Raw genomic sequence first — 180969 nt, 5'->3', positions numbered from 1 at the left:
CAACTTATTTTTTGCTGCCCCACCACTCTTTTTATGAGGTTTTATACCAAATATTTTATAGTTGCCCCATACTACGAGCCTGCGCTTCAAGGCGAGCAATACGATCTTTCATCGGTGGGTGTGTTGCCATAAGTCGCTGTAAATCAGCTCCTCTAAAAGGCTGAGCAATCATCATTGACGCAGTATTAACTACCTTAGGATTCTCAGCAGACATCGGGTATCGACTCACCCCATGTTCTAATTTATGCAAAGCAGAAGCTAACGCAAGAGGGTCTCCAGTAAGTCGAGCGCCGTCTTCATCAGCATCATATTCACGAGTGCGACTAATAGCCATCTGAATCACACCAGTAGCGATAGGAGTTAAGAAGGATAGAAGTAAAGCTACAAGCATGTTCTGCCCGCGACCTTCGCGATTTCCTCCCCCAAACATTCCGGCAAAACCCAGATATTGAGCGATAGACGTAATAACAGAAGCAATAGCTGCAGCGACAGAGCTGGTCAGAATATCGCGGTTGTACACGTGCATTAATTCATGTCCGAGGACACCGCGCATTTCTCTCTCATCTAAAAGTTGCAAAATGCCTTCGGTGCAACAAACTGCCGCGTTCTGAGGGTTGCGTCCTGTCGCAAAAGCGTTAGGAGTCATCGTCGGGGCAACATATAAAGCTGGCATAGGTTGCCCTGCTTTTGCAGAGAGCTCTTCAACAATTTTGTACAGCCCAGGGACTTGTTCACGAGTCACAGGATAGGCATTCATCGACCGAATAGCAACAGTGGCAGAGTTCCAGTAGGTGTACATTACGCTACCGACGCTCATCAGCGCGAATATCCAGATAAACGCACTATTGTTCATCATTGATGAGAGAAGATAACCGACAAAGAGCAGGAACCCAACCATTGACCCCATGAGGACAGAGGTCTTGAGTCCGTTGTGGTGGCTATGCATATTCTTCATTCCTTGTAGTCTTCTTTTCTTCAAAGAATATATGGAAATCCTGAATAATTTATTGATTTTTTCTCAAAAGATGGCGGTGTTCCCTGCAAGCGCAAGAGAACACCGCCATCTTAGGAGAGTTAGATTCTTGAACCGACGCTGGTCGCGTTATCGAGACAAGAAATTGATTCAATCTCACGGACGTTATAGAACGCAGCGAGGACGTAATAGGTGTATTCGGAGTTAAGCACAGCAGATGGCATCCACACGATATCGGTATAGATATTCTCTGCAGGGTCGCCAAATACGGTGTAGTTCAACACGCATTGCATGTTTGTTGGAATGTCAGTTCTCCCAAAGTCATCCCAAGGAATGCTACGACTCCATTGACGGTATGCCTCAGTTCTGTACCATCCGGGAACAATGCTGTCTTCCCCTTCGTGTTCTCCTGTTTCAGGTTGAGGGTTTTCTTCGGGTGTTCCAGTGTCTTCGTCTTCGCTAATAGGTTGTGGAATAAGCCCGTAATACGGAGGCGGCACGGTGTCATCTGGTTGAGTCGGGGTGTTGTTGTCTTCGTTGCCGTCCCAGAAGTTATCGCCTGCTTCAGGTCGCCAGTAGCCGTCGCCGCTTCCACCGCTTCTTTCGTCATCTTCATAGGATGCACCAGGGCCTGCTGGTTCTGCCGGTTCGTTTGGCTCAGCTGGTTCAGCTGGTTCAGCTGGTTCAGCTGGTTCAGCTGGTTCAGCTGGTTCAGTCGGTTCAGTCGGTTCAGTCGGTTCAGTCGGTTCGTTTGGCTCTGCTGGTTCGGATGGTTCGGCAGGTTCAACCGGTTCGGCAGGTTCAACCGGTTCTGCAGGTTCAGTCGGTTCGTTTGGCTCTGCTGGTTCAGCTGGTTCAGTCGGTTCAGTCGGTTCGTTTGGCTCTGCTGGTTCAGCTGGTTCAGCTGGTTCAGTCGGTTCAGTCGGTTCGTTTGGCTCTGCTGGTTCGGATGGTTCAGCTGGTTCGGATGGTTCAGCTGGTTCAGTCGGTTCGTTTGGCTCAGCTGGTTCAGCTGGTTCGGATGGCTCGGATGGCTCGGTTGGTTCTGACGGTTCAGTCGGTTCAGCTGGTTCGTTTGGCTCTGCTGGTTCGGATGGTTCGGCAGGTTCAACCGGTTCTGCAGGTTCAGTCGGTTCTGCAGGTTCAGTCGGTTCAGCAGGCTCAACTGGCTCGGTTGGTTCTGCTGGCTCAACCGGTTCAGTCGGTTCGTTTGGCTCTGCTGGTTCAGCTGGTTCAGTCGGTTCAGTCGGTTCGTTTGGCTCTGCTGGTTCGGATGGTTCAGCTGGTTCAGTCGGTTCGTTTGGCTCAGCTGGTTCAGCTGGTTCGGATGGCTCGGATGGCTCGGTTGATTCTGACGGTTCAGTCGGTTCAGCTGGTTCGGATGGTTCAGCTGGCTGAATAACAGGCTCAGAGGTGTCGTCAATTTTAGCGGATCGAGTAGCCCATTCACTATTACCAGCAACAGTCCCCGAGCCATCAGGCTCATGGGAATCTGTAGGCTCAGGATCAGCGACCTTCGCGCTATGCTCCCCCTCAATCACGGGTACAACTCCAGGTTCAGAGTCTCCCTGCGCAGCAACAGGCTGAGCAACATCCGCTGTCTTCACAGCATTGATGCTCGCAGGTTCTTGAGTGCTAGTAGTAATAACTTGAGGTGAAGTTTTCGGCTCTTCAACCTTTGCCTGTTGAACAACCGGAGGTGCTGGCACCTTTGTAGAAGAAGCAGGCTGTGTTACAGGAGCTTCAGTGACAACAGGTTCAAGGGGTGGAACATCAACAACACGCGGGGCCTGTGCAACAGCTTTAACAGGTGAAGATTTTTCAGTAGCTGGCGATGCTGGAGCGACTTCAGGCACACTTGCGTTAGATGTAGAAGGTTCCGACGTAGGAGCCGTAGTTTTTGATGCAGGTTTTGGTTGCTCTGTAGCAGGCTGTGGTTTTTCTTCTTTAGAAGCAGAAGATTGAGGCTGTTCTGCTGGTTTTGCAGGTTTTTCTTGAGGTTCAGAAACATCAGGTACAGGTGCTTGTGCGGGGGCAGAAGTGATACCTTCAGCGCTAACAACCGGCCGTTGAGATTCGATAGAGGCTTGTTGAGTCGAAGCAAGGAAACCTCCAGCGACAGCAACTGTTGCTACTGTCGCGGCAGCAACACCTGCCGCAGCTTGACCTTTAGTCCCCCATGTCTTGGGAGAGAGAAAATTGAGAGTTCCAGCGCCAGAAGCTCCGCTACCACTAGCTGCCGCAGCTGAGGAGCCCATAAGTCCTGCACCAGCGGCAGTACCGCCAGCGGCAGCGGTGAAGGTTGGCGCAATGATTGCGAGCCCGTCTGTACCCCAGACAGAAAGACCGGCAAGAACAGGGAAAACCCAACTACGCATCGATTTGCTGACATCGACAAGGGAGAGGTATTCACCAGTACAGTGAGAGCACGCTTCAAGGTGTCCGCGTAAGGCGTCACTACGTTTTTGTGTTAATGAGCCTAAAACGTATGAGCTGATATGACTTGAAAAACGTTTGCAGTCCGCCGTTTTAGGAGTGTTTTGATGTGCGCGAAGGAAGCCTTCTTTAAGGCTATTTTTAGCGCGGAGGGATAGCGCCGAAACAGCGTTCGGGGAGAGGTTCATGGCAGAAGCAATTTCTTGAGGTTTTTTTGCCTCAATCTCAGTAAGCCATAAGACGGTCTGCCATCGTTCAGGCAACGAGGTAAAAGCAGAAATTACGTCGTCTGATTCGTGTAGTTTAACAACGGTTTCATCAAGGGTGCCCATTGCTTCAAGGTGTTCTTCTTCGCTAGGCACTTCGCGTTGAGACAATAACCCATATTCGCCTGCTAAGTGGGCGATGGTTGTGGCAAGATAGCCTCCCATATAGGTGCGGGGGCCTTTTCCATTTTCAAGTGCGTGCAGGATTCGCACAAAGCTCTCAGAGACAATGTCGTCTACACGGTGAGAGTCTGAAGTATGTTTAAAAGCAATAGCTTTCGCCATGGAGTTGTAACGACTATAGAGCTTGCTATAGGCCTCAATATCTCCATCGCGAACGAGCGATAGAAGAAACTCGTCAGTTTCTTCTGGGGTGCTAAAAGTATGTTGCTTTTGCATGTTCAGTTTCCTGCATTTCAGTGCAGCGCAGACACGCCAAATCTTGTTGCGCTGAAAACGATGGCTTTTTTCCACCAGTACTTAAGGCATTTAGCTGGGGGAAAATAAACCGTATGTGAAGTTTCCATTTTAGATAAAGTACCTAGATTATACCTAAATATTACGGCAAATACAGTCTAAGTAACACAACCACCGGCAAGCGCATCATTCCCTACTATGACGCCCAAACTTGCCGGTGGTCTTTACAGTGTTGGCGAGAGAACTTTTCATAGTTCTCTCACCATATGAGTAGGTATTCCCTAAACTACATGCCCTACCATGCAGATACCTACTATTTGTTATGTGATAAACAATCTCGGTTCCCTAAAGATATTCCGACATTGCAGCCCTTTTCGTATGCAAAGACTCTAGCTTGCGTGCAGCGCCTTTACTGTTTTCAGCAAAGTTTTAGCAAGTGGCTTCCCTAAGTTATTCCACTCTGAATCGATTCGTAACCGCCGGTGCGTACAGACTCTGTGTCTGCTGCGACCCGAACATCGTTCTTTGCTGATTCAACGGTTTTTACGCCGTCACTTATTAAGAGCGATTGAGGGGCAAATCGTGACGCGAAAAAATAAAAAACTTTCCAAAAAAATTCTGCCCCACTAAAATAATGCTTGTGACTAGGTGCAATAGAGAAAAAAGTTTTTTAGATTTTCTTGTTTTCAGCGGAAAACTTCGCGTTGGGAAACTTTTTTCTCATTCTGCTATTATGAGTAAGTCATATCTGCTATTATGAGTAAGTCATATCTGCTATTATGAGTAAGTCATATCTGCTATTATGAAATAGTCAGAATAAAACACTCAGGTGGACCATGAAAGGTGACCTTATGCATCACACCATGCAGACCCTCGACAGAGAATCACTCACACAAGCATGGACAGCAACGCTACGCACCAAAGGCCGTCGCGTCACAAAGCAACGCCTAGCGGTACTCGTAGCAGCACATAAGCACCCGCATGCTACCGCAGAAGATATTGTTGCAGCCGTCCGAGAAGAGCTACCAACTATCACTGTCCAGTCTGTATACGTCATCCTTGCAGACCTCGTCAGTATCAATATGCTCCGCAAATTCGAACCGCCTGGAACACCTGCACTCTACGAAACACGTACTGCAGACAATCACCACCACGCCTTCTGCATCCGATGCGGAAAAGTTCAAGATGTTGATTGCGCAATAGGTGCTTCCCCGTGTCTCACACCCAGTGACCACCACGGGATGGCGTTAATCTCAGCAGACGTCCTCTACCAAGGAATCTGCCAAGACTGCCAAACAGAGCAAGAACGCTCCGTGGCACAAGAACAACAACGCCAAGCAGCAGAACTTCACACACACTAATCACACAACAGGAACAGAGAGGGCCTTCCCCACATACGGCCCTCTCAACACCTCACAAAAATAAAGGAAGAAAAGTCATGACCGAAACTATCGGAACTTTTACCACTACAACCACAGGCACACCCGTTGCCTCCGACAACAATTCCCTCACTGTAGGTAACAACGGCCCTATCGTTCTTCACGATGCATACACCGTAGAAAAGCTCGCACAATTCAACCGCGAGCGCGTACCCGAACGTGTTGTCCACGCTAAAGGAACCGGCGCATACGGTGTTTTCAAAACAACTGAAGACGTCTCCGCATACACCCGCGCAGCACTCTTCCAGCCCGGCGTAGAAACCGAAACTCTCGTACGTTTCTCCACTGTTGCGGGAGAGCAAGGCTCACCTGATACCTGGCGTGACCCTCGCGGTTTTGCCGTTAAGTTCTACACCACTGAGGGTAACTACGACATCGTCGGCAACAACACCCCCATCTTCTTCATCCGCGACGCTATCAAGTTCCCAGACTTCATTCACTCTCAGAAGCGTCTACCCCAAACCGGTCTACGTGACAACGACATGCAGTGGGATTTCTGGTCACTTCGCACTGAATCAGCACACCAAGTCACATGGTTGATGGGCGACCGCGGTATCCCCAAGACCCTACGCCACATGGACGGGTTCGGCTCCCATACCTTCCAGTGGATTAACGCTGAAGGCGAGCGCTTCTGGGTGAAGTACCACTTCAAGACCAACCAAGGCAATGACTTCCTTACTGCTCAAGAAGCAGAAGAACTCGCAGGTAAAGACGCTGACTACCACCGTCGTGACCTCTTCGAATCCATTGACCGCGGAGAATTCCCATCATGGACTTTGCATGTTCAGATCATGCCTTATGAAGATGCTAAAAACTACCGTTTCAACCCCTTCGACTTGACCAAGGTGTGGCCACACTCTGATTACCCACTGGTTAAGGTTGGTACTCTTACTCTCAACCGCAACCCGCAGAATTTCTTCGCTGAAATTGAGCAGGCTGCATTCTCCCCCTCAAACTTCGTTCCCGGTATCGCAGCATCTCCCGACAAAATGTTGCTCGGACGTATCTTCTCTTACCCAGATGCGCACCGTTACCGTGTTGGCACCAACTTTGCTCAGCTACCTGTTAACTCTGCAAAGGCGGCACCCGTCAATAACTATTCTCAAGATGGAACTATGCGTTACAGCTTCAACGACCCATCAGTACCTTCTTACGCACCAAACAGCCTAGGTGGCCCTCACGCTGATGCTGAACGTGCAGGCGAAGGTTCTTGGGAAGCAGACGGTGAGCTTGTTCGTGCAGCAGCATCCTTGCACGCAGAAGACGATGATTTCGGTCAGGCACGCTCTTTGTACGCTGTAACCATGAACGATGAGGAACGTGCACGTCTCGTTTCTAACATCGCTGGACACGTTGGCGCAGTTCGCAATGACGATATTCGCGAACGTGCGTTGAAGTACTGGGATTCTGTTCATGAAGAACTTGGAGCACGTGTTCGTGAAGCGATTGCTCAGATGAGCTAAGCTCTGGTACTCACCCTAACGGTTTAGGGTAAAAGGAGTGGCTGTTACAAGATGATTCTTGTGACAGCCACTCCTTAGTTTAACTTGTAGTTTTGGTAGTTCTTGTTGACGCTAGATGGTCGTTTTTGTTTTCGCAACCAAGACGATTGAGCTTGCAGTAAGAGCCAAGGGCCTTGTCCTTGACACAATCTATCGGCAGGCTAAACTTCTTCCGGTAATCTAGCTCTTGAGATGTCGAGGTTTATTTTCTCGTACGTATTCGTCGAGATTCTCAAAGCTCTGTGACGTAACTTCTGCCGTTCCCAGAACCTTCTTGAGAGATGCTGGTAACCACCATGCTTTTTCACCCAGCAGATGCATTGTTGCGGGGATAAAGGTTGTGCGTACCAAGAATGCATCCATTGCCACGCCAATAGCTAGAGCAAAACCGATAGGACGAACAACCGTCAGGTGAGAGAATACGAAACCTGCGAATACAGAAATCATAATGACTCCGCAAGCCGTAACAACTTTGCCGCCTTGAGTGTAACCAACTTTGACAGCTTCACGAGCGGTGAAGCCCTCACGATAAGCGTCTCTCATTCCTGAAACAATAAAAATTTGGTAGTCCACAGAGAGCCCAAAAAGTACGCCCACCAGAAGAATCGGTAAAAAGGCAAGAATTGGTCCAGCATGAGTGACACCAAAGAGTGTTCCCAGCCATCCCCATTGATATACCAATACGACGGCGCCAAAAGCAGCCAAGGTAGACATTAAAAATCCGACGGTTGCCATTAGCGGTATGAGTAAGGATTTGAACACTACCGTCATAATGAGTAGACACAATAGCAAGACAACCGTCAGGTATAGGGGTACTGCCTGAGAAATACGATCAGATATTTCAATGTTGGCAACGGTCTGCCCACTTAAACCGATTTGTGTTCGAGTCAGGTTCTCTACCTGTGGTAAATCCTTATGTAGCTGATGAACTGTTGAGACTGTTTGTTCATCGGCAGGGCCAGTTTCAGGAGTCAACGCCACTACGACAACTGAAGAGTCTTTGCTAATGGCTGATACTGCCGCGGAGCGAATACCAGATATTTTGAGATGTTCGGCAACGTCAACGCCAATAGCATGAGCGCCAGCCGTATCTGTGCCTACAGGCGTTGTTGCCACAGCATAGATTCTGCCATTTGCACCAGGTCCAAAAGTGTCAGCAATTTTTTCGTAGCTTCGGTATGCGGTGCTATCTTGACTCTGATATGAGCCGTCCGGTAGCCCAAGGCGTAGCGTTCCCATAGGGATAATTGCTAGTCCAAGCAGAGTCAATGATAAGACGGTCATCATAACAGGATGTCGAGTCACGAATGCGCCCCATCCGCGCTCAGCTTTCACAAGCTTTTCTTCTTTAGTGTGTTGGGGCTGCCCCTGCCCTAAGGTCTTTTGTTGTTGTGTAGAGAGAATACGCATACCGACAAGAGCCAATAACGCTGGGGTAAGAGTAATTGCTACCAGTACAGTAACGCCTACAGTGAAAGCGCCAGCTAGCCCCATAATGCTCAAGAAAGGGATACCTGTCAGGCTCAACGCAGATAGAGCAACGATATTCGTTGCACCAGCAAATACGACGGAATGCCCAGCGGTCATATTAGCTTTAACAGCTGAAATGATGAGTGTGTTTCCTTCAGCGAGGAATTCTCGATGTCGATGAATGATCAACAATGCATAGTCGATACCAACACCTAGCCCGAGCATTAACGCGAGAACTGGGTCTGTTGAGGTCATGGGAATGATGAGTGTGCTGGCAAAGACTAGTAGCACTCCAACACCACAGCCTACTAGCGCAATTAGCACAGGAAGACCAGCAGCAATCACAGACGCTAAAGTGGCTAGTAGAACAATGGCTGCGACGATAAGACCGATAGTTTCTGAGGCGCCAAAGACCCCAGAGACATCTTGGGCTAGTTCGTTGCTGTAGTCGACGTCAATTCCATAGTTTTCTAGGGTGTTGAAGATGTCGAAGATTTTTTGACGTTGTTCGCTAGAGAGCGCTTGGACGTCTTCGGTAAAGGTGAGGGTGATAAGTGCAATATTGCCCTCTTTGGAGAGAACTCGTTCGCCGTTGGCAAGGTTGAGTTCTCGTTGAGCTTCAGCAAGTTTTTGTTCTTCCGTTTTGATACGGTCACGGCTTTGTTCTAGCTGTTGCTGCTGTTGAGCAAGCTCAGGGGCGTTTTGAACAATCCATTCGGGTGACGAGTCAGGAAGCTGTGAAAGTGCCCCAGCGAGGGCTTGCTGTCCTTGTGCGAGCTCTTCTTTAGCGTGTGTGAGCTGTTGTGTGCCTTGTGCTAGTAGCTCAGCGCCATCGTCTAAACGTTCTTGCTGTTCGAAGGGGTTTGAGATTGAAGCGACTTCGGGGAGATCTGCTATTTCAAGAGATAGTTGGCGAATCTTCTGACGTTCTTGGTAATCAATGGGTTTGCCGTCGCGTCGAGAAAGCACAATAGAAGCAGAGCTAGTGCCAGCTTCTGGTATTGCATGGTGAAGTTTTTCGTTAACTTTTTCGAATGTGGCACCGGGAATAGCATAGTTACTTTGAGCACCTTGAGAGAAAGTTGCCGCAAAAATACCGGCGACGCCTAAGATGAGCGCCCAAACAATGACGACGAGTTTTGAGTGACGAAAACATGTTATGCCTAGCCACCTTAGTATACTCTCCACGAACCGCCCCTAATAGTTTTTAATTGTCATTTTTTTGACCTAGCATGATGGTATATGCTTTGTCCCCAAAAGAGCGGTATCACGCGCTAATTACTGATATGTTGAGCCGAACGTACAATCTCGAGCAACTCTTGAATCTGAGCCATCGGCAACGTAGCTGACGGACTCAACGCGTTAATACGAACACCATCAGCACCCAAAGATTGAGCAAATTCGAGAACCTCCATGGCAGGAGCAGAACGCACCTGTAATTGAGGATCAACTGAAGCCACCTCTGCAGCCGAGGTAAATACCAACATCGTCTGAGGTTCTTGCCCTTCAGGAACAGGAACGAAGAGAGGGGCCTCTTCTCCGGCTCTTACCCCCATCAACAGCACGGAGCTGGGTGCCGTGAGCGCCGCTAGTAGACGTTGCATATCACCATCTAATAAAGCACTTTTAACGTGGATATTATGTGGAGTGCTCAACACCCACGCAACCTGCGGTTTCTCAATAAATGTTTCGTGTTCAGTGCCTGGGTCAATCACAACCACATCACAGGTTTTATCAGCTAAAAAGTCAAGATATACCTTGAACGCGTGCTCGCGAAGAATCTCTGGTTCAGAAGATGATTCTGTAAAGCGCGCATGAAATTCCTTGACATATTCGGAGCTGGAATAAAGGCATAGGGCACGCATATCGTTGGCAAGGCGAAGCACACGATAACGAATCGTTGAACGTGGGCCTATTTTTTGGGAGCCAGCAGGAACGAAAGTTGAATCACTAATATCTAGAAGGAAGTCCCCACCTAAAGAAGCTCTTAACACGTTAACTACCGTCGCGTCACTGCGTTCTTTGCCTCGAGCTTGAGACAGAGCTTCGCTCAGGTAAGGGTTAGGAACCTCACAAGAGTCCGTGTTGGGTTCGTGGTCTCTTTTAAGTCGCCCTGATAAGCGCAATTGTGCCCATTGTGGAATCTGGCTTGCATGCCGAGGGAAGTGCTCGAGGTGATATCGCACGTCTTGGCGAGACATGCGCCCCTCCCCCTCCCAGTCTTGAGGCTCATCTTGACGATTATAGGCTGCCCCTATCTGATAGTCAGGTTCGGGCCAGTTCTCTGCAGTCACAATAACGGTGGCAGTAAACCATGTACCTTCGTGTTCATCGTAGGCAGCGTGTTGCAGGTTTTCAATCTCAGGAATGACGATGGAATCTTCTTTAATGGGCCCAACACTGCCAACGTAATCTTGTTCATCACGCGTTTCGGTAATACGAGCAAAGATGGTTCCGCTTAACGGTTTAATGTCAAAAACAAGTTCGTTCCACCCTGGTTCGGTTTTAACCGTGTTCAGAAGCCAACTACCAATACGGGTGAGAGCTTCTTGAACTTTCGCAGGGCGTTCTTCTCTGCGAAAACGAGGTGTGTTCGTCATAGGTGGTCTTTCTTGCTCAGTGCGCAGGTGATACCGATAGGGGAAGTTCGTATTCCTTGCCTTTAAAGTTTCTCTATCTCATTTATTAAAGCAATGTTTTGAGTAGTTTTTCTCTTTTTGACGGAATCTACTCATTGTTGAGTCTTCATAAGATTTTTAAAATGGGGACAATTCCCCTCATAATGGAGTGTTCTTGCGTACTCTTTCAGTATGGGGCGGTGGTGGTGACACCCCGTAGGTGTTTATCCATATATGTCAGATATTCTTCATAATTGTGTTTCTCTTTCTAAAAAATGATGAAAACACTGGTTCTTGCAGAGATAAATACCAAAAATAGGGGTTCAGTAGACACAATTTTTGCTAGCCTTAAGCACATGACTAAAACACTGCAGGATTTGATTGACGAATCAATCTTTATTTCCACCGAATACCAGGCACGCCTAGCCGAGCTCAGTGGCGGATCTGAGTGGTCTGTGGACTTTTCAGCTCCGTCTTTCACCCTCCAGTCTGATAGCTCGGTCAAACTCACACCATATCTTTTAGGAACTGAATCAGAAAACCGCGGTTCTTGGATTTGGTCATGGCAAGAACTGGGACATTTCCCCGATTCTGTAGTTTCGGCAGCTATTCAGACAAGAGAGTCGGGAGCGCAGCACTCTATAGGTGAGCTGACCACAGATGAACTTCCACTCACTGAGGGTATTGCACGCCAGGTGACTCTTGCCGCTAAAGCCCTCACCGGCATTTACGCTCATTACCCTGTTACTGCTGGTGCAGGTGTTAAAGCGTGGATTCTTCTCGACGGTGACGCCTTAGAGCTTGAGGCTCCAACGATTAATCGTATGGGACGAGTCATGGCTCAAGCCCTCCAGACCAATACTGCTGTTAACCATCAGCGTGCCGTAGACTCCTATGCTCGTCTACGCGGCGCTCATATTGCTTGGGACACTGAGGCAACCGCTGTTATCACGACCACTGATGGTGCACTTCGTCTCTGGTTTGACGGCCAAAAAATCTCAGGTATTGAAGCAGCTGAGCCAGTTGTCGATTCTGCAGAGCTTAACCGTTGCGCAGCTCAAGCAATTGCGTTACGTGAACAGGCTGCAGCAGAACGCCAAGAAGTTGAGCGTATTGCCGCTTCCGAGGCTGCTGCACAGCTTGCTGCCCGTGAAGCAGAGCAGAAAGCTGCTCAAGAGCAAGCAGAACGCGAGGCTCAAGACCAGTTGGCACAGACTGTTCAAGAGCATGAACTACCTCAGACCCTTGAGGAGTCTTCTGAACAGACAGTTGAAGAAACAATCGAAGAGGTTGAAGGCGTCGTCACCACCGATCGTGTTTACCCTCATGCCGAGAAGCCTTACGATCAAGATCCTCAAGAGGATGCTCAGCCTGGTCGCATTACAACTTCTGCAATTGCAGACGAAGAAATTATCAGCGACACAGAAGAAGAACGTCCTGTGGCAACAGAACCTGTTGATGATGCTGATACATCAGAGCAAGAAGAACGTCCAAGTGCGTTCCGTGTTGCAGGTTCTGCTCCAGATCTTGAAGAAGAACAGCACGAAGAGGCACGTCGTCCACGACGTAAAGAACAGCAAGAGAAGAAAGGTTTCTTCTCTCGCTTCTTCGGACTATAGTCCTTGTCTTCTGTATAAGCACCCCCGGCTCATCGTGATGAGTCGGGGGCGCTTTTTCCCCTCTTTTTCTATTCACCTATTTTATAGAAATACGTACCCTTTATGTCTTCTTTTTCGACGCAGCAGACTTCGACTGCTTCTCATTCTTCACGGACGCGTTCTGGCCTCGTCTCAGCAATTGGTGCATACCTAATCTGGGGCACCTTTCCGCTCTATTTCGCGTTGACGCTACCTGCGACTCCTTATGAGATTGTCTCGATTCGTGTTCTTTTCTCGTTGTTGTTCTGTGCTGTCATTCTATGTTTTATACCGCACGGGTATCAGAAATTTTGGCAGGTTCTTAGCCGTCCCAAAACCCTTCTTGTGCTCTCTGCAGCCGCTCTACTGATCGGTGCGAACTGGTTATTTTATGTTATTGCTACGACGACAGGGCATACTCTTGATGCCTCTCTCGGGTATTTTATTAATCCGCTGGTTAACGTTCTTTTAGGGGTGTTCTTCTTACAGGAGAGGTTGCGTGTACTTCAATGGGTTGCGGTCGGTATCGCGGCGATTGCAGTGCTGGTCATGAGTGTACTTTATGGGCAGATTCCGTGGCTAGGATTGGGTCTTGCTTTTACTTTTGCGTTCTATGGTCTTGTTAAAAATAAGTTAGGTGGCAAAGTACCACCGATTGCTGCGTTTACTGTTGAGACGTTAGCGTTAGCTCCGGTAGCTATTGTGGTGTTATCTGTTCTGTGGCAACAACATCATTTGACGTTATTGTCGGAGGGTACTGCTCATTTTTGGATTCTTGCAGCCTCAGGTATTTTGACGACTCTGCCACTTTTACTCTTTGCCGATGCTGCATCAAAACTGCCGTTGAGCCTTGTAGGAATCATTCAGTATATGACTCCTACTATTCAGTTCTTCCTCGCAATTTTAGTTTTTGGTGAACAACTTACGGCAGAGCGTTGGATTGGTTTTATTTTGGTGTGGATCGCGGTTGCACTCTTTACTGCTGATGCAATTCGGTCTTCACGGGTGAGAAGGCGTGCGGTTCTTAAAGCTGTATAAGTTATTGGAAGAATAAGTTTTTCGTATGTTCTGCTCGTCATAATGGTTTGGGGTGGGCTCTCAGATGAGAGCCCACCCCAAACCATTTTAAGAGTGTGTTGAGATAAGACGGCTTTTAGATGCTGTCTTCTTCCTCCTCAGGATGACGAGAGAGGTTGACTGTGGCAGCAGCGAGACCTCCCCAAATCATGAGGATTGAGATTGTCATCATCATAACGGCACTAGTTTCCATTGGTTAGGCCTCTTTCTGTGCGTTAGTACGAGTGGGGTCGATGTATTCGGTCATGACCTCGCCACCGCTGACAGGCTGAGCTGGTGGCTGTAGGGCAGCACGTGAGCTATTTGACCATGGCAGACGAGAGATAACGACAGCAATGACCACGAGCAAAATAGACATTGCCCATCCGAACGGGATTAAGAGTGAGTCGGGGTAGCCCTCGTAGGGAGTGTTGATGAGCTTGATAACGGTAGTAATCAAGGTGTACCCCAGCACTAGTGGAGTGATAACTGCTAGTAGTGCCATCCAGAGTCCACCCACTTTGATGGAACCGTGTTGGTTGAGGTGATCGCGTAAGGTGGGTAGGCCACGTACGAAGTAGGCAACGGTGATGATAGCGACAAGACCTGCAGCAAGAATACCGAAAGTGTTGACGAAGTTGTCGAGGATGTCTAGTACGTATAGGGCTGAGGTCGTGGACATGAAGACTGTGGAGATGAGTGCGAGAGGCACGATGACCAGTGCGGTCGCGTTACGTCGAGCCATTCCAAATTTATCTTGGACACCAGCAACAATAACTTCCACGATGGAAATCATGGAGGTGAAACCGGCAAAAAGAAGTGATCCGAAGAAGAGCAGTCCGATAACGGTTCCACCAGGGGCTTGAGAGATGATGGTGGGGAATGCGATGAAGGCAAGCCCAATACCGGAGGTTGCTACTTCAGATACGGCGGTTCCTGCAGCGTTTGCCATGAAACCTAATGCTGCGAAGACACCGATGCCGGCAAGAAGCTCAAAGCCAGAGTTTGAGAATCCCACAACAGCACCAGAGCCGGTGAGATCAGCTTTAGGTTTGAGGTAAGAAGAGTAGGTAATCATGATGCCGAAGCCGACAGAGAGCGAGAAGAAAATCTGTCCGTAGGCGGCGACCCACACCTGAGGGTCAGCTAATGCTGCCCAGTTAGGGGTGAACAGTGCGTTAAGTCCTTGGAAAGCTCCTTCAAGGGTGAGGGAGTATCCGACAAGCACAACGAACATGATAATCAGTAGCGGAATAAAGAGAACGTTTGCAGCTCCGACTCCTTTTTGAACGCCGAGGGACATCACGATAAGTAGTACGGCCCAAATGAGTGCTAGAGGAATGAGGATTCCTGGAACGAAGTCAAAGGATAGGGCGGGGTCTCCTACGTGAAGGAATTCTCCGGTGAAGAATGAGGCGGGGTCTTCTCCCCAGCTACTGTTGAGGGAGAAGAGCATGTACCGCAAAGACCATGCAAGGATGGCTGCATAGTAGATGGCGATAATGAAGTTGATACCCATATGCCACCAACCGATGAATTCGGTTTTACGGTTGAGTCGGCGGAACGCTAGTGGGGAGGATGCGCGTCCGCGGTGTCCGATGGAGTAGTCGAAGAAGAGGAAAGGAAGCCCCGCGGTCAGTAGTGCTACGAGGTATGGAATCATAAATGCGCCGCCGCCGTGGTCATAGGCGACGTAGGGGAAACGCCAGATATTGCCCAGTCCAACTGCTGAGCCGATAGCGGCGAAGATAAATACTTTTCGGCTAGAGAAACTTTCGCGTTTCTTTGGTGCCTTTGCGGTTGCTCCCATGGAGTAATCCTCAAGTCGTTGTGTCAATGTGTGCATGTGTGTTTTACGTCAGGTTGCCTTATATGACGCACTTGCGTAAAAAATTTACTCTTTACAATGCCAGATTTATTGTCAAAATAACGACAATCTACAGCATTTCTCATTATTTGAGATAAACAGAGGGCGTGCACAGCAAAGACTCCCCTCATACTCAGATGAGAGGAGTCTTAACTTTGAGGACTCATAAATCGCCTAAGAATCACGGCGAACAACAGCGTGAGCGAAGGAGATGAGCGCTTCTTTTGCTGTTGAATCAGGCAAGGGTTTGAGCGCATCTACTGCATCATCAGCCCATTGGCATGCAATGCTCCACGCTCGTGCCGTAACAGGGTGGGCAGATAATGCTTGCACCGCCTGTGCTAAGGCTTCATCACTGGAAAGATCCCCACGAATCATCTCAAGGACCTCTTGTGCAGAGCGGTCTTCACGTTCAGCTTCTTGCTCAAGCAAAATGGTCGGTAAAGTGGGAACACCTTCTCGTAAATCTGTTCCTGGAGTTTTACCAGACTTTTTACCTTCGCCAGTAATATCGAGCACGTCGTCAGCTAGCTGGAAAGCAACACCAACGAGTTCTCCGTATCGTGCAAGAACCTGAATAGTGGATTCTGGGGCTTCAGAGAGAATACCGCCATATGAACCAGCTGCAGCAATGAGAGACCCTGTTTTACCTTCAATGACTTTGATGTAGTGACTGAGGATATCTTCATCTGGTTCTGGGCCAAGAGTTTCAAAGAGTTGCCCAAGGACAAGACGCTCAAAGGTTTGAGATTGAACAGCCATGGGGCGAGCGCCAAGATCACTGACAATCAGAGAGGCACGAGAGAAGATGAGGTCTCCGGTAAGGATTGCTACGGAGTTACCCCAGATATTTTGTGCAGTATCTACTCCGCGACGTTTGGGGGCGTCGTCCATGACGTCGTCGTGATAGAGGGTTGCAAGATGTGTGAGTTCAACGACGACTGCGGCGTCAAGGACTTTGTCGTTGATTCCACCACCGGCGGCAGCTGCCAAGAGTGTCAGTAGGGGTCTGATACGTTTTCCGCCAGCGTTGAGGAGGTGTCGTGAGGTAACGTCTGCGATACGGGAAGTTTGTGTTACAGCTTTAGAGAGGCGTTGTTCAATGTCGTTGAGGGATTCGAGAATTTGAGGTCCGAGGTGCTCATCTTGGGCGATGATGTCGAAGCCTTTGGGGAGGCTGTAGGCGATGTCGTTGAACAGGTCGTTTACCATGCTAGGCTCGCAGGTGTTCGTCTCGGGGGACTTATTTTGGTCTGTCACGGTAGGTAGTCTCTTTTTTCTCACGGGGTGTTATTTCTCAATAGTAAAGCCTCGACCGGGTTTAAAACCACGGTGTATAGCTACGATGCCACCGCTGAGATTGCGGTACTTTACGTTTTCCCATCCGGCTGTTATAAATTCTTGTGCAAGTTCGTCTTGTGTAGGCCACGCCAATATAGATTCTGCGAGATAAACATAAGATTCGGGGTTAGAAGAGATGACTCGTGCAACCGGTGGAATGGCTCGCATAATGTATTTTTGGTAGATGGTTCGGAAGGGTTTCCATGTGGGTGTTGAGAATTCGAGGAGGACGATTCTGCCGCCGGGCTTGGTGACTCGGTAGAGCTCTTGTAGTGCCCGCTGATATTGGGCGACGTTGCGTAATCCGTATGACATGGTGACAGCGTCGAATGATTCGTCATCGAAGGGTAGTTGAGTGACGTCTGCTTGCATAAAGCAGATGTCGGGTCGACGGCGACGTCCTACGGCAAGCATTCCTTCTGAGAGGTCTGCTGCGATGACTTCTGCTCCACGGTCAGCGAGAGGCTCGGAGGAGGTGCCGGTACCTGCTGCGATATCGAGTATTTTTTGTCCTGGTGCAACGTTGAGTGCAGCGACTGTTTGTTTTCGCCAGTAGATGTGTTGACCTAGGGATGCGATGCCGTTCATGAGGTCGTAGCGGTCGGCAACGCCATCGAACATTGCGGCAATATCTGCTGTTTTTTTATCAAGGTCTGCTCGGTTCACATCTGCTATTGTTTCATGGTTTCGTTGAAAGCTCATCTCGGCACTCGTATGTTCTTGCTAAAGGACTGAAAAAACCTTGCTGTTGCGTTAGTCTCGACACATTCCCCACTATTGCATGTTTTTACACTACTATGCATAATTTTGCGTTAGGATGTTTAACACCGTTGAGCACACACCATGCATAACGCGTCAACCAACAACAGCTTGCCTCAAGGAACACACCATGAAAAAGACACTCTCCACCACAGCCACCATCCTCGCACTCACCGCCCTAACACTCACCGGATGCCAATCCACACACTCAACCACCGCAGAAGGTGACCCAAAACTCGTTACCAGCGGTGAACTCACGGTATGCACCAACAGCCCCTATAAACCCTTCGAGTTCGAACAAGACGGAAAAATTGTTGGATACGATATGGATATTGCACAAGCCATTGCCGACAAGCTCAAACTCAAACTCAACATCTCTAACACTGGATTTGAAGGGCTTGACTCAGGCGTAGCACTCTCTTCCGGACAATGCGATATCGCCATCTCCGGCATTACCAAAACCGAAGAACGAGCCACCAAAATGAGCTTCACCGAACCATACCTCAACGACAACCTCGGTATTCTCGTCCCCAAAGATTCGACAATCACCAACTCCGGTGACCTCAAAGGCCAAAAAGTTGCAGTACAACAAGCAACATCTGGAGAAGAATATGCAAACAAACATCAAGCAGACACCGTCCAATATGAAGACGCAGCGTTGATGATTCAAGCTCTACAAACAGGACAGGCACAAGCTGTCATTGCCAATATCTCCGTCATTTCTCAAGCACTCACTTCAGACAACTCTCTAAAAGTCGCAGAAGAAATTAACACTCACGAAGAAATTGCTGCAGCGGTCGCCACCGACAACCAAAAACTTCTCGACGAAGCAAATGATGTTATCACCACTCTCAAAGACAACGGTGAACTAGCCAAACTTCAAGAAAAATGGCTCGGAGTCTCCACCCAAAAGTAGCCCGCGAACCACACCATATTCTAAGCGGTGCTCTCAGGCACCTCACTCTCTAACGCACGGGGAATAAAGGACATTCCATGGCATTGACCTTACGTCAAAAACAAACCTACAGCAGATACGCTCAATATGCAGCACTAGCAATCATCGTTTTAGTGCTCATTGCCTTAGCAGACTGGCATACCCTCTACAAACAAGTTTTCAACCCAACTGTTATCGCAGAGCAATTTCCGTCGGTCATCACCGTGGCGCTCAAAAATACTATTATTTATACGGCGCTAGGGTTTAGCTTAGGACTATCACTAGGTATCGTTTTAGCACTGATGAAAATATCATCTATCGCTCCTTACCGTTGGATAGCATCAATTTATATTGAACTTTTCCGCGGTATACCAGCACTATTAGTATTCCTCGCCTTCGGGTACGGCATTCCCCTCGCATTCCACGTAAGGTTTAACAGCTATATCACCATCATGTTGGCATTAGGAATTGTTTCTGCAGCATACATTGGTGAAGTACTCAGAGCAGGGCTACAAGCAGTGCCCAGCGGACAATACGAAGCAGCACGCTCTCTTGGAATGTCCCACCCCCGTGCAATGGTCACCATTATCATCCCCCAAGCCTTCCGCATCGTACTGCCCCCGTTAACAAACGAAATCATCCTCCTAACTAAAGACTCTTCGCTGGTTTATCTCCTTGGCATGTCTATCTCAGAATACGAATTAGCAAAATTTGGGCGTGAAGGTCTCTCTGCAGCAAACGCGGGACTTACCCCTCTCGTGGTCGCAGGATTCTGCTACCTATTGATTACTATTCCTTTAGGTTTCCTTGCACGCTATTTTGAATCTCGTTTCAACACCACAACACGACGCTAACTCGTATCGAAAGATTACTATGACGACCCAACACCCCGCATCATCAGTTCATATCTCTGACCTGCACAAATCCTATGGCGCTGTAGAAGTCCTCAAAGGCATCAACCTTGAGGTTCACCCCGGAGAAGTTCTCTGCCTCATTGGCCCTTCAGGCTCTGGTAAATCAACGCTATTACGATGCGTTAACCTTCTCGAAACTCCTGAACAAGGAACCATCGTTGTTGCTGGGCACAACGTCTTGAGTCCAGACGTTGATATCAACGCACTACGACAAACAGTTGGCATGGTTTTTCAGCAATTCAACCTTTTCCCTCATCTGACAGTCCTTGAAAATTGTACTGTTGCACAGCAAAAAGTTCTTAAACGAGACAAACAACAAGCCAAGGACATCGCACTTAAAAACCTTGAAAAAGTTGGTCTGGCAGATAAAGCACAGCGATACCCCGAGCAATTATCCGGTGGGCAACAGCAACGAGTCGCTATTGCTAGGGCCCTCTCGATGAACCCTCAGCTCATACTCTTTGACGAACCCACCTCAGCTTTGGACCCCGAAACCGTCGGCGAAGTACTCACCATCATGCGAGAACTTGCTGAAGAAGGTATGACGATGATGGTCGTAACCCACGAGATGGACTTTGCACGAGATGTTGCGGACCGCGTCATCTTTATGGATCAAGGTGTAGTCGTCGAAGAAGGCCCAGCCTCACAGGTTATTGGCGCTCCACAGCAAGAGAGAACCCAAGACTTCTTATCTCGTGTTCTTCACCCGACGCAGGCTCGCCCTCAATAACGATAAGAAAGAGCCGCTGCTGAATCTTATAGCTGTTCGGCGGGAACCTGAACTTTTGGGTCAGGGTTCTCGCCGGTCAGCATAATGACCATCACTGTTGCTGAAGTATCGGCATCTACTTGGTGAAGAAGGTGATCCGTCAGATGGATCACCTGCCCGGGAGATAATGTGCGGGTCTGCCCACGAACAGTAAAGCGTACGTGCCCTTTGAGTACTTGCACAATAATAGGGTGAACGCTGTGGTGTTCTTTCCAACGTTGTCCCGGTGCTAGCTCAAGAAGCGTCACACTAGCACCTTGGGCATCCACAATTTTTTGCGCTCTCCCCTTATGTTCTGACGGTTGCAGTAATTCTGTTAGTCCGTTGAAGAAGAGGGCTTGCCCTTGATGTGTTCCTGCCATGAGTCCTCCACATGATGGATAGTGACGCTCATTCCTTCGGGAAGTTGATAAGCATGAGCGAGGTCTTCGAGTCGAACACGATGAGGTGTTCTAAAGAATCGTTCTACGGTGTGAGCATACGCAGAATCTTGCGCAAGCGTTCCGTGTTCAAGGGTTGCGAAAATACCGCCCCCACAATCGTCAAGAACGTCAATATGCAGCCGAGGAGTTAGCTCGTGTGGGCCGATGTTTAAAGAGGACGCGTCATAGAGATAGGTTAAATCTCCGCAGATAAGGCGCACGGGGTCAGCAGATTCAGAGGACGAATACTCGGTATCTCTCCCGTACCCACCCAGAGAAATACCGCTTGCAGTAGCGACCATTCCGTCAATTCCAGCTAATCCACGAGAGGCGTACACGCGGGGTGCGTGCGACTTACTCGGTGCAATAAGGTCGAGGTCACGAATAATATTTGAAGAACCACAAACAAGGATTTCATGATGTTCGAGAGCATTTTCCCACGCTTCGAGCGCTAAAGACATTCCGCTTAGCCGTTGGTCAGATTCTCCGGTATGGCGGTAGCTTTCAAGATCTTTTATGAGTCGCTGACGAAAATCTCTGCCAGATTCTTTCCACCGATACAGCCAACTTTGAGAGCTATGAACGGTTTGCCCGACACCGTACCCTGAGAACTCTGCTAGATCCATCAAGGTTGTGCAGATTGTCTCATCACGTTTTTTGGGTTCACACCAGCTAACAGGCTCGTTCATATATACGGCCCGTTGAACGTCTTGACGATGAAGCAACGCAGCGATTTGACGGGTCAGAGTCGGGTGCCCGAAGAGAACGACGCGTTCTATTTCTTCACTTAATGAGCTTTCAAGGACCTTCGGGTATGCCTCAATAGCTGTTTCGCCATAGCGGGCTTGTGAAGATGGTTCAGCCAGCAGAGGCAAGGAAAGCTTTCTCGCAAATTGTTCAGCAATAGGGCCAGCCCCGTCTCCTGCAATCACAACTGTTTTATAGGAGTTGTGTGGTCGATAATCTTCTGACAGGAAAGATTCTAGGGTGGTGTCGTTGCGCGGGATAGAGATATATTCTTGACGTTTTTTGAGGCTGTTAGCCCATTGAGTCAAAAGTGGCGCACTACCGGCAGGTGGAGTCAGCGGAGTATCAAAGCAAAGGTTGATATGCGCCGGCCCGATAGGGGTGTTAGAGGAGTGATTCCAATTTTCTGGGTCTCGTCCGCTGAGTACGGCAAGAACTTCTGAGAATTGTTGAGTTTGTTCTCCCGCCGGCGACTCTGGATATGCGGTGAGGTCTGCTTGTGCTCGTACAAATGAGGTAAAAATACCGGGCTGGTAGGTGGTTTGGTTAGCGCCAGTACCACGCAGCTGTTGAGGCCGGTCTGCTGTTAACGCGAGGAGAGGAATTCCGCTATGGAAGGCTTCCATCATTGCAGGGAGCAGTTCTCCTACTGCCGTTCCTGATGTTGTGACGATACCGACTGGGCGTTGTGTTGCTTTCGCTATTCCTAACGCGAGGAAGCTGGCGCTTCGTTCGTCAAGGCGGATATGGGCACGCAGAATGTTCTCTTGTTCGAGGGCAGCAATAGCATAGGCAAGGGGAGCGCTACGTGAGCCTGGGCAGAGTACGATATGTTCCATGCCAGCGCGAACGAGCGAGTCGAGAACAGAAATTGCGCTGATAAGCGATTCTGGGATGGGAGCATTGTCGTCAGCTGAAGTCACGTTGCTATTCTACTGTCTCTAGTGAGAGTGCGCGAAAAGTTGAGTTTTTATGGAGAATATTGTGGAGTGATTGATGCGTAGAAAGGTTTTTAATCTACATGAGGGGTGCTTTATTAAAGTTCCTTTACTTTAATAAAGCACCCCTCATCATGCATTAAAGTGCTCGTGATAATGTTGCCATTATTGCCTTATGAAGAGGCAGTTTTGGCTGTTACCGCAGAGTAGTCATAATAGAGGTCCCAGCGTTCTTCTTCAGTGAGTTCAGGGGTCATGAAAATCTGTTTGAAATTCTTGACGAGTTTGGTGCTTACTGAGTGTGATTTTATGGTTTTAGGGGAAGACTGTAATAGAAACATTTTCTTTACCTCTAATATCGTGGTTGACGCATTGGCGCTGGTATTTGGGGGCATCCAACTTCGAATGCGTCCAAGACCTCTTTGCCGTGAAGCATTTATCTTGCGAAAACCACAGTAACACAATTATGCCCCCACCTGTAGACCTCTATGGGGACAAAAGTGTCAGATTTTGCGAATATGAGACTGTTTTTGTCCCCCATTTATAAGATTTTGTTGCAATCTTAAAGAAAACAAAAAGCCTTCACCTGCCATCTTGAGCATTCACATCTTTCAGATTAGAGCTAAAACATCAACATCAAGACACCTTGACGAAAAATATCAGACAGATAAATAAAATACTGTAGCTATTAAAAACAAGGATTTTTTATCTTTTATATATCGTCAAAATAAACACCCAAAAAATATGGTGACTTTATTCACATCATTGTCATATAAGACGCCATTGGGTCACAAACGTTCCTCTATCACCCGATAACAAGCACGAACTCTCTCATGCCACCAACGACGGGTATCATCATCCACCAGCACAGAAGAAACGAGCCTCTCGTCCACCTCAACATCACGCACAGGAATTATCCCGTCACGAGCACATAATGAATCCCGCGTAACATCAGCAGACATTAAAGACACTGTCCCCAACCCACAACCAAAAGGAAGCTCCGGCAAAGAAGCCGCCAACGCAACGCCAGAACGAATCCCCACAGAACTTTCTAAAGCCGAAGAGACCACCACAGGCAACCCAGCCTGCTCACAAATATTGAGGGCACGTCGCACGCCGCCCAAAGGAGCCGCCTTAAGAATCAAAACATCAGCAGCACCACGCTCCGCTACATACAAAGGATCCTGTGCCTTACGCACCGACTCATCAGCAGCGATGAGCGTACTAATACCAGCTGCATTCAAACGATCACGTAGAAGCACCAACTCATCCACCGACGCAACAGGCTGTTCCACATACAACAGCTCAAACTCTTCAAGACGTTGTATTGCCTCAAACGCTTCCTCAAGGGTCCAACCACCGTTAGCGTCAACTTTTAAACGCGCATCAGGAGCATACCGGTGTACAGCACTAACTCGTGCAATGTCCTCAGCTAAGCTCTGCCCTCGCTCCGCAACCTTGATTTTGACCTCACGAATATCACCCTGATAACGTTCCAGAACACTAGGAACCTGCTCAGCATCCACCGCAGGAAGAGTCGAATTGACCGGAATAACAGAACGTATCGGCTCAGGAAAACCTAACCACGCAGACTCTAAAGCCGAAGCCAACCAATGCGCAGATTCCTCTGGTGGGTACTCCACAAATGGTGCAAACTCACCCCAGCCAGACTCTCCCTCAAACAACATTGTCTGACGGAAATGAACACCTCTAAACTTCACTCGCATCGGTATCTGCACCACAACACTATGAGCAAGCACCTCCGAAAGTTGTGGCAACGTATCCATCTTCCATAAAGACGATAAAGAGGGTTCCATAAAGCTCACTTCTTATACCAAAGACAACAGTTCCGTATCCCCCATCATAGCTAATCGCCGACAACCATAATCTAACTCGTACAAGCACCAAGGCCTGCCATCAGATGCCCCATCGACCACCAAGTATTCCGATAAACCCTCACCTAGGAACAGGCTTTATGAAACGCACACCATTTTGTCAGGAAAACTTCAAAACTTTCTGCAACAATAATGGTGGTTCTCAAACACCTTGACCACACCGTAGACCAGCAGAAAGGCAGTTCACGCACTCTTATGCACAGAGAAGAACAGCCCCGCCAACCGCATCATGGCGATCAGATAACTCAGGTTCTACCAACCACCCCAGTACCACAGCACTCCAAAGAACAATCCCCCGCCCTCAACACATCAGCACTCAGAGAACTCACACCCAGCAACCTACGGCGCACACGCCCCACATTCTGGGCAATGGTGCAACATCTTTTTGTATTCATTCTTCTAGGTAGTGCGCTCATTGGATTTTTTTACTTCTTCATCAAAACCAGAATTGGCCAACGCTTAGACGAAATTTCTTTTACAGAGTTCTCCTACCAACTCACCGATTACCAGCAACCTACCGAAAGAATACTTAACTTCATTCCAACCGTTGCCGCAATCAGCGCTGTCATTGGGCTATTCTTCGTCATTATCTGGAAGCATCGTTTTGTACCTTCGCTGATAGGTCTTAGCATTGCCACCTGTTCCTATATCTCAGCATATCTACTCAAATACCATCTCATCACCAAACCGGATTATGGCATCCAAGAAGCGGTCCTCAACTCTGCCCCGTCAGGGCATACCACCGTTGCGGCAGCCGCGGGTTCTGCCCTTTTCTTAGCGGCGCCTAAAAAACTTCGTCCGATCGTGGCTTTAATCTCTGCAATCCTCACAACAGCCACAGGATTTTCTACCATCGTCAACGGTTGGCATCGACCAGCAGACGTCATCACAGCGGTGCTCTTGGTATCCCTCTGGACGGTGATTGGTCTAGCGATTCTACGTTTTGTCCGTTCCGAAGAACTTGATATGAGCAACACTCAACGTAGCGGACTCATTCTTATCCCCTTATTAAATATTGCCGGGTTTTTCCTCGGGTTCTGTTCTTTGGCGCTCTACGCTATCACAATCTATTCGCCATTCCCCGGCTGTGCTCTCAGTGCCGCAACCTGCATGATTCTCACCGTCATCTCTTTTAGCACTTCATGGCTTGTTGCACTTTTAAGACCGCAGAATAAAGTACGCTCACCCTATTACACTAAAGTCTGGACTTACTAAAATAGGTGGGGTGGTACAGAACTCTAATGTTCTGTACCACCCCACCTATTTGAGCTATATGCTCAAGGACTATAAGCTACGACCGGTCGTAATAGGTCCGGTTAGACCACTTGGGTGGTCATCAAAAGTCACTTGGCTCAAACCTCGACCTTTATCTTCTTGGTTTTCTAACCACTTCATACGGTCAAGAAGAATACGAGTTGCCCCGCCAGAATACGGTAGCTGGTACATTGCGGCAGTAGCCACGCCAGCACTCGTATTTAAGGCAGAACCTTTAATACGGTCAATTGCATCTTGCATGGTATCTGCCATACGAACAATAAAGGTACGTTCTACGGGGATACCATGGCCGGGAACAAATACTCGATATCTATCAAGCTCAGCTAAATGACGCAGAGTCGATACCCATAGTTGCGGGTAAGAGTCGTCAAAAGCGGGGTCAGAACCTTGTTCTACGACGTCTCCGGTGAAGAGAACGTCATCTACACCGACCAACACGTCCGAATCAGTATGTGCCAGTCCCAAATAGAAGAGTGTTACTGCACGATCACCTAACTCAACTCGAGTAAATGAAGCGCGGGTTCCGTCTCCCGGTAAGAGTCGTTGAGGAACCACAAGATGCGTATTAGGTCCTTCTTGATGAGCCATCTCTGGTTCAAGAACTTCAACATATGAACGCTGTAGATTGCCATAAAGTTCAATAGCTCGTGCAGCTCGAGGGTGCGCCCAAAAATCTTGTGCACCATCAGCCTCAAAAACAGCGTTTCCCATAAAACGGTCAAAATGAGCGTGCGTGCTCACAATCGTCAGAGGAAGTTCGGTAATGCGTCGAACAGCACGCAGAATCTCTGCTCCCTGACGGGGGCCTGCTCCCGTATCGATGAGCATAGCTTTTTCCGCACCGACGATGAGACCCGAGTTCAGACGGTAATTATCCGTGCTGATAAGGTACACACCATCTGATATTTCATTTGTACGTGCCATGTGTTCTACGGTACTTGCAATATGCTATATATGCTGTGTTCTATACCGATAAAATGCCATGTCGCAATACATCTCACAGCATTTTATGAGGCTTTGCCCCCAATTATTCATAAGACAGATACGATATAGACCGTGATAGACTTCGGCAATTTTCCTTCAACAGGTACAACATCGACGCCCCCTATACGCGGACGGTACGCTCCTTCCCCCTCTGGAGATTTACATTTAGGGAACTTGCGAACCGCTCTTTTAGCGTGGCTTATGGCTCATAGCCAAGGCGGAGATATGGTCATGCGTGTCGAAGACCTTGATCGTGTTCGTGAAGGAGCTGCTCAACGACAGCTACACGACCTTGCTCAATTGGGTATTACCTATACCGGTGAGGTGCTTTACCAGTCCACACGCCAAGAAGCATATCTTCAAGCGGTTGAAAAGCTTAAAGAACAGCATCTGGTCTATGAGTGTTTTTGTACTCGTAAAGAAATTCAGCAAGCAACCACTGCTCCGCATGCTGCTCCAGGGGCTTACCCCGGAACATGTCGCTCCATCTCAGATGATGAGCGTGTTGCCCGACGAGAGGTGCGTACCCCCGCATTGAGGTTACGTTCTCAATGCTCTCAATATACGGTTCATGACTTTTTTTACGGAGAATACACAGGTGTAGTTGATGATTTTGTCTTAGTGCGCAACGATGGAACTATTGCATATAACCTAGCGGTAGTAATTGACGACGATTTTCAAGGGGTAACGCAGGTTGTTCGAGGTGATGATTTACTTCCTTCAGCCCCACGACAGGCGTATCTTGCGCAGCTTTTAGGATATTCTCCTGTGCAGTACGCACACGTTCCTTTAGCGCTCAATAGTGCCGGTCAGCGCCTTGCAAAACGAGATGGCGCTGTTACTGTCTCAGAGTTATATCACCAAGGTGTGAGCATCGATGAGATTGGACGACTCATTGCTTCTTCTATTCCGCTTCCGCGGTTAGACCCTCAGCATGGTGGTCTTTTGCCAAAGAATGCTTCAGAGATGCTCACAGTATTTTCCCCCCAGCTGATACGTCAGCAGCCCTGGGTTGTTATTGACCCGTTTGTGAAAGGATAGTGGTATTGGCTAAGTTCACCGTAGATGCCCTAGCAGCAAAAATTCCCTCTGAGCACCGCGGAACTGCTGCTCTAGCTCTCGTGATGCTCGGCTCAATCAGTCTGCAAGTGTCTACCGCTTTCGCTTCAGACCTTTTCCAGCATTTCACCCCCATTGCGGTCACGGGAATGCGTATGGCGGTTGCGGCAGTCATTCTCTTTTTGATTGTTCGCCCTAACCCATTTGCGCTTAAAGCTTCTGACTGGCCACAAGTGTTGTTATACGGTCTTGTTGTTTCGCTCATGACCGGAAGTTTTTATATGGCGGTTAGCTATATTCCATTAGGAATTGCAGTAACCGTCGAATATCTAGGCGCTTTTGCTATTTCCCTTTTAGGTGTTAAACGTGTTCGAGATAGTTTCATCTCTCTAGGTGCATTAATTGGTGTTGCGCTTATTGCTGGGCCTACTTTTGAAAGTAGCCATCTTATTGGCTATCTTTTTGCGGTGATGAGTGCAACGTGCATGGGTGGGTACACGTTCTTATCTGCTCATCTTGGCACTAAAGGTTCTCCTGCGGTAAGTGGGCTCAAAGGCTTATCTCTATCTATTTGTTTCTCAGCGTTGTTATTGACTCCGTGGTCTGCTCCGTCATTTTCACGAGTAGATCTCAATGGCTGGTTCTTATTGGTCATGGTTGGCTTCCTTGGCGTTGTCGTAACGTATTCCTTTGATGCAATTGCTGGTCGTATTACCTCACCGGCGGTTATTGGTGTGTTATTTAGTTTGGATCCGGTGAATGGCGCAATTATTGGGACGCTTCTTTTGGGTCAGGTACTGTCTATTTGGGCGTATGTTGGCATCGTCTTAATTGCGTGTTCTGGTGCGTTATTGGTCTGGCAGACGAATAAGTCAGCTATTAGGATTTCGGCTAATACTGCGATACTTGATGTGGTGGTTTCTACTCGTACTCAGCAGTTGCCAGTGATTAGTAAAGACCTCAAATAGGTCTAGGTTGTTCGAAGAGTAGGGTCAACGCGCTGACTTTTGGCAAGGGGTCAGCGCGTTTTCTCATATACTAAAAATAAGTTTTTCTTAAATGTTCTATTCGGTTATTCTTAACAGTAAATTTGACCCGAACACCTACAGGTGAACTGTTAACCACTCAGGTCTACCGCTATTATTACGTACATCACATACCCAATTCTCTAGGGGGCTCCTCAATGAGCAACACTACATTCCAGATTGCCGCGCTGGTCATCTACTTCGCCGGCATGATAGCCATCGGGCTCTGGGCAAAAACTAAAAACAACAACCTCGATGATTACGTCCTCGGCGGCAGATCCCTCTCCCCTACCACCGCCGCACTCTCCGCAGGTGCATCCGACATGTCAGGCTGGCTCCTCATGGGTCTACCCGGCGCACTATACGTCGCAGGACTAGCAGAAGCATGGATTGCCATCGGACTAACCATCGGCGCATGGATCAACTGGAAAGTTGTCGCACCACGACTACGTAGCTACACCGAAATCTCTCGAAACTCCGTTACCGTACCAGTCTTCTTCCACAACAGACTACGAGACAACACCAAACTCCTACGTATCATCTCATCCCTCATCATCCTCATCTTCTTCACCTTCTACGCATCCTCCGGCATGGTAGCAGGCGGAAAGTTCTTCGCTTCATCCTTCGGGCTAGACTTCCATATCGGCATGCTGCTCATCGCAGGAATTACCGTCCTCTACACACTCTTTGGTGGATTCCTCGGCGCATCCTACACCGACATGGTTCAAGGATTCCTCATGCTAGGTGCGCTCATCCTCATGCCTATCTTGGCACTATTCTATGTAGGCGGTCCTAGCGGAGCATACGAAACCATTTCAGCGGTCAACCCCACCGCACTTTCACTCTTCGCAGGAACATCTTTCATCGGAATCCTCTCCGCATCAGCATGGGGTCTAGGATACTTTGGGCAGCCACACATTATCGTGCGCTTCATGGCACTACGCACCCCGAAAGACGCAATCGCAGGACGACGTATCGGCATCGGCTGGATGGTTCTCACCGTCATCGGAGCCTGCTCATCAGGACTTATCGGTATCGCATACTTTGCAAAACACCCTGATGCAGCACTCACCGACGCCAAAAACGCAGAATCTGTATTCCTCGATATGTCACAGATACTGCTACCTTCTTTCGTCTCAGGTTTCATTCTTGCAGCAGTACTCGCCGCAATCATGTCAACCCTCTCCTCACAGCTCGTTGTCTGCTCTTCAGCCCTTGCCGAAGACCTCTACGGAGTCGTCACACAAAAACCACTCGAAGCAGCAAAAGGACTATGGCTCGGACGCATGGGTGTACTCGTTGTCTCTATCATTGCAGCAATACTCGCATGGAACCCCAATAGCTCCATCCTCGAACTAGTATCCTTCGCATGGGCAGGATTCGGTGCAGCCTTCGGCCCCATCGTCTTACTGTCTCTCTTCTGGAAAAAACTCACCAACTGGGGAGCTATTGCCGGACTCATCGCAGGAACTATCACCGTGTTTATTTGGGGAAACAACGAAGCTCTATCCAGCACTTTCTACGAAATTGCTCCAGGTTTCATCGTTAACCTCGTATTTGCGGTAGTCATCTCCTACGCAACATACTCACCCAACCCAGAGATTGAACAAGAGTTCGACGCCGCAGCATTAGCAGCAAAGAACTAAAACTTCTCACCATACAGCTCAGGCGGGTACCACTAAACACCAGTGGTATCCGCCTGAGCTGTTCTTTATCCTTCATCTTCCAGCCAAGATACAGAACGCAACGGTAGACTAAACCCATGACCTATACACTGCCCGAAACCGTATCTGATATTTTTGACCCTCAACAATGGCGCACCGTCGAAGGCTTCGAAGATTGCACTGACATCACCTACCATCGACAAGTACTCCGTGACGACAACGGCAACTACATCAAAGACCTCCCCGCCGTACGTATCGCGTTCAACCGCCCAGAAGTACGCAACGCTTTTCGCCCACACACCGTTGATGAACTTTACCGCGCACTCGACCACGCTCGCATGACCTCTAGCGTCGGAACGGTACTCCTAACCGGCAATGGCCCCTCCCCCAAAGACGGCGGTTGGGCATTCTGCTCCGGCGGTGACCAACGTATCCGCGGACGTGACGGCTACCATTACGCCGATGGCGACACCGCAGAAAGTATCGACCCAGCACGCGCAGGGCGACTCCACATCCTCGAAGTTCAACGACTCATCCGCACCATGCCCAAAGTGGTTATTGCTCTCGTCTCAGGGTGGGCTGCCGGCGGAGGACATTCCCTCCACGTCGTTGCAGATCTCACCATCGCATCCGAAGAATACGGTAAGTTCAAACAGACTGACGCTACCGTCGGATCGTTCGACGCCGGCTATGGTTCGGCTCTACTCGCACGTCAAATCGGACAAAAAAATGCTCGTGAAATTTTCTTCCTCGCACGAGAATACAACGCTCAAAGAATGTACGAGATGGGTGCAGTCAATGAAGTTGTACCCCACCAAGAGCTAGAACGTAAAGGGCTAGAATATGCAGCGCATATTGCTCGACAATCCCCCCAAGCTATTCGTATGCTCAAGTTTGCGTTCAACCTTCCCGACGACGGTCTGCTCGGACAACAAGTCTTCGCAGGAGAAGCTACCCGCCTAGCCTATATGACCGACGAAGCGGTAGAAGGACGAGATGCATTCCTAGAAAAGCGTGAACCACGATGGGAAGAGTACCCTTACTACTTCTAATCTGATACCTCAATGGAGGCTCTGTCACTGCTCTGTGAGGGGCAGAGCCTCCGTTGAGGTCTTCTTATATCAACACGCGTAGAAAGCATTGTAGAGAACACCCTATGACCAACCGTTTTGACCCGTCACGTTTAAAACCGTTTTATCTGCCGCACCCCGATATCTCACAATCTCTACATTTAGATGCACAGCGTCCACAAGCACATTCACCAGCAGATATCATCCAGTTCTTTGAAAAGTTCTTCAGCATAGAACCTCAGAATCCAGAAGATATTGCGCTTTTAGTGGGCACATCAGGCTCCACAGGAACACCTAAAACCACGATGCTCAGTCGTGCAGCCTTATTACATTCTGCTCAAGCAACAGCTGAAGCAACCGGTAGCCAGTATTCACAATGGTTGTTATGTTTGCCCGTGCACTATATTGCCGGAGCACAGGTACTCGTTCGCTCCGTCCTCAATGGAACCTCCCCCATCGTAACCAATTCCATCAGATACAACACACGATTTAGCAGTGAAGATTTTCTGAACAGTGCACGCTCAATGACAGCCGAGAAAAAGATGGTGTCACTTGTACCAACCCAGTTACAACAGCTTCTTGATGATGTACAACGGTTTCCAGAGCTCCTTGAACTCTTACAAGGGTTCTGCGGTATTCTTCTAGGCGGCGCACCAGCTTCTATCGCGTTACGTGAACAAGCGCAAAAGTATCAGCTTAAGATATTCACCACCTATGGAAGTGCAGAAACAGCGGGCGGTTGCGTCTATAACGGTCGTCCTCTGTCATCAACTCAGCTTCGTATCGAAACACAGCATCCAGAAGATACGGTAGGCAGAATCTGGTTAGGCGGCAAACATATTGCACACGGGTATCTTGACCAACCACAGCGTACCGCGCAACATTTTTGGTGCGATAACAACGGAACACGATGGTACCGCACCGACGACATTGGCTCTTTATCACAAGGGTTTTTAGAGGTTCACGGTCGAGCCGATGACATCATCATTAGCGGTGGAGTAAAAATTTCGCCCGCACCTATTGCACAATGTTTAGAATCTCATCCTGCGGTCGTTTCTGCTTTTGTTTTTCCAGTTCCTCACCGACGATGGGGGCAAGCAGTAGGGTGCGTCGTTTACGCCCCTGAAGAATCACCGGCACGATTATCTCCCCAATTGCAGCAGTTATGCCAGAATCTAGAACCTGCACAGCGTCCTAAATATCTCCGAGTTATCAGCACTTTGCCTCTACTTTCCACAGGAAAACCAGATCGAGAAGCGCTCCATACGCTATTGCATGAAGGATCAGGTCAATAACTTTTTCTTCATCAAGGATTGCAGAAGAACAACTCCTGTTTCGTTCAGTATGAGAGAATGAGAGGTGCTTTAGCACCACTAGATGTTGTACCGCAAGAAAGGAATAATACGTGGCTACTCCGGCTCAATGGATTGAGGGGGCGCGTCTACGCACCTTGCCGCTAGCTGTGGCACCCATTATTGCCGGTTCAGTTGCAGCGTTTGAATTAGGAAAGTTTGACCCGTTCAGAGCTTTTCTTGCTTTTCTTGTCGCCTTTTTTCTCCAAGTAGGCGTCAACTATGCCAATGATTATTCAGATGGTATCAAAGGAACAGATGAGATAAGAGTTGGCCCATTACGTCTGGTAGGTTCAGGTGTAGCGAAACCGAGCCATGTTAAATACGCGGCTTTTAGTTGTTTTGCGTTATCTATGATTGCTGGATTCTACCTTGTATTCCTCGCGCAACAATGGTGGTTTTTAGCTATTGGAGCATCAGCTGTCTTTGCAGCATGGGGATATACCGGAGGTAAACGACCCTATGGGTATATGGGGTTAGGAGACCTCTACGTTTTTATCTATTTTGGTCTTGTTGCTACAGTTGGTACGCTCTTTACCCAAAGCGCCCATTTAAGTACTACCGGCTGGGTGAGCGCAATATCTATTGGATTATTCTCTTGCGCATTATTGATGGCCAATAATATCCGCGATATCCCAACCGATAAAGAAAGCGGAAAATATACTCTAGCTGTACGTTTTGGGCAGAAGTGGTCGCGCAGAATCTATGTTCTTGAGATGCTCTGTGCCCTAGCTATTACTCTCATACTCGTACCAGAAAACCCTTGGTACATGCTGGTTTTTATTCTCATCGGGCCGGTACTTCACTCATGTTTTGTGGTACTAGCTCCGACTCACGGCAAAGAGCTCATCCCTGTACTCAAACAAGCTGGGCTCGTTACTCTTGCATATAGCCTGCTTCTGGTACTTGCTGCTTATTTAGGAACTCTCGATATATTCACCGTAGAAGCACCCACCTTTACCGGTTTCTAATATGAGGGCATCATACGAGACTAAAAATCTAGCCCCTGTGATTTTTTCATCTTCTCTACATACTCATCTTCAACGAGAGTATCTTCATGTTTAATGTTCTTTGTTGGAAAGAGTTTCCTCCACAGTTGTGCAACCTCGACCCCTGCGGCTTCACGAAGCTTCGGGAAGAACAGATACGACAACGATAAAGACATAAGAAGCGCAAAAATAATAGAGAGTAGCACCGCAATTTTAAGTGCCCAAACACAAATCAAGCTAATACTAAAAACGAGGGCAAGACGGAGAAGAGTATATTTGAGCAGGTTCATAGACACTAGTCTAACGAACTTTTCTGGTTGTTCGATCAGTACCAAACCCTCGATAGCTCTCAGGAGTACAAGTAGCAATGTTTAAGGAAGAATTCTTTGAGAGAAGATAGCTGGTTGAGGGTATCTTCTTCTTCCAGAAAATCACACCCCATAAAGTAGATATTGTTCAGCTATCCATGGAACACTAATATCTATGGTTCGCGCAATAATGATTATCGGCTCTATCGCCCTACTGCTTGGCATCATCATCTATTCCTTAATAGATTGCATCCGTACGGAAAATCATCGGGTTAAAGTCTTCCCAAAACCAGTATGGTTTTTAGCTATTCTTATCTTCCCGCTTGCTGGAGCCTTATTATGGTTGTTCTTTGGAAAACACGCCGCTTCACAGGTTTCTTCCAACGCTCCCGATAATGATGAGGAGTTCCTCAAATATCTTGAAGCACGTACCAAACGTCAGAGGAGAGAAAAAGACGGTAAGGCTAACCCCACCCCCATACAAGACGCTGACGATGAAAACCCCGACGAGGGCTCTCACGACTCCACGTCCTCATAATGCACGTTAAAAGGCTGTTGGGTTACCACTAAAAGTAAGTAGTGGTAACCCAACAGCTTTTTAAACACTCATCACACCTTATACGGTGTTACCGGTTATAGTCCCGAGTAGCTGTGCAAACCAGAGAAGAAAATATTAACTACTGTAAAGTTAAAGATGATGCATAGATAGCCCACGATAGAGAGCCATGCAGAAGGTGCACCAGACCAGCCGCGTGTTGCTCGAGCGTGCAAATAGGCGGCATAGACAACCCAGATCACGAAGGTCCATACTTCTTTCACGTCCCAGCCCCAATAACGGCTCCACGCTTTCTGCGCCCAAATAGCGCCAGCTGCCAGAGTAAACGTCCACATCACAAAACCAACGGTGTTAAGACGGAACGCAAAATTCTCTAGTGTCTGAGACGAAGGAACCATCGTCATAAACGGCATTGAAGGTTTCTGACCAGCAATAATTTCTTTTTCACGACGAGACTGCAGAAGCTGAAGAATAGCCATTGCAAAGGTAATTGTAAAAATACCTGAAGCAAGAACAGCAATAGAAACGTGAATAACAAGCCAATACGACTGCAAGGCAGGTTTGAGGTGTCCAACAGGAGTAGGGAATGCAATCGTTGCCGCACACATCATAATAAGGGCAAGACCCGAAACCAACATTCCCACAAAACGTACGTCACGGAAAATCAGAAGAATCAAAAAGACGGTAGAAACAACTAACGCACCAGTTGTACAGAACTCATACATGTTTCCCCACGGAACACGGTGAGCAGCAATACCACGAGTCACCACACCAATAGCATGAACTAACGCACCGATAATCATGATGGCAACTGCGATACGAGCGGCACGACGAGGGCTCGTATCAGTACCCCAACGCATTGAGCTATCCGCAACTTTACCTTCAAGTTTGCGTTCTGCAGCGCGCTTATAGCCAAGCCCGCGAGCGCCCGTGCCTTTCTCGCTGCTGTCAATATAGGAGGTGCGTTTGTGCGCTGTTGTGGCAGCTTCGAGGGGTTGATCAGTGGCGTTGTCCTGTTGTTCTAGTTGTCGGACAGTGCGTGAGTGAGAGGCAACATCTGCGGTGAATAGGATAAACGCTATCATGTAGATAATTGCTGAGATGTACATGAACAGCTCGCTCCATTGGGCGAGGGATGCGTTAATCATCTGCTAGTTCTTCCTTCAGGTATGGGGGGGGTGAAGTGTTTTATGCTTCGGTGTCTTCTGCTTCACTAAATTCTAGTTCCCAACAGCGAGCGAAAGCTTCTGTGAGCTTATCAGCTTCCGGTAGGAGTCGTGGGTCTTCTCCTCGTGCTAGTAGAGCATATTCTACGGTGAGGTTCTGTCCGTCTCGATAAGCACGTACCCAGACACGACGTCTAGGGACAAATAACGAGATAATCAGTCCGGTGAAGGCTAGAACAAATGACCAGAAAACAATACCTTTTCCAGGGTCATAGTGAATGTCTACACCAATATAACGCTTATACCCCTCAAAACTGATTTTTCCTCGTCCATCTGGCAGATTTTCTTCGGTGTGAGTAGCGGTGAGGATGATGCCGTTTTGTTGAGCCATCGAGTTCATCTCGGTGAGTTTGGAAGTGTCGAGAATATATACGTTTTGTGGGACGCCTTCGTCTAATCCTAAATCACCGTAGTAAGACTGTAGTACGAGCGTAGGGTTATATGGTCCAGCGTCGAGTGATACAGGAACTCCAGCACTGTTGTATCCTCCGGTGGGTAGGAACATTCCAACAAAACCTAGTTGGTCGGGGTGTGCATCAGGAACTTTAAGTACGATGGATGAGTTGTATTTAGGGTCGGTGGTGAGTCCTACGACAGGGCCTTCAAAAGCGATGGTTCCGTCGGGGTTGGTTACTTTGATAACGGGTGCGTAACCGTTGCCGGCAAGGTTGATGCTGTTTCCGTCGATGGATAGTGGTTCGTTGACTTTGAGCGTTTCGTTTCGTTGTTCTCCAGAATGGTCGTTGACTTTGAAGGTTGCTTCATAACCAATGTCAGAACCGTAGCTGGCAGATTCGCGTTGTCTGTCGTATTGAACCTCAAAGTTTTCAAGTGTTAAAGAGTATGGGGTGAGCCAGTCTGGGTTGTAGTTTGTACCGGGGGTAAAAGAATCGTAGCTAATGAGAGAGTTGACAAAGGTATCGCCTTCAACCAAGATTTTTTGTCCTCTGTATCCCAGTAGGGAACCAATGGCGATGCCGATGAGGATACCAATCATGGATAGGTGGAAAAGAATGTTTCCGACTTCGCGTAGATACCCGCGTTCTGCGGCGACGGAGTAGCGTCCTTGATCTTCAACGTGGGTTTCTACTCTGTATCCGCGGCGGGAGAGGATACGGGCAGCATCATCGATGGCTTCTTGTGCGCTGAGTTCTTCGAGGGAAGCTGGTATTTCTAGTGTGCGGTGGATGGGGAGTCGTGCGAGGTTCTTGGGCGTGCGTACTGGAGGTTTGCGCCACATCTGGTAGTGTTTTTTGGCGCGTGGTAGTACACATCCAATGAGAGAGATAAACAGCAAGAGGTATATTGCTGAGAACCATGCGGAGCTGAAGACGTCAAATAGCTGGATTTTATCTGCGATAGGTCCCCACGTGGGGTGATTTTCGATGTAGTCGTTGACTTTAACGGGGTCTTGTATTCGTTGTGGGAAGAGCGACCCAGGAACCGCTGCTACTGCTAATAGAAGAAGTAGAAATAGTGCGGTGTTCATTTTTGTAAGTTGCGTCCACGCCCATTTTGTCATTCCCCAGACGCCAAGAGCGGGTGCTTGAGATGTTGTTTGTTCTCCCATAGTGTGCCCTTAGTTTTAGATTGGTAATTCGTAGGTAGGTAGTGTGGCTTGTATCCAAGAAATCATGGAATTCCATACTCCAGTAATCATGAGCGCTCCGATCAGGATGAGTAGTACGGCTCCGCATTGTTGGATACGTCGATGGTGTTGTTTAAGCCAGCGTAGGCGTTGTGTTCCACGGAGAATACCTAATGCGACGATGAAGAATGGGATGCCTAGACCTAAGCAATAGGCAAAGGTGAGTGTTATTGCTTTTGCCGTATTTGCGCCGTCAAGGTAGACCAATGTTTGTACGGCAGCAAAGGTTGGTCCAATACAGGGTGCCCACCCTAACCCGAAGGTTAGCCCCAGAAGGGGTGCTCCCCAAAGGCCTGAGGGTGCTTTAGAGTGAACAAGTTTGCGTTCTCTTTGTAGCCAAGGGATTTTGCCCCAGAAAACTAGTCCGAGAAGAATGACGAAAGTTCCGAGAAGTATTTCAACCCAGCGTTGCCCTCGAAGCCATGGGGCTGCTCCTAATTGTGCGAAGACAACGCTTAAAAGAATGAAGACGGTTGAGAAGCCGAGGATAAAGAGAGCCACTGCCCCTAGGGCGTATCTGGTGTTGATGTTTTTGGTGTTTCCAGACAGCCCTGTCATGTACCCGATGTAGCCCGGTACGAGGGGTAGGACGCAGGGTGAGGCAAAGGACACCAGACCAGCGAGGACGGCTAGGGGTATGGCTAACCATAGTGACCCGTCGATAATAATTTCTCCGAAAGTGTTCACTATTTTTGGGCGTCCTCAAGAAGTGTTCTCACGATAGATTCGTCAATTTGTCCTAGTACACGTGAGGTGACACGGCCTTGGGCGTCTATGATGAGGGTGGTGGGGACGGCTTGTGCGGGGACAACTTGTGAGAGTTCGTAGAGCACTTTTCCTGTTGAGTCTTCAAAGCTGGGGTATTCGACAGAGAACCGGCGTTCAAAGGCTTCTGCTGTTGCTTTTTCATCTCGAACGTTCACACCGTAAAAATGTACTTTGTCAGCAAATTTTTTGTGAAGTTTAACCAAAGCGGGTGCTTCTGCTCGGCAGGGAGCGCAACCTGCATACCAGAAGTTAAGTAGGATGGGTTTTCCTCTTAAGGATTCTGCCGTAATTTCGGTGCCGTCATAGAGTGTTCCGGTGAAGTGGACGGGTTCGGTTCGTTTTTCTGGCGGAAATTCGGTCACAGAGCCATCCCCTGCAATATATCCTTTTGAGTCTCCTGCGTCTGCTTGTGCAGAAAGAGAATCAGACGATGAGCATGCGTTCAGTGTTAGTACACCGGCGGCCGCTCCGAAGCTGAGCAGGTGACGGCGTGAAAGTCGCTGTTCCGGTGTTTTCTGGTGAGGGTTTAGCATGATGTTCTTTCGAGTGTGCTCAATGTCTGGGGATTCGCAAAAACTGTTCAGGTAAATTTTCTGTGTTATGTTCCAGGCAACTGTATGACGCCGTTGTAGAGTGCTGCGGCAGGTTCGCTGTAGCTGATGTGAGGGCGTTCTTTACCGTCTAAGTCGCTAAAGGTGCAGGTTGTGATGGAGGCGAGGTTGCATTCTCTGGTTCGAGGGTCGTGAGGGAGTGTTTTCCCTTCGATACTACGTCTGACGAGCCAGATAGGAAGTTGGTGAGAGACGATAATAGCTTCGGCGTTCTCTCCCCCGATGTCATAGGCGTGTTGAGCGGTTTGGCGTACAGCTTGTGCCATACGTTTGACTTGTTCTCGGTAGGGTTCTCCCCATGAGGGGCGTAGCGGATTGTAGAGCTTAGCCCAATGTTTTGGGTGCGTGAGCAGTTCTTGGGCGTTGACGTGTAGCCCTTCAAAATAGTTTTCTGCTTCAATCACACGTGGATCGTGATGTGCTTCTAATCCGAGCAGTTCAGTGATGGGTTCTGCCGATTCTTGAGTGCGTGTCAGTGGTGAGCAGGCAAGGTAGACAATATTTGCGCCGTTATGAGCACGCTGCGCGAATTCTTCGGCGCTCAAACGGACCATTTGGCGTCCTCGTTGACTCAGATGGTAGTTGGGTAGACGTCCGTAGACGATACGTTGAGGATTTTCTACTTCCCCGTGGCGCATAAGATGGACTTTAACCTGAAGTGAGCTCATTGTTCTAGTCTCTCAAATAGTTTGTCTCATTCCCAATTCTGTAACCTGTGAATTGTCAGAACAAGTGGTGAGTTGTCTCTTAGTGTTGATGTTTTGTGGAGATTTTTTGATGCAGTATTTTCTCTAGGCGTCGTGGGTTAATTTGCCAGAAGTCTTTCACGTCTCCGTCGACAAGCACTACGGGAATTTCAATGGCGTGGCGGGCTTTGAGCTCTGGAGAGTTCTCAATGTTAATTTCGGTGAAAGTGAGCCCGAGACCTGTGGTGACGTCGTGGACTACCTGACGTGCTTTATCGCAGAGGTGACAACCAGGTTTGGTCAATAAGGTTACCTCAATGGGTGTTGTTGAGGGGTGTTGTTCGTGCATAGGTGTTTCTTGTTTGTGAGCGGGGTTGGCGGTTGTTAAAAAACAGTGCCTCGCCCTACTGTTAGCAGTTGAGGACGAGGCACATAAAGCTCATAAGAACTTACTTCTTATTGCGACGCTGGTGGCGGGTCTTACGAAGCAACTTGCGGTGCTTCTTCTTGGACATGCGCTTACGACGCTTTTTGATAACTGAACCCATAGGATTCACCTCACTTACATTCGATACCCGGCATCTCTACCCATCGTAGATATGAGATGTTAGCTATCCGGGCGCGGTTTATACCGGTATAAACGCTTCTTAAAGACCAATTCAGGCATAAAAATGCCTGAACGGAAGAAAACGCTCTCTGTATAGAGTACAAGCATTCTCGAAATTTTCCGCATTCTGAACGAGATTCATGAACATTTTCTCGGATAAAAAGCTAAAATCTGGGTCTACATCTTCAAGAATGAGATGTAGACCTCAGATTTTAGGTGATGATGAGAAAGCTATCGTTTCTTCTTCTTTTTCTTTTGAATTTTTTTGTTGATGGTGTAGACCTTAGTACTCACTTCAGGTTCTTCAGATGAAACATCAGATTCTTGAAGTTCTTCGACAGTGGATCCTTCAGAAGTAGAAGGGTAGTCCTCTTCGAGATGTTCTTCTTCTAAGGCACGCTGCTCTTTTCGCGAAAGGCGTGGGGTCTCATCAATAATCTGAGGTTCTTTGGCGTCTTCAAAGGCTAGTTCGTACCCTTCAGGTGCTAACACCTGAGCTTCAGAATCGGAGGATAAAGATTCTGTATTTTCTTCGGGTTCGTTCTCTGTGCCCTGCTGGTGAGAATGTTGTTCTGTAGTGTTTTGGGGTTCTTCTGTCGTGTTGTGTTCGACAGCAGATTGACCTTGTTCAGGACGCACCCCAAAACCTAGCCAACGCCCAATAAAGTTTCCTTTCTTCTCTGTTGCAGAAGATGTTGGAGTCTCTAGCGCTGGCTCTTGTGGTTCTTCGATGCGAGGGTGTGATCCTGGCACAACTTTTCGTGCTGATGGCTTTGCTCGCAGGGTATCTGATGATGGTTGAGTCCACGATGTATCACCATTTTTGCGCACTTTGACAGGGGGTTCTCCGTGTGGAGTGCGATAAATAGGTTTGATAACCGTCGCGTGGACAGGAACGCTTACTGTCCCTCGTACTTTACGTGTACGTCCTGCTGTTGGAGCACGCAAAACATTGTGAACAGGTGGTTGAGGCTCATTCTGGACAACAGATTTTTTCTCCTCTGATACAGCAGCGACAGAAGAATGCTCAGAGCTTTGTTCAGCAGTTGAGGTGTTATCTGTTTCAGATGTTTTGCGGTGGGAGGGAGTTTCTTCTTGCGCAGAAGTCTCTGAGCTGTTTTCTTCACCGGTACTTATTGAGGTGTTCTCTTCAGCTGAAGTTCCCAGTTCTTGTTCTTCGGCAGAAACCTTATCTTTGCGTTGTTCTTTAGCGTACTCTTGTGCAAGAGTCCACCTTTGAACTTTCGGCTGTTCAGGGGAAGGTTCGCTCTTAAGATTCTCTGAGGCGGTATCCCCCTGTGGACTCGTTGTTTCGGCAGTAGTTGCCGGTGTAGTGCCAACATTTTCAAGAGCTTCGATGAGCGAAGGTGCGATAGCTTCTTCCCAGTGGTCGGGGATCAGGTCGTCATCATCAATTTCGATAGGTTCCATTGCTACCACTGTTCCTGGTAATTCATGAGCAACAGCGGTTTCTTCGTTGAGGTCAAGACTTGCCTCAGTGTATTGGCGTTCAATATTGGCGATGAGTAGTTGTTTCGCTAGCGTTGTGTCACGGTATCGGATAGCTTCAAGCAACGCACGGTATTCTGCGCGTAGTCGAGTTGCTGTCGCGCTCCAGAGAGGGACACGTCCCATAATCGAGAGTAGATAGTCCGTAAGCGAAGTTCTCAGAGCCGTCATAAGCCCTGTTATGAGCTGGTTACCAGAGAGCTTTGTGAGCGCAATATGAAAATCTACTTCTAGCTGGTGGAAGGCGTGAGGGGTGGTTCCTTCGTATTGCATCTTTTCAAGGATGCGTTCGAGCTCGTCCATGGCAGGGTTTGCTGGGTCTGCGTTTTCGATAGAGAACGTTTCAAGCAGAATACGTGTTTGGATGAGATCACGAACGGGGTAACGTGAGCTTGCCATATGTAGACGTAGGGCTGGGGTGACAGAGGCTGCCGGTTCACTGACGAGGTGAGCGATGATAGTCTTCCGTTTCCCCTCATAGAGTCTCAAAACTCCCATTGTCTCAAGGTATTTGAGTGCTTCACGGGTACTTGAGTGACTTGCTCGGATAATATCAGCAAGTTTTCTATCGTCGGGCAAGCTTTGCCCAAGGTGCAGTCTTCCTTCAAAAAGCTCTGTTTCAAGCCAGTTAAGAATTTTCTGGTACACAGACATGGATAGCTTCTACGTATTCTTTCAATAGTGATTCTAGTGAGGACGGCGACGACCCCAACGGGTCAGGGTCGCAAATAATCCGCGGGAGTCTGATGCGGAGTTATTCTGCGTTTCTGAAGAAATCTCAGCTGCAGTAGGAAGCGCTGGGAGAACCTCCATCTGAGAATTGTCTATTTCAGCAGATTCTGCGATTTTTTCTGGTTCTTGTTGCTTCTGAACTACAGGTTGTTCTTCTGGGGTTTCTTCTAACGTATTAGAAGAGGAATCCTCCGTGGAGAAATCTTGTGTTTCGTCGTGGTCTGATTCGTTGGGCGTCTCAGACTCGGGCTCTAACGGACGTGGCACAAAAGGCATCAACGGAGTAAAACTAATAGCGCTATGAGATTCTGATGTGTGTACCCGTTGTCGGGGGTCTCCAGGTTCACCGAATTCAAAAATATCAGGTGTGCACTCTTCATCGGGTGTTTGCTGTTCGTGTGATACGTCAGAGGACGCTAAATCTTGTTCTATTCTCTCAACGGGAGCCTTTTCACCAGCTGAGGCTACTGGTTCAGGGTCAGATTGTTGATCTGTATGCTCACTATTATTTGTAGCTGTTTGCGCCAGTTCAACAGTGTTTGAGACCTCATCGGTTTGCTCTTTGTCTGTTGTTTTATTCCAAGGGGTCAGAATGTTCAGTGTTTGGGTGTGGCATTGGTTGAGGCTGCTAATCCATTCCAGAACATTTTCGAGAGGTTCTGGGGTGAGAGAGTAAAAACGTTTCTGCCCTACTGCTTGGGTATCAACGAGTCCAGCATTTCTTAGAACTTTGAGGTGTTTAGAGACCGTAGGTTGACTCACGCCTAGCTCGTCTACCAGATCCCCAACTGGGCGTTTGCCTGCGGCAAGAACTCGTAGGATCTGACGACGGGTAGGGTCTGCAATTACAGCAAAAACGTCATCAATCATACATACATCATGACATATATACCTGTGGGCGAATGTATCGACACTAAGAGAGTAGTAATTCTCAGCAGGATTCAGCATATTTTGAGCTTAAAACCATGTATTCCACCCTATAAATATAGGCTTTGACCAGTGTTATTAGCATATTTCTACTCGCGTTTTCGCCCTTCGAGGTTCTCAAGCTCAGCAAGAAAAGCACCTACTGATTTGCAGGTTCTTAGCCTATATCACAAGGATAATCCTCCTGTGAGAAAACATTGCGACTAAGCTACATATAGTCCCTTCATCCGAAGAAAGAGAGCGGCGTTGCGAGAACCAACACCTGCACACCCTAAAGAGACAGAGGGTGCACATACTTTATCGGCGATGCTCATTCGTTTCCGTGACCTCGTTGATGCCCTCATCGGCACCTCTCCTTCTCGCGTAGCAATTCTTGCCTTCGCGTTAGTTATCGCATTTTTTAGTGCGATGCTTGCATTGCCTATTTCTTCTCAAGACGGTCATGGGGTGGCTATCCACCACGCAATTTTTACCGCCACATCTGCGGTGACAGTCACGGGACTCACCACAGTATCCACCGCTGATCAATGGTCTTTTTTCGGTCAGTTAATGATTCTTCTAGCCTTCCAAATTGGCGGTCTAGGAACATTAACTATGACCTCTCTACTCGCCATGGCCGTCGGCAAAAAACTTGGTTTGCGTTCTAAACTGATTGCCCAAGAAGCAATGAATATCGGAAAGCTCGGAGAACTCGGCTCCGTATTACGCACCGTAGCCGTGACCTCAATTTCTATTGAGGCAACTATCGCGCTCATTCTTTTACCACGTTTTATTCTGCTCGGAGAGTCCGTTAAGAACAGTATCTGGCATAGTATTTTTTATTCTGTCTCAGCGTTCAACAATGCCGGTTTTACCGCACATTCTCAAGGTCTTGTCCCGTATTCTCACGATTTATGGATTCTCATTCCCATTTGCATAGGGGTTTTTATTGGCTCTCTAGGGTTCCCCGTTATTTTGATTATGCAACAGAATCCTCTAGCTTTTAGCCGATGGAACCTCACCACCAAGTTGACCATCATTGGTACCGTCGCATTATTTTTTATCGGCGCTTTATTGTGGGGCTTCTTCGAATGGTCTAACGATAAGACCATCGGTGAGATGTCTCTAGGCGGGAAGATTATCAACGCTGTATTTGCTTCAGTTATGACACGTTCTGGCGGGTTTAACCTCGTAGAGATGAGCGACACGAACCCGATTACATTGCTCATTAGTGATGCGTTGATGTTTATTGGTGGAGGCCCCGCTTCTACCGCTGGTGGCATCAAAATTACAACAATTACCGTGGTAATTCTGGCAGTTCTTGCAGAGGCTCGAGGTGACCAATTTGTCATTGCCTTCAACCGCACTATTCCTGATTCGGTGCTTCGTATCGCCATTTCTGTGATTATGATGAGCTTCATTATTGTTTTCTTAGGCACCTCCATTATTGTGTTTCTTACGGATGAGCCTCTCGATATGGTAATTTTTGAAGTAATTTCTGCGTATGCAACCTGCGGGCTCTCTGTCGGGCTTTCAGCAAGGCTTCCTCCCGCTGGTATCTATGTGCTCTCTGTCCTGATGTTTATTGGGCGCATAGGTATTATTACTGTGGCAACCGGCTTAGCTTTGCGCTCTCGCCGTCGACTCTATAAATATCCAGAAGAAAGACCGATCATTGGCTAAACGCACCGTTCATAATGCACCCGTATTAGTAATTGGGTTAGGGCGTTTTGGTGCCTCTACCGCCGCCCAGCTACGACGTCAGAATAAAGAAGTTTTGGCGGTAGAAAAAGATGCCGTCAAAGTTCAAAAATGGGCGGGTCTGCTCACTCACGTCGTTGAAGCTGACGCTACAGATATTGACGCTCTGCGACAGCTTGGAGCTGGGGACTTTACGTCAGCTGTTGTTGGGGTGGGTACCTCTGTTGAAGCGTCTGTGTTGATTACCGCTAATCTTGTTGATTTAGGGATTGAACGTATCTGGGCTAAGGCTATTACCCCTGCACACGGAAAGATTCTCTCTCGTATCGGTGCCCACAATGTAGTGTTTCCCGAGGCTGACGCGGGTCGACGTGCAGCGCACCTCGTATCTGGTCGTCTTTTGGATTACATCGAATTTGATGACGATTTCGCGATTGTTAAAATGTATCCGCCGAAGGAGACTCAAGGATTTACCTTGGCAGAATCTGATGTACGTGGAAAATATGGTGTCACGATTGTTGGAGTGAAGTCCCCGGGTGAAGATTTCACGTATGCAACGCCCGACACAAAAGTGACGTCCAGAGATCTCCTGATTGTTTCGGGGCAAGTAGATCTTATTGAGCGCTTTGCAGCGCGCCCTTAACTCGCAAAAATAGCATTTTTTACGCTCTTACTAGGAGTTTTATTTAAATGTTCTATAGCTAAAAGACATTTTATTTAGCAATCGTCACATTTTTGCGGGTTGAGGTTGGCATATTTAAGGAAACATGCTTATGATAGTGTCACCTCTAAAGGTGCGAGTGATTACTGGACGGATTGCGAACCCGTTCAAAACAGCTTGCGCATTTAGCAATAAGGTGGTCCCCCCTAAACCACCAGCTAAATGAGCGTGCTGATAATACTAATATCTCTAAGATATTAGTGTTCTGGAAAACGCCGGCTGATTCCCTACAGCCGGCGTTTTTCTGTTAAGTTTTTCAGCTCACCACATTTTCTGATATCCGGCGCAACGACACCAACGCCATCATCAGAATAAAGTGAAGCAACCTGTTCAAGATATCTTTCGTCATGAACGATTACAGAAAAAGCACAAAAGAAAGAGGTATTGCAAATATCTAGTACGCTATAGCTAGGTGCTTTACCCCTCCCACCCATGAGCGAAGTCGTAACTGGAATAATTCTTGCTATCGGCGGTACGTGGCGCTGATAGATATTACGTTCAGACAATCCACGATTTAGAGGTCATCATGAGGAACCTATACAACGCTATCTGTCGTTTCGATACACAACGCGTCAGAATATTGAGCCTATCTATCATTCTTTCCTTCAACGGACTATTCCTTTTGATACCATCCGTTAAAACAGGCCTACCCATCATTGCAGTCATCTCCGGACTCATGATGGGCACAGGTCTAGGCCTGTGCTATCTAGCTGCCCAATGGGACAAGAAAACAACAACCAATATAGTTTTGAGTGTATTCATAGCCAGCTCATCGACCGCAGTCATCTCGCTATTATTCCTTGCAACGCAAGGGAATCTATAAAGGCTGGTTCAAAAAGCCCTCTCGATACCCAAATATATAACTGTTGCAAATCATCGACTCGTCAAAAGGTCAAAGCACTCATGTTGGTGTTCTTGTTAGCGCACACTTAGCTTCATCTAGCTATTCTGCTAACGTGTCAACGTTCTTCTTAAGACCGAAAAGATTCACAACGCCCTCAAAACAACTTGTTATCAACAGGTAATACGCGTTTTCTTTGACCGCACAACGTTGTTTGACTCTTCTACGAATAATCACGAGTCATCTGAGCAGATTTCTGAGCACAAGCACGCATCGCCTGCTCAGTCATTTCTTCCAGCCCATTCTGACAAAAACTCTCAATAGCCTGCTCCGTCGTACCGCCGGGGCTCGTTACCGCACGGCGTAAAGCCACAGGATTCCCTTGTGCGCCCAGAAGTTCACCAGCACCACGAGCAGTCTGCACCGCTAGCTGTTCAGCTAGCTCAGCATCAAGACCTAACTTGATGCCAGCTTTCATCATCATCTCGGCTAATAAGAAAAAATAAGCGGGGCCAGAACCAGATACAGCCGTCACCGCGTCCATCTGATCCTCAGCGACCTCAAAAACTTTCCCTACAGTACCTAGAATCTTCAGAGCAAGCTCACGTTGCGATTCAGAGACAGAAGCACCACAAGAGACCGCAAGCACCCCACAGCCCACTTGAGATGGCGTATTAGGCATACAACGAATCACCGGCTGCCCAGCAGGCAACACATCAGATAACGCTTCTAAAGACACCCCCGCAGCCACAGAAATCACCAAAGTATCAGGCTCTAAAGCAGGAGCAATCTCACGCGCCATATCTAATATCGCATACGGTTTCACACCAAGAACGACTACCTGAGCTCCGGTAACAGCCCGAAGATTAGCCTGAGGATCTTCAGCAACCGAAAAAACTTTAATCCCCTCAGAACCCTCTATTCCCCATGCTGACGAAAGACGCTGTGCACTGTGTTGCGAATATACGGTTGCTCGTACAGATGAAGAATCATAACCAGCGGCAATCAGCCCAGAAGCTATAGCACCATTCATCGACCCTGTTCCACAAAAAGTGACTATTGCACTCATCAGGTACTCCTTTAGGTAGTGTCAAAGACTCTCACGCCACGATGATTTATGACGTAACTACCACACAGCTTAGCCGAGCAAAGCCACAAGAACAGTGCCCTCACACCGATATTTCATGATAAGACGCACCCAAGAACCGTTCACAAGCCTCAAACATTCACTCAAGACCCAAATGGCGACGAGCAAATTGCAGCGTCTCATACAACCACTCATCGCGTTCAACAGCTCCGCGAGCGCCACGAGTAGATACTTCTGCGCACACCACACCGTTCCACTGCTGTTGAGCTAAATACTCGAGAGTTTGCGCTACCGGTTGAGTGCCATATCCAGGGCGTAGATGTTCGTCAAGAACTTTTGTGCCGCTACCATCGGTCAAATGCACGTGCCCTAGACGATTTCCAATCTTTTTGACGTACTCTAAAGAATCAACCCCAGCAGCTGCAGCATGCGAAAAATCCCATGTCATCCACTGATAGTCAAACTCTGTTGGATCCCACCCTGGGGAATACATCTGCACAGATGCACCACCGGCACTCCACGGATACATATTTTCTACAGCAATTTTCACGTTCTCTTGCTCAGATATTTCACGAACACCGTGAACAAAATTTTTAGCGTACAGACGCTGCCACCGAAATGGAGGGTGGGCAACGATGACATCAGCTCCAACGGCTTTCGTCATTTTTGCGGCCATCTGCATTTTGTTCCAAGCACGCCCCCACACTTGTTGAGTCAACAACAAGGTGGGAGCATGAATAGCAGATATCGGAATCTGATATTTCTGAATAAGATCACGAAGATCATCTGGCTCTTGAGAGATAGCATTTCCGGTCACCATCACCTCAATGCTGTCATACCCCAAATCTGCGGCAGTAGAAAACGTTTCAGGCACCCCCAGCGGGAAAAGACAGGACGTAGACAATGCGATACCTATATGAGGGGCTTTGTTATCTGCCATCGTAGGTGATCCTTTGCATCAGAGGGGCTTACAAAGATGCTCCTTGGCTAGGACTCAGAAGTTTTCTTCGTCGTGCTAGCTTTCTTTGTGGTGCTCTTCTTCGCTGTAGTTTTCTTTGTGGTGCTCTTCTTCGTAGCGGTCTTTTTTGTCGTAGAACGCTTACGCTGTACGGGCCCCTTGGCACGTTTTTGAGCTAATAGCTCAACCGCGCGCTCATGAGTGATGGACTCAATCGTATCCCCGCGAGGAACAGTAATGTTTGTTACCCCGTCAGTGATATAAGGACCAAAACGACCATCTTTAATCACAATTTTCTTCTCAGAAACAGGGTCAACACCCAGCTCCGCCAAAGGAGGCTTCGCCGCCGCACGACCACGCTGTTTAGGTTGCGAATAAATCTCTAACGCCTGCTCAAGAGTAATCGTAAAAATTTCTTCCTCAGAGCCAATAGAACGAGAGTCGCTCCCCTTCTTCAGATACGGGCCAAAACGACCGTTCTGCACCGTGATATCTTCGCCCTCAGCATCCTGCCCAAGCAGGCGAGGAAGACTCATCAGCTGCAAAGCCTGCTCTAAAGTCACTGTTGCCAAAGACATTGAAGAGAACAAAGAGGCTGTACGAGGCTTCTCTGGTTTTGGTTTCTTCTTAGGCTTCGGGCGACCATTCTTATAATATTCCACCGGCTGAGCATCCATCCACGCCTGAATTTCTTCCTCAGACATCTGAGGAATCAACTCGGTAACGTACGGACCAAAACGACCGTCACGAGCAACGATGGTACGCCCCGTCTCGGGGTCTACACCCAGTTCACGACCGTCAGATTTGCCCTGTTCGAGGAGCTCTTTAACTTTTTCAGCCGTAAGCTCATCTGGGGCAAGATCTCGCGGAATATTTGCACGAATAGGGTCTGAAAGTTCACCGGTTTCTTCGTTAACGGTTGGCTCAGTCTCGAGATACGGCCCATAGCGTCCCACGCGAACGTTAACGCCATCAGAAACTTCAATAGAGTTAATGGCACGGGCGTCAATATCACCAAGGTTATCGACAATAGGTTTCAACCCGCGTTTATCGCCACCACCAAAATAGAACTGTTCAAGCCATGTAGCGCGCTGTTGCTCACCACGAGAAATACCGTCGAGGTCTTCTTCCATCTGAGCGGTGAACTCATAGTCTACGTACTTACTAAAGTGTTCTTCTAGTAGACGCACCACGCTAAAAGCTGTCCACGAAGGAACCAAAGAACCGCTACGGTTCTCCACATAGCCACGGTCAATAATTGTTGAGATAACAGCCGCATAGGTTGAAGGACGGCCAATACCCAATTCGTCCATAGCCTTGACAAGAGAAGCCTCCGTATAACGAGGAGGAGCAGAAGTATCGTGGCTAAGAGCTGTAACATCTTGAGCTGTTAGCGCATCTCCTTCAGCCAATTGAGGTAGACGCTTATCTTCTTTAGCTGAGGCAGTATCTTCAGCGTTACGTGAAGCGTCTTTACCTTCTTCATACGCAGCGAGGAAGCCACGGAAGGTAATGACTGTACCGGAGGCACCGAATTCCACGTCATGTCCGTCACGAGAAGTAGCAGAAATACGAACTGAAGCAGTAGAGCCCTTAGCGTCAGCCATTTGAGAAGCCACTGTACGCTTCCAGATGAGCTCATATAAGCGGAACTCGTCTTGACTTAGTGAGCCTTGAACTTCTGCCGGTGTGCGGAAAGAATCACCGGCAGGACGAATCGCTTCGTGAGCTTCCTGCGCATTCTTTGATTTAGACGCGTATACACGTGGCTGTGAAGGAACATATTCAGAGCCATAGAGTTCTGTCGCTTGAGCACGAGCAGCAGAAATAGCCTGTGTTGAAAGAGCAACAGAGTCGGTACGCATGTAGGTGATATAACCGTTTTCGTAAAGACGCTGAGCAACCTGCATCGTCGAACGAGAAGAAAAACGCAGTTTACGGGCTGCTTCTTGTTGCAAGGTTGAGGTGGTAAAAGGTGCAGCAGGACGACGTGTATACGGTTTAGTCTCTAAACTTCGAATGCTAAAAGCGGAGCCGTCAAGTTGCTCGGCAAGAGAACGGGCTTTCTGCTCATCAAGGTGTGCCACTTTCGTTGCTGCCGCAGGTTTTAATGAGCCGTCGTCGTTGAAGTCTTTACCGGTGGCAACGCGAGCGCCGTCGACTGAAACCAGTTTTGCGGAGAAAGTTTCTTCAGCTGAGGTACAGAATGTTCCGTTGAGGTCCCAGTAGTTAGCAGAACAGAACGCCATACGTTCGCGCTCGCGTTCGACGACGAGTCGAGTTGCTACGGATTGAACACGTCCAGCGGATAGCCCTGGTGAGACTTTGCGCCAGAGCACTGGTGAAATTTCGTAACCGTAGAGACGGTCGAGTACTCGTCGTGTTTCTTGAGCGTCTACAAGGTTATTGTCGATGTCACGAATTTCGTCAAATGCGCGGTTAACGGCTTCTTTGGTGATTTCGGGGAAGGTTAAACGGTAGACAGGAACAGTGGGTTTAAGAACTTGTAGTAGGTGCCATGCGATAGCTTCTCCTTCGCGGTCACCATCGGTTGCGAGGTAGAGCGCGTCAGAATCTCGAAGTTTGTTTTTGAGTTCAGCAACTTTCTTCTTTTTATCAGCGTTGATGACGTAGTACGGTTCAAAATGATCTTCGAGGTCTACAGCGAACTTACCCACTGAAGTTTTTTTGAGTTTTTCAGGAAGTTCAGATGGTTGAGGGAGGTCTCGGATATGCCCCATGGAGGATTCCACCTCATAGGCGCTTCCCAAGTAACCGCTAATGGTCTTCACCTTAGAGGGTGATTCTACAATGAGCAGGGATTTACCATGTTCTGCTGTATTTTGAGCCTTGGTTGGCACTTTGCTCCTTGACCTGTGTGTTGTAAGTTCTTGAGATAATGTTCGATGTCAATGATGACTCAGCATAACAATAGCGCAGATTATCTGTCATTGTTCAGAGCCGGCACCTTTTCAGAAGTTTTTGAAGCAGTTATCGATTCATCTCATCTAGCGGTACGATGTTCATTTGTCGCCCCGAGATTTCTTCAGGAATGACTTCAACCCAGTTCATAATACGTGGGTCTGCTAGGAATGATTGTGCTTTGTGTTCGGCTGTAAGGTTAATGTCGTGAGGGTACCATTGTGCGGTGCCATGAATGATGACTGATTTCACGATATCTTGGTGTACTTCCCCTACTTCAAAGGCAACTTGTCTGCTGACCACGATAGATGAGAAGGTCTCTTCTGCACGCGCCTGAAAAAAGATGTGTCCCCGTTCGACCACGTATTTTACGGTGAAGATGTCAATACGGTGCCCTACTTGTAGGGAGAGCCGACCGATATTGTGAGAGTTGATGAGCTTCCAGCACATCTCTTCTTCAAGAGTGGTCAGAAGTTGTGGAGGGTTCGTTTGTTCTGCCATGTCGCCAATCTAATCTGCTGAGGTGAACCGGAGGAATCCTTTTTCAATCAGTTCACGAATATGCTGGATAAGTTTTTCTCGTGGGGTGTCATCTTCCCACTCTAGTAGCACGGCGAGCGCGCCGAGTATTTGTTGGACGCTCAGTTCTCCATCGCAGGCAGAGACGAAGCCAGCGAGTTCGGTTGATTCGAGGATTGTTCGACGGAGCCCTGCTCCTTCACGTAGCAAAATCACTCCTGGGTGTTCTGCTCCGGGTCGGGCGTGTCTTTCTTCTGTAACGTCTTGTGCAACTTCTACATGAGCGTGTAGGAGTTCTTCTGAGGTGAGTTGGTTTAACTGGTCGTAGAGTTCTATTGCTTCAGTGATGAAGGGGGCAAGAGGTTGTTGTATAGGGTAGGTGATTTCTTCGTAGCGTTGTAATGGTTGGTGCATTGGGGTGGAGGGTGCTGGTTTTCGAAGCCATAACATACCAAGCCCAATGGCTGTGACTTGTCGTTGCGCGAAGTCAAGGAGGTAGTTCTTGTAGGCTTGTTCATAGTGTTGCAGGTCGCGTTGTTCGCTGGCGTCTTTGAGCCAAGTCTCTGCGTATTGTTCTGGGCTGAGGGTTTCTCGTTGGATGCACCATACATCAAGTTCGTTGTTGACCCATTGGCGTACTCTGCTATCCCATTGTTGAGAGTCTTCCCAAATTTCCCAGTTAGCGAGCATTTGAGCTCGCCCATTCGGGGCGAGGATTGCGGGGAGCTCATTCAACAGGGTTTGGACGAGTTGGTCTCCGGCAAGACCACCGTCACGGTAGGTGAATTGGTCTTCTGGTTTTTCTTCTGCTGTGCGCGGCGTAATAACAAAAGGCGGGTTAGAGACCACGAGGTCGAATTTTTGCCCTTGTACGGGTTCGGTGAGTGAGCCTTTGTAGAGGCTGACTCTGTTGTGCAGGTTATGTCGGTCAACATTGAGTTCTTTAGCGTTGAGCAGGATGTTGAAGCGGGTGAAGGCTAAGGCTCGTTCGGAGATGTCAGTAGCTGTGACGTGTTCTGTGTGAGAGAGCAGATGGAAGGTTTGGATACCGCATCCGGTACCAAGGTCTAGGGCACGTTTGATGGGGGTGCGTTCGGTGATTTGAGCCAGCGTTAAAGAGGCTTGCCCGATACCTAGGACGTGGTCTTTACGCAGGGCGCCGGAACGCTGATATGCTCGCACGTCGGAGCTGACCCAAAGTTCGGTACCGTCATCTGCGCCGTGCGGTCTGAGGTCGAAAAGAGCGCGGTATTGTTGGGGCGTTGATTCTTCAATGAGGTTGAGAGTTTTCAGCAGGGGTAGGACGTTCTCCCCTAGTGCTTGGTTGAGTTCTGTTTCGGTGCATTGGCGTCCTAGCATAAAGAACCCAATAAGGTATGCCAGGGCTTGTTCTTCTGCGGTGGATTGTTGGTCGCGAAGAATGTGTTCAATACGAATTTTTCCGGGAACGATTTGTTCACGCGTTATGGCTTCTGTTGCGGCTAGGCCTAGAAGTTCTGTGATTGCGTCGTTGTAGTAGCGTGTTTGGTCTAGTCTTTGAGCCAAGGATTCTAGTGCGTTGAGGTCATGGCTGTGGGGTGCGTTCGTTGTTTGGGAAAAATTTTCGGTCATCACGTTCATCATTCTGGCATATCTTAAGGTTCGGTGTGTTTTGTGTGTCTGTGGTTAGGTGGTTTCGTGAAGGAAAGAACAAAAAGTTTTATTTTTTAAGGTTGTCTCTTTACTGCAAAATGGATATATCACTTTTCGACTAGGAGATATATCATCATTAATTTTTTAATATCTTTGTTCTATAACTTTAATACCTTATGAGACACGGAAGACGTAAAGAATTATTAACAAAACACCTAGTCAGAAAAATATTAAGAAATTTTTTTCAATATTAGTATTCTGACACTAAAGAATAGTTGTGGTTTAACGTACACTATCGGTATGGCAGATGCACAGAATGTAGAAAATATCAAGAAATCTATTGCAGACTGGCAGGCAAAGCTCGACGCTGGCACAGGTTTCTCTCCAGAAGTCGTTAAAGAGATTATCGCTAAGCTGCAAGAAGATCTTCGTAAGGCTGAAGAAGCCTAAACACCTTGGACGGCACGTGTGCCATCAAGAACAGAAGTCCCAGTAGGACCTACTCACACAGGTGATAGCTCCCTACTGGGACTTTCTTATATCGCTAGTTCTTAGCGTTCTCACACGTCACCGTGTAGATAACGTCGCCGCCGGGGTAGCGTTTATTCCCGTTACACCCGCCCACACATACATTCGATAATCAGAAGAATCTACATCACCAGGCCCATACACTTCGAGACGAACACCCGTTGGGGTCAAGGCTTTAGAAGGAATAAACCGTGAAGCAAGAACATCAAACCCCTCGTCTATGGTGTTCTGCTCTGCCCCGTTGATAAGAACCGTAGCATACATCGAGCTAGGAACAATCACACCAGTAAGACCGAGAGCAGAAACCTCAGCAATACTACGTACGATATAGCCGGCAGTATATGTAAGCCCTGTATCCTCAGCGTCAGGCATTATCACACCAACACGTTGCGATTTCTCTAAAGAGCTACGTTTTTCCACCCCAAGATGGTCGTTTAGCTGCTGCCAAAGCTGCCGAGTATTAGTCTCAGGCGTTAACGGAACATTGATTCCAGCAACAAGAAAAGTGTTGTATTCAATGAGCGACGGATCTGTCATATTTCTATCCTTAGTTCTCTGCCTCAAACGCCTACCATAACCAAAAGGTGTTCAAAGCCAAAGAATTTCTAGGCTAAGAACACCTTAAGGAATCTATATTCTCCGTGAATTATGCGTCTACTAGAGCTGTTTTTCCTAGGGCTTTCGCAGAACAATCCGCGCATAAGAGAACAAGATCGCGTTTACCTTCAACATCGAGGTTTTCAAAGGTGTTAGAAGGTGCACCACAATGTTCACATTCTCCGATGGTGACAGTATCTGGCGAAAATTCAACGTGCATACGCTTATCGAAAATATACATGGACCCTTCCCATAGACCAGAGTCTCCGTATTTTTCTCCATAGCGGACGATGCCACCATCAATCTGGTAAATCTCTTTAAACCCACGGTTTTTCATGAGGGCTGAAAGAATCTCACAACGAATACCACCAGTGCAGTAGGTGACTACTGGTTTATCTTTGAGGTCATCGTATTTACCAGATTCAATTTCACGGATAAAGTCGTGCGTTGTTCGTACGTCAGGAACAACCGCATTTTTAAATTTACCGATTTTAGCTTCGAAAGCGTTGCGTCCGTCAAAGAACACTACTTCGTCTCCGCGCTCTTCAACCAGCTGATTGACTTCTTCAGGTTTAAGATGAACGCCTCCACCGACAACGCCGTTCTCGTCAACGACGAGTTCGTCAGGCGCGCCGAAAGCAACAATTTCGTCTCGAGCTTTAACCGATAGACGAGGGAAATCAGAAGCAGACCCATCAGACCATTTAAGTTCGAGCTTGCCAAAGCCGGGGTATTGGCGGGTTGTTTTTCCGTACTGTTTGAGAGCGTTAATATCGCCACCGAGAGTACCGTTAATACCGTGCTTAGAGATGAGAATACGACCAGTAAGACCAAGTTTCTCGCAAAGTGCACGTTGCCATAGCATCACGGCAGTAGGGTCACCCACTGGTGCGAAGCAGTAATATAAAATAATTCGTTCTTGAGCCACATCTTCATTTTAGACACTCACAGGGCTGGGGTGTTGTAACTGAACGAACAAAAAGTATGAGCAATTTATAGGTTTTTCGACACCTCTGGCGAACCTGCACGACTAGTCGCTTCTACCTCATGAAGCCACGAGAATGCTCCATTTACTGGCACTCGCACCCGAATATCAACTGAACCGGGTTGGTGCTCAACGATCACGCAATGGACCCATGTCGCACCCTGCGCCTGTCCTACACGTTCTGCAATATTGCATGGTTCCCCAGCCCGTAAACCTCGCAAAGTATCTGCAGCGGCAAGGGCTGAAAGGTCTGCTGCACGCATTGCACGGTATTTACTGTGATAGATAGAGGCGACACCTGCAACACCAGCAAACATGATGAGCAAAACACAGATGATGCCCACCGCAAGAACCGTCCCTGAACCTCTATCAGAGCGTTCTTTGGCGAGATCTCGTTCTGCCTCATATAGGCAATCATCTCGTTGGGTCATCATGATGACCCAACACTTTTTTCTGCTGTTCCTTGCACTCTCGATTCGAGCGTCCACCCTGTTATTTCACCGAATATGCCAGGGGCTGGACGACTCACATACACCGTGTAGTTATTTCCCTGTTGTTCTATCCGAACTGAAGCATCAGGGGCATTCTGTTGAGCGACCCGAAGAATATCATCACGGTCTTGCCCTCGTACGACAGCCCGCAAAGCAACACGTGCACAATCTTCTAACTGCATTTGACTTACACCAAACGAGGAAGCCCCTAAAACAAATGCGAGGACAAAAATGACAGCAGGTAGCGCTACTGCAAATTCAGCGGTTATAGCACCTTCATCTGTTTGATGAGTTTTCACGGGGCTTCCTCGTTCTCTTGCGAATAGATATTCACGGTATCTGGTGTTGTGTTTATCAAAGTGACGTCGGCTCGTAGACAAGTATTTTTCTTGTCTACGAAGCCACTTGTTTTGTCTTAAGACATTCCGGTAGATAATGCGCTCTGAACAATACCTAAGAGTAGATTTCGCACTTCATCAGATTTCAAAATGGCAACGAGCAAACCGGCGAAACCCACCGCAGCTAACATGACAATGCCATATTCTGCGGTAGTGGCCCCTGCCTCACCATCGTGAAGAAGGTCTACAGAGTCCGTTACTTTTCGCTCTCTTGTCTGCATGGTGGATGATGGATGTCGTTCAGAGGTAGGGGTAGAGTTCGGTTCTGGTGTAAACATAGTGTTCTCCTTGATATAGATAACGGTTGAAAAAGGAACAGGCTAAAAGCCCAAGGACGGGATTAAAGAAATCAATAAAGGAATCACCCCTAAACAGATGAAGGAAGGTAAAGAGCATAGCCCCAAGGGAAGAACGAGCCGTACACCTAGTTTTTGAGCTTGTTGCTCCGCATGACGGTATTCTTGACGACGCAACCTGTCTGATACCACTTGAAGAATCTGTGCACTGGGGGCACCTGTTGCAGCAAGAAAGCCCAAGCTTTGTTCGAGGACAGTAAAAGGTGCTCTATTCGGTACGTTCTGCCAGCTATAAGACCACGCATAACCTCGATAAAGCTGTTGGATAACCTGTTGTATCTCATGCGCACTGTCTTCTTGTCGAAGCACTTCATCATAGAGTTGAGCAATATACTCAAGTACTTGATGAAGCCCTAGACCGGCTTCTAACATCACCGTGCATAAATCAATGACTAAAGCATCTGGTATGGTGCGATTTTCTTGAGAGGTTGAAGTTATCAGTGAGCTATCTGTTGGAGGTGTAGCCTTTGAGCAAGGTTTAGCAGTTGGGGACTTGTTTCTTAGTGGGTTTTTGAGGAACATGGTTGACCTTTCTGCGCTTGAGCAATGAGTTTAGAAGTCCATAGGCGTCCAGCTAAAGCTAGCCATAACCCCATCAGACTTAGCAGAATCCCTCCCCATGTTTGGGTTAGGATTTCTATAGGTTTGGCACCCATCAATGCGCCCAACGTTAAACCGAGGGCAGGAAGCCACGAGAGAATTGTTCCTGTTGTTTGTGGTGCAGCCATCGCTGAACGTCGTGACTGATCCAGGTCTATTTCACGTTCATAAAAACGCGCTAACCTCTCGATAGCTTGAGCAATAGGAGCACCTGTTTTTTCTGCGATATACCAACACGAAATTAGCTCTAAACACCGCTGATAAGAATAAGAACGTGCAAGAGATAGGTCTTTAAGAACAGTTACCATCGGAGCCCCTGTATATGCTGCTCGATACATCCGTTGTAAGAGACGTATAGCATCTTCTAAGGCAAGGTAATAGGCTCGTTGCTCTCGCCGTGAAAAGAGAATGTGCGTTTGAGTATGGAGCGGATGTTCACTCACTAAGTTCTCAATGTGCTGGTGCACTGTCTTGAGAATGTTCGGTAGGCGTAACCCCGCTCGAAGTAAAGAACTCATACGCCACGTCATATCTGGCCATAGTTCTTGTTCTTGAACGCTGGGTGTGGTGCTTTCTAAAAGATAGTTTTTCCGACGTTGAGGAACCATATTTTTCAACTGTTGCAGCATAGAGGGTTCCTTTGAACGGTTAAGGTATCTATTTGGGCGTTGCCTTGCTCGGTAGTGATATCTTGTGCAGTGTCTTGAACGGTTTGGTCACGCCAGCTGGCATATTGTTCAAGGAAGATGTGTCCTTCTTCAGACCACATTTCGCAAGAATTTGTACCTTCAGAAGGCGCTGTATATAGCGAGCGTGTTTGAAGTTTCCCATGGGTAAAAACGAGGGTTGAGATGTTGCTCAAAATCCTTTGTTGTCCCCGACGGCTCAGATGAATGATGTAGTCGATTGCGGTATCGGCTTGTAGGCATACAGCGTTTTCGTGCAAATTTCCCATGGCACCCATAGCCATAAGACGTGCCGGAACGGCTTGGGCAGAATTTGCGTGAAGTGTTCCGCCCGCTCCGGTGTGTCCGGTGTTCATTGCGGTGAGCATGTCAATGAGTTCTGCACCACGGCATTCTCCGACGACGAGTCGGCTAGGACGCATCCTTAAAGCATGACGAATAAGAGTGCTGAGAGTGACTTCCCCTTTGTTTTCGCTGTTATGTTGTCGTGTTTGCAAAGAGATGACGTGTGGGTGGGTGGGACGTAGCTCTGTTGAGTCCTCAATAATAATGAGACGTTCATGCTCCTGACATTCTGAGAGCATAGCGTTGAGCAGTGTTGTTTTTCCGCTTCCTGTGCCACCGCTAATTAAGAAGTTAGCGCGGAGAGAAAGAATATAACGCAAGATATTTGTAAGTTGAGGGTCTAACATTCCTTGCGTTTCTAGTTCTGCCAGTGAGAACCGTTGAGATGGTTGCACACGTATAGAAAGGAGTGTGCCTCGTTCACATAGCGGTGGTAGTACCGCGTGGATACGATGTCCTCGTGGGTTCGTAATATCGGTGCTGAGGTTGCTTTCATCAAGTCGTCCTCCACCGGCTACGATTAGTCGTGTTGCCAAGGCTCGTATTTCTTCTTCGCCGTCAAAGGTAATGGTGGTGCGTTGGAGAGTTCCTGACTTTTCGATCCATACTTCTTGCGGTCCATTGACGTAAATATCGCTCAAGCCTTTTTCATAGAGTAGGGGCTCGAGTTTTCCTAGATGGAAGATGTCGTGTTCTGAAGTGGTTTCTAGGTCAGAGAATATGTGTGAGGTGTCTAGCCGTTCCGTTGTAGTGTGCTGTTCTGGTCGGAACTTTTTGAGGAGCATCATTTCGTGCTGGTATGGTGGGGTTTTCACGGGTGCACTATCCTCCTTGACCTTGATATTCGTTGCTGTTGATACATTGAGTCTTCTCGTTGTGGAGCAAGAAAAGTAGTATCAGAGCACAATCTGTGGATAGAGCAGTACCGTAAGAGAAGAGTTTTGAGCTGGTTAGGAGTTCTCCACAACTATAGGGTGAGAAATTTCTAGAGTTTAGGCATAATAGTCATACATTTATGCGTTTTAAACAGCAGAACGGCCCCGCTATGATGGCAGGGCCGTTCTCAGTGATATTTTGGGACTTGTGTTTACACCTTGTATAACAAAAGTTGAGAGGATAAGGCGCTATGCGCTTAGAGTCCATCCTCGTGCCCGTAGCTCTTGACGTGTTGCACCTTGAAGAAAAGCTAGATGCAAACGTTCCCGCCCTGTAGCAAACTCATATTTGAGCAGTTTAGTTGCTTGGGCTTCGTCAGTTTCTCCTTCACCATAGCTAGGGCAAAGGTCCGCTACGGGGCATACCCCACAGGCAGGTTTACGTGAATGGCAGATTCTTCTGCCGTGATAAATCATTCGATGAGAAAGCATTGTCCAGTCTTTTGGTTCAAAGAGCGCTGCAACATCTTTTTCTACACGTTCAGGGTCTGTTGCTTCAGTCATTCCAAAACGACGCGCTAAACGACCAAAGTGAGTATCTACTGTCAGCCCGGGCATTCCAAAGGCATTACCCATGACGACGAAAGCAGTTTTACGGCCGACTCCAGGTAAGGTAACAAGTTCTTCGATAGTATGGGGCACTTCTCCGTCGTAACGTTCCAGCAATTCTTGAGCTAACCGTACGATAGCTGAGGCTTTAGAACGATAGAATCCCAAAGGCTGTACGATGTTCTCAATCTCGGCTAAAGAAGCTTGTGCCAAAGCTAATGCATCAGGATATGTGGCAAAGAGTGTGGGGGTAACGCTGTTAACTCGTACGTCTGTCGTTTGTGCAGAAAGGACAGTAGCGATTAATAGTTCAAACGGGTTGGTGAAATCTAGCTCTGCCACAGCATAGGGGTAGGTGTCGTCAAGGATACGTTTGATTTTTCGGACACGACGTTTTTTCCCCAGCTCACTTTCTTGAGTACGTGAGCGACGACGCGCCGCTTTTTCTGCTTCAAGGACGGACACTGAACGAATGTGCAGAAGTTCTTGTTCTTGCTCTGTTAATGGGGTGTTATCTGCCTGCTCTTTCACCTTTTTAGCCTACCTGTTCTCTTCTATGGAGTTTTTACGTGCTTGCGGTGTTCAATCTTTTTACGAGGTAAATCACCTCAACCTATAGTTTTAGAAGTATTGTTCTGATTCTCCAGTTGCTCTCGTAGAATGGTGTTATGACTCAGCAACGTATTTTTGTTCTCAACGGCCCTAATCTTAATCTTTTAGGACAGCGTAAACCGGAGGTCTATGGGACGAGCACGTTGAAAGACGTTGAACTCTCTCTGCGGCAACGTGCACAAGAATATGGCTTTGCACTTGAGTTTTTACAGACGAATCATGAAGGTGTTTTAGTAGATCAGGTGCAACGTGCACGCGCTGAGGCTGCTGGAATCATTATTAATCCCGCGGCGTATACTCATACGTCGGTCGCTTTACATGATGCGCTTGAGGCTGTGGATATTCCGGTGGTAGAAGTCCATCTATCGAATATTCATCGTCGTGAACAATTTCGGCATCATTCTTTTGTATCACTTCAGGCAACAGCTGTTTTTGCTGGAGCTGGTGCTTATGGGTATCTGCTTGCCTTAGATTTTCTTGCACATCATTTAGGTGAAGATACCGCATCATAAAATATTAGGTTTCAGATGCTTGTGGTGTGCCCCTTATCTTAGTGGTGTACTCGGCATGTGCCGGTCAGTACAGCTTGAGGCGTTTCAGGAATATTTGCTAAGGCCTCTTTGATGGTTGTGGCTGGAATTGCGTAGCCTATTTTGTCTCCGGCGACAGAACGAGCAAAGACCATCCCCACAGCTTCTCCATTCTCAGCGATGAGGGGACCTCCAGAGTTACCGCGAACAATATCTGCATTGATTTGATAGAGGTACTTCACACGAGATAGTTCTTGAGTTTCTGCTTCGATATTTTGGATATTTCCAAGTGCTCTCACACTTGCTGGAGTTATCGTGTAAGGCCCACCGCCGGGATAGCCTAAGACGGCAAGAGCCGTTCCAGGTGTTGCATTTTCCCCGAGGGGGATTCCCCTAAGGTTGAGTGCTGGCGCGTAGAGAACGGCGATGTCTTCTTCGTGGTTGTAGTAAATAGGTGTTCCGCTCACGCTGTATCCGTCTCGTTTTTCGAGCAGAATTTGTCCTGCTCCTTGTACAACGTGTGCGTTGGTGAGAACGTACCCGTTGGATGAGACGAATCCGCTACCTTCTGAGGTGTACCCACAGCGAGGGGAATATCCATGAATTTTTACGACAGAGATTCCTGCGTCTTGGATCGTTTCACTCAGCTGTTCAGTGGTGGGAGGTTCTGTGGGTATTGCTGTTGGAAGTAACCCCGGAAGGGCTTGCCCCAAGATTTCTGGCATGTTTGGGGTAGAGCCTTGCGCTGTCTCAGAGTTGTCTATGCCGGTGGTTTTGTATAAGGTGCGGGTGAATCGGTCTTGTAGGGTGTAAATACTTTCTTTGACCGGTTCTGGTGTGTGTTCCAATAAATATGTGATGACTTTTGAGTTATTCATGTTCTGTGTGATGCTGGGAATGCCAAGCGGGAGCATCATGAGAACAACAGTCAAAAGGAGGAATAGGTAGACAACGGCGTTGCCTATTGCCCCGAGAATTCTGTTGATAGGGCGTAGAACGCTCAGCCCAAAGAGTGTTCTTAGGAGTGTTGTCAGTATAGAACCGATGAGTTTTCCGGCGAGGAGGAAGAGTATCAGCGCGAGAATATATCCTAGTTCGTGCAGTTGTTGAGGCAGATTTTGACGTATCCATGGGAATCCGAAAGCAAAGGCACACAGTAATGCGATAAATGTTGCAATAAGGTTGATGAGGATGCCGATGAATCCACGTCGTGCACCTGAAATCATACTCAACAGCAGCAGCCCTAGCAGACCGATATCTAGAATCGTCAAATCCATAATATAACGCACCTTGTCAGACGTGGTTTTATAGGTATTCGCTTGAAATACTCACTCATTATTGTTGAGGTTTTAACGGTACTGGATATCTGGCGATACGGATGTGTTTCACTCTATTTTTACCGTTTTATTGAGTATCTTTTAGTATCTATTAAGAAATCTCTTGGTGGGTTTGAGCTGTACATTGAGAGTTTTTACGGTAGTCTCATTATTGATTATGTCACACCATTTTATGGCACTGAGTGGTTCGAGCGTTATACTTGTCAGTCGGCAAACCCTAAGAATGGGTGGCTTGTAAAAAAATTATCTCAATTCTTGAGGAGAAAAATGGATATCGAGGTTCTACGTCGGGCACCTTTATTTGCCTCACTCGACGACCAAGCTTTTGCAGCACTCACTGAAGACATCACTGAAGTTGATCTCTCCCGCGGAGCCACCCTGTTCTACGAGGGTGATCAGGGCGATCAGCTATACTTCATCATTTCCGGAAAGATTAAACTTGGACGTACCGCTACAGATGGTCGCGAAAATCTTGTAGCAATTATGGGTCCTGGTGAAATTTTCGGTGAGATGGCACTCTTTGATCCTTCGCCACGTTCCACCAGCGCAACCGCTGTCTCTGAAACTCGCCTTGCTGGGGTCAAGCATGAATCTTTGCGTAAGGCCATGGAAAAATCACCTCAGATTTCGGTGCAGGTTCTTCAGGCGTTGGCTCGTCGTTTACGCCGCACCAACGAAAACCTTGCTGATCTTGTCTTCTCTGACGTTCCCGGTCGTGTAGCAAAGGCTCTACTTGATTTGGCTGACCGTTTCGGTCGCCCTGCAACCGACGGTATTCTGGTTGCTCACGAGCTGACTCAGGAAGAATTGGCTCAGCTTGTTGGCGCATCTCGCGAAACCGTCAATAAGGCTCTTGCGGAGTTCGTCTCTCGCGGTTGGATTCGCCTTGAGGCTCGCGCTGTTGTTATCTTGGATCTTCAGCGTCTACGTAATCGTTCCCGCTAAAAAGATTCTAAATATTTTTTGAGGATACGTTTATGGGGTGGTAGAGAAAAATTTTTCTCTACCACCCCATATTTTTAGAATCTAGCTTAGAGGTTTAAAACTCAGTTTCCTCTAGTTGCCTACAAAGAGCATTTTTGTCTGTTCTTTGGTTTTTGAGGCAGCGTATATTTGAGGAAATATTCTCCGTCTTGTTCGACCACTTCAGCTTTTTTAGGAAGTACCTCCCGTTTTTTTGCAAGGTACGCTACTGAGGTATTAACTGCTGCAAGATCTTCGAGAATACACAGCGTGGCTGGAACAATGAGCTGTTGTAGAGTTTTTCCTCGAGTGCGTTCATGTCCGATAGTATCGCCCAATACTGTCGTTTCTTGGTGTTCAAGAAGCTCACGTACGTTCACCCAGTCACCCCATAGCCCTTTTGAGGCAAGAAGTTTGGGGTGTTGTCCAACCGGTGCAACGCTAGCAAAATAATGGGTGTCATAGCGTTTATGACGAAAATCTGGGGACTGCCAACGTGCGATCGGACGCAAGAGGTCTGTTCTTAAGGTCAGGCCTCGTTTTGTGAGGTAATCAGCAAAACTTTGGTCGCATTGAGAGATAGCTTCACGCGCAGACATCAAATCTAGTGCTTCAGAGGATGTCTCAACAGTACTTAGTTCATCGCGTCCGGCGAGAAGCATTCCTGTTTCTTCAAAAGATTCTCTAATCGCACCAACAACTGCAGCTTGGGTCGCTACAGGGTCTTCTTGTTTGAAAGCGGTAGACCACGTTTTGATGTCTGGTCCAATCCAGGCAAGAGGATCTTGATCACTAGGGATACATAGCCCTCCAGGGAATGCTAAATCACCTAATGGAGAGTGTTCTGAGCGAAGTGTCAGAATTGTTTCAAGGCCTTCTTTTCCATCTCGGACAAAGACCACAGAAGCAGCAGTTTTAGGTTGGCATGGGGTATGTTGACGGTCGTCTAACCATGCCTGAGCTGCTGATGCGTATTCGTCAGGGAGTTTAAAAAGCCTCTCAGGAGATCGAGAGATATTGGGGGTCTCGGTGGTACGTTCACGAACGACTTTTAGCGCCCCTGTATACAGTGTTTGATTAGACATATTCTACGATGAGTTCAACTTCCACGGGTGCATCAAGTGGTAAGACAGCAACGCCCACAGCAGAGCGTGCATGAACCCCTTGTTCGCCTAAGATGTCGTGCAGTAGCTCAGAAGCTCCGTTAATAACTTGAGGTTGCTGGGTAAATTCTGGGGCGGAGGCAACAAAACCGACAACTTTAACGATACGTTTGATGCGGTTGAGGTCCCCTAGAACAGAGTGGACAGCAGACAATGCGTTCAAAGCAGCGATACGTGCACATTCTTGAGCTTGTTCTAGGGTGAGGTGTCCTTCGCCAGTGTTGTGGGAAGAAAGCTTCCCACGGTGTAAAAGCTCACCGTTAACAAAGGGCAATTGCCCAGAAGTGTATACGTAATTGCCGCTCATAACAGCGGGAACATAGGCTGCAACCGGTTGAGGTGTGGTGGGCAGGGTGTAACCTAGCTGTTCGATACGAGATTCAATAGAAATTTTTTCGCTCATCGGGCGTCCTTCTCTGTTTTTAGCTGAACAAAGACCGGCTTCATACCCTGAAGGTTATGAATCCGGTCTATGTTAACTATTTTTTATGATGACGCAACTTTACGTTTGAAGTATGCGATGGGGTTGCCCGCTGTTGGAGCAACCATATTTCCCTGAGGTGCAGCTCCAGCAGGTGCGGTTGAGGGAAGGACTGTTACCAGTTCCCAACCGTCTTGTCCCCAACTATCGAGGATCTGCTTGGTAGCGTGAATCATCAGGGGTACTGTAGCGTATTCCCATTTATCCATAGCCCCCAGCCTAATAGTTATGAGCCTAATTGAAAAGTTTTATGCTCAGAGAAGCACAAATTACTGTAGATAACCGTGTTTTTCGTAGTGTTCTGTTGAGCTTTGAGGCTCTAAATGTGTGAAATATAATGCTGGCAAACCTAAAATCTTTATCGTTATGTGCCCATCTAGACACCTATTTTTCAGGTTCTGCTTGTAGACTGTGGGAATGGCTTCATCGAAGAATGTTCGGAAAAAACGTACTCCGAGCGATTTTATTCAGTTTATTGCGCTGAGTGTTATCGCTGGTTTTGTCGCAGCAGGTATCCTCATTCCCCCTACCGTTGGTATGGGTATTGCTGCAACATCTTCTATTTCTTGGTTTAAAGGTCTTCCTGACGATCTCTCTGAGGGATCCCGTTTTAAGGCGTCAACTCTCTACGCTTCTGACGGTAAGACGAAACTTGCTAGCTTTGAGTCGCAGCGTCGTCGTGATGTTCCGCTAGATCAGATTTCAAAGTATATGAAAGATGCGATTGTCTCAGTTGAAGATCGCGATTTCTATGAGCATGGTGCAGTTTCGCCTCTAGGTATGGCTCGTGCTTTTATCAATAACTTGATTCGCCCAAATAACCGTCAGGGTGCGTCGACTCTTACCCAGCAGTATGTCAATAACCTTCTCATTGAGCAGGCAGAGTACCGCGGTGAAGAGGCAAGTACCTTAGGCTCGAATAAGGGCTATATTGATAAAATTAAAGAGATTAAGCTTGCAATCTCTATGGAGCAGAATAAGTCTAAGGACGAAATCCTTGACGGATATTTGAACATTGTGAACCTCGGTGGCACGAACTACGGTGTTGAGGCAGCTGCTTACTACTACTGGGGTATTAAGGCTAAAGACCTTAACTTGCAGCAGTCAGCACTTCTCGCTGGTATGGTGCAGTCTCCAAACCTCTACCGTCCCGATGTAAACCCTGAACTCGCTAAAGAGCGTCGTAATACCGTCTTAGGTACGATGTTGCGAGATAAAAAAATTACTGAAGACCAGTTCAATCTTGCGGTCAGTTCTGAACTTGATCTTGATATTCACACATCTAAAACAGGCTGTATTACTGCAGGAGATGCAGCATTCTTCTGTGATTACGTCACCGCAAAGATTTATCAGGATGAAGCGTATGGTGCTACCCCTGAAGATCGTCAGAAGAACCTCTACCGCGCCGGTTACACCATTATCTCTACCATGAGCGTAAGCGCACAGAAGGACGCCAAAGCAGCAGTCGAACAGACTCAGCCATCTACCAATAACTTCGATGATGTTAATGCTGCTTTAGTATCGGTAGAGCCTTCTAACGGCAATGTGGTTGCGATGGCTCAGAACTCTCGGTACGGCACAGCCGATGACTTCTCAGCTTCGCTGTATAACTACAACGTTGATTATCAAGATGGTGGAACTCCTGGGTTCCAGCCCGGTTCAACGTTCAAACCGGTTGTTCTTGCTGAATGGCTCAAAGAAGGAAAAGGTATTAACGCAACCATTGACGGTACAGCGTTGAATTATCCGAATTCTTTCCCTTGGCGTGCTTCATGCCTTGAAGGTGGAGTCTTCCACTATGCAGATACACCAGATGGTTTTAGCTTTGCTAACGCAGAAGAAGGCTTCCAACGCTGGGGCACTATTGCTTTTGGTATCAAGAACTCCATTAACTCCTTCTTGTACAGCATGGCGTCTAAAGAAGACCTCTGCGGTGTTCAGGAGATGGCTAAATCTCTTAAAATCTTAACCCCTAAAGTAGGCAAGAGCGGTGGAGAGGTCGCTTTCAACCCTCGCTTCTTGGCTTCTTTGATTGGTGGTTCATCTCAGGTTTCTCCTTTGACGATGGCCTCAGCTTACGCCACCTTCGCAAATGATGGTGTCTATTGTGCTCCCCGCGCGATTAGCACTGTTAAGGATCGTTCTGGCGAAAAGATTAAAACCTACGATAAGAAGTGTCATCAAGCTATTAGTAAAGAAGTAGCTAATGGCGTGAGCTATGTTCTCAAGCAGGTTTTGGTCAGTGGCTCTGGTTATCAGCGTGGTATTGGTTTGCCAGATGCTTCGGCAGCGAAAACTGGTACAACAGACTATTCTCGTCAGACATGGATGATTGGTTACACGCGTGGCCTTTCTACTGCTTCATGGGTTGGTTCTTTGAATAGTGGTTCTCGCTCTCTCAACGGGCTCTCCATTAACGGTAAGCGTCTGAAGTATGTCGATGGTGCAACATATGCTGGTGCTCAGTGGCAGACCTTTATGAAGGAGCAAGCTAAGAACTATAACACTGATAAGTTCCCGCTTCCTCCCAATGAGATGTTAGGAACTCAGCAGTAAATGTGCTTGCTATTGTTTCTTACGGATAAAACGTTTAAGGAGTTTCCTGTTTGATGGTAACTACCAACACCGTGGCGGTTTCTTCCCGTTCTGTAGCCCGTTCTCTTGCACGAGTAACGGCTGCTGGAGCGTTGGCAGGGGCCGCCACAGTGGCTTATGCCCACTTTTATGAGCTTAACCATTTTACGATTCGTCATGAACAGCTCCCTGTCTTACCTGAAGGCGCTCAAGATTTTAAGATTTTGCATATATCAGATATGCACATGATTCCGGGCCAACAGAAAAAAATTCGTTTCATGCATTCTTTGGCCGAGTTAAAACCTGATTTAGTTATTAACACCGGAGATAATCTTTCTCATCTTGAAGGGTTGCCCAGTCTTTTAGAAGCTCTTGATCCTCTTTTTGATTTTCCAGGTGTGTTTGTACCCGGCTCTAATTGCTATTATGCGCCGATAATGAAAAACCCTGCACGCTATTTGTGGAAGCAAAGCACCGCAGATGAAGGCATTGATGATGCTCGCGTTAAACTTCCGACAGAGCAGATGCATGAGGCTTTTGAACGCCGTGGCTGGGTTGGTCTCATCAATCGTTTTGATGTGATGAACTTTGAGAAGCTACGTCTAGAGTTTTCGGGCGTAGACGACCCTCATATTGGTTATGATGAGCACCCGGGTTTCTCCCCTAGTGCTTTTTCTTCTGATGATTCTCCCTCCGTACGTTTGGGGGTATGCCATGCACCGTATTTACGGACGCTTAAGAGATTTGTTGAGGATGGGGCTCAAGCCATTTTTGCGGGACATACCCATGGTGGGCAGATTTGTCTTCCAGGAGGGCATGCTCTTGTGTCAAATTGTGATTTACCGCCGTCTCGGGCTAAAGGTGTGAGCCTAGAAGATGATGTTCCGGTTCATGTTTCGGCTGGTCTTGGAACTTCTCGTTTTGCTCCGGTTCGGCTTTTTTGCCCCCCTGAGGCGGTTCTTGTGACACTCACGGCCCGTTCATAGCTGTATAACTATGGCAAGGTTATTCATGTTGTCTCTTGTTGCTCTGGTATCTTCTATCAGCTATCATTGAACAGTTGCTTAGGGGCTATACCTAAGAGCAATCGGGATGTGGCGCAGCTTGGTAGCGCGCGTCGTTCGGGACGACGAGGTCGCAGGTTCAAATCCTGTCATCCCGACTTTGTGATTCACTAAGATTTAATAATCTTTATGGTGATGATATACGGTCAATATATGTTTTAGGCTCTCAGATTCTTCTGAGAGCCTAAAACATATCCCCCATAGCATTTTTTGGGTTTTAGGGTATTTATTGGAGTTTCAGCGCTGCATTATTCCACATCTAGGGTTTTTGCGGGCCACCATAGCTTCTCCCCTAACTCAACGTAGCTAGCTGGAAGCAACACCATATGAATTAAAAGCACTTGAAGGATTACTGCGCAGGTGAGAATACACGCTAGCTGGGCTAAGAACGTTAGCGAAATAGCAAGAAGATAGATGAATACGGAAAGAAGTATCGCACCGCTTGAAAGCAAGACGGGAATCATCATTCTTAGTGCGTTTCGGGTACCTTCGTCCCAACCGTGGTGAGCGTTTTCCTCTTGAACTCGGGTGAAGAAGAAAACACTATAACTGAGAGAAAGAACCATCATCACAATGAACCCATAAAGGCTCACGTTGGGGTCAGCTCCAGCTCCTGACCATAGAAACTGGCACAGTGGTGAAGATAGTCCTAGGCTCGCTGCATAAGACACTGCAGTAATAACAATCATCAATAGAGCAGGAATAATGGCTCTCAAGCTGATAAAAAGCACAAGGAACATGACGGCGAGCATGAGTGGAATGATGATCTGTTTATCTTGTTGTGCACTCATTTTTACGTCAAGTTCTTTGGCGATTTCTCCGCCGACCATTGCGGTACTGTCGATATTGTTACGGAGTTTTTGACGTATTTCTTTGACGCTCGTGAAGGCCTCTGGCGTACCCGAAAAATACTGTAGGTAGACGTTGAGGAAAACCTTCTTATGCGAGACGTAAGGTGTTTGCTCTGAAGAGATATGTTCTTTGACTTTTCCGTCTTCTGCTAAGACAATCTGCCCTGTTGCTGAGGTGCGAGAGGGAGAAGTAACACGCTCTACCCCTTGGACAGTTGTGAGAGTTTCTACAGTTTTTTTGAGGTCTTTTTCGGAGACGATAACTTGAGCCAACGGTATCATGGGCGCATCAAAATGGTTTTGATAGATTTCTTGCCCAATACGCGCTTGCGAGGTTCCCGTAACTTTCTGGTTCTCGGCGGTTCCCATCGAAGGGAAGCTAATGGCTAAGGTTGAAAGAATGAGGACAGGTAGAGCAACTGCCAACCATGTTTTACGAGGTTTGTGGTGTACCTGTTGGATAAGTTTTTCTCGTAGGCTTTGGGCTCTACCCATAAGTTCTGGACGTTGTGGTGTTCTTGCGGGTAAGAGTGAGAATCGGGTGAGTAAAGCAAGTATCGCTTGAAGAAAGCTCAATGAGGCAAGCGTCGCAAAGAGCATACCGATACTGCCCGTAATGCCGAGAGCTTTTGTTGCTTGTATTTGGGAGAACGCGAGGCATAACAACGCAATAGCAGATGTGCCCCCAGAGATGAGGATAGGTCGCCATGTACGAGAGAACGCATGCTGTGCAGCGCGCGATAATGAACGATGCTGTTTGAGCTCTTCACGATACCGCCACACATAAAGGAGTGAGTACGTCATGGAGGCGGTAAAGACGAGAACTAGTAGAGTGCCTTGGGTGGGTGCTTGGATATAGATGACTCCGTGTTCAGCAAGAATCCATAGCGTTAGCAAAGAAGCACAAAGGGCTGCTACGGTGCTAATCATCACCATTAAAGACACTAAGAATGAGCGGAAAATAACAGCTAATAAGATGAGTACGACGGCGACCGCGTACATCATGAAAGTAATATTCATGGACTCTAAGGAGTCAGAGAGGTCTACGGTAAAGGCGGCCGGTCCAGTAACATACCCTTGGATATTTCCGGGTGGGTTCGCAATAGCTCCTTGTATCTTATGGATACTTTTTCGGAGGTTTTGATCTTTTGCGATTGGAATAGTAATTTTTGCGGATTCTTGGTCTTTTGAATATTCCAAAGAGCGCACATTTTTGATATCTAGCCCTTGGTCGCGTAGATATTGAGGTATTCCTTCTAGATAGGCATAGTCAATATTTTGAAATGGCTGGTCTGAGGAAAAAACAATAACTGCGGAGGTGTAGTCCTGAGCATAAAATTCGTTCTTCTCTTGAGCAACACGTGATGATTCGACCGATGACGCGAGTATCGGTTGAGGTGCGTTGATGGCAAGATCAGAGATTTTTCCAAAAAGCGAACCTCCAATAATTGTCAGGGCCGCCCAGAAGACTACTAGCGTTCCTGTGAGCACTAGTTTCCACCATGGAGTGGTTGCTTGAGCCGAAGAAAAATGTTTAGGGGACATACACTCAATCTTAAACAGAGGACAAAATATCTATGTAAAAATTTTAATATACTCACCTGAGAAACACATGAGAAATAGCAGCGTGTAGCATATTATGATGCATCTCTATATTTCGTGGGGTTCCTTACAGACTATCCTTTCATCAACATCATTCCCACCTTTAGATTCTCACTATGTCAGACTTATAAAGAAAAGTCATGTACACATTTTATTTGCTAAGGAATAGCGCGTATGGGTTCAGTTGAACACCTGATTATTGCCAATGCCAGCAGTGAAACGGCAAATGCATACATCTCCATTTTTTGGATTGCACTTGTGGCAATGCTGTCTCCTCTTCTTTCTGCTCTAACCAAGAAGAAAATTCCTGACGTCGTGATTCTCCTTTTGCTCGGAGCAATCATCGGACCTAACGTTTTGCATCTGGCAGACACCGATAACGGTGTTGAACTCATCAAAGAACTTGGGCTCGGAATCCTGTTCCTCATCGCAGGTTATGAAGTCAATACAAAAGCCATGCACTCTCGTCAAGGAGGCTTTGCTTTAGGCACTTGGGCGGTGTGTTTTACTCTTGCGCTCTTAGCATCTGCAAACTTTTTCTCTGAGTTCCGCAACGGACTCGACCATATTGCGGTGTTTGCAATTGCCATGAGTTCTACCGCTCTTGGCACGATTTTGCCCATGGTCCGAGCCAACGGGAAAACTGGTACAAAACTCGGCGACGCTATTATGGTGCACGGCGCATTAGGTGAAGTCATGCCAGTTTTTGCGATGTCAATTTTGTTATCGACTCATTCTAAAGGTTTCGCTGTCCTCATTCTTCTTGGGTTCTTACTCATTGCTCTTATTACAGCGATTCTACCTCGCCGTGCTTTTGCCCATATCCCTGGGCTAGGGCGCACCATGGCTGCCGGAGCAAACCAAACAACCCAGACAATGCTACGTCTTGCAATGTTGATTCTTTCAACTCTCATGATGTTTGCAGCGGTCTTTAACCTTGACGTTGTCTTAGGCGCCTTCGCTGCCGGTATTATTTTGCGCTCGCTCACCCCAGAGTACGCATTTGAGCCCTTTTCTGAACGTCTCGATGTTCTCGGCTTCAGCTTCTTAATTCCGCTCTTCTTCATTTGCTCTGGCATGGGAATTGATCTTAAGAGCATCGCGAAATCTCCGGTAGCTCTAATCCTCTTTGTGTTGGCGTTACTTATTCTTCGTGGCCTACCGGTGTTCCTTGCTGAACGATTCTTCGACACCGGTTCGGGGCTACAAACGCTCAATGAGAAGGTTCAACTTGGTTTATATGCTGCCGCTGGTTTGCCCATGATTGTTGCGGTAACTGAAGTGGCACTTTCTCATGAGCTCATCACAGAATCAGCGGCTTCACTATTAGTCGGCGGTGGAGCTTTGACGATTCTCATTTTCCCGCTCTTGGCCTCTGGTCTAGACGCAATTTTCCGTGATAAAGACGCTGTTATCGAAGAGAAAACAACAAAAGATAAAATTACCGAAAAGAAGCGTCAACGTCATCAGTCTTCACAATTATCGACCAGTTCGTTGCCGGTAATTTCTCAGGGGCCTGATGGTCGTGGTATTGATCCGACGAAGAAACCTGTAGAGTCCTAAGCTTTTTTGGGATTAAACGTATTGGGTGGTTCCCCACAAGATTGTGGAGAACCACCCAATACGTTTAATGAGTTAGTATTTCACCTCAATTATTTGAGGATAATAACGTCCAGAGTTCGTGGACCGTGCACACCCTCAACACGAATCAACTCAATATCTGAGGTTGCTGAAGGTCCAGAAATCATCGTAATAGGACGTTTATAAGAGACTCGTGCGATAGCTTCTGGAATGAGTTCTACGATGGTGTCCTCTTTAACAACACAAATATGGTGGTCGGGAACGAGTGTAATAGCTCGTCGTCCTTCATCAGGATTCGTGTTCAAGAAGATGGTTCCTGTTTCTGCACATGAAACAGTAGAGTTAGTCACCACTGCGTCGATACGGTCAAGCTCTTTGAGCGAGAGCGTCCCCGCTTTTTGAATGTTACCAGCGTCGAAGACACGAGAACGAGTGGCGGTATCTTCGGGAAGCCAGTTCGTGTTGATACCGGTAGGCACCACGTAACGGGAAGCTTTTTCTAGAAGCTGGTCGATACGGTCAACGATGCTCTCTTCTGTTTCGTGGTAAACATTCGCTTTATAGTCGATGAGACGGTCAACGAGTATTTCGATGGTGTCTTCTTTGCTCAGTTCACTGACTCGACGATAGTTGCGGATTGGCTCAGCTGGCTGGGGGTTATCAGAAAGTGAGGCACGAATACGGGCGAGGATATCTTCTTTAGCGGTGCTCATTATTCGCTCTCCTTTGCGTGGCGCGCAGCCTGAGCTTCGCCTGCTGCTCGCGCATTAGCTTTTACTTCTTCGACCTTGCCACGGTTAGCCTCTATGAGCGCTTGAATGTCTACGCGTTCTCCGCCCACACGTTCAGCAGCAGCGCCGCGTTCTTTCTTCCACCAGTTGCGGAAGGATTGTTTGGGAGGCTCTGGGATGTCACGGTATTTTGTCCATCCGCCGACAAGACCGGGAAGTTTAGAAATCTTGTGGTCTCGTCCGGTGATAATACGGGACATGGGCAGACCCTTTTCAGCCAAAGACATCAATTTGCCGGAGCTAAAGAGTACTTTAGCGCCAAACATCATAGCGTCCATCTGTGGGTGAAGATGCTTCTTGCCACCCTTGAAATCACCTTGTGCTTTTTCGAAGTCGACGGCTTTACCGCGTAGGTGAACGAGTACGTCAGGAATGTTAATCTTGACGGGGCAGGCTTCGTAGCATGCTCCGCAGAGGGAAGATGCAAACGGTAGTGAAGAGTTGTATTCGTTCTCGATACCACCAAGCTGTGGTGAGAGGATTGCACCGATAGGGCCGGGGTAGGTTGAGCCGTATGCGTGTCCGCCTGCGCGTTCGTAAACGGGGCAAACGTTCATACATGCCGAGCAACGGATGCAGTGTAGTGCTTGACGGCCTACTTCATCGTTGAGGACGGCGGTTCGTCCGTTATCGATGAGGATGACGTGCATGTTTTGGGGTCCGTCACCGGGTGTTACACCGGTCCACATGGAGGTGTAGGGGTTCATGCGCTCACCGGTTGAGGAACGTGGCAAGAGCTGTAAGAACACTTCGTAGTCGCTGAAGGTGGGAAGAATTTTTTCGATACCCATGAAGGTGATGAGGGTATCGGGAAGGGTCAGGCACATACGTCCGTTACCTTCAGATTCAACGATAGTGAGGGTTCCGGTATCGGCGATACCGAAGTTTGCGCCGGATACTGCAACTTTAGTGTTCAAGAACTTGTCGCGAAGGCGGATACGTGATGCTTCTGCCAGTTCTGCGGGGTTATCCGAGAGGTCTACTTTGACGCCTTCAATTTTTCGTTTGAAGATGTCACGAATTTGGGTTCGGTTGAAGTGAATTGCTGGAACAAGAATATGTGAGGGGCGGTCTTCTGCCAGCTGCACGATTTCTTCTGCCAAGTCAGTTTCGATGGCGTTGATGCCTTTTTCTTCAAGAAATTCATTGAGGCCCATCTCTGCAGTTGCCATAGATTTAATCTTGATGATTTCGTCTACGCCTTCGGCTTTGATGAGGTCATAAGCAATTTGGTTTGCTTCGCTGGCGTTGCGTGCCCAGTGAACGTGTCCGCCGGCTGCGGTGAAGTTCTTTTCGAACATTTCTAGGTATTCTGGCAGGTTTGCAAGAACACGTTGTTTAATCATGGATCCGGCGGTGCGGAGGTCTTGCCAGTCTGGCAATTCGTTGATGACGTCGGCACGTTTATTACGGATTTTGTGGGTTGCAAATCCGAGGTTTGCGCGAAGCTGTTCGTTGGTAAGTTCTTTTGCCGCGTATTTTGGGAATTCTTCGAACTCGAAGATGTTTCCTTCACCGTGATACACACGAGGCATTCCAAGTGATACTGCTGTCATAATTATTTACCTCCTGCGGCTGCTAGTTCTACGGGGCCAGAGACTTTCAGCGGGTTTTCTTTAGTGGATGCAAGAATCTCGGCGAAGTGTACGGTTTTGACAGGTGAGCCTTTTCGGCTAAGTGCACCACCGATGTTCATTAGGCATGATACGTCGCCACCGGTGCAGATACTTGCACCAGTTTTTTCGATATTGTCTGCCTTGTCAGAAACCATAGCCCCTGAGGTGTCGGCATTTTTGAACGAGAAGGTTCCACCGAAGCCGCAGCATTGGTCGAGTCCTTCAATTTCGGTGTATTCGATTCCACCAACGGTGCGTAAGAGGTCGGCTTGACGGGTGCCGAGTTTGAGTAAGCGCATGCCGTGGCAAGAGTTGTGGTAGGTGACGTGCTCTGGGAAGTATGAGTTGAGTTGTTCGGCAGCGTTAGTGATGCCGAGAACGTCGATAAGTAGCGAGGATAGTTCAAAGGTGCGGGCAGCGATAGTTTCTGCGCGTTGAGCTAGTTCTTCGTCTCCTGCTCGGCGAGCAATCATGGGCTGTTGGTGCCCAAGGGAGGCAACACATGATCCGGAGGGGGCGACTGCTACGTCGAAGTCCCATGAGTCGAAAGCGTTGACGTGTGCTTTAACAACTGGATATGCGTCATCGAAATATCCGGAGTTGACGTGCATTTGTGAACAGCAGGTCTGCCCTTGGGGATAGACAACTTCGTGCCCTAAACGTTCTAAGATTTCCACGGTAGCCTGCGCCGTGCGTGGGTACATGCCGTCGACGAGGCATGTTGAGAATAGTGCAATTCGCATAGCTTTCTCCTTAGATGGTGCGCTACGGACTCATTCGTGGTTCGCACCCAAAATAGAACCCTTGAGTTTGAAAGAGATAGCGCGTGTATATTCTTATCTTTCATTTAACACGAGTTTTAGTACCTCGAACCATTTTGATTAGCGCATTTTTTTATGACTAAATACCTCTTTTGTGCATGTTTTTCACATTGCACCAACAATGTCTCACCACATGAAAGGGTGCATTTTTGCGGGGTGTTGGGGCGTTTTTCGCGGAGTTTCCCACTTTTCCCGATGTAAAAGCTCATTATTTTTGCAAGACACAGGCGCTTCCCACATAAATACACACAAACCCTCAAAAACACGAAAAGGGGTTGAGGTCACAATAGTTTTGCAATGGTGATACGCCTCATGTAGGGTTATAACATTCTAGTGGTCAGACCACACATTTTTACATCACACGTCAAACCGCTTACTAGCGGTTTTCTTAGTTCCTTAAAGGAGAGCTATGAATACTTGGTTTGCACAAACCGACGCAGTCGGTGGCAGCCTGGGACTCTCAGCACTCGTAGCATGTCTACCGCTTCTCGCGTTCTTCATCATGCTTCTCGGTGTTAAAGCCCGCGCACACATTGCCGGCCTGACATCCCTCGTCGTTGCTATCATCGTCGCAGTTATCGGATTCGGCATGCCCGCCGACCTCGCCGCAATGTCAGCACTTCGTGGCGGACTCTACGGCGCATTCCCCATCGTCTGGGTTATCCTCATGGCAATCTGGTTCTACCAGATTACCGTCCTCTCTGGCCGTTTCGAAGATCTCCGTCGCACCTTCGACGCTATCGGTGGAGGCGACCTACGTATCCAGGCTATCCTCATCGCGTTCTGCTTCGGTGGCCTACTCGAAGCACTTGCAGGCTTCGGCGCTCCCGTTGCTATTACCGCAACAATGATTCTTGCACTAGGTGTTAAACCGCTCAAAGCAGCTGTCACCGTACTTATTGCAAACACCGCTCCCGTAGCATTCGGCGCTGTAGCTATCCCCATCACCACCGCAGGTGAAGTAGGCGGCAAAGATGCAACCGTTATCGGTGCAATCGTTGGTCACCAAGCACCCTTCCTCGCATTCTTCGTCCCACTTATCCTTCTCTTCATCCTTGACGGCATTAAGGGCGTTAAAGATGCTTGGGTTCCTGCAGTTGTTATTGGCTTCTCCTTCGGTGTTGCACAGTGGCTCACCGCAACATACTTCGTCTACCAGCTCACCGACGTTGTTGCATGTATCGTTTCCCTCGGTGTAGCAGTTGCATTCTTGCGTGTATGGAAGCCTCGCGGCATCGCAGGTGTTCGCGAGCGCTACGGACTACCTCCGCTAGAAGAAAACGCAAAATCCGAACTCACCGGTATGCGCGTATGGATGGCACTCATGCCTTACGCCGTTGTTGTTCTCGTCTTCGGTATTGCGAACCTAGCGACCCCCGTTGTTACTTGGCTCAAGAGCACCAACCTCGTCGTCAAGATGCCTTTGCTTGAAGATCGCCTTGTTAATGAAGCTGGTGAACACGTCAAGTCCGCATACTCCTTCGCATGGTTGAACAACCCCGGTAGCTTCTTGCTCTTTGCAGGTCTTATCGTTGCTGTCTTGTACATGGTCTTCAACGAAAATAACCGTTACGCTCTCAACTTCGGTGATGTTGTCAAAGAAATCGGTGTTACCGCATACCGTATGCGTTTCTCCGCATTGACCATCGTTGCTGTTTTGGCGCTAGCGTACGTTATGAACTTCTCCGGTCAGACCGTTGCAATGGGTGCATTCGTTGCAGGACTTGGACCAATCTACGCATTCCTCGCGCCTTCGCTCGGTTGGATTGGAACTGCTGTTACTGGTTCTGACACCTCCGCAAACGCACTCTTCTCCAAGCTACAGGTTGCTGCTGCGAACAACCTCGCACAGCAGGGTATTACTGGTGTAACCCCAGAGCTCTTGTTGGCAGCAAACACCACCGGTGGTGTTGTTGGCAAGATGATTTCCCCACAGTCTTTGGCTATTGCAGCAACTTCTGTGGATATGGAAGGTAAAGAGTCCGAAATCTTCAAGACTGTTCTCCCATGGTCTATCGCCATGTTGGTGACCGTCTGTACTTTGGTCTTCTTGCAAACCAACATTTTGCACTTCCTGATTGAAATTCACCACTAAGATACGCCCAAGGTTTTCTCACCTAAAGGTGTTACTTACGGTGGCGGTATCTCAACTTCGGCTGAGGTGCCGCCACCGTTTTATATCATTCCGCCGTACCAAAGAGGAACTGTGAAAGAAAGAACCTTTAGCGTTCTCATCGACTCTGTAGAAACAAAACTTCGTCGTGGCCAACTACGCGTAGGAGATAGACTCCCCGGAGAACGAGCATTAGCCGAACAATACGGTATTTCTCGTGCTTCTGTACGTGAAGGCTTACAAGTTCTTGGTGCTGTAGGTCTTATCCGCTCACAGTCCGGTTCAGGCCCAAAATCTGGAGCTATCGTCGTGTCAGAGCCTTCTGATGCGTTAAGCTGGGCGATCCGGATGCATATTGCAACCAAAACACTTCCTGTTTCAGATGTGGTCACAACACGCATTCTTTTAGAAGGCCATGCGGCACGTATCGCAGCAGTTGGAGAAGATACTGTCAAACGTTCACACGCCTTACAGCGAGCCAAAAGTTATCTTGACGAGATGGATTTTGAAAATATTAGTGATGAGCGTTTTCATTTTTGCGACACCCGTTTCCACTATGAGATTTCTACGCTCAGTGAAAATCTTGCTCTAGAAACTGTTATTGATTCGCTTCATCTGGCAACGGTAGGGTACGTCGAAGAAGCCGTCCCATATTTGCAAGATTGGAAGAATGTCAAAAAAGAGCTTCAGAGACAGCATCGAAAAATTTATGATTCTATCCTTGCTCAAGACCCAGACACAGCCCAGCAAAGCGTAGCGGAACATATTACATGGTTCTATGCGCTTTCCGATGAAGCTCAAAAACATCGTGAATACCACGAGAAAATCCGTGACGGGGTACTCCCCTCATAAATGAGCAGAATAAAAACATATAGACGCTGGCTATCATCTCCCTCGGTGATAGCCAGCGTCTATATGTTTTTTTATTTCTCAATATTAGATTGAGTGTATAGCTTCAACGTTATACGGTAAATGTTGTTTGTGTGAGACGCTCATATGCTTCGATGTAACGTTCACGAGTTTTTTCGACAATGTCCTCAGGTAACGCCGGAACAGCACCTTGACCGTTCCATCCTGAAGCATCAGAGGTAAGCCAGTCTCGAATAAATTGTTTGTCAAAACTAGGTTGGTTTTGTCCTGGCTGATATTTTTCCGCATCCCAGAAGCGAGAGGAATCTGGGGTGAGTATTTCGTCTCCGAGAGTGACAGCTCCCCGATAAGAATCTAAACCAAATTCAAGCTTTGTATCAGCAATGATAATTCCACGATCTCGAGCGATTTCTTCTGCACGAGAATATATTGACAGGGTCAGTTCCTCGAGTCGATCTGCCATGGGCGCACCGATTTCTTCGTGTAATTCTTGACGAGTAATCAGTTCATCGTGTTCGCCGATTTCGGCTTTACCGGTGGGGGTAAAAATAGGAGGATTCAGAACGGAACCGTCTACGAGCCCTTCAGGTAACATCGTGTCGCCGATAGATCCTGTCTCTTGATACGTTTTAAGGCCAGAACCAGTGAGATACCCGCGGGCAATGCACTCTACCGGAAACATATTGAGAGATTTACAAATCATAGCTCGACCAGCAACCACCTCAGGTACATCGGTTGAAAGAACGTGGTGAGGTACCTCGGTGAGCTGGTTAAACCACCACAAAGAAAGTTGCGTCAGAATTTTTCCCTTATCGGGAATCACTGTGGGAATCACCTGGTCAAAAGCGCTCACACGGTCGGAGGCAACAACAAGAACAGAGCCAGCACGCTGTTCGGCGTCGTCTTTTATCGATAGCCCAAAAACTTCATCGTGTCCTTCAGCTGGGACATATAAGTCTCGAACTTTGCCAGCATATACGTGTCTCCACCCTGGAATCTCAAGGTGTTCCTCTTTCCAGTTCATAACGCTCCTATAGGTTGTAACGAGTCAAAGTAGGGGTAAATATGTGTGCTCATCAGGTTGTGAGGAGCATATCGATAACTATGAGTATTGTTCTGGGACGGTAATCTGCTGTTGTGAGGCAGCTAGTGCAATGTCTTGACGGTATTGGGCACCTTCCCAAGAAATACGCTGAACACCTTCATAGGCTCGTTCGCGTGCTTGGTTGAGGTCATCGCCCAACCCAACGACGGCAAGAACTCGACCTCCGGAGGTCAAAATGTCCTTACCTTTTTGGGTGGTGCCCGCATGAATAACGTAGCTGTCGTCTTTGCCTTTAAGGTCGTCTAATCCCCTAATGATGTCACCTTTGCGGGGTGTTTCTGGGTAGTTTTCGGCTGCCATAACGACGTCGACGGCGTAGCGTGGGTCCCACGATAGTGTGGTGTCTTCGTCAAGACGTGAACATGCTGCTGAATAAAGAAGCTGCCCTAGCGGTGTTTTCAACCGAGCAAGGACAGCTTGTGTTTCAGGGTCACCAAAACGGGCGTTGAATTCGATGACGCGAATACCGCGAGAAGTAATAACTAAACCGCAATACAGCACGCCGACGAAAGGTGTTCCACGATGTTTCATGTGGGTGATTGTTGGTTGTGCTACACGTTCCATCACGGTCTGAACAAAGTTTTTGGGAAGCCATGGGAGTGGGCTATAGGCGCCCATACCGCCGGTGTTGGCGCCACGGTCTTGGTCAAAGATACGTTTGAAGTCTTGTGCTGGTTCTAGGGGGATGCATCGTTCGCCGTCAGAGATGACGAAGAGTGAGACTTCAGGTCCGTCAAGGTATTCTTCAACGACAATATGTGAGCCAGCATTAAAACAGGCTTGTGCATGGGCGAGGGCTTCTTCGCGGTGTGAGGTGACCACTACGCCTTTTCCGGCAGCAAGTCCATCATCTTTGACGACGTAGGGGGCGCCGAAGGAGTCTATTGCTTCGATGGCTTCGTCCATGGTGTGCGCAATTTTTGCCAGCGCGGTGGGGACTTGTGCCTCTGCCATGATTTCTTTAGCGAAAGCTTTTGAACCTTCGAGGGCGGCGGCTTCTTGGTCTGGCCCGAATACGGGGATGTTCTGTTGGCGTAGCGCATTTGCGACGCCGGCAACGAGTGGTGCTTCTGGCCCGATGACGACGAGGTCGATATCGAGTTGTTGTGCTAGTGCAATAACCTCTGTGGGGTTTTGTGCATCAATTGGGTAGGTAGGGATTTCTTGCGCAATTCCAGCGTTTCCAGGGGCGCTATGCACCTGAGTAACTTGTGGGTCTTTTTGAAGTGCGCGGATGATTGCATGTTCACGCCCGCCGGGGCCAAGTACCAAAACCTTCATTCTCTAAGGCTACGCGAAAAGTTCATCGTTTAGTCTCAGAATCTCTCTAATTTTCTGGAATTACAGTGTATTGAGGTTTTATGTCTTGACATTAAAACAGAAAACTTTTTTCTCAGCCTTTACTCAGCATATAATGATTCTTTTAGTCTTTCCTATCTTGTGGGCGTTTCTGTTATTTTTAGCGGCAGTCTCCTCGGGTGTTAGCTGATCGTCATTGAGTCTACGAATTATGCAATACTGGAGGGTATGCAGACATTTCATGCTCAAGACGCCGTAGAACTTGCAGTCGTTCGCCGTAGCGGGTTCGTTGAATCCCGTCATTTAGGTTCTGCTGTTTTGCTCAACGCAGATGGCTCTCCCCGTATTTCTTATGGTGATATTGATACCCCAATTTTTCCGCGCTCTGCGCTCAAACCGTTTCAAACGATTGCGTCGATGAATGCTGGTGCTGAGTTGCAAGGAGCTCAGATTGCTCTTGCCTCGGGGTCCCATACGGGTTCTTTTGAGCATATGAAGGTTGCCCAGTCTATCCTCAGCGAAGCAGAGCTTGATGATAGTGCACTCCAATGCCCTTCAGTACTTCCTTCAGATCAGCCAAGTTTGAACGCTCTCATTCAGGCTGGTAAAGGGGCTCAGCGTTTAGCGTTTAACTGTTCAGGAAAACATAGTGCCTTTTTATGGGCGTGTGTTAAAAATGGGTGGGATGTTGATCGTTATCTTGATCCAGAACATCCGCTACAACAGCGTGTTATCGAAACTATTCGTCAATGCACCCAAGAGGATATCTCTATGGTAGGTGTTGACGGTTGTGGGGCGCCGTTACCTGCGCTATCTTTACGGGCCCTTGCTCGAGGATATTCTTTGCTCGGGTCAGGCATCGAAAATATTCATGCTGATGCTCGTGTTGCCACAGTAGCTACCGCCATGGTGGATTACCCTGAGTATCTTCAGGGCGTAGATACTCCTTATACTCGATTGTCCGGCCTTTTAGATGCCGTTGTCAAAGGTGGAGCAGAAGGGGTTTTAGCTATTGGTTTACGCGATGGTTCATCGCTATGCATTAAGATTCTTGACGGTTCACACCGTGCTTTAGTTGTTATTGCGTTGAGTATTCTAGAACAAGCTGGACTCATTACTGCTCAGCAGCGAGCGCAGGGTATAGAGCAGTGCACTTCGCCTATTATGGGCGCTGATACTGTTGTTGGAGCTGTTGAACCGGGTGCAGCGTTACAGCAGGAGGTTTAGCCGTAGCAGATGAGCGCCCGTCGTAAGATTTCTTTAGAACAGGGAACAGCGTATATCTCTGATATTTTTCGGGTTTTTGAATCTTCAGCACCGGAGAGCACTTTTGACCAGCTACCGCGTAGTGTGAGGGCTGGGGCAGTTCGTTTTTTGTTAGAGGAATTAGCGCACAGAGTGCCGGGTAATTCTGTCGAGGTGAGGGTTCCACCTTTTGGTGTGACGCAATGTATTGAGGGTCCTCGTCATACTCGTGGGACTCCGCCTAATGTTATTGAGATGAGTCCTTATCTTTGGTGTGCTTTAGCCTGCGGTGTTCGGGGCTGGGAAGAGAGTAAGACTCAGCTGAATGCTTCCGGTGTACGTGCTAATTTGCAGAATGTTTTGCCGTTGTTTCAGGGAGTTTAAGGTTTTGTTTCTTGGACTTTGACGAGGTTCTTGGGGTTTTCCTCTTAGAGTAATAGGGTCATATTTTCTGTTTTTGTATCGTGCCAGAATAGAATAGGTTTGATGAGTACTTCTACCCCACATTCTCAAGGTTCTTCTTCTCAACGCCCGCAGGAGCGTCTTGTTCAGGTGCGTCGTGCGCCTTCTTTGATTGCTTTTGGAGTCACTGGTGTTGTGGTTGGTTTGATGGTTGCCGCCGTATTAACGTTTTTTGTTGGTGGTAGTGATGAGCACACGCGGTCTTCTGTTTTTGGTGTTCTTGCCGTGTGTTCTATGGGCGTTTGTACTGCTATTTTTTTGACGATTGCTCTTATGATTGATAGGTTTACGGCTCGTCGTGCCGAGGTTGTTCGTGCTGTTGCAACCGATGAAGAGTAGTTCTTAAACGAACATATACTCAATTTTTTCTAGAAAGTGGATGTCTATAGGCTAAACTAATACCGTCTTAGCTTCTTTGGTGCACGTCACACACCTTAGATGGTTAGGTCACTATTTTGTTCGGCCCCGACCTTCGAAAAGATGGCAACATTGGTTCGTCCCGACGGTAAACTGACCCACGATCTCGACCCTATTGACCACGGCCCTAAAGATGAATGCGGAGTCTTTGGCGTCTGGGCTCCAGGAGAAGACGTAGCAAAACTCACCTACTACGGCTTATATGCGCTACAACATAGAGGCCAAGAATCTGCTGGTATTGCTACTAGCGATGGAAAACGAATTAACGTCTATAAAGATATGGGGCTGGTATCCCAAGTCTTTGATGAGCACACCCTCAACTCTATGCGAGGGCATATGGCTATTGGCCATTGTCGTTATTCCACGACTGGCGCTTCACATTGGGCCAATGCACAACCTACTCTTGGTGCAACGCCACACGGTACTCTTGCTTTAGCACACAACGGAAATATCACGAACTCTGCCGAACTCTACGACAGAGTTTTAGAAAAAAATAGTGGTGAGACACCCGAACGTGGCGAATTAGCACAAGGAAATACTACAGATACAGCTCTCGTCACAGCTCTTCTTGCGAAACATCAGCACCCTTCTCTCAAAGAAGCCGCATTAGAATTATTACCCACGCTTAAGGGCGCATTCTGCCTTGTCTTTATGGACGAGAACACCCTTTATGTGGCTCGTGACCCGCAGGGTGTGCGTCCTCTTGTTCTAGGAAAACTTCATCATGACGGTTGGGTCGTCGCTTCAGAAACAGCTGCACTAGACATTGTCGGTGCAGCTTTTGTTCGCGAAGTTTCCCCTGGAGAGTTTCTGACCATCACAGAACAGGGCGTTCAATCAGAACAATTTGCCCCTGCAGAGCCTGCTGGTTGTGTTTTTGAGTATGTCTATCTAGCGAGGCCAGATACCACGATTAATGCTCGTTCAGTATATGAGTCACGGGTCGAGATGGGTCGGCAGTTAGCACGTGAGCATCGTGTTGAAGCAGATTTAGTGATGCCTACACCGGAGTCGGGAGTTCCCGCAGCGATTGGTTATGCTGAAGAATCAGGTATTCCTTTTGGTAATGGTTTGGTCAAAAATGCTTATGTTGGGCGTACCTTTATCCAGCCGTCACAGACTATTCGCCAGTTAGGTATTCGGCTTAAACTCAATCCGCTACGTTCGGTGGTTGAGGGTAAACGACTCATCGTTGTTGATGATTCTATTGTGCGAGGTAATACTCAGCGTGCACTGGTACGTATGCTCAAAGAAGCTGGTGCGGCAGAGGTTCATGTCCGTATTTCTTCTCCTCCCGTCAAATGGCCTTGTTTCTACGGTATTGATTTTGCTTCTCGTGCTGAGCTCGTTGCTAATACGATGAGCGTTGAAGAAATTGGAAAATCTTTGGGTGCTGATTCTTTAGGGTATATCTCAGAAGATGGCATGATTGCAGCAACTCAACAGCAACGTAAAAATCTATGCACGGCTTGTTTTACGGGTAAGTACCCTATTGAAATTCCAGAACGTATTGGAAAAAATCTCTTTGACGCCCAAGACACCGTTGCAGGTGCTAGCGGACCATTATCCAGTTCTATTGCCGAGGTGACGGCAGAACGTCCGGTACCTCAAAAGCCTGAACGGGCTCAGGCATATTCCATTCATACTCGCCAAGGCTCAGCGTCTACAGCAGCAGGGCCCGTGGTGGGTGGGTGTGCGTCACGCTGTGAGCCTGGTCCAGATTCGGAATTAGAGTCTCTTATCTTGCCCGAAGATACGATTTATCCACAAACGACAAAGGAAGACCCCCATGACCACTGATTCTTCACAGATAACGTATGCTTCTGCTGGTGTAGATGTTGAAGCTGGCGACCGTGCTGTTGAACTGATGAAAGACGCGGTTAAAGCTACTCATAGTTCTGCAGTGGTAGGGGGTGTCGGTGGTTTTGCAGGTCTTTTCGACCTCAGCGTGTTGAAAGACTATCGCACACCGTATCTTGCAACCTCAACAGATGGTGTTGGCACAAAAGTTGCTATTGCTCAGGCTTTAGATATTCACCATACGATTGGCCATGATCTTGTGGGTATGGTGGTCGACGATATTGTTGTCACCGGAGCTAAACCTCTGTTCATGACTGATTATATTGCAACGGGTAAGGTTGTTCCTGAGCGTATTGCAGATATTGTTCGCGGCATTGCTGAAGGGTGTGCTCTGGCAAAAACCGCCCTTGTAGGTGGTGAAACAGCTGAGCATCCTGGTCTGTTAGGCGAACATGAATACGATGTGGCAGGAGCCGCTACAGGCATTGTTGAGTCAGATGAATTACTTGGCCCAGACCGTGTTCAGGATGGAGATGTTCTTATCGCCATGGCGTCTTCGGGAATTCATTCGAATGGTTATTCTCTAGTACGTAAAGTGGTAGAACATTCTAAGTTCACCCTAGAGAGCCATATTCCAGAGTTGGGGCGGACTCTCGGCGAAGAATTGCTCGAACCGACGCGTATCTACACCGCAGCATGTTTAGAGCTCTTAGAGAAGTTCCCTGTCAATGGTGAAGACGGTCGTACGGGTCAGGGTATTCGCGCTTTTTCTCATGTAACAGGTGGCGGTTTAGCCGCTAATCTGGCACGCGTATTACCGCAAGGATTGATTGGGCTAGTCGATCGTTCTACGTGGGAGGTTCCCGCAATTTTCCGTTTGGTTGAACGTCTTGGTTCGGTTCCTCTGGCAGATATGGAAAGAACCCTCAATATGGGTGTGGGCATGGTTGCGGTTGTTTCATCTCAGGTTGCTGATGAGGTTGTTTTTTCTGCCTCAGAACAAGGCATAAGTTCTTGGATTTTAGGTGAGGTTCGTAAGGATGACGGCTCTTACTCATCATGCGAGGATTATGTTCAAGGAGCTAAGGGTGTCGATGGTGGCGCTGCTCTTTTGTCGAAGACGTATCTTTAGCTCAACAGGGTGAAGAGTAAAGCTCTTCTTCTCGTCTTATAAGGGGAGAAGAGCTTTATTGTGTAGCTGAGTAGTACCATTCACCAAGATGTTTTAGGTGCGTTTGCGTATAAAAAAGTAGTGTACCCCGAGGGGCACACTACTTTTTTATTGTCTCAAAATGACTAATCGAGAAGATTAGTCTTCATCAACATAATCGTCAGAATACTTGTCGAGGTATTCTGAGTAGTCGTCCTCATCATATTGATGACCGGATGACTTTCTGGATGAGTTATTTTTGGCACCACTGAGCTCGCGTTCGAGCGCAGAGTAATCGGTCTCGGGGCTGTAGTATTTCATCTCCCGAGCCTGCCGTGTTGCTTTAGCCTTTTGACGGCCGCGCCCCATGGCGTGACCCCCTCTTTATCCATCGTGTCCGGTGGGCCAAGTGTGTGAGCACACAGGTAGCCCCGGAATCCTCTTACAGTCTTTCCTGCTTAAGGGTACATGTTTTTTATTAGCTGTGCTTAATTCGTATCCCTTTGAGAGGAAATTAGTGACGATATTTACTCTTAAAACCGTGAAAGGACACCATTTCTCTCTAGAGAATCTCAAAAAATGTTTTCCAGATTACATATCGTTACGATTCTTCTGTACCACAATGGGGTTTCTTCACGGTCACATCAGTTGAGCGAGAGCAGCAGCCACATCACTACGCCACATATACGTTGCTTTGCGATCGGCACGTGTCGGCCCACCATTAATAATTCCTAAAGGCTTCTGGTCTTTATGAGCTTCAAGAGCAAATTTATATCCGCTCATCACCGCTAGGGAACTGCCTACAACAAGTACAGAACGGCAATCACGGTACATCTGCCAAGCTTGTGCTTTTCGTTGGGCAGGCACGTTCTCACCAAAATATACAACATCAGGTTTGAGGAAAGTCTGTTGGCAGTTCACACAGCCAACCATCTGAAAGTCAGAAATAAGTTCATCGCTCAGTGACACATCGCCGTCAGGGTTCACTTGGAGGTTCTGATCTTCGAGACGTTCTAGGTACCCGTAATTTTTCTCCTCAATGCGGAGGTCTAACTCGGCACGATGTTCACGTTTGTGGCAGATAAGGCATACGACATACTCTAAGTCGCCGTGAAGAGCGAGAACGTTCCGTGATCCTGCACGCCGGTGTAATCCATCAACGTTTTGAGTGATAATACCTGCCAGTTGCGAGCGCTCTTCAAGTTTTGTGAGTAAGTAGTGTGCTGCGTTAGGTTCAGCTCGTCGCATTCTGCGCCAGCCTACGTAGGAGCGAGCCCAGTATCGTTGACGTGCTTCGTCATCGTAGCGGAATTCTTGGTATGTCATCGGGCGGTGGTTTTTCAAAGAGCCGCTTTCTCCGCGGTAGTCGGGGATTCCTGAGGCTGTGGAAACACCGGCTCCGGTGAGAACGAGGACTTGTCCTTCATGTAATAGATGCTCAATTCCTTCACGGGCGTATTGAGTGTCGTGGGCGGGAATTTCGTTTTCAACGATACGTGCGATGGAGCGTAGTGCTGATTGATGTGCGCGAGCAATTTCGGGGTGGTTGGTGAGCTCAATGTTGGAACTGTACATCGAAGAGCGGGAGGAGGATTCAAAGTTCACTCTCTTATTATCGAGGATGGCTCTGGTGCAGGGTAGTATTCGTTGCCGTGAGAGTGTTCTCGTTCTTCTTGTCGTGGGGTTTTAACGACGTGTTGCCACCCCGTGCGGGGTGGCAACATCATCGAAAGGGGCACCTAAAGGGTTTTTATCGGATGGATTCTAGGTGCAGAGTCTTTGGCTCTTGGTCGGTAACATCCACATGGACGGTGTCTCCTTCGTGGATATCGCCGGCAAGTATGCCCTGAGCTAAGCGGTTTCCGAGCTCTGTTTGAACGAGGCGGCGAAGTGGTCGGGCGCCGTAGGCGGGGTCGTATCCGTTGGTGCCTAACCATTGGATGGCGTTTTCGCTCACGTCGAGGCTGATACGCTTATCTTCTAGGCGGTGTGCCATTGATTGTATTTGTAGTAGCACGATCTTTCCGAGGTCTTCTTCACTCAGTGGGTCGAACATGATGATGTTATCCAACCGGTTGAGGAACTCAGGTTTGAAAGAAGCGTTGACGACGTTCATGACAGCTTTGCTTCGGTCTTCTTGACTTTGCGTTGAGTCAATTAAGAATTGAGATCCCAAGTTTGAGGTCAAGATGAGGATAACGTTTCGGAAGTCCACGGTGCGGCCTTGTCCGTCTGTTAGACGTCCATCGTCGAGAACTTGAAGGAGGATGTCGAACACTTCTGGATGGGCTTTCTCTACCTCGTCGAGGAGTACAACAGAGTACGGGCGACGGCGTACTGCTTCGGTGAGTTGTCCGCCTTCTTCGTATCCGACGTATCCGGGAGGAGCTCCTACTAGTCGTGATACAGCATGCTTTTCAGCGTATTCAGACATGTCGATGCGAATCAGCGCGCGTTCGTCGTCAAATTGGAATTGTGCAAGTGATTTGGCGAGCTCTGTTTTGCCTACACCGGTTGGGCCTAAGAAAAGGAACGAGCCGATGGGGCGGTCAGGGTCGCTAATACCAGCACGTGAACGGCGTACCGCGTCAGCAACAGCTTGAACGGCTTGGTGTTGTCCGATGAGGCGCTTGCCGAGTTCGCTTTCCATGTTGAGTAGTTTTTCGCTTTCGCCTTGGAGCATTTTCCCTGCGGGGATACCTGTCCATGCGCTGATGACTTCGGCGATGTCTTCTGCTGTGACTTCTTCTGAAATCATAGATTCTTCGCGGACTCGGTCTTCTGCTTGTTGAGCATCAGTTAGTTCTTTTTCGAGGGCAGGAATTTCCCCGTAAAGAAGGCGTGATGCTTCGGCCAAGTTTCCTTCACGTTGGGCGACTTCGGCACGGGAGCGTAGCTCGTCGATGCTATTTTTGATGTCTCCGACGCGGTTCAGACCGGCTTTCTCTGCTTCCCAGCGCATATTGAGTTCGCGGAGTTCTTCTTGCTTATCTGCCATATCAGCTCGTAGCGCTTCGAGGCGTTCTTTGGAGGCCTCGTCTTTTTCTTTGGCGAGGGCAAGTTCTTCCATGGTCATACGGTCTACGGCTCTGCGTAAAGCGTCAATCTCTTCTGGAGCTGAGTCAATTTCCATACGTAACCGTGATGCGGCTTCGTCGATGAGGTCGATGGCCTTATCTGGTAATTGGCGTGATGGGATATAGCGTTGCGAGAGGTTTGCGGCGGCAACGAGTGCGGAGTCTGCGATGGCTACTTTGTGGTGTGCTTCGTAGCGTTCTTTGAGTCCGCGCAAGATACCGATGGTGTCTTCGACACTGGGTTCGCCTACGTATACTTGCTGGAATCGGCGTTCTAAGGCAGCGTCTTTTTCGATGTTCTGGCGGTACTCGTCTAGGGTGGTTGCACCGATGAGTCGAAGTTCTCCGCGAGCAAGCATAGGTTTGAGCATGTTTCCGGCGTCCATGGACCCTTCAGATGCTCCGGCGCCGACGACAGTATGTATTTCGTCGATGAAAGTGATGATTTGGCCTTGGGAGTTTTTGATTTCGTCAAGAACTGCTTTGAGTCGTTCTTCAAATTCTCCACGATATTTTGCTCCTGCGACCATGGATCCTAGATCGAGGGAGATGAGTGTCTTTCCGCGTAAAGATTCGGGGACGTCTCCTGAGACCATGCGTTGTGCAAGTCCTTCAACAACTGCGGTTTTTCCGACGCCAGGTTCGCCGATGAGTACGGGGTTATTTTTAGTGCGTCGTGAGAGTACTTGTACGACTCGTCGTATTTCGCTGTCGCGGCCGATGACGGGGTCGAGTTTTCCGCTTCGTGCTATGGCTGTGAGGTCTGTTCCGTACTTTTCAAGAGCTTGAAAAGTTCCTTCGGGGTTTGGAGTATCCACTTTTTTACCTCCTCGTATGTTGGGGATGATTCCTTCAATGGTTTGTGCTGTAGCTCCGTTATTTTTTAGGAGTGTGGCTGCGGCGTTTTGTCCCTGAGCGATTCCTAGCAAGATGATTTCTGTAGAGATATAGCTATCTCCAAGTTTTTGCGCTTGCGTTTGGGCATTTTCTAGTGCGTGGAGAACGTCTTGGCTTATTTGGGGTTTTGCAACTGTTGCTCCAGAAGTTGCGGGAAGAGTTTTAATCTGTGCGGAGACTTTTTCAGATAGTTCGTCGAGGTTTACCCCTGCAACTTTAAGTGTTGCTGCGGCGAGGCTCTGGCGAGTATCTAGCATCGCTTTTAGTAGATGCTCTGGCTCTATTGATGGGTTTTTGAGAGTTTGAGCGTAGCTATTTGCTTGGTTGAGCAGTTCTTCTGATGCGCTTGTTAATTGCATGTTCATATAGTGTCCTTTCTGTGTCGTGTGCTGTTTTATGTTGTCCGAGCACCCCGTTAACGATACCCAGTTCAACTAACTTGAGTCTACAACGCTCAACTTAGTTTATGCAATACTTCCCAGAAAAAACGTTTTAAAAATATTTACAGATACAAAAGACTATGATTCAAGAAACTCATAGTCGCTAGACTCGCGAGCCATCCGCTCTTCATCTTCTTCGGTAATACCCGCACTCAGTTTCGCAGAACGCCGGCAATAATTCAGCGCAAGAAAAAAGACTGCGAAGGCACTCACAAAAGTCAGGATTCCAGCAGTGTTACCAAAACCAGCAGCCAATCCAACGTAGTGTTCGCCAAATATTTGAGAGAGCGCAGAGATTGTTTTCCCATCACGCCGGTCAGGACACAACACCCCAAAGGTAAAAGCCCAAAACCACGTAAGGCAATGCATATAAGCTAAAGACACAGGCAAGGAACGCCCATTTGAATACCTACAAGCGTCACGATAACCCCAATAACACCCGCACAGCAGAATAACCAAAAGACTAGGGGTAATACTTATAGCAAAAATCCACGTCAGTTCGCCTTGCGCACCAAAAAGGATTCTCCCAAAGCTAACCCATAAGGCGCTCAAGAAAGCACCAGGCGCAGAGAGCCTATATACGAGACGCCCAAAAACGCTCTGATGCCTTATCAAAGTATTCTCATTGGAGGGTGTTGTAGTCACTATTCCATGTTAAAACACACAGCCCTCAAAGACGAACAACTCATGGTGCAACACACTTCAAGGCAACCTCCGATAGAGTAAACGTATGAGCGATACACAATATCTAACACCACCCGAAGCTGTTTTCTTTGACCACGATGGGACGCTTGTAGACACCGAACCCATCTGGGAACAAGCCAAACAAGCAATAGCACAAGAACATCACGCTTTTTGGACAGCACAAGATACCGCCGATTGCTTAGGAAAATCTATTGACGCTTCTTTGATTCGATTACAAGAAAACGGCGTACCTCTAGAGCTTCAAGAGATGAAAGCAGAGCTTCAGAAGCAGGCTGAAACAATTTTAGAGACTCATGCCATTTCTTTAATTCCTGGAATACCAGAGGTTCTTCAAGAACTTCGCAAGGCGAACATTCCCGTTGGCATTGTCACCAATGCCATCACTCAAGTAGCAGAGCATACCGCCAGCTTATCCCCCGAAACTTTTTCAGTAATTATTGGTGATCAACAAGTTACCAACCCAAAGCCACACCCTGAGCCTTATCTACAGGCCGCAAAGCAACTCGGCGTTAATCCTCAGCGTTGCGTGGCAGTGGAAGACTCTCCTTCAGGTGTTCAAAGTGCACTATCTGCAGGCATGAAAGTTATTATTGTCCCAGGTGAGATAGATGTTATTGAAACCAAAGGGACGACTAAGGTTAGCCATACTAACCTATCTCTTAAGGACATCCTTATTTTGAGTAATTCATAATAAGGCTTGCAAGAACCTTCTATTCTTGATATATTCGTAATAACGAAGCGTTGGAAATCCCACATTTATCCAACACTTCACAGAACATCACAAATACACAGGAAGGCAACAACAATGGCAAACACTGCATCATTTACCGTACCAGGAATCACCGAAAACTCAGGACATCAGGTCGGAGAACTCCTCCAGATGCGCCTCCACGCAATGAACGACCTCCAACTCGTACTCAAACACGCTCACTGGAACGTTGTCGGACCATCTTTCATCGGCGTTCACGAAATGATTGACCCACAGGTATCCCTCGTACGCACCTACGCAGATGACATTGCAGAACGCATGGCAACTCTCGGAGTAGCACCTAACGGACTAGCCGGAGACCTCACCGAACAGCGCACCTGGGAAGAATACCCCCTCGGCCGCGCTAAGGCACTTGATCACCTCCGCGCACTCAACGAGGTATACACCCGCATCATTGAAGACCACCGTGTAGCCATCGCAAAGGTCGCAGACATCGACCCCGTCACCGAAGATTTGCTCATCTCTCAGACCGCAGAACTCGAAAAATTCCAGTGGTTCGTACGAGCACACCTCGAAGACGGCGAAGGCAACCTCGTCTAAGGTCTAAAGCACCTCTCTAGAGAGAAACCTAACAACCGGCTGTACACCATAAAAACTTATGGTGTACAGCCGGTCTCTCGTTATAAGGTAAAAACCATGGAGCAAGAACAGCACGAACCAACACCCCAAGAGATCAAACGCTGGAGACGATACCTCGCTGAAGAAATATCTGAAGCAAAAATCTACGCGTCCTTAGCACAACGATCACAAGGCACCGAAGCTGAAATCCTCCATGAAGTCGCCACCGCAGAACAACGTCACCAAAACCATTGGAGACAGCTCCTAGGCGCACATGCAGAACCCACACCACGCCCCTCTATTAGTGCGCGTATCCTCGAGTTCTTAGCAAAACACTGCGGAACCGTCTTCGTCCTCGCACTAGCTCAACGTGCAGAACAACGCTCCCCCTACGCCCACGACCCCCACGCAACCGAAGCCATGGCAGCAGATGAAGCTGTACATGAAGAAATAGTCCGAGCATTATCTACCGCCGGACGTGAAAAACTATCAGGTAATTTTCGTGCAGCTGTCTTTGGAGCTAACGACGGACTCGTCTCTAATGTCGCCCTCATCATGGGAATTGGAGCCAGTGGAGCCAGCTCAGAATTTATTCTCCTCTCCGGCATTGCAGGACTACTAGCCGGAGCCCTATCCATGGCAGCAGGAGAATTCGTCTCCGTCAGATCTCAACGAGAATTACTCGACGCCTCAAACCCCACCCAAATCACCCTCAGCGTCGCAGACCAACTCGATATCAACCAAAATGAACTCAAACTCATCTATAAAGCACGAGGAATGAGCGAAGAAGCCGCAACGCACCGAGCACAAGAACGCTTCGGACAATTCTCTTGCGACTGTGACCCATCATTGTCCTACCAAGAAAACAGCAATACCCCATCAACAGAATCACACACCACAGCCCTCGGCACAGATATCGGAGCGGCAGCAGCATCCTTCTCATTCTTCGCCTCTGGCGCGCTCATCCCCATACTCCCCTACGTCTTCGGAGCATCCGGAACATTCGCAGTCTTCCTATCGTTACTTCTCGTGTCCACAGCCTTAGGTATTACGGGAGGAATTGTCGGACTACTCTCAGGCGCTTCCCCCCTCAAAAGAGGACTACGACAAATCGCCATCGGACTATCTGCTGCAACCATCACCTACATATTAGGCCTACTATTTGGCACCGGAGTCGCCTAATCACCCCCCCCCACCAAAACGATACCCACCTTATGAGCTAAGCGCTCCAGAGTCTTTGAGCGACTGCACATTAGCTCTCCACAATGCTCGCTGAATCAAAAGCATCACAATTCCAGCAACACACATTCCTAAAACATTAATTACCAGTTGAGCAGCAGAGCCCACCATCTCTTCGGAAGAACCAATAGCAATTCCTAAGGCAAGATTCCCCACCGCTGGAATCGTCGTCACCGAAATAAAGACACCAATAAGCGCACTAGATTGGTGGGTGTCTAAAGCCCAAACACCCACTGCACCAGCAAGAACCGCAACCAAAAAAGACCAAATATTAGGACGCCAAATAAAGCCGGTCTGAGGCCGTGCCCCTAACACATCCAATGGTGTAAAAAGCCCCAGATAAAGAGCAATACACGCTAACAACGTAACCACTACAGTTGCTAGTAAATATCCACCCCATAAAGTGCACAAACTCCGCACGATTAAAGAACGTTCCTTAAAAGCGACCCCTGTACACAAAGCAGCTACCGGAGCAAAGTCAGGGCCAACAACCATCGCACCCACCACCAAAATAGCAGAATCTGTCAAAACAGCAATCGCAGCAAGAATCACAGCAACAACAATAAATACCCCATAGGTGAGGCTGAAAAAACTTGAATTCTGGGCTTGTGCGAGCTGATTAGCCCACATTAAAGTATTCCGTTCATGCCGAGTCAGCATCGAAGAGTCCTGAATGCCAACAGGGCGAATCTCTTGAATACTCACATCCGAATATTCAGAAAGCAATTCTAGACAGTTCTCCAAGGCATCTTCTGAAATACACCATTCAATCACATCTTGAGCATCATCTTGAACCGCTCCAGAACGAACCCTCAGCTGAGATACCTCAGCAATCGCATGAAGCCGCCGAAAGACTTCTGTACTCATACGGGGAGAAACATCAACACGTAATTGCATTATTCCCATATATTCCACCTACTTTTCGTGAAGGCATCTCTCTGCGGATAGCGCAACGCCCCTGTGCCCACTATATAAAATATATGGTAAGCACAAGGGCGTTTCACACTATCGCACAATAATGTTCACAAAAGAACTAGTCGTGTTTGACTTCCTCAATATATGCGTCTGGATCAAACGGAACATATTCTTGGTTAGGGGCAACACGGGATTCACGCTCATCAAGCTTTGAACCAAGAATACGGTTCATGATCAACGCAATAGCACCATCACCAGTCACGTTAGTTGCTGTTCCAAAAGAATCAAGAGCAATATACGTTGCAATCATCAAAGCAACCTGTTGATCGTTGAAACCAAGCATAGACTGCAAAATGCCAACAGCTGCCATAATAGCGCCACCGGGCACACCCGGCGCTGCAACCATCACAATACCGAGCATGCACACAAAACCAATCCACTGGCCCGTAGTCACATCAATATGCTGAGTGAAAGCAATAGCAATAGCAAAAGCTGTAATCTTTGAAGTAGAACCAGCGAGGTGAATTGTAGCGCATAAAGGAATAACGAAGTTTGCAATAGGATGACGAACACCGTTTTTAAGCGTCTGACGAAGCGTCACCGGAATCGTCGCCGCAGAAGAAGACGTACCTAGCGCTGTCAAATACGCGTCTTTCATTGTCCATACAGCGGTCAAAGGGTTTTTACCAGAAATAGCTCCGGCAATACCGTATTGGGTACCTAAAATAACAACTTCAAGAAGAAGTACCAGCACAACAACAACTGCCAAGGTTGAGATGACTTGAGCAGCTTCTCCAGAAGCACTCAAGTTCAAGAAAATACCAAAAATGTGTAATGGCAAAAGTGGAATAATAACGCGCATAATCAGAGCGTTAATAATTTCTCTAAATTCTAGAAAACCACGGCGCAACACTCCACGAGGAACAATAGAAAGCCCGATACCAATAACAAACGCAAGGATGAGAGCCGTCATGACGCCAAACGGTGGAGGCATCTGAATAGTGAAGTAACCAGAAGCCGCAGATAGCGTTTCTTCAGTAGCAGTAACGTTGTTAAAGGTGGAGGTGTCGATAAGTTTGGGGTACGCCAGCAAAGCAACAACAACCGTCAAGAAACCGGCAAACAAAGTAGAAGAATATGCCAAGGCAGCGGTTAAACCTAGCCATTTTCCTGCGCCTCGACCCAAATCACCGATAGCAGGAACAACAAGTCCAATAATAATCAGAGGAATAGAGAACGATAAAAATTGAGAAAAAATATCGTTATACGTATAAAAAATCCGAGAAATTTCTTCAGGAAGTAATTGGCCAAAAATCAGACCAAAGACTATTGCAAGAATAACCCAAGGTAAGATTCCATATTTTTTGAGCAGAGACATAAGCTTCATTCAGTTTAAGACGAGTATTGTCTCCAAAATCTTCCCACTAGTTCGTACAGCTTCCAGACAACACACTGCATATTCACCAGTTCTGTGGTTCAACTAACGAAGATTATGGGGTACACCGCGTAAAATCTCCGTAATCTTCATCCCTCCCCACAATTCCTCCACATCACAAAACCCCTAGAGCACACGCACCTTATCGATGAATATACGCTAGGGGTTTTGGTTCAAGACGGGAAGTGAAATTCTATAGGGATATTTCTACTTCCCCTAAGACTCTTACCATTTTTATGACTGAGCAAAAATCTCACGCATCAGCTCAGCAGCCTCAGACGGGGTTTTACCCACTTTGACGCCCGCGGCTTCAAGAGCTTCTTTCTTAGCTTGCGCTGTTCCAGAAGAACCAGAGACAATAGCTCCAGCATGGCCCATTGTTTTACCTTCTGGAGCGGTGAAACCTGCAACATAACCTACGACAGGTTTTGTGACGTGTTCTTTGATGAACTCTGCAGCGCGTTCTTCAGCGTCACCGCCAATTTCACCAATCATCACGATTGCTTCAGTCTCAGGGTCAGTTTCAAAGGCTTCTAACGCATCGATATGTGTTGTACCGATGATGGGGTCACCGCCAATACCGATACAGGTTGTGAACCCAATGTCACGTAGCTCAAACATCATCTGGTATGTCAAAGTACCGGACTTTGATACAAGACCGATTTTTCCTTTTCCGGTGATGTTTGCGGGAGTAATACCCACCAAAGATTCTTCAGGGGTGATAATACCGGGGCAGTTTGGTCCAATGATTCGAGTCACCATCTTGCCGTTTTCATCAACAGAGTTCTTCGCATGTGCCCAGAATTCTGCAGCATCCTGCACCGGAATACCTTCAGTAATAACCACAACTAACGGCATTTTTGCGTCAATAGCTTCAATGACTGCGTCTTTAGAAAAAGCTGGAGGAACAAAAATTACGGATACGTCTGCGCCCGTTTTTTCCATAGCTTCAGCAACAGTGCCAAATACTGTTAGTTCAATATTTTCGCCCTGTGCGTTCTGATGCGAAACGGTGCTTCCTGCTTTGCGGGCGTTAACGCCACCGACAATATGAGTACCAGCAGCAAGCATACGAGCGGTATGTTTCGACCCTTCAGCGCCGGTGATACCCTGAACGATGACTTTTGAGTCTTTGTTCAAAAAGATAGACATGTCTTATGTACCTTCTAAGAGTTCTGTGTTTGAGATGATGCGTAGGCAAGTTCTGCGGCACGAGCTGCGCCGGAGTCCATGGTTTCTTCTTGATACACAAGAGGGTGATTAGCTTCTGCGAGGATACGTCGTCCTGCTTCAACGTTATTTCCATCAAGACGTACGACTAAAGGCTTAGTCGCAGAATCGCCAAGAATTTCCAAAGCACGTACAATACCCTCAGCCACAGCGTCACAAGAGGTGATACCGCCAAAGACGTTGACGAAGACAGATGAAACTTGTTCATCACCGAGAATGATATCTAGTCCAGCTGCCATTACTTCAGCTGATGCACCGCCACCGATGTCTAAGAAGTTTGCAGGTTTGACATTTCCGTATTGTTCGCCAGCATATGCCACTACGTCCAAAGTCGACATCACAAGACCAGCACCATTACCGATAACGCCGACTTCGCCGTCGAGTTTAACGTAGTTGAGGTCGTGTTTTTTAGCTTCTGCTTCAAGGGGATTTTCTGCGGTTTTGTCGACTAACCCTTGGTGTTCTGGTTGGCGGAACTCTGCGTTATCGTCGAGAGAAACTTTTCCGTCGAGAGCTAGAATTTTTCCGTCTTCGGTTCTTACCAGCGGGTTTACTTCAACGAGAGTTGCATCTTCTTTTTCAAAGACAGCGCCAAGTTGCGTCAGCACTTCTGCGACAGGGGTTTGTAGCTCTTGGGAGAATCCAGCAGTTTTAACAATGTTGTGTGCGGTGTCTAGGTCGAGACCAGTTGTGGGGTTGACCTCAACTTTAGCAAGCGCCTCGGGGCGTTCTTTCGCTAGCTGCTCAATTTCCATACCGCCTTCAACGGAGCACATCGCGAGGTATGTTCTATTGGCGCGGTCAAGGAGAAGAGAGAAATAGTATTCTTCTGCGATTTGTGCCCCTTGCGCAATCATGACGCGTTCAACGCGGTGACCTTTAATATCCATCCCGAGGATGTTTTGGGCGTGAGTGTATGCTTCTTCTGGGGTTTTTGCGACTTTGACGCCACCGGCTTTGCCGCGTCCACCAACTTTTACCTGTGCTTTGACGACGGTTACTCCGCCAATCTTTTCGGCTGCTGCTTTTGCTTCTTCAGGTGTTGTCGCGACGATGCCTTCAAGCACGGGCACTCCGTGCTTTTCAAACATGTCGCGTGCCTGGTATTCAAACAGATCCACTAGATTCCTTCTTCGTTGAAGTAGTGCTGGCAGTGATGCATGCCAGCGTTCTTTCTTCTTGGATATTGTTTCTACCCCACTAAAGAGAGGTAGAGCACAATATCTTCTTCAAGACACTTTAGCTCAAAGGAGGAATAGATGCAGGTCTATGCGACAAGAACCCCTATTTTCTTCTTAAAACCTTGGCTTTGACTAGTAGATAATCAATTCTTAACTTTTTCAATAGTGTCAAGTAACGTCACTAAGAATGGTGCTGTTGTAGAAGAACGTGGAACCATTAGATATTCAAAACGGTCGATACGCCACAACATGAGTTCAGCTTCGCCCACGTTACAACGCCACCCCATCCCAATATCAAATAGTTCTGGTGTAGCGTCATCTTCAAAAGTGACACAGCGGGCAAGCACTTCAGGAGCTTCTTCACCAGATAGCTCAATAACAGTTCTATTGGCAGATACGTCGAGGACAAGCCCCGGTTCTGAGCCGAGGGCACGATCTAGGGCACGCCCCAATTTTATGGGGTCTACGTGAGTAGCGATGAGGAAAGTATCCTCATGAACCCACAGAGCTGCCACAATTTGACGCGTACCATACAGGATCTCTCGTGCTTGAGAATCCCCCGTAACTTCACCGCGATGACGAGGAAAGTCGATGCCAAGCACCTGAGACATGCGTGCCGCAGCAACAGAGTCTGGTGCAACTTGAATACGTACCAATGTTAACGACGAAATTTCTCGAACCTGCACGCTCGTATCGCTTACAGCATTCATTGCTTCGGTGAATTCAGAAGCAACAGAAGGCACAGTATCTCGTTCAGGCATCAGTAATCCTCCACAATGACGGTGAAAACTCACCCCTATTTTATCGGTATTCTTCACGGCGTATCGTCAAACCAACAATCGCACCGAAGATTATGCACACAGCTAATAAATTACCTAAAGTTTCTTTAACGGCGCATAGCGCAAGAGGAGGCGTTTTTCTTCTGAACCAAAACGCACCTTTGCAACGGTTTTATCTCCGCTTCCTTCTAAGGCAACAACTTTTCCTTGACCAAAACTTTGGTGCAAAACCTCTTCCCCAACGGTTAGTTGAGGTATTTCTTTACGCGGCTGAACACGAGAGACGTTGACGCGACGAGCCGCTTCACGAAGCCCCGCACCCGAGCTCTTGTGAAGCCCTGTTCCAAGAGCTTCCGTGCGAGGGTGAGAGGAGGTGGTAGACACGGCGTTGAAGCCTTTTCGAGCCCATTCAATAAGGTCTTCAGGAATCTCTTCAATAAAAGGAGAGGGAGGGTTCATCTGACTTTGACCCCAAAGCGAACGACTCTGCGCGCGTGTAATATACAGTTTCTGTCGCGCTCGTGTCAGACCGACGTACGCTAGTCGGCGTTCTTCGCTCATTTCTCCTTCATCGGTCATCGCCCGCTGGTGTGGAAAGATTCCGTATTCCATTCCAGTCAAGAACACCACCGGAAATTCTAGGCCTTTAGCAGTGTGCAAAGTCATCAACGTAATGACTCCTTGCGCGCGTGCTTGTGCTACTTCTTCAGCAATTTTTTGGGCACTTGCGGCCTGTTCGTCTGTGTTTTCTGGGGCGGCCGGTATTTGGTCAGCATCTGCTACGAGAGCAACGTGTTCGAGGAAATCCGCCAGAGATGCCTCGGGGTTATCGTGTTCGAAGTCTTGGACTGCTTCAACCAATGAGGAGAGGTTCTCAACACGAGATTCGTCTTGGATGTCTTGGGATTCTCGTAGTGATTGTAAGTATCCGCTTTGTTCTAGTACAGCTTCTAAGCAGTTTGCTGGAGAGGAGGATTGAACAAGCGTTGAGAGGTCTTGGATGAGTTGTACAAAAGAGGCAATTTTTTTCTGTGCAGCTGCACCGAGTCCTGATATTTCTGAGCATTGGGTGAGAGCTTGCATGAAGGAGCACCCTTGACGAAGTGCATAATCAGCCACGAGGCCTTCACTCTTTGCGCCGATACCACGTTTAGGGACGTTGAGAATACGGCGAGTGTTCACGTCGTCATCAGCGTTGACCATAATTCTTAGGTAGCTTAGAACGTCTTTAATTTCTTTGCGTTCGTAGAAGCGTGTACCGCCAACGACTCGATAGGGCAGGCCTTCTCTCATCAGGGCTTCTTCTAAGATACGAGATTGCGCATTGGTTCGGTAGAAAATTGCGACGTCTCCGGGGCGTATCCCGTGTGATTCGTAAAGACGGTCAATCTCAGCTGCAATATATCGCCCTTCACCATGCTCATTTTCGGCAACATATCCAACAATTTTTTCGCCTTCTCCAGAGGCTGTCCAAAGTTTTTTGGGGCGTCGGTCTTTATTTTTTTCGATAACGGCGTTAGCTGCCGAGAGGATATTCTGTGTTGAACGGTAGTTCTGTTCAAGCATGATGGTTCGAGCGGAGGGATAGTCTTGTTCGAAATCGATAATATTGCGAATATCGGCTCCACGAAACGCGTAGATGGACTGGTCAGAGTCACCGACGACGGTGAGTTCTGCTTCGTTTTTGCCGACGAGTTCTCGTACGAGAGCGTATTGTGCGTGGTTAGTATCTTGGTACTCGTCCACCAAAATATGTTTGAAACGTGTTCGATAGTATTGAGCGACTTCTGGAACTGTTCGTAGAAGATGCACGGTCTTTGAGATGAGGTCGTCGAAGTCTAGGGCGTGAGCTGCTTGGAGTCGCTGTGTGTACCCGTTATAGACTTGTGAAACTGCCCGGTCAAAGGGGTTCGCGGGGTTCATCGTCGTTTGAAAATCATAAGCTGTGATGAGCTCATTTTTTAGTTGACTAATCCGTGAGGCAATCGCTTTAGGCGCTATTTTTTGAGTATCTATTGCATAGTTTTTAGCTAAAGTGGTGATGAGTCTCAGCGAGTCTGCAGAATCATAGATAGAGAACGTCGTCTTCATATCTAGGTGGGATGCTTCTTTACGTAAGACTCTCACACAGAAGCTGTGGAACGTAGAAATCCACATACGGCGCGCAGATTCTCCGACAAGTTCGATAATTCTCTCACGCATTTCGGCGGCGGCTTTGTTGGTGAAGGTGATCGCAAGAATTTCACTTTCATAGGCTCGGCCCGTTGCCAGCAAGTAGGCAATGCGATGAGTCAAGACACGAGTTTTTCCTGAGCCAGCACCGGCAACAATCAGAAGCGGTTTCCCTTGATGGATAACAGCTTCATGTTGTTGTTTGTTAAGACCTTCTAGAAGATGATGGGCTCGGTGATTCTCTGGGGCAGGTTTACGATGAGAGGTTTCAACACCGTATCCACCACTTTGGTAGGACGGTGGCAGGAAATCTAACTCTGCAATATCTTGAGGTACGTCAAGGTTAGGAGTAGGTTCTTCAGTCGGTTCCCAGAGGGGCTCGTCGAAGATGGGTTCTTCGTATGTAAAGATGGCAGGCTCCTCTAGGTGCGGAGCTGGAGCAGCATGTTTTTTGGTGTGTTTCTTCGTGCCAGGAGTTAGGCTCTCATCATCAAATAAGTATTCCATCGTGTGAACAAGTCTATCTCGTACACGTGTTCGATGAAAATAGGTAGATTCTTATGATGTTGCGAATATCCGTTAAAGATTCAATAAACCGCCTTGAGCTGAACTCATTCACGCACATGGTGTGCCAATACTTCATCCGTAGAGAAGTTTCTTTGTGCCCTCGAATGGATTCGAACCATCGACACCCGCTTTAGGAGAGCGGTGCTCTATCCCCTGAGCTACGAGGGCCAAACTTTATTTAATTATTCCTGCTAAGGGACACACTATACCAACAAATTCTTAGGTGAACTACAGGTTCTTTTTCTTCTTACGGAAAATCATCTGAGCGACGACTAGGCCGATGACGATGCCGATACCGCCGGTGATAGAAACCCACATGGCGGCGTTGCCAAGGCTCATTGCCATGAGTAGACCAATGAGAACACCGGGGACTCCTCCGGCAATCATTCCAACTGCCATGTAGGTAAATTCTTGGTCAGAACCGTTGCTGGGGCTTTCAAACTGAGTAGACATAGTCCTATCTTAGCGTGGATATAGAAATGCGACCCCTGCTGGTCGTACGAGGGTCGCATCACCCGAATAAAATATTCGGTGAGATTTCCTAGATCAGGAAAAGTTATGAATTGTTCACCCAGTAGATGACCAGAGGTGAACTCATAATATTCATGTAGGAGGGGAACATTATAACTGTTCCCCTCACTAGCATGAGTATGTAATTTTTAGAGGCCTGCGTAGGTGTAGTAGCCGGAGACAGGCATGAGTCCGCCACCGTCAACAGCGGTGAGCTGAGTACCCTGAGATGGGTTGAGAGCGGAAATCATCTGACCGTTACCGACGTAGATACCCACGTGTGCGAAGCCGTTAGTGAAGACGATGTCGCCTGGCTGTGGGTAAGCAGTAGGAACAAGCTGACCAACCATTGCGTAGGTGTAAGGGGTCAAGTTGATGCCTGCACGTGCGTAAACGTTAGATACGAAGCCGGAGCAGTCCCAAGCTTTGTAGGAGCGTCCACCCCAGATGTATGCACCGCCGATTCCATCGTATGCAGAAGCAAGAACCTGAGCGCGTACGCCTGCAACATTAGTTGCAGAAGACTGTACAGCAAGACGAGGTGCTGGAGCAGGTGCTGGAGCAGGTGCTGGAGCAGGTGCTGGTGCAGCGGCTGGAGCTGGCGCTGCAACGGGTGCAGGTGCTGGAGCAGGTGCAGCTTCTACAGCTGGCGCAGGAGTGCTTTCAACGGTAGCGCCCCAAGTGGTGATGTTCTCGTAAGAAACTTCAGGAGTGGTGTAAGTAGTAAGGGTTGCTGAGTAATCAACAGGAGCAACGGTGTTTGCTACACCGAATGCGTTAGCAGGTGCAATAGAGCCTGCTAGAGCGGCACCAGCAACAACAGCGATACCTGCGTTGCGTGCGATGTTAGATTTCTTTGGTGCCATGTGGCGTGCAGTGTTAGCCATGTTTATTTTCCTCCATTGCCTCACGAGGTAAGCTGTCGGGTTCGAGTAGAAGGTTCACTCGGTTACTGATATTCCAGTAACTTCACCCCTAGGGCTCTTCATCTAAGAACCCAAAAGGATGGGTCCCCCGCTTCTGCCAAGCATGTCATGATGTTTTCGTTACCTCAGTGTGAACAGTGGCAGAACTAGGCGATCTGTTCTGAGGGTGCCTCTCCGACCAGTGATTGGCACGTTGAAAACACTACTACACCTTCAACTCAAATGTCACGTTTTGGTTACGAAAACATGTTTTTGTCTCACGAGGCGAGCCCACAAAAACACATTAAAGCCACGGCAAATCATGTGGTATTTTTTCTTTTCTTGCTCTAAAAACCTATTTTCTAGTGCAAACAAAGGCTTTAAGGGTTTATTCAACACAGGAGAACCAACATTAAAAAGGTCACGAAATGATTAAAAAAATATACGAGGTATGTCTCACACCCGTGTCCTTTTCGTGACTTTTGCCCCAGATAGACCCCTCGAAGCATCGTCAGCACCAAAAAATAAAGGCTCAACAAGCTACCTGCCAACAGCAACAAGAGCCATAGAGAAGCATTAAAAAGTTGAGGTGGGGTACCCTCCACAGGAGTACCCCACCTCAACCAGATAAAAAGCTTCCACATATTCGGACAAATCCAAGGAGGCTCTTACCGATAAGAAGTTCAACCACTCATCAGTATCCTGCCTTGTATCAAAAGGTGCTCAGCGTTCTCCAAAAGATATCTACCGCTTGACGATAATCGCTTCAGCAACATCCGCAGAAAGTGTCACTTCCTGATCCTCACCATCAGCACGGACAATAACAGCCCCTTGTGGTGCAGATGCGATAGAAACCGTAGCACCATAAATAATGCCCGCATCCCCTAGACGACTCATCAATTCAACGTCAGTTTGAATAAACTCGGGGAAACGAGAAATCGTGAAACGATCTTCTACACGAGAATCTTTAGCCGCAATACTCATAGAGACAGTGCGTTCATCGTTATTTTCGCTCTTCGCTCCCAGCTCTTCAAGACCAGGAATAGCATTTCCATACGGAGAAAATTTTGGATTATTGAGGAGCTCAACTAAGCGACGTTCAACACGCTCACTCATTACGTGTTCCCAACGGCAAGCTTCCTCATGGATATACGCAATGTCTAAGCCGATGATATCGGCTAACAAACGCTCTGCAAGACGATGTTTACGCATCACTTCCACAGCCTTTTTACGACCCTGCTCTGTTAATTTCAAAGAGCGGTCAGAAGAAACCTCGACAAGACCATGTTTCTCGATGCGAGCAACAGTCTGCGAAACGGTTGGGCCAGAGTGTTCTAAACGCTCTGCAATACGAGCGCGCATAGGGACGATGCCCTCTTCTTCTAGTTCAAGAATAGTCCGTAGATACATCTCAGTAGTATCAATTAGGTCAGTCATATGTCCTAACTCCCTTCTCTGGCGCCAAACCAGTGAGCAAATAACTCTTAACCTGAGTATATATGCACTTCACGTTGTAGGGCGAACAGGGGATACAACCCTTCATGAATATGACAAATCTATAAATTTTCGCTGTGCTCACCACACAATGAACATGCCATAGAAAGTAACGCTCAAGACCTCAGAAAATATTATTCCTTTTCAGAGAATGAAACGCTCTCTTTTCTTCAAGCAAGGCACAATAGAACATAACCGGACGTTAAAACCGGTGTCAGTACGTATACGGTGAGTTCACCATGATTTGGAGAATCAGTGACACAGTTTCCTTCTATCCCAGTCGATATGCTTCCTCAGGACGGACGTTTTGGGGCAGGCCCTTCAAAAGTACGCCGTGAGCAAATTTCAGCTCTCACCCGTGCAGCTGAGCTTCCACTTCTTGGAACATCACACCGACAAGCACCAGTTAAAAATCTTGTTGAAGAAATTCGACAGGGCTTATCTCACATGTTCAACGCGCCAGAAGGCTACGAAGTCGTGCTCGGTAACGGTGGGGCAACAGCTTTTTGGGATGCGGCAACTTTTGGGCTCGTCAAACATAAAGCTCAACATCTAAGTTTTGGAGAGTTTGGTTCTAAATTTGCGCAGGCAACCACAAAAGCTCCTTTTCTAGAAGAATCTTCCATTATTGAGGTGCCTGCTGGTAGTTGTCCATCTGCTCAAGCGGAACAAGGCGTCGATGTGTATGCGTGGCCTCATAACGAGACTTCTACAGGCGTCGTAGCACCAGTTATTCGCCCCGAGGGTATCAGCTCAGAGGCATTGGTTGTTATTGACGCAACAAGTGCCGCTGGCGGTATTGACGTTGATTTATCTCAAACAGATGTCTATTACTTCTCCCCTCAAAAGAACTTTGCTTCTGATGGAGGATTGTGGGTAGCCTTCTTCTCTCCAGCAGCTATTCATCGCGCATATGAAATTGCTCAGTCTGGACGCTGGATACCTGATTCGTTGAATCTTGTCACGGCAATCGAGAACTCTCGAAAAAACCAGACCTATAACACCCCTGCACTGACGACTTTGGTGATGTTAGCGGAGCAGATTCGTTGGATTAATAACAACGGTGGCTTGTCCTTTGCTGCTGGACGTACCGCAGACTCTTCGCAGAGAGTTTATCAATGGGCAGAAAATTCTTCCTTTGCAGAACCTTTTGTGCAGAACCCTGCAGAACGCTCTCAAGTGATTTGCACTATCGATTTTTCAGAGCAGGTTGATGCTTCGTATGTTGCGCAAGCACTTCGTCGTAACGGTGTTGTGGATACTGAGCCATACCGTAAACTTGGACGAAATCAGCTACGTGTTGCAACTTTCGCGGCGATTGATCCAGAAGATGTTTCAGCGCTCTTAGAATGCATTGATTACGTTGTTGCTCAAAAGAGTGCGTAACCGTTCATAATGTAAAGGTTCTTAAAAAGTATTTTGAACCTTGATATAGGTCTTTTTGGGGCGCTGTCTGATGTTCAGACAGCGCCCCAAAATTTAGAGAGGAAAGCATCGATAAATTATCGTGGCTGCTGAATTTCTAGAGCTGTTGTCACAGGGTCAAGAGGTTCTTCTTCGGTACGTTTGAAAACAAACTTCGTTTTTCGAGAGCGGTCAAAAACGAGTTTGAGTTTTTCTGAACGGTAGTACCATAGCAGCCCAATAAGACCTGCCAGAATACCTGATAATGCTGCAATACCAAGACCCCAACGCGCACCCCAATGGTCGTTGACGAGGCCAACAAGAGGTGCCCCGACGGGCGTGCCGCCTAAGAAAACTGCGATATATAAACTCATGACTCGTCCACGCATCTGTGGTTCAGTCGTGACCTGAACGTATGCATTCGCTGAAGTAATAATCGTCAAGGCGCAAAGGCCCATGGGTATAAGTGTTATGGAAAAGAACAGCAGGTTAGGAGAAAGAGCCGCGCATAAGGCAGACAGCCCAAAGGCTGCTGAAGCCCCAAAAATAAAGCGCAGGCGAGGACGTTCTCGCCGTGCGGCGAGGAGAGTTCCAATGACAGAGCCGATGGCCATAGTGGAGTTAAGAAAGCCGAATTCTCCAGCACCTTTATCAAACTCTGTTGTTGCCATTGCCGCGATGTTCATTGCGGAGTTAAGCCCGAAGGTTCCCACCAGAAAAACTGCTACCATCACTGCCAAAATATCGGGGCGTTTTCTGACGTATGCGACGCCGTCGCGGATACGTCCGGTTGAACGATCCGCCCGAGGAGTGGGGCGAAGCTCTCGAGTTCGAATCAACGAGATTGCAGCAAGCATGATGAGGAATGTTGCAGCGTTGATGAAAAAGACTGGCCCAGTACCCAAAAGAACAACAAGAATACCGGCACATGCTGGGCCGATAAGACGTGCAGAATTAAAGGATGTGGAGTTGAGGGCTACAGCGTTAGGCAAGTCGTTATCGTGAACGAGCTCAGAAACAAAGGTTTGGCGGGCAGGAACTTCGAGAGAGACGATGATTCCAGCGACGAGGGCTAATGCGTAAACGTGCCAAATTTGGATGTGCCCGCTCATCACTAAGAATCCTAGTGTGAGGGAGAGAATGCCCATTGCGCTTTGTGTCGTGTAGAGCAGTTTTCGGCGGTCTAGCCTATCTGCAAGGACTCCGGCATAAGGTGCTAAGAAGAGTTGAGGGCCAAATTGTAAAGACATGACGATTCCGAGTCGAGTGGAATCGTTATTAGAGAGTTCGTTAAAAATCAGCCAGTCTTGAGCAGTATGTTGCATCCATGTTCCGATGTTGGAAAGGAATGCTCCGATAAACCACAGTCGATAGTTAAAAATCCATAAAGAACGGAAAGTAGGAGATTTGCCATGTACCGGTTGGGGCCCGTTGCGTTCAGTTGTGAGCGTTGTTGCAGGGGGTGAGGAGGTTTTCTCCTGCGGGAGAGTTTCGGCGTGTGGAGTTCTCTTACTCGTAGAAATCAGTCCTTAGATGTGTGTGGTTATTGTGCGTCGTTGAGGTCTTCAGTTTCGGTGGTGTCTTCGAGGTCGGCGTTTTCGGCGTTTTCTTCTTCAATGGCGCTCATGCGCTCAGACCAAGGAACCCATGCTGGGGCGAGGAGTGCATCGTCTCCGGGGATAAGTCCTACTTCGCATACGGTGGCGATTTTAGAACGCGGTGTTCGAGAAAGTGTCGCAAACCAGAACCAGCCTCGGTATCCGGACATCGTGCATTCAAAGAGGTGTGTGGTGAGGCGTTCTTCTTCTCCACGTAGGTGGTGAACGATACCGATGTTTTCTGCGGAGGTAATCTCTTGGATTCCGGCGAGCGCAATATCTTTTGCTTGAGCAAGAACGGTATCGACTTTGCTAGTTCGACGTCGTTTAGTGGGTGCACCTAGTGTTGGTTCTGCAGTCTGGGTGGTTGCAGGAGGGTGTGCGTTGCTGTCATCGTGAGGGTGTTCAGATAGGGCGGAGCTATGCTCTTCTGAGGTGGATGGCTCCGCGGGGATTGTATCGTTCTTTATCTGTTGGGACATACCTTCTATTAAAGCGTGAAATGAGAAACTTTGCTCGGTGTTTGGTTGATACGGTATGTATATGACTGAGAGTTCTCCCGTAATGTCGTCTTCATTGGCGGTTTCTATTTTGAGTTTTTGTGGTGCTCTATGCACTGTTCTTGGGGTGTTAAGCGGCGTTGTAATGTTATTTCTCATATGGCTTAGAGGTGAGGCTCCTCATGTTTTGACGTGGGGTGCGATGGTGCTGTTGCCGGTGGGGTTTTTGAGTTTGGTGATGTCTCTTGTGGTGGCTATGGTGGGGCGTAAAGCGCAAAGAGGACATTCAAAGTCTTAGCAAAGAGTCAGCTTATATATATCTGTCTTTCAGCAGACTCCCAGCTTTAAGAGTGAGAATAAGACCGTGAACACAAATCAACCTGAAGCAAAATTACTCGTCGTTGACGATGAACCAAACATCCTTGAATTACTTGCAACCTCACTCAGGTTCGCCGGCTTCGAGGTTGTCACTGCATCTAACGGTCGTGAAGCACTCGAAAAAGCAGAGAGTGAAAACCCTGATTTAGCGGTCCTTGACGTGATGATGCCCGACCTTGATGGATTCACCGTCACTCGCAAACTCCGTGCAGCAGGAAGGCTCTTCCCCGTTCTCTTCCTCACTGCTAAAGACTCCACCGAAGACAAAGTCGCTGGGTTAACAGTAGGTGGAGACGACTACGTCACGAAGCCTTTTAGCCTTGACGAAGTCGTTGCACGTATCCGTGCGGTATTACGCCGAACACATCAAGGAGAAATAGACGACTCCCGTCTACGCGTCGGAGATCTCATCCTCGACGATGATGCACACGAAGTATTTCGAGGAGACCGAGAGATTGACCTCTCCCCCACAGAATTCAAACTACTACGCTATTTAATGCTCAACCCAAACCGCGTGCTGTCCAAAGCTCAAATTCTTGACCACGTTTGGGAATATGACTTCAACGGGGACGCTTCTATCGTAGAGTCTTATATCTCCTACCTACGTAGGAAGATTGATAATATTCCAGATCAGCCACCAATGATTCATACCAAACGCGGCGTTGGGTATCTCTTACGCACCGCAAAATAAACGTGAGTTATTGTGACTAAGATTCGTCAAAAAATAGGACAACTGGGCGCGCTCTCTTTGCGTACCCAGTTGGTTCTTTTAACTAGCTTGCTCTTAGCCCTAGCAATTTCAGTAACCTCGTTGGTTGCTATATCTGCTCTACGTGGGCAAATGATAGAACAACTTGATGAGGAGATGAGTTCAAACGCTCAAACTCTCACAAGTTATCTCACAGAAGGACCTCATCAACCCAGCACGAGTTCTCTTCTTCGGTATCAAGCGTATCTTTTAGATGACCAAGGAATAGTGCTCTCGTCTTTGGTGGGAGCATCATCCATTCAAAGTTCGACACCAGATCTTTCGGGCTGGACGCATGAGAAGGTGTCCCGTTTTTCTCATAAAGGAATCACCGTTAAATCTGTTAACGGTAAAGCTGAGTGGCGTATTCTCCCCATTGATTATGGGGACCTTGATTATTCTGTCATTATTGCTACACCATTGAGACAAACGCATGCGGTGGTTGCACTAGTTGCTATTTTGACGCTCACTTTTGGTGTAGCAACGCTCTTTGCCTCAGTCGCTATGAGTTGGGTCATGGTAACAAGAGCATTTGAGCCACTAGCTCGAGTTGAAAAAACAGCCGCACGTATCGCGGCAGGTGACCTTTCACAGCGTATGGAAAAATACAACCCATACACTGAAATTGGTCATCTTTCAGCCTCTCTCAACACTATGTTGAGCCATATCGAAAAAGCCTTTGAGGTGCAGAAAAACTCCGAAGTGAAGATGCGTCGTTTTGTGGGCGATGCTTCTCATGAGTTAAGAACTCCTCTCGTCTCTATTCGCGGGTATTCTGAGCTATATCGCCAAGGTGCTTTACAAAGTGAAGAAGCTGTAGCAAACGCCATGAGTCGTATTGAAGCAGAGTCGAAACGTATGGGGCAATTGATTGAGGATTTGCTCACCCTGGCTCGTATTGATGAGCGTCGCGAGTTAGAGAATCGCATTATTGATCTTCTTGATTTAGCTCAAGACGCATCCCATGACGCTTTTGCCACGTCTCCAGATAGAACCGTTCAAGTGGTTGGGCTATCAGAACACACTACCCCTGAAAGTGCTTATGTGTATGGAGATGATTCTCGCTTGCGACAAGTCATTGCAAATCTAATGACTAACGCTATTCGCTACACTCCTCAGGGCTCACCTCTTGAGATAGCAGTCGGAACAGTCAGCACGGAAGACGGTCAGCAATTCTCTCAGATTGAGGTTCGAGACCACGGACCAGGTATCCACGGTGAAGACCGCCAGAGAGTTTTTGAACGGTTCTATCGTGCTGATACTTCGCGCACTCGCGAAACGGGAGGCACGGGGCTTGGTCTGGCTATTGTTGCCGGTATCGTTGCCCAGCATGAAGGACAGGTTGAGGTCTTAGAAACTACTGGCGGAGGGGCAACCTTCAGATTACGCTTTCCCAGCTACACTGGAGATGGCGTTTCGCGTGAAACATAAATTTCACATCTGCGTCTGTGGATTATTAGCTCATACCGCGTTAATAGCACCTGTTTATCCACAATTTTCCTAATGAGCTACTGAGATGACGTCTATCTCCCTAATGTAAAAGTCAGAAGATACGTTCTTCTACTTCGTTATAGAACATTTTTAGGAGACATCATGGCACAGTTCCTTGTTGACGCAGAGATGATTAGCCAGAAAAGCGCCACGGCACGCGCACAAATTGATTCGATTATCGCAGAAGTTAATGGGCTCACCAGTTCCTTACAAGATTTAGAAGGTTCTTGGACTGGTGCTGCTTCACTCAACTTTCAAGGTGTGCTTGCTCAGTGGAGGGCAACACAACAACAAGTAGAGCAGTCTATTGCTCACATTAATGAGGCGCTCTCACGTGCAGGTGTTAATTATGCTGATACAGAATCAGCAAACGCTGCCATGTTCCTCGGATAGTAAGCGCAGGGGCAGGAACGCTACCAGCTCTAGGCTGTAGTGTTCCTGCCCTAACTTAATCGTGATAAAGCTTAAGGTATTTCCCCAGAATTTTAGGGTTCTTGAGGGCACACGGTATCTTGCCGTGAAGATAACACCCACCCTAACTCACTCGTAGTATCTTGAGTCCATAAGCTGGTACGTATAACCAGAACGTGGCGAGTCCTTACACGAGACAAAAGACGAATCACAGAATCGCCCAGCATCTCACAGCTGATAAAAGTTGGTTCGTCTTGCGCATAAAAAGCACGTGTACGATATTCCACGGCGAGTGAACGTTGTGTGTGTATCCCCTGATATGTCACCCACCAGAAGTTTTCACCCAATACTTTTTCTAAATACTGTTCCTGCTCATAATAGTGAGGCTGATACAGGGTCTGTTCATAGCCCTTAACGAGTTCAAGAGCATCCTCAATGTTTAAGGTTTCTCTTTCTTGACCGTGAAGGGCAGAGGTAGCCTTCTTTTTTTCTTGTGGCAGAGGAGTCTTTTCATCTGCTGAGGGCAAGTCAAGGTTGAAGCCCGGTCCAGCAGGTGTCGGTGTTCCTTGTTGAAACGACAGGGCAGCATCTCTAGCTCGAGTATCTGCAGCCTCATTCATATCTTGCCCAGAGTGCCCTTTAACCCACACAAATTCGTAGTCCCGCCCTTGCATTGCTTGGTCAAGCGCTTGAATGAGCTCTTGATTCTGAACGGGTTTACCGTCTGCTTTCTTCCACCCTTTTTTCTTCCACCCTGGCAACCATTTAGTCACCGCGTTAATGGTGTACTGAGAATCACAAAGAACTATAAGTTTACGTTCAGGAAGGTGCGCAGTGGCTTCAAAGAGTTCGAGTACCGCCCGTAATTCACCCTGATTATTTGTTGCGTGCTCCCATCCACCTGCTGACCAGTTATCGGGGTCGATATACCACGCCCATCCAGCCGGTCCAGGATTCATTAATGCTGACCCATCTGTTGCGGCAATAATCTCTTGTGTCATTTCAACAAGACCTTCCTCAAGGACGTAGATTCTTCACACCCTAGCTTATCCGCTCTTATGTGTTTCTGGTGCTACCGGTGTTCAAACATAAAAACATCTAGAATAGCCTGTATGAGCGCATACCCACAGACAGATCGACAATCTGTTCATCTATATATGTTGCCGTCAGCGATTCTTCGCTCAGGACACGGCATCACATGGTTGTCCTATGTTGGTATCGCCGAACAGACGAAAGCAGCCCAGTATCGTAACCCTGAGGATGCACTCAATTACGCCGCGCAACAAACCCTCATGCGGTGTATCGCCGCATGCGCATTAGATATTCGCCCCACCCACGCCGCTCATATTCCTGTCGATAGGACATGCCAACTGTGTGATCCAAAAGCAACACATGGAAAACCGCGGATTTCTGGTATTAACTTCAATATGTCACGAAGCCACGGAATGGTTGCCGGCGCATATTTTGCAGAAGACAGTCAAGATCCACAGGCTCAATTACTCGGCATCGATATTGAAAGAATGCGCGGAAATCTCCTCGACGGATACGACAAAGTCACTCTCACCGAAGAAGAAAAAACTATCATCGCCGAATGCCCAGAAGAGAACCGAACATTATTAAGGTTGTTACTGTGGACAGCTAAAGAAGCCGTCCTCAAAGCTACCGGACACGGACTTGTAGCAGGCCCCCAAAAAGTTCAGGTGAAACTTCTCGACCCGCCCCAAAACCTACTCGATATCTCTGGCTATAAGGCGACGGGAACTCTCAACATTGAGGGGTACCAACAACAGTTTTATCTGCACTGGTTTGTGCAAGGTGAATTTGTCATAGCCGTAGCGACAAACCAAGACCGTACAGTCAAGGCACACCCCGTTACCAAGCCCTACGACATCAAGCAAAGTATTCCGTTATCCCCACAACGTGTCAAAACGCTATAAGTCTGTTGCCGGCTCACACTATGAAGATACGGTCTTGATATTCAAGGCCTGTCCAAAGGAACCGAGCTTAGTTCCCGTCTCACGGTGTTCACTATCTGGGGTTGAGGCTTTGACGAGTCCAGCTCCTGCAAATAATGTGATGTGCTCAGGTTCAACCTGAGCACATCGCAAAACGAGCGCCCATTGTCCGTCTCCAGAGGGGTCCATCCAGCCTACAAGACCGCCGAAGAATCCTCTTTCGAAGCTTTCTAATTCGCGGATAACCTGACGTGCCGTATGTGTTGGGTAGCCACAAATTGCAGGAGTCGGGTGGATAGCTCGAGCGCCGTCTAAAGCGCTCATACCATCTTTGAGACGTCCTGTAATTTTTGTGGCCAAATGCCATAGTTGCGGAGTGTTAATCAGTTGTGGAGTTGCCGGAACATGAAGTTCTTCGGTCACTGGCGATAGGCATCTTTTGATATCGGCAACAACGGTAGCGTGCTCTGCACGGTCTTTAGCTGAGCGCATGAGTGCTTCACCGATTTTTGCGTCTTCGGTGCTCCCGATGGGAGCTGTGCGGGGTGAGCTTCCGGCGAGAGGGAAGGTGGTAAAGACTCCGTCTTCGACGCCAAATACAAGTTCTGGGGAGGCTCCCATTAAGTAGCTTTGGTCGGAGAGTTTCATCGAGAACACATAGGCGCGTGGTTGTTGTGCCCATAGGTTATGGTAAATATTCTCTAATGTTGGGCGGTCTTCTTCGTAGTAGACATGAAGAAGGCGGGAGAGCACCACTTTGTCGAGTTCTCCGTTGTTCATTTTTTCGACAGCTCTCCCAACATTCTGGCGGTATTCGGGGTTGTCGATACCCTCAATACGCGTTGGGTTGGGGCAGGTTTTTTCTTGAACTGTTGGGGCAGGTGTTCGTTCAATCGTTTCGGGAACGTATAGAAGTGCAGGTTCTTGAGGGTCAAATGGGATGACTCCGATAACGCCAGTTCCGCGTTCTTGAGCACGTTTGAGAGCGTCTTTTTCGTTAACTGGTTCTAGCTGTCCGAGTGCTCTGAGGCAAGTGTCTCCATAGGTGAATTGAAAGGCAGGGTACTCGTTTGTGGGCATAGGTTATGGTGTTCTTTCTATCGAGACGGGGACGGTTAGCATGAGGAAGCGTTGATTCCCCGATCAAGGTTTTAGAAGGTTGCCCCACCATCAACGGTAAGGCTTTGCATGGTGACGTGTTTAGCGCGTGGGCTTAGAAGGAATGTTGCGACTTCTGCGATGTCTTCTGGTTCTGCGATACGTCCTAGGGGTATTCCTAAACGGTAGTTTTCTAATGATCCTTTAATAGGTGTTTGACTGAGGTCTTCGCCGTTCCATGAGTCGGTGACCATGGGAGTGCGTGTTGTTCCTGGGCATAGAACATTTGCGCGGATTCCGTGTGGGGCAAGTTGCAACCCAAAACTTGTTGTGACTCGTGTTGCGGCAGCTTTTGACGCTCCGTAAGCTCCAAATTCGGCGCGTGGTACGTTTGCAGCGTTTGAGCTGATAGTGACGATACCTCGACTGTTTGTCGGGTCTTGTGGTTGTTGTTCTATCATGTATTGGGCAACTTCTCGAGTGACTAAGAATACCCCGTCAGCGTTGACGGCATGGACGGTGCGCCATTGTTCTAGGGTCGTTTCGAGAAGAGGAGCAGCATGAACAATCCCAGCGCAGTTAATGAGTCCTTGTACTGGCTGGTGACGTTGACGAAGGTAATCTCCTAGATGTTGTACACAGGTTTCGTCGGTAACGTCTAAAGGGTAGTATTCACATTTTTCAGTGGGGTGTTGTGTGTTTGAGAGTATTTGTTCTTGTGTGTCGCAGGCAAGAACGGCGTAGCCTTCTGTCAGAAGGTGTTGGGTGACGGCTGCGCCGATGCCACCGCAGGCGCCGGTAACAATGACAAGTGGTGTTGTGGTATTCATGGTGGTTAGTCCTGACGAGATAATGCTGTCAGAATGTCTTGGGTTGAGGTGACGATACCGCATCGTTGAGCAACATAGTCGCAGGCAAGTTCGTGTTCTTTTTGGCTGAAATCAGCAAGGGCATCAGCGGTGAAGAATACTTGTATGTCGCGCATAAATGCGTCAAGAGCGGTAGTCATACAACCGATGTGTGCGTAGACTCCGGTGATGATTAGTTGGTTTCTGCCACTGAGTTTGAGGTCTTCTTCGAAGGTGCTTTTTGCGAAGGCTGAGTAACGCCATTTGGTGAGGACGGTGTCTTGTTGGGTAGGCGCTAGTGCGGGAATAATTTCTGCGTCAGCGTCTTCTTGTAGCCCTTCGCCCCAGATGTCAGTCAATAGTGCTCTATCATCGGGATGTTGGCGTGGTGGCTGTGCCGTGTAGTAGACAGGGATTCCGCTATCTCGTGCAGCGTTGATGAGGGCAGAGGTGTTGTGAATAGCCTGTTGAATTTGTCCTTTATTCTCGTCTTCAAAGATGGAGACAAAATAGTTCTGCATATCGTGGACGAGCAACGCGGCTTGATGTGGGTTAAGTTCCCATGTGGCACGTTTTTCATACGGGGTATACCTATACGTATAGGTTGGTATTGTTTTGAGAGACATTGTATGTACCGTCCTTTTCCTGCCAAGAGTGTGAGGGGCGGAGAAAACCCCTCTACATGCTATTTAGGTTTACCTATGTTTTCAATACAGTAAACCTAATTTATGGTTCTTTACATGCTTTATCACTACATGTACGGTTCAAGGCAGGCAGCTATAATCTCATGTCTGCACCATGCACCCACAACAACCGATACGCCGTAAGTTGTTGTGAATTTTTATCGCAACACCCACGTTGGGTGCTCACCTCAGGCTAAGAAAACAAAGTCCAAAGAATCGCAAGAAAGTTATTCTTATTGTTGAGCTAGCTCATTGAGCAACTTATCGTAATGTGTATCAATAGTGGCAAGGGTTGAGGTAATAATCTCGGCAGGAGTCTCGTATCCTTGCTGTGCCCACATGGTAAATACCGCCAAGCATCCTTGCAAGTGATAGTTTGCAAAGAGAGAGAGCTGTTGAGCTGGAACAACACCTTTTAGAGAGCTCCAGAAGATATCAATATATTCACGTTCTAATCTATTGCTTAGCACCTCAAAGAAGCTTCCAGCGCCACGTTGGGTGAGGAGCATGCGGCAGACTTCTTTATTACCTTGCACAAATTGCATGAACGCACCAAACACTTCACGGCTATTCATATTTTTACCGTTAACAGGGTCTGGATCTAGAATACTGCTGAGCTCTGCTAGTGCACTTTCTTGAATTTGTGAGTAGAGTTCTGATATATCAGAATAGTGCGAGTAGAAAGTTGCGCGATGAATATCAGCTTTCTCTGCTAGCTCGCTAACAGTGATGGAGCTGAGCTTCTTGTGTTGCAATAAATCCGCTAGGGCAAGGTATAACGCTGATTGAGTTTTGCGTACTCGACGGTCAGCTCGTTGAACTTTTTTCATTTTAATATCTCCAAATCCTATTTGGTAAACACTATACGGCGTATTGTCTACTATCCTACATAATAAGACCTCGTTGGTCATTGCGGATTTTCTCACACCCCACGTAGGGTTTTTACGTAGGTCACCATGTCGAAACGGTAAGAACATATGATTGAATCGCTCAATAAAGCAGATAGACAAGCTGTTGCTCAGCTCATTAGCGACAAATACCATCATTTCGTACGCCGGCCATCCAGCACACCAGAAGAGCAACAAAGAGCTATACACCTCATTATCCGCAGGTTTAACCCCGAACAATCATTTAGTGTTCGTCGAAATGGCAAAATTGTTGGATTTGCTGTTGTCGAGACATCAGAATATCCTCACGCCTTAGACATCCCCTACGCTTCTATTCGCAAAGAATTTTCATACTTCAAAAGCCTTCTCTTTTGGATAGCACTACGAATATACCGTTCACGCAAAATAGAGATTGATGAGTACACCGCACGAGTAGAAATACTCCTTGTCGACCGCAATCACCGACGCCAAGGGGTAGCTACCGAACTTTTGGAAAAGATTCAAGAATTCGCACATGAAGAAGGAAAAACCTCACTCACCTTAGAAGTGCCAGAGGACGATATCGAAGCCCACACTTTCTTCAACAAGGTAGGGTTCACAACACTCAGTTATCGGCAACTCACCCAGTTCTTTCACCGGCTCGTACTCCCCACCGCACCTACAAAAACTTTTCAGCTATGCTATCCACTCGACGATTCAGAAGAATAATCTTGACGACGTAACAGAACCATCACCTCATAATGCTGAGTATGAGCAAACATATCTAGCACCCTGCCTTGCACTGGCTGATAAGAAGGCATATTCTGCAAATCTTTTATTAACGTCTTTGCATTACAGCTAGAGTACAGCACCGTATCAATACCAGATTGTTCTATCCACTGACAAAGAACCGCCCCGATACCGCGACGAGGAGGGTTCACCACCAACATCTCAGGTAAAGAGAACCCACGTTTCTGGCTCTCAAGGGCAAAGGCTGTAGCGTCCATTGCCTCAAAATGAGTATTGTTAAGACCCATATCTGCCACCGTACGATGAGCGCTCTCAATAGCTTCAGCACTAATCTCGATACCGGTCACACGAGCATCTGACGACATCACTTGTGCTGCGTGTATAGCAAACCCACCCACACCACAATAAAGATCCCATAGACTTGCTGGGTTACGCTCAGAAACCCATTCTTGTCCTTGACGGTATAAAGCTGCAGCAACAGAAGAATTCGTTTGGAAGAAGCTCTGCGGTCGTAAATGTAAGGTGATATCGTTCGCCGTCATTGCAAGAGTCTGGGCAGAGCTAAGAATAATTTCTTCCTCACCTTCAACTCGTGCAATCGGTTCGCGTAAAAGATTGACAGAAAAAACCCGAAGCTGCGGTAAACGTTCTTGAAGCCACGGTAAAGAACGTTTGATAGGAACAATTAACTTTTTAGAACGCAGAACGCAACGCACCATCAACTCCCCCGAAGAAGACGCTGTCATGAGAATATTTTTGAGCTCTCCTTTACGCGTTTTAATGTGGTAGGGAGTCAGCTGAGCCCGAGTAATAAATTCTTTAAGAACCGGCATAGCTTTTAACAAAGCAGGCTCGTAAAGAGGACATTGGCTCAGGTCAGTCCCTTGCCCAGAAGAACCATCAACGATACCGAGTACGGGGTGATAGCTGGTTCCAGAAACCACTATTTTTGCTTTGTTTCGAAAGTTTTTCTGTTGACTGAGAACAGCGTCGAGCCACTTAATCTGTGGGTATCCTGCCGCTAGTTCACGCATATGACGTTCTTTAGCGGAAAGTTGTTTTGGGTAAGGAACATCCAGTTCAGTGCACGAAAAACATTGGTGAGTATCAAAATAGTGGCATTGCATAGCTCAACTATCCTACCGGAGTCCTGACCGTTTACTCAGATACGAGCTTTACCTCATCACGTTATTTCCCGCGAGCGAGTTTATCCCACAACCGGCTAGGCAACACAGAATGAGCCAAAAGAAGAGGACGCGCCCCAAAACCAGCAACATAACGAGTCTTCGGACGAGAAGCCGAGACAGCTTGTACCAACGCACGAGTAATCACCTGAGGATCAGAAGCCCACCGAGCATAAAGCTGACGCATCCGCTCTGCAGTCGCCCGAGCAGAATTCTCATAGGCTCCACCCTCAGCAACCCTCTCCAAATTCTCTATTGCCACATCACTCCACTGACTAGCAATAGCACCAGGCTCAATGAGCACCACCTCAATGCCCAAGGGTTCAAGCTCCATACGCAAGCTATCACTGAGCCCTTCTAAAGCATATTTTGTGGCGTGATACCAACCACCAAATGAAGTGGTTAAACGTCCAGCAATAGAAGACACATTAATAATTCTTCCGCGCTTTGCTTCACGCATCGCAGGAAGAACAGCACGAGTAAAAGCAGCCAGCCCAAAAACGTTAACATCAAATTGGTGTCGAGCCTCGGCTAAAGAGACATCTTCAATCGCACCGTACATCCCATAGCCGGCATTATTGATGAGCACGTCAATACGGCCCGCTTCAGCTAGGACGAAATCCACCACTTTCTTGATAGTTTCTTCATCCGTCACATCAGCATATAGTGGCGTCACACCGTATTGTTTCAGCGGCTCCATCAGCTGAACCCGCCGAGCCACAGCGTACACGCGATGCCCTTGCTGAGCTAAGCTCACTGCCGCGTCATATCCGATTCCGCTAGAAGCACCTGTAATAATGATGACTGCACTCATTGTTCTTCCTTCATCAATCCATCGTACGTTCAGAATACTCTTTAATTCCCACTTTTTCCTTCTCTAAGAGGAAGAAACCAGCCACAACGCCTGAGGGGTTTTCCCTTTTCCATGCTAAAAGACGGTGCCCCGATACCAGTAAAGTATCGGAGCACCGCCCCACAAAGAATTTTCAACGTATCGTTGAAAAAATTACATCATGCCGCCCATACCAGGATCCATAGCAGGTGCAGCACCAGCAGGTTCAGGCTTGTTAGCAACAACAGCCTCAGTGGTCAAGAAGAGACCAGCGATAGAAGCAGCGTTCTGCAACGCAGAACGAGTCACCTTAACAGGGTCGTTGATGCCAGCAGCCATCAGGTCTTCGTACTCACCGGTTGCAGCGTTCAAACCGGTACCAGCAGGCAAACCGCGAACCTTATCAACAACAACACCGGGTTCTAGACCAGCGTTGGTCGCAATCTGCTTCAACGGTGCGTCGATAGCAACCTTGACGATGTTTGCGCCAGTTGCCTCATCACCGGTGAGTTCAAGCTTCTCGAAGGCTTTAGTGCCAGCCTGAATCAAAGCAACGCCACCACCGGCGACAATGCCTTCTTCAACAGCTGCCTTTGCGTTACGAACAGCATCTTCAATGCGGTGCTTACGTTCTTTGAGTTCAACCTCAGTTGCAGCACCAGCCTTGAGAACAGCAACGCCACCGGCAAGTTTAGCCAAGCGCTCCTGAAGCTTCTCACGGTCATAATCAGAATCAGAGTTAGCAATCTCGCCACGAATCTGAGCTACGCGACCTTCAATAGCAGCTGCGTCGCCAGCACCTTCAATGATGGTGGTCTCGTCCTTAGTAACAACAACCTTACGTGCAGAGCCAAGAAGGTCAATAGTTGCTTGGTCCAACGACAAACCGACTTCTTCGGTAATAACCTGTCCACCAGTCAAGATAGCGATATCTGCCATCTGAGCTTTACGACGGTCACCAAAGCCAGGAGCTTTGACAGCAACAGACTTGATAGAACCACGCATCTTGTTCAAAACCAGTAGTGCAAGAGCTTCGCCCTCAACATCTTCTGCGATGATAAGAAGTGGCTTACCAGCCTGCATAACCTTCTCAAGAACAGGGACAAGATCTTTCACATTAGAGATCTTGGAGTTCACAATGAGAATATAAGGATCCTCAAGGACTGCTTCTTGACGGTCTGGGTCAGTGACGAAGTATCCGGAGAGGAATCCTTTATCAAAGCGCATACCTTCGGTGAGCTCAAGCTCTAGGCCAAAAGTATTGGACTCTTCAACAGTGATGACGCCTTCTTTGCCGACCTTTTCCATAGCTTCTGCAATGAGCTTACCAATTTCGGTGTCGCCAGCAGAGATAGATGCGGTTGCAGCGATTTCTTCTTCAGTCTCAACTTCTTTAGCAGAAGAAAGAAGTTCAGCGGTAACCGCTTCAACAGCTTTCTCAATACCGCGCTTGAGGCTGAGAGGATCTGCACCAGCAGCAACGTTGCGGAGGCCTTCACGAACAAGTGCCTGAGCAAGAACAGTTGCAGTAGTGGTACCGTCACCAGCAACGTCATCGGTCTTTTTAGCAACTTCTTTGACCAGCTCTGCGCCGATCTTTTCGTATGGATCTTCGAGTTCGATTTCTTTAGCGATAGAAACGCCATCATTGGTAATCGTGGGAGCGCCCCAAGACTTTTCCAAAACAACGTTACGACCACGAGGTCCGAGAGTAACCTTCACAGCATCTGCTAGGGTATTCAGACCCTTTTCAAGGCCACGACGTGCCTCTTCTTCAAAAGCAATGAGCTTTGCCATTATGCTTAATCCCTCCTGGACTAAGAAAGTATTTTTCTCTCAGTTGTGCCCGCGACGGACGATGTTCTATAAGCCATGCTCTTCACAACTTATAAAGACATCTCACAAGATGAAAGTAGATATTCTCAAAGCTACCTACCGCGAATCTAGCACTAGGATTTAGCAGTCGGAGACTTTGAGTGCTAACAACAATTTTGACACCTCAAAGCACAGAGCGCAAACCTCTTGAAAGAACAAACACACTTAATCGCCCATAGCGCACAGATTACGGGGCAACGGCAGGAAGATAATCAGAGGCAAGAACAACATACAACGGGGAAGAACCAGAAGAACGCTCTTGAATATAACCAATACCTAACGCATCAGCCAAAGTATTAGCCTGCTGCTCATAACCGGCAGAATAAAACACTGTCGAAACATACACAGGCGTATCCTTCCAATTCTCTGTCACGGGCACAGGATAGCCTAAAGCCTCCACACGCTGAGTCAGTTCTGAAGCAGCACCCGTATAGGCCGAAGAGTTATAAACCTCAACCTTAATATCAGCAGGATCAGTAGGAGCATAAGTTGGAGTCACAGCGCTTTCTGAAGCAGTAGCACTCGCAGAGCCTGTTTCAGAAGCCACCGGAGAAAGAGTGCGTGGCTGAACCACAAACATGACTGCACCCACCAGAAGCGCAAGCGCACCAGCAACAACGATCAGAAGAGTCTGCCTCGTAGCATGAGCATTACCTAGGGGCTCACCACGATAAGCACCACGACGTTTTGAATTTTCAGGTACGTCGTCGAATTCATCATGAGGATACGAGTTCACATTAATCTCCGATAGCTACAAGCAATAGTTCTTCCATCTAGAGTACACAGGCTACAACCTAAAAACCCTTTTATTTTCCGTGGACTATCATCATAAAGAGCTCAAGACACCGAAAATTCAGGGCTTAGAATTGTCGCGTTGTTCCCTTAACCGACGCATCAACGCTGGTTCCTGAGCAATGACACGAGGAGAATCTATCAGTTCGTTAAGAATCTGATAATACGCTGTTGGATTTAATCCTAAACGTTCTCGAATCACTCGTTCTTTCGTCCCAGGATAACGCCAACGCTGCTTCTCTAAAGCAATCATCTTTTCTTCTTGTTCTGTTAACCCCGTATCGATAGTGTGCTGAGGAGCGTCCAACTCAGAAGTATCTTCGTGCATATCACTCCCCGACCTTCCTTAAAACGGTATGATAAAAAGCCCTATTGTATCTTATGTGTTCTGCCTAAAAATACACATATGGTGACGCATAGCAACCATTCAAACGGTGAGAACGGAATCTCATGCCCGCTTTACCCCTTAAAGAAATTATGTCTCCAGACTGGGCTGAAGCCCTAGCCCCAGTAGAACACAATATCCGTGCCATGGGTGATTTTCTACGGCAAGAGCACCAAGCTGGACGACGCACACTACCGCCCTCACAGCACATCTTCCGAGCCTTCCAAGAACCGCTAGCACAAGTTAAAGTTCTTATCATTGGGCAAGACCCCTACCCCACCATCGGGCACGCGATGGGGCTGTCCTTCTCTGTACACCCGCAAGTGCGCCCTATCCCACGTTCACTTCAAAATATTTATCGTGAACTATCCTCCGATATGAACATTACCCCGCCAGAACATGGCGACCTCAGCGCGTGGACACAGCAAGGAGTACTTCTTCTCAACCGTGTACTTTCTGTTGGTGCAGGAGAAGCCGGATCTCATAGAAATAGAGGGTGGGAAAATATCACCAGCTGCGCAATTGAAGCTCTCGTCCAACGAAAACAGCCGCTTGTCGCCATACTGTGGGGACGAGATGCACGAAATACGAAAACTCTTATCTCACCCTACCCCTGTATCGAATCAGCACACCCATCACCTTTATCGGCATCACGCGGATTCTTTGGATCACGACCCTTCTCAAAAGCAAACGAATTGCTAGTTCAACAAGGAGCAAAGCCTATTGACTGGCGACTTCCGTCGTCAATACCTATAGCACCCTAAAACGTTAGGCTAACGATCAAAGACGGTTGTGGAGAGGTCTTCTCGTTCACGCCCAAAACGTTGAATCAGCCACTGCATGAGGTAATGCCCCAACGCAACACCTGAAGCCATCGCAACAATAATTGCCGCAGCGGTGATAACGCCGGGCATTGAGTTGAGGGTGTCGGTCTCTACCGTAAAAGAGTACATACCTCGGAATAATGACAAACCAGGTAGGAGGAATGTTAGAGACGGAATCGCAAATATGGCTTGTGGGGCGTGCAGGCGGTATGCCAAATATGTGCTAACCATACCAATAACGAAAGCTGCTACCGCCGTATTACCGCGCCCTGCACCTTCTCCCAAGAAAAAGGTGTACACGTGGTAAGTGCTCAGCCCACTTAAAGTTACTAGCGCAATCCACCACAATGTTTTCAGCCGTGCATGAGTTGTAATAGCAATAGCAAGGGTAGCGACTGTCATCCAGAAGATGTTATCGACGATAGTTGGTTTCGCAAAAACCGACTGCGATACGTCAATAGTTGTTGCCGTTGTAATCGACAATACGGTCACACCGCTAGCGAGTCCCACAACAAGCCCCAAAAAAGACATACCTGTAGACACAAAACGACCCGCAGCAGTGACCGGAAAACCGTTAATCGCGTCTTGCACCGCCGACACTAACCTAAAGGTCGGTAAAAGCATGATGAGTCCGGCAGCAACAATGTGAGGACCAGAGACGTTCAACCCGATACTATGCAGGATTGAGCCGTCATCTGTAGCGTAAATCGCGACAAAGGTAATCACTGCAGCACAAGCAGCCATATTGAAGAAGCTAGGCATCCCCATTTTGTTCATGATTCGAGTAATAAAATGAACGATGACCCATACCATTGCAGATAACGCCGCAGCATAACCGCTACCACCAATGCCCATGGTAAGTGTTCCAGCAGCAATAATATTTGCTAACCACACCACCATCGGTGAGTATGGTTTCTTTTGAGCGTTAATCGCATTTAATGTTTTTTCAGCTTCTTCACGGTCAATACCGCGGTGGGTAATTTTATGAATCAGACGGTATATATCAGCCAAAGAAGCATAATTATCAGAGGTGGAACGTACCACGCGCACCACAGTATGGCTGAAACGTTCTTCTTTGAGAGTACGACGTCGTGAATCAAGGATTTCTACATGACCGTCAACGTCAGAAACATAGTTGATAATCACTGACTGATTGGTAATATCCACTTCAACGTCTTCAAGCCCATACGCGGAGCAAACAGCAACAATAGCAGAATCCACATCCATGGCGTCAGCACCATAGTGAAACATCGTTTCAGCAAGGCGTAATGTAAAGTTCAGTACGTCTCGTGCTTGTTCTTTCTCTTGTACAAGCTTCTCACGGTCACGTCGGGTCGATAATGAAAACTGGCGTTGAGCAATGCGACCCAAACCACGAATGGGTGCGGTCAAAGAAGGGTCTGCGCGAACAAAAGAACGTAAAGAAGAAGAAACCCAACCACCCCTAGTATTTTTAGGTTCGACTTTAGGGATAGACGTTGTTGCAGGCGATACAGAAGGGTAACTACCTTGTTGCATCCCCGTAGCAGAAATCGCTGATTGTTGCGTGGATACAAGAGGAATACCACTAGTTAGCGGAGCAATAGGTTCTTGCTCTGGTGTCCGTAACGGTTCGAAGGGGCTAGAAGCAGAAGACACCGCATGCTGGTCAGGTTGAATGCCCGTAGAGGCATCCCCAAATGGGCTGTTGGGGGCAAGATTCTCAACCGGAGCAGAGGCAACAGCCGATATGTTCGGGCTAAAAGGTGTCTGCTCAACTTGTTTATTCTCTAATGCCTGACGAAGAGCAGTATCTTGTACCCGGTCCAATGAAATAGCAGGCATATTGCCCGGCATTTTGGTAGGGGTTTTCGTTTCAGGTTGCGATGTTCCAGCTCGAGGAAGCGAAATTGTTGCACCGAACGCTTGCGAGCTCGGTTGTTCTGGCGTTGCTTGGTCAAAGGCAGCGGCGGAGGGGTATGCCTTTTGTTGTAGCTGCTCATCCGAATGAGTGCTAAGAGACATTGCCACCTCCGCCGAATTGCGTCAAAAGATTTGCCATCACGTCTTATTGTGCTGATGTGTTCTCGTTACACAAAAAATACAATACGTAGCTGGGCTTATCCTACGGTTTAGTAGAAAGGTTGCCCTGTTTTACGGACCCAGAGACCACGCATAACCTTCTCAGCAAGACGATTCCATATGGTGTATTTTGCCGGAGAAAGAACATAATCCCAGACACCAACATAGTCAATGACGGTTTTTGTAAAGGATGTCTTAAAAAGACCTAAACCGTAGTGATGGTGTTCTTTATTTTTGAGCTGATCTTTAGGCGGAGTACCGCAGAAATCATAGCTCTTAATCTGGTATTCCTTCATGAGGTCCGTCAAGGCAGTCCACTGTACTTGATGTGAGTCGCCATATTGTTTACGACGAGGCTTAGAACCACCATCTTTATAAGTTCCTTTATCGCCATAACGAATCACGTAAGCACCAACGGAGGGTTCGCCGTCTTCATAGGTGAAGTAGAGGCGTCCTTGACCAGCTTTTTCAAAAGTTGTCCAGAAGTCACGGTAATACTCGTATGACCGGAGGTGGACATTTGCTGAGCCTTGTCCGACAGTGTCCATGAGCGCATACATGGTGCGCATATTTTCATCAGTCAGCTCAACACGTTCCACTTCGCAACCTTCACGGGCAGAACGACGAACGGCGTTACGCCCTCGAGAGTGAAGAGATTTGAGAACGTCTTCTTCGCTCTTGTCAGTATCAAGAATGGCAGTAGAATCGTTAGGCTGAATATTCCATGACTTAACCAGACCAGCTTTTGAGAGAACAGCGTTGGTCTGTTCATCAGCGAGAATATCTGGCTCAACTTTAATCAGGAATACGCCAAGTTTATTCTCTTCTACGAAACGCTTACTTGCTTCAAGAATGGCAGGGACATCTTCTACGCTGTAGACGTCTGGGCCTTTAATCATGTACCAGACTTTTCCAAGTGCAGGCACACTTTTTTCAAGAATAAGGTTATAGCTGGTCAGTGAAGTTTCAGCACCTTCGACCTCTGTTGTACCTTCATATACGAGGTATAGAGGTTTCCAGCCGTGCTTAGCTTTTACTGATGCAAATGATGCTGACTGCAAGAGGTTTCCGCCATTGGGGTTAGCAATAACGTGCTCATCCCATGTCGCTATTTCTTCTGCAGTGGCAAAACGCGCTGTAAATTCTCGCAAGGGCCTCAACTTCCACATCGGTGCAAGGTTTTTCTTGCACTTGTTCTTGTTTGTATCAAACTCTAAGTGTAACGACCTACGCCACCGGAATACAGCCTGACTTGATGTGACAGGAAGCATTTTCTGAGAAATAGGTGCTTAGCGTAGAACGTAATGTCATGACGATGCCCCGCCTCATACATTGCATACAAGACGGGGCATCGACAAATTGTTTAAAGACTACTCAGCGTCGTGGTCGGTCTCAAGAATCTTTACAAGAGATTCGAGAGCTTCCTCGGCGCCTTCGCCTTCTGCGCGAAGAACAACGCGGTCGCCGTGCTTTGCGCCAAGAGACATCAAAGACAAGATGGAAGCTGCGTCCATAGCCTCATCTGCTGGCTCGCCTTCAGCGGCGATGGTTACCTCTACGGGAAGGTCGCCAGCTGCTTCTGCGAAGATAGCTGCTGGGCGTGCGTGCAAGCCAACACGGCTTGCGATGGTGGCGATACGTTCTGCCATGATTTTCTCCTTGAGATAAGAGTGTGGGAAAAGTTATCCCACTATCGAGTCTAGGACAGATTGGATAGGTTTTGCACTACCAAACCAGCCTATGTCGGTTTGTTTTTAGAGACCGAGTTCTTCAAGAACAGGGAGTTTCTTACGTGCTGCGTTTTTAGCTTCTGCAGAAGAAATCTGCGCCAAAGCGTCAGCCGCAATTTCTGCCGCTTGTTCTTTAGTAACGGAGCGAAGAACTGCTGCAACAGCTGCCATAGCACCAGCATTCATGGACAAGGTGTCTACACCAAGTCCAACGAGAACAACAGCTAAGGCAGGATCTGATGCTGCTTCACCACACACCGAAACATATTTTTTGACGCCGTGGGTTTCTGATGCTTTACGTGCACCTTCAACAGTGAGCTTAATCATTTTCAAGACTGCAGGCTGCCATGGGTTGTTCAGGTGAGCAAGGTCGCCCAAAAGACGGTCTGCTGCCATGGTGTATTGGGTGAGGTCGTTGGTTCCGATGGAGATGAAATCAACTTCACCCAAAATAGCTTCAGCATTTACGGCTGCAGCTGGGGTCTCTACCATGACACCTTTAGTTTTGAGGCCGGCTTTGTCCAACATATTCTTGAACTTACGAGCTTCAGAGGTCGTTGAAATCATCGGCGCCATCACCCAGATGTCAGCTTCAGTAGCGTCAGAGGCACGCTTAATAGCTTTAAGCTGGCGTTCTAGAACACCGGGAACAGCGTTATCGGTGCGGAATCCGCGTACACCCAAGGCAGGGTTTTCTTCTTCTGTAACGTTCAAGAAGGGAAGGGGCTTATCTGCACCTGCGTCAAGGGTACGAACAACAATGTGTTGACCAGGGAAAGCATCAAATACTGATTTGTAGGTCTCTGCCTGAGTCTCTTCACTTGGTTCGGTGTCGTTACCGAGGAAGCCAAATTCGGTGCGGAGCAGTCCAACGCCCTCAGCCTGTTTGCTAGCAGCCTTCTCTGCAGATTTTCCGTCACCAACGTTAGCGTAGAGGGGAACGTGGGTTCCGTCGGCTAGTTCACCCTTGCCGGTGAAGTCAGGTAGAGGCTTACGATTTGCATATTTAGCAGCTGCTTCTTCGTGTTCAGCAGTAGGGCTAGTCTCGATAATGCCTTCGTTGGAATCGATATATACCTTGGTTCCGTTAGGAATTTCGGTAACACCCTTAGCAGCAACAACAGCAGGAAGACCAAGCCCACGCGCCAAAATTGCGGTGTGTGCTTGAGGTCCACCGTCAGAAGTAATCAATGCGATAACTTGAGAGGGGTCAAGAGTTGCGGTGTCAGCAGGAGCAAGATCTACAGCAGCCAAAATGAAGGGCTCATTTGATTTAGGTACGCCTGGTGCTTGCTGTCCGGTCAGTTCTGCCACGATACGAGCACGCACGTCATGAATGTCGGTAACGCGTTCTGCCATGTAACCGCCAAGTGATTCCATCTGCCGTGCAAAGTCACTAGCAGCTTCCCAGATAGCACGTTCGGGGGCTAGGCCTTGTGCCTCTACCTTTTTAATAGCGCCTTTAAGGAGTGCGCGGTCAGTTGCCATCTGAGAAGTAGATTTGAGGACGGCTTTTCCGTCTCGTCCTGCGTTTTCGGCACGCTCTAGAAGATCAGCTTTGACCGCCTGAGCTGCTTGCTGAATACGCTCAGCGGCTTGTTCTGCAGTTTCGCCTTCGGCTAGCGGCAAGCCTGCTTTAGGTTCTTTGATGGGGTCTGGCATCTGAAGTACCGGACCAATAACGCGACCGGCGTAAACGCCAACGCCTTTATAAGTAGTAGTCATGGAGAGTTCCTCTATTCCTTATGTATCGAAAATATCGCTATATCTTGCGTGTACGTTGAGCAATGCTTACGCCTTAGACAAGATTCCCTTTTTGTTTATAGTTGTGTAGACATCATCTAGAGCAGGCGAGCGCTCCTCCCTTATCAGAAATGATATTGGCTTCTTGAAACATAGTTTTATGGTTTCAAGAAGTCACTACTTCAGGCCATAGAGAAACTAGAGGGTTATCTCTCGAACGCTCACGGCGTCGGTGCGAGTTTCTGCTACGGTCGAAACTTGAGTACCTGGTAGTGCTGCAGCAGCTGAGCCTTGAGCCACAGCTTGTACTAAACATTCCACGGGGGTTTTGCCGAGTTCGTGGGCAATTAGATAGCCGGCAAGAGCGCAATCCCCTGCTCCGACGGTGCTGCGGACTTTTACAGGTTCGTGTATGGCGTGCCATGCGCCTTCTCGTGTGACGAGAACAGCGCCGTTGCTGCCAAGGGTGGCGAGGACGGTGTCGATGCCACGGTCGACTAGCTCTTTAGCTGTACGTGCGGTCAGTTCAGCATCTTTTTCGAGGTCTTCCCATGCCTCTGGTGTACCGACGAGTTCAGCCAGCTCTTGGGCGTTAGGTTTGATGAGGTTTGGCATGCCGTCCTGTCCGGTGACGGCGTCACGTAGGGCGGTACCGGATGTATCGACCGCGATGAGTGGGGCTTTTTCTCCTTGAGCCTCACGAATAGCGCGACCGACTACTGCATAGTAGTCGCTGGGAACACCCGAGGGTAGGGAGCCTGCAAGAACTAACCATGAGGCGTCGTGAGTCTCTTTAATCAGGAGGCGTGTGAGTTGTTGTTGTGCCACGTCGTTGAGAGGTTCACCGGGAGCATTGATTTTGGTGGTGGTTCCGTCTGGTTCAACGATGGTGATATTTGAGCGTATGGGCGCGCCGATGGGCATGTTGGTGAAGCTGACGTCTTCTTCGCGTAGACATCCTAGGACGGCGTCTTCGTCGTCACCGGGAAGTATCGCGACGGTGTCGAAGCCAGATACTTTGAGGGCGCGGGCGATGTTGACGCCTTTTCCGCCGGGGTCGTCTACAGCGTGTTCAGCTCGTATGACTGCCCCTCGTTGGAGGACTCCGGGCAGTTCTACGGTACGGTCCATACTTGGGTTAGCAGTTAATGTGATGATCATGCGATCAGTACCTCTACATTGGATTCTTCAAGTGCGGCAGCTAAATCACCGTCTGGAGCTTTATCGGTGATGAGGACGTCGATGTCTTCGAGCCCCGCAAAACGTACTAGTGATTCTCGTCCGAACTTTGCTGAGTCGCAGAGGAGTACCACTCGACGGGCAGATTTCACAATCGCGGTTTTAACGGTTCCTTCGTTAATTCCGGGGGTGCTGAGTCCGAAGTCTGCGTCGAGTCCGTTGACTCCGATAAACGCAATATCGGGGCGAATAGAGGCAAAGTGTTCTGCAGTGCGTGAGCCGATAGCTGCCCACGTCATTTTTCGGAGTTGTCCGCCAATGAGGTCGAGGATGATGCCGTCAGCTTCAGCTAGCTTGACGGCAATGTGTAAAGCATGTGTGATGATGAGGCGGTCTGCCCCAGATTTGAGGCTGAAGTCTTCTGCGGCGATACAATCAGCGAGAATCTGTATCGTTGTTCCAGCGTCAAGAACGATAGCTCCGGCATCGGATTCTTGAAGGAGTTCGTATGCTTTGCGTGCAATACGATTTTTTTCTGGATTATTTTCTCTCTGTCGAGATGCGATAGAAGATTCTACGGAGGTAGATTGTTCTACGGTAACAGCACCGCCGTGGACTCGTCGTAGGCGTCCCTCAGCTTCGAGGGCTGCTAAGTCTCGGCGAACTGTTTCCATTGTGACTTCATAACGGCGCGCTAGTTCTGCGCCATTGACTCGACGCGCGGTGGCAACGAGCTTCGCGATTTCAGCGCGGCGTTCTTCAGCGAACATAAGAAAATCACCTTGTATTGTGGAAATGAATAAGCCTTGTGAATTTGATTTTATGTGGGTTTATGTTGTTTCGTCAATGTAATAAGAGACGAACCCACACAATAATATGTGTTGTTATTCTCTCACCCGAGTTAAGCCCTACGACGCAACCGATACGAGGAATACTTCAACGTTACCACCGCAAAGACCCAACCAAGGCAAGCTCCTAAAGTATTAGCAAGAATATCTAAAAAAGAACTTGTACGCTGTGGTAAAAACAACTGAATACACTCAATCGTACACGTTACCAAAAAACCCACAAGCGGCACGTAAGAACGGTATCGTCGCCGAATGAGTAAAGTACCTAGAAAGCCTCCTGGCACAAATAAAATAACGTTACTCAACCATTCCACGGTCGAATACGTAAACCAAGACGGCAACCATCCCGCCTCATGCGAATGCGCTAAGAACTCAGCCAGCCATAAACCGCCACTATTATCATCAATATGTCTTGGCCAAAGGACGATAAAACCCAACGCCAGAAGATATAGCCCAAAACTTAGCTGAGCTGCACGGTATAACAGCCGCTGTGCAGATGGAACAAACATCAAAACCTCGTACTCAAATATCCTATGGTTTACCCACCAGAAGAGGCTCATTCTCTTCCGCCCAACGGAATAAGCCAGCAAGAGGAATCTCCAGAGCCTGAGCATTAGGTACGGCTTCTTTCCATTCTTCTCCTCGAGAAGCACTGAGCACACGACGAATCAATGAGCCGTGAGAGACCGCAATAATATGTTGTCCAGGATAGTCTGAGACAATCTGACGTAAAGTTTTGATACCGCGAACGTACACTGAACGTTCTGATTCGACTCCTTGATAAAAGACATCTGGTTCACGGCGAGCTTCCAAAGAAATGTCTTGCCCTTCAGCCTCCCCATAATGGCGTTCAACGAGGCCCTCATACGTTCTCGAAACCTCCACACCCAAATAGTTGCCAACAATTTGAGCTGTCTCAAACGCCCGAGACAAAGGAGAAGACACTATCACATCACAACAAATGCCCTCCTGAGCTAGTTTCTGAGCAGTATAGAGAGCTTGTTCACGTCCTACCTCGTTCAACTCAATATCAGTAGAGCCTTGCATAAGGCCTTTTTTATTCCAGTCTGTTTGCCCATGACGAATCATTAGCAAAGAACCCGTCAGAAGAGGCTCTACATCAGGCATATATTTTCCTTCAAATGTTAGTGGGAACAATTCTAGCCTTGATAAGACTCAAGGATGTGAAGTGGAAGTTCAGTCACCGACGCATTCTCGGGGATACCGTGTTCTTCACCAGTCAACGCTGTCATAATTTGAGCAATCCATAGACCATGAGCCACCACAATAATATGGCAGTTAGGGTGCTCAGCGACAATCTCTTTAAGAGCGTTAATACCGCGCTGAATCATCTCAGAGAGAGGCTCAACATCGGAGAATTGCTCTTGAATATCACGCCAATGATAGTCCGTTGCGACGAGCCCTTCCGCAGCACCGAAGGAGCGTTCTTGAAGTCCTTCATGCGTACCAGAAATATCTAGGTTTAGATGCTCACCAATGATTTTTCCTGTCTCATAAGCACGCGAAAGCGGAGAAGTGACGATTAGTTCCCAAGCAAACTCAGGAGTGTGTTCACGTATCTGTTGCTGGTAGACCATCAGATTTTTAGCTGCTTCTTGGGCCTGCCCTCGGCCTGTATCATTCAACGGAATATCGCTACGGCCTTGAAAACGGCGCTCAACATTCCACGCTGTTTGCCCGTGACGAATCAATACCATGCGAGCAGAAAAATCAGAAGATAAAGAACCCATGCCTCTTATTATCTCAAACTCTTAGACGAAGCGAAGAGTTTGAAGTATAGAGATAAGGCACAGTTCTTGGTGTATCTTCCACCAACTTCATGAATATGAAACAATGAAGCTATGTTTACTCATTCTGTTGACCCCGCATGGTTTCCTACGTGTGCCGTCTTCGATTGTGATGGAATACTCATCGATTCTGAACGCAGCTGGAATGCCGTCCAAAAACAAATTTTCAAAGAGTACGGAACAGAGCTAACTCCCGATATTGAACGGCAATTAGTCGGGGCGGCAGCTCCCGCGGTTGCCCGCACCCTCGCAGATAAGACACTACCCAACGACGCCACCGAAACAGCAGCAGAAGAACACTACCAGAAAATTCTGCACCACTTGATGAGTGTAGAACACGATGTGATTCGTGATGGAGTTCAGCTCATACCAGGAGCTCGAGAAGTCATGGCATTACTAGCTGAAGTCATGCCGGTTGCGGTAGCTTCCAATAGCAGTCAAGAATTATTGACCTACAAAGTCAATCACCACCAATATAGCCAGTACCTTCAAACATGGGTTGGTTCAGATGCGGTTGCTCAACCTAAACCAGCGCCCGATATGTATTTAGAAGCTATCCGTCGCCTCGGCGGAAACCCTGCAGACACCCTCACCTTTGAAGATTCTGCAACGGGAACACGTGCGGCTCAAACAGCTGGAACCGTTACCATGGTGTACACCCAAGATATTGAGCATGCTCCAGCAGCTCAGGGGCATTTCGATAGCTTCCGTGACGAAAAGTTCCTCACCCAAATTAAGCGATGGATAGAGCTATACCGTGAGCACCACCCCAACCTCTAACCATTCGGAGAACAACGGGAAGTACGGTCTTCGTTTTGACCAGATGGATGAAGAAGAACTCGAGTATTACCGCGAGTTCTGGGAGATGCCGCAAACACCAGAAGATACCGACACCGTTGTATCAGAGCAAAGACTGCTCAACGCAAAAATGCGAATGGTCTCGGGGCTGAGCTTCACGGTCATTCTCATTGGGTTGTTAAGCACCACATTGGGTCTTATCAGCTCACATTTGGTGGTCACAGTTGCTGGAATCATCATCTTCGGTGTTGGTACCACTATTTTGATGATGGCAAGACGCCGTTATATCAGGCTCCTTGGCGACGGCTATCGTACGTTGAACATTCATCGACGCCATAAACGGTGGTTTCGTATCGCCCATGTTCTAGCAGTTCTTGGGGTGCTGTGCGCCATAGCAAGTATGAGCATCATTCCGAAGATTTTTGAGCATGAAGAGATTGCTCTTACTCGAAGCCACGTTGTCCTATGGAATGAGCTTTCATTGCTCTTTCTTCTGGTTGCAGCACTTATCTACGGTATTAACTTCTTATCGGTTTATACCCCTGTCGACGATGATGAAAGCATTATTCGCCCCACCGATTACGCGCAACAACGTCTAGCTCAAGATCTTGCAAAAGATAAAAAACGCCATGACGACGAAGATTTCTACGATTCATCATGGATTAGTGGACGATAACAAAAATACTGAACACGGTAGAAGGGGTGGGGTGAAACTCTTTAAGAGTTTCACCCCACCCCTTCTCTTTAACAAACCTTATCGGCGCATCACTTTACGAGCTAACGTGTTACCGACAAGCTGAATGAGCTGAACCAAAATGATAATAATGGCAACGACTGCCCAAGTAATTGCATCGTTGAAACGCTGGTAACCGTCGACCAAAGCGACTTTACCAAGACCGCCACCACCGATGTAACCAGCCATTGCAGACATATCAACCACACCGATGACTAAGAAGGTGTATCCAAGGATGAGAGGGCCAAGTGCTTCTGGCACCATGACGGTGAAAAGAATACGCATCTTGGATGCGCCCATCGCACGAGCCGCTTCAATCACACCAGGGTCGATAGAGACCATGTTTTGTTCAACGATACGAGCAATGGCGAATGATGCGGCAAAGCACATCGAGAAAATTGCAGCGTTGACGCCAAGACGAGTCCCTACGACCACGGAGGTCAATGGTCCTAACGCCGCAAGAAGGACGATAAAAGGGATAGGGCGAACAATATTAACGATGACGTTCAATAAGATATTGACTGGTCGATTTGCCAGAATATTCCCTTGTCGTGTGGTGTAGAGTAAGGCACCAATGACCAGCCCTACAAAACCAGCGATAATCATCGTAATAGAGACCATGTAGATGGTATCGAACAAGGCGGGAAAGAGTTTTTGTGGGAGGAATTTCTCCCAGTCCACGTCGTTGGCGGCAAGCAGGGTGCCACTAGCAGATGTCAAAGTGCTCATATTTTAGCGAACCTCTCTTACAGCAGTGACGGTAGCGAGTTCTGCAACAACCGCATCAATACTTGTAACGTCCCCGATGAGTTCGAGGGTTAGATTTCCGTAGCTTTTACCTTGTAGGGTTTCCATGCCACCTTGAACAAAGTTAAATTGCACACCGCGTGCGCTGAGGTTCGAAAGAACCTTACCGATGCCGTAGTTTCCTTCAGTGATTTCGATGTTAATAAGGTATCCGCGATGTTGTTTGCATAGTTTTTTAGCGTAATTGCCACGTGGGGTTTGTTTGACGGTGGTGGCGACAAAACGTCGAGCGACATCTGTGCGGGGGTTTGAGAAAACGTCATAGACGTTACCGAGTTCTACAACGGCACCTTTTTCCATGACAGCAACACGGTCGGCGATGGTCGAAACAACATCCATCTCGTGTGTGATGACAACGACGGTGATACCGAGTTCTTCATTAACTTTTTTGAGAAGAGCAAGTACTTCGTGGGTGGTCTCTGGATCTAGTGCAGAGGTTGATTCGTCTGCTAATAAGAGAGAGGGTGATGTTGCGAGCGCACGCGCAATGCCTACACGCTGTTTTTGCCCGCCGGAAAGTTGGTCGGGGTAGTTTTTCGCTTTGTCGCTGAGTCCCACAAATTCCAGCATTTGTTCGACTCTCTCACGGCGTTTTGCTTTATCCCATCCAGCAATTTTGAGGGGAAATTCGACGTTTGCTGCAACCGTTCGGGAGTTCATCAGGTTAAATTGTTGGAAAATCATGCCGATGTTATGTCGAGCAACACGAATTTCAGATTCTTTTTTCCCAGAGATGGTGAATCCGTCAACGCTGAGGGTTCCAGAGGTGACGGTTTCTAATCCGTTGATAAGTCGGACAAGGGTTGATTTTCCGGCGCCGGAGTATCCGATGATAGCGAAGATTTCTCCGCGCATAATCTCTAGTGAAACGTTATTGACGGCGGTAACGGTGTTCTTTCCGACGGTAAATTGTTTTGATACGCCGTCGAGAACGACCATGGGTGTAGGGTTCTCCTGCTGTACTGCGGTACTCATACTGATGCTTTCGGGCTGGTGTTCATCTCTAGCTGTGCTCTATACAAGGCAAAGCGGTAACTGATATTGCAATCTTGGTAAGTTCTTAAGACTGCCATAAAAATCAGCTACCGCTTTACTTATGTGAGGAAGATTAGCTTTGACGTTTCTCGTCTTCTGCTTTCTTGAGTGCTTCACGAAGGTCTTTGACGTCGGTGTTTACTTCTACGGCAGTTCCTTCAGTGTCTTCTTGGACGACTGCCTGAACTTCTGGGGTGTGGAAGAGTTCAACAATTTCTTTGTATTTTTCGTTGTCAGCGTCATCTGCTTGAGCAACAAAAAGGTTGACATAAGGCTTCGCGGAGTCATCGGCTGGGTCATCTTGAGCTAAAGCGTCTTTGGGGTTGAGCTTTGCGTCGCGGATGAAGTCGTTGTTGATGACTGATGCGTCAACAGATTCGAGGGAGAGCACTGTTTGCGCGGCGTCAACAGGGGTAACTTTAACCTTTGACTGTGCAGTGTCGATGTCGTCAACGGAGGGGCTTTTTATGTCATTTCCGGTGAAGGTGACGAGGTTGTTCTTCTTGAGAAGAAGTAGTGCTCGAGCTTCGTTAACGGTGTCGTTAGGGATAGCAATTTCTGCGCCCTGAGGAATGTCGGCTACAGAGGTGTGCTTCTTAGAGAAGAGAGCCATGGGGTAGATAACGGTGGGTCCGACAATTTGGAGGTTGTCATTTGCTTCAACGTTATAGTTTGAGAGGTACGCGATGTGTTGGAACCAGTTGAGGTCGATGTCACCGTTGTGTAGTGCGGGGTTGGGCTGGGTGTAGTCGGTGAACTCTTTGTATTCGATGTCGATGCCTTTATCGGCAGCTACTTCTTTGAGTTTTTCGTTGACGGGGTCTGCACCGACAACGCCGATGGTGATTTTATTGTCTTCTGCTGAGGTTTGAGTTGAACCGCATGCAGAGAGCCCGAAAGCTAGCGGTAGGAGAGCCAAAGTGGCAACAAATTTCTTCACGGCTATGAATCTTTCTGTTGTTGATGTGTATTTGGTGTGCAACCACTTTTTGAGCAGAACCTTCTGGTAGCTCTACCGCTAATCAAGTGGTGTCCTTCCTCGTTTGGAGAGGAGGTAGTTATCATTCAAACATGGTCAGGCGGTGGGTGCGAACTCGTTACGTTACGAGGTCGTTTTTTGTGGTTTTAACGAAAAGAAGCGCAACAATGTCATAAAACGTAATATTACTGTTCTCCGTATTTTTCCTGCAACTTCTTGCGCACTTCACGACGCAAGGTCTTACCCAGCATTGAACGTGGCAAATCATCAACTTCAAAGATTCTGCGTGGCACTTTATAGCGAGTCACCAGACCATAGCAATGTTCACGTAGCTCATTTTCCTCTACGGCATAGCCGTCCGTCGGAACTACTGCGGCAACAACCATCTCACCGCCACCAGCTCGAGGTAGACCGACAACAGCAGCGTCTTGAACCGAATCATGCTGACGTAAAGCGACCTCAACTTCAGTCGGTGAAACGTTAAAGCCTCCCGTAATAATGACTTCTTTAATACGATCTACCACATACAAGTAATAGTCTTCATCAAAAGTCACAATATCTCCGGTACGCAACCACCCGTCAGAAGTAATGGCTTTCATGGTCGCTTCTTCACGCTTCCAATACCCGCGAAAACGTTGCGGGCCTCTCACCCACAGTTCCCCTTCTTCACCGAGGGCAACATCCTCTAATGTTTCTGGGTCTACGACGCGAACATCCACACCAGGGAATGGCACACCGATAGATCCTGCTCTGCGCGTATCGTTGAGGGCATTGCACGTTACCAAAGGAGCACATTCTGTTAGCCCGTACCCCTCAATAAGGTATCCTCCGGATTGTTCTTCCCATTCAGCAACAAGTTCTTTTGGTAGGTTCATCGCACCAGATACGGCGTAACGAATTCCCTCTAAGGAGAAGTTTTGTTCTTTGGCGCGATCAAGCAAACGGCGATAGACCGGAGGAACAGCAGGAAGAATAGTTGGCATAACTTTCTTCATTGCTTTGAGAATCAAATCAATGTCAACCGTTGGAAAAATAACCAAACGAGCCTGACATACTACCGCAATGGTCAGACCAAGAGTCATCCCATAGGCATGGAAGAGGGGAAGTACCGAGTAGATGACTTCATCATCCCCTGGTTGAATCCATTCTTCTCCCATGCGCGCGTTTGCTTCACAGTTACGATGAGTGAGCATAACGCCTTTGGGCTGCCCAGTAGTTCCTGAAGTGTACAGCAAAAGTGCTAAGTCATCGGCGGTAGGACGGTGATGTGAAGGGTCAATAGGAGAATTTTTAAGGAGTGTTTTCCACGGTGTTGTGCCACGAGCTGGCGCTGTAAGTTTTGCGCGCGAAGCACGAGCAGTCTTCACTGGAAGTTTGAGTGCAGCTCTCATGTGCAGAGGCATCGCTTCTACCATGTTCACTGAATAAATGAGGTGAGGGCGCACATCAGATGGAAGATCAGTCACATTAGCTGCTGCTTTATCCCACACAATAGCCACTTTTGCCCGATGGTCTTCGAACATGTGGCGCAGCTCCGCAGAAGTATACAACGGGTTGTGTTCTACCACGACAGCGCCTAAACGCATGACCGCATAAAAAGCAACGATATGTTGGGGGCAGTTTGGAAGAATGAGAGCGACTCTGTCTCCTTGGTTCACGCCGGCAAGGCGAAGCCCCTCCGCAACACAACGAATCTGTTCACCTAATTCTGCATAAGTTGTTGTAGCCCCAAAAAATTGTAGAGCAACCTTTTGAGGAACCTCACGCACTGCTTTTTCCATTAGGTGACTCAGAGAAGTATCAGGAAGATCTAAGTCGCGAGATACGCCAGGACAATAGTTCTTATACCAGGGACGATGAGCTAACGGAAAATCATTTTGAGCAGTGTTATCAGCTTTTTGCATACCTACGATTGTGCCACGAAAACCATGGTAGAAGCGCAACTCTATGAGGGTAGTAACAGTGAAGAGAGATACCTCATCTTTCTTTCCTCGGGTAGTCTTTGTACCATTTGTTGCGGTTCACTGACATACTTAGCTATATGGCTAAAAAACTTCCACCTATTACCGAAGAAGAATTCAGCGAGCTCATCCGTCATATCACCAAAAGAATGTTGATTGGTGGGGCTATTGCTATCCTCATCGGGGTCGTCATCATTGCAATCACAGTGTTCTTTAACAGCTAAAACTATATGAACCTTAGATTTTAACAACACACCCATTTCCAACAAGCTCCAAGGCGTAAGATATGAGCACACATCGCAGTTCACGCAACCACCCCACAGGTCAGGTTCCTTATTCGGAACGTGAAGATGCTACTCGCGTCATCCCCTCATACAACGAAAAATACCCCAACACCTATGAGGACGCCCCTACCGAGGTGTTCTCTTATGACGATGCGCCGACCCGCCCTTTTAGCACTCATAACCCGCAGGGAATAAGTTATTCTTCCTCTGATGCTCCCACTCAGGTGATGAGCGGTGGCCCCGAAAATTACCATCAACAAGGATACGAAAATTATGTGGAGAAAGCTCCGACTATTCCGTTGAGCCATCAACGTCAGCCAGCTTCTTCCCACATGAGATCTTCAGAATCTTTGGGTTCTCGACCTCAAGAACGTCATGGTATTCACCCGAAGACAGGTATGCCGGAACGCCTGATGCAGATGCAATTACTGCCGTGTTTTTTGGGCTGGATTGTTGGTTACACTATTTTTGGTTTTCTTCTTAACTTCTATGATGTTGCGGTATCCATCGCAGGAGAGCGTTTTGGAGTAACGTCCTCATATGGTTCAGAGCACACAAATGCAATTCGCGCGATGCTAACCGCTTCTGAAAGCACCATGAGTCATATTCAATTATGGGTTGTGAGCACCGCTTTGCTCTATAGTTTTGCTTTTGGTTTTGCTGGTTATACGGCAACGCGTCTTACTCGAGTTAGCCCGTTTAAACAGTCTTTGGGCATTATGCTTTGGCACGGTCTTTTCGTCGTTGCAACGGTTATTGTCTCTTTTATTCCGGTACTGTCTCAACCACTACATGTTCCGACATTGACATTATTACTTGCAGAGAATTTTCCGTATGGGTTCTTGTTATGTGTCGGGTCTACGGCCTGTATTTTTATCGGTTCGTTGATAGGCTCTTTCTTCGGGCTGGGATACAGCAAACGGGTGATTCGTGAACAACAACGTAACATAAGAGATTAAAATTTTTATTATGCTTGTGAAGTATAAAATTTAGCGCGTCTTATTAACTAAAGTTGTAAGATATTACTACGTCTAGCCAAACCTAGTTTTGGCACACAAGACCATAAAATAATTCATATATTTTAATGATCATTGAGGTGAACTGAATCCATATTCCACGCCATTGCGTGAGTTGGCAGGGAACCATAGTATCTAACGGGGAAAAAATGACTCTTACACGAGTAGCAATTGTCGACGACCATGAAGTCGTACGCGAAGGCATGCGTGCGGTGGCAGAAAAAGCGGAAGCAGTTGAGCTTGTAGCAGCTTCCCCTACTGTCAATGACTTATTAGTGGCGTTAGGGCGCAACCCCCGCAACCCCAGCACTGCAGACCTTGGAAAAATCAAACGAGACTGCGATGTCGTACTTTTAGATTTGTCCCTCCAAGACCGTTCACGTCCTAGCGAAAATGTGGAATTATTGCGTCAAGCCGGAGTCAAAGTCCTCATTTTCTCTATCGGAGAGAACCCCGCGCTCATTCGTGAAGCGCTTAAATCTGGGGCGCTTGGACTCGTTCGCAAATCTGAGCCTCTAGAACATGCACTAGCTGAAGCAAAAAATATTGCAGATGGTAAAGCTGTTGTTACGAAAGAACTCGCTGCTGCTATCGACGGAGACCACGAGTTCTCACGCGCGAACCTTTCTCCTCGAGAGCAAGAAACTCTGCGCCTCTATGCATCAGGATTCGCTCAGGTACAAGTAGCTCGACGCATGGGCATCAAACAGTCTGCAGTCAAAACTAATATCGACCGTATTCGTGAGAAATATGCGCGAGTAGGTCGCCCTGCACCCACAAAGATTGACCTCAGAATCCGCGCTATTGAAGACGGGCTCGTCGATACGATGGAAGATATTAGTAGCGCAGAACGTTACTTCTAACCGGGTGAACAGCACAACGTATAACTGTTATACTGTTTTCTGCACTAATAGACGTCGTAGCCCCCACTATAGGAAATAGGTTGAATCAACTCAGAACTGGAGCTACAAAAGACCTTTCACGTTCCCTGCAACAAGGTTTTTCACTCCGGGCCTTATTCTCTGGGGAAGCGTCACAGCGGCAAAAATCCGGAGCTAACTACGACATCGCAACTACATATACTTTTGAAGTATTTTTTGCGGCGTTAACAGTAGCTTTACTGGTGCAAGGTCTTGCAATACCTAGCCACCATATTATTGACTTCGCATTTTGGCATATTATCTTTGCCTTCGTCATACTGTTGCACGCTGCACTTCTGATGTATTTAGGAGTACGCAAAGATGAGTCACCGAATATAGCGCTTGTACCAGCGTTATTGATTGCTTATGCTGCATACCTGACATGGCCATTAGCGGTCACCTCCGAAACAAATACTGCGCTCATGCCATGGTGCCGCTTTCTTGGTCTTTATGGGCTGATTACACCGATCTGCCTAGGGAATATCCGAACTGTTATCTATAACGTCGTAGGTCTCTCAATAGCGCTATTTGGAGGGCTCATCTTTGCCTCCTATCGAGCAACAGGCGAATTTCAGTTGGACGAAGCCCTCGGGCGAACCGTCACTTTCACTATTATGGCACTTATCCTTGGCGTATTTTTCTCATATATCAAAGAGTTTGCACGCCGAGTAGACTATGTATATTCTGATGCAGTCTCTTTGAGACTTCTGCTCAACCAATCAAAAGATCAGTCAAAAGGTCTCCAAGAATTCGATAAGCTCGTCCACGATAATGTGATGGCGGCTCTACTCGACGCGAGTCGAATGGCTGGCCCAGTAGCAGATAGAACGCGTACCCTCGCCCGTCGAGCAATTAGAGTTCTGGAAGAAGAATCCTATAAAACTGACCCAGAAAACTCTATTACGTTCCAAGAGCTCACAGAACAAATTGCAACTGGCGTGTATCCGTGGAATGCTCGTTTACGTTTCGTCCCCGAAAAACGGCAGACCTTCCCTCGAGCGAATCCTAACAGTACTATCACAAACCAAGCAGCACGCGCTTTTACCCATGCAGTTACCGAAGCCGTCTCTAATAGTGCACGACATTCTGGAACTCGAACAACATTTATTAGTATTCGCACAGAGCTACGCCGACCTAAAAATTCTAAAACCCGTGGCGCCAAGGAAAGGGCCTATATTTACTGCACAGTCAGCGATAAAGGACAAGGTTTTAACCTCAAAAATCTTGATATACGCCGCCTCGGGGTGCGAGTATCAATGATTCGTTCGATGGAAGAAGTGGGAGGAAGCACCACTATTGAGTCAGCACACCATAGGGGTACGACCGTCACGATTCAATGGCCAAGTGATGTAGATGAATAATATCTACAACCTTTTCAGCAAAAAATACTATGGTACTATCAATTTTAAAAAGTACTATAGTACGTCACTCTTCCGTATCATCTCACTAGCAATTTTTGTACTCCTCTTTCTGGGATACCTTACATGGCATCTATCATTAGAGGCTATTCCCCTCGGCAATGACATACCTCTTATCGCCTGCATCGTATTGAACATGATTTTGTTACTCTTCCCTACACAGAAGAGCATCAAACTCCCACTGGTTCTTATGCCCATCATCACATTCGTTTCGATGCTTATCGTACAATTAGCGCTTAACGACTTGCCGCATAACCTACGGCCTTTCTGGTTACTCTGGCCAGTTTCTGTCACTCTGATTACGTGCGTTATTCTAGTGCTTCGAGATTGCACACGTACTGCTATAACGCTCTATATTGTCTCGGCTTTATTGGTCGTCAAATGGCATCAAAATATTTTTACCTCAACGCTCACCATTCTGGCAGAGTTCTTTATTCCCATATTTTTATTGTGGGCAGCGTTCATCTTCCGCCAACACATTTCTACTTTTGACGTTGCCGTCCGTAAGACGATACGGATGATTAAGCGTTTGCAATCTAATAACGCTCAAGAACAAAATATCAGTAATATTGCGGCTCAACGAGTCCAAGAAGTACGTACGTTAACCGAAGAGATGTTGCATCGTATCGCCTATAACGATGCACCCATCACTGCTGAAGAAATTGATGACTTTCGTTTTACCGAGGCACAGCTGAGAGATACCATTCGCGGTCGGTATATCGCCAACCGTCCCATCCTTAATGCTGCTCTAAAAGCTCGGCGTCGAGGAGCCAAAGTCGACATTCTCGATGAACGAGGCTGTTCACTTCCAGAAGCTGTTGAAACCTCTTTAACAGAATGTGCAATTGATTTATTGAACAATGCAACGGGCGGAACTATTACTATCCGCGCTTTCCCTGCCAGCGACAAGGTTGCTGTCATGATTGTTCATGATGGCAATCACGAAGATGACGAAAGCCCCTCAGCTATTGAGATTATGCAAGGAACCGGCGAAGTGATTCGGTTCTAATAATTTTTTCTTCAAATTATTCTTCTCAAAAGATTTCATTTGGGTGGTTTTTGAGACCTGCATGGTGAAATAACATACGATATCTTTTCTCAACGTAGAGTGAACAACGTCAAGAGCATATTTTGTAGGCTTATCTGCACTGTAAAGTAAACAAGTTTAGGGACATACATTTCTCAGACTTTTTGCAATAATTATTTTTATGTTGAGAGAAGTGGCAACCTCGTCGGGAGGTACCAGTATCTAAAATTCTCTGGGAATGTTGGGGGACGGACCCAGAAAATATTCAACATACAAGGTGTAACACCAGGTTCTTATCAACGAAGATTGAAGAATCTTTCAAAAAGTTGAGACAGTTCTTGGGGGAGAACATCTCAACAACTCATATAAGAACACTTGTCATTCTGGGTAGTTCGCACTCATCATGAGTACCGCAGAGAATCCAGAATATAAGGCTGGTAATACACCGCCTTGACGTAAGGCCCGCAGGTTCTCGTACCTGCGGGCCTTACGTTGAGAAGAAACTCTCCCTAAATATTAAAAATATCGACCTCTGACTATTCCAAGAGCAAAGCTGGCTCTTCCAAGATGGCAGCAACATCCGCCATAAAACGAGCAGATAAATCACCATCAACCACACGATGATCAAAAGACCCGCCAAGAGTCGTCACCCAACGAGGAATCACCTCACCATCAACCACCCACGGCTTTTGCTTAATCGTGCCAAAAGCAATAATGGCAACTTCTCCCGGATTAATAATCGGAGTTCCCGTATCAATACCCAAAGCACCAATATTCGTAATGGTCATCGTCCCCTGAGCCATCTCACTCGGCTGAGTCTTACCCTCACGTGCACGAACCGTTAACTCATGGAGTGCTACGGCAAGCTCTTTCAATGAAAGCTCCTGAGCATCCTTAATATTAGGAACCATCAAACCACGAGGAGTCGCTGCAGCAATCCCTAGATTCATAAAATGCTTAATAAGAATCTCTTGATCAGTCCACGTCGCATTCACCTGAGGATTACGAGCCGCTGCCCAAATGACAGCCTTCGCTAAAATTAGCAGGGGCGTCACTTTAACCCCTGCAAACTGCTCTGAGGTTTTAAGACGTTTCACAAACTCCATGGTGCGAGTAGCATCCACATCCACAAAAATAGAAACATGAGGTGACGTAAAGGCAGACTTCACCATAGCCTTAGCAGTAGCTTTACGAACACCACGCACTTTAATGCGTTCAATACGGTCGCCACCAGAGCCCTGCGGTATCCAAAAAGACTCAGGGAAAACTTGCTCCGTTGTCGAATCTTTTTCACGCAGATGAGCCACATAATTTAATAAATCACTCTTAGTCACCTGACCATGATTTCCAGTAGGAACAACATCAGCAAGATTCACTCCCATATCCTGTGCAGCTTTACGGACAGGAGGTTTTGCCAACATTTGCGGACGAGGAATAGAACCCACCGGCTGATGAGCAACCGGTTCCTTCTCTGACACAGGAAGACGTTTAAGCCCTTCTTCCCACAAAGCACTCGCCTTTTCTGTCAAGGCGCTCAACGACGCCCTCGAAAAACGTCGTTCGTGAGAATCTTCCTGAACCGAATCATCAGATACTTGAGGCTGAGTAGATAACGCAGGCTGATGTTTCACCCCATCTGCTACACGGCGTTTACGAGCACGACGTTTTACAGGGTCAGCTTTAGGACCAGAACCGACAAGAGTTCCCTGCCCAGAATTATTGCTCTGAGTATTGTTCGATTCCGTCAGTTCATCATTCTCTTGCCTCAGGTTAACAGATCCCGCTTCAGAAGAAGATATAGTAGCCAGTGCAGCACCAACTTCAAGGGTCTGTCCCTCCTGCGCATGAAGTTCACTCACGACACCCGCATAAGGGGATGAAAGTTCCACCACCGATTTAGCGGTTTCTACTTCGACCAACACATCATTAATCGCAACAGTATCTCCACAGGAAACTTTCCATAGAAGAATCTCTGCTTCAGTAAGGCCCTCTCCCACATCGGGAAGTCTAAATACCTGAGACATAGTTCGTGTCCTTTCGTCTGAGGGAGATGGTTCTAATACGAGAATGAACGGTCAATAGCGTCAAGAATACGGTCAATACCGGGCAAAAATTCTTCTTCAGCTCTCGGCACTGGATACGGCATATGAAAACCACCCACACGTAGCACAGGTGCTTCCAACGAATAAAAGCATTGTTCCGTCACAGCAGCACTCAATTCTGAAGATACTGACACAAAGGTGCTAGCTTCTTGGACAATAACAGCACGCCCCGTCTTGTTCACAGAATCTGCCACAGTACCAATATCCAGTGGAGAAATAGAACGTAGGTCAATAACTTCAATATCATGCCCATCTTCTACGGCTGCTTCAGCTGCGGCTAAAGCAACTGGAACAAGAGCACCATAAGTAACGAGTGTCAGGTCTGTGCCTTCGCGAACTACCGCTGCTTGAAACGGGTCATAATCATCTGCAGAAAAATCAACATCACCTTTGAGCCAATAACGGCGTTTAGGTTCCATAAAGATTACGGGATCAGGATGTTGAATACTTTTTCGCAGCATCCAATAGGCATCGTGTGAAGAGGATGGGACCACAACACGTAACCCTGGTGTATGAGCAAAATAGGCTTCTGGAGATTCTGAATGATGTTCGATAGCACCCACTGCACCACCATAGGGTAAACGAATAGTCACAGGGGCACTCAACTGACCAGTAGAGCGAGTACGAATCTTAGCAAGCTGAGTTGTTATCTGGTTAAACGCAGGAAAAACAAAACCATCAAATTGAATCTCTGGCACAGGGCGTAACCCGCTCATGGCCATACCAATAGAAGTACCGATAATTCCAGATTCTCCCAAGGGTGTATCTAATACCCGTTGTGGCCCAAATTCTTGATAAAGACCATCGGTGACACGGAACACTCCCCCAAGTTTTCCAACATCTTCACCTAAGACGATTACGTCTTCACAGGCTGACATCTCATCGGATAAGGCACGAGTAATCGCTTTAGATAACGCTAAATTTTCGTAAGTCATATTGTTAGTCCTCGTCCTCAAAGCCTTCTAAGTATTCGCGGTAGAACGCTCTATCTGTTTCTGTTTGTGTATGCGGTTGTGCATAGACGTTATCGAAGTTTTTCTCAAAGTCTTCTGGTTCAGAGTTGAGCGTATATTCTCGTACTTGTTGAGCTATCATCGACGCTTCCTGCTGTACCTGTTCGAAGAAAGAGTCGCTCACCGCATAATGGTCTCGTAGATATTTTTCTAGACGTAGGAGCGGGTCTAAGGCTGAATATTCTTGGAGTTCTTGTTCTTCACGGTATTTTGTGGGGTCGTCAGCTGTTGTATGCGCACCTAAACGGTAGGTCTCTGCCTCAATCAAGACGGGGCCTTCTCCTGCCCGAATTTTTTCGAGAGCGTAACGAGTTGCTGCCACAACAGCTAATACATCGTTGCCGTCTACGCGTAGCCCTTCAAAACCATACCCTTGAGCTCGTGTTGCGATTGGTACACGCGATTGCGTTTCAAAAGGAACAGATATAGCCCAACGGTTATTTTGCACGAAGAATAATACGGGAGCGTCATAGGAGGCTGCAAAAACCATTGATTCATGAACGTCACCTTCAGTAGAGGAGCCATCACCAAAATATACGGCAACTACTGGTTGAGAAGAATACTCTCCTGATGAGCACGCTCGTTTCATACTCATTGCATAACCGACCGCCTGAGGAACTTGCGCTGCGAGCACAACAGTGTAGGGGTGAAAACGGTGTTTTTTAATATCCCAACCGCAGGTTCCAGAACCACGGAAAAAGGGCATTAACTGTTCAAGAGGTACACCTCGAGAAAAGGCTAATGCGTGTTCTCTATAGGAGGGGACCACATAATCTTCAGGACTCAGCGCAAACCCCGATGCGACTTGGGCGGCTTCTTGTCCTCGACTAGGGACCCAGAGGGATAGCTGACCTTGGCGTTGTAACGCGGTCGCTTCATCGTCAAAACGACGAACAATCACCATTTGACGGTAGAACTCTTGGAACTGTTCTACTCCGATGTCTTTGACATACTCGCTGAACACTTCATGTGGGCTTAGCTGAGCTGAGTCATCCATCAATTGGATTAACGGTGGAATATTGCTCGTACTATGGTGACGTTCTACCATCGTTCCGCCTTCGTACAGATTAGTGGGTGTTACCTCCTTATACCCTATTCCTCTTTGGTGGGAATACTCTGAATACTTGACGTTCTGCGTGTCCTTATTAAAGCGGTCTCACCAGTACAAATAAGCATTTTCTTGGGTGTTCAGAGCGCTCCCACCCAACACTTTTTACCCCTCCTTAAAGAAGCTTAAAAGTGCGTCCCTTCTGGGCGCTGAGGTGCATATTCGACAGATTGGCAGAGCGCAATGAAGCGATCGTTTGCTTCGTCCTCTCCGATAGAGACACGAACCCCTTCTTGAGCGAAAGCACGCACCGAAAGAGCATGTGATTCAGCTCTTTGCGTAAAATCTGCAGTATTTTCACCAAGATTAAGCCACATAAAATTAGCTCGAGTCGTAGGAATCCACCATCCTAGTTCTTGTAATGCCCGCACAACACGTTCACGTTCAGCAACAAGATGACGGACTCTTTGCATCACCACATCACGGTGTTCGATAGAGGCAATTGCAGCTTGTTCAGCAATACTTGTTACCGCAAAAGGTGTTGCTGCAACTCTCAAATACTGTGTTAGCTGAGGATGAGAAATGGAGTATCCGACGCGTAAACCGGCAAGTCCTTGAGCTTTTGAGAATGTCCGCAAAATAATAACGTTTGGATAATCAGGATAAACCGATAGCCCGTTGACCGGAGGTTCTTCTCCCGCCATAACCGGCGAGGCCTCACAGAACTCAAAGTAGGCTTCGTCGATGACCACAACGATATGTGAAGGTACCCGATCTAAGAAGGAACGGAGCTGATGTTCTGTAACAGATGGCCCAGTAGGGTTGTTCGGTGTGCAGACGAGGATGACGCGAGTTTTATCGGTAATAGCTTCGACCATCGCCTCTAAATCATGTGCCCCCTCAGCAGTCAGAGGAACTTTAACGCTCTTCGCACCAGCTAACCCAACACAAATAGGGTATGCCTCAAAAGAACGCCACGCATAGATGACTTCATCTGCACTACCGTCAGCAGATGTTCCAGCAAACGTTGCAAGAATCTGGTTTAGCGCACCGAGACTGCCAGCGCCAGTCACGATGTCTTCGGCAGATATACCGTGTTCTTCTGCGAGCGCATGACGTAATGAGGTACAGAGAGGATCAGGGTATCGGTGAACTTGAGTGAAGTTCTCAAGGATATGCGCCACTTCTGGTACGGGGCCGAGTGGGTTCTCGTTAGAAGAAAGTTTATATTGTTCAAGTCCCGGTACCGGTTGTGGAGCTTTACCAGCAGAGTATTGAGGCAGTTGGGAGAATACTGCTCGCGGGGTGGGCAGTTGTGGTTGGTGATCGCAAGAAGGATTATTCATAGTTTCGAGTGTAGTTCTTTCTGTTTTTCTTTTACACCTTGAGCTTGGTTCCTTTACGAGGGTATGAGGTAGAGAGAGTAGGTTTTCTTATCTTTTTGCAGGCTGGTAGTCATACCAGTGTTCGTTGAAGGGGTTTTCTTCTGGTGTGAGATAGTCGTTGCTGATGTCTTCTATTTTTTGGGAGGTGTTTGCAACTTTTCCGGCTTCTCCAGGGAGATTCTGTGCGATAGATGAGGCAAAATGTGCTCCCACATGGATTCCTGTTCGTAGGTCGTGGGCAAGTACTGCTGATTTGCTAAGGTTTCGTGGAAGGGTGGAGCCGGCAACGACAGATAGCTTGGTTTTATGCTGGTTTCGTGAAAAGTTTTTCATCATGGGCAGGGGTTGGTGTGCTAGTGGGTAGTTTTCTGTGCTGATACGGTATTGGCGGTATCCGTGTTCGGTGGGGGCATGGCGGCTTATCATTCCAGCAAAATATGAGGTGCTTCCTTGCCATACGGGGTGGTTCCCCCATAGTTGTGTTGCTTCTCGAATTTTTTGGGCACGTTCTTTGGTCTCTTGAGTACCGGTAGGAGTTTCTCTGTAATGGGTTTCTAATGTTGAGATATTTGGGGTACGTGTGGTGTTCAGGGAGGTGCCTTGGAGGGACGTAACGCCGTCGTTTTGGTCGGTAAGAACGTGTATGGGAATATCTGTAGCTAAGGGGAGGGAGCCAATGGGGGCACCTTGCAAGTAGACTCCTTGCACATTATGTTTTTTGCGGAATTGTTGATGTGTTGATGCAACTGCGGCAATGGCTCCGCCTTGGCTGAACCCGGCTAAGTAGATGGGTGTATCTGCTGGTAGGTTTGCTTGTTCTAGGGCGGTGTCTAGTAGTTGTAGTCCGGCAGAACTTTCTTCCATTGGTGTCTCTGGTGAGTCGGTGACGGAGCTGAGGTTACTAGCAATTCCGATAGGTGCCCCGTGTAGGGTGATGCCGTCAGTATCTGTTCCAGGGACGTAGGCGATAACACCTGAGAGCTGTTCGGACGAATCATAAATATGTTGGAGGAAAACACCGTCGTATTCGACGTTGATTCCTTGTTGGTGTTGGAGTTCGTCGATGGTGTTGACGCCAGAGGATATTGTCTCAAAATTATGTGCATAATCAGCGGGGCTTTGAGGAATAACAAGTTGCTGTTCTATGTGTTCGAAGGTTGCAGAATCAGCTGATTTGTATGTTTGTATTCCTGAGATGTTGAGTGCTCGAAGGTATCCTCCACGGTGGAGTTTATCTTCAACATATTCTGTGGCAGTTCTGCTGAGGGAGCTGATACCGTAAAGCTTCATTTTTTCTGCTCGACGACGGTTTGCGTATTCTTCACCGTTATATAGGTAGTCTCCCCAATACCCCATACCGAAGAAAATTCGTTGTCCTAAGAAACTCGTGATTGGACCAGCAACGGGCATCAGCGTTGTTGCCTGAGCAAGTGGACCGCCTGAGCTAAAGAGTGAGCCCATCCAATACATGGCTGCCGGTAGTTGGGTTTGGCAGGTGCGTAAAAGCTCCGTAGCAATGTAATCAGCTTGTTCGTAGGCGATACTTGTTTGTTCGAGACGAACGGCAAGGTCTAGCTGTTCGCTGGCGCGCTGTGTGCTGCACTGAGATAGTTCTAGGATTTCTGTGCCCAGAGAAAAACCTTGAGGATGTAGGGCAAGTAGCTTCATCACATCAGCAGATATGATGCTCAGTTCTTGCGCAACCTGTTGATTTATTTCGTGCGTGCGGCGTAGGTGTGTTGAGTATTCTTGAAGGCTTGTCGTATCTACTCGCAGAAGGGTGGTGTGCCCTTCTCTGATATTTCTCATCACTGTAGTGTGAGATTCTTTCAACCTTATAAGAGAAGACGTCATGATGGGGGCTTTCTACGAGTAGGTAGGCAGGAAATTCATCAATGGGTGGTGAAGGAGAGATTCTAAAGCTGATTGAGTGTTTCTAACGCTCTGTGTGTAGAGGATTTCAGCACCTACCGTTGCAGCGTCACTGTACCGGTGTGCTTGGATGATGGCGTGATCTACTGCGATACCGGCAGTAGTTACTAGGGCACTGAGATGTTCTGCTTGTTGTGCTAATTCTTCACCAGCTTGGATGAGGTTTTGACGTTTTTCATGAAGTTGATGTTCTAGATACTGTTGTGAGTGTTCTTCCTCTTCGATGAGCCGGTAAAAGTTTTTAGATGCGAGAGAGTCCCATTCCATCTGTGTTTTCAGGTGGAGGGTGCGTTGAATCTGTCGTTGTTTCTCTTCTTGTTCGTTGAGTCGTTGTGCAAGTTCTTGTGTTTGTTCTCGTATGTGATGGGCAAGCTGAGAGAGTCCTTCAGCGATAGGGGTACTTCTGGATGTGCCGAAGCCTTGTTGTTGTGCAAAAAATAAAAGGTGTTGTTCTTCCATAGGTGGGTGGTTTCCTCAAACAGGCTGTTCTCCGGTGTAGTTGTTCTAGAGATACGTTAGATGAATGGTTAGAGCAGAAGACGTTGAGGGGAAGAATTGTGGATAATCTTGAGGAAAGGGTGCATCGTATCGTATTTTCCACAGGTATGAGGTACAAAGTTTCTTGAGTATGACGCAATAGCGCCTGAGCTTTTAAGCTTTTCTGAGTTATCTCAACCACAACCGGCATATCACATGACAGAATAGAAGTATGTCTCAACCTGATCTTTGCATGACTCTACCCAATGGACGACGTAGCCTCACTGGCTCAGCTATCGCGTTAGGCCCACTGGATGGCCGTTATAAGGCGGTAACAGAGCCTCTCGTCGATTACCTCTCAGAAGCGGCTCTTAACCGTGACCGTATCCACGTCGAAATAGAGTGGTTCATCTACCTCTGCAAAAAGAGTGTGCTTCCGGGGCTTTCACCCCTCACCGAAGAACAAGAGCTCGCATTGCGTAGCATTGTCACCGAGTTCTCTCCTGAGGATATTAACGAACTAGCGGAAATTGAAGCAACGACCGTCCACGATGTTAAAGCAGTGGAATATTTTATTGGTCGCCGCTTAGCAGCTATCGGGTTAGAACATCTAACTCCGCTCGTACATTTTGGGTGTACCTCAGAAGACATCAATAACCTTTCCTACGCTCTAGGTATTAAAGACGCCGTACACCACGTATGGATTCCACAAGCTGAAGAACTCATCACACAACTTCGCACCATGGCAGAAGATTCCGCTCATACTCCCATGTTGAGCCGAACCCATGGACAGCCAGCGACACCAAGTACCGTAGGTAAAGAATTAGCAGTCTTCGCCTACCGTCTTAACCGCCATCTTAACGCCGTCAAAGAAGTGCAGTTTCTCGGCAAAATCAACGGTGCAACAGGTACGTTCTCGGCACATATCGTTGCAGCCCCTGACGTCCCATGGCTAAAAATCTCTGAAGAATTTGTCAGCTCATTAGGGCTAAGCTGGAACCCGCTCACGACCCAAATTGAAAACCATGATTGGCAAGCAGAGCTATACCATGCCATGTCACGGTTCAATCAGGTGCTACACAACCTCTGCACCGATATCTGGAACTATATCTCTATCGGTTTCTTCCGTCAGATTCCTGTTGCCGGAGCAACAGGTTCTTCAACTATGCCGCATAAGGTCAATCCCATTCGCTTTGAAAATGCTGAAGCGAACCTTGAAATTGCGAATGCGCTTCTTGGCACGCTCAGCGCCACATTGATTCAATCACGCTGGCAACGAGACCTCACTGACTCATCCTCACAACGTAATATCGGTATTGCCTTTGGCCATTCTGTTCTAGCAATGTCTAACGTCGTCAAAGGACTCAAACGTCTAGATGTTGCCGATGATGTGATGGCTCAAGACCTTGACCAGAACTGGAAGGTGCTTGCTGAGGCCATCCAAATGGTCATGCGTGCCGAAGCAATCGCGGGTGTTGAAGGAATGGAGAATCCGTATGAACGCCTCAAAGAGCTCACCCGCGGACAACGTGTTGACGCTCAACGCCTCCAAGAATTTGTTGCCTCATTAGGGTTAAGTGCGCAGGCCCAGAAACGCCTATCCCAGCTCACCCCCGCACTGTACACCGGTATTGCGCCCGACCTCGTACAGTTTATGAACCGTAGCAACTAAAAATAATGGTATCAACGGCTGAGGGTTGCACACCTCGTTATGAGGTGTGCAACCCTCAGCTATATCTATGAAGCGATACGACCTACCCGAGAATTATTCTGCAATTTCTCCCTGAATGATTGAAGAATCTTTCTGCGCCTGTTGTTGAGCCTGAACAGAATCTTCAAAACGTGGTGCTCGCTCTGCAAAAGAGAGCGAAGCAGGGAACATCGGTGGAGCCTCACCAAACGCTTCATGAGCTGCTTCAACGACTTTACGTCCTAACGCCAAGTTAGCTCCGCCGCCAACAACAGCACCAATACCAAAAGGTAAGGCGCGCCCCAAAAGAGCACCTGATTGACGGGTCAAGAACCGTTTCACAAACATATTGCGGATAGTGCGTTCTACGCTGAAGAACTTAGTAGATTCTTTACCCATCATGAGCCCCCACTTATTAGAGATACCGGCGGCTTTACCGGTTTGCGACATCAAAGTACTCATGAGAACAGCGCCATCATCACCTAGCATGATGCCCATGACCATAGCGCGTGCAGCTTCAGGGTTTTCAACGTGTACGCCGTGAAGTTCCGCTAACGCTTGTACGTACAAGGCGGTACGTTCAAGATAGCCTCCTACCGCTAGAGCTGATAGCCCCACGGAGGTTGCAGTTCCCACACCGGGAATAAAAGCTGAAGCACCTACAGCACCACCACCGATGGTGATATCACGTAGATAAATAGTCTCCAGGCGTTTTGCAATCTGAGCCGGTGACTCTTCAGGATGACGTTCACGAATTCGCATCACCATCGACACCACTAAAGGACGTTGAATCCTCAAAATAGTATCAAGACTTTTCGTCAACGCCGGTTTTGGTTTACCGTCAGTATCAAAAGGGTTCTTCATAGAATCAAACATGTTTTTAGTAAACCACCTTAGCTACTATTTTTCAGCTTAAAAACGCCTATTAGACCCTAGCAGTCATCTGAACGACACCCCAGAATGTTTTATTCTGCTCAAAAACCGCATAAACACCCTGTCAGCCCATATATTTTTTGTAATTACAAGGTTCTTCTGAACCGAAAACTTAACGCTAAAATAACTATTCTGCTGTTACACCCCATAACCGCAACAACGACCTCCCCAACTACCACCTGCCGAAAAGAAAGTAAATTTGTCTACATTACCGCTACGTACGATACGCCCCTCTGCACACACCGTTGGAGTATGGCTCGTCTTAGGTTCCTGCTTCTCACTACAATTCGGCTCAGCCTTCGCCGTTCACCTCTTCCCCCACATCGGAGCATGGGGTGTGAGCCTCTTGCGTCTAGGCTTCGCCTCACTCATCGTTTTAGCCTTTATACGCCCCAACCTCAGAGTATGGAACACACACCAGTGGAAAGCTACCATCCTCTTCGGCATCTCATTAGGCCTCATGAACGGGTTCTTCTATCAGGCAATAGCCCGCATTCCCCTCGGATTAGCTGTCGCAATTGAATTTGTGGGTCCGCTCATCTTAGCTATCGCCCTCTCCCGACGACTCATCGATTTCCTGTGGGCGCTCCTTGCCGCAATAGGCCTCATCATCCTCGGGGTAGACGCCCTCAACGACTCTTCAAATATCGACCTATTAGGTGTTCTTTATGCTCTAATAGCCGGTGGTTTCTGGGCAGCCTACGTTATCACGAGCACCCGTTTAGGTTCCGTCATCCAAGGGGCTTCAGGCCTAGCTGTAGGGCTCTTTATCGCAGCACTCACATTATTACCGTTAGGGGCAGCCGGTGCCACCATCGTCTTTAGCGATATCAAACTTCTACTCTTTGCTTTAGCAACCGCACTATTCTCGTCACTAGTCCCAGCAACCTTTGAGTTTGCAGCTCTTCGCAGAATACCCCAAAACACTTTTAGCATCCTGCTCAGTCTAGAACCAGCTATTGCCGCTATCGCCGGCTGGATACTACTTGCACAACATACGGGACTTTACCGTTGGGTCGCAATTATTTTGCTTGTCATCGCAAGTATCGGCATCACCATCAGCTCCCGCTCAAAAGTTGTCGGGGCAAACGTCGCCCTCCGCAAAAGAAGAAAAACCTCATAGGCTCTTCACAAAATCAGCAACCTGCCACGTATCTAAAACAACACCGGGGTGAGGCCCTACACCCTCTAAAAATGTTCTCATCGACTCATCTAAAACATGACGGCTACCCACTAAAATCAGGTTTCCGGCCTGTTTCCCTGCCAACATCGAACGTTCACACAAACACCACACATGCTCAAAGACCTCTAACATATGTTGAGCTTGAGAAGCAAAGAAACTCAAACCAGGATCATCACCAACATTAACTAAAAGAACCCCATCATCACTCAAAGCACGTTGAGCTAATTCATAAAATTCCCTCTGTCGAAGGTGTTCAGGAGCATCCCACCCCGAGAAAATATCAAGCACCATAGCATCTGCACCTGCTGGGCTATCTAATAGCCGTGGTATATCACCTAATACCTCACGAGCATCAGCAACAACAGACTGACATTGTGTACCCAACGGTAATGGAAGATGAGCCGTCACAAATTCAACCAATTCTCGTTCAATATCAACAGCAACCTGAATAGAACCCGGACGAGTCGCTTGAACATAACGCACAAGAGTCAACGCACCAGCACCCAAATGGGCAATACGCAATGGCTCCCCCGCAACAGCAAGCGCATCAATCACATTGCCAATACGACGAAGATACTCATAAAAAATAGTCTCTGGCGACAGCATATTAACGTGAGACTGTTCTGCAGACCCAAGACACAAAATATATGAGCCTTGATTCATCTCATCAGGAATAATACGAGCCATAAGCCCCGACGTTGACAGGCGAAGAGAAGGATGAGCCACCAAGAGTCCTTAAGGCAGATTTCGATAATGTTGGCCAGAACCAAAAGATTCTGGCTCTAACTGAAAAGTAGAATGTTCGATACTAACATCAAAATGTTCGGCTACACAGTCCTGTAAATGACGCAAAATTTCAACACTATGCCCCGAGGTAAAACATTCGTCCTCTAAAATAATATGCGCCGTCAAAACCGGTAAATCAGAAGAAATCTGAGAAACATGCAAATCATGCACCGCAACAACATGCTCTTGAGATTCTAAATGTTTTTGTAACTCTTGAAGGTTAAGATTACGAGGAGTCGATTCCAAAAGAACATCAAGCGTATCACGAAGAAGCAACAGCGTTCGAGGAACAATCAACACCCCGATACATAAGGCAACAACAGCATCTGCACCGTACCACCTAGTTGTGCTCATTACCACCGCCGACACAATAACAGCAACAGACCCCAGAGCGTCATTAATAACCTCTAAGAAAGCAGCCCGCATATTAAAGTTCTGATGATCACCACCAACCAAAATAGCAATCATCACGAGGTTTCCAACAAGACCAATAACACCAAAAATTAGTACGTCAGCGCTCGCTATAGGTTCTGGAGAGAAAAACCGATGTACCGCTTCAACAATGACGAAGGCGCCAACCCCCAACAGAATCGAGGCTTGGAACATTGCAGAAATAACTTCAACACGTTTCCAACCCCACGTGCGACGGTGTGTGGAAGGCCGTAGAGCAAGCCGTGAAGCAATCAGAGCAACCGTCACACCTAATGCATCAGTTAGTACGTGTACGGTGTCCAAAAGAAGAGCCAAAGAGCCGGTGAGAAAAGAACCAAAAAGCTGAGCGACACAAAGACCCCATGCGATAGCGGCAACGGCTAAAAGTTTACGAGGGTTTGTCGAAGAATGAGAGTGCTGATGTCCCTGATGAGAATGGTGTGAGTGTTCGCCCATAAAGATAGTTCTCCCCCGATAGTCTTAGGAAAAATATGCTACCACTTGGGGCAAGTGGCGAGCAGATGCGCTGAAGAAAAAGGCCTCATATCACACCGTTGTAGAAACCGTTTTGAGCTGGCGTTGTTGGAGCAGGGGAAGGCTCTCTCGAGTGCGCTCCACCTGTGTCAGGTCAATATCTACGATAGCTAAGGCGGAAACTTCACCTAGTTCACAAAGGATTTCTCCATAAGGTGCTATGGCACGAGAATAGCCGATGCCGGAAGGTATGCCGGAGTTCGGTGTCGGTGATAATGCTTGGTCTACAGCAATAACATATGAGCCGGTATCAAGAGCACGAGCGCTGGTCAGTGTCTGCCATTGTTCGCGTTTATGTGGTCCACCTGCCCATGATGCAGAAATGACCATACACTGTGCACCAGCATCTGCTAAATACTGGTAGAGCTCGGGGAAACGTACGTCATAGCAGGTGCTTAACCCGAGACAGACCCCATCGATAGTGATGAGAACTGGTTCTTTACCGGCAATGATATGTGCAGATTCACGGTACCCTAGGGCATCGTATACGTGTATTTTTCGATAATATTGCAGTTTTTCAGACTCAGCTGTCTTGTCTATTTTGTCTAGGGAAAATGCGCAACTCAGTTGATTGTAAACACGGTGAGCCTCAGAGGGTTCAGGTGCAAATCCGCCAGCAATAATGTGGATACCGATGTCTTGAGCAAATTCGCTTAGAGTTTGTTCCCATTGGTGGTAGTGACGATGAGTTTGGGTGTAGAGGTCTTCCCCAAAGGGAAACATTGTTGCTTCGGGGAAGACCACCAACTGGGCACCTTGTTGTTGAGCTTGTTCAGCGTAGTCTCGAACTATTGTGAGGTTTTCAAAGACGTTCGGTGTTGAACGTATCTGAGCTAAAGCTATTTTCATGGTGCGTTCTATTATCAGGTTCTGTGTTATTCAGAGATTCCAGCCGCTTTTTTAAATTCTTTGACCATATCGGCTGCACTGGTTGATGAGTTGACGTCTTCAAGGACTTTTCCATCTAGCACAAAGCTTGGTGTTCCGCGTACTCCAAATTTTTTGCCTTGTTCAAAGGACGCTTTGATGATGTCTTCTGTTCCGGTAGCAGAATAGTCAGTTTTGAACTGAGCCATGTCAAAGTCTAGTTCTTTGGCGTAGTCAGCAAATTTTTGGTAGGCGGCTTCTTCATTCTCAGATTCGCCCCACGTCTTTTGTTCAGAAAAGACCTTTTCGGAGAAAGGGATATATTTCTTCTGGTTTTGTGCACAAATCATTGCGCGTGCCGCAGAGATGGCGAAACGGTGCATAGGTAGTGGAAAGTTTTGAACGGTGACGTTGAGGATACCGTCAAGCTCTCCTGCTGCTTCAAGGTAGGCGGGGTCAGCTTTTTTGCAGTAGGGGCACTGGTAGTCGGTGAAGAGTGTGACGGTTGGTTTGTCGTTGAGAACGGTGTTGAGGTGGTATCCGTTATCGTCTCGTACGCCCGTATCTACGGCTTTGGTGTTGCTGTAAGATGCGGTAGAGGTATCTGAACCACAGGCGGTCAGTAGAAGTGTTGCAGCAGTAAGAGTGCTGGCGCCAAGGAGGGTACGTCGGGTGTAAGGGGTATTTATGTTCATAGTTGTTTCTCCGATTCTATGATGGTGCTATTACTAGAAAACCATAGTGTGTTGGTGTTTCTTGAGCACGCACCGTCATGAGACACAAAATATTTGCTGTGAACTGGCGTAAGAACAGGTGTTCTGGTACAGTGTTTTTCGTTCGCTTTAGGGTGGACTAGGCCTCCATAGCTCAGGGGTAGAGCATTTCCCTCGTAAAGAAAAGGTCGTCGGTTCAAATCCGACTGGGGGCTCAAGATTCAGCGCTTTTGCCATCGTCATGGTAAAGGCGCTGTTTCAGTTAACGGGTTTTTCTCTTTTCATTGAACTGTTCATTAAGATGTATCTAGCAGGGCTCTTGGACCACTCTTTAATGCTTTCCTAAGAAAATATATGTTTGCTTTGTGTACCTCTAGATACAGCAACTATAAAGCGTTATTGTATTAGTACACTCGCTTTTAAAATTTTCTCATTTTGGAGGAAAACTCTCTCATGCAACGGGAGCATTTCACATTTGATCGACACCGAACAGGGTTCCGTTATTCGCGCGGTTTTATCCTGCTCCTCATCGTCTTACTCATACCATCAGCAGGTTTCTGGTTCTTCTACCGGTCTCTTTTCCCCACGGACTCATCTCTTACAGGCGCAGTAATCCTCACAATTGCTACAGCCGTCTCTTTTGCGTACCTCCTCGGATACTCAGACGACCGGCACACTGCAGACTAATCGAAACGCTAGTTACGCCACAATCCGTAAGTTTTCGCCAGTTCAGAGACTTTACGTGCACGAGCCAAACGTGGAAGATATGAACCATCCTTAGGAACTGCACCATTTGTTGATTCGGCTAACATTTCGCGCGCCCATTGAATTTCTTCTTCACTGGGAGCAAGCGCAATATTAATAGTTTCTGCCTGCTGAGGATCAAGCAACAATTTTCCAGTCATGCCGTGACTCGATGTTACCGCACAATCACTCATCAACGAACCACCGTGTTTACCTAATGAAGGCCCATCAATAGGCCCAGGCAAACCACCAACACGCGACGCTAAAACAAGTTGAGAACGCGCATATGATAAGGCGATAGGGTCATCCGAAACGCCTGTGTCTCGACGAAAATCGCCCACTCCGAAGGCTAGACGGAACGTCCCCGGTGCGCGCGCGATATCTACCACGTTCACCATACCTAAAGCAGACTCAACCAATGCAATAACCGGTGTACCAGCTGGCATCATCATCGCAGTTCGAGTCACTTCATCAGGGTGCTCGGTTTCTGCCAGCATGACTCCTCGCAACCCCTTAACGTTGCTGAGTGCTTGAACATCTTTTTTCCAATGTTCTGTTCTCATCCCATTGATTCTGACCCAAGTGCTAACTTCACCATTGAGCAGTTCAACAATTTTTTCACGAGATTCGTCTTTGAGATTTTCAGGCGTGCCATCTTCAAGGTCGATGAGGATGGAATCTGATTCTGACTCTAGAGCGTTCGCAATATATTCTTCAGAAGAAGCTGCCGAAACAAGTAACCAGCTGCGAGAAAGACGAGCAGGTAACGATGCAGCACGTTCATTGCGGTGAAAATGTGGCATGAGAACTGTACTCCTAATGAGCCGATAATATTGTTCATCTCCAGTGTATAGATATAGTCCTCAAGACTCCTAGAACTATGACGCTCTGAGGGCAGCTTTATCGAAAATCAATAACCCTTGTCATATCCTCTAAAAATAGTTAAAACATCACATTTAAGATTCCTTACATCATAAGGTGTTTTATAGAACCTCGGAGTAGAGTGAATAGGTCGTAGCCTCGGCCTCTGAATACTTAGGAGTTTTAGTGCCTTCACCTGCATCACCTGATATACACGGTAGTTCTTCGTGGCTTGTTCCCGGTTCTCGTGAGCTACGCATGATTCTTATTGGACTGTTGTTAACGGTTCTTTTAGCTGCGCTAGATCAGACCATTGTTGCTACCGCATTGCCCACTATTGTTGGTGATTTAAACGGATTAGAGCATATTTCGTGGGTTATCACGGCATATATGATTTCTTCGACCATTACCTTACCCATTTACGGTAAGTTAGGTGACCTTTACGGACGAAAAACTCTCTTTCTATTTTCGGCAGTGGTTTTTCTCGTCGGTTCAGTACTCTGTGGTGTGGCAGGGTCTATGTGGCAGCTTATTCTTTTCCGCGCTGTTCAAGGCATCGGTGGTGGCGGCATTTTTACAGGTGCAACAGCTATTCTTGCCGATGTGTTAGCGCCACGTGACCGTGGACGCTATATGGGCCTTATTGGGGCAGCTTTTGGTATTGCGTCTGTTGCCGGTCCTTTATTAGGTGGTTTCCTAACTGATGCGCTGAGCTGGCGTTGGGTCTTCTACGTGAATCTTCCATTAGGTGCTCTTGCGTTGTTCTTTATCCTCAAATTTTTGCATCTTGGTACACCAAAACACGCTACGCCGCCACGTATCGACTATCTCGGTATTATTCTGATGGTTCTTGGTTCATCATCGCTTATTCTGGTGTCGAGCTGGGGCGGAACCGTGTACCCTTGGGGGTCTCCACAAATCATGGCTCTCATCGCCTTAGCGGTAGTCAGTGTTGCTCTCTTTATTGCGGTGGAGTTACGCGTTAAAGAACCATTGATTCCTTTAGGTATTCTCAAAGACCCTAATGTGTGGGTTTGCGTTTTCATGGGAGTCGGTGTCTCTGCTGCGATGATGAGCGTGGGCGCGTACCTTCCGACATTTTTCCAAATGGTGTGGGGTGTTTCTGCAACTGTTGCTGGTCTGATGATTCTTCCTATGACTTTTGCTCAAGTTGCCGCCACAGTTATTTCAGGTCGTCTAATTTCTGCTACAGGAAACTATAAGTTGTATCTTGTTGCTGGGCCAGCTTTGATTATTCTGGGACTTCTTGGGTTTAGCGTTATCGACCAGCACACATCGTACCTGTGGTTATCGGTGTTGATGGTCGTGATTTGTGTTGGTATCGGTTTTACCTTGCAGAATACTCTGCTGGTTGTTCAAAATAGTGTTCCTCCACGTGATATCGGGGCAGGAACTTCTACAACAACATTTATCCGACAATTAGGGGCTTCTCTAGGAATTGCTGTTTCAGGGTCTTTATTTATTGGTAATCTCACGGCCTTTACACAACAACATTCTGTTCAGATGGCAGCGCAGTCTCTCAACGCTCAACAGCTCAGTTCGCTTACTCCACAGGTTTTGGCGTCTTTGCCAGAGACTGCTCAACAGCTCATTGCTGAAGCATTTTCTACGGCGATGCCTCCTATTTTCTTGTTCTCTATACCAGCGGTATTGTTGAGCTTTGTTCTCAGCTTTTTCATCCGACAGGTACCTTTACAAAAATAAGGGTTAGAGATGTTAATGGGCAGAATCTTCGCAAGGGAAGGTTCTGCCCATTTTTCTTGGCAAATATTCTTAGCTGTAGATTTTTCTCTTATGAGCTTTGCTGTCTAGCTTTTGCGTGTACGGACGCAAAATGCCGATCTTTATACCGTAACGCGGGAACTTCAATGCACCTATACATCAGGATGCCAAGAGTTAGACCGCTTGCTACGAGTGTTAACACTAAGACTGGACGGGGAAGCATTCCAAGGTGTGGCTCAAGAAAATGGTAAAGAACGTCGTGAGAGATGTAGATGCTGTAGCTTGCTAACCCTAAGAGTTGTAGCCCTTTCCACCGTAAGATGTGCATGAGCTGATCACCAAGTTTTTCACGAATAGCAACTTGCCCCCATAGAATCATCATGGCTGCGGCAATAGCTTGAATGGTGTAGCGAATTGTTTGGCGGAAGAACTCATCGCGAATGAGCAGAGACACAAGATATAGAAGCACGGCAAGAATCACGATTGTGTTACGCCCCATGAGAGGAACAGTTCTACCGTCACGGATTCTTCGCGTATTTCGGAATCGAGTGCCAACAACAGGGCGACCTTGAACTGCTGGAGTATTGCGGTAGGTAAAGAACCATAGTGCAACTAGCGTTCCTAGTGCGATGGCCTCAACTCGAGTTCCTGTACCAAAGTAGATACGGTCACCGGTGGCGTGGTGAAGGCTTAAATATATGCGGGAGCAGATGGAGTAGACGATAGCGGTTGAGGCAATGCCTGCCACAATTTTTTTGTAGTGTTTGCTTTTCACGGCGAAGAGCCAGATGAGTGCAAAGACAAGGTAGAACTGTTCTTCAATAGATAGGCTCCAGGTCACAACAGAACCGGGTAGAACTGTTACCTGTGAGTCTAGGTAACGCCAGTTGAAGAAGAAGAATATTTGTCCGAGGAAGTCGATGATATCGATTTTTCCGCCAAGGCTCATATAAATCAGTGTGGGGATAATTAACGCTAGGAGCATAGGTGGGAAGATTTTGATGAGACGTCGCATGTAGAATCCGTTGACGTCAAATCCTCCGGTTTGTTCTCGCTCTCTCAGAAGTAAGAATGTGATGATGAAGCCAGAGATGACGAAGAAAATGGTAACCCCAGAACCGCCGGGTACAAAGCTTAGGCCTGCATGGGAGAATACGACGAGTAGGACGGCAAAAGCTCTCATAGCGTCGATATGGGCGTAGCGGTTCATTGTTTCCTTTAAGTTTGGGTCGATGAAGGCGGTGTTATTTGTCGTACCGTATCCATGAAACCACAGCTCAGAGGTTTTTCTTCTCTACTCTGTAGCCACATTAATGGCTACTAATGTGGCGGGTTGAGCCACGTGTTGTGTTGTATGTGCCGGTTGAGTATTTTTCCGAGGTATTCAGCGCCGATAGAGCACATGAGGAGCGGCGCCCATAACTCTATCGGTGCGTGGGTGAGTTCTATGGTAAATAGTGCCCCAAAAAGTGCGGAGGCCTCGCTAGCAGATAATAATGATGTCGCACCAAGGAGCATGAAGACCGGTAGTTGTTCGGGTGTTCTGGATGCGAGCGCGATATAGGCACCGATGCTTGCGCCAGTAGCTAACGCGGGTGTGAGGGTTCCGCCGGCGGCACCAGCTCGTAGGCTCAGAAGTGTGAGTAGCGGTTTGGTGATGGCGAGGATGAGGAAACTACTGAGGGTGATGTTGTGGTGGAGTCCTTGTTCAATGATGAGGACACCGTTTCCTAGAATATTTGGCTGGTAGGTGGCGATGGCTGCGGTGAGGAGCATGAGTGAGCATAGTTGTGCAGGTAGTTTCCACCAGTGGCGGGGGTGTTCTTTGCGTATTTTTTGGATGATGTTTTGGCTAATAATACGAAAGGTTGTGCCAAGTATTGCGCCGATAAGGATGGCTCCAATCACCCATATCCAGCTGGAATATTCGAGTTTGTATGTTGGTAGTTGGTAGTAGGGTGCGGCACCGTAGATGGCTCTAGGGATGAGGACTGCAAGATAACTGATCGTTAGAGCGGCGAGGATTTTGCTCCATTTTTTGGTGGGGGAAACGATGCTGATGGTGTAAGCGGCTCCAGCGTATGGGGTGTTGTAGACTGCCCCGAGTGCTGCACCGCAGGCGGCGGCGGTAAGAAAGTTGCGTTCTTCTGGGGTGAAGTGTTGTGGGTGGTAGAGGCGGTGGGCGATGGTTGCTGCAAGTTGTCGAGGGGCGGCTTCTCTGCCGATGGATGCGCCTGCGCCGACGAGGAATACTTGTGTGAAGGCGTCAATGGTTGTTCTGGTGAAGGGGTAGTGTTGCGCGCGTGTGGTGATGATGTCTTGGGTGCTAGGTAGGTTTTTTTGGCGTAGTTTCCACCAGCAGATTCCGCTGATGGCGCCGGCGGTTGCCATCATTATAGGTGTTAGGTGGGGCACCTGTTGAGTTTTGCTGATGAGGTTTTCGATGAGGTGGAGGAATTCGGTCAGGAGCACACCGATGATTCCGGCGCTAAGAGCAACGGTGAGGGCGGCGAGGGTGAGGAGTATGTATTTGCGTCGTGGGTTGGTGGGGTGTTGTGGGGTGTTGCTCATCGTTTTTAGTTTAGACGTTTATGGGGTCTTTGATGAGTACTGGCAGTGTTTAGGCGGATGCACTAATTTTTTGTTGTGCGTATTCGTTGTGTCGTTGTGTTGTTTCGTAGTGTGCTTGTTGCAGGAGTTCTTCTGCACGTTCAATGTGTTCTCGCACTGTTTCTACACGTCGCATGACGATTTCTTGTCGGTTGCATTGGAATTCGCAGCTTCCGGCGCAACGTACCATGGCAAGGGCCTCTGCGCATAGTGCGACGGAGTTTCCGGCTCGTGAGAGGCACCGGTGAAGTTCTGAGTAGATGCCACTGGGTGATGCGGGGATGTCGGTGCTGTTGCTGGGCGCTAGTTGTTGGGCGCGGGCTGCGATTGTTCGTACGCGTGGTAGTAGGTCTGCGAGGGCGTTTGCTTCTGGAACGACGAGTTCGAGGGTTCCGTCGTCTGGTAGTTTTTCGAGGATTTGGTGGAATCTGTCGATTCCACGGTTGAAGCGGTCGTGTGCGCGTCTCCAGATTCCTTGGCCGAGTTCTGCGTCGTTACGGCGTCCTTGTAAGAAGTCTTTGAGGCTCACGTTCTCCCCCTTTTTCATCTACTTCCTTTTCTTAGGTTACCCTAAATTAATTTGCTGACACTATGTCAAACGCAACACTACGTTAAGAAAATTGAAAAATCACCTAGAGAGGGGCAGGTTTTGACGAAGGTGTATTTATTATTCATCTAATATTTTATGTTTTCTGACACATTGTCGCCGCACTGTTTTGTATTCTCATGAGTTCTCTGGTAGATTCTTCTACGGATGGTTGTCCGAGCGGCCGAAGGAGCTGGTCTTGAAAACCAGTAGGCGGTAACCCCGTCTCAAGGGTTCAAATCCCTTACCATCCGCCACGTAAAACCGTGTTTCTCATGAGTGAGAGACGCGGTTTTTCTTTTGGTTTGAAGAACGGCTGACTCTGACAACAGAATTATTTGACCACACCCCACAAAACAGCTAGTATGGTGAATGCTGTATTGCGGTTGAGTCAGATGTTGACGGGCTAAACACGATACGGTGTTGGAGACGTGCCAGAGCGGCCGAATGGACTTCACTGCTAATGAAGGGTCGGGGTTAAACTCGACCGGGGGTTCAAATCCCCCCGTCTCCGCCACATAAAAAATCCCTGGGCGCTTTCAGGTAAAAGTGCCCAGGGATTTTTATGTTCTCCTCAAAACTTAGAAAGTTCTAAAAGAAACTAGTCGCGCATCGTGATCTAATAGTTCAGACCAAGAAGTCTCCACCTCAAAGACCGCAATCGAAGAGGGTGGAAAACCATAAGAAATATCCATGAGTGATTCGTAGTCAGATGTTGAGCTCATTAAATCCATTGCTGCATCTTGTACGCCTGGCAAGTGAGCAACTAACATCATTGAGCGAACAGAATCGGGGGTATTCTCAATGCACTGACGTAGCATACGAGCTGGAGCGTTATAGAGCCTCTCGTCGAGGGAGGCTGTTGGGGCTTTTTCTCCGAGAGCTTCACATACCCATGTTGTTGTCTGCCGAGTGCGCAACGCAGCAGAAGAAACGATCATTTCGGGAAGAGTTCCTGTATGGTGCAGCCATTCGCCCGCGGTTCGGGCTTGAAGGTGCCCGCGAGAGGTGAGGGGGCGGTTGAAATCGTCCATGCCCCAGTCAGCTTCAGCATGACGCATGATAATCAAGGTTCGTGTGTCATCTGGTCTTTGTGAAAGTTCTTCAGCCATAAGCACCATCTTAGCCGGTCTCTAGCTTTGAGCTAGAAACTTTTTGAGGGCGTACACGGTCTCTTCCGGCTGGTCTGCGTGCACCCAGTGTCCAGCATTTTTAAACACAACTTTTTGCACGCGTGGGAAGAGGCTCCTCATAACAGGGGTATCTTTTGACGTGACATATGGGGAGCGCCCTCCTGCAATCCATAGCACCGGTCGGTTGAAGGAAAGGTTGGGGTTTTGCCATCCCATAATTTTCGGCAGGTTTTCAAAGAGCATTTGTAAGTTCGGTTGCCAAGAGAATCCTTCTTCTGTGCGAATGAGGTTTTGAAGTAAGAATCCTCGCACGCTAGAGTCTGGCACTGCTGGTGTTAGCATTCTATGGGCTTCGGCTCTCGTCGAGAGTTCCTCGATAGGAAGTTTCAGAAGAGAGCCCAGCAGATGGGTAAAGTTTCCGGTAGATACTGAAGGGGCGATATCTAAGACTACGAGCTTTCGCACGAGTTCTGGGTGCCTTAACGCTAAGAGCATTGCGACCTTTCCTCCCATGGAATGTCCAACGACATCAACAACGGGGGCGGGTTCGCCGTGGTATGCGCAGATAGCTTGTGCGACGCTATCTGCCATGTTGTTATAGTCGAAGGATTCTGTCCATGGAGAGTTTCCGTGATTGGGAAGGTCGATGAGCAGAATTGTAAAGTCTTGTTCGAGGTTCTTTGCAATTGCGGTGAAATTTTTGCCACGTCCCATGAGTCCATGCAGAAAGACAATAGTTTTTGGGCTTGTTCCTAGAGACGTTATTGAAAGAGTTGGTGTGTCAGCCATAGTTTTTGTTTTTCGTGTTTCTCTATTAAACCCGTATAGGCGCCTATTTTCTAGACGCCTACACGGGTTTATTGCTATGCGTTAGCTTTTAGATGGAGTATTCGGGAGCTGCCCATACAACGACTTCGGGGTGCTCGTAGAATCTGTACCCTTGCCCTCGTACCGTACGTACGGTGTTGGCAAGACGCCCCAATTTTGAACGTAGGCGACGAATATGGACGTCAATGGTTCGTTCATTAGGTGTTTCCTCGGCATCTCGCCAGAGGCTTGCGAGGAGTTCTTCGCGTCCGACGGTGCGTGCACCGTTTTCAACGAGGTAGTTCAAGAGTTCAAATTCTTTGTAGGTGAGGTTAAGGACTTCACCGTCTAGAAAGACTTCTCGACGCGATAGGTCGATAAGAACACCAACGGAGTGAGCAGGTTTGTGTTCTTGGGATGAGTATTGTGTAGATGAGAAAGGCTCGGGCTGGTGGTGTACAGCGGTGGGGTCACCTAGGGCGTTGCGCACGACTTCAAGGTCTGTTCCTTCTGCTCCGGATGGAGCTAGCGCGACGGCCGCGTAGGAGTCAGCTTCTGGGACGATACCGCGGGTATAGTCGCGTAGTTCTTGTACGATACGCACAAGTGATGTCCCGTTTGATGCTGCTGTTTCTTCAGAGAGCCCGACATAGATGACAAAGCCACGTGCTTCACTCTCGGGGTGGTTGAGTTTTGCGGGTGGGGTGTCAATATGATGTGTTGTCATAGGACGCAGGCTAGCGGGGTGTTTGGGCATGTGACGTCCCTGAGATAGGTTCGACGCAGTGCGTTGAGTTGATACTCTGTTCCGCTGAGAGATGTGGACGTATCCAGGTGCTCCGGACATTCTTCTTACCTGTCTTCTTGTGGTGGGATAAGAGCGTATATCTGGGTGGTTTGTGCAGGATCTTCTGCTTTTCCACACATGAAGCTCTTGATCGCTTTACCGTTTTATCGTTGTATGATTTCGTCGATAAATCAAGTAACATTCCTCTGTTTTTTGGACAGTTGAGGGAATTATCTCAAAAAATGCTGTCTATACAGGTTCTCTTTTTCTCATATTTTGGTACATAAAAATACGTAACTATTATTTTTTATACATAAACAACCTGTACTTTCAAGGCATACACTTTTGTCCGATATACACCAACCAACAACATCATGTAGCACTAGCGATTTGTCAAGACTAACCTCAACTTTTCTCCTTTTTCATCCCTACTAGCACCAAGACCAAGAACCAGTCCCAAACTCACCCAGCCTAAACCACACAAGACCACACACCTCACAAAAAGCTCCCACCACCATCGCATTCTTCCAAGATTCACAACAAAGCACACGTACTAAATAGGCACACTAAGCCACGCCAACACCGAGTGATCCCAACACAACAACACCAAAACTCATCCACAAAGCGGGGAGCACTCCTTCATGCCAACACTTTCCCACATTTATCCCAAGAGTGTAGAAAAGAGCCTCTAAACACCACCTCAGCAACCCAAAATAATCTCACAAAAAATTACACTCAAGCACTACACAAAATATTAAACAACATGATTTATGCATTTTGTATGCAAATGGGGGTATAAGAGAAGAAGCTCTTATACCCCCATTTAAAAGGTCAAAAATTTTTTAATAGCGAAACGCCAGACCGTCCAATATCTGACTACTGAGCAAGACCGTACAGACGGTCACCAGCATCACCAAGACCAGGAACAATATACGCCTTATCGTTGAGACACTCATCTTCAGCAGCCAAGAACAAATCAACGTTCTCAAACCCGTCAATACCATCACGCAAAGCAGCAATACCCTCGGGAGCACCAATAATGCACAAGCACGTAATTTGCTCCGCACCGCGAGCACGCAAAAACTTAATAGACTCAATCAAGGTTCCACCCGTTGCAAGCATAGGATCAAGAACATACACCTGACGTCCCGATAAATCTTCAGGCAAACGCTCCGCATAAGTCACGATATCCAGAGTCTGCTCATTGCGAGCCATACCCAAGAAACCAACCTCAGCAGTAGGAATCAAACGAGTCATACCCTCTAACATGCCCAAACCAGCACGCAAAATAGGAACAACCAACGGGCGCGGTTTAGTCAAAACCTTACCTGTCGTAGAGGTGACAGGAGTGACGATTTCACGCTCCTCAGTACGAATAGTGCGAGTCGCCTCATACGCCAAAAGCGTCACAATCTCTTCAACAAGCTGACGGAAAATAGGAGAAGGGGTGTTCTTATCACGAAGAACAGAAATTTTATGTGAGACCAAAGGGTGGTCAAGAATGGTTAAACGCATACTCTCAAGCTACCATTTTCAGCCAAAAACTGTACCGCTGTCTCACAGAAAAACACAGGCTGTGAAAAAGATAATCACCAACACCCCAGAAAACAAACATCAAAAAAAGAGCCTTTCTACACTGGACTACAGTATAGAAAGGCTCTCCAACGCGGTGACGGAGGGATTTGAACCCTCGGTACGGGGTTACCGTACACAACATTTCGAGTGTTGCACCTTCGGCCGCTCGGACACGTCACCAACTGTGGCAAGTTTACCCGTTAACACCGAACATTCTCAACTTTTGAGCAGAAAAGTTCATCTCAAGCAACTCCCTGCCCAAAGTGCTCTAATGCGCGATATACGAATCAACCGTCAACATCACAGCACGAGTAGCGTCCTCAGAGGTACGCTCGGCAGCATGAATCTCACGGTCCATCGCAAGCATAAAGATAGACCCAAAAATAGAAATAGAGACAGCTTCTGGGTCTTGAGCATGATCCACAGGGTAACGAGTCCCAATCGCTCTCACCATATTCTCTAATTCACTCACCAGATCCTGACGAGTCTTCACAATCGCTTCAGACCAAGGCTCTTTACTACGCCAAATTTCAGTGATCCACAAACGGGCAAACCCTGGGTGCTCAGCCAAATATTCAAAAGCTTCCTTAATACCAGCCCTCATCGCCTCACGAGGGTCAGACTTCTGAGAGCCTTGTTGCACTCGAGTCTTCAAAAGTTGCGCACCATATTGAAGGAGCTGCTCAATCATCGTCTTTTTAGAACCAAAATTATAATAAACAGTTCCTTTAGAGACTCCAGCTTTAAGCGCTACTTCTTCAACCGTCGTCGCTTCAGCACCCTTTTGGCTCATAATCTCTAGCGCCGCCTGAAAAAGCTTAAACTGTGTACGGTTAGTACGCCCCGGACGACGCGTTACCGCAGCAACCGCAGGGGTAGGATACTGAAAATCTGAGACAGATTCATCTTGCGTATGAGACACCGACATTAAACTGCAATCTCCGGATTAAGTTTCTTCAAATTCCATGTGCGATTCTTATAAGTTCCAATAAAACCTAAGAATAAACCGAAAACACCCCATGCGGCGAGAACAAGTACATCACCTGTAATCGCACCATAATCAATTCCATAGGCTAGACGGCGCGTACCGCTGAGAGCATACCCCATCGGAAGGAACGAATGTAACCAACGAATAGACATAGGTAACGTTTCATAGGGCATCATACCGCCAGCAGTAACCAACTGTACAATAAGCACCACAAGCGCCAACAACTTACCAGGTGCAGATAGCAACGCCACAAAACCATAAATCACAGCGGTATAAACACAAGAAACAAACGTTAAGAACAGCAACAAAAGCCATGGATGCTCCATCTTGAAACCAAGACCAAAATGTACCGCCAAGAACAACAAAAGAGTTTGCAATACGCCAAGAACAGCAAAAGGCCCCCAACTGCCAATAGCAATACGCAACGTCGGAGCAGAAGACGCTAATGCTCGAGTGTTCTCTGGACGCAAAGTCTGAACCAGCATCAAAGCACCAATCCATAATGCCAACACAATAAAGAACGGCCCCATGCCTTCACCATAGGTACTACCAGAGGCCAAGGAAGTCTCTTTAAGCTTGACAGGATGAGACATCACATTCGCAATACGACGTTGATCTTCCTCATTCAGTGAAGGGACTTTGCTCGTTCCCTCCTCTAGTCCTTCAGAGAGTTCTCCGGCACCATCTTGAAGCTTTTGAGTTCCCGAATGAATCTCTCCAGCACCCTGATCTAGTTTTGAGGCGCCATGTTGGAGTTTTTGAGCACCAGAATGAACACGGTCAATTCCGTCGTTGAGAGAATACTGCCCAGAAAGTGCTTGTTGCTCACCATCAGCAAGCTGTTCAGCGCCCTGAGCAAGCTCCCCCGCCCCCGAAGATAGGCGATACGTTCCATGAGCAAGCTGCTCAGCACCATCAGATAATTTTTGTGAACCATCAGAAAGCTGGTGTGTACCATCAGCGAGTGTCATAGTTCCTTGACTCAATTGAGAACTACCTGTGACCAGGTCTTGAGCACCATGATGAAGTTTCTGAGCACCCAAAGATAATTGGTGCATATTCTCAGAAACTTTTTGAGTACCATCAGCTACCTGTTGAGCACCTTGGAAGCTCTTTTTTGCACCGTCAGCTAGTGAAACAGCACCAGTCTTAGCTTGTGTTGTAGCACCTGCAAGCTTTTGAGCACCTTGAGACAACTCATGAGTAGAAGAAAGTAATGTATTGATATGTTCACCAACCGTTGACGTTCCATTCTCACATAGAGAAGAAAATTCTGTCATTTGAGAAGATATACCTTGTAAGACGGCAGTGTTAAGGTCTGTCAAAACCGACTTATTTTCTTCTGAACCTAAAAGTTCAAGCATCTGCTGTGCTTGTTCTGGAGTCAGAGTTCCCTCTTGAACAAGAGCTTGCAAACGCCGTCCAATATTCTGGTGAAGTTGTGCTGTCACGTCATCTGTCAGTTGGTGAGCATAGTGAGCTACTTGCTCTTCTGAGGTAGGAGCCTGACACATGGCGTTAAGCCCCGAGGCTAGCTCAGGTAGTGGGGAATTTGCCAGAGTTTTGTCTAATGTTGTGTTTCCCTCAGCTAAACGGGCGGCGCCTTCGTCGATAGCTGTTATACCGTCTGCAAGTTTTTGCGCCCCCGTAGAGAGCGTTTCAGTACCGTTTGCTAATTTTTGGGCACCGTCGTTGAGGCGTATAGTGCCTTGGTCTAGCTGTTGAGCACCATCTGAGAGCGTTTGAGTGCCCTGAGCCAGTTGTTGCGCTCCACCATCGAGTTTTAAGGCACCTGTTGCAAGTTTTTGTGCACCTTCAGCCGCTGATTCGAGGTGAGTGTTAAGTGTGTTTGCACCATCGGCTAAACGAGAAGCCCCGTTCTGAGCGTCTTGTGTTCCGTCTGAGAGTTGATGGGCACCCTGAGCAAGTTTGGCAGATCCGTCCGCTAGTTTTTCTTGTCCGTGAAGAAGCTGAGACGAACCATCTTTAAGTTGTAGCGTGCCGTCATTGAGCTGTGTTGAGCCGTCGTTGAGCCGTGTTGTTCCATCTTTAAGTTGTCCAACAGCATCGCTGAGTGTGATAGTTCCTTGGTCTAGTTGGCTTGCCCCATCGCTAGCTTCGTGCAGGTTTGAGTGAATGGTAGTGAAACTTGCGAGTAAGGCATTCGCTGTTTTATCGCCGACTTCCGATGCCACAGAGTCGCGAACAGCTGTTCCAGCTTTTGCCACAATATTTGTCAGAATATAGTTGTTTGCATCATTAGTAATGACTTCAATCCCCGCAGATTGGGGGTCAATATCAGGAGTTTTGCCGTTTTCGTCGGGTACAAAAGACCCAGCGGATTGAAGTTTTTGAGAGAAGTCTTGAGGGATAACGAGCGCAAACTCATATACTCCGTGGGTGACATCATGAACAGCTTGCTCTCTGGTGGATACTTTGTGCCACGAAAAGTTTGCTTTCTCCAGCAGAGTTTTTTCGACATCTTCTCCGATGTTTATGGTTTCGCCGTCTTGGGTGGTTGCACCGGCATCTAACATCACGAGGGCTCCGGGAACATCGTCTACAGAGTCATAAGGGTCCCAGTTTGCGTATAGATATATTCCGCCGTACAGCAGGGGGATACAAGCCATTGCCAGCAGAACTAATTTAGGGAGTAGTCCTGCTGTGAGACGTTTTAGTTCAGCGAGAGTAACTCTTAGAATGCTCATTTATCGTTGTTCACTCTCCGTTGCTGTGTCAGGGTTTTCTTGGGGAAGGTCGTATTCTTTTTCTTCGTTCGAGGAGTTTGTTTCTGGGCGTGAATCTTGTTCTTCGTGTGTTTTCACGTTTTCTTCGTTGAGGAGTTCATCGTGTGCGCTTCCTACCACAGCCTGTTTGCCGTCCCAGGTGGAGGAAATATGAGGGACAACAGCAACGACGGCACGGGGGCGCTCTTCGTTTTCAGCTAGTTGTAGAAGGTATGGTAGCCACATGCGTGTGTGGTTAAGATGCCGTGAGGGGGTATCAAAAACGAGTAAGTCTGCGTGCTGATAATTGGCGGCAAGAGTGGTCATAAGGCGAATATTTTGCTCTCCGGTTACTTGTTCATTCCAGAGGTTATCGAGGTCTTCCAGTCCGTGTTCTTTCAGCCATTTCCCAGAGCGTGGTCGAGTAAAAGGTCCCATGGTGTAGCTCAGCATTTCTGATACGTAATCACGAACTCTCATATGGTTTTCTGGTTCGTTGATGTTCGGAGAGTCGATCAGTTCTGAACGACGACGAAGCTTTTTCATGCTGGATTCTTCTCGGGAAGGCTTTTGAGGGTCTGTCCAAAGAATCGTTCCGCCGGAGGGTCTCATGCGACCTGTTAGTGTCAGTGATAGCGCGGTTCTTTCGAGTTGGCTATCTGCTTGAATGATGATGACTTCTCCGCGGTTGAGGGTGAAGCTGGTGCGTCCGAAGAGGGCGTTATGCCGTCCTTTTGCCCAGATATTATCAACGATGAGCATATTCTTCCCCTTATGAGCCACGTATTCTTCTCTGTGAGAAAATCATAACTTGAACTCGTCGGTCAGTTTTGGTCTTTTAGTGTGAGATTTTCAACCAACTGCTGGCAGAAATATCACACCAAGCGCTCAACGCTAGGGGTAACTTTCATGAACACCAGTCGTGAAGAACTTCAAAAACGACCAAATGGACCGTGACTTTCTGAGCGTTTCTTTTCAAAAAAAGTTTTCATAAGAGATGCGCATTCTTCTTCTAAAACACCAGAGTACACTTCGACAGAATGTGGGTATCTTCTATCACGCAGAACGTCATATAAGCTCCCTGCCGCCCCTGTCTTCTCTTCCCACGCACCAAGAACAACAGTTGATATTCTGCTCAACAAAATTGCGCCAGCACACATAATGCACGGTTCAATGGTCACGACTAACGTGCAGTCCTCTAAACGCCACTGTCCACGCTGTTCGGCAGCTTCACGTAGAGCAATGATTTCAGCATGAGCGGTAGGGTCTTGGTTTTTTTCACGCTGGTTGTATCCGCGACCAATAATGGTTCCGTCCGAAGCGATAACGAGAGCACCAATAGGCACATCTGAACTATCTAAAGCACACTGAGCTAAGGATAGTGCCTCATGCATCCATTCTTGGTGTTCTTTCCGATGAATACGACGTGCATGAACATATTCTGTGTTACACATATAAACTACTCAAAACCATTTTTATCTAGGAAATAGCCAAAGCAAAAGGATACACACTGTGTGCCCCAGCCCGACGTAATTGCCGAGCAATAACAGTTGTACTCCATCTAGAGTTCACGCTATCAGACACCAGAAGTACTGAAGGGTGATGCGTTTGTAAAAACACTCTCATAGGTTCAGGAATCGCATAGGCATCCCAAACCCCCGCACAACGGAACACAGAGTTCCCCTGCGCATAAGACGTTGGTTGTACTAGCTGAATATCACCTAAATCGTGAAGGCGTCCCGTCTGAGCAAGACCACGAGCAAGAGAAAAAGCCAAACGCGGATGATGTTCAGAAGGCACCCCGATGACAACATTCGGGCGATCCTGCCAGTCCCACTGGGACAATACTTTGACACAGGCCTGACCTAGCTCCGACGACACTTCAACATCTTCAGCGTCTTCTTTGAAAATTTCTCGCAGAACATTACCCCACCCAATATCAGTTAGCCTCGCTAAAGCTCTCCCTTGGCAGGCACGTTCTTCTTCAGCAATCTTTGCACGAGAAGGAATTTCAGAGTCTTTCCCAGTGCCTATCTTTTGTTCAAGAAGTTTCTTAAGTCCACTAGGCCACATACGACGAGGTTCAATACGAACACCTGCTTCTTGGAGACTATTGCGGGTTGTTTCATGAGCATACGAACTAATCTGTTGGGGATACCAAGAACCTGCACAGTTATCACACCGTCCACATTTCGTAGCTGTAGTATCGTCCAGTTGCTGAGCCATGTATACCATTCGGCATGAAGACGTACTGATATAGGAGAGCATTGCTTCTTGCTCGTGCTGACGTGTTTGCGCTACTTTTCTGTATCTTTCAGCGTCATAAGTCCACGGCGCCCCAGTTGCTACCCACCGGTTAGACACACGACGTACAGCACCCTCTACAGCAAGCACTTTTAGAAGAAGTTCTAGATTGCTGCGACGAATATCAACGACAGTCTCTAGTGCGCTTAGTGTTAACGTCTGGCCTTGTTCTCGAGCTTTTTCTAGCACATTCAAAACAATAGAAGTGTTTTCTTCTGTAGGCATTGACGCGGTAGCGAAATATTCCCAAATATCTTGGTCTTCTGCACCAGGTAGTAATAAGACGTCTGCATTATCGGTGCCACGTCCAGCACGGCCAACTTGTTGGTAGTAGGCAATGAGACTCGATGGGGCACCGCAATGAATCACAAATCCCATATCTGGTTTGTCAAAGCCCATGCCCAAAGCACTCGTTGCCACGAGTGCTTTTATCGTGTTGTGCCGTAAAGCTTCTTCTGCTTCAATGCGTTCTTCGACAGACATCTGTCCGCTATATGATTGCACCGCGTATCCGGCATTTCTGAGGATATGCGCGATATCTTCTGCAGCAGATACGGTAAGGGTGTAGATAATCCCTGAACCAGTCAATGTTTTGAGGTGCTCAACAAGCCATGCAATACGTTCTGTAGATTCTTTGAGGTGGAGCACACCAAGTCGTAGAGAGTCACGAGAGAGCGGTCCACGCAGAATGAAAATATCGGAGTTCTGTTCAGAAGAGTTTTTTAGGGTGTTGCCAGAGTAGTTAAGCTGTTCTGCAATGTCTTCAATGACTCGTTGGTTTGCGGTTGCTGTTGTTGCCAGAATGGGGGTATTGGGCTTTAGCTGAGCGATAACTTCGCGGATGCGGCGATAATCGGGACGGAAGTCATGCCCCCAATCTGAGATGCAATGTGCTTCATCAATGACGAGTAATCCAAGAGAATCGACAAGTTCTGGTAGCCAATGTTCGTAGAAATCTGGGTTGTTGAGGCGTTCTGGGCCGATGAGGAGCACATCTAATGTTTGTTGCTGGAGTTGTTGCCGTATTTCGTCCCATTCGGTGATGTTTGAGGAGTTGATAGTGGCGGCTTTGACTCCAGCTCGGGCGGCCGCTTGTACTTGGTCTCGCATGAGTGCAAGTAGTGGAGAGATGATGAGAGCAGGCCCTCCCCCGCGTTTGCGCATCAGTAATGATGCGATGAAATATACTGCAGATTTTCCCCATCCTGTACGTTCAATGACGAGAGCTTTACGGCGGTGTTGCACGAGGGCTTCGATTGCTTCGTATTGTCCGCGGTGGAAGGCAGCGTCATTTTTTCCTGTGAGTTTTCTGAGAAGTTTTATTGCTTCGGTGTATAACTCATCGTGATGTATCTGCGAGTAATTCGACATATCTTGTAGTCTACGGAACCTTTCACTGGCAAAGAAGTCTCTGGAGAGAGATGTAGATAATCTTATGTTCTCAGCATGCACGGGGCTTTTACCTAGTAGAATCGGCAGGAGTTTACTTTCATTAGACCGTTATCAACAGGAAAGTTTTTTATGAGCCATCTTCTTCTGGCAGGTATTTTTGACATGGTGCAGATGCCTGTCGCGGTATTAGGTATAGACATTGAGAAGATTCTTGAGCAAGCTGGTCCCTGGGCTTTGGCTGTGGTGACGTTGATTGTATTCATTGAATCTGGCGTATTGTTCCCTTTTCTTCCTGGTGATTCTCTTCTTTTCACCCTTGGTCTCATTCACGTTCAGCTAGGTTTGAACCTTTGGGTGATGATTCTTTGCTTGTGTATTGCTGCTGTTGCCGGTGATCAAGTTGGTTATTATTTGGGGCATCGCTTTGGGCGTAGGTTCTTTAGTGCTGATGCAAAAGTGCTCAATACGAAGAATCTTCACGCCGCAGAGAGCTTCTTTGAGAAATATGGTGGCAAGGCTCTAGTTCTTGCACGTTTTGTTCCTATTGTGCGCACGTTCGTTCCCTTGGCTGCGGGTATTGCGAAATATCGTTATCGTGATTTTGCGAAGTGGAATATTACCGGTGCGATCACGTGGGTCTTTACTCTTGTCTTTGCTGGTGTACTTTTAGGCGGTATTCCTTTTATCCGAGACAATGTTGAGGCTATCGTTATCGTAATTGTGGTTGCCTCTGTTCTTCCTGTCGGTGTGGAATATCTTCGGGAACGTCGTAAGGCTCATCGCTCTTTCAAATAACAGTAGTTATACAGTAAAAGGTGGATATCTCCGGTGTTGGAGATATCCACCTTTTACTGTATGAGACGAGATTAGTGAGATTCTTGTTCCATCAGCTCACTGAAAAGTTCTGCGTTGTATTGGAAGCCACGGAGTGTTTCGTCAACGACGTTTTGACGTTCTTCTTCGCTCAGAGGTGCGTTATCAAGGAGAGTGCGGTATGAATCTTTGAAAATTTTAGGCTTGGGCAGCTCGTCGAAGCGATACATGCTCAAGGCTTCTGAGCTAATACCGTAGTGACGTCCCATCAAGACCGCTACTGCTTGCCCGCCAGATAGGTCACCTAGGTAACGTAGGTAGTGATGGGAGAGGAAACGCTCGGGTGATTGCGCGCTGTCGAGGATACGCTGAGCGTATTTAGTTGTTGCAGGCAGAGCTGGGTCGATGTCTTCTTGTCCAAGCGCTTTGATGTCAGCGCGAATACGTTCGGTGCGCGCTAGTTCTGGCTGGTTGAAGGGTTCAAGCATTTTGTTGCCGGCTTCTCGGTAGCCTTGGGCAACTTTTTCGAGGGCTTCGTACAGGTACACATATTGGTTGAGTAAACGCAGGTAGCTTTTTTCAGATAGTTCGCCCTTCATGAGTTTTGTCATGAATCCCGAGTGTTCTGCTGTTGAGTGCAGTTCTTCGCTTTCGCGTTTGAGTCGTGCTGAAAATTTTTCGGCGGGGATTTCTGTTGTTGCAGTGGCGTTCATGGTGTACTCCTGACATTTTAGTGACACGATGTCACTAAATAACTTACTGACATAATGTCATTAAAATTCGTTTTATGCAAGCACGCGCTTCACAACAGATGATAAGGTTAGGGTAACTAAACATGTATGCAATTAGCGTACATTGTTGTAGCCTAATAGCGTCATCCCTAAATAGCCATACCTTTCAGAGGAATATCATGCCGACACAACGCACAAAGCGCTCCTACGCTTTCTTGGCGACCGCAGCAATTGGCCTTTCCAGTTTCAGCACACTCCCCGCAACCCAAGCAGTCGAAACACCACCTGCAGCAAGCGAGCATATACAAACCCAAAAGACTCTTGAAAACTCCACAATGACGTGGGGCATCAAAGAATCTTTCCATAAATATGTCACCGGACCTATTGCCGCAGGAAACATCGAAGCAAGCGATGGAGCTTCCCTCAACGACCAACAAATCATCACGTGGGAACAGGGCCAAGGAGAATACTCCTTAAGCACAAAAACCGGACACATAAATTTTGGAGGTGCTCTTCATTACACTGGACACCACGGTGTACTTGACATCTCACTCAAAGAGTTCCAGCTCATCTTTAACGCTGATGGAACCGGAACCATCAAAGTTTCAGGAACCTCTAAAGACATGGCTGGAAATATCACAGACCTAGAAAACGTCAACTTTGCAAACGTTGTCTTGACACAGCCATCTTTCAAAGACAACACCCTCACCTTCACAAACGCTAATGCAACGCTCACCGAAGATGGAGCGAAACTCTTTGCGAATTTCTATAAGGCTGGCACAGAACTTGACCCTCTGACTATCAGTGCACAGATTGCGCCAGAGCCTGTTGAGCCGACCGAGCCTGTTGAGCCGACCGAGCCTGTTGAGCCGACCGAGCCTGTTGAGCCGACTAAGCCTGTTGAGCCGACTAAGCCTGTTGAGCCGACTAAGCCTGTTGAGCCGACTAAGCCTGTTGAGCCGACTAAGCCTGTTGAGCCGACTAAGCCTGCTGAACCGACTCATGATTCCCTACAAAGTGTCGAATCAGCTCAAGCCACGTGGGGCGTTAAAGAATCCTTTATTCACTACATCACCGAAGGTGTCGCGCAGGGAGAAATATCCCTCACCGACGTTGAAAACAACCAAAATGTTTTCGCCTTCACCAAAGTTAACGAAGCAAAGTCTGGATTCAACCCCCAAGAAAAAACCGGCGTATTCGCTTTTGACGGTGTCCTACGATTCACAGGACACCACGGAAAACTCGATATCACTATCTCCAACTTACAAATTCAGATACGCGAAGAATCCGGATACCTTGTTGCAGACATGAGCACCAAGTCAATGGACGGATCAACCACATCTGCACGTGCCGTGCACCTTGGAAACATCGATATCAGCTCTCTAAAAATAGAGAAAAATATCGTCTCACTCACCAACGCGCCAGTCTCACTCAGTACAGCAGGAGCACAAGCCTTTGGCGGATTCTACCAAGCTGGCACAGAGATGGCACCCCTAAACCTTCAAGCTCAATTGGGTGAGGCTACAGACAACACGCTCTCCTACGACCGTGCAGAAAAT

General features: G+C 47.8%; 165 protein-coding genes, 6 tRNA genes, 1 pseudogene and 1 riboswitch (1 of these 173 running past the window's edge). Of the genes and pseudogenes, 59 read left to right on the top strand and 113 right to left on the bottom strand.

Annotated elements, in window-relative coordinates; genetic code table 11:
- Positions 1-55: 55 nt before the first annotated feature.
- A complete protein-coding gene (gene htpX / locus ACN08W_RS01990) occupies positions 56-946 on the bottom strand; it encodes a zinc metalloprotease HtpX (protein ID WP_419108659.1) in 891 nt (296 codons plus the stop codon).
- A gap of 128 nt (positions 947-1074) precedes the next feature.
- A complete protein-coding gene (locus ACN08W_RS01985) occupies positions 1075-4074 on the bottom strand; it encodes a sigma-70 family RNA polymerase sigma factor (protein WP_419108653.1) in 3000 nt (999 codons plus the stop codon).
- An 869-nt stretch (positions 4075-4943) separates the two neighbouring features.
- On the opposite strand from ACN08W_RS01985, the gene ACN08W_RS01980 reads away from it, so the two are divergent.
- Entirely contained in the window at positions 4944-5453 is a 510-nt protein-coding gene (locus ACN08W_RS01980) for a Fur family transcriptional regulator (protein WP_419100927.1), read from the top strand.
- Between the two features lie 77 nt (positions 5454-5530).
- A complete protein-coding gene (locus ACN08W_RS01975; RefSeq protein WP_419108652.1) occupies positions 5531-6994 on the top strand; it encodes a catalase in 1464 nt (487 codons plus the stop codon).
- A 219-nt stretch (positions 6995-7213) separates the two neighbouring features.
- Here the strand turns inward: ACN08W_RS01975 and ACN08W_RS01970 are convergent, their stop codons facing one another.
- A complete protein-coding gene (locus tag ACN08W_RS01970) occupies positions 7214-9691 on the bottom strand; it encodes an MMPL family transporter (RefSeq protein WP_419108651.1) in 2478 nt (825 codons plus the stop codon).
- Between the two features lie 86 nt (positions 9692-9777).
- Entirely contained in the window at positions 9778-11103 is a 1326-nt protein-coding gene (locus tag ACN08W_RS01965; protein WP_419106574.1) for an SseB family protein, read from the bottom strand.
- A 374-nt stretch (positions 11104-11477) separates the two neighbouring features.
- On the opposite strand from ACN08W_RS01965, the gene ACN08W_RS01960 reads away from it, so the two are divergent.
- Both ACN08W_RS01960 and rarD read left to right on the top strand, forming a co-directional pair.
- Complete coding sequence (locus ACN08W_RS01960) at positions 11478-12740, top strand: DUF6882 domain-containing protein (protein ID WP_419102610.1); 1263 nt, start codon at positions 11478-11480, stop codon at positions 12738-12740.
- 102 nt (positions 12741-12842) lie between these two features.
- Complete coding sequence (gene rarD / locus ACN08W_RS01955; RefSeq protein WP_419108650.1) at positions 12843-13796, top strand: EamA family transporter RarD; 954 nt, start codon at positions 12843-12845, stop codon at positions 13794-13796.
- 115 nt (positions 13797-13911) lie between these two features.
- Here the strand turns inward: rarD and ACN08W_RS01950 are convergent, their stop codons facing one another.
- From ACN08W_RS01950 to ACN08W_RS01935, 4 genes are all read right to left on the bottom strand, one after another.
- Positions 13912-14028, bottom strand: coding sequence for a methionine/alanine import family NSS transporter small subunit (locus tag ACN08W_RS01950; protein ID WP_419108649.1), 117 nt, complete (start codon positions 14026-14028; stop codon positions 13912-13914).
- A 3-nt stretch (positions 14029-14031) separates the two neighbouring features.
- Entirely contained in the window at positions 14032-15624 is a 1593-nt protein-coding gene (locus tag ACN08W_RS01945) for a sodium-dependent transporter (RefSeq protein WP_419106776.1), read from the bottom strand.
- A gap of 231 nt (positions 15625-15855) precedes the next feature.
- Complete coding sequence (locus tag ACN08W_RS01940; RefSeq protein ID WP_419102825.1) at positions 15856-16893, bottom strand: polyprenyl synthetase family protein; 1038 nt, start codon at positions 16891-16893, stop codon at positions 15856-15858.
- A 78-nt stretch (positions 16894-16971) separates the two neighbouring features.
- On the bottom strand, positions 16972-17724 hold the full coding sequence (locus ACN08W_RS01935; protein WP_419102613.1) for a demethylmenaquinone methyltransferase: 753 nt from the start codon (positions 17722-17724) through the stop codon (positions 16972-16974).
- 187 nt (positions 17725-17911) lie between these two features.
- Between ACN08W_RS01935 and ACN08W_RS01930 the strand changes: the two genes are divergently transcribed.
- From ACN08W_RS01930 to ACN08W_RS01920, 3 genes are all read left to right on the top strand, one after another.
- Positions 17912-18697, top strand: coding sequence for a transporter substrate-binding domain-containing protein (locus ACN08W_RS01930; RefSeq protein ID WP_419106575.1), 786 nt, complete (start codon positions 17912-17914; stop codon positions 18695-18697).
- Between the two features lie 77 nt (positions 18698-18774).
- A complete protein-coding gene (locus ACN08W_RS01925; protein WP_419102615.1) occupies positions 18775-19569 on the top strand; it encodes an amino acid ABC transporter permease in 795 nt (264 codons plus the stop codon).
- Between the two features lie 19 nt (positions 19570-19588).
- The gene (locus tag ACN08W_RS01920) at positions 19589-20359 is read left to right on the top strand and encodes an amino acid ABC transporter ATP-binding protein (protein ID WP_419102616.1); all 771 of its coding nucleotides are present in this window, start codon (positions 19589-19591) and stop codon (positions 20357-20359) included.
- A 26-nt stretch (positions 20360-20385) separates the two neighbouring features.
- Here the strand turns inward: ACN08W_RS01920 and ACN08W_RS01915 are convergent, their stop codons facing one another.
- The 4 genes from ACN08W_RS01915 to ACN08W_RS01900 all read right to left on the bottom strand — a co-directional run bounded on the left by ACN08W_RS01915 (position 20386) and on the right by ACN08W_RS01900 (position 24322).
- Positions 20386-20760, bottom strand: a complete 375-nt coding sequence (locus tag ACN08W_RS01915; protein ID WP_419102617.1) for a cupin domain-containing protein — start codon at positions 20758-20760, stop codon at positions 20386-20388.
- On the bottom strand, positions 20715-22490 hold the full coding sequence (menD, locus tag ACN08W_RS01910) for a 2-succinyl-5-enolpyruvyl-6-hydroxy-3-cyclohexene-1-carboxylic-acid synthase (protein ID WP_419108648.1): 1776 nt from the start codon (positions 22488-22490) through the stop codon (positions 20715-20717). The genes ACN08W_RS01915 and menD overlap by 46 nt, the downstream gene beginning before the upstream one ends.
- Positions 22491-22678: 188 nt before the next feature.
- On the bottom strand, positions 22679-22846 hold the full coding sequence (locus ACN08W_RS01905) for a hypothetical protein (RefSeq protein WP_419102619.1): 168 nt from the start codon (positions 22844-22846) through the stop codon (positions 22679-22681).
- A gap of 447 nt (positions 22847-23293) precedes the next feature.
- Entirely contained in the window at positions 23294-24322 is a 1029-nt protein-coding gene (locus ACN08W_RS01900) for an o-succinylbenzoate synthase (protein WP_419108647.1), read from the bottom strand.
- A 210-nt stretch (positions 24323-24532) separates the two neighbouring features.
- On the opposite strand from ACN08W_RS01900, the gene ACN08W_RS01895 reads away from it, so the two are divergent.
- Positions 24533-25615, top strand: a complete 1083-nt coding sequence (locus ACN08W_RS01895) for a phosphatase PAP2 family protein (protein WP_419108646.1) — start codon at positions 24533-24535, stop codon at positions 25613-25615.
- 69 nt (positions 25616-25684) lie between these two features.
- On the opposite strand, the gene ACN08W_RS01890 is transcribed toward ACN08W_RS01895, so the two are convergent.
- Positions 25685-26599: an MBL fold metallo-hydrolase gene (locus ACN08W_RS01890; RefSeq protein ID WP_419102622.1), complete on the bottom strand. Its 915-nt coding sequence runs from the start codon at positions 26597-26599 to the stop codon at positions 25685-25687.
- A gap of 132 nt (positions 26600-26731) precedes the next feature.
- Here ACN08W_RS01890 and gluQRS point away from each other — a divergent pair, with 132 nt between their 5' ends.
- From gluQRS to ACN08W_RS01860, 6 genes are all read left to right on the top strand, one after another.
- Complete coding sequence (gene gluQRS / locus ACN08W_RS01885) at positions 26732-27700, top strand: tRNA glutamyl-Q(34) synthetase GluQRS (protein ID WP_419108645.1); 969 nt, start codon at positions 26732-26734, stop codon at positions 27698-27700.
- A gap of 5 nt (positions 27701-27705) precedes the next feature.
- The gene (locus tag ACN08W_RS01880; protein ID WP_419102624.1) at positions 27706-28686 is read left to right on the top strand and encodes an EamA family transporter; all 981 of its coding nucleotides are present in this window, start codon (positions 27706-27708) and stop codon (positions 28684-28686) included.
- Positions 28687-28901: 215 nt separating this feature from the next.
- Positions 28902-30389 carry a sodium/proline symporter PutP gene (gene putP, locus ACN08W_RS01875; RefSeq protein ID WP_419106579.1) on the top strand — a complete coding sequence of 496 codons (1488 nt, stop codon included), beginning with the start codon at positions 28902-28904 and terminating at the stop codon, positions 30387-30389.
- 116 nt (positions 30390-30505) lie between these two features.
- Positions 30506-31459: a 1,4-dihydroxy-2-naphthoyl-CoA synthase gene (locus ACN08W_RS01870; protein WP_419108644.1), complete on the top strand. Its 954-nt coding sequence runs from the start codon at positions 30506-30508 to the stop codon at positions 31457-31459.
- A gap of 104 nt (positions 31460-31563) precedes the next feature.
- Entirely contained in the window at positions 31564-32772 is a 1209-nt protein-coding gene (locus ACN08W_RS01865) for an AMP-binding protein (RefSeq protein ID WP_419108643.1), read from the top strand.
- Positions 32773-32882: 110 nt separating this feature from the next.
- Positions 32883-33800, top strand: a complete 918-nt coding sequence (locus tag ACN08W_RS01860; protein ID WP_419102628.1) for a 1,4-dihydroxy-2-naphthoate polyprenyltransferase — start codon at positions 32883-32885, stop codon at positions 33798-33800.
- A gap of 20 nt (positions 33801-33820) precedes the next feature.
- On the opposite strand, the gene ACN08W_RS01855 is transcribed toward ACN08W_RS01860, so the two are convergent.
- Positions 33821-34108, bottom strand: a complete 288-nt coding sequence (locus tag ACN08W_RS01855; protein ID WP_419106581.1) for a DUF4229 domain-containing protein — start codon at positions 34106-34108, stop codon at positions 33821-33823.
- Positions 34109-34301: 193 nt separating this feature from the next.
- On the opposite strand from ACN08W_RS01855, the gene ACN08W_RS01850 reads away from it, so the two are divergent.
- On the top strand, positions 34302-34664 hold the full coding sequence (locus ACN08W_RS01850; RefSeq protein ID WP_419108642.1) for a PLD nuclease N-terminal domain-containing protein: 363 nt from the start codon (positions 34302-34304) through the stop codon (positions 34662-34664).
- A 95-nt stretch (positions 34665-34759) separates the two neighbouring features.
- Here the strand turns inward: ACN08W_RS01850 and ccsB are convergent, their stop codons facing one another.
- From ccsB to ACN08W_RS01805, 9 genes are all read right to left on the bottom strand, one after another.
- Positions 34760-35830: a c-type cytochrome biogenesis protein CcsB gene (gene ccsB, locus ACN08W_RS01845; RefSeq protein WP_419102631.1), complete on the bottom strand. Its 1071-nt coding sequence runs from the start codon at positions 35828-35830 to the stop codon at positions 34760-34762.
- 40 nt (positions 35831-35870) lie between these two features.
- The gene (resB, locus tag ACN08W_RS01840; protein WP_419108641.1) at positions 35871-37478 is read right to left on the bottom strand and encodes a cytochrome c biogenesis protein ResB; all 1608 of its coding nucleotides are present in this window, start codon (positions 37476-37478) and stop codon (positions 35871-35873) included.
- A 15-nt stretch (positions 37479-37493) separates the two neighbouring features.
- Positions 37494-38246, bottom strand: a complete 753-nt coding sequence (locus ACN08W_RS01835) for a cytochrome c biogenesis CcdA family protein (protein ID WP_419102826.1) — start codon at positions 38244-38246, stop codon at positions 37494-37496.
- Complete coding sequence (locus tag ACN08W_RS01830) at positions 38243-38857, bottom strand: TlpA family protein disulfide reductase (RefSeq protein ID WP_419106584.1); 615 nt, start codon at positions 38855-38857, stop codon at positions 38243-38245. The genes ACN08W_RS01835 and ACN08W_RS01830 overlap by 4 nt, the downstream gene beginning before the upstream one ends.
- Before the next feature lie 65 nt (positions 38858-38922).
- Positions 38923-39603 (bottom strand): histidine phosphatase family protein, encoded by a 681-nt coding sequence (locus tag ACN08W_RS01825; protein WP_419106585.1) that lies wholly within the window; start codon positions 39601-39603, stop codon positions 38923-38925.
- 79 nt (positions 39604-39682) lie between these two features.
- Entirely contained in the window at positions 39683-39970 is a 288-nt protein-coding gene (locus tag ACN08W_RS01820) for a glutaredoxin family protein (RefSeq protein WP_419106586.1), read from the bottom strand.
- A gap of 100 nt (positions 39971-40070) precedes the next feature.
- Entirely contained in the window at positions 40071-40169 is a 99-nt protein-coding gene (locus ACN08W_RS01815; protein ID WP_005504750.1) for a 30S ribosomal protein bS22, read from the bottom strand.
- Between the two features lie 290 nt (positions 40170-40459).
- Positions 40460-42391 carry a FadR/GntR family transcriptional regulator gene (locus tag ACN08W_RS01810; RefSeq protein ID WP_419108640.1) on the bottom strand — a complete coding sequence of 644 codons (1932 nt, stop codon included), beginning with the start codon at positions 42389-42391 and terminating at the stop codon, positions 40460-40462.
- Positions 42392-42424: 33 nt separating this feature from the next.
- Entirely contained in the window at positions 42425-43339 is a 915-nt protein-coding gene (locus tag ACN08W_RS01805; protein ID WP_419108639.1) for an ArsR/SmtB family transcription factor, read from the bottom strand.
- A gap of 363 nt (positions 43340-43702) precedes the next feature.
- Here ACN08W_RS01805 and ACN08W_RS01800 point away from each other — a divergent pair, with 363 nt between their 5' ends.
- Positions 43703-45058: a TrkH family potassium uptake protein gene (locus ACN08W_RS01800; RefSeq protein ID WP_419102828.1), complete on the top strand. Its 1356-nt coding sequence runs from the start codon at positions 43703-43705 to the stop codon at positions 45056-45058.
- Entirely contained in the window at positions 45051-45719 is a 669-nt protein-coding gene (locus ACN08W_RS01795) for a potassium channel family protein (RefSeq protein WP_419102637.1), read from the top strand. The genes ACN08W_RS01800 and ACN08W_RS01795 overlap by 8 nt, the downstream gene beginning before the upstream one ends.
- A gap of 305 nt (positions 45720-46024) precedes the next feature.
- Here ACN08W_RS01795 and ACN08W_RS01790 read toward each other — a convergent pair whose 3' ends face one another.
- A complete protein-coding gene (locus tag ACN08W_RS01790) occupies positions 46025-46303 on the bottom strand; it encodes a hypothetical protein (RefSeq protein ID WP_419108638.1) in 279 nt (92 codons plus the stop codon).
- A gap of 20 nt (positions 46304-46323) precedes the next feature.
- Here ACN08W_RS01790 and ACN08W_RS01785 point away from each other — a divergent pair, with 20 nt between their 5' ends.
- A complete protein-coding gene (locus ACN08W_RS01785) occupies positions 46324-46620 on the top strand; it encodes a hypothetical protein (protein WP_419100961.1) in 297 nt (98 codons plus the stop codon).
- A 241-nt stretch (positions 46621-46861) separates the two neighbouring features.
- On the opposite strand, the gene proC is transcribed toward ACN08W_RS01785, so the two are convergent.
- The 5 genes from proC to ACN08W_RS01760 form a co-directional block, all read right to left on the bottom strand.
- Positions 46862-47707, bottom strand: coding sequence for a pyrroline-5-carboxylate reductase (gene proC, locus ACN08W_RS01780; RefSeq protein WP_419106590.1), 846 nt, complete (start codon positions 47705-47707; stop codon positions 46862-46864).
- A 157-nt stretch (positions 47708-47864) separates the two neighbouring features.
- Positions 47865-48665 carry a sugar phosphate isomerase/epimerase family protein gene (locus tag ACN08W_RS01775; protein WP_419102641.1) on the bottom strand — a complete coding sequence of 267 codons (801 nt, stop codon included), beginning with the start codon at positions 48663-48665 and terminating at the stop codon, positions 47865-47867.
- 47 nt (positions 48666-48712) lie between these two features.
- Positions 48713-51544: a type I DNA topoisomerase gene (gene topA / locus ACN08W_RS01770; RefSeq protein WP_419108637.1), complete on the bottom strand. Its 2832-nt coding sequence runs from the start codon at positions 51542-51544 to the stop codon at positions 48713-48715.
- A gap of 130 nt (positions 51545-51674) precedes the next feature.
- Complete coding sequence (locus tag ACN08W_RS01765) at positions 51675-52106, bottom strand: pyridoxamine 5'-phosphate oxidase family protein (protein WP_419108636.1); 432 nt, start codon at positions 52104-52106, stop codon at positions 51675-51677.
- A gap of 9 nt (positions 52107-52115) precedes the next feature.
- Complete coding sequence (locus ACN08W_RS01760) at positions 52116-53735, bottom strand: DUF7059 domain-containing protein (protein WP_419108635.1); 1620 nt, start codon at positions 53733-53735, stop codon at positions 52116-52118.
- Between the two features lie 321 nt (positions 53736-54056).
- Here ACN08W_RS01760 and ACN08W_RS01755 point away from each other — a divergent pair, with 321 nt between their 5' ends.
- Positions 54057-54206 (top strand): hypothetical protein, encoded by a 150-nt coding sequence (locus ACN08W_RS01755; protein ID WP_419102645.1) that lies wholly within the window; start codon positions 54057-54059, stop codon positions 54204-54206.
- A gap of 117 nt (positions 54207-54323) precedes the next feature.
- Here the strand turns inward: ACN08W_RS01755 and ACN08W_RS01750 are convergent, their stop codons facing one another.
- The 9 genes from ACN08W_RS01750 to nth form a co-directional block, all read right to left on the bottom strand.
- On the bottom strand, positions 54324-54821 hold the full coding sequence (locus ACN08W_RS01750; protein ID WP_419108634.1) for a GyrI-like domain-containing protein: 498 nt from the start codon (positions 54819-54821) through the stop codon (positions 54324-54326).
- Between the two features lie 109 nt (positions 54822-54930).
- A complete protein-coding gene (locus ACN08W_RS01745; protein ID WP_419102647.1) occupies positions 54931-55809 on the bottom strand; it encodes a rhodanese-related sulfurtransferase in 879 nt (292 codons plus the stop codon).
- Between the two features lie 65 nt (positions 55810-55874).
- Positions 55875-56300, bottom strand: coding sequence for an Rv3654c family TadE-like protein (locus ACN08W_RS01740; RefSeq protein ID WP_419102648.1), 426 nt, complete (start codon positions 56298-56300; stop codon positions 55875-55877).
- The gene (locus ACN08W_RS01735; RefSeq protein WP_419102649.1) at positions 56297-56656 is read right to left on the bottom strand and encodes a TadE/TadG family type IV pilus assembly protein; all 360 of its coding nucleotides are present in this window, start codon (positions 56654-56656) and stop codon (positions 56297-56299) included. The genes ACN08W_RS01740 and ACN08W_RS01735 overlap by 4 nt, the downstream gene beginning before the upstream one ends.
- Positions 56657-56772: 116 nt before the next feature.
- Complete coding sequence (locus tag ACN08W_RS01730; protein ID WP_419102650.1) at positions 56773-57033, bottom strand: DUF4244 domain-containing protein; 261 nt, start codon at positions 57031-57033, stop codon at positions 56773-56775.
- A 42-nt stretch (positions 57034-57075) separates the two neighbouring features.
- Positions 57076-57633, bottom strand: a complete 558-nt coding sequence (locus tag ACN08W_RS01725; protein ID WP_419108633.1) for a type II secretion system F family protein — start codon at positions 57631-57633, stop codon at positions 57076-57078.
- Positions 57612-58340, bottom strand: coding sequence for a type II secretion system F family protein (locus tag ACN08W_RS01720; protein ID WP_419108632.1), 729 nt, complete (start codon positions 58338-58340; stop codon positions 57612-57614). The genes ACN08W_RS01725 and ACN08W_RS01720 overlap by 22 nt, the downstream gene beginning before the upstream one ends.
- Complete coding sequence (locus tag ACN08W_RS01715) at positions 58325-59557, bottom strand: TadA family conjugal transfer-associated ATPase (protein WP_419108631.1); 1233 nt, start codon at positions 59555-59557, stop codon at positions 58325-58327. The genes ACN08W_RS01720 and ACN08W_RS01715 overlap by 16 nt, the downstream gene beginning before the upstream one ends.
- A 309-nt stretch (positions 59558-59866) precedes the next feature.
- Complete coding sequence (nth, locus tag ACN08W_RS01710; RefSeq protein WP_419106600.1) at positions 59867-60757, bottom strand: endonuclease III; 891 nt, start codon at positions 60755-60757, stop codon at positions 59867-59869.
- Positions 60758-60894: 137 nt separating this feature from the next.
- On the opposite strand from nth, the gene aroQ reads away from it, so the two are divergent.
- Positions 60895-61350, top strand: coding sequence for a type II 3-dehydroquinate dehydratase (aroQ, locus tag ACN08W_RS01705; RefSeq protein ID WP_419108630.1), 456 nt, complete (start codon positions 60895-60897; stop codon positions 61348-61350).
- A 38-nt stretch (positions 61351-61388) separates the two neighbouring features.
- On the opposite strand, the gene ACN08W_RS01700 is transcribed toward aroQ, so the two are convergent.
- The gene (locus ACN08W_RS01700; RefSeq protein ID WP_419108629.1) at positions 61389-62645 is read right to left on the bottom strand and encodes a MarP family serine protease; all 1257 of its coding nucleotides are present in this window, start codon (positions 62643-62645) and stop codon (positions 61389-61391) included.
- 327 nt (positions 62646-62972) lie between these two features.
- Here ACN08W_RS01700 and ACN08W_RS01695 point away from each other — a divergent pair, with 327 nt between their 5' ends.
- Complete coding sequence (locus ACN08W_RS01695; protein WP_419100979.1) at positions 62973-63650, top strand: Crp/Fnr family transcriptional regulator; 678 nt, start codon at positions 62973-62975, stop codon at positions 63648-63650.
- A 119-nt stretch (positions 63651-63769) separates the two neighbouring features.
- Here ACN08W_RS01695 and ACN08W_RS01690 read toward each other — a convergent pair whose 3' ends face one another.
- From ACN08W_RS01690 to ACN08W_RS01680, 3 genes are all read right to left on the bottom strand, one after another.
- The gene (locus ACN08W_RS01690) at positions 63770-64753 is read right to left on the bottom strand and encodes an NUDIX hydrolase (RefSeq protein WP_419106603.1); all 984 of its coding nucleotides are present in this window, start codon (positions 64751-64753) and stop codon (positions 63770-63772) included.
- Positions 64746-65234 carry a RidA family protein gene (locus ACN08W_RS01685; RefSeq protein ID WP_419108628.1) on the bottom strand — a complete coding sequence of 163 codons (489 nt, stop codon included), beginning with the start codon at positions 65232-65234 and terminating at the stop codon, positions 64746-64748. The genes ACN08W_RS01690 and ACN08W_RS01685 overlap by 8 nt, the downstream gene beginning before the upstream one ends.
- Before the next feature lie 83 nt (positions 65235-65317).
- Positions 65318-65521 (bottom strand): hypothetical protein, encoded by a 204-nt coding sequence (locus tag ACN08W_RS01680; protein ID WP_419102659.1) that lies wholly within the window; start codon positions 65519-65521, stop codon positions 65318-65320.
- 208 nt (positions 65522-65729) lie between these two features.
- On the opposite strand from ACN08W_RS01680, the gene ACN08W_RS01675 reads away from it, so the two are divergent.
- The 3 genes from ACN08W_RS01675 (at position 65730) to ACN08W_RS01665 (ending at position 69048) form a co-directional block, all read left to right on the top strand.
- Positions 65730-67868 carry a transglycosylase domain-containing protein gene (locus ACN08W_RS01675; RefSeq protein ID WP_419102660.1) on the top strand — a complete coding sequence of 713 codons (2139 nt, stop codon included), beginning with the start codon at positions 65730-65732 and terminating at the stop codon, positions 67866-67868.
- Between the two features lie 53 nt (positions 67869-67921).
- A complete protein-coding gene (locus tag ACN08W_RS01670) occupies positions 67922-68872 on the top strand; it encodes a metallophosphoesterase (RefSeq protein WP_419102661.1) in 951 nt (316 codons plus the stop codon).
- A gap of 102 nt (positions 68873-68974) precedes the next feature.
- Positions 68975-69048, top strand: a tRNA-Pro gene (locus ACN08W_RS01665).
- A 150-nt stretch (positions 69049-69198) separates the two neighbouring features.
- Here ACN08W_RS01665 and ACN08W_RS01660 read toward each other — a convergent pair.
- A complete protein-coding gene (locus tag ACN08W_RS01660) occupies positions 69199-71346 on the bottom strand; it encodes an MMPL family transporter (protein WP_419106605.1) in 2148 nt (715 codons plus the stop codon).
- Positions 71347-71577: 231 nt separating this feature from the next.
- Here ACN08W_RS01660 and ACN08W_RS01655 point away from each other — a divergent pair, with 231 nt between their 5' ends.
- Positions 71578-72966, top strand: coding sequence for a cation:proton antiporter (locus ACN08W_RS01655; protein WP_419102663.1), 1389 nt, complete (start codon positions 71578-71580; stop codon positions 72964-72966).
- Positions 72967-73055: 89 nt separating this feature from the next.
- Here ACN08W_RS01655 and ACN08W_RS01650 read toward each other — a convergent pair whose 3' ends face one another.
- Genes ACN08W_RS01650 through ACN08W_RS01640 form a run of 3 tightly spaced genes read right to left on the bottom strand, consistent with a single transcriptional unit; the run spans position 73056 to position 76134 of the window.
- Positions 73056-73697: a LutC/YkgG family protein gene (locus ACN08W_RS01650; RefSeq protein ID WP_419108627.1), complete on the bottom strand. Its 642-nt coding sequence runs from the start codon at positions 73695-73697 to the stop codon at positions 73056-73058.
- Positions 73697-75331, bottom strand: coding sequence for a LutB/LldF family L-lactate oxidation iron-sulfur protein (locus ACN08W_RS01645; RefSeq protein ID WP_419108626.1), 1635 nt, complete (start codon positions 75329-75331; stop codon positions 73697-73699). The genes ACN08W_RS01650 and ACN08W_RS01645 overlap by 1 nt, the downstream gene beginning before the upstream one ends.
- A 2-nt stretch (positions 75332-75333) precedes the next feature.
- On the bottom strand, positions 75334-76134 hold the full coding sequence (locus tag ACN08W_RS01640) for a (Fe-S)-binding protein (protein WP_419102665.1): 801 nt from the start codon (positions 76132-76134) through the stop codon (positions 75334-75336).
- A 487-nt stretch (positions 76135-76621) separates the two neighbouring features.
- On the opposite strand from ACN08W_RS01640, the gene ACN08W_RS01635 reads away from it, so the two are divergent.
- The gene (locus ACN08W_RS01635; protein ID WP_419108625.1) at positions 76622-78307 is read left to right on the top strand and encodes an L-lactate permease; all 1686 of its coding nucleotides are present in this window, start codon (positions 76622-76624) and stop codon (positions 78305-78307) included.
- 111 nt (positions 78308-78418) lie between these two features.
- A complete protein-coding gene (locus tag ACN08W_RS01630) occupies positions 78419-79177 on the top strand; it encodes a FadR/GntR family transcriptional regulator (RefSeq protein ID WP_419102667.1) in 759 nt (252 codons plus the stop codon).
- A 109-nt stretch (positions 79178-79286) separates the two neighbouring features.
- Here ACN08W_RS01630 and ACN08W_RS01625 read toward each other — a convergent pair whose 3' ends face one another.
- Positions 79287-80219, bottom strand: coding sequence for a phosphoribosylaminoimidazolesuccinocarboxamide synthase (locus tag ACN08W_RS01625; RefSeq protein ID WP_419106606.1), 933 nt, complete (start codon positions 80217-80219; stop codon positions 79287-79289).
- 78 nt (positions 80220-80297) lie between these two features.
- Complete coding sequence (gene purD, locus ACN08W_RS01620; protein WP_419106607.1) at positions 80298-81581, bottom strand: phosphoribosylamine--glycine ligase; 1284 nt, start codon at positions 81579-81581, stop codon at positions 80298-80300.
- 246 nt (positions 81582-81827) lie between these two features.
- Between purD and ACN08W_RS01615 the strand changes: the two genes are divergently transcribed.
- The 5 genes from ACN08W_RS01615 (at position 81828) to purM (ending at position 86655) form a co-directional block, all read left to right on the top strand.
- Positions 81828-82826, top strand: a complete 999-nt coding sequence (locus ACN08W_RS01615) for an asparaginase (RefSeq protein ID WP_419108624.1) — start codon at positions 81828-81830, stop codon at positions 82824-82826.
- Positions 82827-82835: 9 nt separating this feature from the next.
- Positions 82836-83228, top strand: coding sequence for a sterol carrier family protein (locus tag ACN08W_RS01610; RefSeq protein WP_419108623.1), 393 nt, complete (start codon positions 82836-82838; stop codon positions 83226-83228).
- 102 nt (positions 83229-83330) lie between these two features.
- Positions 83331-83645, top strand: a complete 315-nt coding sequence (locus ACN08W_RS01605) for a hypothetical protein (protein WP_419102672.1) — start codon at positions 83331-83333, stop codon at positions 83643-83645.
- 150 nt (positions 83646-83795) lie between these two features.
- The gene (purF, locus tag ACN08W_RS01600; protein ID WP_419102829.1) at positions 83796-85523 is read left to right on the top strand and encodes an amidophosphoribosyltransferase; all 1728 of its coding nucleotides are present in this window, start codon (positions 83796-83798) and stop codon (positions 85521-85523) included.
- Positions 85513-86655 (top strand): phosphoribosylformylglycinamidine cyclo-ligase, encoded by a 1143-nt coding sequence (purM, locus tag ACN08W_RS01595; RefSeq protein ID WP_419108622.1) that lies wholly within the window; start codon positions 85513-85515, stop codon positions 86653-86655. Before purF ends, purM begins: the two co-directional genes overlap by 11 nt.
- Positions 86656-86832: 177 nt before the next feature.
- On the opposite strand, the gene ACN08W_RS01590 is transcribed toward purM, so the two are convergent.
- The 4 genes and pseudogenes from ACN08W_RS01590 to ACN08W_RS01575 form a co-directional block, all read right to left on the bottom strand.
- A complete protein-coding gene (locus ACN08W_RS01590) occupies positions 86833-87042 on the bottom strand; it encodes a DUF3073 domain-containing protein (protein ID WP_419100997.1) in 210 nt (69 codons plus the stop codon).
- A 270-nt stretch (positions 87043-87312) separates the two neighbouring features.
- Positions 87313-88248 carry a Sir2 family NAD-dependent protein deacetylase gene (locus ACN08W_RS01585; RefSeq protein ID WP_419108658.1) on the bottom strand — a complete coding sequence of 312 codons (936 nt, stop codon included), beginning with the start codon at positions 88246-88248 and terminating at the stop codon, positions 87313-87315.
- A gap of 223 nt (positions 88249-88471) precedes the next feature.
- Positions 88472-91012 (bottom strand): annotated as a pseudogene (clpB, locus tag ACN08W_RS01580) (ATP-dependent chaperone ClpB); the annotation flags it as partial.
- A gap of 153 nt (positions 91013-91165) precedes the next feature.
- On the bottom strand, positions 91166-91732 hold the full coding sequence (locus ACN08W_RS01575; protein WP_419108621.1) for a hypothetical protein: 567 nt from the start codon (positions 91730-91732) through the stop codon (positions 91166-91168).
- Positions 91733-91817: 85 nt separating this feature from the next.
- On the opposite strand from ACN08W_RS01575, the gene ACN08W_RS01570 reads away from it, so the two are divergent.
- The 3 genes from ACN08W_RS01570 to ACN08W_RS01560 all read left to right on the top strand — a co-directional run bounded on the left by ACN08W_RS01570 (position 91818) and on the right by ACN08W_RS01560 (position 94301).
- Complete coding sequence (locus tag ACN08W_RS01570; protein ID WP_419106613.1) at positions 91818-92483, top strand: HAD family hydrolase; 666 nt, start codon at positions 91818-91820, stop codon at positions 92481-92483.
- A 114-nt stretch (positions 92484-92597) separates the two neighbouring features.
- The gene (locus tag ACN08W_RS01565) at positions 92598-93101 is read left to right on the top strand and encodes a Dps family protein (RefSeq protein WP_419101001.1); all 504 of its coding nucleotides are present in this window, start codon (positions 92598-92600) and stop codon (positions 93099-93101) included.
- 96 nt (positions 93102-93197) lie between these two features.
- Positions 93198-94301 (top strand): VIT1/CCC1 transporter family protein, encoded by a 1104-nt coding sequence (locus tag ACN08W_RS01560; protein WP_419108620.1) that lies wholly within the window; start codon positions 93198-93200, stop codon positions 94299-94301.
- 30 nt (positions 94302-94331) lie between these two features.
- On the opposite strand, the gene ACN08W_RS01555 is transcribed toward ACN08W_RS01560, so the two are convergent.
- From ACN08W_RS01555 to ACN08W_RS01510, 10 genes are all read right to left on the bottom strand, one after another.
- Positions 94332-95264 carry a DUF389 domain-containing protein gene (locus ACN08W_RS01555; protein WP_419108619.1) on the bottom strand — a complete coding sequence of 311 codons (933 nt, stop codon included), beginning with the start codon at positions 95262-95264 and terminating at the stop codon, positions 94332-94334.
- A 127-nt stretch (positions 95265-95391) separates the two neighbouring features.
- The gene (locus ACN08W_RS01550) at positions 95392-96651 is read right to left on the bottom strand and encodes a dicarboxylate/amino acid:cation symporter (RefSeq protein WP_419102680.1); all 1260 of its coding nucleotides are present in this window, start codon (positions 96649-96651) and stop codon (positions 95392-95394) included.
- A gap of 291 nt (positions 96652-96942) precedes the next feature.
- A complete protein-coding gene (gene sucD / locus ACN08W_RS01545) occupies positions 96943-97860 on the bottom strand; it encodes a succinate--CoA ligase subunit alpha (RefSeq protein ID WP_419108618.1) in 918 nt (305 codons plus the stop codon).
- Between the two features lie 14 nt (positions 97861-97874).
- Positions 97875-99059, bottom strand: a complete 1185-nt coding sequence (gene sucC / locus ACN08W_RS01540) for an ADP-forming succinate--CoA ligase subunit beta (protein WP_419108617.1) — start codon at positions 99057-99059, stop codon at positions 97875-97877.
- A 203-nt stretch (positions 99060-99262) separates the two neighbouring features.
- Positions 99263-99880: a hypothetical protein gene (locus tag ACN08W_RS01535; RefSeq protein ID WP_419101007.1), complete on the bottom strand. Its 618-nt coding sequence runs from the start codon at positions 99878-99880 to the stop codon at positions 99263-99265.
- 114 nt (positions 99881-99994) lie between these two features.
- On the bottom strand, positions 99995-102577 hold the full coding sequence (gene pcrA, locus ACN08W_RS01530) for a DNA helicase PcrA (RefSeq protein WP_419108616.1): 2583 nt from the start codon (positions 102575-102577) through the stop codon (positions 99995-99997).
- 155 nt (positions 102578-102732) lie between these two features.
- Positions 102733-102805, bottom strand: a tRNA-Arg gene (locus ACN08W_RS01525).
- Positions 102806-102865: 60 nt separating this feature from the next.
- A complete protein-coding gene (locus tag ACN08W_RS01520) occupies positions 102866-103090 on the bottom strand; it encodes a hypothetical protein (RefSeq protein WP_419108615.1) in 225 nt (74 codons plus the stop codon).
- Between the two features lie 206 nt (positions 103091-103296).
- Positions 103297-104034: a C40 family peptidase gene (locus ACN08W_RS01515; RefSeq protein WP_419106619.1), complete on the bottom strand. Its 738-nt coding sequence runs from the start codon at positions 104032-104034 to the stop codon at positions 103297-103299.
- Positions 104035-104037: 3 nt separating this feature from the next.
- A riboswitch (cyclic di-AMP (ydaO/yuaA leader) is annotated at positions 104038-104195 on the bottom strand.
- Between the two features lie 601 nt (positions 104196-104796).
- The gene (locus tag ACN08W_RS01510) at positions 104797-105489 is read right to left on the bottom strand and encodes a metal-dependent transcriptional regulator (protein WP_419102686.1); all 693 of its coding nucleotides are present in this window, start codon (positions 105487-105489) and stop codon (positions 104797-104799) included.
- 342 nt (positions 105490-105831) lie between these two features.
- On the opposite strand from ACN08W_RS01510, the gene serC reads away from it, so the two are divergent.
- The gene (serC, locus tag ACN08W_RS01505) at positions 105832-106932 is read left to right on the top strand and encodes a phosphoserine transaminase (protein WP_419108657.1); all 1101 of its coding nucleotides are present in this window, start codon (positions 105832-105834) and stop codon (positions 106930-106932) included.
- 116 nt (positions 106933-107048) lie between these two features.
- Here the strand turns inward: serC and ACN08W_RS01500 are convergent, their stop codons facing one another.
- Both ACN08W_RS01500 and ACN08W_RS01495 read right to left on the bottom strand, forming a co-directional pair.
- Positions 107049-108317, bottom strand: a complete 1269-nt coding sequence (locus tag ACN08W_RS01500; RefSeq protein ID WP_419108656.1) for an MFS transporter — start codon at positions 108315-108317, stop codon at positions 107049-107051.
- 176 nt (positions 108318-108493) lie between these two features.
- Positions 108494-109030 carry a DUF3027 domain-containing protein gene (locus ACN08W_RS01495; protein WP_419102687.1) on the bottom strand — a complete coding sequence of 179 codons (537 nt, stop codon included), beginning with the start codon at positions 109028-109030 and terminating at the stop codon, positions 108494-108496.
- Between the two features lie 61 nt (positions 109031-109091).
- Between ACN08W_RS01495 and ACN08W_RS01490 the strand changes: the two genes are divergently transcribed.
- The 4 genes from ACN08W_RS01490 (at position 109092) to ACN08W_RS01475 (ending at position 112058) form a co-directional block, all read left to right on the top strand.
- Positions 109092-109346 carry a hypothetical protein gene (locus tag ACN08W_RS01490; protein WP_419102688.1) on the top strand — a complete coding sequence of 85 codons (255 nt, stop codon included), beginning with the start codon at positions 109092-109094 and terminating at the stop codon, positions 109344-109346.
- A gap of 66 nt (positions 109347-109412) precedes the next feature.
- The gene (locus tag ACN08W_RS01485; RefSeq protein WP_419102689.1) at positions 109413-110117 is read left to right on the top strand and encodes a response regulator transcription factor; all 705 of its coding nucleotides are present in this window, start codon (positions 109413-109415) and stop codon (positions 110115-110117) included.
- Between the two features lie 12 nt (positions 110118-110129).
- Complete coding sequence (locus ACN08W_RS01480; RefSeq protein ID WP_419106620.1) at positions 110130-111605, top strand: ATP-binding protein; 1476 nt, start codon at positions 110130-110132, stop codon at positions 111603-111605.
- 162 nt (positions 111606-111767) lie between these two features.
- On the top strand, positions 111768-112058 hold the full coding sequence (locus ACN08W_RS01475) for a WXG100 family type VII secretion target (RefSeq protein WP_419102691.1): 291 nt from the start codon (positions 111768-111770) through the stop codon (positions 112056-112058).
- A gap of 92 nt (positions 112059-112150) precedes the next feature.
- Here the strand turns inward: ACN08W_RS01475 and ACN08W_RS01470 are convergent, their stop codons facing one another.
- Positions 112151-113077: an RNase H family protein gene (locus tag ACN08W_RS01470; protein ID WP_419106621.1), complete on the bottom strand. Its 927-nt coding sequence runs from the start codon at positions 113075-113077 to the stop codon at positions 112151-112153.
- Between the two features lie 111 nt (positions 113078-113188).
- Between ACN08W_RS01470 and ACN08W_RS01465 the strand changes: the two genes are divergently transcribed.
- On the top strand, positions 113189-114013 hold the full coding sequence (locus tag ACN08W_RS01465) for a 4'-phosphopantetheinyl transferase family protein (RefSeq protein WP_419102693.1): 825 nt from the start codon (positions 113189-113191) through the stop codon (positions 114011-114013).
- 18 nt (positions 114014-114031) lie between these two features.
- Here ACN08W_RS01465 and ACN08W_RS01460 read toward each other — a convergent pair whose 3' ends face one another.
- The 4 genes from ACN08W_RS01460 to ACN08W_RS01445 all read right to left on the bottom strand — a co-directional run bounded on the left by ACN08W_RS01460 (position 114032) and on the right by ACN08W_RS01445 (position 117490).
- On the bottom strand, positions 114032-115111 hold the full coding sequence (locus ACN08W_RS01460; RefSeq protein WP_419108614.1) for an isochorismate synthase: 1080 nt from the start codon (positions 115109-115111) through the stop codon (positions 114032-114034).
- A 71-nt stretch (positions 115112-115182) separates the two neighbouring features.
- On the bottom strand, positions 115183-115959 hold the full coding sequence (locus ACN08W_RS01455) for an SDR family oxidoreductase (protein WP_419106623.1): 777 nt from the start codon (positions 115957-115959) through the stop codon (positions 115183-115185).
- Between the two features lie 5 nt (positions 115960-115964).
- On the bottom strand, positions 115965-116603 hold the full coding sequence (locus ACN08W_RS01450) for an isochorismatase family protein (RefSeq protein ID WP_419106624.1): 639 nt from the start codon (positions 116601-116603) through the stop codon (positions 115965-115967).
- Positions 116604-116893: 290 nt separating this feature from the next.
- Positions 116894-117490 (bottom strand): TetR/AcrR family transcriptional regulator, encoded by a 597-nt coding sequence (locus tag ACN08W_RS01445; RefSeq protein ID WP_419102697.1) that lies wholly within the window; start codon positions 117488-117490, stop codon positions 116894-116896.
- A 147-nt stretch (positions 117491-117637) separates the two neighbouring features.
- Between ACN08W_RS01445 and ACN08W_RS01440 the strand changes: the two genes are divergently transcribed.
- Positions 117638-118255, top strand: a complete 618-nt coding sequence (locus ACN08W_RS01440; RefSeq protein WP_419106625.1) for a GNAT family N-acetyltransferase — start codon at positions 117638-117640, stop codon at positions 118253-118255.
- On the opposite strand, the gene rlmC is transcribed toward ACN08W_RS01440, so the two are convergent.
- The 5 genes from rlmC to ACN08W_RS01415 form a co-directional block, all read right to left on the bottom strand.
- Positions 118228-119403, bottom strand: a complete 1176-nt coding sequence (rlmC, locus tag ACN08W_RS01435; RefSeq protein ID WP_419106626.1) for a 23S rRNA (uracil(747)-C(5))-methyltransferase RlmC — start codon at positions 119401-119403, stop codon at positions 118228-118230. The two genes, ACN08W_RS01440 and rlmC, sit on opposite strands and share 28 nt — an antisense overlap.
- 61 nt (positions 119404-119464) lie before the next feature.
- The gene (locus ACN08W_RS01430; RefSeq protein ID WP_419102701.1) at positions 119465-120274 is read right to left on the bottom strand and encodes an oxidoreductase; all 810 of its coding nucleotides are present in this window, start codon (positions 120272-120274) and stop codon (positions 119465-119467) included.
- A gap of 192 nt (positions 120275-120466) precedes the next feature.
- Entirely contained in the window at positions 120467-122089 is a 1623-nt protein-coding gene (gene groL / locus ACN08W_RS01425; protein ID WP_419101025.1) for a chaperonin GroEL, read from the bottom strand.
- 265 nt (positions 122090-122354) lie between these two features.
- Positions 122355-122903, bottom strand: a complete 549-nt coding sequence (locus ACN08W_RS01420) for a LytR C-terminal domain-containing protein (protein ID WP_419102702.1) — start codon at positions 122901-122903, stop codon at positions 122355-122357.
- Positions 122904-123020: 117 nt separating this feature from the next.
- The gene (locus ACN08W_RS01415; protein ID WP_419102703.1) at positions 123021-123287 is read right to left on the bottom strand and encodes a DUF3263 domain-containing protein; all 267 of its coding nucleotides are present in this window, start codon (positions 123285-123287) and stop codon (positions 123021-123023) included.
- A 122-nt stretch (positions 123288-123409) separates the two neighbouring features.
- On the opposite strand from ACN08W_RS01415, the gene ACN08W_RS01410 reads away from it, so the two are divergent.
- Positions 123410-124108 carry a uracil-DNA glycosylase gene (locus ACN08W_RS01410; RefSeq protein ID WP_419108613.1) on the top strand — a complete coding sequence of 233 codons (699 nt, stop codon included), beginning with the start codon at positions 123410-123412 and terminating at the stop codon, positions 124106-124108.
- A 9-nt stretch (positions 124109-124117) separates the two neighbouring features.
- Here ACN08W_RS01410 and ACN08W_RS01405 read toward each other — a convergent pair whose 3' ends face one another.
- From ACN08W_RS01405 to ACN08W_RS01365, 9 genes are all read right to left on the bottom strand, one after another.
- On the bottom strand, positions 124118-126172 hold the full coding sequence (locus tag ACN08W_RS01405; RefSeq protein ID WP_419108612.1) for a threonine/serine exporter family protein: 2055 nt from the start codon (positions 126170-126172) through the stop codon (positions 124118-124120).
- A gap of 107 nt (positions 126173-126279) precedes the next feature.
- Positions 126280-127380, bottom strand: a complete 1101-nt coding sequence (locus tag ACN08W_RS01400; protein ID WP_419102706.1) for a lipid II:glycine glycyltransferase FemX — start codon at positions 127378-127380, stop codon at positions 126280-126282.
- A 219-nt stretch (positions 127381-127599) separates the two neighbouring features.
- Positions 127600-127878 (bottom strand): HPr family phosphocarrier protein, encoded by a 279-nt coding sequence (locus ACN08W_RS01395; RefSeq protein ID WP_419101031.1) that lies wholly within the window; start codon positions 127876-127878, stop codon positions 127600-127602.
- Between the two features lie 105 nt (positions 127879-127983).
- Entirely contained in the window at positions 127984-129684 is a 1701-nt protein-coding gene (gene ptsP / locus ACN08W_RS01390; RefSeq protein WP_419102707.1) for a phosphoenolpyruvate--protein phosphotransferase, read from the bottom strand.
- A 216-nt stretch (positions 129685-129900) separates the two neighbouring features.
- The gene (locus ACN08W_RS01385) at positions 129901-130863 is read right to left on the bottom strand and encodes a 1-phosphofructokinase family hexose kinase (protein WP_419102708.1); all 963 of its coding nucleotides are present in this window, start codon (positions 130861-130863) and stop codon (positions 129901-129903) included.
- Positions 130860-131651: a DeoR/GlpR family DNA-binding transcription regulator gene (locus ACN08W_RS01380; protein WP_419102709.1), complete on the bottom strand. Its 792-nt coding sequence runs from the start codon at positions 131649-131651 to the stop codon at positions 130860-130862. Before ACN08W_RS01380 ends, ACN08W_RS01385 begins: the two co-directional genes overlap by 4 nt.
- Positions 131652-131782: 131 nt before the next feature.
- Positions 131783-132238, bottom strand: a complete 456-nt coding sequence (locus ACN08W_RS01375; RefSeq protein WP_419102710.1) for a VanZ family protein — start codon at positions 132236-132238, stop codon at positions 131783-131785.
- Between the two features lie 22 nt (positions 132239-132260).
- Positions 132261-132857 (bottom strand): histidine phosphatase family protein, encoded by a 597-nt coding sequence (locus ACN08W_RS01370; protein ID WP_419108611.1) that lies wholly within the window; start codon positions 132855-132857, stop codon positions 132261-132263.
- 32 nt (positions 132858-132889) lie between these two features.
- The gene (locus ACN08W_RS01365) at positions 132890-133480 is read right to left on the bottom strand and encodes a histidine phosphatase family protein (RefSeq protein ID WP_419108610.1); all 591 of its coding nucleotides are present in this window, start codon (positions 133478-133480) and stop codon (positions 132890-132892) included.
- 111 nt (positions 133481-133591) lie between these two features.
- Between ACN08W_RS01365 and ACN08W_RS01360 the strand changes: the two genes are divergently transcribed.
- Entirely contained in the window at positions 133592-134317 is a 726-nt protein-coding gene (locus ACN08W_RS01360) for an HAD family hydrolase (RefSeq protein ID WP_419106630.1), read from the top strand.
- Positions 134295-135011, top strand: coding sequence for a hypothetical protein (locus ACN08W_RS01355; protein WP_419108609.1), 717 nt, complete (start codon positions 134295-134297; stop codon positions 135009-135011). Before ACN08W_RS01360 ends, ACN08W_RS01355 begins: the two co-directional genes overlap by 23 nt.
- A gap of 78 nt (positions 135012-135089) precedes the next feature.
- On the opposite strand, the gene ACN08W_RS01350 is transcribed toward ACN08W_RS01355, so the two are convergent.
- The 4 genes from ACN08W_RS01350 to ACN08W_RS01335 form a co-directional block, all read right to left on the bottom strand.
- Positions 135090-135797, bottom strand: a complete 708-nt coding sequence (locus ACN08W_RS01350) for a methionine ABC transporter permease (protein WP_419106631.1) — start codon at positions 135795-135797, stop codon at positions 135090-135092.
- A gap of 3 nt (positions 135798-135800) precedes the next feature.
- Positions 135801-136850: a methionine ABC transporter ATP-binding protein gene (locus ACN08W_RS01345; protein WP_419102716.1), complete on the bottom strand. Its 1050-nt coding sequence runs from the start codon at positions 136848-136850 to the stop codon at positions 135801-135803.
- Positions 136851-136983: 133 nt separating this feature from the next.
- A complete protein-coding gene (locus tag ACN08W_RS01340; protein ID WP_419108608.1) occupies positions 136984-137850 on the bottom strand; it encodes a MetQ/NlpA family ABC transporter substrate-binding protein in 867 nt (288 codons plus the stop codon).
- 224 nt (positions 137851-138074) lie between these two features.
- Positions 138075-139793 carry a long-chain-fatty-acid--CoA ligase gene (locus ACN08W_RS01335; protein ID WP_419108607.1) on the bottom strand — a complete coding sequence of 573 codons (1719 nt, stop codon included), beginning with the start codon at positions 139791-139793 and terminating at the stop codon, positions 138075-138077.
- 137 nt (positions 139794-139930) lie between these two features.
- On the opposite strand from ACN08W_RS01335, the gene ACN08W_RS01330 reads away from it, so the two are divergent.
- From ACN08W_RS01330 to ACN08W_RS01310, 5 genes are all read left to right on the top strand, one after another.
- Positions 139931-140074, top strand: coding sequence for a hypothetical protein (locus tag ACN08W_RS01330; RefSeq protein WP_419108606.1), 144 nt, complete (start codon positions 139931-139933; stop codon positions 140072-140074).
- A 62-nt stretch (positions 140075-140136) separates the two neighbouring features.
- A complete protein-coding gene (locus ACN08W_RS01325) occupies positions 140137-141093 on the top strand; it encodes a hypothetical protein (protein ID WP_419108605.1) in 957 nt (318 codons plus the stop codon).
- A gap of 206 nt (positions 141094-141299) precedes the next feature.
- The gene (locus ACN08W_RS01320) at positions 141300-142013 is read left to right on the top strand and encodes a LuxR C-terminal-related transcriptional regulator (protein ID WP_419101045.1); all 714 of its coding nucleotides are present in this window, start codon (positions 141300-141302) and stop codon (positions 142011-142013) included.
- A gap of 80 nt (positions 142014-142093) precedes the next feature.
- The gene (locus tag ACN08W_RS01315) at positions 142094-143431 is read left to right on the top strand and encodes an ATP-binding protein (protein ID WP_419102721.1); all 1338 of its coding nucleotides are present in this window, start codon (positions 142094-142096) and stop codon (positions 143429-143431) included.
- Positions 143424-144497 carry a hypothetical protein gene (locus ACN08W_RS01310; RefSeq protein WP_419108604.1) on the top strand — a complete coding sequence of 358 codons (1074 nt, stop codon included), beginning with the start codon at positions 143424-143426 and terminating at the stop codon, positions 144495-144497. Before ACN08W_RS01315 ends, ACN08W_RS01310 begins: the two co-directional genes overlap by 8 nt.
- 554 nt (positions 144498-145051) lie before the next feature.
- On the opposite strand, the gene ACN08W_RS01305 is transcribed toward ACN08W_RS01310, so the two are convergent.
- The 6 genes from ACN08W_RS01305 to ACN08W_RS01280 all read right to left on the bottom strand — a co-directional run bounded on the left by ACN08W_RS01305 (position 145052) and on the right by ACN08W_RS01280 (position 152454).
- Complete coding sequence (locus tag ACN08W_RS01305; RefSeq protein WP_419108603.1) at positions 145052-146539, bottom strand: dihydrolipoamide acetyltransferase family protein; 1488 nt, start codon at positions 146537-146539, stop codon at positions 145052-145054.
- A 32-nt stretch (positions 146540-146571) separates the two neighbouring features.
- Positions 146572-147552 (bottom strand): alpha-ketoacid dehydrogenase subunit beta, encoded by a 981-nt coding sequence (locus ACN08W_RS01300; RefSeq protein WP_419108602.1) that lies wholly within the window; start codon positions 147550-147552, stop codon positions 146572-146574.
- A gap of 4 nt (positions 147553-147556) precedes the next feature.
- On the bottom strand, positions 147557-148678 hold the full coding sequence (locus tag ACN08W_RS01295) for a thiamine pyrophosphate-dependent enzyme (protein ID WP_419108601.1): 1122 nt from the start codon (positions 148676-148678) through the stop codon (positions 147557-147559).
- A 185-nt stretch (positions 148679-148863) separates the two neighbouring features.
- Positions 148864-150024, bottom strand: a complete 1161-nt coding sequence (locus ACN08W_RS01290) for a histidinol-phosphate transaminase (RefSeq protein ID WP_419108600.1) — start codon at positions 150022-150024, stop codon at positions 148864-148866.
- Positions 150025-150111: 87 nt separating this feature from the next.
- Complete coding sequence (locus ACN08W_RS01285) at positions 150112-151872, bottom strand: hypothetical protein (protein WP_419108599.1); 1761 nt, start codon at positions 151870-151872, stop codon at positions 150112-150114.
- A gap of 57 nt (positions 151873-151929) precedes the next feature.
- Positions 151930-152454: a hypothetical protein gene (locus tag ACN08W_RS01280; protein ID WP_419108598.1), complete on the bottom strand. Its 525-nt coding sequence runs from the start codon at positions 152452-152454 to the stop codon at positions 151930-151932.
- 250 nt (positions 152455-152704) lie between these two features.
- Here ACN08W_RS01280 and purB point away from each other — a divergent pair, with 250 nt between their 5' ends.
- Positions 152705-154144, top strand: a complete 1440-nt coding sequence (gene purB, locus ACN08W_RS01275; protein ID WP_419108597.1) for an adenylosuccinate lyase — start codon at positions 152705-152707, stop codon at positions 154142-154144.
- Positions 154145-154237: 93 nt separating this feature from the next.
- Here purB and ACN08W_RS01270 read toward each other — a convergent pair whose 3' ends face one another.
- On the bottom strand, positions 154238-155038 hold the full coding sequence (locus ACN08W_RS01270) for a di- and tripeptidase (RefSeq protein WP_419103099.1): 801 nt from the start codon (positions 155036-155038) through the stop codon (positions 154238-154240).
- A 256-nt stretch (positions 155039-155294) separates the two neighbouring features.
- Between ACN08W_RS01270 and ACN08W_RS01265 the strand changes: the two genes are divergently transcribed.
- Positions 155295-156218 carry an EamA family transporter gene (locus tag ACN08W_RS01265; RefSeq protein ID WP_419108596.1) on the top strand — a complete coding sequence of 308 codons (924 nt, stop codon included), beginning with the start codon at positions 155295-155297 and terminating at the stop codon, positions 156216-156218.
- Here the strand turns inward: ACN08W_RS01265 and ACN08W_RS01260 are convergent.
- From ACN08W_RS01260 to ACN08W_RS01245, 4 genes are all read right to left on the bottom strand, one after another.
- Positions 156213-157004: a spermidine synthase gene (locus ACN08W_RS01260; RefSeq protein ID WP_419108595.1), complete on the bottom strand. Its 792-nt coding sequence runs from the start codon at positions 157002-157004 to the stop codon at positions 156213-156215. The genes ACN08W_RS01265 and ACN08W_RS01260 overlap by 6 nt on opposite strands.
- A gap of 9 nt (positions 157005-157013) precedes the next feature.
- On the bottom strand, positions 157014-157952 hold the full coding sequence (locus ACN08W_RS01255) for a cation diffusion facilitator family transporter (RefSeq protein WP_419108594.1): 939 nt from the start codon (positions 157950-157952) through the stop codon (positions 157014-157016).
- A 90-nt stretch (positions 157953-158042) separates the two neighbouring features.
- Positions 158043-158879 (bottom strand): nitrilase-related carbon-nitrogen hydrolase, encoded by an 837-nt coding sequence (locus ACN08W_RS01250; RefSeq protein WP_419103103.1) that lies wholly within the window; start codon positions 158877-158879, stop codon positions 158043-158045.
- A 26-nt stretch (positions 158880-158905) separates the two neighbouring features.
- Entirely contained in the window at positions 158906-159592 is a 687-nt protein-coding gene (locus tag ACN08W_RS01245; RefSeq protein WP_419108593.1) for a DsbA family protein, read from the bottom strand.
- A 161-nt stretch (positions 159593-159753) separates the two neighbouring features.
- Between ACN08W_RS01245 and ACN08W_RS01240 the strand changes: the two genes are divergently transcribed.
- Positions 159754-159825 (top strand) — tRNA-Thr (locus ACN08W_RS01240).
- 238 nt (positions 159826-160063) lie between these two features.
- On the top strand, positions 160064-160297 hold the full coding sequence (locus ACN08W_RS01235; RefSeq protein WP_419108592.1) for a hypothetical protein: 234 nt from the start codon (positions 160064-160066) through the stop codon (positions 160295-160297).
- Between the two features lie 8 nt (positions 160298-160305).
- Here the strand turns inward: ACN08W_RS01235 and ACN08W_RS01230 are convergent, their stop codons facing one another.
- Positions 160306-161157: an HpcH/HpaI aldolase/citrate lyase family protein gene (locus tag ACN08W_RS01230; RefSeq protein WP_419106643.1), complete on the bottom strand. Its 852-nt coding sequence runs from the start codon at positions 161155-161157 to the stop codon at positions 160306-160308.
- Positions 161158-161401: 244 nt separating this feature from the next.
- Between ACN08W_RS01230 and ACN08W_RS01225 the strand changes: the two genes are divergently transcribed.
- A complete protein-coding gene (locus ACN08W_RS01225; RefSeq protein WP_419103107.1) occupies positions 161402-162940 on the top strand; it encodes an MDR family MFS transporter in 1539 nt (512 codons plus the stop codon).
- An 88-nt stretch (positions 162941-163028) separates the two neighbouring features.
- On the opposite strand, the gene ACN08W_RS01220 is transcribed toward ACN08W_RS01225, so the two are convergent.
- From ACN08W_RS01220 to ACN08W_RS01210, 3 genes are all read right to left on the bottom strand, one after another.
- The gene (locus tag ACN08W_RS01220; RefSeq protein WP_419103108.1) at positions 163029-164168 is read right to left on the bottom strand and encodes an acyltransferase family protein; all 1140 of its coding nucleotides are present in this window, start codon (positions 164166-164168) and stop codon (positions 163029-163031) included.
- A 110-nt stretch (positions 164169-164278) separates the two neighbouring features.
- Entirely contained in the window at positions 164279-165529 is a 1251-nt protein-coding gene (locus ACN08W_RS01215) for a chloride channel protein (RefSeq protein WP_419108591.1), read from the bottom strand.
- A 49-nt stretch (positions 165530-165578) separates the two neighbouring features.
- The gene (locus ACN08W_RS01210; protein WP_419108590.1) at positions 165579-166115 is read right to left on the bottom strand and encodes a dehydrogenase; all 537 of its coding nucleotides are present in this window, start codon (positions 166113-166115) and stop codon (positions 165579-165581) included.
- 205 nt (positions 166116-166320) lie between these two features.
- Between ACN08W_RS01210 and ACN08W_RS01205 the strand changes: the two genes are divergently transcribed.
- Positions 166321-166411, top strand: a tRNA-Ser gene (locus ACN08W_RS01205).
- Between the two features lie 168 nt (positions 166412-166579).
- A tRNA-Ser gene (locus ACN08W_RS01200) sits at positions 166580-166671 on the top strand.
- A 64-nt stretch (positions 166672-166735) separates the two neighbouring features.
- Here the strand turns inward: ACN08W_RS01200 and ACN08W_RS01195 are convergent.
- The 10 genes from ACN08W_RS01195 to ACN08W_RS01150 all read right to left on the bottom strand — a co-directional run bounded on the left by ACN08W_RS01195 (position 166736) and on the right by ACN08W_RS01150 (position 177845).
- Positions 166736-167266, bottom strand: a complete 531-nt coding sequence (locus tag ACN08W_RS01195; protein ID WP_419103111.1) for a SixA phosphatase family protein — start codon at positions 167264-167266, stop codon at positions 166736-166738.
- Positions 167267-167287: 21 nt separating this feature from the next.
- On the bottom strand, positions 167288-168076 hold the full coding sequence (locus ACN08W_RS01190; RefSeq protein ID WP_419108589.1) for an alpha/beta fold hydrolase: 789 nt from the start codon (positions 168074-168076) through the stop codon (positions 167288-167290).
- 88 nt (positions 168077-168164) lie between these two features.
- Entirely contained in the window at positions 168165-168941 is a 777-nt protein-coding gene (locus ACN08W_RS01185; protein ID WP_419103113.1) for a winged helix-turn-helix domain-containing protein, read from the bottom strand.
- 816 nt (positions 168942-169757) lie between these two features.
- Complete coding sequence (upp, locus tag ACN08W_RS01180) at positions 169758-170396, bottom strand: uracil phosphoribosyltransferase (protein ID WP_419103114.1); 639 nt, start codon at positions 170394-170396, stop codon at positions 169758-169760.
- A 152-nt stretch (positions 170397-170548) separates the two neighbouring features.
- A tRNA-Ser gene (locus ACN08W_RS01175) sits at positions 170549-170636 on the bottom strand.
- 88 nt (positions 170637-170724) lie between these two features.
- Positions 170725-171378 carry a TetR/AcrR family transcriptional regulator gene (locus ACN08W_RS01170; RefSeq protein ID WP_419103115.1) on the bottom strand — a complete coding sequence of 218 codons (654 nt, stop codon included), beginning with the start codon at positions 171376-171378 and terminating at the stop codon, positions 170725-170727.
- A gap of 5 nt (positions 171379-171383) precedes the next feature.
- Positions 171384-174152 carry a YhgE/Pip family protein gene (locus ACN08W_RS01165; RefSeq protein WP_419108588.1) on the bottom strand — a complete coding sequence of 923 codons (2769 nt, stop codon included), beginning with the start codon at positions 174150-174152 and terminating at the stop codon, positions 171384-171386.
- Positions 174153-174953 carry a multidrug ABC transporter ATPase gene (locus tag ACN08W_RS01160; protein WP_419108587.1) on the bottom strand — a complete coding sequence of 267 codons (801 nt, stop codon included), beginning with the start codon at positions 174951-174953 and terminating at the stop codon, positions 174153-174155. It lies immediately after the preceding gene.
- Positions 174954-175102: 149 nt separating this feature from the next.
- Positions 175103-175624 (bottom strand): tRNA adenosine(34) deaminase TadA, encoded by a 522-nt coding sequence (gene tadA / locus ACN08W_RS01155; RefSeq protein WP_419103118.1) that lies wholly within the window; start codon positions 175622-175624, stop codon positions 175103-175105.
- Positions 175625-175649: 25 nt separating this feature from the next.
- Positions 175650-177845 carry a RecQ family ATP-dependent DNA helicase gene (locus tag ACN08W_RS01150; RefSeq protein WP_419108586.1) on the bottom strand — a complete coding sequence of 732 codons (2196 nt, stop codon included), beginning with the start codon at positions 177843-177845 and terminating at the stop codon, positions 175650-175652.
- A 150-nt stretch (positions 177846-177995) separates the two neighbouring features.
- Between ACN08W_RS01150 and ACN08W_RS01145 the strand changes: the two genes are divergently transcribed.
- Complete coding sequence (locus ACN08W_RS01145) at positions 177996-178661, top strand: VTT domain-containing protein (protein WP_419103120.1); 666 nt, start codon at positions 177996-177998, stop codon at positions 178659-178661.
- Between the two features lie 71 nt (positions 178662-178732).
- On the opposite strand, the gene ACN08W_RS01140 is transcribed toward ACN08W_RS01145, so the two are convergent.
- Entirely contained in the window at positions 178733-179392 is a 660-nt protein-coding gene (locus ACN08W_RS01140) for a heme oxygenase (biliverdin-producing) (protein ID WP_419108585.1), read from the bottom strand.
- A gap of 197 nt (positions 179393-179589) precedes the next feature.
- On the opposite strand from ACN08W_RS01140, the gene ACN08W_RS01135 reads away from it, so the two are divergent.
- Positions 179590-180969 carry the 5' portion of an HtaA domain-containing protein gene (locus ACN08W_RS01135; RefSeq protein ID WP_419108584.1) on the top strand. It continues 912 nt past the right edge of the window, so the window shows 1380 of its 2292 coding nt (coding positions 1-1380); its start codon is at positions 179590-179592; the stop codon falls past the right edge of the window.

This window comes from Rothia sp. CCM 9419, assembly GCF_048512815.1.
Classification (GTDB): Bacteria; Actinomycetota; Actinomycetes; order Actinomycetales; family Micrococcaceae; genus Rothia.
Note: the sequence above shows the minus strand (reverse complement) of the source record. Positions and strands in the feature narration are given on the sequence as shown.

Coding starts and splice junctions, on each gene's coding strand:
- ACN08W_RS01695 (WP_419100979.1), top strand. CDS start 62,973: ATGGATATCGAGGTTCTACGTCGGGCACCTTTATTTGCCTCACTCGAC.
- ACN08W_RS01975 (WP_419108652.1), top strand. CDS start 5,531: ATGACCGAAACTATCGGAACTTTTACCACTACAACCACAGGCACACCC.
- ACN08W_RS01685 (WP_419108628.1), bottom strand. CDS start 65,234: ATGAGCGAAAAAATTTCTATTGAATCTCGTATCGAACAGCTAGGTTAC.
- proC (WP_419106590.1), bottom strand. CDS start 47,707: ATGAGTGCAATAGTCACTTTTTGTGGAACAGGGTCGATGAATGGTGCT.
- ACN08W_RS01430 (WP_419102701.1), bottom strand. CDS start 120,274: ATGAGTGCAGTCATCATTATTACAGGTGCTTCTAGCGGAATCGGATAT.
- ACN08W_RS01760 (WP_419108635.1), bottom strand. CDS start 53,735: ATGACCGAAAATTTTTCCCAAACAACGAACGCACCCCACAGCCATGAC.
- ACN08W_RS01185 (WP_419103113.1), bottom strand. CDS start 168,941: ATGTCCGGAGCACCTGGATACGTCCACATCTCTCAGCGGAACAGAGTA.
- ACN08W_RS01140 (WP_419108585.1), bottom strand. CDS start 179,392: ATGAACGCCACTGCAACAACAGAAATCCCCGCCGAAAAATTTTCAGCA.
- rarD (WP_419108650.1), top strand. CDS start 12,843: ATGTCTTCTTTTTCGACGCAGCAGACTTCGACTGCTTCTCATTCTTCA.
- ACN08W_RS01195 (WP_419103111.1), bottom strand. CDS start 167,266: ATGGCTGAAGAACTTTCACAAAGACCAGATGACACACGAACCTTGATT.
- ACN08W_RS01495 (WP_419102687.1), bottom strand. CDS start 109,030: ATGTCCCAACAGATAAAGAACGATACAATCCCCGCGGAGCCATCCACC.
- ACN08W_RS01935 (WP_419102613.1), bottom strand. CDS start 17,724: ATGAGCTTTCAACGAAACCATGAAACAATAGCAGATGTGAACCGAGCA.
- ACN08W_RS01945 (WP_419106776.1), bottom strand. CDS start 15,624: ATGGGAGCAACCGCAAAGGCACCAAAGAAACGCGAAAGTTTCTCTAGC.
- ACN08W_RS01365 (WP_419108610.1), bottom strand. CDS start 133,480: ATGGGTTCTTTATCTTCTGATTTTTCTGCTCGCATGGTATTGATTCGT.
- ACN08W_RS01440 (WP_419106625.1), top strand. CDS start 117,638: ATGATTGAATCGCTCAATAAAGCAGATAGACAAGCTGTTGCTCAGCTC.
- ACN08W_RS01605 (WP_419102672.1), top strand. CDS start 83,331: ATGAGTACTTCTACCCCACATTCTCAAGGTTCTTCTTCTCAACGCCCG.
- pcrA (WP_419108616.1), bottom strand. CDS start 102,577: ATGGAATACTTATTTGATGATGAGAGCCTAACTCCTGGCACGAAGAAA.
- ACN08W_RS01165 (WP_419108588.1), bottom strand. CDS start 174,152: ATGAGCATTCTAAGAGTTACTCTCGCTGAACTAAAACGTCTCACAGCA.
- ACN08W_RS01940 (WP_419102825.1), bottom strand. CDS start 16,893: ATGGTAAACGACCTGTTCAACGACATCGCCTACAGCCTCCCCAAAGGC.
- ACN08W_RS01415 (WP_419102703.1), bottom strand. CDS start 123,287: ATGCACGAAGATACTTCTGAGTTGGACGCTCCTCAGCACACTATCGAT.
- groL (WP_419101025.1), bottom strand. CDS start 122,089: ATGGCAAAGCTCATTGCTTTTGAAGAAGAGGCACGTCGTGGCCTTGAA.
- ACN08W_RS01145 (WP_419103120.1), top strand. CDS start 177,996: ATGAGCCATCTTCTTCTGGCAGGTATTTTTGACATGGTGCAGATGCCT.
- ACN08W_RS01210 (WP_419108590.1), bottom strand. CDS start 166,115: ATGAAAAAGGGGGAGAACGTGAGCCTCAAAGACTTCTTACAAGGACGC.
- ACN08W_RS01905 (WP_419102619.1), bottom strand. CDS start 22,846: ATGTTTCTATTACAGTCTTCCCCTAAAACCATAAAATCACACTCAGTA.
- ACN08W_RS01510 (WP_419102686.1), bottom strand. CDS start 105,489: ATGACTGACCTAATTGATACTACTGAGATGTATCTACGGACTATTCTT.
- ACN08W_RS01825 (WP_419106585.1), bottom strand. CDS start 39,603: ATGAGCTCACTTCAGGTTAAAGTCCATCTTATGCGCCACGGGGAAGTA.
- ACN08W_RS01405 (WP_419108612.1), bottom strand. CDS start 126,172: ATGTCTCTTAGCACTCATTCGGATGAGCAGCTACAACAAAAGGCATAC.
- ACN08W_RS01965 (WP_419106574.1), bottom strand. CDS start 11,103: ATGACGAACACACCTCGTTTTCGCAGAGAAGAACGCCCTGCGAAAGTT.
- ACN08W_RS01985 (WP_419108653.1), bottom strand. CDS start 4,074: ATGCAAAAGCAACATACTTTTAGCACCCCAGAAGAAACTGACGAGTTT.
- ACN08W_RS01810 (WP_419108640.1), bottom strand. CDS start 42,391: ATGTCTGTGTACCAGAAAATTCTTAACTGGCTTGAAACAGAGCTTTTT.
- ACN08W_RS01650 (WP_419108627.1), bottom strand. CDS start 73,697: ATGAGCACCGCTAAAGAAGATATCCTCGCCCGTATTCGTGCCTCACTT.
- ACN08W_RS01385 (WP_419102708.1), bottom strand. CDS start 130,863: ATGATCATCACATTAACTGCTAACCCAAGTATGGACCGTACCGTAGAA.
- ACN08W_RS01925 (WP_419102615.1), top strand. CDS start 18,775: ATGGCATTGACCTTACGTCAAAAACAAACCTACAGCAGATACGCTCAA.
- ACN08W_RS01585 (WP_419108658.1), bottom strand. CDS start 88,248: ATGTACAGTTCCAACATTGAGCTCACCAACCACCCCGAAATTGCTCGC.
- ACN08W_RS01350 (WP_419106631.1), bottom strand. CDS start 135,797: ATGAGCACTTTGACATCTGCTAGTGGCACCCTGCTTGCCGCCAACGAC.
- purB (WP_419108597.1), top strand. CDS start 152,705: ATGTCTCAACCTGATCTTTGCATGACTCTACCCAATGGACGACGTAGC.
- ACN08W_RS01325 (WP_419108605.1), top strand. CDS start 140,137: ATGAGCACACATCGCAGTTCACGCAACCACCCCACAGGTCAGGTTCCT.
- ACN08W_RS01785 (WP_419100961.1), top strand. CDS start 46,324: ATGAGGAACCTATACAACGCTATCTGTCGTTTCGATACACAACGCGTC.
- ACN08W_RS01380 (WP_419102709.1), bottom strand. CDS start 131,651: ATGTTCGCTGAAGAACGCCGCGCTGAAATCGCGAAGCTCGTTGCCACC.
- upp (WP_419103114.1), bottom strand. CDS start 170,396: ATGCGTTTAACCATTCTTGACCACCCTTTGGTCTCACATAAAATTTCT.
- ACN08W_RS01280 (WP_419108598.1), bottom strand. CDS start 152,454: ATGGAAGAACAACACCTTTTATTTTTTGCACAACAACAAGGCTTCGGC.
- ACN08W_RS01230 (WP_419106643.1), bottom strand. CDS start 161,157: ATGCCACATTTTCACCGCAATGAACGTGCTGCATCGTTACCTGCTCGT.
- ACN08W_RS01235 (WP_419108592.1), top strand. CDS start 160,064: ATGCAACGGGAGCATTTCACATTTGATCGACACCGAACAGGGTTCCGT.
- sucD (WP_419108618.1), bottom strand. CDS start 97,860: ATGTCTATCTTTTTGAACAAAGACTCAAAAGTCATCGTTCAGGGTATC.
- ACN08W_RS01725 (WP_419108633.1), bottom strand. CDS start 57,633: ATGTTCCTCAAAAACCCACTAAGAAACAAGTCCCCAACTGCTAAACCT.
- ACN08W_RS01820 (WP_419106586.1), bottom strand. CDS start 39,970: ATGCACGAACAACACCCCTCAACAACACCCATTGAGGTAACCTTATTG.
- ACN08W_RS01460 (WP_419108614.1), bottom strand. CDS start 115,111: ATGCCCACAAACGAGTACCCTGCCTTTCAATTCACCTATGGAGACACT.
- resB (WP_419108641.1), bottom strand. CDS start 37,478: ATGGGAGAACAAACAACATCTCAAGCACCCGCTCTTGGCGTCTGGGGA.
- ACN08W_RS01190 (WP_419108589.1), bottom strand. CDS start 168,076: ATGGCTGACACACCAACTCTTTCAATAACGTCTCTAGGAACAAGCCCA.
- ACN08W_RS01950 (WP_419108649.1), bottom strand. CDS start 14,028: ATGGAAACTAGTGCCGTTATGATGATGACAATCTCAATCCTCATGATT.
- serC (WP_419108657.1), top strand. CDS start 105,832: ATGCTTCCTCAGGACGGACGTTTTGGGGCAGGCCCTTCAAAAGTACGC.
- ACN08W_RS01410 (WP_419108613.1), top strand. CDS start 123,410: ATGCCCGCTTTACCCCTTAAAGAAATTATGTCTCCAGACTGGGCTGAA.
- ACN08W_RS01625 (WP_419106606.1), bottom strand. CDS start 80,219: ATGAACTGGAAAGAGGAACACCTTGAGATTCCAGGGTGGAGACACGTA.
- ACN08W_RS01680 (WP_419102659.1), bottom strand. CDS start 65,521: ATGGATAAATGGGAATACGCTACAGTACCCCTGATGATTCACGCTACC.
- ACN08W_RS01900 (WP_419108647.1), bottom strand. CDS start 24,322: ATGGAACCCTCTTTATCGTCTTTATGGAAGATGGATACGTTGCCACAA.
- ACN08W_RS01615 (WP_419108624.1), top strand. CDS start 81,828: ATGCAGACATTTCATGCTCAAGACGCCGTAGAACTTGCAGTCGTTCGC.
- ccsB (WP_419102631.1), bottom strand. CDS start 35,830: ATGATTAACGCATCCCTCGCCCAATGGAGCGAGCTGTTCATGTACATC.
- ACN08W_RS01555 (WP_419108619.1), bottom strand. CDS start 95,264: ATGGGAATAATGCAATTACGTGTTGATGTTTCTCCCCGTATGAGTACA.
- ACN08W_RS01560 (WP_419108620.1), top strand. CDS start 93,198: ATGGAGCAAGAACAGCACGAACCAACACCCCAAGAGATCAAACGCTGG.
- ACN08W_RS01515 (WP_419106619.1), bottom strand. CDS start 104,034: ATGGCTAACACTGCACGCCACATGGCACCAAAGAAATCTAACATCGCA.
- ACN08W_RS01980 (WP_419100927.1), top strand. CDS start 4,944: ATGCATCACACCATGCAGACCCTCGACAGAGAATCACTCACACAAGCA.
- ACN08W_RS01890 (WP_419102622.1), bottom strand. CDS start 26,599: ATGGCACGTACAAATGAAATATCAGATGGTGTGTACCTTATCAGCACG.
- aroQ (WP_419108630.1), top strand. CDS start 60,895: ATGACTCAGCAACGTATTTTTGTTCTCAACGGCCCTAATCTTAATCTT.
- ACN08W_RS01590 (WP_419100997.1), bottom strand. CDS start 87,042: ATGGGGCGCGGCCGTCAAAAGGCTAAAGCAACACGGCAGGCTCGGGAG.
- ACN08W_RS01360 (WP_419106630.1), top strand. CDS start 133,592: ATGTTTACTCATTCTGTTGACCCCGCATGGTTTCCTACGTGTGCCGTC.
- ACN08W_RS01855 (WP_419106581.1), bottom strand. CDS start 34,108: ATGAACCTGCTCAAATATACTCTTCTCCGTCTTGCCCTCGTTTTTAGT.
- ACN08W_RS01245 (WP_419108593.1), bottom strand. CDS start 159,592: ATGAACATAAATACCCCTTACACCCGACGTACCCTCCTTGGCGCCAGC.
- ACN08W_RS01640 (WP_419102665.1), bottom strand. CDS start 76,134: ATGCGAATTGCACTATTCTCAACATGCCTCGTCGACGGCATGTACCCA.
- ACN08W_RS01870 (WP_419108644.1), top strand. CDS start 30,506: ATGACCTATACACTGCCCGAAACCGTATCTGATATTTTTGACCCTCAA.
- ACN08W_RS01865 (WP_419108643.1), top strand. CDS start 31,564: ATGACCAACCGTTTTGACCCGTCACGTTTAAAACCGTTTTATCTGCCG.
- putP (WP_419106579.1), top strand. CDS start 28,902: ATGAGCAACACTACATTCCAGATTGCCGCGCTGGTCATCTACTTCGCC.
- purM (WP_419108622.1), top strand. CDS start 85,513: ATGACCACTGATTCTTCACAGATAACGTATGCTTCTGCTGGTGTAGAT.
- ACN08W_RS01815 (WP_005504750.1), bottom strand. CDS start 40,169: ATGGGTTCAGTTATCAAAAAGCGTCGTAAGCGCATGTCCAAGAAGAAG.
- ACN08W_RS01570 (WP_419106613.1), top strand. CDS start 91,818: ATGAGCGATACACAATATCTAACACCACCCGAAGCTGTTTTCTTTGAC.
- ACN08W_RS01720 (WP_419108632.1), bottom strand. CDS start 58,340: ATGCTGCAACAGTTGAAAAATATGGTTCCTCAACGTCGGAAAAACTAT.
- ACN08W_RS01655 (WP_419102663.1), top strand. CDS start 71,578: ATGGGTTCAGTTGAACACCTGATTATTGCCAATGCCAGCAGTGAAACG.
- htpX (WP_419108659.1), bottom strand. CDS start 946: ATGCATAGCCACCACAACGGACTCAAGACCTCTGTCCTCATGGGGTCA.
- ptsP (WP_419102707.1), bottom strand. CDS start 129,684: ATGACTACTACTTATAAAGGCGTTGGCGTTTACGCCGGTCGCGTTATT.
- ACN08W_RS01370 (WP_419108611.1), bottom strand. CDS start 132,857: ATGCCTGATGTAGAGCCTCTTCTGACGGGTTCTTTGCTAATGATTCGT.
- ACN08W_RS01150 (WP_419108586.1), bottom strand. CDS start 177,845: ATGTCGAATTACTCGCAGATACATCACGATGAGTTATACACCGAAGCA.
- ACN08W_RS01465 (WP_419102693.1), top strand. CDS start 113,189: ATGAGCGCATACCCACAGACAGATCGACAATCTGTTCATCTATATATG.
- ACN08W_RS01690 (WP_419106603.1), bottom strand. CDS start 64,753: ATGTCTAATCAAACACTGTATACAGGGGCGCTAAAAGTCGTTCGTGAA.
- ACN08W_RS01320 (WP_419101045.1), top strand. CDS start 141,300: ATGACTCTTACACGAGTAGCAATTGTCGACGACCATGAAGTCGTACGC.
- ACN08W_RS01255 (WP_419108594.1), bottom strand. CDS start 157,952: ATGGGCGAACACTCACACCATTCTCATCAGGGACATCAGCACTCTCAT.
- ACN08W_RS01755 (WP_419102645.1), top strand. CDS start 54,057: ATGGCAGATGCACAGAATGTAGAAAATATCAAGAAATCTATTGCAGAC.
- ACN08W_RS01535 (WP_419101007.1), bottom strand. CDS start 99,880: ATGCCTGAACGAGATACTGTGCCTTCTGTTGCTTCTGAATTCACCGAA.
- ACN08W_RS01610 (WP_419108623.1), top strand. CDS start 82,836: ATGAGCGCCCGTCGTAAGATTTCTTTAGAACAGGGAACAGCGTATATC.
- ACN08W_RS01375 (WP_419102710.1), bottom strand. CDS start 132,238: ATGTTTGTTCCATCTGCACAGCGGCTGTTATACCGTGCAGCTCAGCTA.
- ACN08W_RS01520 (WP_419108615.1), bottom strand. CDS start 103,090: ATGTCTACTCAGTTTGAAAGCCCCAGCAACGGTTCTGACCAAGAATTT.
- ACN08W_RS01345 (WP_419102716.1), bottom strand. CDS start 136,850: ATGAGTACCGCAGTACAGCAGGAGAACCCTACACCCATGGTCGTTCTC.
- ACN08W_RS01335 (WP_419108607.1), bottom strand. CDS start 139,793: ATGCAAAAAGCTGATAACACTGCTCAAAATGATTTTCCGTTAGCTCAT.
- ACN08W_RS01270 (WP_419103099.1), bottom strand. CDS start 155,038: ATGTTTGATTCTATGAAGAACCCTTTTGATACTGACGGTAAACCAAAA.
- ACN08W_RS01305 (WP_419108603.1), bottom strand. CDS start 146,539: ATGTCTCAGGTATTTAGACTTCCCGATGTGGGAGAGGGCCTTACTGAA.
- ACN08W_RS01960 (WP_419102610.1), top strand. CDS start 11,478: ATGACTAAAACACTGCAGGATTTGATTGACGAATCAATCTTTATTTCC.
- ACN08W_RS01700 (WP_419108629.1), bottom strand. CDS start 62,645: ATGGATTTGACGATTCTAGATATCGGTCTGCTAGGGCTGCTGCTGTTG.
- ACN08W_RS01635 (WP_419108625.1), top strand. CDS start 76,622: ATGAATACTTGGTTTGCACAAACCGACGCAGTCGGTGGCAGCCTGGGA.
- purD (WP_419106607.1), bottom strand. CDS start 81,581: ATGAAGGTTTTGGTACTTGGCCCCGGCGGGCGTGAACATGCAATCATC.
- rlmC (WP_419106626.1), bottom strand. CDS start 119,403: ATGCAATGCCACTATTTTGATACTCACCAATGTTTTTCGTGCACTGAA.
- ACN08W_RS01775 (WP_419102641.1), bottom strand. CDS start 48,665: ATGGCAGATAACAAAGCCCCTCATATAGGTATCGCATTGTCTACGTCC.
- ACN08W_RS01645 (WP_419108626.1), bottom strand. CDS start 75,331: ATGACAGCAGTATCACTTGGAATGCCTCGTGTGTATCACGGTGAAGGA.
- ACN08W_RS01660 (WP_419106605.1), bottom strand. CDS start 71,346: ATGTCCCCTAAACATTTTTCTTCGGCTCAAGCAACCACTCCATGGTGG.
- ACN08W_RS01300 (WP_419108602.1), bottom strand. CDS start 147,552: ATGACTTACGAAAATTTAGCGTTATCTAAAGCGATTACTCGTGCCTTA.
- ACN08W_RS01290 (WP_419108600.1), bottom strand. CDS start 150,024: ATGAATAATCCTTCTTGCGATCACCAACCACAACTGCCCACCCCGCGA.
- ACN08W_RS01295 (WP_419108601.1), bottom strand. CDS start 148,678: ATGGTAGAACGTCACCATAGTACGAGCAATATTCCACCGTTAATCCAA.
- ACN08W_RS01470 (WP_419106621.1), bottom strand. CDS start 113,077: ATGACACAAGAGATTATTGCCGCAACAGATGGGTCAGCATTAATGAAT.
- ACN08W_RS01915 (WP_419102617.1), bottom strand. CDS start 20,760: ATGGCAGGAACACATCAAGGGCAAGCCCTCTTCTTCAACGGACTAACA.
- ACN08W_RS01800 (WP_419102828.1), top strand. CDS start 43,703: ATGCTCATTCGTTTCCGTGACCTCGTTGATGCCCTCATCGGCACCTCT.
- ACN08W_RS01730 (WP_419102650.1), bottom strand. CDS start 57,033: ATGTTTACACCAGAACCGAACTCTACCCCTACCTCTGAACGACATCCA.
- ACN08W_RS01250 (WP_419103103.1), bottom strand. CDS start 158,879: ATGAAAATAGCTTTAGCTCAGATACGTTCAACACCGAACGTCTTTGAA.
- ACN08W_RS01895 (WP_419108646.1), top strand. CDS start 24,533: ATGGTGGTTCTCAAACACCTTGACCACACCGTAGACCAGCAGAAAGGC.
- ACN08W_RS01310 (WP_419108604.1), top strand. CDS start 143,424: ATGAATAATATCTACAACCTTTTCAGCAAAAAATACTATGGTACTATC.
- ACN08W_RS01670 (WP_419102661.1), top strand. CDS start 67,922: ATGGTAACTACCAACACCGTGGCGGTTTCTTCCCGTTCTGTAGCCCGT.
- tadA (WP_419103118.1), bottom strand. CDS start 175,624: ATGTGTAACACAGAATATGTTCATGCACGTCGTATTCATCGGAAAGAA.
- ACN08W_RS01805 (WP_419108639.1), bottom strand. CDS start 43,339: ATGATTGATGACGTTTTTGCTGTAATTGCAGACCCTACCCGTCGTCAG.
- ACN08W_RS01330 (WP_419108606.1), top strand. CDS start 139,931: ATGGCTAAAAAACTTCCACCTATTACCGAAGAAGAATTCAGCGAGCTC.
- ACN08W_RS01220 (WP_419103108.1), bottom strand. CDS start 164,168: ATGAACCGCTACGCCCATATCGACGCTATGAGAGCTTTTGCCGTCCTA.
- ACN08W_RS01750 (WP_419108634.1), bottom strand. CDS start 54,821: ATGACAGATCCGTCGCTCATTGAATACAACACTTTTCTTGTTGCTGGA.
- ACN08W_RS01215 (WP_419108591.1), bottom strand. CDS start 165,529: ATGAGCAACACCCCACAACACCCCACCAACCCACGACGCAAATACATA.
- ACN08W_RS01455 (WP_419106623.1), bottom strand. CDS start 115,959: ATGAATACCACAACACCACTTGTCATTGTTACCGGCGCCTGCGGTGGC.
- ACN08W_RS01765 (WP_419108636.1), bottom strand. CDS start 52,106: ATGGCAGAACAAACGAACCCTCCACAACTTCTGACCACTCTTGAAGAA.
- ACN08W_RS01675 (WP_419102660.1), top strand. CDS start 65,730: ATGGCTTCATCGAAGAATGTTCGGAAAAAACGTACTCCGAGCGATTTT.
- ACN08W_RS01850 (WP_419108642.1), top strand. CDS start 34,302: ATGGTTCGCGCAATAATGATTATCGGCTCTATCGCCCTACTGCTTGGC.
- ACN08W_RS01395 (WP_419101031.1), bottom strand. CDS start 127,878: ATGGCAGAACGTATCGCCACCATCGCAAGCCGTGTTGGCTTGCACGCA.
- ACN08W_RS01450 (WP_419106624.1), bottom strand. CDS start 116,603: ATGTCTCTCAAAACAATACCAACCTATACGTATAGGTATACCCCGTAT.
- ACN08W_RS01475 (WP_419102691.1), top strand. CDS start 111,768: ATGGCACAGTTCCTTGTTGACGCAGAGATGATTAGCCAGAAAAGCGCC.
- ACN08W_RS01550 (WP_419102680.1), bottom strand. CDS start 96,651: ATGTCTCTGCTCAAAAAATATGGAATCTTACCTTGGGTTATTCTTGCA.
- ACN08W_RS01490 (WP_419102688.1), top strand. CDS start 109,092: ATGACTGAGAGTTCTCCCGTAATGTCGTCTTCATTGGCGGTTTCTATT.
- ACN08W_RS01930 (WP_419106575.1), top strand. CDS start 17,912: ATGAAAAAGACACTCTCCACCACAGCCACCATCCTCGCACTCACCGCC.
- ACN08W_RS01830 (WP_419106584.1), bottom strand. CDS start 38,857: ATGCTAAACCCTCACCAGAAAACACCGGAACAGCGACTTTCACGCCGT.
- ACN08W_RS01920 (WP_419102616.1), top strand. CDS start 19,589: ATGACGACCCAACACCCCGCATCATCAGTTCATATCTCTGACCTGCAC.
- ACN08W_RS01445 (WP_419102697.1), bottom strand. CDS start 117,490: ATGAAAAAAGTTCAACGAGCTGACCGTCGAGTACGCAAAACTCAATCA.
- ACN08W_RS01565 (WP_419101001.1), top strand. CDS start 92,598: ATGGCAAACACTGCATCATTTACCGTACCAGGAATCACCGAAAACTCA.
- ACN08W_RS01740 (WP_419102648.1), bottom strand. CDS start 56,300: ATGATGACCCAACGAGATGATTGCCTATATGAGGCAGAACGAGATCTC.
- ACN08W_RS01285 (WP_419108599.1), bottom strand. CDS start 151,872: ATGAGAAATATCAGAGAAGGGCACACCACCCTTCTGCGAGTAGATACG.